Genomic DNA, 222302 nt, shown 5'->3' on the forward strand with positions numbered 1-222302 from the left:
AACTGGCCACGCAGCCGACCATCACCAACGGTCTACACGCTGTTCGATTCCTGGTGATCCAGCCACGCGCCGGCCGCGTCCTGGCCATTGCCGAGTCGAAGACCGAAGCACTGGCTGGCGCTCGGCGCGTGCTGCGCGCAACTGGCGCCGCGAACGACGAGGAACCGCGGTGGGTGCAGCCCCGCCTGTGGTCGGATGCCGAGCTGTCGGTCGTGTCGGAGCCGCCACCCCGGCCGGTGTCGCGGCGCCGGCGCGAGGTGTTCACGCGCTCGGGCGGCTGCTGCAAGTACTGCGGAACACCGCTGCAGCTTGACGGCGCCTGGCACGTTGAACACCAGCTGCCGCGCGCGCTGGGCGGCACGGACGAGGCGCTGAACCTGGTAGCGGCTTGTGAGCGTTGCAACTTGCAGAAGGGCACGATGACGGCGCTTCAGTTCGTGGCCGCGGGCGGAAGATGACGCGCCGCAAGCCCCCCGCGGACCGCGTGGACGCACTTGCGCGCGAGTGCGCTGGCCTGCTGTCGTGGCTGAAAGGGCCTGGCGTGGCGGCAGCTCCGGAGCTGTTCGCTGCCCGGGCTTCGGCCTATGCCGCGCTGGTCGAGGCTGTTGGCTACCTAGCGAAAGGCCCGGAACTGCTCGACGCATACGGTGCGCTGCTGCCGCAGCCTGCCGGCTTACCCGCGCCAGTGGACAGACCCGCCGCCAGCTTCACGCCTGATGAAATCGCGCTGCTCGACGAGCCCGTGCTGACTGCACAAGGATGGATCGTTCCCGGACCGTTGGCCCTGCACGTTGATCAGGTTAAGCGGTCCCTGCTGGAGCAGCAGAAGCCCTCCACAGACCGTGACGCGCTAGTCCAGATCCTGACGAACCGAGCAACGGCCCGTGGTGAATCGCAGTGGCGCGCGCTGGGCGAGCTGTCCAGGCTGCAAACCCGTTTGAGCCGCGAGCGCACTGCCGCGCGAATTACAAGAGGCGGCGCTAAGGTGCCACCCGAAACGCCACCCGAGTAATTGCAGGCAACCGACATTGCGTGAGCCGAAAGGAGCACGCAATGCACGCAGAAACGCAGTTCGACAGAAACGGCAGCGGCCAAAGCCTCAAGGCCGTTGCGACCCCGGCGGCGATGCCGCCTCAGTCCCCCTCCCATTCCGCCCCCAAGCCGCGGCGCCTGCTCAACTTCGCCGAGTTGCAGGCGAAGCTGAATGTTTCCGAGCGGACGCTCCGCTACCTGGTGCACGAGAGCTGGATGCCCCGCCCGCTGGAGCTGGGGCCGCGCGCCCTGCGCTGGGTTGAGGCGGAGATCGACGAAGCCCTGGATGCGCGCGCGCCCCGCCGTGCTGAACCGGCCCCGGAACCGGCAAGCCTGCTCCGAAGCCGTATCGAGCGCATGAAGCGCGGCGCGGGGTGCGCAGCATGAGCGGCGGGCCTTCCGACATCGCCGCCCGTTGGAACCGCGGCGACACCATTGGGTCGTTCACGTCCGAAGAGCGCCAGCGCCTGCGCGAGGACATGCGCGCTCAGATGGACGGCCTGGCCCCGAAGAGTCCCGACCGTGCGCGCTTTGCAACCGACCTGCGCCAGCTGTACGAAGTCGACTTCCCGGAGACCGGCGAATGAGCGCCGTCGACTCCAAGATGCTGGCCACCCTGACCGCGCGCTGTGCACTGCTCGGCGCCACTCTGCACGCGCTGCCCGACGACGGCGGTCGCGCCGAGTTCATCGTCTCGCGCTGGGCGCTGACGAAGGGCTTTTCGACGCTGGCCGAGGTCGAGGCCTGGCTCGCGCGCTTCGAGGGTGGCAAGTAATGAGCGTGACGGTGATGGCCCAGGTCTGGCGCGGCTCGCGCCACGCAGGCACTGAGCTGTTGATGCTGCTCGCTCTGGCGGACTTCTCCGACGATGACGGCAACAGCTATCCCGCGGTGTCGACGCTCGCCCGGAAGTGCCGGATGCAGCCGCGCAATGCGAACTACATCCTCAAGGCGCTGCAGGCCAGCGGCGAGCTGCAGGTGCGTCCGAACGAGGGGCCACACGGCACGAACCGATACCGAATCGTCCTGAAGGCCCTGCAATCCGGTGCAGGGGTGCAAAGCCTTGCAGGGGTGCAACCCATTGCGCCCACCCCTGCAATGGAGTGCGCGAAACCCCTGCAACGCACTGCAGACAAACCATCAATGAACCATCAGGAACCGTCAAAGGCTGCGCGCAAGCGCGCCGCCACCTTCGACGCAAGCGCAATCCAGTTGCCCGAATGGCTGCCCCGTTCCGTCTGGGCCGAGTGGGTCGCAGACCGTCGCGAGCGCCGGAAGCCCATAAGCTCGCGCGCCGCCGGCCAGCAGCTCAAGCGCCTGGCTGAGTACCGCGACCAGGGCCACGACGTGGCGCGGGTCATTGAGCACTCAATCGCGAACGGCTACCAAGGGCTGTTTCCCCCGAAGGAAGACGCGCGCAAGGTTGGCCGGGTCTCGCCTGCCCTCGCGGCCGATGACCTGTTCACCGGGAACCAGACATGAACTACCTCCCGAGTATTCCCATCGATGACCTGCCATGGTCGTGCGAGGCCGAGCAGAGCGTCCTTGGCGCGCTGCTCATTGACAACGACGCATACAACGTCGTGCGCCTGCTGCTGCGGGAAGAGAGCTTCTGGCATCCACCGCATCGCCAGGTCTTCGGAGCCATGCAGCAACTCCTTCGCGCGGGGAAGCCGGCCGACGTGGTGACCGTCTTCGATGCCCTCGGCGCCGAGCGCGCCGAACTCGTCGGCGGCCTCAAGTACCTTAACGAGCTGGCGCTGTGCGTGCCCTCGGCGCGGAACGTCAGCCAGTACGCCCAGATCGTCGGCGACAAGGCGTTGCGCCGCGAGATTCTGGGCGCTGTGGATGGCGCGCTTGGCGTCGTTCAAGATTCGGTGTCTGCTGACGAGGCGCTTGATCGCGTGCAGACGCTCCTGTCCCGCATCAAGCGCGTGAATCCTGGCGCCGACCCGCGCACCATCGGCGAGCTGATGGCTGCCCGCGTGGCGCACTGGGAGAGGCTCGAGGCCGGCGACGAGGCCCCCGGCATTTCCACGGGTCTAGCACCACTCGACGAGGCCCTCGACGGCGGTCTCAAGCCCGGCAAGGTCATCGTGCTGGCCGCCCGCCCGAGTGTCGGGAAAACCTCGCTCGCGACGCAGATCTTGCTGCACATCGGCGCACAGGGGAAGCGCGGGCTGATGTGCAGCCAGGAGATGACTGCGGGCGAGCTGATGGACCGCGCCGCCTCGCACCTGGGCGCAATTCGCATGGATCACCTAGCTGCCGGGCGCCTAGCGCCAGACGACTGGGCACGCGTGGCTGAGCTGGCTGACCGCACGGCCAGCATGCCGGTCTATATCGACGATCAACCGGCACTGAGCCTGCTCGACATCCGGGCGAAGGCGCGGCATGTCCAGCGGCAAGGCGGCCTCGGTCTGCTGGTCGTCGACTACCTGCAGCTGTGCAGCAGCGCGGCCGGCACCGACAAGCGGCATCACCAGATCGAGCAGATCAGCCGCGGCATCAAGGCACTTGCTAAGGAACTTGGGGTCTGCGTGCTCCTGCTGTCCCAGCTCAACCGCTCCAGCGAAGGCGGCGAGCCTGAGCTACAGCACCTGAAGGAATCGGGTTCCATCGAGGAGGACGCCGACGTCGCAATCCTGCTGCACCCGATGGGCCATGAGCCTGACGGGTCAATGCTGGTGCTGGCCAAAGTCGCGAAGAACCGCGGCGGCCGGCGTGGCCGGCTCGCACTTTCCTTTGATGGACGCACCCAGCGATGGGAGCCGAGTGTCGGCAACGTCAGCCGGCGTGGGGCCGTCGCATGAGCGCTCGAGCCGCATCCCTGACTGGGACCTGGGCCGTCGGTCGATACACGGCGACGCTCACCGCAGGCCCGAACGACGACGGCATGGTCACCGCGGTGTGCGAGTGGCTGCCCCACATGCCAAGGACCCTCACCCCACGCGAGAAGGAGGACTACCAGAGCGGCCTCGCCGCGTTCGCTACAGAACTGGGCCAGATGGCCCGCCAACCCAACCCATCGAGCACACCATGACCACGCACATCGCACAGCAGATTTCGAAGGCCTTCCAGGCCACTCCCGCTTGGACACAGGACACGCCGGGCGACGCGGCCAGCGGCACCGCCGCGGCGGCCTGGTCGCCCGTGACGGCGGAGCTGGCCCGGCTTGCGCCCGCGACAGCGCCTCGCGCCGACCGCCTGGCCGCCTACACGCAGCTGGTGGCCGAGTTGCGGCGCGCTCGCGACCAGGTCACGACCAGCAAGAAGCTGGGCCCGGCAGAGCGTATCGCGTTCGGCAACTGGGTTCAGCTGCTGCTGAACACCTACGAGACGCTGCTCGCCAACACCTGACCTTCAACCAACAGGAGCCCCCATGTCCCTCAAGCCTTCCACGCGTGTCTACGACGAGTTCATCGGTGACACCTTCGCTGTGCCCACCGGCCGACTCATTGGCGCCGAGCTGCGCGTCGTGCCCTTCTCGCTGGCCAGCGGGTCGCAACATACGGACGACAGCCTGCAGCTGTTGATCGAAGTGCGCAGCAGGCCTGGTGCCGACTTCGAGGTCGCGGCCGAGTCGCCGCTGTTGTCCCAGTACCAAGAGGTCAGTGCCGAGGTGATGCTCCCTCTCCGCGAGGCTCCGGGGCCTGACGCGGATGGCCAAACACCGGCGGTTGCGACCGAGGCTCAGCCGGTCGCCCGCTTCCGCCTGATTCACGCCGGCCGGCAAGTGCCGCGCTACGACATCCGGCTCATCGGCCTATGACAGGGGGCACCGTGCTTGACGCCGTGCAACGTCGTGCGCTTGCCAAGGTGCAGAAGTGCCTGAATCTGGCCGCTGACGCCCGGGGCGACGCCACCACGCGCGAGACGGCCTGGCGGCAGGCCCAGGTGCTCATCGAGAAGCACGGGCTGCAGCTGGAGCGGCTCGAGGCCGCGCCCCCCGCTGCACCGGCCGGACCGCCGCCTACGTCGTCACCGTTGTGGGCCGGCTACTGGGCCGCCCGGACTACGGCCGAGGCGCTGGCCGCGGGCGTTCGTTCGCCGGTCCTGTGCCGTAACGGCTGGTGCGTTCCTGGATGACCGCTCGATGCATGAGATTGACGACCCGAAAGGAGCCCAAGTGCCTGACGCACAAGGCGATTCCAAGAAACCCCCCCGCCGCAGGCCGCTGGACACCCTTGAACGAGTCCGGCGCGAGATGACGGTGACCTATTGGGAGCATCGTGAGGGCCGCATCGGCCTGGACGATGCCAAGGGCCGTGTGCACATCCTCGGGAAGATCAGTGAGGTGCTGAAGGCCGAGCACGGCAGCGACGACGAGATTGCAGGACTGCTCAAGCAGGTCCGCGAGAAACTGAAAGGCGACCGATGAAGACGAGAACCAGGAAGCTTCTGGCTGAGCTGCATGACCTGCTGGATGGGCCTGACGACGACGAGATGAAGCGCGAGGTGTTCGCGTTCGAACTTGTCGCCGCAGCACTGCTCATGGTCAGCAGTGGCAAAGCCGCTCGGCAAGACGTGGAGGGCGCGGCTTCCGAGTTCGTTGAACGCCTTCGGGCGTTCCCGCGAGAGCAATGGTCGGCATTGTTCGATCAGGCCCGTACAGCGGCATGTTGCACGACGGCGAACCCTCGCCGCGAGGTGCTGGAGCAGCTGATCACGGCGGTACAGGCGGCGGGATCCTAAGTTCGGTATCCTCGGCCGATGATCTCAAACGCTTCGGTTGAAGACTTCAAGGACATCTGCGGCGCGCTGCGTCGACGCGCCGCGGAAACCACCCATAAGGTGTGCTTGAACGAGAAACAAAACGCTGCTGCGCGCGGCATGCTGAGCTCAAGCACTGCAGTTCATGCGGTTGACCGTGCAGCAGCGGAAACGTTCTTCAGTTTTGCTGGCGAGTCATTTGAAGCCTTGAAGGCCATGAATGACGCAGAGCCGACCGATGACGGTGGCGCTCGACGGGACCAGCTTCGGGCCCTACTCGAAGCGCAGATTGCTGAACTTGCCTCGGCGGTGATAGGCGCCAGGAACCAGCACCGGCGGACCTCTGGGCTGCAAAACCAGTCGCTTATCGAGGACCGCTTTCACGAAGTGGTGGAGCGTGCCGTTGCCGAGTTCAAGGGGCGGATCGGTCTAGCAGCTACCGCGCGCGGCAATCGGCCAACTCCTAGCCCTGCCGTGATTCACAGTCCGACATTCCATGGAAGCGTCGCGAACTATCAGGCAGGCGACCACAACACTGCGACGGTCATGCAATCGGGCACTCAGGTGTCCGCAGCCGAAGCGAAGGCGGCGCTTGATCTGCTGATTCAGGCGTTGGGGCAGGCGAGTCATATAGCGCCCTCCCAGCGCTCAGAGGTGATCGAAGTCCTAGAGCAAGTCAAAGTCGAGGCAGACAAAGAGCGCCCGAATCGCCGATCCGTGGGAGGCCTTGTTGGCGGGGTGCGTGATGTTCTCGAAGGCTTGCAAGCTGCGCCAGGGGCATGGGACACGGTACGAACATGGTGCGACTTCATCGCAACCAGCGTGACCTAGTCGGGCCCCATCACAAGACTCTGCCCACCCGTGGTCGGGCCGCTCAGCCTCATCGAACTGTTTGTCCGGGAGAGCATGACCTCCTCGATGGTGCAAACCTAGGCAACGGCGCCGGACCGTCGTTGAAGGGCGTGCCCTAGACATTCGCGACCTACCGTTAGGGAGAATGATTTACTCAAGGGGGAACAAATGGACGTGAACGATGTGCCTAACGATCAGAGAACCCGTGACCCCAGTTGGTCGATCTGGGTCGCAGGCGGCGCCGTAACGCTGCTGGTGGTTGCGTACGTTATCCGCTTCGGGTGGGTGCTGAACCTCCCGCTCGCTTCGGATCCTGGCGACTGGGGCGCTTTCGGCGACTACGTTGGGGGTATCGTTAACCCTCTCATTGCGCTTATGGCCTTGATCTGGCTGGTCGAGTCGGTACGCATTCAGCGGAGAGAACTTGCGGCAACGCGGGATGAACTACGGAAGGCCGCAACGGCGCAGGCCACTCAGGTGCTCCTAGCAGCCAAAACCGCGAAGATCTCTGCAGTTAGTACGATGCTGCAGTCAGTGCAGTCCGAGATTGAACAGTTGGAGGCTTACGCCGCCCGGCTGGGCGATTTCCAGTTGCGTGGAGGACATGTCGTTAGTCGCAGCGGAGAGCCCGTTGGGCATGCCCGCGCCACAGTCGAGCTGACGCAAATAGGGGTTCGACTGCCTCAGTTGCATGAATGGAAAGAAGAACACCGCGCAACCCTGGACCGCGAGAGCGGTGAGCTTTCTGCCTTGCTGCTGAATGCTGCTGGCGGACACGCTGCTGAATAGGACAGACACACCGTGCAAACGCAGCACCGGCGCGGGCCTTGACAGTCTCCGACTCCGCCAAACACATTAAAGCCCGTCCGAGATTCATCTTGGACGGGCTTCTTCTATTGCCGAAGCCCCTTCAGCCGGCTTCCAGAAAGCGCTCCCGCACCTCCAGCACCGCGGGCAACTGCGAGATGAACGACTCTACGAGGCGCGGGTCGAAATGCTTGCCGGCCTGCTCGCGCAGGAAGTCCACCGCCTTCTCGACCGCCCAGGCCGGCTTGTAGGGCCGCACGCTGGTCAGCGCGTCGAACACGTCGGCGATGGCGACGATGCGGGCCTCCTCGGGAATGGCCTCGCCGGCCAGGCCCTCGGGGTAGCCGCTGCCGTCCCACTTCTCGTGATGGGCGATGGCGATGCGGCGTGCGATGGCCAGCAAGCCCGTGCGGTGATCGCCCAGGATCTCGGCGCCGATCTGCGGATGGCGCTTCATGACCTCCCACTCGGCGTCGTCCAGCGCGCCAGGCTTGCGCAGGATGGCGTCGGGGATGCCCAGCTTGCCCACGTCGTGCATGGGGGCGGCGTGCAGCAGATCCTCGGCCTGGGCCTCGGAGTAGCCGGCGGCGCGCGCCAGGATCTGGCTGTAGTGGCTCATGCGCAGCACATGCCAGCCGGTCTCGTTGTCCTTGTACTCGGCGGCGCGGCCCAGGCGCTGAACGATCTCCAGCCGCGTGGCGCGCAACTCGTCGGCCCTCACCAGCGACAGGTGCGTGCGCACGCGGGCGCGCACGACCGGCGGGCTGATGGGCTTGCTGATGTAGTCCACCGCGCCGGCATCGAAGCCCTGGCTTTCGTCCTGCACGTCGGCCAGTGCGGTGACGAAGATGACGGGGATGGCGCGCGTGGCGTCCTGGGCCTTCAGCGTGCGGCAGACGTCCAGGCCGGACAGGCCCGGCATCATCACGTCCAGCAGGATGAGCTGCGGCGCCTCGCTGCGGGCCAACTCCAGTGCCTTGTGGCCATCGCGGGCGAACAGCAGGCGGTAGTGGTCCTGCAGCACCTGGCGCAGCACCTGCAGGTTGGCAGGTTCGTCGTCGACCAGCAGCAGCTTGGGTCGGGCGTCGGAGGCGGTCATCGGGGTACTTCCTCAGGCAACCAGGCGGCGCAGTTCGCGCAGCGCGGCATCGAAATCAAACTGGTCCAGCGCCTCGACGAGGGCGGCGCAGCGCTCGGCACCCACATGGGCGCTGAGTTCATGCACGCCGGCGTCGTCCAGCTCGCCGTGGCGCAGCGCCTCTTCCAGCCGCCGCAGCAGCTCCGGCGGCACCATGCCGGCCACTGCGGCGGGCGCGGGCCGAGGCGAGTTGTCCAGCGGCATCGGTGAGCTGGCGGCCGAGGCGTCGCCCAGTTCGGTGATGGCCTGCAGCGCTTCGTCCAGCGCGGCGACCAGCGTGGCGCCGCCGGCCACGGCCTGCTCGTACAGGCCCAGGCGCAGGTCCTCCTCCAGCGGCCGCGCGGCGGCCAGCAGGCGGGGCAGGGCGAGGCTGCCGGCCACGCCGCGCCAGCGGTGGGCCAGCGCGCGCGCTTCCAGCCATTCACCGGCGCGCAGCAGCGCCATCAGGCGTGGGCCGCCGTCCGCCTGCTCGACGGCGAAGCGGCGCAGCGCACGCCGCCACGCGCTGGCGTGGCCCCACAGCTTCACGGCCTGTGTCAGGTCCAGCACCGTCGCGTCCACCGTGCTTTCTGAAGCGGCTTCGTTTTCGGAAGCCGGCAGGCTGACGGGCGCCAGGCCCAGCACGCGCGCCAGCTCGGCGCGCAGCCGCACGGGCTCCACCGGCTTGGTGGAGAAGCCGTCCATGCCGGCGGCCAGGGCGGCCTGGCGGTCTTCTTCCAGCACGCTGGCGGTCAGCGCGATGACGGGCGTGCGCGGGCGGCCGTTGGCCAGTTCGAACTGGCGGATGCGGCGGGTCGCGGCCAGGCCGTCCAGCTCGGGCATGTGCACATCCATCAGCACGGCGTCGAAGTCGCGCTCGCTGACGGCCTGCAAGGCCTGCAGGCCGTTCGTGACCAGGTGGACCTGGTGGCCGTCCTGGCCCAGCAGCACCTGTAGCAGTTCACCGTTCTGCGGCACGTCGTCGGCCACCAGCAGGCGCAGCGGCGGCAGGCTGATGGAAGCCTCCTCCTCGCCGGCGATGCCCTGCACCGCCTTGCCGGCTGGCAGTGGCAGCCAGATGTGGAAGCAGCTGCCTTGACCCAGCGTGCTGTCGACGGTGATGCGCCCGCCCATGCGCTCGACCAGCTGGCGCGAGATGGTGGTGCCCAGGCCCGTGCCGCCAAAGCGGCGCGTCGTCGACGCGTCGGCCTGCGCGAAGGGGTCGAAGATCTTGTCCAGCCGGTCGGCGGCGATGCCGATGCCGGTGTCGATGACGGCCAGGTGGATCTGGCCCTGCTCCTGCCGCATGCGCAGCGTCACCGCGCCCTGCTCGGTGAACTTGATCGCGTTGCCGACGATGTTGACCAGCACCTGCTGCACGCGCAGCGGATCGCCCTGGAAGTAGCGCGGCTCCTCCTCGGGGTAGTCCAGCTGCAGCACCAGGCCCTTGCGCTGGGCGCCCAGGCGCAGCGAGTTCAGCGTCTGCTCGCAGACCGCGCGCAGCGAGAAATCCATGCGCTCCAGCTCGACCGCGCCTTTCTCCAGCTTGGCCGTGTCGAGGATGTCGTTCAGCAGCCCGAGCAGCGAGCGGGCCGAGCCGCGCACGGTGGTCAGGTATTTGCGCTGGGTGTCGCTCAGCGTCGTGTCCAGCAGCAGCTCGGTGAAGCCCAGGATGGCGTTCATCGGCGTGCGGATCTCGTGGCTCATGTTGGCCAGGAAGGCGCTCTTGGCGACCACCGCGGCCTCGGCGCGCTCCTTGGCGTCTTCGAGCTGGTGCTGCAGCCGCTTGGCATCGCTGACGTCGGTGATGACGCCGTCAATCCAGCGCGGGTTGCCGGGCTGGTCGCCCACGCCGCGGCCGGTCTCGGAGACCCAGCGTTCGCCGCCGTCGCGCGTCATCAGACGGTATTCGACGACATACGCCTCATCGGCGGACATCGCGGCATGCACGAGTGCGTTGACGCGTTCGCGGTCGTCGGCATGCACCAGCTCCGCAGTGTGGATGCGGCCGGCCAGGAAGTCCTGCGCGGGCCAGCCGCTCAGCGTCTCCATGGCTTCGCTGATCAGCACCATGCTCCAGTTCGCATCGACGTTGCAGCGGAAGTTCACGCCGGGGCTGTTGGCCATCAGGCTGCGGTACTGCTGCTCGCTGTCGCGCAGCGCCCGCAACGTTTCCTGCACTCGCAGCCTCTCGGCGCCTAGTTGACGGTTCAGCGCGCGGTAGCGCAGCAGGCCGTTGGCGCCAGCGGTCAGCACGCTGATGGTCAGCGTGACCACGGTGATGGCCAGCGCCAGGTAGCCGCTGCGGTCGGCGTCCAGGCAATGGTCGTCAGGGGCGCCGACGAAGCGGGCCGCAACCATCGCGGTGTAGTGCATGCCGGCGATGGCGCAGCCCATCACCAGGCCGCCCAGCGCAATGCCCACCGCGGGGCGCACGCGCCCCTGCAGCCCGAAGCGAATCCACAGCGCCAGCATGGCCAGAAGCACGGCCACGACGATGGAGGCCGCGAACCACAGTGGGTCGTAGCGCAGCTGCACGCTCATCTTCATGGCGGCCATGCCCAGGTAATGCATGGCGCCGATGCCCGCGCCCACCAGCACGCCGCCGGTCACCCAGCTCCAGCGGCCCAGCTCGGAGCGTGACAGCAGCGACAACGCCACCCAAGAGGCCAGCAGCGCCGGCAGCATGGACAGCAGCGTCAGGCCGGCGTGGTACTCCACGACCGTGCACAGCTGGAAGGCCAACATGCCGATGAAGTGCATGGCCCAGATGCCGCCGCCCATCGCGACGCTGCCGCTCAGCACGGTCAGGCGGCGGGCGGATGGCGTGGTGTGACGCGCCGCCATGCCGGCGAGCTGCAGGGCCAGTGCTGAGGTGAGCGTCGCCACGACCAGTGACAGCCACACCTGCCAAGGTTCGTAGCTGCCCAGAAGTAGGGCGGTCGGTGCGCCGTCGCGGAGAAGGAAGAACTGCTGGAGCAAGGAGACGTCGAACTGCACCGATGAAACCAAATGTGAGGGTTACCACGATGTTGCCGGCAAGCGCACCGCAATGGACCGTTGTTCCGCCGAGGCAGATTGCGACAGCGGCAATATTTGGGTCCCCGCGCGATTCCAGCCGAGCGCTCAACAGCGGCCGGCGGCACCCGAATGCGGGGCTTGGGCCCTGAATCGTGAATTAAGCAAATCGGCGACGAATCTATCAATTCATGCGCTGTTACTGCTTATTTATGATCGGCTCGTGCCGCATAAGAAAAAAAATCCGTTGGGGCGACGCCGTGTCGCACAGCTGCTGCTGGCAAGCCTGCTGGCAGGCGGAGCGCTGGTGTCGGCGCCGTTGCGGGCCCTCGCCGGTGAGCGGCCGCCAGGGCGGCTGCTGGCCCAGGCCACGCCGACGCAGCCGGCCCAGCCGCGCGTCACGGCGCCCGGCGCGGTGCGGCTTTATGTGCCGTTCAACGCCGGTGGCGAGTCCGACGCGTCGGCCCGCAACTTCCAGAAGAGTGCGCTGCGCTCGCTGGAGGGTCGCGGCCTGGAGATCATCTACCTGACCGCGGAGTTCGGCGGTGCGGCCGGCCGTACCGTGCAGGAAGCGCCGCCCGACGGCGGCACGCTGCTGCTGGCGCGGGTCGCTTCACTGGCCGTGCTGCCGGCGATCTCGCCGCGCACGACGCCGGCCTGGTCCGACCTGACGGTGCTGGGCGTGCTGGACCAGGCACCGCTCATCTGTTTCGTTCGCGCCGGCTCGCCGTTCCGGACCGTGCGCGATCTGCAGGCGGCGATGGCGGCCCAGCCCGGCAGGCTGCGCTTCAGCGTCGCCGGCCCCAACACCGTGCAGGCCATCGCCGTGCGCTACCTGCTGTCGCTCAGCGGCCTGCCCGCCGATGCGGCGCGGCCGGTGCATTTCAACCAGGGCACGCAGCTCACACAGGCCGTGCTGAACGGCGAGGCCGACTTCGCCTGCAACACGCCACGCAGTGTGCTGCCGCTGGTGGAGGCCGGGCAACTGCGGCCGCTGCTGACCACGGCGCAAGGTCGGCTCAAGGCCTTGCCGCGGCTGCAGAACGCGGCCGAGCTGGGCCTGCGCGACATGCAGAACCTGCAGGCCTGGTCGGCCTTGCTGGGGCCACCGGGCATGCCGCCGGCCACGGTGGCCCGCTGGCGAGGCATTCTGGAGCAGGTGGCGGCCGATGCCGAATGGGTCATCGCGACCGAGGCACTGGGGGCGGCGCCACGCATCCGTGCCATTCCCGACCCCGCCCAGTTCCTGCGTCAGCAGGCGCACTTCTATGAACGCCTGGTGACGCTGCTGGGGCTGCAGCAATGAACAACCGGCGCGCGCGCGAACGGATCTGGCAGCTGGTCGCGGATGCCAGCCTGGTCGTGCTGCTGCTGGTGGTGGGTCTGGCGGGCAGCGTGACGGCCTACCGCGCGCTGGCACTGCGCGCGGCCGACCAGCAGCGCGAGCTGCTCAGCGCGATGGGCCAGAGCATCGTGGGCGCGTTCGACCTGCAGCAGGTGCGGGCGATCGAGGCCTTGCAGGTCACCGCGCAGATGCTGTCGACGCAGCCCAACCTGACGCGCGACCAGTTCCGCCGCTACGGCGCCAGTCTGCTGGGCGAGTCGTCCACGATGACGCTGCTGGAATGGCAGCCGGTCGTGCCGCGCGCGCAGCTGGCCGCCTTCGAGCAGCGCGCCGCGCAGGAGCAGCCGGGCTATCGCGTAGTCGAGCCGGCGGGCGAGGACGGCGGCTTCACCGCGCCGCAGCCGCGTGACGTGTACGTGCCGGTGCTGTACTCCTGGCCTGAGTCCGGCGCTGCGCTGGGCGTGGACATGGCGTTCGATCCGCGGCGCATGCGGTCCAAGCTGCTGGCGCGCGATGCCGGCGCGCCCCTCGCCTCGGAGACCTTTGCGCTGATACGGCGCGGCCAGATCGGCGCGCAGACCCAGGGCTTCGCCGTGTCTGCGCCGGTCTACCGCGGCAGCCGGCCGCTGGGCGTGGAGGCGCGCCGCGCGGCGCTGGTGGGCTACATCGCCGGCATCATTGAAGTGCCCGAACTGATGCGCGAGGCGTCGTTGCGGGCCAATGCCAACGAGCTGGACCTGTTCGTCTATGACCGCGACGGCATGCAGCGGCTGATCTACTCATCCACCGGCGCGGCAGCCACGGGCAGCGATGAACGCGACACGGTGCACAGCGTGGATGTGGGGGGGCGCCCCTGGCATCTGGTGCTGCGGCCCCGGCCCGGCTTCGTCGGCGCCGGCGTCGACGAACTGCCGCTGGCCGCTTTGGGCGCGGGCGTGCTGGCCACGCTGCTGGTAGGCCTGGCCGTGGCGCGCAGCCTGGTCATCCGGCGCCGGCTGGAGCGCGCCGAGGCGGTGCTGGCCGAGCGCACCCGCCACCTGACCAATGTGCTGGACGGTACGGAGGCCGGGACCTGGGACTGGTATCGCGATGCCGAGCGGCTGAACGTCAATGAGCGCTGGGCGCAGATGCTGGGCCGCAGCAAGGCCGAGCTGGAGCCCGTCAGCCACAAGACCTGGGAGCGCCTGTGCCATGCGGGCGACCTGGTCGAGACCCTGCGCCAACTGCAGCGCCACCTGGACGGGCTGGACGAGCGCTACTCGGCCGAGTTCCGCATGCGCCATGCCGACGGGCACTGGGTCTGGATACAGAGCACGGGCCGCGTCGTGGAGCGCGACGCCGAAGGACGCGCGACGCGGCTGGCCGGCATCCACATGGACATCTCGCGCCGCAAGGCTGACGAGCAGCGCATGCACGACGACGCCCGCGCGCTGGAGGCGGCCAACCGCCAGCTGCGCGACCTGGCCATCGTCGACGCGCTGACCGGCGCCTTCAACCGGCGCCACTTCAACGACGTCTGCCTGGCGGCGCTGGTCGGTGCGCAACGCGGCCAGGCCGTGGCCTTGTGCATGCTGGACGTTGACTACTTCAAGGCCTACAACGACCACTATGGCCACCAGGCCGGCGACGTCGTGCTGCAGAAGCTGGCGCAGACTCTGAAAGACGGCCTCAGGCGCTCGACGGATGCGCTGTTCCGGCTGGGCGGCGAGGAGTTCGGCATCGTCTTCTCGGCCACCAGCGCCGAGTCCGCCCGCCAGTTCGTGGGGCAGCTCAGCGCGGCGCTGCATGTGCAGGCCATGCCGCACGAGCAGAGCCCGCTGCGCATCGTGACCGCCAGCTTCGGCCTGGCCTGGTGGGCGGCGCCCACGTCGCATCTGACACCGGAAACCATGTACGCCCAGGCCGACACGGCCCTCTACGACGCCAAGCGCGGCGGCCGCGACCAGATCGCCATCCGCTGCTTCCTGCCGGGCGAGGGCGAGCAGGTCGAGGTGCCGGACACGGTTCGCTGAGCCGTCAGGCGTACCGGGTCGCACGGTCCTCGCGCACGAAAGCCCACAGTTGAAGGCCGAGCCCGGCCGCCGTGCTGATGGCCAGGCTGCTGGGCGCCGACACGCAGGCCAGCAGGCCCGCGCCGGCCATCGCGGCCTTGTGGACCAGTTCGTGCGTCGCGCGGCTGGACATCGCGATAAAGCCGGCCTCGCTGGCGCCCGGCGAGGGCAGGCGGGCGCGCGCGCCGATCAGCTTGTCGAGTGCGTTGTGGCGGCCGATGTCCTCGCGGGCCAGTCGCAGGCTGCCGTCGGTCGCGCACCAGGCGGCCCCATGCAGGCCGCCGCAGCGTGCGTTCAACACCTGCGCCTGGGCCAGTTCGCGCATCGCGCGCGCCAGCGCTCCGGGCTGCAGTTCAGGTGCCTGCACGGGCGAGGGCTGCAGCGCGGCGAAGTCGGCCAGGCTCTCCAGTCCGCACAGGCCGCAGCCGGTGCGGCCGGCCAGCTGGCGGCGGCGCAGTTTCAACCGTTGCTCGCGCTCGGCTGGGACGCGCAGCGCCAGCTCCATGCCGAGCCCATGCGGCAGCGTCTCCACGTCCAGCAGTTCGCGGGCACGGACTATCCAGCCTTCGGCGAGCGCAAAGCCGAGGGCGAAGTCTTCCAGGTCGGTGGGTGTGGCCAGCATGACGGCCTGCGAGACGCCGTTGACGGTCAGCGCGATGGGCATCTCGACGGCCACCTCTTCGTGGGCGGTGGCGCCGGTGGGGCGCAGCCTCAGCAGGGCCGGGCTGGCGGGAGCGGGGGAAAGCATGCCGCCATGATAGGAGGCCGCCACCCGCCACGCCCCGTCAAGGTGCAGGCAGCGCGACGGTCGCGGTGCGCTGCAGATCGTGGCCCAGGCCGATGTGGGCCCACAGGTCGTCGGCGTGCAGCAGCGTCAGCATGCGGTGGCTGGCGGTGTCCGCGCCGCGCACCAGGCGCGCACGGCCGCCGGGGCTGGGCAGGGCCTGGGCCGTCGGGATGCTGAACACGGGGCCCAGTTCGTCCACGCGCACGGCCAGTCCCTGGCCTTGCGAGTGGTGGCAGATGATGACCGGCGCGTCAGGCGTGGCGGTCGTGCGCCCGTACAGCGCCTGGCCCAGGTCCAGCACCGGCAGCATGCGGCCTTCGTGCTGCAGCATGCCCACCAGCGCGCGTGGCGCATTGGGCAGAGCGGTGAGGCGGGGCTGCTCGACGGCCTCCACCAGCTGGCCGGCAGGCAGGCCCAGCCAGGCCCCGCCGACGCTGAAGGCCGCGATGTCCAGGCTCTCGGCCGTGGCCTGGGCGGGCGGCGGCACAAAGCCCGCGTCGGCTTGGCCCGACCCGCCGGACAGGCGCGGGCCCAGCGGCATCAGCAGCACGGCGGCGACATCCTCGGCCGACTCGGCCTGGCCCGCACGGTACTCGCGGTAGCCCTGGGACATCGCGACGCCGGCTGCGTAGACCATGCCGCCGATCTCCAGCTCCGTGCGCAGCGTGCCGCCCGCGGCCAGGCCCGACAGCAGGGTGGCGGGCAGCGGCGCCGGCGTGCCGGCCGGCCAGCGCGCGTCGGAGCTGGCCACCAGGCGCCCGTCGCGCGCGACAAACAGCGCGGCCGCGGCACCGGTCTCGTCCGGCAGCGCATCCCTCAGCATGGCCGAAAACTGCGGCGCCCCGTCGAACACGAGGGCGATGCCGCCCACGACCTGACCCTCGTGCTGCAGCGACGTGGCGTAGACGTAGGTGGGCCGGTGCGTCTCGCCCTGCACGGCGCCGGGCGTCTCGTACAGCGGCGAGGCTTCGTGGCGCGACACCACGTGGCGCTCGGGGTCGCGCAGGCCGAGGGCGGCGCCCACCCAGGCGGCCGTCAGCACCCGCCCCACGTGCCGGGCCTGCGCCGGGTCGGACACGGCCACCACGCGGCCCTGCGTGTCGAACACCAGCAGCAGCGAGTAGACGGTGTAGAGCCCGTTGATGTGCTGCAGCACCTGCTGCGCCTCGGCGGCCGAGGCCTGGGCCCGCGGCCCGCCCTGGGCAGCCAGCGCGCGCTGCAGCCGCACGTCCAGCGCCCACCAGCGGCAGTCATTGGCGCGCTCGTAGAGGTTGCGGTCCATGATGTCGATGGCCAGCCGGGCCTGGAACAGCGCGCCGTCGAACACGGCCGCCAGTGCGGAACTCTGCAGTTGCGCGATGGCCTGCTCGAACACCTGGCGCAGCTGGCCGCCGGTGCGCTGCACCTCGTTGAGCAGCGTCGTCGCGAAGCCCGCACCGCCCTGGCCGGCGTTGCCATGGCTGCGCAGCTTGCCATTCCACAGCGTGCGCGACAGGTTTCGCTGGATGCGGCGCGCCTCCAGCGGGATACCTTGCAGTTCGACATCGAACAGCTGACGCGTGTCCAGGCTGGCGCCCAGGCGGTGCAGTTCGTCGCCGGCGCCGTTCTCGTCGACGTCAAAGGCCCATTCCAGCGGCGTCAGGACGCAGGCCTGCCAGCCGGGCGGGCCCATATAGCCTTCATAACCGCTGGCGCTGGCCGTGGCGCACAGGTAGTCGCGGCCGGCGAAGGTGATGCGCTCGCCATTCAGTGGCAGGCGCGCGCCGGGCGGGACCTGCCAGGCGTCGGAGCTTTGCAGCACGTTCCGGCGCTCGTCCAGCAGGCAGATCACGGCGCGCTCGTTCGCGCCGGCCAGCAGCTGGCGGAACACGGCGGCCATCTCGTCGTCGAGCCGGAAGGACAGGCACAGCAGGCCGATGACGCCTTGCGCGTCTCTCAGCGCCCGGGCGTAGATGAGCGCCTGGCGGCCGCCCAGCAGCGCGGTGGCGCCGTGGCGTTCGAAGTAGGGCGCGTCGGAGGCCAGTGCCTCGGCGATCCAGGGCTCGTCACAGTGCGTGATGGCGTGGCGGTCGTCGCGCCGGGCCAGCACCTCGCCCCGCGGTGACAGCACGATGACGTCGTCGTACACCGAGTACTTGGCCGTGTAGGCGGCGAAGCGGGCCTGCAGCGCAGCGCGGCTGGCGGCATGGCCGGCGTCGGCCGGATCCAGCGCGGCGTGGGTGCACAGCGGGCCGTCCACGGCGAGGAAGCCCACGTCCGCCGTGCGCTCGAACAGGTTGCGCACCAGGATGTCGATGGCCACGCGGGCCTTGCCGGCCATGCGCTCCAGCGCGTGGCTCCGCAGGCGGCGGGCCAGGCTGTCCAGCAGCGTGGTGGTCAGGTTCTGGAAGGCGGTGCGCGTCTGCGCGATGTCGGTGGCCGTGCCGCTCATCTGGCCCAGCAGCGCCAGGCTGTCCCACACGCCCTGCAGCCGCAGCAGCGCCTCGCGGTGCTCGTCCACCAATGCCATGTGGCGCAGGTAGGGCGCCACCTCGGGGCTGAAGGGCAGGCCCTTGTGCCAGACCTTGTTCATCGCGTGCTGTTCTCCGCTGAAGGTTGTCTGATGGGGCGTCGGATCGCGAGCACCCCGTTCACTCGGGGCGGCAGCATGCAGCAGAGCGGTGACGCCGTCATGAGGGAAGACGCCACGAGGCCGCGCAAGTCATCACAGAAAAGTCGTTTGCATGGGCTTGCGGGATGATTGCTGCCCGTTCCTTCTTTTCTTGCTTGCCGTGTACCTGCCCAAGCAATTCACTTGCACCGATCTGGACCATGCGCTGCGCCTGGCGGCCGAGCACCCGATGGCCCTGCTGGTGGGGCCGGATGCGCAAGGTCAGGGCTTTGGCAGCCATCTGCCGCTTGTGGCTGCCCTGGAGGGTGAGGCGCTGCTGCTGGAGGGCCACATGGCGCGCGCCAACCCGCACTGGGGCTGGCTGCAGCAGCAGGGCTCGGTGCTGGCCGTGTTCAGCGGCCCCAGCGCCTACGTGAGCCCGCGCCACTACGACAGCCTGCAAAACGTGCCGACCTGGAACTACGCGGCGCTGCATGCTTACGGCACCGTCGAGCTGATCGATGGCTCGGCGGACAAGGACGCGCTGCTGAAGCGGCTCATCGCCCGCTTCGAGCCCGACTACGCCGAACAGTGGCGCGGCCTGCCCGAGGCCTACCAGCACAAGCTGCTGGGCGCCATCGTCGGCTTTCGCATCTGCGTGACGCGCTGGGAGCTGAAGCTGAAGATGAGCCAGAACCGCGCGGCCGTGGAGCGCCAGCGCATCCGCGACGCGCTGGCGGCGTCCGGGCAGGCCGAGGACCGCGTCGTCGCCGAGTGGATGGCGCGGCTGGAAGGCTGATGGTTCGGGGAATATTTGCCGGCAATCGCTCAGGCGTTTGATTCGGTGGCGGGGTGGCTGGGCGCTACCGTCCGGCGGCCTTCAGGCCCGATGACAACACCGAATGAACGAGACAAGCCCCACGAAGACCTTGGTGCGCCACGCGGCGGCACTCGCTTTGGCACTGCTGGTGTCGCAAGCACTGGCCGACGCGCCCGCCAGCAGGCTGCACGCCACAGGCCCGAAATGGGGCTTCGAGCTGTCGCAGCGTACCCCCGACCCCGCCGTGCGCTTCGGCCGCCTGCCCAATGGCCTGCGCTACGCGATCCAGCACAACGAGACGCCCAAGGACGGCGTGGCCATGCGCCTGCGCATAGGCTCGGGTTCGCTGCAGGAGCGCGACGAGGAGCAGGGGCTGTCGCACTTCCTGGAGCACATGGCTTTTCGCGGCAGCGCCAACGTGCCGGACGGCGAGGTCGTGCGCATGCTGGAGCGCCAGGGGCTGCGCTTCGGCGCCGACACCAATGCGACGACCGGGCTCGACCAGACCATCTACCACTTCAACTTCCCCAAGGCCGACGCCGCCGCGCTCGAAACGGGGCTGATGCTGTTCCGCGAGATCGGCGACCGGCTGACGCTGGCTCCGCAGCTCATCGAGCAGGAGAAGGGAGTCCTCCTGTCGGAGGAACGCGTGCGCGACGTGCCGGCGCGGCGGGCCGGCATCGCCCAGATGCAGCAGCAGCTGGAGGGAACGCGGGTGGTGCAACGCCTGCCCATAGGCCGCATCGAGACCGTCCAGGCCGCCACGGCTGAGCGACTGCGCCGCTACTACACGGCCAACTACCGGCCCGACAACGCCACGCTGATCGTCGTGGGCAACATCGACGTGGACGCCGTGGAACGCCAGATCCGCGAGCGCTTTGCCGACTGGGCCAACGCCACGCCGCCCGACACGCCCGACCTGGGCGCGCCCAACCCGACACGGCCGGCGGTCGAGTTCGTGGCCCCCGATGCGCCGAGCGCACTGACGCTGACCTGGCCGCAGCCGGCGGACGTCCGCCCGCACACGCCGGCGGTGTCGCGCGAGTTCCTTGTGCAGGGGCTGGCCGTGAGCGCGCTGAACCTGCGTCTCAGCGACCGCGCGCAGCAGCCGGGCAGCCCCTTGCTGGGCGCTGTCGTCGGCGTGCAGGCGTCCGTCTACAAGGTCGCCGGCATGGCCCAGCTGGCGGTGCAGGCACAACCGGGGCGATGGGCCGAAGCGCTCGACGTCGTGGTGGCCGAGCTGCGGCAGCTGCTGGTCTATGGCGTGACCCCCGCCGACATGCAGCGCCTGCTGCCGGGCGTGCGCAGTCAGATGCAGGCCCGGCTGGCCCAGGAGCCCACGCGTCCGCACGCCGCCATTGCCGACCGGTTGGTCAATGCCGTCCAGCCGCACGCGCCCTACCTGAGCGCGCAACAGGCGCTGACCGAGACGGAACCCCTGCTGGCCTCGCTGCGGCCCGATGAACTGACCGCGGCGCTGTGGCGCAACTTCGGCGGCACCCAGCCGCTGGTGTTTCGCAGCACCAAGTCCGGGGCCGTCGGTGAAGAGGCATTGGCGCGGCAGCTCGCGCAGGCGATGGCGCGGCCGGTCGCCGTGCCGGTGGCCGCTGCGATCACGGACTGGCCTTACACGGATTTCGGCCTGCCCAGCGCCATCGTGGCCCGAACGCAGGACGCCGAACTGGGCACGACACACATCCAGTTCGCCAATGGCACGCGGCTGGTGGTCAGGAGCACGCCGCAGCACAAGGACCGGGTGGACGTGCGGGTCCAGCTGGGCCAGGGGCGCGCGGGTATCGCCGCGGGGCAGTGGCATGCCATCTGGGCGCTGGGCTACGCGGTGCCCATGGGTGGCACCGGGCAGCGATCGGCGCTGGAGATCCGGCAGTGGCGGCAGAGCAGCGGCAAGCGCATCGAGGTCGGCTTCGGCGTGAGTCAGCATGCCTTCGTGCTGTCCGGCTCGACACGCCCTGCCGACCTGCTGGCACAACTGCAATTGCTGGCCGCCCATGCGCGCGATCCCGGCTTCCGTCCCGAGTTCGGCGAGAAACTGGCCGCGCTGGGCGGCACGCAGGTGGGCACGCTGGAAGCGCGGCCCACTGCGGTCCACGAGCGCGAGGTCTCGCGCGTGATGAACCGCGGCGATGCGCGCCTGGGGCTGCAGCTTGGCGCTGCGGACGTGGCGCGTACACGCGCCGACCAGCTGCCCGACCTGCTGAAGCCGGCGCTGGCCAGCGCGCCCGACATCGTCATCGTCGGTGACGTCACGGAAGAGGCCGCGATTGCCGCGGTGCAGGCCACGTTTGCCGCGGGCGAGGAGCGGCAAAGGCTGCCGCGTGCCGCGCTGAAGGCCGAGCCGGTGACCGGCGGCGGCTCGCCCCATGTGGTCCATCACCGCGGCCGGACCGACCAGGGGGTGCTGGGCTGGTACTGGTCCATGCCCGACTATTGGGCCGACCCGGCGCTGGCCTACACCGGCCGTGTCGCCGGCGCGGTGCTGCGGGCCCGGCTGGTGGACACGGTGCGCAAGCAGTTGGGCATCACCTACTCGCCGCAGGCAGGGGCCTCCGCATCGCTGGAGGTGCCGGGCTCGGGGCGCTTCACCGTCACCATCGAAATGCCGCCGGAAAAGTTCGGCGCCGTCCGCGGGCTGCTGCGCGCGCAGCTCAGCGAACTGGCCGAGCGGCCCGTCAGCGCCGATGAATTGCAGCGTGCCCTGCAGCCGCGCGTGGAGAGCCTGCTGAAGGAGCCTGAGAACCCGTTCTATTGGGTCAGCTGGCTGGCGCGCATCCAGGCAGACCCGCGCATGAAGGGCGCGATGCTGAACGAAGTCGCCGGCATGAAGGCCGTGACGGCGCAGGCGGTGCAGGGCTACTTCCGCGATCACATCGCGGCGCGCCCGCCCGTGGAGGTCGTGGCCCGTGCGCGGGAGCTGGCAGCCGCGAGGTAGGGCTCAGTCCTCGACCGTTTCGCCCAGCGCGCGGCGCAGCGCCATCGCCGCGTGCGGCGCGCGCTCCTTGGCGCCGCTGATGAAGAACATGAACACGTCGCGCGGCGCGGCGGCGGGCGAGGGCGGCTCTATGCGCGGCACGCCGTCGGGCTCTCCGCCACCCGCCCAGGTCTGCGCGGCGCTCGCCAGCGCCGGGAACACCTCGGGCTTGCAACCCAGCGGCTCGTCGCTGTGCGTGCGCATGATGCGCGTGTAGACGAAATCACCGGTGGGCTCGGCGATGGCGGGGTAGTCGTCGGACTCGGTGAACACCGTCGCGGCCTTGAACTGGCGGGCCAGCGCCAGGTACTCGGGCGATTGGAAGCTCGCATGCCGCACGTCCAGCGCATGGCGCAGCGGCAGGCCGTCGACGCTGGCCGGCAGCAACTCCAGGAAGGCGGTCAGGTCGGTCGCATCGAACTTGTGCGTGGGCGCCAGCTGCCAGACGATGGGGCCCAGCTTGTCGCCCAGTTCGGCGATGCCGGACTCGATGAAGCGCTTGATGGAGTCGGCGCCATCGGCCAGCACTCGCCGCTGCGTCGCGAAGCGGATGGCCTTCAGCGAGAAGATGAAGCCGTCGGGCGACTCGGTGCGCCACTTGGCGAAGGTCGCGGGCTTCTGGGCGCCGTAGTAGGTGCTGTTGATCTCGATGGCGGTCAGCCGCCTGCTTGCGTACTCCAGCTCCTTCGCCTGCGGCCAGCCCTTGGGGTAGAAGTTGTCGCGCCACGGCTCGAAGTTCCAGCCGCCGATGCCGACCCTGATCTTTCCTTCGCTCACGTTGCCTCCTGGGCTGCAAACTGTATGAAAAACCAGTCTATCGGCGCAGCTGCGTGCGGGCAACAAAAAAGCCAACACACGGCTGGCTTCGAGTTGGGGGCAGGGCGTTACATGCCCGCGTAGTTCGGGCCGCCGCCGCCTTCGGGCGTGACCCAGACGATGTTCTGCGTCGGGTCCTTGATGTCGCAGGTCTTGCAGTGCACGCAGTTCTGCGCATTGATCTGCAGGCGCTCGCCGCCGCCAGCTTCATTGGGCACGAACTCATAGACGCCCGCCGGGCAGTAGCGGCTTTCGGGGCCGGCGTACTTCGCGAGGTTGACCTGCACCGGCACCGCGTCGTTCTTCAGCGTCAGGTGGGCCGGCTGGTTCTCTTCGTGGTTGGTGTTGGAGATGAACACCGACGACAGGCGGTCGAAGCTCAGCTTGCCGTCCGGCTTGGGGTAGGCGATAGGCTTGCACTCGGCGGCGGGGCGCAGCGCCTCGTGGTCGCCCTTGTGGTTGTGCAGCGTCCATGGCGGGCTCTTGATGCCCAGCTTGGGCAGCAGCCACTGCTCGATGCCGGTCATCAACTGGCCGGTCAGCTTGCCCTTCTTGAACCACAGCTTGAAGTTGCGCGTCTGCTGCAGCTCCTCGTTCAGCCAGCTCTTCTCGAAGGCCTCGGGGTAGGCGCTCAGTTCGTCCTGTGCGCGGCCGGCGTCCAGCGCGGGGGCCAGCGCCTCGGCGGCCAGCATGCCGCTCTTGATGGCCGCATGGCTGCCCTTGATGCGCGCGGCGTTCAGGTAGCCGGCGTCGCAGCCCACCAGGCAGCCACCCGGGAACACGGTCTTGGGCAGCGCCTGCGGCGTGCCGTTGTTGATGGCGCGGGCGCCGTAGCCGATGCGCTTGCCGCCCTCGATGTGGGCGCGGATGGCCGGGTGGGTCTTCCAGCGCTGCATCTCCTCGAAGGGAGAGAGGAACGGGTTGTCGTAGTCCAGGCCGATGACGAAGCCCAGCGTGACCTTGTTGCCCTCAAGGTGGTACAGGAAGCCGCCGCCGAAGGTGTCGCCCTCCATGGGCCAGCCGGCCGTGTGCACCACCTTGCCCGGCTGGGCCTTGTCGGCGGGGATCTCCCACAGCTCCTTGATGCCGATGGCGTAGGTCTGCGTGTCCTTGCCTTCGGTCAACTTGTACTTGGCCAGCAACTGCTTGCCGAGATGGCCGCGCGCGCCTTCGGAGAAGACCGTGTACTTGCCCAGCAGCTCCATGCCCAGCTGGAAGTTGTCGCCGGGCTCGCCTTCCTTGGTGATACCCATGTTGCCCGTGGCCACGCCCTTCACGCGGCCCTGCTCGTCGTACAGCACCTCGGCGGCGGAGAAGCCCGGGAAGATCTCGATGCCCAGACCCTCGGCCTGGGTCGCCATCCACTTGACCACGTCGCTCAGGCTGATGACGTAGCAGCCGTCGTTGTGGAAGTTGCGCGGCACCAGCGCGTCGGGCGTGCGGGTGCTGCCGGTCTCGGACAGCAGCAGCACGTCGTCGCCGGTCACGGCCTGGTTCAGCGGCGCGCCCAGCTCCTTCCAGTTCGGGAACAGCTCGGTGATCGCGCGCGGGTCCATCACGGCGCCGGACAGGATGTGCGCGCCCGGCTCCGAGCCCTTTTCCAGCACGACGATGTTGGCGTCAGGCTTGATCTGCTTCAGGCGGATGGCCGTGGCCAGGCCCGCCGGGCCCGCGCCGACGATGACCACGTCGTACTCCATGGACTCGCGGGGGCCGAACTGGGCCAGGATTTCTTCTGATGTCATGGCAAGTCTCCGGACTTTGAAATTGGGCGCGATTCTAGAGAGGCTGGATTGCAAATAGAACGGTCGTGCTTTTTTAGTGCGCGGGGTCTAGACCGGTAGGATGGCCGCAACCCACTCAGAAGGCAGTCTCATGAGTTACTCCATCAACCTCGAAGGCCGCGTGGCGCTGATCACCGGTGCCTCCAGCGGGCTGGGCGCGCAGTTCGCGCGCACGTTGTCCCAGGCCGGCGCCTGCGTCGTGCTGGCGGGCCGCCGCCTTGAGCGGCTGAAGGACTTGCGCGCCGAGATCGAAGGCAACGGCGGCGACGCCCACGTCGTGCAGCTGGACGTGACAGACGTGGCCAGCATCAAGGCCGCCGTGGCCCATGCCGAGACCGAGGTCGGCACGCTGGACATCCTCATCAACAACTCGGGCGTGTCCACGACGCAGCGCCTCACCGACGTCACCGAGAACGACTACGACTACGTGATGGACACCAACACGCGCGGCGCGTTCTTCGTCGCGCAGGAGGTGGGCAAGCGCATGCTGGCCCGCGCGCGTGGTGCAGCACCCGGCACCTTCATCGGCGGGCGCATCGTCAACGTCGCATCGATGGCCGGGCTGCGGGTGCTGAGCCAGATCGGCGTCTATGCGATGAGCAAGGCGGCCGTCATCCACATGACGCGCGCGATGGCGCTGGAGTGGGGCAAGTACGGCATCAACGTGAATGCGATCTGCCCCGGCTACATCGACACCGAGATCAACCACCACCACTGGAGCACCGAGCAGGGCAAGAAGCTGGTGGACCTGCTGCCGCGCAAGCGCGTGGGCCAGCCCAAGGACCTGGACACGGCGCTGCTGATGCTGTGCGCCAACGAGAGCCATTTCATCAATGGCGCGGTGATTCAGGCTGACGATGGATTTGGTGTGTAGGAGCCTATGAACGAGCCCTGCACGCCCGCTCATCCCGCCGCAACGCCGCCACTCGGCGTTGCAAATGCTCGCCGTAGCCCCAGCTACGGCTCCGCTTTGCGCCTTGATTGGCGACCTTGCGACGGCCTGCTCGGCCGCGCCGAACTCATTCATAGGCTCCCATGCTCAAGCGAGACCTGACCCCCCTGGAGGCCCGCGTGCTGGCGGTGCTGGTCGAGAAGGAGTCCACCGTGCCCGACAGCTACCCGCTGTCGGCCAATGCGCTGACCGCCGGCTGCAACCAGAAGACGGCGCGCGACCCGGTGATGGACGTGTCCGAGGCGGAGGTGCTGGCGACCGTCGAGGAGTTGAAGTCGTTGAGCCTGCTCAACACCGTCAGCGGCAGCCGCGTCGTGCGCTATGAGCACAACTTCGCGCGTGGCCTGGGCGTGCCCGGCGCCGCGATGGCGCTGCTGACGCAGCTGATGCTGCGCGGCCCGCAGACGGCGGCCGAGCTGCGCCAGAACACCGAGCGGCTGCACCGCTTTGCCGACGTGTCGTCGGTGGAAGGCTTCCTGGAGGAACTGGCCGCGCGCGAGACGCCGTTCGCGGTCAAGCTGGCCAAGGCGCCCGGTGCCCGCGAGGCGCGCTGGGCGCATCTGCTGTGCGGGCCGGTGGCGTCGGTGGAGCATGCCGTCGCTGCCGCGCAGCCGCGTGATGAAGAAGTGGCCCTGCTGCGCGCGGAGGTCGCTTCGCTGCGTCAGCTCGTCAACCGCATCGCCGCGGAACTGGGCATCCAGCCGTGAGATACGTCGTCCCGGCGGCCAAGAAGCTGACGTACGAGTGCCGCATCCCCATGCGCTGGGGCGACATGGACGCGATGGGCCACATCAATAACACGCTGTATTTCCGCTACCTGGAGATCGCGCGTGTGGACTGGCTGACATCCATCGGCGCGCCGCCCAACCCGGGCGGGCAGGGGCCGGTCATCGTCAACGCGTTCTGCAACTTCTATCGCCAGTTGAAGGCGCCGGGCGAGGTGCTGGCCAGGCACTACGTCAGCGACCCGGGCCGCACCAGCTTCGAGACCTGGATCACGCTGGAGCGCACCGACGAGCCGGGTGTCATCTGCGCCGAGGGCGGCGCGACGACGCTGTGGTTCGATGCCCAGACCGACAAGGCCATCGCCTTGCCGGACTGGGTGCGCGCCATCGTCGCCTGACTCAGCGGAAGGTGTACTTCGCGCTGACGTAGCCGTAGCGGCCGCGCGGGTCGGTGTAGCTGGGGTCGTAGCCCGACAGGAAGAACCAGGCCTGCTGCGAGAACGGCGGCGTCTCGTTCAGCACGTTCTGCACGCCGGCGCGCAAGGTCAGCGACTTGGTCGCCTCCCAGGCCGCCGACAGGTTCCACAGCGAGTACGACGCCACCTTGCGGTCGGGCTTGCCGATGATGTGCTGGTCGTCGTAGCCGGACAGATAGCTGTTGGACACCGTGGCCGAGAACGGGCCGCGCTCCCAGTCCAGGTTGACCGTGTGCCGCCAGCGCTGCACCACGCCGTCATTGACGAAGCGGCCCAGGTTGCTGACGAACGGGTCGCCGTTGCCGGTCTGCTGCTTGGAGCGCAGCGTCAGCGTGCCGTTCAGGCGCAGGCCGAACTCGCCGAAGCCGGTCTTCAGGCCCAACAGCGCGACGCCGAAGTCCACGCCCGAGATCTTCTGCTTGCCGCGGTTCTCCTTGATGAGGTCGATGGCGCAGATGTCGAAATCGTCGGGGTCGTAGTCCTCGGCGCAGTCGGCGGGCAGGTTGGCGGTGTCCCAGTAGCGGTGCACCAGCGAGCCGTACTTGCCCAGGTCCGACAGGATCACATCCACGCCCAGCGTGCTGATCAGGTTGCTCTTCTCGATGTGCCAGTAGTCGGCGTTGAGCGTCACGCCGCGCTTGGGCTCGAAGACGACGCCGGCCGAGAACTGGCGCGACTTCTCGGGCTTGAGCTTGGCGTTGCTGTAGTTCAGGGTGGTCCACAGGTCCGAGCAGTCGGTCACCGTGTTGTCGGGGTCGTCCGCGAGGCACACCGGGTCGACGACCGTGGCCGACGAACCCTGCGTCAGCGGGCGGTAGAGGTCCGACATGCTGGGCGCGCGGAAGCCCTTGCCGACCGATGCGCGCAGCAGCAGCTCGGGGCTGGGCACGTACTTCAGGCCCAGCTTGGGGCTCGCCGCGCCGCCGCTGACCTGGTAATGCTCGTAGCGCAGCGCGGCCTGCAGCTCCAGCTGCTTGGTGATCGGGGCGCTGATCTCGGCGAACGCGGCGCTGACCTTGCGCGACTTGCCGAAATCGGTGTCGGGGCCTTGCGAGGATTCGCCCAGGATGAGGTCCTGCTTCAATGCGTCGGACTGGTGGTAGTTCTGCTTCTCGCGGCGCAGCTCGCCACCGAACGCAAATGACAGGTCACCACCGGCGAGCGGGGTGATGGCCTTGGAGGCGCGGAAGTCCAGGCTGTCCATCGTGCCGGTGGCGCGGCGCACCTCGCCGCGGATCTGGGCCTTCTCGTACAGCGCGAGACCCGCGGCGCTGGACGGTCCGAACGCGTTGAGCGTGCCGGCGGCGAAGCCGTCCATGATCATGTCTTCGTTCAAATAGCCCTGGTAGTCGCGGTCTGACACCTTGCTGGTGCTGTGGTTCAGCGCCCATTCATAGTCCCAGCCGGCCAGCAGGCCGTTGGTGCCCAGCACGAAGCGGTTGGCCGTGGCGGCCAGCTCGCTGGTGCGCAGGCCGGCCTCCTGCAGCCGCGTGCGCACGACCATGATGCGGCGCTCGTCGCCCGCCGGGAAGGCGTTCAGCCCGGTGGACTTCAGCGCCGGCACCAGCGACACGTCCATCTCGGCATCCACGCGGTTGGGCGTGCCGGTGTAGTAGGTGTTGGCCTTGGCCAGCGAGGCCTCGACGAAGAGCTGGTGGCCGCTGCCCAGGTTGAACACGCCGCGGCTGAACAGGCTGGTCTTCTTGGACTTCGGGTACAGCTCGATGTCGCGCATGTAGTCGAAGGTGCAGCCGTCCACGCCGCCGATGCCCTCCGGCAGGTACAGCGTGGCCGGCGCGTTGCAGCCGGTGGCCGCGGCGGGGTTGATCGTGTATTCGCTGATGACGTCCTTGCCGTTGGCCTTGAAGCCTTCATCGATCAGCAGGTCGCGCTGCTCGGAGCCGGGCAGGTTCTGGTCCAGCAGGATGTTGCCGGGGAAGCCGGCGCTGGACAGCAGATCGGGCAGCCGCCCGGGGATGTCCAGCTCCTTGATGAACTTGCGCCGCGACGCGTTCAAGCTGCTGGTCTTCTGCACGTCCAGCACGGCCATCACGTTGAAGCCCTGGCTGGCGTAGTTGCCGAAGCCGCCGGCCAGCGTGGCCGAACGCTTGTTGGCACCGCCCTCGCTGGTGTTGCCGGCCAGCACGTTGATGTCCACGCCGGCGAAGTCCTTGCGCGTGATGAAGTTGATGACGCCGCCGATGGCGTCGGAGCCGTACAGCGACGAGGCGCCGTCCAGCAGGATCTCCACGCGCTGGATGGCGGCGGCGGGGATGCTGTTCAGGTCCACGCCCGCCGAGTCGCCGGGCGATGCGAAGTTGGCCATGCGCCGGCCGTTCAGCAGCACCAGCGTGGACGACACGCCCAGGCCGCGCAGGTTGGCGGCGTTGAAACCCATCTGGTCACGAAAGCCCCCGAAGGCCACGCTGCCGCCATCGGTCAGGTTGTTGGCGCCGGCGCTCAGGCGCGCGATCAGCTCGGCGGCCGTCGTCACGCCGGCCTTGTCGATCTCGTCGCGCGTGATGACCTGCACCGGCAGCGCCGTTTCGCCCTCGATGCGCTTGATGGCGGTGCCCGTGACCTCCACCCGTTCGAGCGAGGTCTGGGCCTGGACGGCGGCGGTCAGCGCGAGCAGCGTGGTGGCGGCAACGGCCAGCCGGGTGGGGCGGGGGGCTTTCATCGGCGCATCTCCGGGCTGTGATGCGCGGCAGTCTAGGCACGGTGGCGTCATGCGACTGTCCCCAGCCGTGTGGATCGTCTCGTCCGCGCCACGCCCTGGCGTCCGGCCCGTCATCGGCGCTCTGTCATCATGTGCGTTCTGACCAAGGAGGGTTGTGGGCATGAGGTCTTGGATCTGGGGCGGTTTCGCGGCGCTGGCGCTGGCTTTTGGGGCGCATGCGGCGCAGCCGACAACGACGAGCACCCCGGTGGCGCAGGCGCAGCAGCGCGCGCAGCAGCAGCGCCCGGTCGCCACGCCACCGCGCAGCACGGCGCCGGTGCGGCCGGCCGGTGCATCGACGGCGCCAGCGGCCCCGGCGCCCGCGCCGCAGGTGGACGCCGAGCCGCCCATCCGCGGCTATGCCGTGCCCATCGGTGGTGCGCTGAAGGCGGACAACGAGGAGGTCTGGCAGCGCATCGTGCAACTGGCCGGCGGCAAGGGCGCACGTTTCGTCGTTTTCGGCACCGCCAGTGAGGATCCCGAAGCCAGCGCCAAGCAGGTCGTGGACCTGCTGCAGCGCCGCGGCGCCGTCGCCGAGGCGCTGCCGGTGGCCCCCAAGTTCTCGTGGGTGGACCTGACCAAGGTCGTGCGTGATCCGGCGCTGATCGCCAAGGTGAAGGCCGCCAAGGGCGTGTTCTTCACCGGCGGCCTGCAGGAGCGCATCGTCGACGTGCTGCAGCCCGGCGGCCAGAGCACGCCCATGCTGGAGGCGATCTGGGAGGTCTACCGCAAGGGCGGCGTCGTGGCCGGCACGTCGGCCGGCGCGGCCATCATGAGCACCATCATGTTCCGCGACGCGCCCAGCGTCATGAACGTGCTGAAGGGCCGCTTCGCCGATGGCAAGCAGGTGGACCGCGGCCTGGGCTTCGTCGGCCCGCACCTGTTCGTGGACCAGCACTTCCTGAAGCGCGGCCGCTTCGGCCGCATGATCCCGCTGATGATGGCCAAGGGCTACAAGCTGGGCCTGGGCGTGGACGAGAACACGGCCGCCATCATCCGCGGCGACGAGATCGAGGTCATCGGCGACCGCGGCTGCCTCATCGTGGACCTGACCGAAGCCCAGCAGGACACCAGCCTGGGCGCGTTCAACGTGCAGGGTGCGCGGCTGTCCTACCTGGAACACGGCGACCGCTACCACCTGCGCGCGCGCTCCACCTCGCCGTCGGCGCCCAAGCTGCGCGGCGACGTGCACGACGCCGAGTCGCCCAACTTCAAGCCCTATTACACGGACGACGTCTTCCACCTCGACATGCTGGGCGACTCGACGATCTCCAACGCGATGAGCCGCCTGATCGACAGCGTGCGCAAGGAGGTCAAGGGCCTGGCCTTCGACGTGCTGCCGCGCTCCAACGACCCGCTGGCGGAGCTGGGCTTCATGTTCCGCGTCTACAAGGGCTCCGACTCCATGGGCTGGAGCACCGAGGAATTCGGCGGCGAGCAGTTCACGGTCACCAACCTCTACCTGGACATCACGCCCGTGCGCCTGCCCATGCCGCTGTACGGCGGCTGGACGCCGCCGCGTGCGCCGGCCGGCAGCGCAGCACCGCCTCCCGCGCCGGCCGCGTCGTCGCCGTCGCAGCGGACCGGCTCCTAGCGTTTCGTCACGCGCCTTGCTTTTTCCTGGGGACTGTCCGCTTGTCCAGGCCGGGGCCTCCCTGCCAAGATGACCGGCTTGTGAATTTGCCCGCCGCCCGGCGCCGAGCCGGGCCTTCCCGCCCATCTTGCAGACCTCGAATCCCACCGGCACCGTCGTCGTCATCGGCGGTGCGCTGAAAGCCGACAGCGATGCGGTCTGGCAGCGCCTCGTCGACGAGGCGGGCGGCGAGGGCGCCCGCGTGGCGGTGTTCCCGACGGCCGCCTACGAGCCCGAGCGCATCGGCGCGCAGATCGTCGCGGCGCTGCAGCGCTGCGGCGCGCAAGCGGAGCTGGTGCCCATCGCCCCCAACCTGGAAGGGGTGGACCTGCAGGCCGCACTGCACGACCCGGCACTGATCGCGCGCGTGGCCGCGTCGCAGGCGGTGTTCTTCTCGGGCGGTGCGCAGGAATACATCGTCGATACGCTGCAGCCGGGCGGGCAGCCGACGGCCATGCTGGACGCGATACGCGCGGTGTTCGCGGCCGGCGGCGTCATCGCCGGCACCAGCGCAGGCGCCGCGGTCATGAGCCGCATGATGTTCCGCGACGCGATGGACAACCTGGCCGTGCTGAAGGGCCAGTGGCGCGCCGGCCAGGAGTACGACCGCGGCCTGGGCTTCGTCGACGCGGACCTGCTGATCGACCAGCATTTCCTGAAGCGCGGCCGCATCGGCCGCATGCTGCCGGCCCTGCAGACGTTGGGCTGCCGGCTGGGGCTGGGGGTGGACGAGAACGCCGCGGTGGTCATCAAGGGCTCGCGGCTGGAGGTCATCGGCGGCAGCGGTGCGGTGCTGGTGGACATGGCCGCCGCCACGCGCGACGCGGCGCTGCCGGCCTTCAACCTGACCGGCGCGCGTGTTTCCTACCTTGATGCCGGCGACAGCCACGACCTCGCCAGTGGCGTCACCACGCCGGCCTCGCACCGGCTTGCAGAGACCCGCATCGACCCCGCCGCGCCGGGCTTCGAGCCGGGCGAGCAGGTGGAGCGCTACTTCCTCGACATGCTGGGCGACGGCTGCATGCGCCAGGCGCTGATGCACCTGCTGGACGGCCCGTCCGACGAGGTCTTCGGCCTGGCCTACCGTGCCCGGCCGCAGGCGGACGATACGGCGCCCGGACTGGGCTTCGAGTTCCGCCTGCGCCGAGGCCCGGGTTTCGTCGGCTGGCTGGGCGAGGGCGATTGCACCGTGCTGGGCGCGAGGCTGGACGTGGTGCCTGTGAAGGTGGCCATGCCCATGTTCACGCCGCTGGTGGCGGCACCCCGGACATGATTGAATTGCTTTTCCCCTCTACCAAGGAGACACCATGAAGAAGATCTTCCTCGCTCTTGGCGCCACGCTGCTGGCGAGTGCCGTCCATGCCACCGATGTAGGCGTGTCCATCCAGGTCGGTCAGCCGGGCTTCTACGGCCGCATCGACATCGGCAATGCAGGGCCGCCGCCTGTCATCGTGGCGCAGCCGGTGTGGGTGCAGCGCCGGCCGGTGCATGTCGAGCCGGTCTACATGCGCATCCCGCCTGGCCACCAGAAGAACTGGTCCAAGCATTGCAGCCGCTACAACGCCTGCGGCGTGCCGGTCTACTTCGTGCGCGAGGACTGGTACCAGCAACGCTACGAGCACCACGACCACAGGCACCACGACAAGCACCATGACAAGGGTCATGGCAAAGGCAAGGACAAGGACCACGGCAAGGGACATGGCAAAGGCAAGGACAAGGACTGAGCCCGCGCACAATCGGGCCCATGGCTGACACCGACTCACGACCCGAAGGCTTCCAACGCGTCAGCGCCGCACTTGCGGCGCAGGCGCACCCGCACCGCCCGCTGTGGCTGGACGTTGCCGCGCGCACCGCGCAGGAGGCCGCCGACGCGCTGGGCGTCACGCTGGGCCAGATCGCCAAGTCGGTGGTGTTCCGCCGCAAGGTCGATGATTCGGCAGTGCTGGTCATCACGTCCGGCGACAAGCGCGTGGACGAGAGCAAGCTCAAGCCCCATACCGGCTCGCTGGGCCGCGCCGATGCCGACTTCGTCAAGGCCCGCACCGGCTTCTCCATCGGCGGCGTCTCGCCGGCCGGCTTCGCGCCCGCAGACGGCGCCGCGCCGCCGCAGCTGTTCATCGACCGCGAGCTGTTCCGCTTCGACATCATCTGGGCGGCCGCCGGCCACCCCAACGGCGTGTTCAAGCTGACGCCGGGCGAGCTGGAAAGGATCACGGGGGCGCCGGTCATCGACGTCGTTCAGGGATGAAGCCAGCCGTCGCCTCACCCTGCGTGAACGTCTGCCAGATGGACGCCGCCAGCGGCTGGTGCCGCGGCTGCGCGCGCAGCATCCATGAGATTGCCGGCTGGGGCGGGGCACCGGAGACGGTGCAGCGCCACATCCTGGATCAGTTGCCCGAGCGGCGTGTCGAACTGCACCACCACGGTCTGTGGCTGGGGCCGTGGCCGCCGACGGAGGAACAGGACCGATGAAACGCGTCACCTTCTACTTCGACCCCATCTCGCCATATGCAGCGCTGGGCTTCGAAGCCTTGCCCGAGGCACTGGCCGGGCACAGCGTGGAGGTGGTCTACCGGCCCATCCTGTTCGCGGCGCTGTTGCAGGCGCTGGGGCAGAAGGGGCCGGCCGAGATCGAGGCCAAGCGGCGCTGGACCTTTCGCCAGGTCGCCTGGCTGGCGCACCGCCAGGGCGTGGTGCTGGATGCGCCGGCCCAGCATCCGTTCAACCCGCTGCCGCTGCTGCGCCTGGCCTGGGCCTGCGCGGCGCCCGAGGGCCAGCCCGGCGACACGCCCGGGCGCTGGGTGGCCGAGCAGCTGTTTCATCACGTGTGGCGCGCGGGAGGCGCCGACGCCAGCGACCCCACCCGGCTGGCGGAGCTGACGGCGCGGCTGACGCCGGCGCAGGACCCGGCCAGCGAGGCCGTCAAGCAGCGCCTGCGCAGCGAGACCGAGGCCGCGCTGGCGCTGGGCGTGTTCGGCGTGCCCACCGTCGAATGCGATGGCCGGCTGTTCTGGGGTCAGGATGCGCTGCCCATGCTGCGCGCGGCACTTGACGGCGACCCGTGGTTCCGCAGCGGCGCGTGGGAAGACGCCGCGCGTGCCCGGCCGGGTATTACGCGGCGCCACTGAACAGACCGTTTGAACGTCAAGCCCGACTGACATCCAGACTCAGGACTTACCCGCGACGGCCCCGGATTCCCGCATTGAGAAACGAAACCCCCGGGTTGCTGCGGAGTTTGTCAGCCTCGATTCAGACTGGCGTCAGAACACGGTCAGAGGCGATGTGAATAGTCCGCCCGCAAGGGTTGCTCCATCCTGGAACAGCCCGACTACAGACGGAGACTTTCATGGCAACTGCAGCAAGTTCTGCCTCGGCGCCGATGACCAAGGAGGAGAAGAAGGTCATCTTCGCCTCCTCGCTGGGCACCGTGTTCGAGTGGTACGACTTCTATCTCTACGGCTCGCTCGCGGCCATCATCGCGAAGCAGTTCTTCGCAGGCCTGGAGCCCGGTGCCGCGTTCATCGCGTCGCTGATGGCCTTCGCCGCCGGCTTCATCGTGCGCCCCTTTGGCGCGCTGGTGTTCGGCCGCCTGGGCGACATGATCGGTCGCAAGTACACCTTCCTGGTGACCATCTTGATCATGGGCCTGTCGACCTTCATCGTCGGCATCCTGCCCACCTACGCGACCATCGGCGCTGCCGCCCCGGTCATCCTGATCATCCTGCGTCTGCTGCAAGGCCTGGCACTGGGTGGCGAGTACGGCGGCGCGGCCACCTATGTGGCCGAGCATGCACCGCACGGCAAGCGCGGCGCCTATACCTCGTGGATTCAAACCACGGCGACGCTGGGCCTGTTCCTGTCGCTGATGGTCATCCTGGGCGTTCGCACGGCCATGGGTGAAAAGGAATTCGGCGAGTGGGGCTGGCGTATCCCCTTCATCGTCTCCATCCTGCTGCTGGGCATCTCGGTGTGGATTCGTTTGAGCATGAACGAATCGCCCGCCTTCCAGAAGATGAAGGCCGAGGGCAAGACCTCCAAGGCCCCGCTGTCCGAGTCCTTCGGCCAGTGGAAGAACCTGAAGATCGTGCTGCTGGCGCTGTTCGGCCTGGTCGCCGGCCAGGGCGTGGTCTGGTACACGGGCCAGTTCTACGCGCTGTTCTTCCTGACGTCGGTGCTGAAGGTCGAGGCCGCCAGCGCCAACATCTGGATCGCGATCTCGCTGATCCTGGGCACGCCGTTCTTCGTCATCTTCGGCACGCTGTCGGACAAGATCGGCCGCAAGCCCATCATCATGGCCGGCCTGATCCTGGCTGCCGTCACCTACTTCCCGCTGTTCAAGGCACTGACCGCCGCGGCCAACCCGGACCTCGCCAAGGCCCAGGAAACGTCCAAGGTCACGCTGAGCACGAACATGGCCAGCTGCTCCTTCCAGGGCAGCCCGATTGCCCGTGAAGTGGACTTCACCAGCGCTTGCGATATCGCCAAGCGCGCACTGGCCGGCTCGTCCGCCAGTTCCGAGACCGTCGAGGCCCCCGCGGGTGCGCCGACCGTGGTCAAGGTGGGTGACAAGGAAATCACCGTCCCGACCGCCAGCAAGCTGACCGAGCACAAGTTCGACGAAGCCAGCACCAAGGCCATTGCCGCGTTCAAGAAGGAACTGGGCGACGCGATGAAGGCCGCCGGCTACCCGGCCAAGGCCGACCTGGCCAAGGCCAACGTGCCCATGGTCATCGGCATCCTGTTCGTGCTGGTGCTCTACGTGACCATGGTGTACGGCCCGATCGCCGCCATGCTGGTGGAGTTGTTCCCGACCCGCATCCGCTACACGTCGATGAGCCTGCCGTACCACATCGGCAACGGCTGGTTCGGCGGCATGCTGCCCTCCATCACGTTCGCGATGGTGGCCCAGAACGGCAACATCTACCACGGCCTCTGGTACCCCATCGTCATCGCCGTGATCACCTTCGTCATCGGCGTGCTGTTCGTCCGCGAGACCAAGGACGTTGACATCTACGCCAAGGACTGAGAGACAGTCCAGTCGCCTCGGGGTTGACCCTGGGGCTCCACGCGAGGCCGGCTTTCATGCCGGCCTTTTTTATGGCGGGGCCGGCCTTGCAGCCGGTATCCCGCCCTGCGACCATGCGTGCCGATGACCGAACCCAAAGCTCCTCCCGAACCCAGCGCCCGCGAGCAGCGCCGCCTGCAGATGGCCGACATCGCCCGGCTGGCCGGCGTGTCGGTGTCCACCGTGTCGCGGGCGCTCAATGGCAGCGAGCTGATCAATGCCGAGACCCGCCAGCGCATTGCCGAACTGGCCCGCTCGCTGAACTACTCGATCAACCTCGGCGCCCGCAACCTGCGGCTGCAGGAGAACAAGACGGTGGCCGTGGTGGTGCCCTACGACCGCCAATCGCGCCAGCACATCTCCGACCCGTTCTTCCTGTCCATCGTCGGCTCCATCGCCGATGCGCTGACCGACCGCGGCTACGACATGCTGCTGTCGCGCGTGGATGCCGAGCACCTGGACCTGTCGGCCGGCTGGTTTGATTCCGGCAAGGCCATCGGCGTGGTCCTCATCGGACAGTGGCGGCACCACGACCAGCTCAACGAGATGGCCGCGCGCAAGCTGCCGCTGGTGGTGTGGGGCGGCGAGATGCCCCAGCAGCTGTACGCCAGCGTGGGCGGCGACAACGTGCTAGGCGGCACGCTGGCCGCGCGCCACCTGCTGCAGTCGGGCCGGCGCCGCATCGCCTTCGTCGGTGACGCGCGGCTGCCCGAGGTCTGGCTGCGCCGCCAGGGCTATGCGCAGGCGCTGCGCGAGGCCGGTCTGGCGGTGGACCCCGGGCTGGAAGTCGCCGCGCCGTTCGAACCCGGCCTGGCGGCCGGCGTGCTGGAGCGCTTCTGCGCCGCGCGGCAGGACTTCGATGCCGTCGTCTGCTGCAGCGACGTGCAGGCACTGCTGACCATCCAGGCGCTGCGGGCCGCCGGCCGCAGCGTGCCGGGCGACGTGGCCGTCACGGGCTATGACGACATGGCGCTGGCCGCCTACTGCGATCCGCCCCTGACCACCGTGCACCAGCCGGTGGCCGAGGCCGGCGCCGAGCTGGTGGAGGCGCTGCTGGCGCAGATGCGCGGCGAGCGCACCGGGCCGCGCACGTTGCCGGTCTATCTGAAGCTGCGCGCCAGCGCCCCCGACGGCGCGCGCTGATCGCAAGGCGGGGACGCGCCCGTCCTAGCGTGTCGGGCCTGCCAATTCGGGCTGATGCGAACGTTTTCATTAAATCAAAAGTGTCGATTGACGTTTGGCGTCAAATACGTGTTTCCACTGGAATGCAATCGATTGCAAAACGACGGGCGACCGCGCAGAATGTGGGCACGGTTCGGCGCTGGGCAACGGCGCCGGACCCACGCGCCCACAGAAGGCGCCCGAACACCGCCCACCAGGAGACAACCATGACCCGCCCCATCCCGTCCGCCAGCCGCGCCGGCCACCGTCCCTCGCTCCGGCCGCTGTCCGCCGCCGTTGCGCTGGCCTTGCTGGCCACCGCGGCCCAGGCCCAGCAGGCCGCCGAGCCCGCACCCGCCGCCGACGGCCTCAAGCTCGACGCGGTCGTCGTCACCGGCACCTCGACGGCCAAGTCCAAGATGCGCTCCAGCGTGGCCATCTCCTCCATCGAGAGCGACAGCGTCGGCGCCGTCACCGCGGCCAGCTCGACGGACCTGCTGCGCGGCGTGCCCGGCATCCGCGCCGAAGCCAGCGGTGGCGAGTCCAATGCCAACGTCGCCGTGCGCGGCATCCCCGTCTCGGCCGGCGGCGCGCGCTACATCCAGTTCCAGGAGGACGCCCTGCCCGTGCTGCAGTTCGGTGACATCGCCTTCGCCACGCCCGACACCTGGATGCGCGCCGACGCCGGCTTCGAGCGCCTGGAAGTCGTGCGCGGCGGCTCGGCCGCGCTGCTGGCCACCGGCGCGCCGGGCGGCATCATCAACTTCATCAGCAAGACCGGCCTGGAGCCCGGCGGCACGCTGCAACTGACCCAGGGCCTGGACTTCGACCAGACCCGGCTCGACTTCGGCTATGGCGGCCGGCTGGCGCCCAAGACGCGCTTCTTCGTCGGCGGCTTCTACCGCGTGGGCGACGGCGGTCGCAAGGGCGCCGACGGCGTCGAGAACGGCGGCCAGGTGCGCGCCAACGTGACCTTCGAGCTGGAGGGCAAGAGCTATGTGCGCCTCAGCGTCAAGCACCTGGACGACCACAGCCCCACCTTCATGCCCACGCCGGTGGGGTACGTCAACGGCAGCATCCAGGAGATCCCGGGCCTGGACCCGCGTCGCGCCGCCTTCTACGACGCCAGCTGGCCGCTGGACAACACGCTGGCCAACAATAACGGCCGCAGCACCAGCAGCATCCGTGACGGCCTGGCCGCCAAGAGCGACGCCTTCGGCGTCGAGATGGACCTGGACGCCGGCGGCGGCTTCCGACTGCAGAACAAGTTCTCGTGGAGCAAGAACTCGGGTCGCTTCGTCGGCATCTTCCCCGGGGACGACGTGGCCGCCGCACCGGCCGGCACGACCATCGCCAGCGGCGCGGACGCCGGCAAGGCCTACACCGGCAACAAGTTCACTGCCGTCATCTTCAACACGCAGGTGGACAACGCCGGCCTGATGGCCAACGACCTGAAGTTCTCGCGCGATTTCGGCCTGGGCGACGGCGCCCGGCTCAGCGCCGTGGCCGGCCTCTACACGTCGGTGCAGAAGCTGGACCTGACGTGGAACTTCAACCAGTACTCGCTGTCCGCCGACGAGCACGGCGCCCGCGTGCTGAACGTGCCTGGCGTGGTCAACGGTGCGCCCGGCTTCGGCGGCTGCTGCAGCAACACGCAGGACAGCAAGTACACGACCACCGCGCCCTACCTGGTGCTGAACTACGAGTCGGGGCCGTTGTCGGCCGACGTCGGCCTGCGCCGCGACTACCAGAAGGCCAGCGGCAGCTACTACCAGTCCAACGCGGGCCTGAGCTACGACCTGAGCAAGCCCAACGTCATCGACTATGACTTCGGCCGCACGTCCTACTCGCTGGGCGGCAACTACGCGCTGAGCAAGGACCTCGCCGTCTTCGCCCGCTACTCCGACGGCGCCGCTTACAACGCCGACCGCATCACCTTCTTCAACAGCCCCAACCTCGTCAACGGCAAGAGCCCGACCATCCCGACCAACAAGGTCCGCCAGGCCGAGGCCGGCATCAAGATCCGCGGCAACGGCATGAGCCTGTTTGCCACGCTGTTCCATGCCAAGACCGACGAGGTCAACGTGGACGTGACCACGCAGCCCATCGTCGCCAAGGCCAACCGCTACCGCAGCAACGGCCTGGAACTGGAAGGCTCGGCACGCGTGGGCATCGTCAACCTGCTGGGCGGCCTGACCTACACGGATGCCAAGCAGGCCGACGGCCGCGCGCCCAAGCGCCAGGCCAAGGTCGTGTACCAGCTCACGCCCACCGTCATCGTCAACGATGCGCTGAGCTTCGGCGTCGGCATCGTCGGCACGACCAAGAGCCAGGACGACGGCCCCACCGGCCCGCTGACCATCACGCTGCCGGCCTACACCGTGGTCAACGCCTTCGCCAGCTACGCGCTGACCGACAAGCTCATGCTCTCGCTGGCCGCCAACAACCTGTTCAACGAGTTGGCCTACACCGAGAGCAACGACGGTCGCGGCGCCGCGCGGGCCTACACCGGCCGCACCGTCAAGGCCTCGCTGCGCTACTCGTTCTGATGGCGCCCGTCCTCGTCATGGGAGAAGCCCTCGTGGACGAGTTCCACGACGGCGCGGTGGCCGGCGGCGCGCCGTTCAATGTGGCGCGCTCGCTGGCCGCCTTGGGCGTGCCGGTGAGCTTCGTCAGCCGCATCGGCGCCGACGACGCAGCCGGCCACCTCGTGCTTGACAGCGCCGCGCGCTTCGGCCTCTCGGTGGACGGTATCCAGCGCGATGCCGCCCACGCCACCGGCCGCGTCAGCGTGCACGAAGGCGAGGGCGGCAGCCACAGCTTCCAGATCCATGCCGATGCGGCCTGGGACCACCTGGCGCCGCCCGCTGCGGTCGATGCCGGGCTGATCTACTTCGGCAGCCTGATGCAGCGGCACGCGGTGTCGCGTGCGGCCTTGCGGGCGGCGCTCAAGCGCGCCCGGGTGCCCCGCCTGCTGGACCTCAACCTGCGCCCCGGCACCGACAAGCCGGACCTCGCCGCCGAGTCGCTGATGCTGGCCGACCGGGTCAAGATCAACGAGGACGAGCTGGAACGCCTGCTGGCCTGGCTCGAGCCCACACTGCCCGCGCTGATGGCCCGCTTCGCGCTGCAGGAACTGCTCGTGACGCGCGGCGCGGCGGGCTATGCGCTGTACGGCGAGTCTGGTCAGCTGCTGGCGGCGGGCGATGGCGTAGCGCAGCCCGATTTCGTGGACAGCGTCGGCGCGGGTGACGGCTTCACCGCCATGCTGCTGGCCGGGTACGCGTTGCGCCGCGACCGCGCCGCCACGCTGCACCTGGCCAACCGCTATGCCGCGATGATCTGCGGCGTGCGCGGCCCGCTGCCGGACGACTCCGCCGCGCTGCGGCCCTGGCGCGAGGCGCTGCACGCGCTGCCTGCGGAGGATTGAGCATGTACAAGCCCCACCTGTCGTTCTCGCAGATCCTGAACATGAATGTCGGCTTCCTCGGCATCCAGTTCAGCTTCGGCTTGCAGCAGGCCAACATGAGCCCGATCTACCAGATGCTGGGCGCGGACGGCAAGAGCCTGCCCTACCTCTGGCTGGCCGGCCCCATCACCGGCCTGCTGGTGCAGCCCATCGTCGGTGCCATGAGCGACCGCACGACGCATGCTTCAGGCCGCCGCACGCCGTACTTCCTGATCGGTGCGCTGCTGTGTTCCCTCGGCTTGCTCGTCATGCCGTTCAGCCCCGCGCTGTGGTTCGCCGCTGGCCTGCTGTGGATCCTGGACGCAGCCAACAACGTGACCATGGAGCCCTACCGCGCCTACGTCAGCGACCGGCTGCGCGAGGAGCAACATGCGGCCGGCTTCCTGACGCAGGCCTCGTTCACCGGCCTGGCGCAGACGCTGGCCTATCTCACGCCCAGCCTGCTGGTGTTCTTCGGCATGAACAAGGACGCGCTGGGCGCCAACGGCATCCCGGTCGTCACCACGCTGGCCTTCGTGCTGGGCGCGCTGCTGTCATTCACCACCGTCTGGTGGTCCGTGCGCAAGGTGCCCGAGTTGCCGCTGCCGCCGGAGGAAATGGCCCGCCTGCGTGCGCTACCGCGTGGATTCGGCCCGGCGTTGGCCGAGATCTGGAGTGCCGTGCGCGCGATGCCACCCACGATGCGGCGGCTGTGGTGGATGGCGCTGTTCCAGTGGTACGGAATGATGTGCTACTGGATCTACATCGTGCCCACGCTGGCCGCCACGGTCTTCGGCACCGATGACCCGCACAGCGCCGGCTTCCGTGATGCCGCTCTGTTGAACGGCCAGGTCGGCGGCTTCTACAACGCGGTCGCCTTTGTCGCCGCCTTCGCGATGGTGCCGTTCACCAAGCGGCTCGGCGCGAAATGGGTGCATGCCTTCGCGCTGGCCTGCGCCGCCGCGGGCATGTGGGCGCTGCCCGGCATCCGCAGCGAGGGCTGGTTGCTGTTCCTGCCCATGGTGGGCATTGGCCTGGCCTGGGGTTCCATCATGGGCAACCCCTACGTGCTGCTGGCCGGCAGCATCCCGCCGGAACGCGCCGGCGTCTACATGGGCATCTTCAACATGTTCATCGTCATCCCCATGCTGATCCAGGCGGTGACGCTGCCGCTGGTCTACGACAGCCTGCTGGGCGGCCGCCCCGAGAACGTCATCCGCCTGGCCGGCGTGCTGCTGGCCCTGGCCGCGCTGTGCGTGCTGGCCGTCAAGACCCCGAAGTCCTCGCCATGAAGAACCAAGTCCAACTCATCACCTACGTCGACCGACTCGGCGGCCGTCGCGACAGCGCCGACCTGAAGCGGCTCAAAACCCTGCTGTGCGATGCGGCTTCGCCGCTGGGCGGCGTGTTCGGCGGCGTGCACCTGCTGCCCTTCTTCCACGCCATTGATGGCGCGGATGCCGGCTTCGACCCCATCGACCACACCCAGGTCGACCCGCGACTGGGCGGTTGGGAGGACATCCAGGCGCTGACCGACGGCCTGGACGTGATGGCCGACGTCATCGTCAACCACATGTCGGCCGAGTCGCCGCAGTTCCTCGACTACTCCGAGAAGGGCGAGGCCTCGGCCTATGCGGGCCTGTTCCTGACGCTGGATGCGGTGTTCCCGCAAGGCGCCAGCGAGCGCGAGCTGCTGGCCGTCTACCGCCCGCGCCCAGGCCTGCCGCTGACCTATGCCGCGCTGAAGAACGGCGAACGGCGCATCCTGTGGACCACCTTCACGGCCGCGCAGATCGACATCGCCGTGCGCCACCCGCAGGGCCGCGCCTACCTGACGGGCATCCTGAAGGCCTTCGCCGACAACGGCATCCGCATGGTGCGGCTGGACGCCGTCGGCTACGCCATCAAGAAGGCCGGCGCCAGCTGCTTCATGATGCCGGAGACCTTCGACTTCATCGGCGAGTTCGCTGCCGAGGCGCGGGCGCTGGGCATCGAGGTGCTGGTGGAGATCCACAGCTACTTCCAGCGCCAGATCGACATTGCGTCCAAGGTCGACTGGGTCTACGACTTCGCGCTGCCGCCGCTGGTGCTGCACGCCTTCAGCTTCCGCACCGCCGCCGCACTCAAGCGCTGGATCGCCATCCGGCCCACCAATGCGCTGACCGTGCTCGACACCCACGACGGCATCGGCATCATCGACATCGGCGCCGATGCCAGCGACCGCGAGGCGCACCCTGGCCTGGTGCCGCCCGACGAGCTGGACGCGCTCGTCGATCGCATCCATGCGGCGAGCCAGGGTCAGAGCCGCCAGGCCACCGGCGCCGCAGCCAGCAACCTCGATCTCTACCAGGTCAACTGCACCTTCTTCGATGCGATGGGCCGCGACGAAACGGCCTATCTGCTGGCGCGGGCACTGCAGTTCTTCCTGCCCGGCGTGCCGCAGGTCTACTACGTGGGCCTGCTGGCGGGGCACAACGACATGGACCTGCTGGCCCGCACGCAGGTCGGCCGCGACATCAACCGCCACTACTACGACGAGGCCGAGATCGCCCGCGACTGCGAGCGGCCCGTGGTGCGCCGCCTCATCGAGCTGATCCGGCTGCGCAATACGCACCCGGCCTTCGGCGGCCGGTTCGAGGTCGAGCCCGGCGCGGCGGACGAGCTGTGCCTGCGCTGGCATCAGGGCGATGCCTGGGCCACGCTGCGAATCAATTTCGCCAGTCTGGCCCATGAGCTGAGCCACAGTGCCGACGACGGCGACCCGCAGCGCTTCGCCTTCAGTTGAGCGTCAGCATCGGTCTCCACAATCCTCGCCAGACCCAAACTCTGGAGACCCAAGCATGTGGAAGTTGATCGTCGGCTTCATCGCCTTTGCCGCGCTGGCCCTGTACATCCTGACCAAGAGCGGCGGCAACATCGACCTGAGCGGTGAGTCGCACGGCATCAGCGTGCCGCATGAGCCGGCGTCTGCGGCTTCGGATGCAGCGTCGGCTGCCGTCACAGCAGCCGTCGAGGCCGCCTCCGCGCCTGCATCGGGCGCGTCGCAGTAAGCAGCGGTTTTCTCAGCGCGCGCCGGTCGCTTCGCCGGCGCGCTGCGGCGCCAGCAGCGGTAGCCGCATCAGCATCTGCGTGCCCTGTCCGGGCGTCGAGCGCACCTCGATCTGGCCGCCCAGCACATTCGTCACGATGTTGTGCACGATGTGCATGCCCAGCCCGGAGCCGCCCGTGCCCAGCTTGGTCGTGAAAAAGGGGTCGAAGATGCGTCGCCGCACCGACTCGTCCATGCCGCGACCGTCGTCGATGACGCTCAGCTCGGCCTCCGTGTCACCGAGGCGTTCGCAGTGCACCTTCACGTGGCCGCGCTCCATGCCTTCGAAGCCGTGCAGCAGCGCGTTCATCAGCAAGTTGGTCAGCACCTGGCCCAGCGCGCCCGGATAGCTGTTCATGCGCAGGCCGTGGCACAGGTCGGTCTCGATGACGTGCGGCGTGTACTTGAAGCTGGGCTCCACCATGACCAGCACGTCTTCCACGACCTTGCCCAGGTCGAAGTCGCGCCGCAGGTCGGCGGTCTGGTCGATGGCCACCTGCTTGAAGTCGCGCACCAGGTCGGCGGCCTTCTGCACGTTGCGCTGCAGGATGTCCTGCGCGCGCCGCGTGTCGCGGGCCAGCTCCTCCAGCGTGCTGCGGCGCAGCTGCGCGCCACCGCCGGCCAGCATGCCTTCCAGCTGCTTGTAGCGGTCGTCCAGCGTCGACACGACGGTCAGCGCATTGCCCAGCGGCGTGTTGAGCTCGTGCGCGACGCCCGCTACCAGCCGGCCCAGCGAGGCCAGCTTCTCTGACTCGACCAGGTCGCGCTGCGTCTTCTGCAGCGTGGCCAGCGCCTCGGACAGTTCGGCGTTGCTGGCCGTCAGTTCGGCGGTGCGCTGCGTGACTGTCTCTTCCAGGTTCAGGTTGTGCTGGCGCAGCGCCTCGAAGGCCGACAGCAGCGCCTGGCGCATGCGCTCCATCGCGACGCCCACGCGCGCGATCTCGTCGCCGCCGCTGTTGATGTGCAGCGGCTGCTCCAGGCGGCCGGCGGCCAGCGCCTCGGCCGAGGCGGTCAGCTCCATCATGGGCCGCAGCACATAGCGCTGCAGCACCCACAGGATCAGCACCAGCGACAGCGTCAGCGTCAGCCCGCTGCGCCACACGGTGCGCCAGATTTCGGCCTGCTTGGCCTCCAGCAGCGGTGCGGCGCTCATGCGCACGGTCAGCTTGGCGATCTCGCGCCCGTCGCGCAGCACCGGCCGGGTCTGGCTCAGCACGAGGTCGGGGTCGGCGTGGCCGCCGGGGTTCTGCTGCGAAAGGAAGGGTGTCGTCGAGGCCGGCTCGACCACCTGCACGGACACGAAGCGCGGATCGTCCATCTGCGCCTTCACCATCGGGTCGGCCAGGTCCGGGGACACCTGCCAGACCGGCTCGGCCAGCGACAGCGCCATCACCTCGGTGGCGCGCGCCAGGTCGCGCTTCAGGTCTTCCATCGCGGTGGCGCGCGTCTTCTGTACGTCGAACAGCAGCACGGCCGTCGTCGGCAGCAGCAGACCGAGCAGCAAGGCCAGCACGACAGCCACCGTCAGCGAACTGCGCTGCCAGCCCTGCCAGGCGGGTTGGGCTGGCTGGACGCGGGGTGGGAGGGCGGGAGGGGGGCTGTCCGACATTGATGGGCGCTCAGGCGGCGCGGCAGGCGAAGCAGTGTAGGCCCGTGAAATCCGGTTGCATTGCGCATTCGCGGCCTGCATGACCCGGGTTTCTCCTGGGGGCAGGGTGGCGCTGTCAGCGCCGCGTCAGCCCCAAAATGCGCCGCCAGAAAATCGTCGCGCACCCGCGCGAGCGCGGAGGAAGAACAGTGAATCGTTGGGTACGTCTGGCGGCATTGTTGGCCGCCTGTATGGGCATGAACAGCGCGCTCGCGCAGGGCGCGCTGCGCATCGGCATGGTGGCGGGCTTCTCGGGGCCGGTGGCCGGCGTGGTGCAGGAGAGCGCCGAGGGCGCGCGGCTGTACTTCGACTCGGTCAACGCGCAGGGCGGCATCCGCGGCCAGAACATCGAACTGGTCACGCAGGACGACAAGTACGACAACGCCACCGCAGTCGCGCAGGCGAAGTCGCTGGCCAGCCAGGGCGTGCTGGCGCTGATGCTCAGCCGCGGCACGGGCCCCACCGAGGCCATGCTGCCGGTGCTGAAGGAGAACCGCCTGCCGCTGATCGCGCCGGCCACCGGCGCCATCTCGCTGCGCGATCCGGTGCAGCCCTTCGTCTTCAACCTGCGCGCCAGCTACCAGGACGAGGCCGAACGCGCCGTCAAGCACCTGGCCGGCATCGGCGTGAAGCGCATCACCATCGTGCAGGTCAACGACCCCTTCGGCATCGATGCCGGCAAGGGCGCGATCAAGGGGCTGGACGATGTCAAGCTGCGGGCGCTCTCGCACCTGCGCTTCGACCGCAACAAGCCCAACCTGGCGCCGACCATGCAAGGCATCGCCAAGGCCGGCATCGAGGCCGTCGTGCTGATCGGCCCCGGCTACGCGGTGGCCGAGGGCGTCAATGCGCTGCGCGCGGCAGGCTCGACGGCGCATGTGGTCACGCTGTCCAACAACGCGTCGAACGACTTCGTGAAGAGCCTGGGCGAGAACGCGCGCGGCGTCATCGTCACGCAGCTGTTCCCCTACGAGCGCTCGACGTCCAGCCCGCTGGTGCGCGAGGCGTTGGGCCTGGCCAAGGCCACGGGCCGCAGCGAGCTGACGCCGGCACAGCTGGAAGGCTTCGCGGCCGCCAAGCTGGTTGTGGAAGCGCTGCGCCGCACCGGCAAGGACGTGGACCGCGCCAGCCTGGTCAAGGCGCTGGAAGGCCCGCGCATCGACGTGGGCGGCCTGCAGGTCGGCTACAACGACAAGGACCACAGCGGCCTCGAGTTCACCGACGTGTCCATCATCGGGCCTGACGGCAAGTTCTGGCGGTGACAGGCTCACCCCCTACGGCCTGACGGCCGCCCCCTTCGAGGGGGCACTGCCAGCGGCCCGGCAAAGCCGGTTCCGCGGCAGTCGCGCGATGATGCGGCTTGCTGGCGCAAGCCGCGTTTTCTTTGGAGCGTGCGATGGATCTGGGATTGAACGGCCGCTGGGCCTTGGTGTGCGCGGCGAGCAAGGGCCTGGGGCGCGGTTGTGCCGAGGCGTTGGTGGGCGAGGGTGTCAACGTCGTCATCACGGCCCGCGGTGAGGCGGACCTGTTGTCCACGGCGGCGGCGCTGAAGGCGCTGAACCCGGCCGTCGAGGTCAAGGCGGTCATCGGCGACATCGCGACGCCCGAGGCCCGCGCCGCGGCGCTGGCGGCCTGCCCCCAGGTGGACATCCTCGTCAACAACGCCGGCGGCCCGCCGCCCGGCGACTTCCGCGACTGGGACCGCGCGCAGTGGATCGCCGCGCTGGACGCCAACATGCTGGCACCCATCGAGCTCATCAAGGCCACCGTGGACGGCATGGCCGCGCGCGGCTTCGGTCGCATCGTCAACATCACGTCGGGCGCGGTGAAGGCGCCCATCGACGTGCTGGGCTTGTCCAACGGCGCGCGTTCGGGGCTGACCGGCTTCGTCGCCGGCGTGGCCCGCCAGCCGCGCCTGGCCGGCGCCAACGTGACGATCAACAACCTGCTGCCCGGCGCCTTCGACACCGACCGCCTGCGCAAGGGCTTTGCTGCCGCGGCCGCCCGTGGCGGGCAGACGGCCGATGAGGTGCTCGCCAAGCGCCGCGCGGCCATTCCCGCGCAGCGCTTTGGCACCGCAGCCGAGTTCGGCGCGATCTGCGCGATGCTGTGCAGCGCGCATGCAGGCTATCTGACGGGCCAGAACATCTTGCTGGACGGTGGTAGCTACCCGGGGACGTACTGACATGCGCTGGTTCAAGCGCATCGCCGCGGGCCTGCTGCTGCTCGTACTGCTGCTGGCCCTGGGCCTGTGGCTGGCCCTGCGTGCCAGCCTGCCGACGCTGGACGGCGAACGCGGCCTGACCGGCCTGAGCGGGCCCGCCGAAGTGCAGCGCGACGAGCGCGGCTATGCCACGGTCACCGCCGAGAGCCGGCTGGACGTCGCGCGCGCGCTGGGCTTCGTGCATGCGCAGGAGCGCTTCTTCCAGATGGACTTGATGCGCCGCAACGCGGCGGGCGAGTTGTCGGCGCTGGTGGGCGCAAAGGCGCTGCCGCTGGATCAAGCGCGCCGGGTGCATCGCTTTCGCCACCGCGCAGAGACCGGCCTGCCCGGGCTGCCGGCCGATGAGCGCGCGTTGCTGGATGCGTACGCGGTGGGTGTCAACGCGGGCCTTGCGGCGCTGGGCGGCCGCCCGCCCGAGTACCTGCTGCTGCGCCAGCAACCCAAGGCATGGACGCCGGCCGACAGCGTGCTGGTGGCCTACGGCATGTACCTGGACCTGCAAGGTGCGCAGGGCCGCGACGACATCGCGATGGGCCTGCTGCACGACGCCGTGCCGGCCGACTGGTACGCCTTCCTGACCCAGCACAGCGCCGACTGGCAAGCCGCGATGGACGACAGCCGCATGGCCGCCGTGCCGCTGCCGGCCGGCCCGCTGCCCGACGCGCTGCGCAGCGTGAAGACCGCGTGCAGCGACTGTCGCCTGCGGGACGCGCGCGACCTGGGCAGCAACAACTTCGCCGTCGCCGCGACGCGGGGCGCGGAAGGACGCGCCATCGTGGCCGACGACATGCACCTGGGCCTGCGCTCGCCCGGCACCTGGTTCAAGGTGCGCATGATGTGGAAGGATGCCGCCGGCGAGCACGACGTCACCGGCGTCAGCCTGGCCGGCGCGCCGCTGGTGGTGGCCGGCAGCAACGGCCGCGTGGCCTGGGGCTTCACGAACACGACCTCGGACTGGGCCGACGTGATCCGGCTCAAGCTCAACGCCGCCGGCACGCACTACCTGGCGGGCGGCGTCGAGAAGCCTCTGAAGCGCAGCGTCGAGCGCATCGAGATCGCCGGCGAGCCCGCCGTGGACCATGAGGTGCTGGAGAGCGAGTGGGGGCCGGTGCTGGCGCTTGGGCCGACGCCGGACCGCTCCCAAGGCGGCCCTACCCCCTCGGGGGGGGCGTCGCCACGCGATGCCTTCGGGGGCTCCATTTTGGCGCCGGCCGGTCAGGCCTATGCGCTGCGCTGGGTGGCGCATGACGCCGAAGGCATGAACCTGCGGCTGGCGCAGATGGAGACGGCGGGCGATGTCGATGCCGCCGTGAAGCTCGCCGCCGGCGCCGGCCTGCCGCATCAGAACCTGCTGGTGGCCGACAGTGCCGGCCGCATCGCGTGGACCGTCATCGGCGCCATCCCGAAACGGGTGGGCGCGGACGACATGGACCGCCCGCAGGACTGGAGCGACGGCCGCTCGCGCTGGCGGGGCTGGCTGAGCGCCGACCAGCAGCCGCGCATCGTGGATCCGGCCGACGGCCGGTTGTGGACCGCCAATTCGCGCATGGTGGGCGGCGACGCGATGAAGATCGTCGGCAACGGCGGCTGGGATGTCGGCGCCCGTGGCCTGCAGATCCGCGACGGCCTGCGCGCGCACGACAAGCTGGACGAGGCCGGCCTGCACGCCATCCAGCTGGACCACCGTGCGCTGTTCCTGCAGCGCTGGCGCCAGCTGCTGCTGGACCATGTGCTGACCCCCGAGTTCGTCGCCGCGAATGGGCTGGCGGACTACCGCGCCGAGGTCGACAAGAGCGCCGATGCGGCCCGGCCCGATGCGGTGGGTTATCTGCTGGTGCGGACCTTCCGCGAGCAGGCGCTGGGCCAGATCTTTGCGCCGCTGGCGGGCCTGGTGGAGGCGCAGGGCCTGAAGGCGCGCGACCTGAAGGTGGTGCCCGAGACGCCCGGCTGGGCGCTGATCCAGGCAGCGCGGCCTGACACGCTGCCCACTTCCTTCAAGAGCTGGCCCGAACTGCTGCAAAAGGCCGTGTTGGACAGCCGCAAGCAGCTGGTCGAGAAACACGGCAGCCTGGCCGCCGCGACCTGGGGCGCCGACAACGGCACCAGCATGCGCCATCCGCTGAGCATGGCCGTGCCGGCGCTGTCCGGCTGGTTGGACCAGGCCTCGCAGGGCATGGCCGGCGACAGCCACATGCCGCGCGTGCACAACCACGGCCACGGCCAGAGCGAACGCATGGTGGTGTCGCCGGGCCACGAGGAGAAAGGCCTGCTGGTCATTCCCGGTGGTCAGAGCGGCCATCCGATGTCACCCTACTATCGTGGGGACCACGCCACCTGGCTGGCGGGCGAGGCCTTGCCCTTCCTGCCCGGCGCGACGCGTTACCGCCTGGTGCTGCGCCCCTGATCCAGGCGACCCCGCTCGTGTGGTCTTGGGATGCGGTGCCCCGCACGGGCTGGGCACAATCAACGGTTCAGAAGATTCGGAGGAAAGTGTGATGAACAAGACCCTGACCGCGCTGCTGCTGACCGGCCTGGCGGCCACCGCCCAGGCCCAGGAGGCAGGCTCCACCGTCGAGAAGTGCACCAAGAAGCTGGGTGTGCTGGCCGTGGCCGAGCCGCAGACCGGCTGGAACCACCTGTCGCACTACGGCCTGGGCTCGCCCGCCGCGCTGCTGCGAATGATGGTGCAGCAGTCGGGCTGCTTCGACGTCGTCGAGCGCGGCCAGGCGATGCAGAACCTGCAGCAGGAGCGCTCGCTGGCCGCGGCCGGCGAAATGCGCCAGGAATCCAACATCGGCAAGGGCCAGATGCAGGCGGCCGACTTCGTTATGACGCCCAACGTGCAGGTCGGCGCCAACACCAGCGGCGGCATCGGCGGCTTCCTGGGCGGCAAGCTGGGCGTGCTGGGCGCCATCGCCGGCGGCCTGAAGTTCAAGGATGCGTCCACCAGTCTGCTGCTGGCCGACGTGCGCTCCAGCATCCAGGTCGCTGCGGCCGAGGGCAAGGCCAGCAAGATGGACTTCTCCGTCGGCGGCTGGGGCTTCGGTGGTGGCGGTGTCGCTGGTCTGGGCGGCTACACCAGCACGGCCGAGGGCAAGCTCATCGCGGCCAGCTTCCTGGACAACTACAACAAGATCGTGCTGACCATCCGCGACCAGGGCAGCCTGATCCGCACCGGCAGCGCCGCCGGTGACGCCAACGCCGCCGGCTCCACGCAGGCCGGCGCACCGGTGTCGGCGGGCCAGATGTACGTTGCCAAGATCGCCAACGTGAAGGTCTATGCCTCGGCCTCGCGCGACAGCAAGGTCGTCGCCACGCTGAACCGCAGCGACGAACTGGTGGCCAGCGGCGAGGTCAAGGACGGCTTTGTGCAGGTGGACGCCGCCAACTTCAGCGGCTGGGTGCAGCGCACGCTGGTGATGCCGATTTCGCGTTAATGGCCAAGGTTGCATTGGTCACGGGTGCCGGTTCTGGCATCGGCCGCTCGGTGGCCCGAGCCCTGGCCCGCGAGGGCTGGACACTGGCGCTGATGGGGCGCCGCGAAGCGCCGCTGCGGGAAACCCTGCCGGACGCGCTGCACCTGCCGGCCGACGTCGCCGACGAGGCGCAGGTGGACGCCGCCTTCGCGACGCTGAAAGCCCGTTTCGGCCGCCTGGACCTGTTGTTCAACAACGCCGGCATCAGCGCGATCGGTGTGCCCATCGACGAATTGCCGGTGGCGCAATGGCGCGCGGTGGTCGACATCAACCTGACCGGCAGCTTCCTGTGCGCGCGTGCGGCATTCAGACTGATGAAGGCACAAGAGCCACGCGGCGGTCGCATCATCAACAACGGCTCCATCTCGGCCCATGCGCCCCGGCCCAACTCGGCGCCCTACACATCCACCAAGCACGCGATCACGGGCCTGACCAAGTCGCTGAGCCTGGACGGCCGCGCGTTCGATATCGCGGCAGGCCAGATCGACATCGGCAACGCCGCGACCGAGATGACCGAGAAGATGGCGCGCGGCATGCCGCAGGCCAACGGCGAGATCGCGGTCGAACCGCGCATGGATGTCGAGGACGTCGCCCGCGCCGTGGTCTACATGGCGAGCCTGCCGTTGTCGGCCAATGTGCAGACCATGACGGTCATGGCAACCAACATGCCTTTCGTCGGGCGGGGCTGATGCGCCGGAGCGCATGACGACCCTGGTGTTGCTACCCGGGTTGGATCAAAGCTGCGCTGCGGTATGACGTCTTTCCTGGAAGGCAGGCTATGAAGATGCTTGAGGTTGCCCTTTCAGGTTCCGCCTCACAATCCGGTCATGCCGCTGTTCCGTTCGCTGTTCCGCCTGCTCATCCTGATCGCCGGTGCCCTCGTGGGCCTGGCGCTTTTCCTGTTCGCCTTGCTCGCGTTCACGCTGTTCGTCATCGTCAGCCTGCTGCGCGGCAAGAAGCCCAACGTGGCGTTCCGCATGAACCAGAACCCGTGGGCGCAGCGCCGCGCGCCCGCGGGGGCGGCCGAAGATGTCGTGGACGTGGAGGTGCGCGAGGTCAAGGAGCAGCAGCCCACGCTGCCGCGTCACTGAGTCGCGCTGAGCGGCTTCAGGTCCACCACGCCGTACCAGGTCCGCGCCGACGCGCGGTTGTTGTCGCTGTCGGTCATGACGGCCATCGAAGTCAGCGGGCCGGGCTCCTCGCCGAAGGCGAGGCGGAAATCGGCCGCCAGGTTGCGGCGGTGGTCGCGCCAGCGGCGCAGTTCGGCCGGGCCGGAGTCCACGACGATCTTGCGGATGCGGTCGCTGCGGGGGTTGATGACCACCGTGCCCACCGGCAGCTTGCTGTCCCACACGTACATCAACGTCGCATAGGGCGGCGCCTCGCCGGTCAGCGCCTGGGCCAGCTCGAACTTCATGCGCGTGCGCAGCGGCAGTTTGTCCACGTCGCCGTCGAAGCCGAAGATGACCCGCGCAACCGCGTCCTCGCGGTCGATGTCGGACACATTGGCCTCGGGGATCAGTCCCTGCGCCCACCACGAGAAATTGACCTCGCCGACGGCGTCCAGCGCCGGCTCCATGCGCTTGCGCCAGATGCTGGCGGAGCGGTCCGACGCGGCTTCCAGCGCCGGGCGGCCGTCCTTCTCGGTCCAGCTGTACTGCGTGGACTTCTTGCCCGGCAATGACAGCGGCTGCCAGCCTTGCGCGGACGACGGCGGCGCGAGCCGGGGCGAGGCGCAGGCGGCCAGCAGGGCGGCGGCGCACAGGGTCAGGATGGCGGTCTTCACCAGGACTTGCGTTGGAGTTCTTCGAGGATTTCGCCGTATATGCGGTATCGGCTCGCGCTGATCAAGCCCTGATCGACCGCGGCGCGCACGCCGCAGCTGGGTTCGTGAATATGTGAACAGTTGGCGAAGCGGCAGTCCGCGTGTTCGCGCAGGTCGGGCATGAAGCGCCAGAGGTCTGCGGCAGCGATCTGGCCCAGGCCGAATTGCTGGAAACCGGGCGAGTCGATCAGCGCCGTCGTGCGCGTGTCGTCGGTCCAGTACCACTGCGTGGTGGTGGTCGTGTGGCGGCCGGAATTCAGCGCCTGCGAGATCTCGCCGACCTGGGCCTGGGCGTCTTTCACCAGCAGGTTGATCAGCGTGCTCTTGCCGGTGCCGCTGGGGCCCAGCACGAAGCTGCGTTGATCCTGCAGCCAGGGCGTCAGCGTGGCGCGCGAGCCGTCGCGGTCGGCCTTCAATGCGACATCGAAGACGGTCAGGCCCATGGCCTTGTAGGGCGCCAGGCGCTCCCGCGCGCCGTCGGTGCCGGGCAGGTCGGTCTTGTTCAGCGCAATGGCCATGCGGATGCCGGCAGACTCGGCGGCGATCAGCGCGCGCGCGAGCTGGCTTTCGCTGAACACCGGCTCCACGGCCACCAGCACCAGCATCTGGTCCAGGTTGGCGGCGAAGCTCTTGGTCTTCCACTCGTCCTGGCGGAACAGCAGGTTGCGGCGCGGCTCGACGGCTTCGATGACGCCCTCGTCGCCGGACTCGGCAAAGCGCACCTGGTCGCCCACGACCGCGTCGCTCTTCTTGCCGCGCGGGTGGCAGACGAGGCGTTTGCCGTCCGCGTCCTCGATGATGTAGTGGCGGCCGTGGCCGCGCACCACCAAGCCCAGGTCCAGATTGCTGAAACGGCTCATCCGCCGGTCGCTTCGGGCAAGGCGCTCACCTGTGCCGCGCAGATCGCGTCGTTCAGCGTCAGCCCGCCGCGCGAATGCGTGGTCCAGCTGACGGTGCAGGCGTTGTAGCTGACCAGCATCTCGGGGTGGTGGTCCTGTGCATGCGCGATCTCGGCGACCGCATCGACGAAGGCCATGGTCTGGTAGTAGTTGTCGAAGCCGAAACGGCGGCCGATCAACTTGGCCTCGGCATCAGGCAGCCAGCCGGGCAGGGCGGCCAGCACGCGGGTGCGCGTGTCGGCGTCCAGCAAGGGGGCCTTGGGGTCGCATTGGGCAAGCAGCAAATCGTTCATGACGCGAGGGCGGCAAGGCGTTCAGCTGCCGGCGGGTGGGAGTAATAGAAGCGCGCGTACACCGGGTCGGGTGTCAGCGTGCCGGCGTTGTCTTCATGCAGTTTCAACAAGGCCGATGACAGATCGGCGCCGCTGGCCTGGGCGCGGGCGTAGGCGTCGGCCTGGAACTCGTCGCGGCGCGAGAAGTGGCTGGCCAGCGGCGTCACGAAGAAACTGAACACCGGGCCGGCCAGCAGGAACAGCAACAGCGCCAGCGCATCGTTGGGCGCATCGAAGTTGGGCTGCACGCCCAGCGCCAGGTAGAAGGCCGGCATTGCGCTAAGCCAGCCCAGCAGCGCCAGGCCGGCCAGGCTCATGACGAAGGCCAGAACTATGCGCTTGGTGATGTGGCGGTGCTTGAAATGGCCCAGCTCATGGGCCAGCACGGCCTCCAGCTCGTCGCCGCTCAGCTTGGACAGCAGCGTGTCGAAGAACACCACGCGCTTGGCCGGGCCGAAGCCGCTGAAATAGGCGTTGGCATGGGCCGAGCGGCGGCTGCCGTCCATGACGAACAGGCCCTTGGCCGCGAAGCCGCAGCGCGCCATCAGCCCTTCGACGCGTGTCTTAAGAAACTCGTCGGCCAGCGGCTCGAACTTGTTGAACAGCGGCGCGATGACGCTGGGGTAGATGACCATGACCAGCAGCTGGAAGCTCATCCACGCGACCCAGGCCCACAGCCACCACAGCGGCCCCATCGCACCCATCAGCCACAGGATGAGCGCGACGATGGGCAGGCCCAGCAGCACGCCCACTCCCAGGCCCTTGAGCATGTCGGCGATGTACAGACGCAGCGTCATGCGGTTGAAGCCGAAGGCCTGCTCGATGCGGAACGTGGACCACAGCTCCCATGGCAGGTCCAGCAGTCCGCCGATCAGCACAAAGGCGGCCACCAGGCCCAGCTGGTAGCCCATGGGCTGCCAGTCGGCCGGCAGCGCCTGGCTGGCGTCCAGCACCCAGCCGTTCAGCGCATTCAGGCCGCCAAGCAGTGTCCAGCCCAGCAGCACCACCGCATTGAAGGCCAGCGCCAGCAGGCCAAAGCGGGCGCGGACGATGGTGTAGTCGGCCGCCTTTTGATGGGCGGACAGCGTCACGCTGCCGGCAAAGGCCGCCGGCACCTGGGCGCGGTGCGCGGCGACATGGCGGATCTGGCGCGACGACAGCCAGAACTTGACGAGCAGGGAGAGCGCGAGCGCCGTGGCGAACGCGATGGAAAGCGGCAGGGGGGACATGGGCAAATTTTAGGCTGCGAGAATTCCACGACTTCTGAAAGAAACCACCATGTCCGACACCCTGACCCTGAGCGAAAACAACCTGATCTGGATCGACCTGGAAATGACCGGTCTGTATCCGGACACCGACCGCATCATCGAGATCGCCGTCGTCGTGACGGACGCCAACCTCGACAAGCGCGTCGAAGGCCCCGTCTTCGCCGTGCACCAGACTGACGAAACGCTGGACAAGATGGACGCCTGGAACAAGGGCACGCATGGCAAGAGCGGCCTCATCGACCGCGTGAAGGCGTCCACCGTCTCTGAAGCCGAGGCCGCCGCGCAGACCATCGCCTTCCTGAAGCAGTACGTGCCCAAGGGCAAGAGCCCCATGTGCGGCAACAGCATCTGCCAGGACCGCCGCTTCCTGGCCAACTACATGCCCGAGCTGGAAGACTTTTTCCACTACCGCAACCTCGACGTGTCGACGCTGAAGGAGCTGGCCAAGCGCTGGAAACCGTCGGCGCTGGAGGGTTTCAAGAAGGCCCAGGCCCACACGGCGCTGGCCGACATCAACGAGTCCATCGAGGAACTGGCGCACTACCGGACGACGTTCCTGGCGCTTTGAGTTGATCCAGGCCGCGTTCGATTTCCCCCGCCATCCGCTCGCCCGAGAGGACGGGGAGCGGCTGCGCGGTTGCTGGTCGGCACCGCCTGCGCGCTGGCTGCGCGCCGCGCGGCTCGATGAAGTCCGCGCCGTCATTGCCCAGGCTGAAGCGGCCGCACGCGCCGGCGCCTGGGTGCTGGGCGGCCTGCGCTACGAGGCCGCCGCGGCGTTCGACGCGGTGCTGGCCACGCATGAGGCGACCGCGCCGCTGGCCGAGTTCGCCGTCTACGACACGCCGCCCGAGGACTGGCCCGAAGGCGAGGGCGCCTGGACCGGGCTGCTGGGCTGGGCCGATGGCGAGCCCGACGCGACGACGGCGATCGAGCGCATTCGCAGCTACATCCGCGACGGCGACTGCTACCAGGTCAACCTGACCACGCGGCTGCGCGCCGCCGCTGGCGCGCTGGACCCAGAGCAGTTGTTCCTGGCGCTGCATGCCAGCCAGCCCGGCGGCTTCAGCCTGTTCCTGCGCGAGGCCGGAGCGGCCAGCGTGTCGCCCGAGCTGTTCTTCGACTGGCGCCCCGTGCCCGGCGCCAAGGCCAGCTGGCTGCTGGCCGCGCAACCCATGAAGGGCACGGCGCCGCGCGGCCGCGACCGCGTTGACGACGAGTCTGCGCAGCAGCACCTGCGCACCAGCGAGAAGGAGCGCGCCGAGAACCTGATGATCGTGGACCTGCTGCGCAACGACCTCAGCCGCGTCGCGCAGCTGGGCACGGTGCGCGTGCCGCGGCTGTTCGAGCTGCACGCGCTGCCCACGGTGTGGCAGATGACGTCCACCGTCACGGCCGTCAGCCGCGCCGGGCTGTCGCTGGCCGACGCGTTCGCGGCGCTGTTCCCCTGCGGCTCGGTGACCGGTGCGCCCAAGGTGCGGGCCATGCAGATCATCTGCGAGCTGGAGCCCACGGCGCGCGGCTGGTATTGCGGCGCGCTGGGGCTGATCCAGCCCGGCGGCGTGGCGACCTTCAACGTGCCGATACGCACCGTCGAGTTCGGCGGCGGACAGCTCAGCTGCGGCATCGGCAGCGCCATCACGCTGGACAGCGAGCCCGCCGCCGAGATCGCCGAATGGCGGGCCAAGTCGCGCTTCCTGGCGCGCGCCGAGGCGTCCGTCGAGGCCTTGGAGACGCTGCGCCTGGAGGATGGCGTCGCGCTGAGGGGCGACGCGCACCTGGCCCGCATGCAGCGCACGGCCCGCCACTTCGGCCTGCGCTTCTCGCTGGCCGAGGCGAAGGCTCACCTGAAGGCCGTGGCCGACGCGCAGCCGCAAGGCAGTTGGCGGCTGCGCCTGACCTGCGATGCGCAGGGCCGGCTGCATCACACGCTGCATGCCTTCACGCCGACGCTGGAGCCTGTGCAGCTGGCGCTTGCCGCCCAGCCCATGCCCACCCGTGGGCCGCGCGCCGAATTCCTGGCCCACAAGACCACGCGCCGCGAGCTGTACGCCGTCGACAAACCGGCGGGCGCCTTCGACATCATCCTGTGGAACGAGGCCGGCGAACTGACCGAGTGCAGCTTTGGCAACCTGGCGGTTCAGCTGGATGGCCAGTGGCTGACGCCGCTGCTGGCCAGCGGGCTGCTGCCCGGCGTGCTGCGCGCCGAGCTGCTGGCCCAGGGGCGCGTGCGCGAGGCACGGCTGACGCGTGACGACCTGGCCCGCGCCGAGGGGCTGGCCTTCTTCAACAGCCTGCGCGGCTGGATGCAGGCCACCCTGGGTCAGTAGTTTTCAGGAGGCGCCGAGGACGCGGCCTGCGTCCAATGCCCGTCAACGGCAACCGGGAGATTGACGATGGCGGGCTACCTGATCCAGACCGACGGCCGGCCGCTGGCCGACGTGCAGCGCCAACTGCGCAAATACCTGCCGGGGCTGGACTGCCGGCTGTTCCCCGTGGGGCCGGACCGCGCATTGCTGCGCGGCCACCTGCTGGAAGCGCTGCAGCGCGAATACACGGCGCCACCTGCCGTCTGGCTCAGCGTGCTGGGCATCCAGGCGCCGCAGCGGCTGCAGGACGATGAGATCCTGGCGCTGCTGCGCACACGCGACCCCGACGCGCTGCCGGCGCTGAAACCGCCCACGCCGGCGCCGGTCGGCACGCTGGACTGGCACCTGGACATGGTGCGCGCCCCGGCGGCCTGGCAGTTGCTGGGCGGACCCGGCCACATCGTGTGGGGGTCGACCAAGGTGGCCCAGCTGGACACCGGCTACACGCGCCACCCGGCCTTCGGCTTCGGCGCGGCGACCTGGATAGCCGAGGCCCACGCCCGCACGGACCTGCCGCCACCGCCCAACGGCGGCGGCAACGCGTTCCAGACGCCCGAGCCCGGCTTCGGCCTGGACCCGGTGACCGGCTTCAACGGCGGCCACGGCACGCGCATCGGCGCGACCATCAGCGGCCATGACCTGATCGCCGACGGCCGGCCGTTCTACGGTGTCGCACCGAAGGTGCCGCACCTGCCCATACGCATGACCGATGCGGTCTGGATCAACCATGCGCAGCGCCAGTTCGCCGACGGGCTGGACCACGCGGTGCACCACGGCGCGGGCGTCGTCAACGTGAGCCTGGGCGTGGTGCTGGGCCAGGTGCTGCCCGAGATGAAGCAGGCGCTGGACCGCGCCTACGAGGCCGGCGTCATCGTCGTCTGCGCGGCCGGCAACTACGTGGACCCGGTGGTCGCGCCGGCGCGGCTGTCGCGCACGGTGGCGGTGGCGGGCGTCACGTCCAAGGAACAGCCCTGGTCGGGCAGCAGCTTCGGGCCGGAGGTGGACTTCAGCGCCCCGGCCGCCGACCTGCGCCGCGCCGATCTGCGCTCTGCCGCCCAGTTCCGCTACACCGGCGGCGGCGACGGCACGTCTTACGCGACCGCCATCACCACGGGCGCCGCGGCGCTGTGGCTGACGCATCGCCGCGCCGACATCGCCGCAGCCTATGCCGGCCACGCCTGGTGCGTGCCCGAGGCCTTCCGCGTGCTGGCGCGGCAGACGGCCCGCGTGCCGAACGCGACTTGGCAACCGGACGGCGTGTTCGGCCGCGGCATCCTGGACATTGCCGCGCTGCTGGCCGCACCCCTGCCGGCCGTGACGGACTTGACGAAGACCCCGCAGGTGTAGGGCCCGCGGCGGCTTGGTGAAAACCCTGAACGATGCTACAGTCGCGGCTTCGCCTGGGGGCAGCCCCAGGAGTTCCACGTCTCCTCTGACCTCGTTCGATCATTCGAATCGGACTCCGAACACGGATCGGTCGGCGGCGATGAAGCCGTCGCTTTGACTGACTGTTCCCCCGCGCCGCACCCAGGCTGAAGTACAAGCCCTGAGCCGCACGACGCGAGCTGATCTATCTCCCAGCGACTTTTGATGATTCCGAGAGCCTCGTGATGCGCTCCCGGCGCTGCGCGTTTGCATTCGCGCGGCGTGACTCTGAATGAAAGAACGAACGATGAGTTTCGAGACCCTGGGCCTGAGCCCCGCCGTGCTGCAAGCCGTGAAGGATTCCGGCTACGAGACGGCCACCGACGTGCAGGCCCAAGCCATTCCCGCCGCCATCGCGAACAAGGACCTGATGGTCTCGTCGCGCACCGGCTCGGGCAAGACCGCCGCCTTCATCCTGCCCGCGCTGGAAAAGATCCTCGCCGCCCGCGGCGACAACACGAAGCGCCGTGAAAAGGGCGTCATCTACGGCCCGCGCGTCCTCGTGCTGGCCCCGACCCGTGAACTGGCCATGCAGGTCAGCAAGGCCGCTCAGACCTACGGCCGCCACATCCCCGGCCTGAAGGTCGCCACCGTGCTGGGCGGCATGCCCTATCCGCTGCAGATCCGCCAGCTGACCGGCCCGCTGGACATCCTGATCGCCACCCCCGGCCGCCTGCTGGACCATCTGGCCAGTGGCAAGTGCGTGCTGAGCAATGTTGAGATGCTCGTCCTGGACGAAGCCGACCGCATGCTGGACATGGGCTTCATCGACGACATCAACGTCGTGACCAGCCACACGCCCGAGACCAAGCAGACCGTGATGTTCAGCGCCACGTTCGCCGGCCACGTCGGCCGCCTGGCGCAGCAGCTGCTGAAGGACCCGCAGCGCATCGAGGTCGCCACGCACACCGACACGCACGAGAACATCGAGCAGCGCCTGCACTGGGCCGACAACCCCCACCACAAGGACCAGCTGCTGGAAGCCATCCTGGCTACGCCGGAGCTGGACCAGGCCGTCGTCTTCACCAGCACGCAGCGAGACGCCGACTGGCTGGCCGAGCGCCTGGCCGAGATCGGCCATGCCGTGGCCCCGCTGCACGGCGCGATGCCGCAAGGCAAGCGCAACCGCGTGCTGATGGGCTTGCGCCGTGGTGACCTGAAGGTGCTGGTGGCCACCGACGTCGCCGCCCGCGGCATCGATGTGCCCACGATCAGCCACGTCATCAACTACGGCCTGCCGATGAAGGCCGAGGACTATGTGCACCGCATCGGCCGTACCGGCCGCGCCGGCCGCCAGGGCCTCGCGATCACGCTGGGCCTGCGCGACGACGTGTCCATGATCCGCCGCATCCAGCAGTTCACGACGCAGACCATCCCCGTGTCGCACATCGCCGGCCTGGAGCCCAAGACGCAAGAGCCGCGCATCTTCCCGCCGCGCCCCGCCGGCCAGGGCTTCGACCGTGGCGGTGACCGCTTCGGCGGCCGCCCCGGTTTCGGCAACAAGAGCTTCCGCCGCGATGACGGTGGCCGCCCTCACCATGGCGGCGGCAAGCCCTTCGGCCATGACCGTGGCTTCGCGCCGCGCCAGGACGGCTTCCAGCCGCGCGGCGACGAGCGTGGCTTTGCGCCGCGCCAGGACGGCTTCCAGCCGCGCGGCGACGAGCGTGGCTTTGCGCCGCGTGAAGACCGCGGCTTCCAGCCGCGCGACGACCGTGGCTTCGCGCCGCGCGCCGATCGTGGTTTCCAGCCGCGAGAGGACCGTGGTTTCCAGCCCCGCGGCGAGTTCCAGCCGCGTGACGACCGTGGCTTCCAGCCGCGCGGCGACCGCCCCTTCCACGGCGGCGGCAAGCCGTCCTTCGGTGGCAAGCCGAGCTTCGGTGGTGGCGGTGGCGACCGGCCGTCCTTCGGTGGCGAGCGCCGTGGCCCGGGCGGCCCGCGCAAGGGTGGCTTCGGCCGATAAGCCAGCATGGATCGCGTGCATCTGCACGCGATGACTCCAGCCGATCTCGACGCCGTACTGGCGCTGCAACAGCGCTGCTACGGCGTCGGCTTTTTGGAGCGTCGCGAAGCCTTTGCGGCCAAGCTGGCCGTGACCGACGGCCTGGACTGCTGCTGGATGGCACGTGGGGACGACGGCCAGACGCTGGCCTATGCCGTCAGCCTACCGGTCTGCGAGGCCACGCTGCCAGCGCTGGACGCGCCCCACTGCGAGCGGCCCCTGTCGCCGACGCTGCTGTACCTGCATGACATGGCTGTCGCGCCCGAGGCCCGGTCGCTGGGCTTGGCCACGCGCCTGCTGGCGCGGCTGGCCGACAGCGTCCGGGCGTTGGGCCTGGAGCGCATGGGCCTGGTGGCCGTGCAGGGCTCGGTGCCGTACTGGCAGCGCCAGGGCTTCGCCGAGCCTGCATCGCTGACGGCGCCGCTGCGGGCCAAGCTGGCCAGCTTTGGCGCCGACGCGCGCTTCCTGACACAGAGGGTGTGAGGCAGTCCGGGGCGCTCGAAAGGGCTCGTCAGGCCGCATCAATCTAGGCGCAAAGCGGAGCCGTAGCCTTGCTACGGCGAGCATTTGCAACGACGAGTGAGGTGGCCTGGCGAGTCAAGGCGAGCGATGCCGGGCTGCGTCGCACCCTCTTACTTCAGATAGGGCTGCAACCAGCGCATCTGCGGTTTGTCCTTGCCGTCGGCGCCGGGCTCCAGCGACAGGAAGTAGTCGCCCCAGGTCGGGCCGCCCGCCCACCACAGCCAGCCGGTCCAGACGTCGGCATTGGCCTTCAGATGCTCCAGCGCACCGCGGATGACCTGCTCGCAGACCGGGTTGGCGCCGCCGCCCAGTTCGCCCAGCAGTGCGCGGCGCTTGTTGTCTCGCAGCCACTGGGTGAAGCGCTGCAGGCGCTCGACGCCGATGGTGGGGCTGACGCATTCGACATTCGTTCCCGAGCCGTCCTTGTCGAAGTACTGGTGCACCTCGAACACGATGTTGTCGAGGGGATCACGCACGCGACCCATGACATCGGCGTTCGGCGTGCCGTACCACTTGCTCTCGAACCAGCTCCACGCGCCCGTGTAGCCGTTGCCCGGCAGCGTGATGAGGTTCTTCGCGCCGGTGGCGCGGATCGCGGTGACGGCCTGCTGGGCCGCTTCCGCCCAGGTCTCGGTGGGCATCTCACGCGGCTCGTTGACGAGGCCGAACTGCACCTTGGAGTTGTCCTTGAACTGCAGCGCCAGCCGGCGCCAGAAGTCGGCGAACGCCGCGTAGGGCACCTCGGGCTTGCCGACATGGTGGCCGCGATAGGCGGCGTAGTTGTGCGGGTCCAGCAGCACGTGCAGGCCGCGCGCGGTCGTGCCGTCGACAAACTCGCGCAGGCGGCCCAGCTCGGTCGCGTCCAGCTCGCCCATCAGCGCGGGCTGCAGGCGCTCCCAGCGGAACGCGATGCGCATCAGGTTCATGCCCTTGGTCTGGTAGTAGGCCGTGCTGGCGACGCTGGGGTAGACGTACTCCTTGCCGTAGGTGCCGGGGAAGGGCAGCTTCTCGCCCCACTCGGCGCTGGACAGGCTGATGCCGCGCCACTCCAGCTTGGGCGGGGCGGCGTGGGCCGCGACGGTGGCGGCCAGCAGCGCGGCGCCGAACAGGGGCTTCATGGTTGTTGTCTCCTTGTTAACGGGCGGGGGCTGGCACGCCCAGTGCGGCGAGCACGTCCTGGCAGGCGCCCATCGTGTGGTAATCGGTCTTGCCGGCGGGGCTTTTCTCGTCGGTGACCTTGCGGTTGTCGGGCGCCAGGATGCGGTACCAGGCGCCGTGCTGGTGGTCGACGAAGTGCTGCCAGGCATAGGCCCACAGCCGGTCGTACCACTGCCAGTAGGTGTCGTCGCCGGTGCGCACGGCCAGCCAGGCGGCGGCGGCGAGGCTCTCGGCCTGGACCCAGAAGTACTTGTCGGCGTCGCAGACTTCCATGTCGGGCGCCGGGCCGCTCCCAAGGCCGACATGCCCCCCTCGGGGGGACGACTGCGTACTCGCAGGCGGGGGGCTCCATGAATCGCCCGGCGCGAAGCCATAGACCAGGCCGCCGTGGGTGGCGTCCCAGCCGTGCTTCATCGCGGTGTCGAAGAAGTGCTTGGCCGTCGGGACCAGCCAATCGGGTGCCGCAGTGCCCAGCCGGCGCTCCAGCATCAGCAGCAGCTTGGCCCACTCGGTGAGATGGCCGGTCTGGAAGCCCCAGGGCCGGAAGATGTTGGTCTTGTCGTCGCGGTTGTAGTCCCAGTCGGGGGTCCAGTCACTGTTGTAGTGCTCCCAGACGAGGCCGTCGGCGAGTGCCGCCTGGCGCTGCGCGATGGACGTGGCCAGCGTCAATGCACGGTCCAGGTAGCGCGCGTCGCCGGTCGTGGCGTGGGCAGCCAGCATGGCCTCGCAGGCATGCATGTTGGCGTTCTGGCCGCGATACGAGCCTAGCTGCCAATCCGGCGTCGCCTCGTCGGCGTAGAGGCCGTGGGCCGCTTCCCAGAAGCGCTGTTCCATCAGTTCGAAGGTGGCGGCAATGCCTTGCTTCGCTCCGGCCACGCCGGCTTCTGCGGCGTGGGCATTCGCCAGCAGCACGAATGCCAGGCCGTAGCAGTGGTTGGTGCCGTCGGTGACCTGGGCCTTGCCGTCATGCCAGTCCAGCACCCAGGCATAGCCACCTTGGGGCTGGGCGTGGGCTTCGTTGACGAAGGCCAGCGCATGGGCCACGTCGGCAGTCGATGCGCCAAACCAGCGCCACGCCAGCGCGTGGTTGAACACGAAGCGCGTGCTGCTGACGAGGTGGCGGGTGCGGCGGTCGTAGACCGTGCCGTCGTCCTTGAAGAACTGGAAGCAGCCGCCGGTGGCGTCCATCACGCGTGGTGCGTAGAAGGCCAGCGTGTGGCGCATGTGGGCCCACAGCGCTTCGGGCTGGCGCATGTCAGGAACGATGCTCATTTCAATACCTCGGTCTGCAGGAAGCGCGTCAGCTCGTCGGCCATCTGGGCATGCACGTCGATGCGCGGGTGGGCATAGGCGAAGGCCTGGAAGGTGTAGGTCCAGACGCGCGCATCGCCTTCGCCGCGCAGCGTGGCCACGACCTGCTGCAGCGCGCGCGGGATGGCGGGTTCGTCCTTCCACGCGGTCATGCCGCCGGCCAGCAGCACCAGCTTCGCGTTTGGGTAGCGCGCGCGCAGTCCGCGCACGAAGGCCAGGTAGCGCGGCGCGAAGTCGGGCGCGATGCGCTGCCCCTTGGATGCCGGGAAGCCGTGGTCGTTCTGGCCCAGGTTGGCCAGCACCACATCGGGCGCGCGCGCGTCGGGCGGCGCTTGCGCCGCATCCAGCCGCGGCGCGTAGCGGTTCCAGACCTGCGGCATCAGCAGCTCGTTCCAGGTCGCCGTGACGCCGATGCCGCTGACGGCGATGCCCACGTAGTCGGCGTCCAGCTTAGTGGCGGTCAAGGCACCGTAGGCGCGCGTGCCGTCGTGGTAATACAGGTCGTCGTACTGGTCGTCGTTGACGTCGCCATTGCAGGCGCCGGCGGTGATGGAGTCGCCGTAGAACTCCAGCTTCAGTGCGCGCGGCGGCGGCGGGTCTAGCAGCCGGCCGCCCTCGGCCAGGCGCAGGCCGTGGAAGCTGGCCTCGGCCATCGACGCCTCGGTGCGCTTGATCAGGCGCAGCGTGTGTTCGCCGTCGGCCAGCGGCTCGCGCAGCCGCCACACGGTCAAGCCCTTGCCGGGCACGGCCAGCGGCAGGGCGCGGCCGTCGATCTCGACGGTGAAATGGCTGGTGCCCCAGTGCGTGGACGAGAACTCCAGGCTCAGCTCGCGGCCCGTGAAGCGCGCGCGCAGCTCGCTGCCGCTCCAGGCCAGCAGCTTGGATGAGGACAGCGCGCCGGCGGCGATGCGGCCGACCCAGCGCAGCCGGGCGTCGTCGGCCGGGATCTGTCCCATGCGGTTGCTGGGCGGCTCCTGCTGGAAGGCGCTGGTGCGCAGCGCGGGCGGAACGATGCCCGCCGACATGATGGCCAACAGGCTGGCCGGGCGGCCGCTGCCGACCCATTCGTCGCGCTTCACGCGCACCTGCAGCAGGTGGGCCGTGGGCTCCAGGTCGCGGCCCACGACGGTGTAGTGCCAGCCGAGATAGCCCTTGCGCTCGGGCACATGGCCGCGCAGCGTTCCCCAGGGGCCGTCGTCCACGCGCGCCTCCAGGTTGCGGTAGTGCTCGCTCTCGGCGTGGAAGACGGCCACTTCGCTGCCCCAGACGAGGAAGCGCGCCTCGGCGTCATCGGTCTTGGCTTGCCAGCCCGGCTGCTGACCGGTCCATTCGGGGTGCACCTCGCCGCCCCGCGAGAACCCGCTGTTCTGATACGGCTTCAACGCGTCGTTCATCAACAGCCGCGTGAACTCGTGGGCACGGCCGTGCAGCGGTGAGGGCAGGGCGGTGGTGACAGCATTGCTGCTGGTGGCGGTGCGCAAGGTTTCGCCCAGCGCCTGGGCGATTCGCTGATGGCCGATGCCGTTGGGATGCACAGGTTCGTCGTACAGCGCGGCCCAGCGGTCGGTGCCGGCCGCCACGCGGGCCTGCATCCAGGCGCCGAAGTCCAGTGCCGTCAGGCCGTAGTGGGCGGCCAGTTTCAGCTGCAGGTCGGTGGCGTCGCGCGGCTGGTTGCCCTGCTGCGTGAGCCCCAGCACGACGACGGCGGGCGGCTTCTTCGCCGCCAGCAGCTTGCGCAGGATGGCTTCATAGCTGCTGCCACGCACGGCCGGGTCCAGCCACTGGTCGTTGACGCCGAACTCCACCACCACCAGATCCGGCGCGGCGTCCAGCACCTGCGCCTGCAGCCGCTGCACGGCGGCGGCCGAGTCGGTGCCGCTGATGCCGGCGTTGACCAGCTTGACCTTGGGCCCGAGGGACTTCGCCAGCAGCGCAGCCCAGCCCTGCTCGCGCGGTGGGGTCGCCGCATAGCCGGTCGTGATGGACCCGCCGACCGTGGCCAGCGTGATGGGCTCGCCGGCATCCAGCTTCTTCATGACGGCTTGCAGCCGAGTGTCTGCAGCGTGCGCCGTGGCGGCGAGCGTCAGGGTTGCGGCCACCGCCAGTCCTTTCGTCCAGTGCTTCATGGGGTTAGGCGTTCGATCATCTCCAGCCCGGTGCGGACATGGTGGTACGGGCATTCCCAGGGGCCGGCCTTGGGCACGGTGCCGACAAGGCGGCCTTGCGCGTCCAGCGTCTTGAACCAGTCGCCGCCGACCGGGTCCACATGGTGGCGGGCGATGTAGCGCCAGGCCCGCCAGGCGGCGTCGGCATGGCGCGGGTCGCCGCTGATCTGCCAGGCGTCCCAGAAGCCCACCACGGCCTCGGCCTGGCACCACCAGTGGCGCCGGTCGTCGGTCACGCGGCCGTTGAAGCGGCCCTCGCCGAGCACGCTGCCGTCTGGCGTCATGCCGCGCGCCAGCACGGCGTCGGCCACCTTGACGGCCAGCTCGCGGCTGCGCGCCAGCAGCGCGGCGTCGCCCAGCACGTCGGCCGCGCGCACCAGCAGCCAGGCGGCCTCGATGTCGTGGCCCCAGGAGACCTGCGGTGTCAGCACGCGCCAGTCGTGCGAGAAGAACAGGCCGAAGCAGCGCGGGCCGGGCAGCCAGATGCGGTCCATGAACAACACCAGCAGTTCGCGCAGTCGGGCCTCGACGGCCGGCACGCGGTGGTGGCGTAGCAGCTCGGTCAGCGCTTCCAGCACATGCAGCATGGTGTTCATGGTCTTGGGCGCGGGCGGCTCCTTGTCGGACAGCCGCGCGCCGGGCAGCGGCTGCCACTCGCGGGTGAAGCCTTCCCAGCATCCGCCATCGGCCTTGTCGAAGGCGTGGGCCTGCAGCAGCTCGAAGAAGCCCAGCGCCTGCTTCACTGCGCGTTGCTCGGGATCGGGCCGGGCAGCGTGTGCGGCGCACAGCGCGTAGATCGCGAAGGCCTGCGCATAGACCTGCTTGTGCGTGGCCAGTGGCTTGCCTTGTGCGTCCACATGCCAGAACACGCCGCCGTGCTCGGGGTCGGTCAGGCCCTGCGTGACCCACTGCCAGGCCCAGTCCAGCTCAGGGCCGGGCGGCAGGGCCAGGCGCTGCTCGGCGCTGGCGAAGGTCCACAGCAGCCGCGTGCCCAGCACGGCGCTGCGCGGCGCGTCCAGCTCACGGCCGTCGTTGCGGCGGCCGCCCAGCACGCGGCCCTCGGCGTCAAAGATGTGGCGCCGCCACCAGGGCAGCACGTTGAGCAGCAATTCGTCGCGCCAGCGGGCGGCCCATTGCTGCAGTTGATCGGGGGATCGGGGGTCGAGGGTGGATTGCATCGAGGTGCCCCGACGTGTCTCTTTGTGTTTAGTAAACGATGTGGATTATCCGCAGATCGAATGTGGCGCAAAGGTCATAACTGCCCTTGTTTCATCGGTGCTATCCCTGATCGTGCGGGTTGCGTATGAGAAACAGAATGCGCAACAAATTTATGTTTAGCGGTGGCGGTGTCTGCCGCGCGCTCCTGTTGTGACTCTTGAACGCTTGATCGATCTTCATGAAGGCTGGCAGCTGGCCGAAGCACCGCTGGGTGCCGATGCCGCTGCGCTGGCCGCCATTCCTGCAGCCAACTGGCTGCCCGCCGCCGTGCCCGGCTCGGCCCACTCCGCGTTGCTCGCGGCGGGCCGTGTGCCCGACCCGTTCTATGGCCGCAACGAGGCGCAGCTGCAATGGATCGGCGAGCGCACCTGGGCCTGGCGTCTGGACTTCGAGGTCGGCGAGCTGGCAGCGCGCGAAGAGCTGGTGTTCGAGGGCCTGGACACCTGCTGCTCGGTCTGGCTGAACGGCGAGCTGCTGCTGCAGACCGACAACATGTTCGTGCCGCATCGCGTGGACGTGCGTGATCGCCTGCGCCCGGGCCGCAACCAGCTGCTGCTGCGCTTCGACCCCGCGCTGGCACGCGCCCGCGAGGTGGAGGCGGTGCATGGCAAGCGTCAGCTGTGGAACGGCGACAGCGCGCGGCTCCATGTGCGCAAGGCGCAGTACCACTTCGGCTGGGACTGGGGCCCGGCGCTGATCACCAGCGGCCCGTGGCGGCCCGTGCGGCGCTGGAGCGGGGCCGCGCGTGTCGTGGACCTGCATTGCCAGACGGAGGTGGATGTTGCCGCCCGCCGCGCGACGCTGAAGGTGCAGGCTCAGATCGAGGGGGCCGGCGAGCAGTTGCAGCTGGAACTGCTGGATGCGCAGGGGCGCAGCGTCGCGTCGCAGACGGTTGCCGCCGCGACGCCGCACACGACGCTGGACGTGGCCGACGCGCAGCTGTGGTGGCCGCGTGGCCTGGGCGAACAGCCGCTGTACACGCTGGTGGCGCGCGTGCTGGGTGGCGGCCGGGGGCTGGCCCAGCAAAGTCTGCGCGTCGGTCTGCGCACGCTGCGGCTGTTGCAGCAGCCCGTGCAGGGTGAGGCGGGCAGCAGCTTCCATTTCGAGGTCAACGGTCAGGAGCTGTTCGCCGGCGGCGCGAACTGGATTCCGGACGACAGCCTGCTGGAGCGCATCACGCCGGCGCGCTACCGCGAGCGCGTGGCGCAGGCGGCCGGCGCGAACATGAACATGCTGCGCGTCTGGGGCGGTGGCATCTACGAGCACGAGGCCTTCTACGAGGCCTGCGACGAGCTGGGCGTGCTGGTCTGGCAGGACTTCATGTTCGCCTGCGGCCTGTACCCGGCCAACGAGGCCTTCCAGGCCAGCGTGCGCGCCGAGGCCGAGGCCGCGGTGAAGCGGCTGCGCCACCACGCCTGCCTGGCGCTCTGGTGCGGCAACAACGAGGACTACATGCTGGCCGAGTCGGCCGGCGTGGCCTTCGAGCAGTTCGAGGCGCGGGCGATCTACGAAAAGCTGCTGCCGGACGTCTGCGCGGCGCTCGACCCCGGCCGAACGTACTGGCCCGGCAGCCCCTACACGCCGGGTGGCGTGAAATCGTCCGACGCGACCATCGGCGACCGCCACAGCTGGGAGGTCTGGCACCAGCAGATGCTGCCCTACCAGCGCTATGGCGAGGTGCAGGCGCGCTTCGTCAGCGAGTTCGGCATGCAGTCGCATCCCAGCCTCGCATTGTTCGAATCGGTGCTGCCTGAGGACGAGCGCTTTCCCGAGAGCCAGACGGTGCAGTGGCACAACAAAGCCGGCTCCGGCAACCCCGACGGGCATCGGCGCCTGGCCGTGTATCTGGCTGACAACCTGCGCGTGGGCCCCACGCTGGCCGATCACGTCTACGCGACGCAGTTCGTGCAGGCCGAGGCCATGCGCGTGGCCTACCAGGACTTCCGCCGCCGCTGGCAGCAGCCGGGCGCCCGCGCCGTGGGCGGCGCGCTGGTCTGGCAGTTGAACGACTGCTGGCCCGTGACCAGTTGGGCGCTGATCGACTCGGCCGGCGTCGTGAAGCCGGCCTGGCACACGGTGCGGCGCGCGTTGGCGCCCGTGGCCGCGGCCGTACGGCTGGAGGCGGGCCAGGCGCGGCTGGCGGTCATGAACGGCGGTGCCCAGGCGCTGGAGGTGAAGCTGCAGCTGCGTGTCATCTCGCTGGACGGCCGCCCGCTGGCCGAGGCGGCGGTGACCCAGCCGGTGGGGGCGTCCAGCAGCGTGGAGGCCGTGGTGGCGCTGCCGGTGCTGGATCAGCCCTGCGTTGCCGACTTGCTGGTGCTGGATGCCGCCAGTGGCCACGAACTTGCGCGTGACTGCGCGTGGACCGAGCCGTTCAAGTTCTACCGGCTGGGTGGCGCGCAGATCGACGTGAAGCGCGAGGGCCAGGCGCTGCTGATCGGGGCCGACAAGCCCGTCAAAGGCTTGTGGCTGCAGGCTCCCGGCGTGGTCTTCGCCGACAACTTCATTGACCTCGTCCCAGGCGCGCCACGGCGGGTCGAGCTGACGGGTAGCTTGCCAACAACACTGCAAATCGTGGCCGTGGATCACGCCGCGCGCGGTGTTTCACTGCATAGGGGGGACTGACCGACGGGTATGCGGAAAAGCCCTGTCGCTGTTAGCCCTGATGTTATGTTGGGCGCACATTGTTACCGTTACCAAAACGAACTCCGGTCTTAGCCGGCGGTCGTGACATGAGGCCCCTGAGGGCCCACTGATTCCCACCAAAGAGGAGCAAACCAGGATGAGACATTTCAAACAGACAACCTTGTCATTGGCGGCGGCCCAGGCCTTGATGGTCCTGGCGCTGCCGGCGATGGCGCAGAGCACGGAGGCGCCCAAGTCACAGCAGTTGGAGACTGTGGTGGTGTCGGGCCAACGTGCAGCGCTGCAGTCGGCGCAGAAGCTGAAGCAGGATTCCGACGAAATCGTCGATTCCATCGTCGCGGACGACATTGGCAAGTTGCCGGACCGTTCCGTGTCGGAAGTGCTGCAGCGCATCGTCGGCGTGACGATGGACCGTGTGATGGCGCGTGGAGACCCGATGCGTTTCTCGGTCGAGGGCTCGGGCGTCATCATCCGCGGCCTGACCTATGTGTCGTCGCAGCTGAATGGCCGTGAGAGCTTCTCAGCCAACGGTGGCCGGGGCCTGAGCTTCGAAGACGTGCCGCCCGAACTGATGGCCGGCGTTGACGTCTACAAGAACCCGTCTGCAGAGCAGATCGAAGGCGCCATCGGCGGCCTCGTAAACCTGCGCACCGCGCTGCCCTTCGACTACAACGGCTTCAAGGCTGGTCTGGGGGTGTCGCTGACCAAGAACGTGCTCCGCGACAACCAGAAGCCGGCCGTTTCGGGCCTGTTGTCCAACACCTGGAACACCGACATCGGCAAGATCGGTCTACTGATCCACGCGGCGAATTCCAAGAGCTCGACCCGCACCGATGGCATCGCCGTCGACCCCTACTTCCGGGAAGTGGTCCGCTGGAACAAGCCGTCGGATACCAACAATCGCTACTTCCTGCCCACCGCAGAGAACCATTGGTTCCCCAAGGCCGTGGGTTGGCAGACGCTTGCCTTTGACCGTACGCGCCAAGGCACGTATGCGGCAGCGCAGTGGAAGAAGGACACCCTGCAAGCGTCAGCGACCTTTTTCCGGTCCAAGTACGACTTCTACTGGGATGAAAGCTCCATTGCCAGCCAAGCGGATCCGTACTCGTCCGTCGTGTCCAACGCCACGTGGGGCGCCAACGGCGCGCTGCTGACCGGCACCCTCACCGATCCCACCAACAAAGGCATTCCTTTCAACGCGAACACGCGCTTCTCCAAGAGCGGTTCGGACACCAAGGAATCGACCTTCAATCTGGTCTGGACGCCGAGTCCCCAGTGGCGGATCGCCAACGACTTCCAGTTCATCGAGTCGCGCAGCAGCAACATCGACTCGACCGTGGCGACCGGCATCAACATGCCCAAGGAAACCTTGGACTTGACCGGCGAGATGCCGCGCTTGGTCTTGGATGCGCAGGACAAGGCTTACCTGGCCGATCCGTCCAAGTACTACTGGGGCTTCACGATGGAGCGCCTGTCGGAGAGCAAAGCCACGCAAAAGGCGTGGAAGGGCGACATCAAGTACAGCTTTGACCACCCGGTGCTCTATGACGTGCGTTTCGGTCTGCGCTTCACCGATCGTGACGTGACCAACAAGGTGCCCCGCTGGTACAACTGGCAGGCGGTGTCGCAGACTTGGCAATCTGCCGAGTTCGATGCGGGCGCCGTTGGCCAGAGCTGGGACTGGCACCCGATCAAGAGCCTGGCCTACCTGTCGCGCTTCGGCGGTGAAACGCAGGTCAAGCCGTTCAACAACTTCATGAACGGCAAGAGCAGCGTTGCATCGCTTGTGCTCCCGACGATGGCCGTGGCTGCAGGCTACCCCGATTCCTACTCCAAGCTGCACAGCTACTACGTGACACTGTGCGAGGAGTACAAGGCCGAGAAGATCTCGAAGGGCGGCAATCCAACCAACACTTGTAACCCTGCGTTCACCCCGCCCGTTCCTGGCGCGCAGGAGCGCGACAACCAGCAGCACGAAACCACCAAGACTGCGTACACGCAGCTGCGCTTCGGGTTCGATGAGTGGAAAGTGCCTGTCGACGGCAACGTGGGGCTTCGTGTTGTCAACACCCGGTACAACTCGTCGGGCTACCGATCACTGACCTATCAGGCGACCGATGCCATTACTGGCACGTTGATCGGCGGTCCGATTCCTGTGTTCACGTCCAGTCGGACGGCGATCGAAGCCGGGAACAGCTACACCGATGTGTTGCCCACTTTGAACCTGAGGTACAAGTTCAAGGACAACCTGTTCCTGCGCTTTGCGTTTGCCAAGGCCATCGCGCGTCCCGACTTCAGCACGCTGCAGCCCACCCTGATCTTGAACGCTGGCAGTGCCACGGTTCGGACCATCGTGGATGAGACGGTCACGCCGTCGGTGCGCACCAACTATGTGGACGACCTCCGCAACCGCGGCTCGGCCTTGGGCAACCCGGCGTTGAAGCCAGTCAAGTCCGATCAGTTCGACCTGTCAGGTGAGTGGTACATCGACAAGACGAGTTCGGTCACGATGGCGGTCTTCAACAAGAAGCTGAAGGACGTGATCGTCAACCAGGTGGGCATTGCGACGGCAGCCGACAACACCGGCAAGTTGTACGACTTCACTTACTCGACGCAGGTGAACGGTTCCAAGGGTTGGGCTCGCGGCGTGGAACTGTCGGTGCAGCACTACTTCAACGGGCTGCCAGGCTTGCTTGCCGGCCTGGGTGTGCAGGCCAACGCGACCTACGTGGACAGCAAGCAGACGCGCTACAACGCCGTCGGCAACGCATGGTGCAGCAGCGCAAGCGACGGCCGCAATCTGAACCTGTTCGCCAACGGTTGCGACACCAACGGCCAGTCCTACGGTGATCACCCGCTGCCCAACCTGTCGCGCAAGGCGTTCAACCTGGCTGTCCTGTATGACCACGGTCCGATCTCGGCACGCGTGGCCTATTCGTGGCGCGGCAAGTTCCACAACGGCGTCGCCTTCCCGGACAACACCGGTCCCAACCAGACCAACGGCCTGAATGCCAATCCCGACAGCCCGCAGTACGGCCGCAACAATATGCCGCTGGGCTTGCCGATCTGGACGGATGACTTTGGTCAGCTGGACATGGGCGTGCAGTACAGGTTCAACAGCAACCTGACCTTCGCGTTCGAAGGCCAGAACCTGACGGACGCGATCTACAAGCAGATGATGCAGCAGCACATCGGCTTCACGGGTCGCTCCTGGTTCGCCTCCGGCCCGCGCTACTCGGTGTCGGCTCGTCTGAACTTCTGATCGACGCCGGGTTTGTCCCGGCACGACAAGGCCCGGCGCTGCGGCGCCGGGCTTTTTTATGGGTTAGTGTCGTGACACCGAACAAGAGGGTGCCCATGGAGACACATCGCACGGCTGAGGGCCAGGCCATACGCCGCATCGTCATCGTCGGCGGCGGCACGGCTGGCTGGATGACGGCGGCGCCGCTGGGGCAATTGATGGGCCGCGTCGACCACGCGGCCCGCTGCGAGATCGTGCTGATCGAATCGCCCGAGATCGGCACCGTGGGCGTGGGCGAGGCCACGCTGCCCACCATCCGCTTCTACAACCGCACGCTGGATCTCGACAACGCCGAGTTCATCCGCAAGACCCAGGCGAGCTTCAAGCTGGGCATAGAGTTCAAGGACTGGGGCCACCTCGGCAACCGCTTCTTCCACGGCTTCGGCGAGTTCGGTCCGGCCATCAACAACCGCTCGTCGGTGATGCACTGGCTGCGGCTGCACGCGCTGGGCGGCATGGACAGCCACGAGCACTGGTCCACGTCCACCGTGATGGCCATGCGCAACCGCTTCGTGCCGCCGGACGGTGAGATCGCGTCGGCGGCCAATGCCTACTCCTATGCCTTCCATTTCGACGCGGGCCTGTACGCGGCCTTCCTTCGCGACTACGCGATGGCGCGCGGCGTCAAGCGCGAGGAGGGCACCATCGTCGACGTGTCGCTGCGCCCCGGCGACGGCTTCGTCACCGCCGTCACGCTGGCCGACGGCCGGCGCATCGAGGGCGACCTGTTCATCGACTGCTCGGGCTTCCGCGCGCTGCTGATCGAAGGTGTGTGCAAGGCCGGCTACGAGGACTGGACGCACTGGCTGCCCTGCGACAGCGCACAGGCCGTGCCCTGCGACCGGGTGGAGCCGCTGACGCCCTACACGACATCCACCGCGCACAGCGCCGGCTGGCAGTGGCGCATCCCGCTGCAGCACCGCACCGGCAACGGCCACGTCTACTGCAGCGGCTACATCAGCGACGACGAGGCCGGCCGCGTGCTGATGAGCAACCTCGATGGTGCCGCGCAGGGCAGCCCGCGCCAGCTGCGGTTCAAGACCGGCATGCGCAAGAAGGCCTGGGACCGCAACGTGGTCGCCATCGGCCTGGCGTCGGGCTTTCTGGAGCCGCTGGAGTCCACCAGCATCCAGCTCATCATGGACGGCGTGGGGCGCCTCATCGAGCTGTTCCCCGACAAGCGCTGCGACCGCCATCTGGCCGACGAATACAACCGCCGCATGGCCAAGCAGTACGAGTCCATCCGCGACTTCATCGTGTTGCACTACAAGCTGACCGCACGCGACGACAGCGAGTTCTGGCGCTACTGCGCCGGCATGTCCATCCCCGACACCTTGAATCACCAGATCGAGCTGTTCCGCCGCAGCGGCCGCGTGGCCATCCTGGACCCCGACAGCTTTGCCGAGCCGTCCTGGGTGTCGCTGTTCCTGGGTCTGGGGCTGTGGCCGCAGCGCTCCGACCCGCTGCTCGGGCAGATCGACGAGCAGGCCTTGCGCACGCATTTCCAGCGGCTGCGCGCCGCCATTTCGCAGACCGTGGACGGCATGCCCGACCATGGCGCCTTCATCGCCCGCCATGTGCGCGCCGAACCGATGGAGATGGCCAAGTGACGAGCGCCGATCAAGCCATCCGCCGCATCGTCATCGTCGGCGGCGGCACCGCCGGCTGGATGACCGCGGCGCCGCTCAGCCAGATGTTCGGCACGCGGCCAGGCGGGGCGGCCAATCCCGTGGGCTGCGAGATTGTGCTGGTCGAGTCGCCCGACATTGGCACCGTCGGTGTCGGCGAGGCCACGCTGCCCAGCATCCGCTACTACAACGACCTGCTGGAGCTGGACAACGCCGAGTTCATGCGCAAGACCCAGGCGAGCTTCAAGCTGGGCATTGAGTTCAAGGACTGGGGCCACCTCGGCAACCGCTTCTTCCACGGCTTCGGCGGCTTCGGGCCGGCCATCCACAACCGCTCGTCGGTGGCGCACTGGCTGCGCCTGCACCAGGCCGGCGGCATGCCCAGCCACGAGGAATGGTCCACCGCGACCGTGATGGCACGGCGCAACCGCTTCACGCTGCCCGAGGGCGGCGCGCCGTCGGCAGCCAACTCCTACTCCTACGCCTTCCACTTCGACGCGGGCCTGTATGCGGCCTTCCTGCGCGAGTACGCGATGGCGCGCGGCGTCAAGCGCGAGGAGGGCACCATCGTCGACGTGTCGCTGCGCCCCGGCGACGGCTTCGTCACCGCCGTCACGCTGGCCGACGGCCGGCGCATCGAAGGCGACCTGTTCATCGACTGCTCGGGTTTTCGAGCGCTGCTGATCGAGGGCGTCTGCAGGGCCGGCTACGAGGACTGGACGCACTGGCTGCCCTGCGACAGCGCCCAGGCCGTGCCTTGCGACAAGACCTTGCCGATGACGCCGTACACGACGTCTACGGCGCACAGCGCCGGCTGGCAGTGGCGCATCCCGCTGCAGCACCGCACCGGCAACGGCCATGTCTATTGCAGCCACTACATCAGCGATGACGAGGCCGGCCGCGTGCTGATGAGCCACCTGGACGGCGCCGCCCAGGACCAGCCGCGCCAGCTGCGCTTCAAGACCGGCATGCGCCGCCGCATCTGGGACCGCAACGTCGTGTCTATCGGCCTGGCGTCTGGCTTCCTGGAGCCGCTGGAGTCCACCAGCCTGTCGCTCATCATCCACGGCGTCAGCGCGCTGGTGGAGCTGTTCCCGGACCGCGCCTGCGAGTCCCATCTGGTGGATGAATACAACCGCCGCATGACGCGGCAGTACGAGTCCATCCGCGACTTCATCATCCTGCACTACAAGCAGACCCGGCGCGACGACAGCGAGTTCTGGCGCTACTGCAAGGGCATGGCCGTGCCGGCCACGCTGGCCCACCAGATGGAGGTCTTCCGCCGCAGCGGCCGCGTCACCATCCTGGACCGCGACAGCTTCGGCGAGGACTCCTGGTGGTCGCTGTATCTGGGTCTGGGCATGCAGCCCGAGGGCTCGGACCCGCTGCTGAGGCAGGTGGAGGAGGGCGTGCTGCGCGAGCACTTCAAGCGGCTGCACATGGCCGTCGCGCGGACGGTGGACGGCATGCCGGATCATGCGGCGTATCTGGAGCGGCTGGTGGCCGGCGGGCGCTGAAAGGGCCGGCGGCTGCACGACAACGCCGCGCTTCAGTCCTTGTTCTTGGCCAGGCGGAGCGCGAGCTTCATCAGCGTGGGAACGACTTTCCTGCCGTGCATCGCACGCAGGCGCGCCTTGGCCGCGCCGATGTCTATGCCCGCGCAGGTCACGATCAGCGGCTTGGCTTCCTCTTCCCGCATCACCTCGAACTGCGAGGACAGGCCCGGCCGGCCCGTCTTCGAGATGCCGATGACCGGCGTCATCCCGCCCAGCGCCAGGAACAGGTGCTGGCCCAGGCCTGGTATTTCATCGGAGTCGAGGTGGACAAAACCGTCGATGAGGATGAGCTCGGGCTCCAGCTTGTGCTCACGCAGCAACTGCATCACACAGGTCAGGCCGCGCAGGTCCAACTCGCCACGGGGTGCCTTCTCGACATGAGCGATGTGCGACAGGTAGGTCTTCGTCGGCTCCGGCGAATCCCAGGTCTCGAAGGCGATGGCGGCGACCTGCGCCTGCGCGGCGTCGAAATGAACAGCGACGGCAAGTTTCATGCGGGATTCCGGCTCACATGCAGTCCCATCCCAGCCGCACCGCGCCGCAGTGCCGGCACACGAACTTGTAGAACGCGTTGTCGCCCGCGGGCTCGTAGTCACGCGTGGCGGCGGCCCATTGCTTGGCGGTCTTGCCGTAGTGCTGCTGCCAGTCCGCCTTCGTGGTGTCGCTGGCGTCCTCCACGTCGTCCTCCGACGCATCGCCGTGGAACTCGCAGGCGTCGTTGCAATGCGCCAGCCATTCCTCCTGCTGCCAGCACGAGTAGCCCGGCGTGCGCAGGCTGACCTCGTCGACGATGTCCTGCGGCACGCCGGCCTTCGTCAGCGGCTGTGGGTCGGCGAACACCGCGCCCAGCTTGGTGGCCGCCGAGCCATCGGCAATGCACCAGGGGCACAGCTTCTCGTCCAGGTCGTTGCTGCCGTACACCGGCTGCACGTAGACGTGGTCGCGCGCCTGTCCGCAGCAGGCGCAGGTCAGCGGGCGCTTCTCGATGGCGCCGGTGGCGAGCGGATCGGGGTGGTAGCGAAAGCGTGGCAGGTCCATGCCGCCACGCTACCAGACGGCGTCAGCGTCCGGCCCGCTCCCGCAGGAAGTCCGCGTATGCGAGCGCACTGCGCTTGAGCGTGCGCTTCTGCGTCTCGAAGTCCACGTGCACAAGGCCGAAGCGGCGCTCGTAGCCGAAAGCCCATTCGAAGTTGTCCATCAGCGACCAGACGAAATAGCCGCGCACGTCCACGCCGTTGTCCATCGCGCGTGAGCAGGCCGCGAAGTGGCGCTTGAGGTAGGACTGGCGCTGCTGATCGTCGACGCTGCTGTCGCCGTCCACCGTGTCGGCGCTGGACATGCCGTTCTCCGTGATGAAGATGGGTGGCAGGTTGGCGTACTCGGCCTTGAAGGCCTCCAGCATGTCCTGCAGGCCTTGCGGGTAGACCTCCCAGTCCATCGTCGTGCGCTCGACGGCCGGGTCGCGCACCCAATCGATGGTGTCGGGGCCGGCCGAGCGCAGCACGGCGCGGCTGTAGTAGTTGATGCCCAGGTAGTCGATGGGGCGCTGGATGATGTCCATGTCGCCGCTCAGCACCAGCGGCTCGCAGCCCTTCCAGTAGCGCCACAGGTCGGCGGGGTACTCGCCCTTCAGCAGCGGGTCCAGCACCCAGCGGTTCTGGTAGGTCTCGAACAGCAGTGCGGCATCGCGGTCGGCGGCCGTATCCGCGTGGGCATAGCCCGGTGCGCAGTTCGCGACGATGCCGTGCTGCGCCTTGGGATCGTTGGCGCGCATGGCCGGCAGCGCCAGGCCGTGGCCCAGCAGCAGGTGGTGCATGGCCTGCACGCCCCAGCGCGGCTGTTCGCGGCCCGGTGCATGATGGCCGTTGCCATAGCCCAGGTAGGCCGAGCACCAGGGCTCGTTGTGCGTGGCCCAGGCCGTCACGCGGCCACCGCCCAGGCGGCGCGTCATCAGGTCGGCATAGTCGGCGAAGCGGTAGGCCGTCTCGCGGTTCAGCCAGCCGCCCTTGTCCTCGAGGTGCTGGGGCAGGTCCCAGTGGTACAGCGTCACATAGGCGGAGATGCCGCGCTGGGCCATGCCGTCAAGCAGCCGCTTGTAGAAAGCTATGCCGCGCTCGTTGGGCTGCCCCACCTCGTTCATCACGCGCGGCCACGCGATCGAGAAGCGGTAGGCGTCCACGCCCAGGCGCTTCAGCATGTCCAGGTCTTCGTCGAGGCGGTGGTAGTGATCGCAGGCGATGTCGCCGTTCTCGCCGCGCAGCACCTTGCCAGGCGTCGCGCAGAAGCGGTCCCAGATGGATTCCAGCCGGCCGTCCTCGCGGGCCGCTCCCTCGATCTGGTAGGACGAGGTGCCGGCGCCGAACACGAAGCCGGGGTGGCGCATCGGGGAGCCCGCGGGCGGGGCGATGAGGTCTGCGAGGGAGGTCATGGACGGGTGCGGGAGGTCAAGGGGAGGGCGGCAGCGCCCGCAGCGCGTCGCGCCACGGGGTCAGGGGTTGCGGATCGACGGGCAGCGGCCCGCGCAGGCCACAGATGAAGGACGCGTAGCGGTTGGCCAGCGCCAGCGTGGCGGGCAGGTCGCGGCCCAGCGCCAGGCCGGCCAGCAGCGTGGCGGTGAAGGCGTCGCCGGCGCCGACGGTATCGATCAGGTGAGGCTGGCGTTCGCCAGGCCCTTGGGCCAGCAGTGCGCCACCGGGGCCGTAGAAGCGCCAGCCGTCAGCGCCGCAGGTCAGCACCACGCGCTGCAGCGCGAAGCGCGCCATCAGCGCGGCCACCTGTGGGGCTTCGCCTTCCACGCCGTTGGCGAACCAGGCCGCCAGCCGTGCCAGTTCCTCGTCATTGACCTTGAGCCATTCGGCCAGCATCAGCGATTCGGCGGCCAGTTCGGGCGTGTCGGTGCCGGCGCGCAGGTTCAGGTCCAGCAGGCGCAGGCCCTGGAAGCCCTTCACCAGCGCGCGGATCGCGGCGCGCGAGGCCGCATGGCGCTGCATCAGGCTGCCGAAGTAGATGACGCTGGCGTGCCCGCCGTCCAGCAAGGCCTGCGCAGGCGCGGCCTCCAGCTGGTCCCAGGCCGCGTCGCCGTGGATCTCGAAGCTGTGCCCGCCGCCGGGTTGCTCGTGCACGCTGACGCGGCCTGTCGCATGCGCGGCGTCGCGCTGCAGGCCGCGTGCATCCAGGCCGTAGCGCCGCGCGCTGTCCAGCACGAAGCGGCCGTTGGCGTCGTCGGCGCCGACGCGGCTGATGAACAAGGCCGGGACGCCCAGTGCCGCGATGGAGCGTGCCACGTTGAACGGCGCGCCGCCGGCCACGGGGCCGTCATGGAACTCGTCCACCAGGGCTTCGCCCAGGACGGCAATGGAGCGGGAGGTCATTCGAAATATTCTAGGCAACAAGTATTGTTTAGTGAACAATCAACTCATCGGGGCGATCCCGTAGAGCCCGCGCTGCCTGCTGTGGAACCGCTTGCATGCACAATCGCGGCACCAGTCGAGGGTGCTAAACAAGCTGAGGATGAGGCCATGGCCGACAAGCGGGGAGTGACGATTCGGGAGTTGGCCCAGGCCGCTGGCGTGTCCATCGGCACCGTCTCGCGCGCGCTGAAGGGCCAGCCGGGTCTGTCCGAACAGACGCGCGCCCAGGTCATGGAGGTGGCGCAGCAACTGGGCTACGACACGGCCAAACTGCGCACCGGCAAGCCGCGCCGCATGCTGTTCCTGTACAGCCGCCACATGGGGTCGCTGGCCAGCAACCCTTTCTACTCCTACGTGCTGCATGGCGCTGAGACGGCCTGCCGCGAGGCCGGCGTGCCGTTGAGCCTGATGTCGGTGGTGGCCGGCGACGATGTGGCCGCGCAGGTGCGCCGCCACGAGGCGGACGCGCTGCTGGGCGCGGGCTACATGGACCCCGAGGTCATGGACGCCGTGCGCCAGTGCGACCTGCCGCTGGTGCTGGTGGATCACTTCCACCCGGGCATCCGCAGCATCAACGACGACAACCTGCTGGGCGGCTGGCTGGCCACCAAGCATCTGCTTGAAGGCAGCGCGCAGCGCGTGGCGGCCATCTTCGGCCCGCTGGCGCACTACTCGACGTCGCTGCGCGCCAAGGGCTTTCGCCGCGCGCTGTTCGAGGCCGGCCGGCTGTTCGACCCCGACTACGAGGTGACGCTGGACCCGGCGCTGGACTACCGCGAGGCCGGTCGCGACGCGATGCGCCGCCTGCTGGCGCTGCCGGAGCCGCCCGATGCGGTGTTCGCGTACAACGACTCGACGGCCATGCATGCCATCGAGTACTGCCACGAGCAAGGCCTGCGGGTGCCAGACGACGTGCGCTTCATCGGCTATGACGACATCGAGGCTGCGGCGCGCTTCAAGCCGCCGCTGTCCACCGTGAAGATGGACAAGGAGGCGCTGGGTCAGCTGGCCGCGCGTGCACTGATCGAGGGCGACACCGAACCCAACGATGCGTGGCTGCCTGTGGAACTGGTGGTGCGCGAAAGCTCGGCACCCGCGGCCCCGCCGCCGACACCAGCGCGCAGACCGCGCAAGCAGACGGCATAGGGCCTGTTGATACTACGGAGCAGACCGCGTTGCGGCCAAAAAGCCCGCGAGCAAGGCGCGAACCGGAGCCGGGTTGAAACCCGGCGAGGATTTGCAACGCCGCGCGCGGGCTTTCTGGCCTCAACCCGAAGGGAAGGCCCGCCGCCTACTCGGTAGTCGTCAACAGGCCCTAGGTGTTTCACCGCTTTCGTTCAACGCTCAGTTGAACAAAAAATCTGCTGTTTACTAAAAATATCCGCCAAGCCAGGGCGGCAAGGAGACAGCAGTGATTGCCGATCGCGATGGAGGCATGCCTGTGCCCCAGTCCGCCCCGCTTACGACCCCTGCCGTGCCGGCCGCTGCACGGGATGCGGACCATGTCCCCACGTCGCAGAAGATCGGCTTCGGCCTCGGCTCCTTCCATGACATGTGGGGCCACTGGCTGTACCAGTCGCTGGTCTTCCACGTCTTCAACATCGGCCTGGGCGTGGCGCCACAGCTGATCTCGATGGCCATGGGCATCAAGATCTTCGCGGACGCGGTGTCCGACGCGATGTTCGGCTGGATCTCCGACAACACCCGCAGCCGCTGGGGACGCCGGCGCCCCTTCATCCTCGTCGGCGGCATCCTGACGGGCATCGGCCTGCCGCTGCTGTTCGCCGTCGGCCGCGGCTGGAGCGACACCGAGTACTTCATCTTCCTGCTCGTCTCGACCTGCCTGTACGCGCCGGTCATGAGCTGCTTCGCGATGCCCTGGAACAGCCTGGGCGCCGAACTCACGCCCGGCTACCACGAGCGCACGCGCGTGATGTCCATCAAGAACGCGATCCAGAAGATTCCCGAGCTGGGCATGTTCGTCGCCGCGCAGTTCACGACGCTCTACTTCTTCCACGACGCTAACGGCAAGCCCGACATCCTGCTCGGCGCCCAGGTCTACACGTCCATCCTGGGCGGCATCCTGGTGGTGCTGGCCATCCTGATCTTCTCGCTGACGCGCGAGCGCTATTACGAGAGCTTCGTGGCGCAAAGCCGCCAGCGCGTGCCGTTCAAGGACACGCTGTACCGCACGCTGAAGAACAAGCCGTTCCGCCTGATGCTGGGCACCATGCTGACCTACAACATGGCCACGGCCATGGTGGGGCTGCTGGGCTACTACGCCACCGTCTACTACGTCTGCGGCGGCGACGTCGTGCAGGCCACGAAGTGGAACTCGCTGATGGGCGTGGCCGGCCTCGTCAGCGGCCTCGCCGGCATCGCCTTCGCGGGCTGGGTGGCCAAGCGACACGGCAAGCGCAATGCGCTGATGACCGTGCTGTGGCTGGGCATCGCCGCCTTCATCGGCGACTGGTTCTTCTACAACCCGCAGCTGCCCTGGCTGCAGCTGCTCGCCAGCGGCGGCGTGGCCTTCATCGGCGCCGGCTTCTGGACCATCTATGGCTCCGCCATGGCCGACGTCATCGACCATGACGAACTCGGCACCGGCCAACGCCGCGAGGGCTCGTTCGCGGCCTGCGGCTCGTGGATCAGCAAGGTCGGCCTGGCGCTGGGCAACAGCGCCTCGGGCTGGGTGCTGGCCTTCACGGGCTTCAACGCCAAGCTGCCCGTGCAGGGCGAGGACGCGATCTTCCTGATCCGCGTCTGTCTGTCCGGCATTCCCATCGTGGGCCTGCTGATCGCGCTGGTCATCGTGTCGCGCTACTTCCTGACGGAGCAGCGCATGCACGAGATCCGCGCCGAGCTGGAAGCCCGGCGCGGCACGGTCTGAGGATCAATAGCCCAGCGTGAAGCGCGCGCGGCGGAACTGCGGCGATTCCAGCTCATTGACGATGGCCGCGGCCAGGTCCTCGACGCTGATGTGGCTTTCGCCCTTCGCGTCGAACACCGGCTCGTCGCGGCCCAGGCGGAACTTGCCCGTGCGCTGGCCCGGTGCCAGATGCATGGCGGGCGACACGAAGCTCCAGTCCAGGCCGCTCTGATCGGCGCGCAGACGGTTCAGCGCCTCGCGAGCGGCCAGCGCGCCCTGCTTCCATTCGGCCGGGAAGGCCGGCGAGTCCACCAACTGCTGGCCCGGCGCGATGAACAGGCTGCCGGCGCCGCCCACCACGAGCAGGCGCACGCCGGCCTCGCGGGCGGCGGTCGCGATCGCGTCGCTGCCGCGCAGGAAGTCGTCGTGCAGGTTGGGGTTGGCCCAGCCGGCGTTGAAGGCGCTGACGACGGCGTCCACGCCCTTCAGCTCCGCGGCCAGGTTGCCGCCGGCCAGCACGTCCACCGCGCGGGCTTCCACGCCGGCGCGGGCGGCCAGTTTGGCCACGTCGCGCTGCAGCGAGCGCACCTGGTGGCCGCGGTTCAGCAGTTCTTCGAGCACGGCCTTGCCGACAAAGCCGGTGGCACCGATCAGGGCGATGTTCATGAGGTTCTCTCCATCATGCAGGTTTCGATGGATGAATTGTTTGTGCTTCACAATCTGCTGATAAGACGGCTTGAATCGCCAGCACTGTTTAGAAAATCTTCATGCTCGACCAGCTCAAACGCATGGCCGTGTTCGCCAGCGTCATCGGCCATGGCAGTTTTGCCGCCGCGGCGCGGCAGTTGCGCACCAGCACCTCGGCCGTCAGCCAGCAGATCCGGGCGCTGGAGACCGACATGGGTGTCACGCTGCTGCACCGCTCCACGCGCAAGCTCAGCCTGACGCCCGCCGGCGAGCGTTTCCACGCCGGCTGCGCGGCCATGGTGGCGGCCGCCGAGACCGCCCAGGCGCAGCTGCAGCAGCTGCGCGACGCGCCCGAGGGCGAGCTGCGCATCGCGATGACGGTGGGCTTCGGCCGCCGCATCGGGCCCGCGCTGGCGCCGCTGCTGGCGGCCCATGCCGGGCTCAAGCTGCACCTGCAGGTGGAGGACGGCTTCACCGACCTGGTGGCCCACCGCATCGACCTGGCCATCCGCTTCGGCCGCCTGCCCGACAGCCAGTGGGTGGCGCAACGCATCGGCACCGTGCACACCAGCCTGTATGCCGCGCCGGCCTACCTGGCCCAGCACGGCGTGCCTGGCACGCTGGACGGCTTGCGGGCCGCCGACTGGCTGATGCTGAACGACGGGACGGACCAGCCGCGCCGCCTGCCGGGTTCCGACGTCAGCGTGCAGCCGCGCTACACCAGCAACAACCAGCTGACGCTGCAGCAGCTGTGCGAAGCCGGCCTGGGCCTGGCGCCGCTGGGGGATGCAGACGTGGCCGAGGCCGTCGCCGCCGGCCGCCTGCTGCGGCTGGACACCCAGCTGGCGCTGCCCGAGTTGCCCATCTGGGCGCTGACGCCGCAGCGAGACGCCCAGCCGGCCAAGGTCCGCCACGCCATCGCGGCGCTGAAGTCCCATCTGGCGGAGGTGCGATGAAGGGCCGGTTGACCCAATGGGATGACGCCAAGGGCTACGGCTTCATCACGCCCGACGGCGGCGGTACCAAGTGCTTTGTCCACGCCAAGGCCTTCGGCCTGCGGCCGCAGCGGCCCTTCATCGGCGAGCGGCTGAGCTACCGCGAAGGCCTGGACGCGCAGGGCAAGCGCCGCGCGCTGGACGTGCAAAGCCTGGAGCCCCGCGCCGCGCCGCCGGCGCCCAAGCCCCGCGACGACGGTCGCGTGCTGCTGCTGGTGCCGGCCTTCGCCGCCCTGGTGGCGGCTGCCGACCTGCTGTGGGGGCTGCCCCACGGGCTGTGGGGGCTGTATACGGCGATGAGCATGGCCACCTTCATCACCTACTGGCTGGACAAGCGCGCTGCCACGCGCGGCGACTGGCGCGTGCCCGAGGCCACGTTGCACGGCCTGGCGCTGGCCTGCGGCTGGCCCGGCGCGCTGCTTGCACAGCGGCTGCTGCGGCACAAGAGCGCGAAGCGATCGTTCCGGCGCGTCTACTGGGCGATGGTGGTGCTCAACATCGCTGGCTTCGTCGCGATCTTCACGCCGCTGGTGCGATGAAGCTCTTGCAGGGAATAGTGCCCGCGGGTGCTGGCGCGGCTGTGCCTAGCATCGCCCACTCAACAACTGGCGAGCCGTACGCATGAAGAAGCTCCTCTCTGTCGTGATGGTGATGGCCTTGCCGCTGGGCGCGATGGCCGCAGGTGTGGAACGGTTGACGATGACGTCCTGGCACCTCACGCCTGCCGCCAACGTCGCAACGACCTACAACGCCACCTGCGCCCACGGCACCTACACCATGACCGTGACCCGGCCGCCGCGCGCCGGCGCCGTCGCCTTGGCCGTTCAGGATGGAACGACGAATCGCAGGGCCGACCTGACGGAAACGGCACTCGGCCAACTCTTGACCGAGCCCAGCGGCTTCGGCGAACTGAGATTTGCGTGCCGGCCCGGGCGGCTGTTCGTGTTCTATCGCGGCGCGACGCAGGCCGGCGAGGAAGCCAGCCCGGTCGCTCAAAGCGCGGTGTTCGCCTTGTCGGCGGACGGTGACTTGTCGGTCCCGCCAGCTGAGGGCATCACCGTGACGCCGGTGCGCTGAACGCGAAGTCGCTGAAGCCTTCGATGGCTAGCTTGCCCTGCACCGAGCCGGTCCATGCATGCAAGCCGCCCCAGGCGCCCGTCGTGACGACGGTGCGGGCTTTCACGGTGGCACCGTCGCGCGTCGCGTGCGCAAACCACGCGGGCAGCACGCCGGCCGGGTTCGCCAGCGAATGCCCGCCACGCCGCACGATGGCCTCCTGGCCGGGTAGCGACAAGCGCCATTCGACATTCGCCCAATCCAGCGCGCGATAAGGCTGCCAGTCGCCCAGCAACAGGCCCGCATTGCTCTGGAAGTCCGCCATACGCAGCAGCGCCGGCGCGTCCATGCCTTCGGCCCAGCGCGACGCCACCAGCTCGACGGCGATGCACATCGCTTCGGGCGATCCAGAAGCATCGACGCGCAGCGCCACCTCGGCCTCGAGGCCCAGCAGGTGCGGGCTGCCCGCCACCGGATTCACCGGCGAATGGCTGAATGGCCCCTGCGGGCCGGCGCCGCCGGACTTCCAGCGGTCCAGCGGCCAGCCTAAAGCGCGCGCCACGCCATCCTGCACGGCATAGGCGTCGGCCTCGGTGAGCACGGCGGTGGCCCAGTCGGCGGCTTGCAGGCGGCTGCCGTCCCGGTGGCAGGCGGCGAGGGCTTGGATCAGCGCTTCAATCATGAATGTGAGTGTCTGTGGGGCGGGGAGCTGGGCGAAGCGCCTTCGGGGTGAAATCACGGCCGGGCCGTGAGCCCGGCAACAACCCGCTGCGCGCCCGGCGCGCGGCGACACGATTCTCTGGGAACAGCATGGCACTGAAGTTGGGCTTGGTCGGCATCGGCAAGATCGCCCGTGATCAACACATTCCGGCGATCGCCGCCGATCCGCGTTTCGAACTGGTGGCTACCGCCAGCCGCAACGCGAGCGTGGACGGCGTGGCCGCCTTCACCAGCGTCGAGGCCCTGCTGGCCGCCGTGCCGGAGCTCGACGCCATCTCCATCTGCACGCCGCCGCAGGCCCACTTCCAGGCCGCGTTGGCCGCGCTGCGGGCCGGCAAGCATGTGATGCTGGAAAAGCCGCCCGCGGCGACGACGCGCGAGATCGCGCTGCTGCAGGAAGAGGCCGCGCGCCATGGCCGCACGCTGTTCCAGACCTGGCATTCGCGCTTCGCTCCGGCGGTGAGCGCGGCGCGTGACTGGGTGCACAAGTCGACGCTGACCGGCGGCGCCATCCGCTGGAAGGAAGACGTGCACAAGTGGCACCCCGGCCAGCAGTGGCTGTGGGACGCGGGTGGTCTAGGCGTGTTCGACCCCGGCATCAACGCGCTGTCCATCCTGACCGAAGTGCTGTCGGCGGAGGCCTGCGTGCACAAGGCCGCGCTGGACTTCCCCGAGAACCAGCAGGCGCCCGTCGCGGCCCGGCTGGACCTGCGCACCGAAGCCGGCGTCAGCATCGACGCCGATTTCGACTTCCGCCACAAGGGCGAGGAAGCCTGGGACATCGAGCTGTTCAGCACGACCGCCCGGGCACGCCTGTCCCGTGGCGGCAGCGCGCTGGAGATCGACGGCCGGCTGGTGGTGGACCGCCCGGCGATGGAGGGCGAGTACCCCGGCCTCTACGCGCGCTTCGCCGAGCTGTGCGCGGCCGGCAGGAGCGAGGTCGACTGGCGGCCGTTCCAGCTGGTGGCCGACGCCTTCCTGATCGGCGAGCGCCGCACGGTGGCGGCGCATCAGGTTTGAGCGAGCCTCTCGTCGAACTCGCGTCGCACAATGGGCGGTAGTCCTTGGCTTTCGCGATTCAAGTTCGTCATTCAGCCCAATGCATCCAGCAGACGCAGCGCTACTTGCCTTGGTGGAGAGCCGAGGGCACGCGTTAGGTGACCTTTTTCTGGCGGAAGGGCGCGTATACGCCTCGGACGACGCTGGCGATTTCCAGTCGACATCGACCTACGAAGCGCTTCACGGCCTATGCCCGGAAGATGAAGCCAAGCTCATTGCGTTTCTCCGACGCCTGGCCGTTCCCGAGTACGTATCCATCGTGCATCTGGACGACGAGATCGTTCAGGTCAGAGAGTGGGAATCGCTTCACGGAGATCTAGAAAGACTTCTTCAACAGCACGGGCGGCTCGGCACTTTCGGCGAAGGCGATTTCATCCTCGTTGACGACTACTACTCGTCGCTGCAGCACAAGATCGAATGCATCAGCCCGGATGCCTTCACCTCTTCGCTTGTCGACGCGACGCAGGCCGTTCTCAAGCGCTACCCGAGGAGGTGGGAGGTCATCTTCGTTGCCCCCGCTGCCGGCGGTGGAGACCATGCGTACAGCGTGTATGCCGACCAATGCATCAAGCGCAGCGAGTAGCCGTTCGTTGCGCCAGAGCCAGGTCCGACCAGCTGGCTGCATTCAGCTGTTGGACCTTTGCCGGTTGATCTTGCCCGTTTACCCAAATCTGAAGCTCGACGCCGTCACGCCGCCCAGGAACCCGGTCTCGTGATAGTTGCAGGTCGCCATATCGCCTTCGGCGGCGCCGGCGGCCACCATCAGCGGCAGCAGGTGTTCCTCGCGCGGATGCGCCAGCCGGGCCGCGGGCGCCATGGCCCAGGCCTGCAGGCGCTCGGCGCGGCCTTCCGGCGAGGGCAGGGCGTCCTGCAGCCAGGCGTCGAATTGCGCCGACGGCTCGCGGCCCTGCGCGCCGTACAGCCGCAGGTTGTGGAAGCTGAAGCCGCTGCCCAGGATCAGCACGCCTTCGTCGCGCAGCGGTGCCAAGGCGCGGCCCAGCGCCAGGTGGTCGGCCGGGCTCAGGCCGCGCTTCAGCGACAGCTGCACCACCGGCACATCCGCGTCGGGGTACATGGGCACCAGCGTGCAGAAGGCGCCGTGGTCGAAGCCACGCTGCGCGTCGCGCGCCGCCGCAAAGCCGGCCGCCTGGATCAGCGACACGACGCGTTCGGCCAGCACCGGATCGCCCGGCGCGGGGTAGACCACCTCGTAGGTGTGCGACGGGAAACCGCCGTAGTCGTACAGCATGCCCGGCGCGGGCGAGGTCATCACCGTGAAGAGGGTTTCCTCCCAGTGGGCGGAGATCATCAGGATGGCCTTTGGCTTCTCCGGCAGCGTGTCGGGCAGCGCCTGCAGCGACGCTTCCAGCTGCGCATGGGCCCGGCGGTAGTCGCCGTCCATGAACGGCCAGGGGCCGCCGCCGTGGGAGAGGAAGAAGGTTGGTTGTCTCATGATGGGCTCAGTTTGAGCCTGCCCTGCTGAATCAGGGTTCAACCTAGTCGGGGACACCGCTCAAAGCGTCTGAATGCCCTCCCCGATAATCCGCGCCCCATGTCCCAGCCCGTGCAGCTCCCAAATTCCCCGCCTGATAGCGACGATGCCCTGCGCGTCGAGGACTATTTCCGCGACGGCACCGTCCCCGAGGACGCGCTGCTGTGGTGGCAGCTGGAGCGCCAGGACGCGCTGCTGGCCGCCCAACGCGCGCTGTTCGGCGGGCCGGCACCGCTGGTGCGGCTGCGCGTGTGGGTGTTCTTCGAGCTGATGGCGCTGCGCGAGTCGCGGCTGACGCGCGAGGCGCTGAACCAGGCCTTCCACGTGCTGCGCGACGAGGCGCTGGACAACGTGCTCAAGCGCCTGCGCGACGCCGATCTGCTGGCCTGGGACGCGACCGCGCAGACCTATGCCGTCACGCCGCTGGCTCAGCAACTGGTCGGCATCCTGCAGCCGCTCTCGCAGGAGCAGGCGCCCGACGGCGACCTGGCCTCGCTGCTGGCCGGCGTGGCCGGCGCCCATCAGCTGGGCACCTTGCAACCCGCGCAGCTTCAACACTTGCTGGCGCAGCTGTCACGCCTCTACGACGAATTCGCCGACGCCATCGCCAGCGGCAGCGAGTTCGCGCTGCGCCGCGCGCGCACGCGCTTCGAGAAGGCGCTGACGTTGGTGGACCGCGCCGGCGAGGCGCTGGGCGCCATCATTGCGCAGGCCGAGTCGGCCGGCGAGGCGCGGCTGGAGCGCCTGGCCCGCGAGCTGGGCCTGGCCCAGGCGCGGCTGCTGGCGATGGCCAGCCAGTTCAACCGCGCGCTGCAGCAGGCCGACCGCCAGCGCGTGACGCTGGGCTCCACCGGCATCACGACGACCGACGTGCGCCGCTGGCTGCAGAGCCAGGGCGACCTGGCCACGCTGCTGAACGGTGCGTGGGAGCGGCCGGTGCACCCGGTGCTGGTGGCGCAGCGCGACCTCGTCGACACCGCCGAGGCCGAGTTCGAGCGCGACCGTCCCAAGCCCGCCGAAGCCGCCGCGCTGCCGCAAGGCCAGGCCGCGCCGACCGGCGAGCTGTCCGTCATGCAGCTGCCGCCCGACATGGACCAGATGCAGGCGCTGCTGAATGCCTGGACGGCCGCCGGCACGACCGAGGCCCGCGACCTCGCGCCCGCCATCCTGGGCGACAGCTATGCCCGCGCCTCCTACCGTGCCCAGCTGCTGCCGCTGTTGGGCGACGCGCAGGCCCGCCACCTGAAGGGCGCTACCGGCGACATGGCCCGCCAGCCCTGGTCGGTGCGCTGGTCCGCCGAGCAAGGTCCCGTGGACGACGAGTTCGTCAAATGGATGAGCCGCGGCGTGTTGACCCCTGAATCTTCTTCCTCCGAATGAGCCCACTCGACGACTCCCAGCAACTCGCCGCGCAACTGCTGGCCCGGCGCTGGCTGCCGCGCAGCCATCCCCTCGTGAAGCGCGCGCTGATCGACACCGAGCTGTGGATGCAGCTCGGCGCGCGCCTGGCCGGCGTGGGCCTGCAGCTGGTGGACAACGTGCATGCCGACCACATCGCCGTCGCGCTGATGCGCCCGGCCGAGAGCGCCGTGTTCGGCGAGATGGGCCTGGCCGCCAACAACAACCTCGACATCCCGCGTGACGGCGTGGCGTTGCTGGTGGTGCTGTGGAGCCTGATCGTGCTGCCCAAGCGGCAACGCCAGGTGGCCCGCAGCGACGCCATCCACGCCGGCCAGGGCGAGATGTTCGCGGCCGACAAACCCATGCCGCAGGCCGCCAGCGTCGCGCCGCTGATCAGCTACCGCAGCCTGCTGGCCGACTTCGGCGACCAGCTCGGCAAGAAGCTGCGCATGGACACCAACCTGAAGCTGCTGGAGCGCCACGGCTTCATCACGCGCCGCGGCGAGGACATCGCCGAGGGCCCGCTGCTGGATCTGCTGATCGACTACGACCTGCTGGCGCCGCGCATCCTCGACGGTGCACTGGGTGACGTGCTGGCCCGCGCCGGCCACCCGGTCTCGCGCCCCGAAGAAGCCGAACAACAAGACATTGACGACTGATGTTCCACCTGCAATCGCTTGAACTGCTGCACTGGGACTACTGCCAGCGCGTCACGCTGCCTCTCGACGGCGCCATCATCACCATCGCCGGCCCCAATGGATCGGGCAAGACCACGCTGCTGGACGCGATGCGCACGCTGCTGGGCCTGGAATGCTCCGGCGGCCGCACGTACAAGACCTACGCCCGCCACGCCAACGCCGAGACGGCCTGGCTGCGCGCGCTGGTGGACAACCGCCCGCGCTCGCGTCAGAACAGCAGCCGGCCGTTCGCGTCGTCGCTGCTGTACGCCGACCAGGTGACGCTGGCCTGCCGCATCGAGCGCCACGGCGGCGACTGGGTGCGCCGCTACGTCATCCTCGACGGCGTGCACGAGATCGAGCAGCTGGCCGAGAAGGGCGACCGCGACTGGCTGGGCATCGAGGCGTGGAAGAAGCGCCTGGAAGCCGCCGGCCTCACGCGCGCCATTGGCCGCGTGCTGGCGCTGGAGCAGGGCCAGACCGACCGGCTTTGCGAGCTGAGCCCGAAGGAGCTGCTGCGCCTGGTCTTCGAGGTGTTCGGCGACCAGGAAGTGCTGGACCGCTACGAGCAGGCGCGCAGCCACCAGCAGCAGCTGGGCAAGGAGGTCGAGCAGGCCGCAGGCGAGCTGGCGCACACGCAGGCCCAGCTCAGCGACCTGGCCAATCGCGTCAACAGCCACCGCCAGTACCAGCTGAAGATCCAGGAGCGTGAGCGGCTGGCCACCGAGGTGCTGCCCGTGCTGCGCTGGAGCGAGGCGCGTGAACGCATCACCCGCGATGCGCGCGAGCTGCATCGCCAGCGTCTGTTCGCGTCGGGCGACGTGAAGGCGCTGAGCGATAAGCGCGCGGCGCTGCACGGCCTGTTCACCGCGCAGGAAGCGGCCAAGGAACGGCTGAAGGCGCTGGACGGTGAACGCCGAGAAGCCCGCGCCGCGTTCGACGCCGCCCGCGAGGCCGAGCGGCCCGCCGAGGCGCTGGTCAAGCGCGAGGACGAGCTGAAGGCGCTGGCCGACGTGGAGGCCGATGCCGCCGCGCTGACGGCCAAGATGCAGGAGCTGGCGTCCGAACGCGAGCGCTTGCGCGCCGACTACACGCGTGCCAGCGACAAGGCCTCGCGTGCGCAGGCGCAGCTCGGCGAGCTGAGCGGCAAGCGACTGCCGCCACCGCCGCCCGAGGTCGCGCCGATGAAGCGTGCGCTGGACGACGCCGGCATCGCCCACTACCTTGTGGCCGATTCCATCGACATCGCCGACGAGACCTGGCGCGCCGCCGCCGAAGGCCTGCTGCGCCCGTCGCGCTGGGTCGTCGTGCTGAAGCACCGCAGCGACGAAGGCCGCGCCTTCGACATCGCCGCCAAGCAGCGCTACCGCCATTACGTTGTGTCCGACACCTCGCCCGTCACGCAGGCGCCGGCCGGCACGCTGCTGGCCGCACTGAACGTCAGCGCGCCGCTGCCGGCCTGGTTGGCGCGGCAACTCGGCGGCATCCGCTGCGTCACCTCGACGGAAGAGGGCGCCCAGGTTGGCGGCGAATGGATCACCACCGACGCCTACTACCGCGACGGCCGTGGTGGCCGCAGCGTGTTCGTCGAGCCTCGGGATCACCAGTTCGGCGCGTCGGCCGTCGATTCGCGCCGCGGTGCGCTGGAAAGCGAACTCGCGCGTTGGGACGGCGAGCTGAGTCGTATCGCCAAGGCTCAGGCGGAAGTCGAACGCCAGTTCAAAGACGTGCAGCGTGCGGCTGTGGGCCACAAGGCGGCGCAAGAGTTGAGCGAGCGCGCCGACGAGTTCGCCGAAGCGCGTTCACGCCTGCCCGTGCTGCGTCAGGCGCGTGCCGAGGCGTCCACGCGCATGAGCTCGCTGGACAGCGAGCATGACCGCGTCGTGCGTGAGTCCACGCGCAGCGAGCAGGCCTACGAAGGCGCGCAGATCGCGCTGAAGGATGGCGAAGGCTCCGCCGCAGGCCGCCTGCGCGAGCACGAAGCCAAGCGCGACGCGCTGCGCAAGGCGTCGCAGGAATCGCGCAAGCAGAAGGCGCAGTTCCCGGCGAGCTGGGTCACGCCGGCGGCACTGGCCGCCGTCCGCGACGAGTTTGAGAACGCCCGCCAGGCTGAGATCCGCGCGCATCACGTGGACCAGGAGCTGGAAGGCGGCCACTGGGAGGTGGACGCGACCGTGGTGGACCGTCACGCACGCATGGCCGCGCAGGTGCATGAGCAGGACACGCAGTTGAGCGACCGCCGCGCCAGCAACGAACTGGCCCGTATCGCCGCGTTCAACGCCCGCGAGCGCTACATCGACGTGATGCGGGCCACCGTGCGCCGCTACAAGAAGAACGTCGCCGAGCTGGGCGAGCTGGCCGGCACGACCGCCGAGGCCGTGCTGCCGCACCTGGACAACGACGACACCGTGCTGGCCCAGGCCGGCCTGCACGTGAAGTTCAACTTCGACGGCAAGGGCGAGGTGGGCCTGAACGACGGCGAGGCCTCGGGCGGCCAGCAGGTGTTGAAGAGCCTGATCCTGCTGGTCGGCCTGATGAAGGACGACGAGACCCCCGGTGGCTTTGTCTTCATCGACGAGCCCTTCGCTCACCTGGACGTTCGCAACATCCAGCTCGTCGGCCACTTCCTGCGCAGCACGCGCGCGCAGTACCTGCTGACGACGCCGATCACGCACAACGTCGAGGTCTTCGAGCCCAGCGAGATCACGCTGGTGACCAGCAAGAAGCCTCGCGGCGAACGCTGGGCACCTCCCATCGCGGTGCTGGCCCGGCGGCCGGAAGTGTCGGTCTATGAATGACTGGGACTATCCGTCGCCGTTCACGCTGGCGCTGACGCCGGCGGCCGAGCACATCGACGGGCTGGCCCACACCAACAACGCGGTCTACGTGCAGTGGTGCGAGCAGGCCGGCTGGGCGCACTCCGAGGCGCTGGGCCTGTCGCTTGATGACTACCGGCGCCTGGACCGCGCAATGGCCATCCGCGAAGGCCACTACGACTACCTGCTGCCGTCCTTCGAGGGCGAGGCGCTGGTGCTGGGCACCTGGCTGACCGCCAGCGACGGCCGGCTGACGATGGAGCGGCGCTTTCAGCTGCGCCGGGCCAGCGACGGCGTGACGCTGGTGCGCGGGCGCTGGGTGCTGGTGTGTATCGCGATCAGCGACGGCAAGCCGAAGCGCATGCCGGCGGAGTTTTTGAGCATCTACGACGCAGCGGTCGTTCCCAAAACCGACTGATATACGTTTCGTATACGAAGCGTATATAGTCGCGGCATGGGAATCGTCAAAATCTCCGATCCGTTGCACGAGAGCCTGCGCGTCGCCAGCCAGGCTCTTTCTCGTTCCATCAACGCCCAGGCCGAGCACTGGATGCGCATCGGCATGCTGGCCGAGTTGCACCCGCAGCTGAACCACAGCGAGTTGTGCCAGTTGCTGATCCGCGCCGAGCAGGAGGGCGGGCTGGACCTGGCGCGCCTTGCCGGTTGGACTCAGCCGGCCAAGGCGAAAGGAGCTCGCGCATGAAGAGCATCAAGCTGCGCACGCCCGAGCAGGTCGCCAAGGCCCGCGCGGCCGGCCACCTCATCGCCGAGGTGCTGGCCATGCTGAAGCCGCACGTCGTGCCCGGCGTGACGACCGACGAGCTGGACGCCATCTGCCACGACTACATCGTGAACACGCTGAAGTGCATCCCGTCCAACGTGGGCTATCACGGCTACCCGAAGACGGCCTGCATCTCGCCGAACCATGTGGTGTGCCACGGCATCCCGTCCAAGGACAAGAAGCTGAAGAAGGGTGACATCGTCAACGTGGACGTGACGCTGACCAAGGACGGCTGGTTCGGCGACAGCAGCCGCATGTTCATCGTCGGCGAGGCCAATGTGCTGGCACGCCGGCTGGTGATGACGACCTACGAGGCGCTCCGCGCAGGCATCCGCCAGGTGCGCCCAGGCGCAACGTTAGGCGACGTGGGCCACGCCATCCAGCAGGTCGCGCACGCGGCTGGCTTCAGCGTCGTGCGCGAATACGGCGGCCACGGCATCGGCGACATCTATCACGACGATCCGCACGTGAACCACTTCGGCCGTCCGGGCGAGGGACTCAAGTTGCAGGAGGGCATGATCTTCACGATCGAGCCCATGATCAACGCGGGCGGCGCCGGCATCCGCGAACTGAACGACGGCTGGACGGTGGTCACGCGCGACCACTCGCTGTCGGCGCAGTGGGAGCACATGGTCACCGTCACCAAGGACGGCTTCGAGATCCTGACGCCGTGGCCGGATGGGTTGGGGGAGTATCCGGCGATTGAGTGACTCAACGCTGCCCGTGCGGCAGATACATGCACCACAGGGTCGCGCTGCCGAGGCGCCCGCGGCCGGTCTCCACAAAACCGGCACGCTCGTAGAACCGCACATTCGACGCCTTCGCCGTCTCCAGGTAGACGCCGCTGGACAACGGGTCGGCGGCTGACAGGTCGCAGAACGACTGCAGCAATTGCGCGCCCAAGCCCTGTCCATGCAGGGCCGGGTCCACGCCGATCACGCCCAGGTAGTAGTGAGGCAGGGTCGGCTTGCCTTGGGCGGCGATGCCGTCATAGACAGCCAGGCGGTCGGACAGCCCGGGAATGGTGGTCTCGAAGCGATCCCAGTCATCCGACACATCAGTGGGCCACGCCGGGGGTGCGGTCGTGTAGCCCATCGCTGCACCTTGAATGCCGCCTGCGGTGCCTCGGGCCACGAGGACCGGCATGTTGAGCGCGAGCCGGGCTCGCATCAGCAGCGAGAAGAATTGCGTGACGCGTTCGTCGTAGCCCGGCGCCGCCTGGAGCAGGAACTCGGTGATCGGGTCCCGCGAGAACGCCGTCGCCAGGCAGCCGACGGCTGCGTGAAGATCGGGAGAAGCTGCAGCGGTGATTGGCATGGTCGATCGGTCGGTCGGGATGGCGATCCCGGCTCCGCATGGTGCCTGAATGTGTCAGGGTTCGCAGGCCACCGCCACCTATCAAGCGACAAGTCCGGGTATCAGCCTACCGATACCGCTTCCCTCAACTGCCTCGCCGCCTCCACCATCCGCCCTAGCGCCGCTTCCGTCTCTGCCCACCCCCGCGTCTTCAACCCGCAGTCCGGGTTGACCCACAGCAGCTCCGGCGGAATGACCTCGGCCGCCTTCTTCAGCAGCCGCAGCATGTCGGCCGTGCCGGGCACGCGCGGCGAGTGGATGTCGTAGACGCCGGGGCCGATCTCGTTGGGGTACTTGAACTGCCCGAAGCCGCGCAGCAGCTCCATGTCGGAACGGCTTGTCTCGATGGTGATGACGTCGGCGTCCATGGCCGCGATCTCGGGCAGGATGTCGTTGAACTCCGAGTAGCACATGTGGGTGTGGATCTGCGTGTCGTCGCGCACCGGGCTGGCGGTCACGCGGAAGGCGCGCGTGGCCCAGGCCAGATAGTTGCTCCAGGCCGCGCGGCGCAGCGGCAGGCCTTCGCGGATGGCGGGCTCGTCGATCTGGATGACGGCGATGCCGGCGGCCTCCAGGTCGGCCACCTCGTCGCGGATGGCCAGCGCGATCTGCAGCGCGGAGTCGGCGCGCGGCTGGTCGTCGCGCACGAAGGACCATTGCAGGAGGGTGATGGGGCCGGTCAGCATGCCCTTCATGGGCCTGGCCGTCAGGCTCTGCGCGTAGACGGTCCAGTCCACCGTCATGGCCTTGGGGCGCGACACGTCGCCGAACAGCACCGGCGGCTTCACGCAGCGCGAGCCGTAGCTCTGCACCCAGCCGTTGGCGGTGAAGGCGAAGCCCGACAGCTGTTCGCCGAAGTACTCGACCATGTCGTTGCGCTCGGCCTCGCCGTGCACCAGCACGTCCAGGCCTAGCGTCTCTTGCTTGCCGACCGCAAGCTGGATCTCGCGCTGCATGGCCTCGCGGTAGGCGGCTTCATTCAGCGTGCCACACTTGAAGGCCGCGCGGGCGGCGCGGATCTCGGGTGTCTGCGGGAAGGAGCCGATGGTCGTCGTCGGGAAGCTCGGCAGCCGCAGGCGCTGGCGTTGTGCGGCCTGGCGGGTGGGGAAGGGCGAGCGGCGCTGGTCGGCGTCCGTTGGCAGCGCCTTGAGCCGCGACGCGACGCTGGCGTTGCGCACGCGCCGGCTGGCGATGCGGGTGGCGCGAGCGATGCGCGACTCGGCCAGTTCGCGGGCCACGCTGGCTTCATCACCCCACAGCGCGCGCTTGAGCACGCGCAGCTCGTCCAGCTTCTCGACGGCGCCGGCCAGCCAGCTCTGCAGTTCCGAATCCAGCGCCTTGTCGTGGCGAAGACTGAAGGGCACGTGCAGCAGCGAGCAGGACGGCGCCACCCACAGCCGGCCGCCGCGCAGTTCCTGCACCTTGCGCAGCTGCACCAGCGCGGCGTCGAGGTCGCTGCGCCAGATGTTGCGGCCGTCGACGATGCCCACCGACAGCTCGCGGTCCAGCGGCAGGCGCAGCGCGACGGGCAGCAGTTCCTCGGGTGCGCGCACGGCGTCCATATGCAGGCCGGCCACGGGCAGCTCGCAGGCGAGGTTGAGGTTGTCCTGCAGCGGCGAGAAGTAGGTCGCCAGCAGCAGCGGCTGGCCGACGACGCCCAGGCGCGCGTAGGCCTGGCGCAGCGCGCCCTGCCAGGCGGGGCTCAGGTCCAGGCCGAGGATGGGTTCGTCCAGCTGCACCCAGGTCACGCCGCGGGCGGCCAGGCGGGTCAGCAGCTGTTCGTAGGCGGGCAGCAGGCGCGGCAGCAGCGCGAGGCGGTCGAAGCCGTCCTGCTTGCTCTTGCCCAGGTACAGGAAGCTCACCGGCCCGAGCAGCGCGACCTTGGGGCTGGCGGGCAGCGCGATGGCCTCATCGACCTCGGCGAGCAGGCGTTCGGCGTTCAGGCTGAACTCGGTGGCGCTGTCGAACTCGGGCACGAGGTAGTGGTAGTTGGTATCGAACCACTTGGTCATCTCCAGCGCGGGCACGCCGTCGACTTCGGCTGCGCCGCAGCCGCAGGCAGCGTCGTGGGCATGGGTCGTCGTGATGCCGCGGGCCATCGCGAAGTAGCGCTGCAGCGGCGCTTCCTGGCCCGTGAAGCCGAAGCGCGCCGGCTCGCAGCCGAACAGCTGGATCAGGTGGGCGACGTGGTCATACAGCGCGAAGTCGCCGACGGTGACGTGGTCCAGCCCGGCGCCGAGCTGCAGCTGCCAGTGGCGGGCGCGCAGCGCGGCGGCCTGGGTTTCCAGCTCGGCGGCGGGCAGCTCGCCGCGCCAGTGGCGCTCCAGCGCGGTCTTCAGTTCGCGGTGCTCGCCCATGCGCGGGAAGCCGAGGATATGAGTCTTGATCATGATGGATCGACGAGTAGATGAATTTCGTTCGTGATGATCGGCAAACGGGCACAATGAATCAAACGAAACGTTTTCGGGTTCATCAACAGTTCTGCTCATGCAAACGCCGCTCGAACTGCGCCATCTGCGCACGCTGCTCGCCTTGCGCGAGGCCGGCAACCTGTCGCGCGCGGCGCAGCTGTTGAACCTGACGCAGTCGGCGCTGTCGCACCAGCTCAAGGGCCTGGAGGAGCACTACGGCGCCGAGCTGTTCGCGCGCAAGAGCAACCCGCTGGTGTTCGGCGTCGTCGGCCAGCGGCTGTTGAAGCTGGCCGACGCGGTGCTGCCGCAGGTCGACGAAGCGGACCGCGACGTGCGCCGCCTGGTGGATGGTTCGGCCGGCCAGCTGCGCATTGCCGTGGAATGCCACACCTGCTTCGACTGGCTGATGCCGGCCATGGACGCGTTCCGCGAGCGCTGGCCGGAGGTGGAGCTGGACATCGTCTCCGGCTTCCAGGCTGACCCGGTGGGCCTGCTGCACCAGGACCGCGCCGAGCTGGCCATCGTGTCGGACGTGGACGCCGACGAGACCGGCGTCGTCGTGCACCCGCTGTTCAGCTTCGAGATCGTCGCGCTGCTGCCCAAGGGTCATGTCTTGCTGGCCAAGCCCTGGCTGGAGGCGGCCGACTTTGCGGACAGCACGCTCATCACCTACCCGGTACCCGACGAGATGCTGGACCTCGTGCGCCGCGTGCTGCAGCCTGCCGGCATCACGCCGCCGCGCCGCACCAGCGAGCTGACGGTTGCGATGCTGCAACTGGTGGCCAGCGGGCGCGGCATCGCGGCGCTGCCGCTGTGGGCGGTGGAGAACTACCTGGCGCGCGGCTACGTAGCGCGGCAGCGCATCACGGAGCAGGGGCTGACCGGCAGGCTTTACGCCGTCAGCACGCCGGCGCTTGCCGCCAAGCCCTTCCTGGCCGACTTCGTGCGGCTGATGCGCGAGACCTCGCTGCTGAACCTTGCCGGCGTGAGTCTTCTCTAGTTGCGAGCATGGGTCACGCGGTAACCCGCGACACCCGGCAGTTCATGCAGCCGGCCGGTGAAGCGGCACAAGGTCTGACCCTTGAAGTTCTGCTTGGCCGTGCACACGAAGCGCCACTCCTCGTGGTCGCCTTGCTTCTCGATGCTCAAGGAACCGGGCGCGAAGCGGTAGCCCAGTCCATCGGCGAACGCGGCCAGCTCGGCCTGAGAGAAGCGCCGCCCCGATTCGCCGCGCAGCGTTACGGCGATGGCGGGGTGCGAGGGCAGCTGGTTCTCCAGCTTGGCGCCCCACATCATCAGCGTGGCGCACAGCAGCGTCAGCGCGATGGCTGCGAAATAGAAGCCCATGCCCAGCACGATGCCGATGGCCGAGGCCGACCACAGCGAGGCGGCCGTCGTCAGGCCCGAGATGTTCATGCCCTCGCGCATGATGACGCCGGCGCACAGGAAGCCGATGCCGGTGACCACGCCCTGGATGACCCGCGTCGGGTCGGTGAACTGGGGCAGCGCGCCGCCGGCCACATGGCCACCGAACCACTGCTCGGGGTAGCCCACCAGGATGGTCACGCCGCAGGCCGCCATGCAGACCAGCGCATAGGTGCGCATGCCCGCCGCGCGGCCGTGGTAGGCACGCTCGTAGCCCAGCAGCAGCCCCAGCACCATGGCGCCCAGCAGATGCATCAGCATCAGCACGTTGGCGGCCCATTGGGCGTCGGTCCAGTAGCGCTGCAGTTGTTCGAGTTCGAGCATGGCCGCCCTCGTTGGCGTGGGATGACCCCACGCTACCCGAGAGCGGTGCGCCCCGCCAGAGGGCCGTCGTGCATTGGCGGGCCGAGCGCCGGGCCGCTCCCAAGCCGGCCCGTTCTGGGGATGTGTTTGCGGCTCAATGCCGCAAACATCGCCGTCCCCTCGGGGGACCGCCCAAGGTACGCCTTGGGCGAGGGGCTCAACGTTCTCAGGCCAGCGCGGTCATGCGCTCGACGAGCACGCAGCGCACCCACTGGCGCGCGGTGATCTGCGCGGTCTGGGTGCGCAGGAACTCCTCGGCCTGCGAGTTGGACGATTCGAACTCGAAGCCGCACAGCTGCACGATGCGGCTCAGCGGCCGTGTCCAGACGCGGCGCACGGCGGCGCTGAACAGCGGCACGCCTTCGTCCTCGCCCAGCAGCAGGCGCAGCTCGTAGTGGTTGGCGTCCAGCACCGGTTCGGCGGCGCACAGGATCTGCAGGCCGTCCTCGCTGAGGTTGACGACCACGCCGCCATGCGCGTCGCTCAGGCCCTCGGGCTTGATGACCCACACCGGCAACTGCTCATGCTCGGAGGGCACGAGGAAGAACTCGACACGAGGGGAGCGGCGCTGGTCAATCGTCGTCATGGTGTGATCCGGGTTCCGTCAGGGAGCGGATCACAGCATGGGCGAATGACAGGCGCTTGTCAGCCTCGCGCCGTCGCCTGAAACGGCTTCGGGTCAGCCTGATCAGACGGCCAGCAATTCCACTTCGAACAGCAGTGTCGCGTTCGGCGGAATGACGCCGCCGGCACCGTAGGCGCCATAGCCCAGCTCGGGCGGCAGCACCAGCATGCGCGTGCCGCCGATCTTCATGCCTTGCACGCCCTCGTCCCAGCCGGCGATGACCTCGCCGCCGCCCAGACGGAACTTGAACGGCTGGCCGCGGTCCTTGCTGGAGTCGAACTTCTTGCCGCGCATGCCGTCCTTGTAGAGCCAGCCGGTGTAGTGCACGGTCACGCGCTGGCCCTTCTCGGCCACGGCGCCTTCACCCACCACGCGGTCTTCGTACTGCAGGCCGCTGGAGGCGGTGTGCAGGTTCAGCTCCACCGGCTCGGGGCCGCCGGCCACGCCCAGCAGTTCCACTTCAAAGCACAGCGTCGCGTTGGGCGGGATCACGCCGCCGGCGCCGCGCGCGCCATAGCCCAGCTCGGCCGGGATGATCAGCGTGCGCTTGCCGCCGATCTTCATGCCTTGCACGCCTTCGTCCCAGCCGCGGATGACCATGCCGGCGCCCAGCTCGAACTCGAACGGGTCGTTGCGGTCCTTGCTGGAGTCGAACTTGCTCGTCTTGGCGCCGTCCACCCACAGCCAGCCGGTGTAGTGCACGGTCACGTCCTGGCCGGCCGCCGCCGTCTTGCCGTCGCCGACGGTGGTGTCATCAAACTGCAGGCCGCTGGGCGTGGTGTTCATGGGGAAATCCTTCGTGTTGGGGAATCGGCCGATTGTCGCCGCAGCGACAGACCTACCCCTTCGGGCAGCCGGGTGATGCGCGCGGCGCTGGCATAGTGGCTGCCGCCTTGTCACCCCACGGAGTTGCCATGCCGAAGCCCATCACCGCAGCGGTCCTCATGCGAATGCTCGCCGGCCTGCTGGTAGGCGGGCTGGCACTGCCGGCCGGCAGCGAAGAGAACAAGCTGGTGACGCGCTCGTCGCTGGGCGCCTGGATGCTGCGCGAGGACGCCGCCAACCCGCGCTTGAACTGCGCCGTGCGCTTCATCCCGGCCCGGGCCCGGCTGCCGGGGCTGGCCATCTTCGGCCCCACCGCCGGCAACCCGAGCTCCACCATCCTGTTCAGCAGCGAGGGCATTCCCTGGTCGCATGCCACGCAGGACGTGCAGGTGGAGTTGCAGCAGCGCAGCCTGCCGGCCGTGCGCATGAAGGCCAAGCTGCTGGCGCGCGAGAAGGGCGCGCCGGAGGGCAACCTGGTCATCGGCACGGGCGACATCCGGCAGACGCTGCAGTCCATGCGCGACAGCGAAAGCGACCTGCAGCTGAAGCTGAACGGCGCCACCGTCGTCGCGATGGACTACGACGGGCTGGAGCTGGCGCGTGACGCGATGCTGGACTGCGTGGCCGGCAAGTCCTTTGCCGGCCGCACGCTGAAGGAGGCGACCGCGGAGCTGCGGCCAGTGGGCACGTCCACCATCAAGGGCCAAGCCTTCGTCAAGCTCGCCGTGCTGGCGCGCAAGCAGTACCCGCCCAAGGGCAGCCCGGCCATCGGCCTGATCTGGATGACCGACGAGTTCAAGGCCTGGTACGAGCATGTGAAGGCGACGAAGAAGATGCCGGGGCAGATCCCCGAGAGCATCGCCAAGCATTTCATGTCGAGCAAGATCCTGGACGACGAGGGCCGCTTCGCGTTCACCAACCTGCCAGCCGGCGAGTACATCGTCGTGGCCAATTTCTCGTACGAGAAGACCATCACGCGCCAGGAGTACGTGGGCACCACACACACCTTCGTCGGCAACGCCCACATCGGGTCTTCCGATCGCTACATGCCCTTCAGCTATCTGGTGAAGGAGGCGGCGGCGTTCGAGAAGCCGGTGCGCATCGCGACCGATGGCGATACCGTCGAGCTGTCCATGGACAAGTCGCAGCTGTTCTGCTTCCTCGTCTGCTTCTGAGCGGTCAGGGCCGGGCGGAGCGCCATTGCGCGATGGCGGCGGCCAGCACGTCGCCGGCGCTGCCGGACGGTGGCACCAGCCCCAGCGCCACGCTGGCTTCGCGCAGCCGCGCCGGCGGGTCGCCCACATCAATGGCTGCCGCCCCGTTCTGCTTGGACAGCTTGTGCCCGTCCGCCGCCAGCACCAGCGGCGTGTGCAGGTAGCGCGGCGTCGGCAGGTGCAACGCCCGCTGCAGCGCGATCTGGCGCGGCGTGTTGTCGGCCAGGTCTTCGCCGCGCACGACGTCGGTGATGCCTTGCTCGGCGTCGTCGACGACGACCGCCAGCTGGTAGGCCCACAGGCCGTCGGCACGCTTCAGGACGAAGTCGCCGACCTCCGTTTCCAGGTCCTGCGTCTGAGCGCCGAGGCGACGGTCGTGCCAGTCCACGCGGCCGTCCACGCGGAAGCGCCAGGCGCGGACGGGCCGGCCCTGGGTGCCATGGCGGCAGGTGCCGGGGTAGACCAGTTCGCCATGCTTGGCGCGGGGGCCGGCGGCGGCCGCGATCTCGGCGCGGGTGCAGGCGCAGCCGTAGGCATGGCCCGGCGCGATGAGGCGGTCCAGCGCGGCCTGGTACCGGTCGCCGCGGCGCGATTGCCAGACGGGCGCTTCGTCCGCGTGCAAGCCCAGCGCGCTCAACTGACCCAGGATGATCTCGGCCGTGCCGGGCGGGCAGCGCGGGCCGTCCACGTCCTCGATGCGCACCAGCCACTGGCCGCCGTGAGCGCGGGCGTCCAGCCAGCTGGCCAGCGCGGCCACCAGCGAGCCGTCGTGCAGCGGGCCGGTGGGGGAGGGCGCGAATCGACCTCGATAGGTGCTCAAAGCAGCAAGCCCTCGTGCTGCTCCAGCAGCGCCTTGCGCGTGGCCTCGCTGCGCAGCTTGTCCAGCCACCAGGCCAGCGCCTTGCCGGGGGCATGGCCGGTGTCGCGCCAGGCGTAGTGCATCAGGCCCGTGCGCCGGCCTTCGTAGGTGGCCTTGCGCACCAGCCGGCCGGCTTCCACGTGCCGGCGCACCATGGGCGTGGGCAGCGAGCCGCAGCCCAGGCCGCGCAACATGGCCTCCAGCTTGGTGGCCAGCGACGGCACGGTCAGCACATCCTGCCCCGGCAGCAGGCCCACGGTCAGCGGCGCCATCAGCCGGGCGCTGTCGGCCACGGCAATGATGCGGTGCTCGGCGATCTGGCTGGCGGAAAGCGGCTCGGGCAACGAGGCCAGTGGGTGGTGCGGCGCCACGCAGAAGGCGAACTCCAGCTCGCCGGCCGACTCGCACAGCACGTTGCTGGTCTGCAGTTGCGCCGGCACGCCGATTGCCACGTCGGCCTGGCCATGCAGCAAGGCTTCCCACGTGCCGGCCAGCACCTCCACGCGCAGCTTCAGCCGCGTGGGCGGCGGGCCGCCGCCTTCTATGGTCTCGGCGTAGAAGGCATCCATCAGGTCGAACAGCGCGCGGCGCGCGACGGCGTCGTCCACAGCCAGCGTCAGCTCGCTCTCCCAGCCGGTGGCGATGCGGCGCACGCGGTTGGCCACGGCGTCCAGCTCCTGCAGCAGCCGCCGGCCCTCCATCAGCAGTTCCTGGCCGGCGGCAGTCAGCACGGCTTGGCGGGAGCTGCGGTCGAACAGCAGCACGTCCAGCGCGTCTTCCAGCTGGCGCACGGAGTAGGTCAGCGCCGACGGCACCCGGCCCATCTCGCGGGCGGCGGCCGCAAAGCTGCCGGTGCGGGCGATGGTGTCCATCATGGACAGGGCTTCGGGGGTCAGCGCGCGGCGCTTGTCTTGGGGGGCGGACATCCTAGATACGACGGTTGGGCGCGCCCGAGTGGGCTGCGATGGGGTGCGCTGGCAAGGCGCGACGACGCAGCGGGCTCGCGCCCGCAAGGAGGATCAACGCAGCCAGCGCATGCCAGCGCGGCGCAATCGGGTGTGCAGCGTTGCAGGCCGAAGCTAAGTGGGTGTCGTGGAGCGGGTGGGTGGATGGGGCCATCTGGTGCAAGCGCTGGAGCGGTCAACCGTCGTATCTAGGATCTGTTCAGTCTATTTGAATGATGTCCTCGAAGCGCCTTGTCGATGGGCAAGGACCCGGCTCCTACATTGACTCCATCGCAAGCCAACAAGCAAGGAGTTCCAGATGACCACCCAACTGATCAAGTCCAGTGACCGCGGCTATGCAGACCACGGCTGGCTGAAGTCCTTCCACAGCTTCTCGTTCGCCGACTACTACGACCCGGCCCGCATGGGTTTTGGAGCGCTGCGCGTCATCAACGAGGACAAGATCGCCCCGGGCACCGGCTTCGGCACGCACGGCCACCGCGACATGGAGATCATCAGCTACGTGCTGTCGGGCGAGCTGGCGCACAAGGACAGCATGGGCAACGGCGAGAAGGGCGGCGCCAACTCGGGCGTCATCCGGCCGGGCGACGTGCAGCGCATGAGCGCGGGCACCGGCGTCATGCACAGCGAGTTCAACAACGCCAAGGACCAGACGACGCACTTCCTGCAGATCTGGATCATGCCGGACCACCGCGGCATCGCCCCGAGCTATGAGCAGAAGCACTTCGACACCGATTCCAAGCGCGGCAAGCTGCGCCTGGTGGCGGCCAACGATGGGGCCGACGGCGCGGTGACTATCCATGCGGATGCCCGCCTGTATGCCGGGCTTTTCAATGGCGCGGAAGCCGCTGAGGTGGATCTTGCCCCTGGTCGTCTGGGGTATGTGCACGTGGTGCGTGGTTCGCTTAACGTCAACGGTCAAGACCTGACGGCGGGTGATGCCTTGCAAGTTAGTGAAGCATCGCGGCTGGCGCTGACAGCGGGCAAGGACGCCGAGGTTCTCGTGTTCGACCTCGCGGCCTGATTGAATCTCTTCAACTTAAACGAAGGAAAGACCACCATGAGCAAGATCGTCGTTCTGTACCACTCCGGCTACGGCCACACGAAGAAGGTCGCCGAGGCCGTGGCCGGCACGGCCGGCGCGCAGCTGATCGCCATCGACGCCGAGGGCAACATCACCGAGGCCGACTGGGCCACGCTGGCCGCGGCCGACGGCATCATCTTCGGCACGCCCACCTACATGGGCGGCCCGAGCTGGCAGTTCAAAAAGGTGGCCGACGCCAGCAGCAAGCCCTGGTACGCCCAGGTCTGGAAGGACAAGATCGCCGCCGGCTTCACGAACTCGGCCACGCTGAACGGCGACAAGGGCGGCACCATCCAGTACCTGCATGCGCTGAGCCAGCAGCACAGCATGATCTGGGTGGGCATGGGCCTGAAGGCGCCCAACCACAAGGCCGCCACGCGCGACGACATCAACAACCTGGGCGGCTACGCGGGCCTCATCACGCAGACGCCCAGCGACGCCTCGGCCGAGGAGATGGTGCCGGGCGACATCGCCACGGCCAAGCATTTCGGCGAGCGCGTGAAGGCGGTCGTCGACCGTTGGGTCAAGTCCGCGTAAGGCAGGTCAAACCAGACCGATGTCGCGCGGGCTCGCGCCAGGGAAAACCTGCGCCAGCTGCGCGTCGTTCAGGCCGTACATGCGGCCCAGCAGCCCGCCCAGCACTGCCCGGTACTCGTTGAGCACCGGGTAGTCGCGGTTCTGGTGCAGCGTCGCGGCCTTGATCTGTTGCTGTTCGCCGGCGATGCGCCCGCCCTTCACGCCGCCGCCCAGCACCCAGTAGGCGCTGCCGTGGCCGTGGTCGGTGCCGCGGTTGCCGTTCTCGCGGAAGGTGCGGCCGAACTCGCTGACCACGACGACGACGGTGTTGCTCCACTGCGGCCCCATCTCGTCGGCGAACAAGGCCAGGCCCTTGCCCAGCTCGCCCAGCCGGTTGGCCAGCTGACCGGTGGCGCCGCCCTGGCCCACGTGGGTGTCCCAGCCGCCCACATCGATGAAGCCCAGCGTCACGCGCTCGCGCATCAGCCGCGCGACGCGGCGCGCCTCCAGCGCGAAGCCCTTGGCCGCGATGGCGCCACGGCTGGCGGCTTCCATCTCGGCGGCCTTGTCACCGGCCATCTCGCGGCCGACCTCTTCACGCACCTCGAAGCCGCCACTGACCGCGCCGGCTAAGCGCGTGCCGGCGTACATGCCGGCGATGACCTCGGCCTGCGCGGGGGTGATGCCTGGCTTGTTCACATCGCGCAGCGCCTGGTTGGCGACCGGGCGCTCGCCGCGCAGGATCAACGGCACCTGGTCCGTGAAGGCCATGGCTTCCAGCCGCGAGCTGCTGCCCAGCACCGTGGCGAGCCGGTTCATGAAGCCGCTGCGGAAGTCGCGGCTGCCTTGCTCGGGCTGGCCCAGCTCGATGTGGTCCTGCGTCTCGAAGTGGCTACGCGACAGGTCGTGGCTGCCGGCAAACGGCACGAACGCGGCCTGGCCCTTGTTCCACAGCGGGTGCACGCTGTCGGCCAGCGCCGGCGCCAGGCCCCAGTCGGTGTCCAGCGGCAGCGCGGCGGTCTTGGCGATGGCGATGTTGGGCCGGGCCTCGTAGTAGAAGCCGGACGACGTGGGCACCAGCAGGTTGGCGGCGTCGTAGCCGCCGCGCAGGAAGACGACCAGCAGGCGTGGCGCCTCGGGGGATGCGGCCCACAGCTGGGTGGGCAGCGCGGCGCCAAGGCCCAGTTGAACGAGGTGTCTGCGCTTCATCGGGTCACCTGTGCATCAGTTCGGGAGAGGCCAGCAGGTAGGCGTTCCATTCCTGCGGTGAGTTGGCCTGGGCCAGCGCCTGCTGTGTGGCTGTGGCCAGCCGCGGCGCGATGGCCTCGTAGTACAGCGGATGCGCCAGCTGCGGGAAGCCGGGTCGGTCCTTGGCCTCGCCCTCCGGCTTGAACAGCCCGGCGCTGCCGCTGCCGATGGCGCGCGCGATCTCGAAGCGCGTGGTCATCTGGCCGGGGCCGGCCCAGGCGTTTTCGTCCATCGGGTAGCCGTCGGGCGTCTGGCGGTTGTAGGGTGCCTGGCCCATGCGGTAGAGCCAGCCGATCATGGGGCCGGTGTTCAGCACCACGCGGTCGGCATAGGCCAGCCGCACGGCGGACACGACGTAGTGCGTCGGGTCCTTGAACTTGCGGCCCAGCGATGCGTCGAACTCGGGTGACTGCACCATTGCGCGCAGCACGTCGGCGATGCGGCCGTCGCTCTGCTGCCAGCGCTGCGCCATGCGTTCGACCAGCGCAGCCGGCGGCTCGTCGGCGACGAAGTACTGGGCCAGCTTGCGCGACACGTAGCGCGCCGTGCTCGGGTGGCGGGCCAGCAGGTCCAGCACCTGGTCCAGCTCGGCTTCGCCCTGGCCCTTGATGGTGATGCCCAGCAACTGCTTGTCGCCGAAGTCGTGCCGCACCGGGTTGAACTCCGTCAGACCCGCGCGGCGGTACTGGGCCTCGCGCTGCGGCGGCAGCTTGGGCTTGTTGTCCGTCAGGTTCACGCCCAGACCGGTCAGCACGCGAGCCAGCTCCTGCACATCCTTTTGGCTGTAGCCGCCGCCCACGCCCATCGTGTGCAGCTCCAGCAGTTCGCGGGCGTAGTTCTCGTTGATGCGGTTGGCGGCGTTCTGCTCGTTGTCGAGGTAGCGCAGCATGGCCGGATGGCGGGCCGTGTAGCCCAGCAACTCACGGAACGAGCCGAGCGAGCGTTCGCGCAGCCCCTGCTCGTAGTCGCCCACCATGACGCGCAGGTTGCTCTTGAACTGGTGGACGTTGAAGTGGTTGAACCAGAACCAGGTCAGCTGCTCCTGCACCTGGTTGGGCGAGTACAGCGCCTGCAGCAGCTGGCGGATGGAGGCCTCGCGGGCCAGTTTGGTCAGCGCCGCCTGGTACTGCTTCTGCGCTTCAGCCTTGGCCGCGTCGTCGGTCACCGCGTCGGCGGCCTTGCGCTGAGCCTCCATGCGTTGCACCAACGGCAGCAACTCGGTCTGGGCAACGGCGAGCGTTTGGATTTGCGCCTGCGCGGCGGCGGGCAGCGGGGGCGGGCCTTGCGGCGCGAGCTGGGCGTCCAGCCACGCAGCGCGGCCCTTCTGGCGCAGTACCGCGAGATCCTCGCTGCGCGCGCCCCAGGTGAGGCGGTCCAGCCACAGCGCATCCTGCGCGGCGGTGGTGGTGGCGGAAGGCGAGGGCGCCGTTGCGCAGCCGATCAGGCAGGACGCGAGCGCGAGGCTGAGCGCGAGGTGTTTCATGCGGGCGCCATGATGACGCCGCCCGGGGCCAGCTGTCGAGGCGCGCAACAAGACTTCACATCCCGCTGCGGCCGTCGTGCCTTGGCTCGGGCCGAGCGCCGGGCCGCTCCCAAGCCGGCCCGTCTGGCGATGTACGCGCGGCTCGATGCCGCGCGTGTCGCCGTCCCCTCGGGGGACCGGCTGGACTCGCCCGCGTTCAGCGGAGCGAGGTCGGACGAGGGGCTTACTTCACGTAGATCTTGTCGAAGACGCCGCCGTCGTCGAAGTGCGCCTTCTGCACTTTGCGCCAGTCGCCGAACAGCTCCTCGATGGTGAACAGCTTCACCGAGGCGAAGGTCTTGGCGTACTTGGCGGCGACCTTGGCGTCACGCGGACGGTAGTAGTTCTGCGCGGCCAGTTCCTGGCCCTCGGGGCCGTACAGGAACTCCAGGTAGGCCTGGGCCTGCTTGCGCGTGCCGCGCTTGTCGACGACCTTGTCGACCACGGTCACCGGCGGCTCGGCCAGGATGGACAGGCTGGGCGTGACGATCTCGAACTTCTCGGGGCCCAGTTCCTTCACGGCCAGGAAGGCCTCGTTCTCCCAGGCGATCAGCACGTCGCCGATGCCGCGCTCGACGAAGGTCGTCGTGGAGCCGCGCGCGCCGGAGTCCAGCACCTTCACGTTGGTGAAGATCTTCTTGACGAAGTCCTGCGCCGTGGCCGGCGTGCCGCCGTTCTTCAGGTTGTAGCCCCAGGCGGCCAGGTAGTTCCAGCGCGCGCCGCCGCTGGTCTTGGGGTTGGGCGTGATGACCTCGATGCCGGGCTTGACCAGGTCGTTCCAGTCCTTGATGCCCTTGGGGTTGCCCTTGCGCACGAGGAACACGATGGTGGACGTGTAGGGCGACGCGTTTTGCGGCAGGCGCTTCTGCCAGTCCAGCGGCAGCAGCTTGTGGTCGGCCACGGCATCGATGTCGTAGGCCAGTGCCAGCGTCAGCACGTCGGCTTCCAGGCCGTCGATGACCGAGCGGGCCTGCTTGCCGGAGCCGCCGTGCGAGGCCTTGATCGTGATGGTCTCGCCGGTCTTGGCCTTCCAGTGCGCGGCGAACGCCTTGTTGAAGTCCTGGTACAGCTCGCGCGTCGGGTCGTAGGACACGTTGAGCAGCGTGGTCTGGGCGAAGGCTGCACCGGCAGCCAGGGCGAGGGAGAGGGCGGTGATGATGCGGCGCATGGTTGTCAAGTTAGGGAGGAGACGGTCACTCTAGGGAGGAGGGTGTGTGGGGGCAAAGAAGAAGAAGGCGTTAGCTCATGCAGCCCAGGCCAGCGCCGGGCTGACGGCGTCCTGTGCCACCTCGTGGCGGGCCGCGTCGACCACCTCGCGCTTCAGCGGCGAGGCGAAGGTCTGGATGAACTCGTAGACGTAGTCGCGCAGATAGGCGCTGCGGCGCACGGCCAGTCGGGTCATGTTGTCCTCGAACAGATGGCGCGCATCGATGGAGCGCAGCAGGCGGTCGCGCTCCTCGTCGAACGCGATGGCCGCGACGATGCCCACGCCCAGGCCCAGCTCCACATAGGTCTTGATGACGTCGGCGTCCATCGCGCTGAGCACGATGTGGGGCTGCAGCTGCGCCGTGGCGAAGGCGGCGTCGATGTGCGAGCGGCCGGTGTAGCCGGGCTCGTACGTGATGATGGGGAATTGCGCCAGACGCGCCAGTGTCAGCGGGCCTTCCAGCAAGGGGTGGCCCGGCGGCACGACGACCGAGTGCGTCCAGCGGTAGCAGGGCAGCGCGATCAGCTCGGGATACTCGGCCAGCGCTTCGGTGGCGATGCCCACATCGGCCTCGCCATCCAGCAACAGCCTGGCGATCTGTTGCGGCGAGCCCTGCTGCAGATGCAGGCTGACGTCGGGGTGATGGGCGCGGAAGTCGCGCACGGCCGGCGGCAGTGCATAGCGCGCCTGGCTGTGCGTGGCGGCGATGCGCAGCCGGCCGCTGCCGGCCTGCGCGAAGTCGTCGGCCGCGCGCTTCAGGTTCTCGGCCTCCAGCAGCAGTCGCTCGATGACCGGCAGCACCTGCTCGCCCGGCTCGGTCAGGCCCGTGAGCCGCTTGCCGACGCGCACGAACAGCTCGATGCCCAGCTCTTCCTCGAGCTCGCGGATCTGGCGGCTGACGCCGGGCTGAGACGTGTGCAGCGCCTGCGCCACCTCGGTCAGGTTGAAGCCGCGGCGCTGGGCCTCGCGGACGGAACGAAGCTGCTGGAAGTTCATGCGGCGAATTCTGGAAAGCGCGCGCGCATCTGTCGTCGAACGAATCGCGATATCGATATTCAGTTCTCGCAGGTTGAAGGCACTACAGTTGCCGGCGCCGAATAAGGAGTGCAGCGATGACGAATCCGAACGACATCCCCGAACAGGCGTGGCCGCTGTTCGACCGCTACGTGCACGGCGACCTGAGCCGACGCGGGTTTCTGGATCAGGCGGCCAAGTTCACCGGTGGCCCCGCGGGTGCCGCGGCATTGCTGGCCGCGCTGAGCCCCAACTTCGCTGCGGCCCAGCAGGTCAAACCCGACGATGCGCGCCTGGTCACGCGCCGCCAGTCCTTCCCGTCGCCCGACGGCAACGGCCAGGTGCAGGGCTACCTGGCCAAGCCCGCCAGCGCAACCGGCAAGCTGCCCGCCGTGCTGGTGGTGCACGAGAACCGCGGACTGAACCCGCACATCGAGGACGTCACGCGCCGCGTCGCGCTGGCGGGCTATGTGGCCTATGCGCCCGATGCGCTGGCGCCGCTGGGCGGCTACCCCGGCACCGAAGACAAGGCGCGCGAGCTGTTCGGCAAGCTGGACCCGGCCAAGGCGCGCGCCGACATCGTGGCCGGCGCACGCGGGCTGCTGACGTTGGCGGACGGCAATGGCAAGCTGGGTGTCGTTGGCTTCTGCTGGGGCGGCGCGCTGTCCAGCCATGTCGCGACGCAGGTGCCCGAACTGGCCGTCGCCGTGCCCTTCTATGGAGGCGCCCCGGCCGCCGAGGATGTGCCGCGCATCAAGGCACGTCTGCTGATCCACTACGCCGCCAACGACGAGCGCGTGAACGCCAGCTGGCCCGGTTACGAGGCGGCGCTGAAGGCGGCGGGTGTGCGCTACGAGGCCCACATCTACCCGGGCACGCAGCACGGCTTCAACAACGACACGACGCCGCGCTACGACGCGGCGGCGGCTACGTTGGCCTGGGACCGAACACTGGCTGCCTTCAAGTCAGCGTTGGGATGACGTCAAAAGGGCCGCTCCAAGCGGCCCTTCTGTGATTCACACGGCGAAAGCCCATTCGCGGAACTCCGCGTGCCGGGGTCTCTGCTCTGCGGCGTGCCGGGCACGTGCAGCCTCGACCCAGCTCTTGGCCGCTGGCAGCGGCCCGAAGCCCGCCTCGGCATTGATGTGGCCCACGGCGCCCAGGTTGCTGTAGCTGGCGCCCCAACGGTGGGCCCAACGCGCCGCGCTGGCGGCGCTCATCCACGGGTCGTTGCTGCTGGCCAGTAGCCGTGAGCGGCGCGACAGGCGATGGTGGGGCAGGGCTTCGGCGATGCCGAACTTGTCCGGCTCGGCGGGGGCAACGAACAGCGCTTCGCGGATGGGCGAGTCGGGCTGCTCGGCCAGGTGGCGGGCCAGCGCCAGGCAGCCGAAGCTGTGCGCCACGGCCAGCCACTCGCCCTGTCCGTCCGAGGTTGCGGCCACTTCGAGCGTGCGCTGGATGCGTTCCGCCCAGCGCTCCAACTGCGGCTTGCTCGGGTCTCGCTGCGTGACGCGTCGCGCGTCGCGGTACTGGCCTTGCAGCCAGGTCTGCCAATGCGCCGGACCGCTGTCGTGCAGGCCCGGGATGATGAGGACGCGAGGCGCGCTGTATGGCATGGTGGCCTCCCTACAGCGTCGCGATGGACACCTCGGTGGACTTGACCAGCGCGACCACCTCGCGGCCGACCTCCAGACCCAGATCCTTGACCGAACGGGTCGTGATGACGGAGGTGACGACGTCGCCGCTGCGGGTGACGACATCGACTTCGGAGACGACCGGGCCTTCGATGATTTCCTTGACGGTGCCGCGGAATTGGTTGCGCACGTTGATGGCGGTGATGCTCATGAGAACTCCTTGAATGAGGAGAGTTCAGTGTGAGCGGCGTTGCACAGCTAGGGAACGAATGAAAGCGCAGCTTGGCATGCGCAGCGCGAGGAAGGTTCTCGTCGGCCCGCTGTTCGTTGCGGTGTCATTGACTCGGTGCTGAGGTCGCCGGGACGGGCTCCCGGCAATGCATCGATGAGCAGCTCACTTCACAGAACACTCAAATCCCCGCGCCGGCTTCGAACAGGCTGAGTTTCGCCGCGCTAAGCTTCACCCGCTGCCCGCCTTGCAGCCGCAGCGCTTCGGCCTCTTCGCGCGTCAGCTCGGCTTCCAGCGGCTGCCCATCCGGCCCCACCAGCTCCACGCGAGCGCTCGCGCCGAACGACAGCACACGCTCCACGGTGGCAGACAACCCCGGCGCCGATTCGTCCGTGGCGATCTGCAGTTCATGCGGCCGCGCATACGCCTGCACTTCGCCGTCGCCATGCGAGCCCGCATGCGGCAGCTGATGCTCGCCGATGTGCAACACACCGCCGCGCGACTGGCCCACGAAGCGATTCACCGCGCCGAGGAAGCCGTAGACGAACGGCGTCGCCGGCCGCTCATAGACCTCCTGCGGCGTGCCGACCTGTTCCACGCGGCCGTGGTCCATCAGCACGATGCGGTCGGCCACTTCCAGCGCTTCGTCCTGGTCGTGCGTGACGAAGATGCTGGTGATGTGCAGTTCGTCGTGCAGGCGGCGCAGCCAGCGGCGCAGTTCCTTGCGCACCTTGGCGTCCAGCGCTCCGAAGGGCTCGTCCAGCAGCAGCACGCGCGGCTCCACGGCCAGCGCTCGCGCCAACGCAATCCGCTGACGCTGGCCGCCCGACAGCTGCGGCGGGAAACGGTCGCCCAGCCAGTCCAGCTGCACGAGCTTCAGCAGTTCGGTGACGCGCTTCTTGATCTCGGCTTCGGGCAGCCGCTGCTTGCGCGGCTTCACGCGCAGGCCGAACGCGACGTTGTCGAACACCGTCATGTGGCGGAACAGCGCGTAGTGCTGGAACACGAAGCCGACTTGGCGTTCGCGCACATGCGTGTCGGAAGCGTCCTGGCCGTCCAGCAGCACGCGGCCGCTGTCGGCTTGCTCGAGGCCCGCGATGATGCGCAGCAGCGTGGTCTTGCCGCAGCCCGACGGGCCCAGCAGCGCGACGAGTTCGCCGCGGGGAAAGTCCAGCGACACATCGCCCAGGGCGGTGAAGTTGCCGAAGCTTTTGTGGATGTTTTGAACTTGGATGCCCATCACGCTTCCTTGCTCGACTGGCTCGCGCGCCACTCGATGAATTGCTTGATCACCAGCGTCACCAGCGCGAGCAGCGCCAGCAGCGAGGCCACGGCGAAGGCGGCGGCGAACTGGTATTCGTTGTAGAGGATCTCGACGTGCAGCGGCAGCGTGTTGGTCAGGCCGCGGATGTGGCCGGAGACGACCGACACCGCGCCGAACTCGCCCATCGCCCGCGCATTGCACAGGATGACGCCGTACAGCAGGCCCCACTTGATGTTGGGCAGCGTGACGCGGCGGAAGGTCTGCCAGCCGCTGGCGCCTAGCACCGTGGCGGCTTCCTCCTCGTCCTTGCCCTGGGCCTGCATCAGCGGGATCAGCTCGCGGGCGACGAACGGGAAGGTCACGAACACGGTGGCGAGCACGATGCCGGGCACGGCGAAGATGATCTTGATGTCGTTGGCCTGCAGCCACGGGCCGAACCAGCCGTTGGCGCCGAACACCAGCACATACATCAGGCCCGCGACGACGGGCGACACCGAGAACGGCAGGTCGATCAGCGTGATGAGGATCTGCTTGCCGCGGAACTCGTGCTTGGCGATCAGCCAGGCCGCGCTGACGCCGAACACCAGGTTCAGCGGCACTGCGATGGCCGCGGCGATCAGCGTGAGCTTGATGGAGGACAGCGTCTCCGGGTCGGCCAGCGACGCGAAGTACAGCTCCCAGCCCTTGCGCAGCGCCTCGGTGAAGACGGCCACCAGCGGCAGGATCAGGAAGATCGCGAAGAAGCCCAGGCCCAGCGCCAGCAGCGTGTAGCGCACCCACGGCGCCTCGCGCGTGGCGGGGTTGTCCTCGTACTTGGCGCGTGCGCGGAGTGGCGCTAGGTGCAATGCCGTACTCATCGGGCACCTCGCTTCGACGTCCAGGCCTGCAGGCCGTTGATGATCAGCAGCAGCACGAAGCTGACGATGAGCATGACGGCCGCGATCGCGGTGGCGCCGACGTAGTCGTACTGCTCCAGCTTGGAGATGATCATCAGCGGTGTGATCTCGCTGACCAGCGGAATGTTGCCGGCGATGAAGATCACCGAGCCGTACTCGCCGACGGCCCGCGCGAAGGCCAGCGCGAAGCCGGTCAGCAGCGCGGGCAGCAGAGTGGGCAGCACCACGTAACGGAAGGTCGTCCAGCGCTGGGCCCCCAAGGACGCGGCGGCTTCTTCCAGCTCGGTCTCCATGTCCTCCAGCACCGGCTGCACCGTGCGCACGATGAAGGGCAGGCCGATGAAGATCAGCGCCAGCAGCACGCCCAGCGGCGTGAAGGCAATCTTGGTGCCCTCGGGGCCGAACAGGAAGGCCAGCGCGCCGCCCGGTGCGAACAGCGAGCCCACCCAGCCGTTGGGCGCGTACAGCGCCGTCAGCGCAATGCCGGCCACGGCGGTGGGCAGCGCGAAGGGCAGGTCGATGAGCGCATCGACCAGCTTCTTGCCCGGGAACTCATAGCGCACGATGCACCAGGCCAGGATGAGGCCGAAGACCAGGTTGATGAAGGCGGCGATCAGCGAAGCGCCGAAGCTCAGCTTGTACGAAGCCATCACGCGCGGCGATGTGGCCGCGGCCCAGAAAGCCTCGAAGCCGTGGCCCGACGACTTCAGGAACACCGCGACCAGCGGGATCAGCACGATCAGCGACAGGTAGAACAGCGTGAAGCCCAGCGTCGGCGCGAAGCCGGGGAGCACGCGGCGTCTACCCAAAGATAAGGAGGCCATAGGTTGTTCTGATTTCTGTATTCGGGCAGAGCGCCGGGCCGCCCCAAGCCGGTCCGCGTGGGCGATGTGCGAGCGGGGCAAACCCCGCGAGCATCGCCGTCCCCTCGGGGCACCGACTGAGCGCGCCCGCGTTCAGCGCGGCGCGACCAGGCGAGGGGCTTCAGTTCATCGCTTGATCGAGGCCATGATCTGGTCAAACGTGCCCCCGTCCACGAAATGCGTCTTGCTGACCTTGGCCCAGCCGCCCAGCGTCTGCTCGACGGTGAACAGCTTGATGTTCGCGAAGCGCTGCTGGTGCTTCTTGAAGATGGCCGGGTCGCGCGGGCGGAAGTTGTTCTTCGCGATGATTTCCTGCGCCTCCGGGCTCCAGTGGAAGTCCAGATAGGCCTTGGCCAGCGCGGCGGTGCCCTTCTTGGCAGCGACCTTGTCGACCAGCGCCACGGGCGCCTCGGTCTCGATGGAGATGCTGGGGTTGACCTGCTCGAAGTTGCCCTTGCCGAATTCGTTCTCGATCAGCTCGACCTCGGCTTCAAAGGTCACCAGCACGTCGCCGATGCCGCGTTGCGTGAACGTGGTTGTCGCGCCGCGGCCGCCGCCGTCCAGCACCGGCACGTTGCTCAGGATCTTGGTGGCCAGGTCCTTGGCCTGCGCCTCGGTGCCGCCGTTGGCCAGCACGCTACCCCAGATGGCCAGGAAGCTGTAGCGGCCGTTGCCCGTCACCTTGGGGTTGGGGATGATGACCTGCACGCCGGGTCGGGCCAGGTCGGCCCAGTCCTTGATGCTCTTGGGGTTGCCCTTGCGCACCAGGAAGGTCATCGTCGACGAGTAGGGCGCCGCGTTGTTCGGGAAACGGCTGCGCCAGTCGGCCGGCGTCAGGCCGCTGGTGGCGAGCTGGTCCACGTCGGTGGCCTGGTTCATCGTCACCAAGTCGGCCTCCAGGCCGCCGATGACGGCGCCGATCTGCTTGCTGGAGCCGCCGTGGCTCTGGTTCACCGTCACGTTCACGCCCTTGGCCTTCTGCGCGGCCACGAACGCCGGATTGATCTGCTTGTACAGCTCGCGGGCCACGTCGTAGGAGACGTTCAGCAGCGTCGGGTCAGCGGCCAGGGCCGGCAGCGTGGTCACGGAGGCGATCAGCGCCAGGGCGGCGCGGCGGGTGGACAGGAAGGCAGACATGGGCGTGGCGTTTCGGTTTGTCACGGAAGCCGCGAGGGTGCCCCAAGTCGCTTATTCGCGGAACGACAGTTTGCTTATTTCCTTATTCGATATGCACCAAAGCGTGGCACGGGGCTTGCTGCCCTCATGAGCATGCCGTTTGCCCTGACCGACCCGCCGGCGGCTTCCGCCGAGGCCAACCGCCGCCTGACGCTGCTGCTGGAAAGCACCGGCGAGGGCGTGTTCGGCATCGACATGGACGGGCGATGCACCTTTGTGAACCGCGCCGCCTGCGATCAATTGGGCTGGCGCACCGAACAGGTGCTTGGGCGCAACATGCACGAGCTGATCCACCACTCGCGCGACACCGGCGCCCATTACGCCGAGTGCGACTGCCCGATCTTCAACGCCTTCCGGCGCGGCGAGCCCTGCCGCATCGACGACGAGGTGTTGTGGAGGGCCGATGGCAGCCCGTTCCCGGCCGAATACTCCAGCTACCCGGTCATCGAGGACGGCCAAGTGCAGGGCGCGGTCGTCACCTTTGTCGACATCTCCGAACGCCGCCAGGCCGAGGCGCTGCTGCGCGCCAGCCACGATGAGCTGGAGCAGCGCGTGGCCGAGCGCACCGCCGAGCTGCGCGAGCTGGCCCACCACCTGGAGGCCGTGCGCGAGACCGAGCGCAAGCGCATCGCGCGCGAGATCCACGATGAGCTGGGTTCGCTGCTGGTGGCGCTGAAGATGGATGTGGACTGGCTGACCCGCCGCGTCGGCGACCCGGCCCAGCGCGAACCCATGGTGGGCAAATGCCAACGCATGGGCGGCCTGGTGGACACGGCCGTGGACGCCGTGGGCCGCATCATCACCGACCTGCGCCCCAGCATCCTGGACCACCAGGGCCTGTGGGCCGCGCTGGAGTGGCAGGCGCAGGAGTTCCAGCTGGCCGGCAGCGACGAGCGCGAGGTGGACTTCAAGATGCACATCGCCGCCGATGTGGTGCCGCCGGAGGGCGGGCTGGCCATCGCGGTGTTCCGCATCCTGCAGGAGGTGCTGTCCAACGTGGCCCGGCATGCGCGGGCCAAGCACGTGGCCATCCGCATCGACGTGGACGCGCCGCCGTCGCCGGTGCTGTACCTGCAGGTGCGCGACGACGGCGTGGGCGCGGCGCCCGAGGCGCTGAGCGACGCGCGCAGCTATGGCGTGCTGGGCATGCGCGAGCGGGCGGCGCATTTCGGTGGGCGCATCGGCATCGAGAGCGTGCCGGGGCGGGGCACCACGGTGCGGCTGGTCATGCCGTTGGAATCCTCATGATCCGTGTACTGATCTGCGACGACCACCTCATCGTCCGCCAGGGCATCAAGCAGGTGCTGGCCGAGGCGGAGGACATCCGCACCGTGGGTGAAGCCGCGAGCGGGCCCGAGGCCCTCCAGCTCGCGCGGGCGATCCAACTGGACGTCGTGCTGCTGGACATCGCCATGCCGCAGCGCGACGGGCTGGACATCCTGAAGGCGTTGAAGAGCGAGTTCCCCCGGCTGCCGGTGCTGATGCTGTCCACCTACCCGGACCGCCAGTACGCCGTGCGCAGCCTGAAGCTGGGCGCCGCCGGCTACCTGAACAAGAGCGCGGACAGCGAGCAGATGATCGACGCCGTGCGCAGCGTGGCGCGCGGCAAGCTGTTCATCACGCCCAGCGTGGCCGAGCTGCTGGCCGGCGCGGTGGGCGCGGGCGGGCACAAGGCGGGCGACGACGAGCAGCCGCTGCAAGAGAAGCTGTCGCACCGCGAGCACCAGGTTTTCCAGCTGTTGGCCGCCGGCCGCAGCGTGGGCGAGATCGCCGAGCAGCTGGTGCTGTCGCCCAACACGGTCTCGACCTACCGCGCCCGGGTGCTGGAGAAGATAGGCGTGCGCAACGACGTGGAGCTGGCGCTGTTCGCGGTGCGCGCCGAGCAGGTGGGGTAGGAGCCCGACAGGCGCCTGGGCCTCTTTCCGAAAAACAAAACCCTGTTTCGATTTTGCGCGGTACATTGCCGGCCGCAATGCATCACCGCGCCGGCCGGCGCGCAGAAAGAACTCCATGAGCGCCACCCAGCAAATCGCCGAAGCCTTTACCACCGCCCGTGCCGCCGGCCGGTCCGTCGACGCCTACCCGGGCACACCGCCGGCCACGCTGGTCGAGGCCTACGCCATCCAGGCGGCCGCCATTGCGCGCTGGCCCGACGCCGTCAAGGGCTGGAAGGTCGCCCGCGTGAACCCGGCGTTCGCGACGCAGTTCCCCGAGGAGCGCCTGATCGGCCCCGCGTTTGCGCCCAACGTCCACCATGTCGCGGCCGGCGGCACGGCCACCTGCCCGGTATTCGAGGGGGGCTTCGCGGCGGTCGAGGCCGAGGTGGTCATCGTCGTGGCCCAGGACTCGCCCGCCGACAAGGCCGACTGGACGGCCGACACCGTGCTGCCGTTCGTCAAGTCCATGCACATCGGCGTGGAAGTGGCCAGCAGCCCGCTGGCGACGCTGAACGACATCGGCCCCGGCGCGGTCATCTCCGACTTCGGCAACAACTGGGGCGTGGTCGTCGGCGCCGAGATCGCGAACTGGCGCGAGCTGGAGACCATTGACGTCGAGACCTTCATCGACGGCCAGTCGGTCGGCACCGGCAAGGTCGCCATCAAGCCCGGCCCGCTGGGCGCGCTGGCGTTCACGTTGAACAAGCGGGCGCAGCAGGGCCAGATCCTGCGCGCCGGCGACGTGATCTCCACCGGCATGATCACCGGCGTGCACGACATCCGCATCGGCCAGCAGTCGCGCCATGTGTTTGCCGGCGCCGGCGAAGTGCTGGTGCAGATCACGAAGGCGGCCGGCCGCTGAAGCCCATCTGCCGGCGCGAACGCCTACCGGCTCAGGGCTCCTGCGACGGGAACCGTTCCGTCCGGCCGTCGGCGTGCCGCGCGAAGCGGTCGCTGCTGTCGCCATGCACCGGCGCCGGGTCGGGCCACGGCCAGCCGCCGAACTCGGTGCGGCGGTAGTCCTCGAAGGCCTGCCGCAACTCCTGCTCGGTGTTCATGACGAAGGGGCCGTACTGGGCGACGGGCTCACCGATGGGGCGGCCCTGCAGCATCAGCAGCTCGGCGGCTTCTGAACCCTCGTTGACCAGCGTGACGGCGGCACCGGCCCGCAACTCCATCGACTGCCGCACCGCCACTGCCTGGCCGTCCACGGTGATGCGCGAGCCGACGAAGAAGTACAGCTTGCGGCGCGTGCCCCCGCCCGTGGCGGCCGGCAGCACCCACTGCGCCCCGGGCGCCAGGCGCATCGTCCAGATGGCCAGGTCTGCATGCAGGCGCGAGGCCCACGAGTCCGGTGGCGGCGCTAGCGGCTGCGTCACACCGCCCGGCACGGGCAGCGCGCCGGCGATGCAGACGACATCCGTGGTGCGCCCGGCCTCGTCGGTGAAACGGTGCCGCGGGATGTCATGCGACCAGAACATCGTGAAGTGGGGCTGCACCATCTTGCTGTCGGCTGGCAGGTTGAGCCAGATCTGGAACAACTCCAGCGGGTTGGTCCGGTCGGTGCGCAACAGCGGGAACATCTCGGCATGCACGATGCCCTTGCCGGCCGTCAGCCACTGCACGTCGCCACCGCCGAAGCGCGCGGCTGCGCCGAGCGAGTCGGAATGGTCGATGCGGCCCTGGCGCACGATGGTGACCGTCTCGAAGCCGCGGTGAGGATGGGCCGGAAAGCCGGGCACCTGCCGGCCGTGATACATGCTCCAGCCGGCCTGGCCGGAGAAGTCCGATCCCATCTGGCGGCCCGTCAGCAGCGCCGGGTCTGGCCCGTGGCGGCCGTTGCCGGCCGGGTAGGCGTCGTCGTGATGCACGCAGAACAGGAAGGGATCGAACGTCTCCCAGGGCATGCCCAGCGGCGTGATGGAGAGGATGGGTGAGGGCGCAGCCATGGCGGAAGACATCGTGAAGAGTCGCTAGCCTAGCGTGAGTCGGACCGCGGCTCCGCCGGAAAGTCGTCCACCTGGATGACCTTGTCGGCCGCGCGCAGATAGGCCAGCGCCGCCTCGGGGTCGCGGGACCGGGCCGCAGCCGCCTGCAGTGAGTTCGTGCGCCGCACCGCGCGGTTCAGCTCAGGCACCTCATCGCCCAGCGCATCGGCCAGCCGCAGCGCGTCGGCCAGGTCGCGCAGGCCGCCGGTGGCGGGCGGCGCGAAGTCGGGGCACAGCCGGGCGACCAGTGCGGGCTGCGTGCGCAGTGCTTCGGACAGCGCGACGAGATCGCGGTCGCGCAGCGGCGCGAGGTGGCCCGTGCCGTGCAGCAGCAGCGGCGACAGCGCCCGCAGCACGCCCGACGGCAGGTTGGCATGCAGATCGTGCAGCACGGTGGCGGCGGCTTCGAGCTGGAAGCGGATGGCCGCGCGGGCGAAGGGCAGCATGGCCTCGTCGGCCTCCGCCTTGAAGCGCCACACGCTGCAGGCCGCCAGGTACAGATGCGACAGCACATCGCCCAGCCGCGCCGACAGCAGCTCCATGCGCTTGAGCTTGCCGCCCAGCAGCCCCATCGCGAGGTCGGCCGTCAGCGCGTACTTGGCCGACACGCGGGCGATGAGGCGGGCCTCTTTCTCCAACCCCGTCGGCACGCGGCCCTTCAGCCCCGCGCCGAACAGGCTGGCGCCAAGGTTGCGCATCACGTGGCCGGCATGGGCCAGCAGCGCCTTGCCCAGCGCGTCTTCGTCCTTGGCCTGCACGGCAGCCATTTCGTCCATCACGTGCGGATGGCAGCGCACGGCGCCCTGGCCAAAGATGATCAACGCCCGCGACAGCAAGTTGGCGCCTTCCACCGTGATGGCGATGGGCGCATGCCGGTAGGCCACGCCCAGCAGGTTGCTCGGGCCGCTGATGATGCCCTTGCCGCCCAGCACGTCCATGCCGGTCGTGACGGCACGGCGGCCGGCCTCGGTGAGCTGCACCTTCAGGATGGCGCTGGCCACGCTGGGCCGCTCGCCGGCATCCAGCGCCGCGGCCGTGTAGCGGCGCGCGGCGTCGGTGGCGTACAGGTCCGCCGCCGTGCGCGCGATCAGCCCGGCAATGGCCTCGAAGCGCGAGATCGGCAGGCCGAACTGCTCGCGGATGCGGCCGTAGCCCGTCATCACGTAGAGCGCGCCCTGCTGCATCGCCGCGCCCAGCGCCGGCAGCGAGATGGCGCGGCCCGCCGCCAGGCATTCCATCAGCATGCGCCAGCCCTGGCCCACCTGCGGCTCTCCGCCGATGATCCAGTCCATCGGCACAAACACGTCCTCGCCGCGGATGGGGCCGTTCATGAAAGCCGAGTCCATCGGCCGATGGCGGCGGCCGATCTGCAACCCCGGCGTGGGCACCGGGATCAACGCGCAGGTGATGTCCAGCTGCTGCTGGCCTTCGGGCTTCGACGGGTCCACCGCCTGGAAGGCCAAGCCCACGACGGTGGCCACCGGCGCCAGCGTGATGTAGCGCTTGTCGAAGTTGACGACGAAGCCGCGAACGCGCTTTCCATCGATCTCGCGCTCGGTCAAAACGCCGGTGTCGGGGATGGAGGCGGCGTCCGATCCGGCGTAGGGCGACGTGAGGCCGAAGCAGGGCAGGTCGCGGCCATCGGCGAGCCGGGGCAGGTAGTGCCTTTTCTGCGCGTCGGTGCCGTAGTGCAGCAGCAGCTCTGCCGGCCCGAGTGAGTTGGGCACCATGACCGTCACCGCGACGGCCACGTTGACGCTCGCGATGCGCGTGACCACGGCCGCATGCGCGAAGTGGCCAAAGCCCAGCCCGCCATGCTCGCGCGGAATGATCATCCCGAAGAAGCGCCGCTCGCGCAGGAACTGCCATACGGCGGGCGGCAGGTCGCGCGCCTCGTCGATGGCGAAGTCGTCCAGCATCGCGATCAGCTCGCGCACGTCGCCGTCGAGAAAGGCCTGCTCCTCGGCCGTCAGCCGGTTGGGCGGCATGGCCAGCAGGCGGTCGAAGTCCGGCTTGCCGCCGAACAGCTGGCCCTCGAAACCGACGGTGCCTGCTTCCAGCGCGGCGCGCTCGGTGTCGCCCATCTGGGGCAGGGCCTTGGCGAAGGGCTCGAAGGCCAGTCGTCCCAGCAGGTTGGCAATCACGGCAGCGGTCTCCTTCGGCGGTCATGTTGCCCCAGCGGGCACGGGCCGCGCGTCAGCGGTGTCTGATTCGCGCCGCTGCGCGTCGGCAACGTGTGGCCGGGCGTCGAGCCAGTCCTGCGCCGGTCCCGTCGCGTGCATGCCGGTTTCGTCGCATCGTGCGGGACGGGTCGAGGGCGGCCGCCTAGATTGCAGGCGCTGTGAACTTCAGGAGCAGAGATGACATTCACCGGAACGAGGCGGGCGGCGCTCGGCCTGCTGGCCGGAGCTGCGGCTGCGTCGGCCAGGGCGCAGGCGCCGGCGCGCGGCGAGGTCTTCATCGTCTCGACGCTGTACGCGCGTCACCAGGGGGTCCCCGCTTATGACCTGCAGGTGCTGCGCCGGCTCATCGAGGCGGTGCGGCCGCAAGCGCTGGTGCTGGACGTGACGCCCACCGAGCTGCGTACCCGCCGCGTCTGGCCCGGCAAGGTCGAGTACACCGGCGTCATCTTTCCCTATCTCGATGCCACCGGCGTGCCGGCCCATGCCTCGGAGCCGGACGAGCCGCTGTTCGCGGAGCTGACGGGCGCGGTGGGGCAGGCGTACAAGGCATTCGGCGAGCGCCAACCGGCCGGGGCCAAGGCGCTGGACGACATGAAGCAGGGCGCCTACCGCGCGATGGCCGCCAGCTGGGCGTCCGCGGCCGACGTCCACAGCGACCGCACCGACGGCCTCGTGGCGGCCCTGCGCGAGTTCGAGGAAGGCCTGGTCGGCGCCGAGGCCCGGCGCGTGCAGGAACAGTGGGACCGCCACCACGCCGCCCGGCTCCGCGCCGCCGTCGCCGCCCACCCGGGCCAGCGGGTGCTGATGCTGGTGGGCATCGAGAGCCGCTACCGCGTGCTGGCGGAGCTGCGCGCGGCGGGCGACGTGGAGCCGGTGGCGATGGAAGCCTGGCTGCGGCGCGCCGGGATCTGAGGCGGCGCGCCGGCTGGCATCGGCGACGTCGCGTCGCCGTGGCGCAGCCTCAGCCCCGTCTGATTCGCGCCTCGACTTGCGGTGGCAGCGGCATGAACTCGCGCACGTGCTGCGCGCAGCGGCAAGCAGCGGCAATCCGGGCGGCCCAGCGGTGGGCCTCCTCGCGGCTGGCCACCTCGACGACGGTGAAGCCGCCGATGAAGTCCCTGCACGCCGGGTCGGGGCCGTGAGCAACCGTGCCGTCGGTCGCCACGATGGTCATCGTGTTCGGCTCCAGCAGCCCACCGGCAAACAGGTAGACGCCGGCTTCGATGGCATCCAGCACGACGGCAGCTGCAGCCTGGCCGACGGCGGGGAAGTCGGCGGCCGGGATGTGGCGCATGGCGCCCTCGTTGAAGGAGATCAGGTATTGGGGCATCGGGCGCTCCGAAGTCTTGTCTTGTCACGACGAGCGAGGGGGTGCTGGATCGACGAGCTGGCCTTTACAACGCGCATTCCGAGAGGTCAGCGCGGCGCGCGCTTGCTGCGGTGCTGATGATGCCTGTGATATTTCTTGCTGGCGTGCGGTTGCGATCCCTGATGTCCAGGAAATCCCTCGTAGTTCCACCCCTACAGAAACTCGCCGCCCATCACGATTCCTTGGCAGCCCGTGCGTTCCTAGAGTCGCTTCCACATGAGGAGCGACCCGATGACCCACGATCCCTACGACGCCGACCGGCCCCTGCTGATGCGCTGCGCTTGCGGCCGGCATGCGAGCCCGGCCGACCATGCCGCCGCCGAGCTGCGCGCCCGCAGCGAAACGGCCGACTTCGAGGCCGAATCCGCCAGCTTCGTCGAAGCCACGCTCGTGAAGGCGCTGTTCCCGCAGGACGCTGTGCGCCGCCGCTTCCTGAAGGCCGTGGGCCGCAACACGGCGATGGCCGCGATCTCCAGCGTGCTGCCGGTCGCATCGCTGCAGGCGATGGCGCAGGGCACCACGGGTGCGCTGGAGAAGAAGGACTTGAAGATCGGCTTCATTCCCATCACCTGCGCCACGCCGCTGATCATGGCGCACCCGCTGGGCTTCTACAGCAAGCAGGGCTTGAACGTGGAGGTGGTGAAGACGGCCGGCTGGGCACTCATCCGCGACAAGATGATCAACAAGGAGTACGACGCCACGCACTTCCTGTCGCCCATGCCGCTGGCCATCAGCCAGGGGCTGGGGTCGGTCGCCACGCCGATGAACGTGGCCACCATCCAGAACACCAACGGCCAGGCGATCACGCTGAGCGTCAAGCACAAGGACAAGCGCGATCCCAAGGACTGGAAGGGCTTCAAGTTCGCGGTGCCCTTCGAGTATTCGATGCACAACTTCCTGCTGCGCTACTACGTGGCGGAAGCGGGGCTGGACCCGGACCGCGACATCCAGATCCGCGTGCTGCCGCCGCCGGAGATGGTGGCCAACCTGCGCTCCGGCAACATCGACGGCTTCCTCGGCCCGGACCCGTTCAACCAGCGCGCGGTGTTCGAGGAGGTGGGCTTCATCCACATCCTCACCAAGGAACTGTGGGACGGCCACCCCTGCTGCGCCTTCGGCACCAGCACCGAGTTCATCCAGAAGAACCCGAACACCTTCATCGCGCTGTACCGCGCGGTGCTGACGGCCGCCGCGATGGCGCGCGAGGCCAAGAACCGCGAGCTGATCGCCAAGGTCATTGCGCCGCAGGCCTACCTGAACCAGCCGGAGACCGTCATCGCCCAGGTGCTGACGGGCAAGTTCGCCGACGGCCTGGGCAACGTGAAGGTCGTGCCCGACCGCGCCGACTTCAATCCCATGCCCTGGCAGAGCATGGCCGTGTGGATCCTGAGCCAGATGAAGCGCTGGGGCTACATCAAGGGCGACGTGAACTACAAGCAGATCGCCGAGAAGGTGTTCCTGCTCACGGACGCGAAGAAGCAGATGAAGGCGCTGGACCAGGCCGTGCCCGAGGACAAGACCGGCGGCTATCCGAAGTTCAAGGTCATGGGCAAGGAGTTCGATCCGGCCAAGCCCGACGCCTACGTCAACAGCTTCGCCATCAAGCGCACCTGACCATGCAGCGCTCCCTGAACTTCCGCGCCGGCCTGCTGTCGCTGCTGCTGCTGGGCTGCCTGCTGGGCATCTGGCACCTGGCGACGTTGGGCACCGCGCCCGCGGCCAAGCCGGCCGCAGCGATGACGCCCGAGCAGATCGAGTACGCCAAGCTGATGGGCAAGCCCATCGACGCGCCCGCCGCCGCGCCGGCCAAGAGTGGCTTCCCGACGCTGGCGCAGATGGGCACGGTCGTCGGCCGCCACCTGTCCGAGCCGTTCTACGACCGCGGCCCCAACGACAAGGGCATCGGCCTGCAACTCGCCTACTCGCTGGGCCGCGTGGGCCTGGGCTATCTGCTGGCGGCGCTGGTGGCCATTCCGCTGGGGTTCGTCATCGGCATGAGCCCGCTGATCTACAAGGCGCTGGATCCGTTCATCCAGGTCTTGAAGCCCATCTCGCCGCTGGCCTGGATGCCGCTGGCGCTCTACACGATCAAGGACTCGGCCGCGAGCGGCATCTTCGTCATCTTCATCTGCAGCCTGTGGCCCATGTTGATCAACACCGCCTTCGGCGTGGCCGGTGTGCGGCGCGAGTGGCTGAACGTGGCGCGCACGTTGGAGGTGAGCCCGCTGCGCCGCGCGTTCGAGGTGATCCTGCCGGCCGCGGCGCCCACCATCCTGACGGGCATGCGCATCAGCATGGGCATCGCGTGGCTGGTCATCGTGGCCGCCGAGATGCTGGTGGGCGGCACGGGCATCGGCTACTTCGTCTGGAACGAGTGGAACAACCTCAGCCTGCCCAACGTCATCTTCGCCATCCTCGTCATCGGCCTCGTGGGCATGGCGTTGGACCTGCTGTTCGCCCGCGCACAAAAAGCGGTGACCTATGCCGACTGAACTCGTCCAGATCCAGGGCCTGGCCAAGCGCTATGGCGATGCGACCGTCTTTGAGGGCGTCAACTTCACGCTGACTGAGGGCGAGTTCGTCTGCATCATCGGCCACAGCGGCTGCGGCAAGACCACCATCCTCAACGTGCTGGCCGGCCTGGAGCAGGCGAGCGACGGTCATGTCTTCATGGCCAACCGCGAGGTGGCCGGGCCGGGCCTGGAGCGCGGCGTCGTGTTCCAAGGCCATGCGCTGATGCCGTGGCTGACCGTGCGCCAGAACATCGCGTTTGCGGTGCGCAGCAAGTGGCCCGACTGGAAGCGCGCCGAGGTCGACAAGCAGGTCGAGAAGTACGTGGCCCTCGTGGGCCTGACGCCCGCGCTGGACAAGAAGCCCAGCCAGCTGTCCGGCGGCATGAAGCAGCGCGTGGGCATCGCCCGCGCCTTCGCCATCGAGCCGCGCATGCTGCTGCTGGACGAGCCCTTCGGCGCGCTGGACGCGCTGACGCGCGGCACCATCCAGGACGAGCTGCTGAAGATCTGCGCGGCGACCCAGCAGACGGTCTTCATGATCACGCACGACGTGGACGAGGCCATCCTGCTCGCCGACCGCATCCTGCTGATGGCCAACGGCCCGCAGGCGCGCGTGGCGGAGATCGTCGTCAACACGATGCCGCGCGACCGCCAGCGCGCCACGCTGCACCACGACCCGCAGTACTACCGCATCCGCAACCACCTCGTCGATTTCCTCGTCGAGCGCAGCGCCACCCTCTCTCATGGCCGCGCGCCCGAGCACCCACCCGAGGTGCGGCCGGGGCTCGCGCCGGTCGCCGAAGTCATTCCCCTCGAATCCCATCCCACACCACTCAGGAGTCAAGCATGAGCCGCCTTGCAGTCACCGAAAAGATCATTGCCACCAAGGTCGCCAAGGGCATCAAGTGGGCCGACGTCGCCACCGACATTGGCTTGTCCAAGGAATGGGTCACCGCCGGCTGCCTGGGCCAGATGACCTTCAACGACGAGCAGGCCGCCAAGCTGGCGAAGTTCTTCGACCTGACCGAAGCCGAGACGCAATGGCTGAAGGTCGTGCCCTACAAGGGCAGCCTGCCCACCAGCGTGCCGACCGACCCGCTGATCTACCGCTTCTACGAGCTGATCAGCGTCTACGGCACGACGTTCAAGGAGCTGATCCACGAGGAATTTGGCGACGGCATCATGAGCGCGATCGACTTCAAGATGGACCTGCAGCGCGAGCCGAATGCGGCCGGCGACCGCGTCAGCATCGTCATGAGCGGGAAATTTCTCCCCTACAAGACGTACTGAACATGAAGCCGCCGCTGCCCCCGTTCACGCAGGAGTCGGCCGCGCAGAAGGTGCGCCTGGCCGAAGACGCCTGGAACAGCCGCGACCCCGACCGGGTCGTCGGCGTCTACACGGACGACACGGTCTGGCGCAACCGCGCGGAGTTCCCTGTGGGCCGCGAGCAGGTGCATGGCTTTCTCGTGCGCAAGTGGGCCAGGGAGCTGGACTACCGGCTCATCAAGGAGCTGTGGGCCGTGTCAGGCCATCGCATTGCCGTGCGCTTCGCCTATGAGTGGCACGACGACTCGGGGCACTGGTATCGCAGCTACGGCAACGAGAACTGGGAGTTCACGGGCGAGGGCCTGATGCGAAGGCGCTTCGCCAGCATCAATGACCTGCCCATCGCGGCGGACAAGCGACTGTTCTTCTGGCCGATGGGGAGGCGGCCGGACGACCACCCGAGCTTGAGCGAGCTGGGTCTTTAATCGCGCACCGCCAGCATCACTGCATAGGCCTTGAACACCGCCGTCGCGGGCTGGCCTACCGTCAGGCCCAGGCCGTCGACGGAGTCGTTGGTCACGCTGGCGGTGACGACCATGCCGCCCGGCAGCGTCAGCCCGATCAGCGACGACACGGCACCGCGCTCCACGCGCGACACGGTGCCGGCCAACTGGTTGCGAGCCGACAGCTTGTAGCCGCCGAAGTCCGTCACCAGCACCACCTCGCTGGACTTCACCAGCGCCAGCGCCTCCTTACCGGTCTTCACGTTCAGCTCGTGCGCGGCCGGCGTGGTCAGCGAGGCGGTGACCTCCTGGCCGCCATCCAGCGCGACGCGCACGGTCGTCGTGGCCGGGCCGGGGTTCACGCCGGCGATGCGGCCGAAGAACTGGTTGCGGGCGGTGGTCTTCATGCTCATCCTTTTCAGCAGCGCGTCCAGCGCCGGTTGGGTGGCCAGCCAGGCGGCCTGCTCGTGCAGGAAGGCTGCGTGGCGGGACTGCAGCTCGCGCCAGGCGGCCAGCAGCGCGTCGCCCTCGACCGTCAGTCTGGTGCCGCCGCCGCCGGCGCCGCCGGTGGCCTTGGCGACCAGCGGCGCATGCGTCAGTGCCTGTGCGGCGTCCAGCACCAGCCAGGCGCCCTTGTAGCTGTAGCCGGCCGCCTTGGCGGCCTTCTGCAGCGAGCCGGTCAGCGCCAGCGCGGCCAGCAGGTCGAAGAAGCGGCCATCCAGCCGGCCGGCCAGGCGCAGTTCGCCTTGCAACAGCGGGTGGTCATTCACCGTCATGCGATCTGCGACTTCAGGAACTCGCGGCGTTGTTGCTCCTCGGGCCGCAGCGCGGTGCTGTCCAGCAACTCGCGGCCTCGGCCGGCGATGAGGTCCACCTCGCGCGTGACGCGGCCGCCATCCACGATGTAGGCGCGATGGGCCAGCGCTGCCACGTCGTCCAGGTCGTGCGTGATCATCACGGCCGGGATGCCCCAGCGCTCGCGCACCGCGCGCAGCTCGTCGCGCAGCTGCTGGCGCAGCATGGGGTGCAGCGCGGCGAAGGGTTCGTCCAGCAGCAGCACCTGCGGGTTGCAGGCGAGGGCCCGTGCCAGCGCCACGCGTTGCTGCTGGCCGCCGGACAGCGTCGCGGGTTTGCTGCGTGCCATAGCCTCCAGGCCAAAGGACTCGATCAGCTCATCCACGCGCGCCGCGTCGTCGGACTTCAGGCGCTTGCGCCAGCTGGTCAGCCCGAACGCGATGTTGTCGCGCACGCTGAGATGCGGGAACAGCGCGTAGTGCTGGAACAGATAGCCCACACCGCGCGCCTCGGGCGCGAGGTTGATGCCGGCGGCCGTGTCCAGCAGCGCGCGGCCGTTCAGCTTCACATGGCCGGCCTGCACGGGCAGCAGCCCGGCCATGGCCTGCAGTGTCAGCGACTTGCCGGCGCCGGACGGCCCGTACAGCGCGACGAAGGGCGCATCGGTCGCGAACGCGATGTCGAGGTCGAAGCGGCGGTTCCTGTCGCTGACCGAGAGCTGGAGGTGGACGTCGATCAAGGTTTTGAGAAGCCGTAGCGGGCCAGGATGGCCTGCGCCTCGACACCGTTGATGAAGTTGACGAAGTCTCGCGCCAAAGCGGCCTGCTTGCTGTCGGCCACGACGGCCACCGGGTAGGTGACGGGCGCATGGCCGCCCACCGTCATCGCGACGCGCACTTTGTCCTTGGCGATGCCGGCTTCGGTGCGGTAGACGAAACCGGCCTCGACCTCGCCGCGCGACACGTAGTCCAGCACCTGGCGCACGTTGTCGGCAAACACCAGCTTGGGTTGCAGCTCACCCCACAGCTGCGCGCTCTCCAGCGCCTGCTGCGTGTAGCGGCCCACCGGCACCGAAGCCACCTTGCCGACGGCAATGCGCTTGACGGCCGGCAGCGCCAGCTCGCGCAGGTTCTTGATCGCGCCGTCCGGCGGCGTGACCAGCACCAGCTCGTTGGCCGCGAAGTCACGGCGCGTGTCGGCGAGGAACAGCTTCTGCTCGACGCCGCGGTTCATCGTGGCCTGGTCGGCGCTGGCAAACACGTCCACCGGCGCGCCCTGCGCGATCTGCTGCAGCAGCACGCCCGACGCGGCGAAGTTGAAGCGCACCGTGGTGCCGGGCCGGCCGGTTTCGAACTTCGCGCCGATCTCCTTGAACGCATCGGTCAAGCTGGCGGCGGCCGAGACGGTCAGCTGCTGGGCCGACGCCAGCAAGGGCAAGGCGAGGGACAGGGCGGCGAGAAGGCGTTTCATGGCGAAGGCGAGCGTTGGAGGAAGCGGTTGGACAGCACGAGGATGGCAACCGACACGGCCGACACGAACAGCGCCAGCATCAGCGCCAGGTCGTCGCGCCCGGCCTGCACGGCGTCGTAGATGGCCATGGATGCCGTCTGCGTCTGGCCCGGGATGGAGCCGGCCACCATCAGCGACGCGCCGAACTCGCCCATCGCGCGGGCGAAGGCCAGCAGCGTGCCGGCCAGGATGCCGGGCCAGGCCAGCGGCAGCGTCACGCGCACGAAGCTGCTCCAGCGCGACTGGCGCAGCGTGCGCGCGGCGGCCTCCAGGTTGCGGTCCACCTGCGCGAAGGCGCTGCTGGCGCCCTTGAGCACCAGCGGCAGCGCCACCAGCGCCGACGCGATGACCGCGCCGTGCCAGTTGAAGATGACCGTGTAGTCGAAGTGCTCGCGCAGCCAGCCACCCAGGGCGCTGCGCCGGCCCATCAGTACCAGCAGGCCGTAGCCCAGCACGGTGGGCGGCAGCACGAGCGGCAGCATGCAGATGGCCTCCAGCACGCCGCGGCCCGGCAGCCGGGTGCGTGCAAACACCCAGCCCAGCGCGACGCCCAGCACCAGCGCCAGCGCGGTGGCGACGACGGCCACGCGCAGCGTCAGCGCCAGCGGTGCGGCGTCGAACTGGGTCCAAAGGTCGGGGGACATGGGTGCGTAATGTAATCAACTACATCACGCAGGGTGGCGCCTCAGCCTTCGGGAACGCGGTGGTGCAGCGGTCGTCCGGCCTCGAAGTCGCTGAGGCTCGCTATGGTGGTGGCCATGATCTGGCCGATGGCTTCGACGGTGAAGAAGGCTTGGTGGCCGGTCACGACGACGTTGGGGAAGGACACCAGCCGCTGGATGACGTCGTCCGTGATGACGGTGGACGACAGGTCCTGGAAGAACAGGCTGGCTTCCTGCTCGTAGACGTCGATGGCCAACCCGCCCAACTGGCCGGTCTTCAGCGCCTGGATGGCCGCCTCGGTGTCCACCAGCCCGCCGCGGCTGGTGTTGACCAGCAGCGCGCCGCGCTTCACGCCGGCCAGCGACTGCGCGTTGACGATGTGGTGCGTGCTCTCGAACAGCGGGCAGTGCAGCGAGATGACGTCGCTCGCCGCCATCAGCTCCGGCACGCCCACGTAGCGGCCGCCCAGCGCCTCGAAGGCCGGGTTGGGTGTCACGTCGTGGCCCAGCAGCGTGCAGCCGAAGCCGTGCAGGATGCGCGCAAAGATCGCGCCGATCTTGCCGGTGCCGATGACGCCGACCGTCTTGCCGTGCAGATCGAACCCCATCAGCCCCTCCAGCTCGAAGTTGCCGTCGCGGGTGCGGGCGCTGGCGCGGGCGATCTTGCGGTTGACGGCCAGCAGCAGGCCCACCGCGAACTCGGCCACCGAGTGCGGCGAGTAGTCGGTCACGCGCACCACCGCGATGCCCAGCTTTTCGGCTGCGGCGGCGTCGATGTGGTTGTAGCCCGTGGAGCGCGTGGCCACGATGCGCGTGCCCTGGGCATGCAGCTGGGCCAGCACGCTGGCGTTCACGCTGTCGTTGACGAATACGCAGACGGCCGCGCAGCCCTCGGCCAGCCGGGCGGTGTCGGCGGTCAGCCGGTCCTGGATGAACACCAGCTGATGGCCGGCCCGCGCGTTGGCCTGGGTCAGCAGCGACTGGTCGTAGCGGCGGGCGCTGAAGACGGCGGTTTTCATGGGGGCATGCTATGCCGCCGGCTCGCTATGCTGGCCGCCTCGCATCATGGACTTGCTGACCGAACTCTTCGCCCGCCACGGCCTCGTCACCGTGGCGCTGGCCGTGCTGCTGGGGCAGATCGGCGCGCCGCTGCCGTCCACGCCGGTGCTGCTGCTGGCGGGCGTGGAGGCCGGCAGCCGGCCTGGGTTCGCGTGGCAGGCCTTCGTCGTCGCGACGCTGTCGGCGCAACTGGCCAACGGGTTGTGGTTCTGGGCCGGCCGGCGTCTGGGGCGGCGCGTGCTGGCGACGCTGTGCCGCATCTCCATCTCGCCGGACAGTTGCGTGCGCCAGAACGAGGCCAGCTTTGCGCGCCGTGGCGTGCTGACGCTGGTCATTGCCAAGTTCGTGCCCGGGCTGTCCATCCTGGCGCCGCCGCTGGCCGGCACGCTGGGCATGCGCACCTGGCACTTCATGGTGTGGAACCTGCTGGGCTCGGCGCTGTGGGCCGGCGCCGCCATCGCCGTAGGCCGCATCTTCCATGCGCAGATCGACGCCGTGCTGCAGGCCTTGGCCCAACTGGGCAGTGCAGCGGTGGTGCTGGCCGGCGCCGCGCTGCTGGCCTACCTGGCCTGGCGGCTGTGGCGGCGTGCGCAGTTCAACCGCGAGCTGAAGCGCTTCGAGCGCCTGGGGCCGGTTGAAGCCATGGCGCTGCTGGACGCGCAGGGTGACATCCTGTTCGTGGACGTGCGGGCGTTCGCGCCCGACATGCCGCTGGGCCACCGCATCCCCGGCGCCCGGCACCTGGATCTGGGCGCACTGCGCGAGGACACGCTGGCCGACTGGCCGCCGTCGGCGGAACTGATCACCTATTGCGCCTGCCCCAACGATGCTTCCGCCGCTCGCGCGGCGCTGTGGTTGCGGCAGCAGGGGCGCAGCGTGCGCGTGTTGCGCGGCGGCATCGACGCCTGGAAGCAGGCAGGATTGCACGTCGAGACGCTCTGACCGTGGCGGCCGGCGTTGCGCCGGTATGGGTATTAACCCTAAACTAGGGTTTACCCGAAAACAGGGGCCCACGAAGCTCCGCCACTCCCACATCATGAGCCTGATCCAGAACCTCCTGCAGTCCCTGCGCGGCGCGCTGACCATCCAGACTTCCCAGGAAAACGAAGAGCAATTCCTGGCCAACGCCGTCGATCACGCGGACCTCGAGCGCCGTATTGCCGTCCAGTCGCGCGCCTACCAGTCCATGGCGCCCATGAACATCGGCCGCTGACCGGCCGGCCTCATCCGAGGCGGTACAGGCCCACGTCGATGCGGCCGTCCAGGAAGCCAGCCTCGCAGTAGCTGAGGTAGTAGGTCCACAGCCGCTTGAAGGCCTCGTCAAACCCCTGCGCCTCGATGGCTGGCCATTCCGCCAGGAAGCGGCGCCGCCATTCGGCCAGCGTCAACGCATAGCCCCGGCCGAAGCGGGCCTCGGTGCTGAACGAGAGCCCGGCCCGCTGTGCCTCGCGCGCCATGCGCTCGGGCGTGGGCAGCATGCCGCCGGGGAAGATGCAGCGCTGGATGAAGTCAGGGTTGTCGCGGTAATGCTGGAAGTGGGCCTCGTCGATGGTGATGGCCTGCAGCACCGCCACGCCGCCGGGCGCCAGCCGCTCGCGCAGAGCCGCGAAGTAGGTGGGCCAGTAGGCCTCGCCCACGGCCTCGATCATCTCGATGGAGACGATGCGGTCGAAGCGCCCCTCCACGTCGCGGTAGTCCTGCAGCCGCAGGTCCACGCGGTCGGCCACGCCCCATTGCGCGGCGCGCTCGCGGGCGAAGGCCAGTTGTTCGGTGGACAGCGTCACGCCCACCACCTCCACGCCGCAGCGCTGCGCCAGCGTTGCCGCCAGCGTGCCCCAGCCGCAGCCGATCTCCAGCACGCGCATGCCGGGCCGCAGGTCCAGCAGCTGCGCGATGCGGTCCAGGCGCTGCGCCTGCGCGGCTTCCAGCGTGTCGCCTTCGTTCTCGAACAGCGCGCTGGAGTACAGCATCGTGTGGTCCAGCCAGCGCGCGTAGAAGGCATTGCCCAGGTCGTAGTGGAAGGCGATGTTGTGCCGGCTGCCGCGCCGCGTGTTCGCGCGGGCGCGATGGAACAGCTGCGCCAGCCAGCGCGCCGGGCCGCGCGCGTCGGTCACGCCGCCCAGCGCGGCCTCGTTGGCCAGGCCCAGCGACAGCAGCGCGGTCAGATCGGGGCTGCTCCAGTTGCCGTCGCGGTGCGAGAACGCCAGGCCCAGGTCGCCCTCCAGCAGCAGCCGCAGCAGCGCGCGCCAGCGGTGCAGTTGCAGTTGGGCCTGCGGGCCGGGCAGGGCGCCGGTGGCCCGCACCTGGCGGCCGTCGGGCAGCGTCAGTAAGAGTTCACCGGCGCGGATGCGCGACAGCAGGGTACGCAGCGGCGCATGGCGGGCGGCGAGCCGGTCGCCGGTCAGCGTGGCAGCGGGTAGAAGGTCGGGCGCGAGGGTGGTGGTCATGTCGGGTCGCCGCGGCGGATGACGGTCATGGGGTGGGCCGGTGCGGCCGGGCGGTCGTGCAGGCGCGCGCCCTTGATCCACAGGCGCAGCGCCTCCCAGTGGATGCCGGCGATGACCTTCAGCGTCAGCAGCGGGTGGGTGACGAAGGCGCGCAGCAGCTGGGCGTCGGTCAGCGGGCGGCGTTCGGCATCGAAGCGCGCGTTCAGCAGCGCGTCGCTGGCGTCGTCGTGCACGCTGATGCCCACGCCCAGGCGCTCGCCCGGCGGCGTGATGCGAAAACGGTAGTGCATGGCCATGCCCAGGAAGGGCGACACGTAGAGCTGCTTGTCGCAGCGCTGAGCGATGACGCCATCAGCGCTGTCGGCCGCCTCGTCCACCTCGATGAGGTAGCTGTGCCGCTCGCCGAAGGTGTTGTTGACTTCGTAGACGATGGCCTGCAGCCGGCCGTCCGGTGCATGGCAGAACCACAGGCTCAGCGGGTTGAATGCATAGCCCAGCACGCGGGGCATGGCCAGCAGCCGGATGGCGCCACCGGTGGGTAGGCCGGCCTCGCGCAGCCGCGCATCGACGTGGGCGCGCAGCCCGGCCACCGTTGCCGCGCTGCCGTCGCCATGGTCGGCGGGGCGGAAGCTGAACAGGTTGAAGCGGCCGATGGAGAACCAGCGCAGCCGCAGGCTCTCGATCTCGTCCAGGTCCAGCAGCAGCGAGAACACGCGGTAGCGCAGCCGGTGGCGCAGTGGCCGCAGCCGCTGGTGCATCACGGGGCCGGCGTACAGCGCGGAGTTCATGCAGCCACCGCAGGAGGCAGATGGATGCGCGCCGACTCGCCCGCCACCGTCCACGGCCGGCGGACGCCGCCCAGCGCCTCGGCGACGGCCAGGCCGGCCTGCAGGCCGTCCTCGTGGAAGCCCGAGCCGAAGTGGGCGCCGCAGAACCAGGTGTTCTGCTGGCCTTGCAGCGACCACAGCCGGCGTTGTGCGGCGATGGCCGAGGCATCGAAGCGGGGGTGCTCGTAGACCTCGGTGCGTATCAGGTATTCCGGCCGTGGCGGCTGGGCCGGGTTCAGCGTGACGAACAGCGGCTCCGCGTCGTTGCCCTGCGGCAGGTGCGGCTGCAGCCGGTTCATCCAGTAGGTGACGCTGGGCAGCACGTCGCCCTGGCGCCTGGCCAGATAGTTCCAGCTGGACCAGGCCGCGCGGCGGCGCGGCATCAGCGCCGGGTCGCGGTGCAGCACGGCGTGGTTGCGCGTGTAGCCGAAAGCGCCCAGCAGCCAGCGTTCGGCATCGCTGGGTTCGGCCAGCAGGCGCAGCGCCTGGTCGGCATGCGTCGCCAGCACGACATGGTCGAAGGCCTCGCTCCAGTCGCCGTGACCCACGCGCAGCCGCACGCCATCGGCGCCGCGCAGCACGGCGGTCACAGGATGCTCGCGGTGGATGCGATCGGCGAAGCCCTGCGTCAGCCGCTGAACGTACTCGCGACTGCCGCCGGTCACCGTGCGCCACACGGGCCGGCCGCTGACGCGCAGCAGGCCGTGGTTCTCGCAGAAGCGCACGAAGGCGGCCACCGGGTAGTCGCCGATGCGCTGGGCGCTGCACGACCAGATGGCCGCGCCCATGGGGTAGAGGTGGTCGTCGCGGAAGGCGCGGCCGTAGCCGCGGGCGTCCAGGTAGGCGTCCAGCGACTGGTCGCCGCTGGCGGCCGCGTCTCCGGGCGCCTCGCGGTAGAAGCGCAGCAGCTCGCGCAACATGGCCCAGAAGCGCGGCCGCAGCAGGTTGCTGCGCTGCGCGAACAAGCCGTTCAGGTCGGTGCCGGCGTACTCCAGCGCGCCGCCGTCCAGGCTGACGGCGAACGACATGTCGGACGGCCGCGTGGCCACGTCCAGGTGCTTGAACAGCGCCGTCAGGTTGGGATAGGCGGGCTCGTTGTAGACGATGAAGCCCGTGTCCACCGGCACCGTGGTAGCCATGCCATGGGACACGCAGGGCGCCATCACCGTGTGGCTGTGGCCGCCGATGCGGGCGTCGGCCTCGAACACGGTCACCTCATGCCGCTGCGACAGCAGCCAGGCGCAGGACAGGCCCGAAATGCCGCTGCCCACGACGGCGACGCGCAGCCGGCGGTCGGCACCTTCGAGGGGTGGCTGGCTGTCTCGGGCGGCGGACTGTGGCATGGTCATTCCTGGCGGTTTGCGGTTTGTACGCGGCCGGGCCGACTTTGGATCGCTTCGGGGCGATGATCCATGCGGCTGCTGTTTGCGTAGAAGGGTGCATGGGCTTCCCCCGACCTTCTTCTGTGCACAACGATGCGGCCATCCTGCCCGTGGGAGCCCACTTGTCCGTTGTTCCGCTGAACCCCGACCGCGCCGCCGCGCCGCCTGACCCCGACTGGGCGTCGGATCTGCTGCGCGTCGCCGAAAGCCAGGACCGGGCCGCCTTCGGCCGGTTGTTCCTGCATTTCGCGCCGCGGCTCAAGAGCTGGCTGATGCGCACCGGCAGCACCGACGAGCAGGCCGAGGAGCTGGCCCAGGAGGCGCTCGTGACCGTGTGGCGCAAGGCCGCGCTGTTCAACCCCGCGCAGGCGGCCGTGTCGACCTGGATCTTCACGATCGCCCGCAACCTGCGCGTGGACGCCGCGCGGCGGCGCCAGCTGGACGGCGCGGGCGACGAGTGTTTCGAGTTCGACCTGCTGGCTGCCGAGCAGCCTGGCAGCGGCGAGCAACTGGACGCGACGCGGCTGGCCGCGCGCGTGCGCGAGGCGCTGCACCAGCTGCCGCCCGAGCAGGCGCAGGTGCTGCGCCTGTCTTATTACGACGATGAACCGCATGCGCGCATCGCGGCCGAGCTGGGCATCCCGCTGGGCACCGTGAAGTCGCGCATGCGCCTGGCCGTGCAGCATCTACGCCGGCTGCTGGACCTGTGAACCTTGACTGAAGTACCGACCATGGAGCCGCTGGACATCCGCCACCATCCCGCCGACGACCTGCTGCTGGACCATGCCAGCGGCGCGCTGTCGGCCGGCATGCGCGCCGTGGTGGCGACTCATCTCGAACTGTGCCCGGCCTGCCAGGCCCAGGTGGCCGCGCTGCGCGCGGTGGGCGGCACGCTGCTGGACGACGAGCCCGCCGCGGACATGCGCGACGACGCGCTGGCCCGGGTGCTGGCCCGCATCGATTCGCCAGCCGATCCGGCCGCACCGCGCAAGGCCAACCCGCCGCCGCCGCTGCCGGCCGGCGCCGTGTGGCCGCGCGCGCTGCGCGACGCCAGCGCCACCCGCTGGCGCTGGCTGGGCCCCGGCATGCGCTGGAGCCGCGTGACGCTGCCCGACGCGCCCGAGGCCAACGTGTTCCTGCTGCGCATTGGCCCCGGCAAGTACCTGCCGCCACACACGCACACTGGTACCGAGCTGACGCAGATCATCTACGGCCGCTTCCACGACGGCCGGGCGCTGTTCGGTCCCGGCGACTTCGACCTCGCCGACGGCGCCGTGCATCACCAGCCGGTGGTACAGGACGGCAGCGAGTGCATCTGCGTGGCGGCCGTGGACGGCAAGCTCGCGTTCGACGGTCTGATTGCGCGCTGGTTCGGCTCGCTGGTCGCCATGTAGACCGAAGGGCCGCTCAGACGGCCGGGGCGGCATTGAGAGCCAGGAGGCCCTTGATAATCAAGAGGCCCCGCTGGTTCGAGACGCCCATCTTTCATCATGGATAAATTCTTGCTGCAACAGCAGGTGCTGGAACGGCTCGCCGAAGACCTGCTTCAAGCCGAACAGGGCGCGCGGACGGCGCATGAAACGGCGACTCACGAAGAGAACATCGCCGAGAACAAATACGACACCTTGGGCCTCGAGGCCTCCTACCTCGCCACCGGCCAGGCGCGCCGCGCCGAAGCCATCCGCCAGGCGATCGCCAATTGGCGCCAGTTCCGCCCACGCGCCTACGACGCCAGCCAAGGCATACAGATCGGCGCATTGGTCTGCCTGGTTGATGCCGATGACAGGCAGCAACAGCTCTTTCTCGGCCCGGATGGGGGCAGCATGAAGTTGGTGAGCGGCGCTCAGACCGTCCAGGTCATCAGCAGCGAAGCGCCGTTGTGCAGGGCCATGCTGGGCAAATGCGAGGGTGATGAGGTGACATTGCAGGTCGCGCCAGGCAGGCAGCAATTTGAGGTGCTGTGGGTTGACTGAGCTGACACCGAGCGCGCTGCACCCGCCCCAGAGACCACCGCTGCCGCTGCTTTACACCTTTCGGCGCTGCCCGTACGCGATGCGCGCACGGATGGCGCTGCTGCAAGCGGGTCGGGACTTCGAGGCGGTGGAGGTCAGCTTGCGTGACAAGCCGGCCAGCTTGCTGGCCTTGTCGCCCAAGGCCACGGTGCCCGTGCTGCAGTTGCCCGATGGCCGCGTGATCGACGAGAGCTGGGACATCATGCGCTGGGCATTGGCGGCGCCCGACGCGCAGGGCTGGTGGGCGCGGGCACAGTCGCCCGCGAATCTCGATCTGCTGCAGCGCAATGACGGCGACTTCAAACATCACCTGGACCGCTGGAAGTACCCCCAGCGCTACGCGGGTGAGACCCTCACGCCGGACGCCCACCGCAACAGCGCAGTGGAGGTGTTCCTGCGGCCGCTGGAGGCGCGACTGCACAGAGCGCCCTTCCTGGGCGGCGCCACCCCTTGCGCCACGGATCTGGCGGTGAATCCCTTCGTCCGCCAATTCGCCTCGGTGGATCCGGGATGGTTTTCAATGCTGAACCTGCCCTCGGTGCAGGCGTGGCTGAAAGGCTGGCTCGCCAACCCGCTGTTCGCCGCTTGCATGGTCAAGTTGCCTGCGGAAGGTGCGAGTCGCTTTCCTCCGCTCTGACGCTGGCTTGGTTGTCGATAACCTGAAGCCGATATTGCCCGGCGACCGGCGGCTCTGCAGCGGGACCGGTCCTTCGAATTGATGAACTCGACGTCGAAAAGCGGTCGCTCAACGTGCAAGCTCACGCGCGACTTCCCCCGGCATAGCGAAGCAGCTCCTCGTCGGATGACAACGACGGCAAGGTCGCGGCGCATTTGGTTTGGGCCGCCGAGGTCGAGTCGTTCAGTACGCGGCATCGGTCCCTGATTTCCTGCTCGGCGGCAGCGATTGGGCACGCCTTACGAGCAACGCTCAGCCATCGGCGCCCTGCCGCTAGTGCTTCCTCGTGAGAGTCACAGTAGTCGGTCATGCCGAAGTGCGCTGTGAAGACTTCCAGCCAATTGTTGGGCGTGTACGGATAGCGCGTGGCGGGGACAACGTCGAGGAATGCAGCTCTGCAACGCTCCGCATCCTCAGCGATGCCCTGCCGAGGTTGGTGCGCACGATATGCGGCAGCTACCGCTACTTGGACCGCTTTGGTCCAGCGGGCGATTTCACCTGTGTAGGTTCCGCCCCAGAGGGCGTGCACACCGCCAGCTCGCTCGAATGCGTCCTTCGCCGCGAGAACCTGATGGGCACCACCAAGTTCGGCCTCCAATGCTTGCTGGGCGGCTTCCAAGGCCCGCGGCGGCACGAGGGGTCCGTATGGGCTGATCGCGAAGTAGAGAGCGAACTGCTGGCTGCTCACAGGCTTCTCCCGATCTTGCTGGCCAATCGGCAACGGTCATTCGCTCGCCAGCGATTGCCCGAAGCTCAGCCTGCGTGCTTGGATGCTGGACATGAGCCTGATGGCATCCTTGGCGGGGGGCAGGCCGAACGCACGGCCGTATTCCCGGCTGAACTGCGTCGGGCTCTCGTATCCCACCTCGTACGCAACGGAGGTGACGTTTTGCCCCGCTGTCACCAAGAGCTTGCGAGCCTGCAGCAGGCGCAGCTGCTTCTGGTACTGCAAAGGGCTCAGCGACGTGACCGCCTTGAAGTGCCTGTGGAAGGCTGACGCGCTCATCGCCGCCTCTTCAGCCAGTTTCTCAACCGCCAGCGGCTGCGCAAACTCGCGGCGGATGCGCTGAATGACCTTGTTGACGCGGGCAAGCGCTGAGTCCGGCGTCGCGATGTCGCACAGCATCCAGCCCATGGGCCCCTGCAACACCCGGTAGAGGATTTCGCGTTCGAAGGCTGGCGCCAGAGCGGGAATGTCGGCGGGTCTGTCCATCAGTCGCAGCATGCGCACCCAGGCGTCCAGCAACTCAGGGGTCACGGGCGCGACGGAAAAGCCTTGTTCGGCTGCAGCAGGCGCTGGTTCGGGCAGCGTTGACAAGAAATCCGCCAAGACGGCCGCATTCAGCGTCAACGCGACCGCCAGATAGGGCGAGCCATCTGCGGCCGGCCTCACGACGCCCGCTGCAGGCAAGTCGACCGACATGACGAAGTAGGTGGCAGGGTCGTAGTCCAACGCCTGCTCGCCGACCGTCAGTGTCTTTCCTCCCTGCAGGATGAGATTGACCATCGGGTCATAAACAGCGGCCAGCTCGTGCTCCGGGATGCTGCCCTGGACCATGAACACGCGCGGAATACCGGTCTGAGTAGGGCGGTTCTCGGCGCGACTGGCCAAGGCCCGCAGTTCATCGAGTTGCTGCTGCATGACGCCATTGGAAACCGTTCCAACGGTTCAAGCAGTACGTAAATGCCACAGACAGGAATAGGCAGGAATCGAGCAGGAACCGTTGCGACCAGAAAAGGGCGCGTCCCTATCGTTCAGTCACCCCAACCACTGAGCTTTAGGAGCCTGAAATGAGCAACAGCAAAGTCATCGTCATCACTGGCGGCAGCCGCGGTATCGGCGCCAAGACGGCCTTGGAAATGGCCCGCCGCGGCTTCGGCGTCATCCTCACTTACAACGCCAACCCCGATACCGCTCATGCCGTGGTGCACGACATCGAGAAGCGCGGAGGCAGGGCCGTCGCGCTGCGGCTGGACGTCGCCGATACGTCCAGCTTCGCCGCCTTCCGCGCCGAAGTCGAGCAGGCGCTGGCCACCACTTGGAACACCACGAACCTGGCTGGCCTGGTCAACAACGCAGGGTACGGCTTGTTCCAGCCCATCGCTGCCGTCACCGAGGCTCAGTTCGATGGCCTCTTCAACGTCCACCTCAAGGGCCCCTTCTTCCTGACGCAGACGCTGCTGCCGCTGCTGCGCAAGGGTTCGGGCATCGTGAACGTGACCAGCGCTACCACCCGCGTTGCCACCGCCGGCGTGGCGCCCTATGCCTCGTTCAAGGGTGGTCTGCAGGTGCTCACGCGCTACATGGCCAAGGAGTTTGGCGAGCAGGGTATCCGCGTCAACTCTGTGTCGCCCGGCCCCATCCGCACCGAGCTGGGCGGCGGCCTCAACGACGAGTTCGAAGCGCTGCTGTCGTCCCAGACGGCCCTGGGCCGCGTTGGCGAGCCGGAGGAAGTCGCCCGCGCAATCGCGTCGCTGCTGACCGAGGACAGCGGCTGGATCAACGCTCAGGACATCGAGGTGTCCGGCGGCTACGTGATCTGACCACCGGTGGGAGCGCACGCCATGTTTCTGAATCCATCCAACACTTTGCCGCTCAAGCTCATCGCAGGCGCGCTGCTGGCACTGGCTGTGACTGCGCTGGAAGCCTGGCTGCGCGTCCCCATCGGGCCGCTGCTCGACGGCTATCTGCAAGACGCCGCTTCGCGCGTCACCGGCCTGCTGCGCCGCCTTCCTACTCGCACGTTCATCCCGGAGGCCCTGTGCTAGACCATGTGTTCTTGTCGGTGAGTGATACCGACCGCGCCATTCACTTCTACACCCATGCGCTCAAGCCGCTGGGCATCGTCAACCGGCTTGACTACGACCGGCGCGACGGCCCGCCAGGCCACCCCGACCTCAAGGGCTTCGGCGCCAACGGACGGATGTTCTTCTGGCTACGCCGAGGTGAGGTGGACGCACGCGCGGCCCACGTCGGTTTCGTGGCCGGCAGCCGGGCTGCAGTCGATGCGGCCTACGCAGCAGCGATGGCCGCCGGCGCTACCGACAACGGAGCTCCGGGCGCTCGCCTGCACTACGACCCTCGCTACTACGCCGCCAACGTTCTGGATCCCGACGGGTACAGCCTCGAGTTTGTCTACAAGCCCTGGCAGCACGCCAGCGTCTCCGAAGAGAACCATCATGAGTGAAGCCATGGAGATAACGACCTTCCAGTTGGTGAAAGGCAAGACGATCAAGGACTTCATCGCCGCGAACGTTGACGTCGATGCGTGGCTCCAGAAGCAGCCTGGCTTCATCTTGCGGCGCATCTGCGAAGGCCGGGACGGCTGGGTCATCGACATGCTGCTGTGGAAGTCTGCCCGCGACGGGCAGCGTGCGGCCGCCGGAATCATGACCGAGCTGTCAGGCTCGCCTGTTCACGCTGCCATCGACCAGTCCACCGTGGACTGGACCATCCAGACGTGCCGGCATCGCCTGGGCTGATCTGCGTTCTATCCGAGACTAAGGAAACTGCAATGGCTGCTCTGGATCACATCGAGTTCGCGGTCAGGGACTCAAGCGTCTCCCTGGCCTTCTACAAGGCGGCGTTGAGACCGCTCGACATGACCGTCGTCGTGGCCCTGGGACCAACCGAAGCCAGAACTGGCTCCCGCTATGGCCTTGGCGCCGATGGCTGCCCGCGCCTCTGGATTCATGATGGAAAGGAAGGCGGCGTCGGCATGCACGTTGCGTTCTCGGCGGTGAAGAGAGCGCAGGTGGACGCGTTCTGGAAAGCTGCCGTCGCTACTGGCGGCGTGGATAACGGCGCGCCAGGTGTGCGGACGCGGTATCACGACCACTACTACGCCGCCTATGTGCTCGACCCGGATGGCAACAACATCGAAGTAGTCTGCCAAATGCCAGCATAGGCCTAGTCAGTGCGACTCCGGTGGTCAGCCAAAGCTGAAACGTCGCAAAGCGGCCGTTTGCCAACTTCAGCCTTCAGCCTAAAGCCGGCACGCTCATCAGCCCTCCCGAGACCAGGGCAGGAACTTCAATGTCACCGCCGCAGCGGCCCCGCTGGACACGCCGCTGACGGTGCCGCCCCAGGCCAGGTCGATCAGCGTCAGCGACCACGGCCAGCCTTGCAGCGTGGCCTGGTTGGTGAAGTCGTAGGCGCCGTAGGCCATCAGGCCCAGCAGCGCGCCGCGGCCCAGCGCCGCGAGCGGGCGGCCCGAGGCCAGCGCCGGCTGCACGGCGAAGTACACCAGCCCGGCGAAGTAGAAGACGTAGAACAGCGTGGCGGCCGTCCAGTCCACCGTGGGCGCCATCAGGTGGCCGATGGCGGGGCGGTAGAGCGTGGCGGTGGCGGTGCTGAGCCAGAGCGCGTCCATTGCGAGGAACACCAGCGCGGTCACGGCGTAGGCCAGCGGCCACTGCCAGCGGGGTGAGGTGGTGGTCATGCAGGCTCCAGGTCAGTTCAGTCGGTAGGTCAGCAGCCGGTCGCCCTTGACGCGGGCGTCCAGGCCAATCCAGGCACCGTCAGTTTTACGTAGCCACAGCGTGAGGTTCTGCTTGCCGGTGGTGCTGGTGGCGGTCAGCCGCCAGCGCGTGGCCGGCACCTCGCGGCCATTCACGGCCAGCGCGGCGTCTGGCATGCGTTCGAAGCGGGCGTCTTCGACCAGGCCGGTCTGCGGGTTCAGCAGCCGGGTCTGCGTGTGCAGCTGCGGGTGCCAGTAGGCGAAGCCCATCAGGCAGCCGTCGCCTGGCTCGCGCTTCACGTCGGCCTTGACCGGCTTGCCGTCGTCGTCGGTGCTGGACTTCAGCTGGGCCAGGCAGTCGCCCTGCCAGCGTTCGTGCGCCTCGTGGCGGTAGCGGAACAGCGTCAGGCCCAGCAGCTTCACGTCGAACCGTGCTTGGCTGTGCACCTCGCGCGTGGCTTCGGCGCCGCTGACGACGAAGCGGTGCGAACCTATGGGCTTGCCGTCCAGCGCGACAGCGAAGTCCCAGGTCTGCGCCTGCACGGCGCCGCAGGCCGCCAGCAGCAGAACGATCAGGCGCGACGCGGCGGCCATGGGATGAAGGCGCTGGTGCGCGCGATGTAGTCGGCGTAGGCGGGGCGGCGTTCGGCGATGTCCTGCTCCAGCAGCGCCACGCCGGACACGCGCAGCAGCAGCACCGTCATCAGCAACGGCGACACCAGGCACCAGGCATTCGCCCAGCCGCCGCCGGCCAGGCCCATCAGGCCCAGGCCCCACCAGACGCAGGCCTCGCCGAAGTAGTTGGGGTGGCGGGAGTAGCGCCACAGGCCGCGGTCCATCACGCGACCCTGGTTGGCGGCATCGCGCTTGAAGCGAGCCAGCTGCGCATCGGCGATGGCCTCGGTCAGCAGGCCGGCCAGCGCCAGCGCGGCGCCCAGACTGTCCCACAGGCTCCACGGCGGGCCGCCGGCCGCCGCCAGCACGGGCCAGCTGACCGTCCAGCCCAGCACCGCCTGCAGGCCGAACACCAGCCACAGGCTCTTCAGCTCGAAGTTGGGCTGGTTGCGCGCGCGTATGGCTTGGTAGCGGCGGTCCTCGCCGTGTCCCCAGTTGCGCCGGCTCACATAGAAGGTGAGCCGCAGCGCCCAGGCCAGCAGCAGCGTCAACATGACCATGAGGCGCGCGTCGGCGCCGAGCATCAGCACGTACAGCGCGGCTGGCACGGCGATGAAGCTGGCCCAGACGCGGTCGGCCAGGCTGGCATCGCGCAGCGGCACGCTGACGGCCCAGGTGGGCACGGCGATGGCGACGGCCAGCGCGAGGCCCCAGGTGGCGGCTTGAAACGTGTACATCGCGGGTCAGCGCGGCGCGAACAGGTAGTGGCTGACCCACCATTGCTGGCCGCGGTCGTAGGCGAACAGCTCTTCCACCGACAGCAGGAACAGCCGCCAGCGCTGCCACCACATGGGCGCCTGTGCCTTGCCGTACACCGCCTCGAACATCGGCATCAGCTCGGCGCGGCGCGCGTCCAGCCGCTGCAGCCACGCGGCGGCGGTGCGGGCGTAGTGGCGGCCGTCCCAGCGCCAGCGCTGCTGCAGGGCCAGCGAGTCCTGGCACAGCAGCGCGAGGTCGTCGCTGGGCATCATGCCGCCGGAGAAGAAGTGGCGGCTCATCCAGTCGCTGGCGTCACGCACCTCAAAGGCATAGGGCGCCTCGCGGTGGGCAAACACATGCATGAAGAACAGGCCGCCGGGCGCCAGCCAGCCGGCCACGCGCTCGAAGGCCTGCGGCCAGTTGCGCAGGTGCTCGAACATCTCCACCGACACGACGCGGTCGAAGCGCAGCGCGGTGTCGAAGGCGTTGAAGTCGCAGGTCTGCACCTGCAGGTTGCGCAGCCCGCGCGTGGCGGCCTGGGCCTCGATGTACTCGCGCTGGGACGCCGAGTTGGAGATGGCTAGGATCTGCGAGTTCGGGAAGTGCGTGGCCATCCACAGGCTCAGCGAGCCCCAGCCGCAGCCCAGCTCCAGGATACGCTGGCCGTCCGCCAGTCGGGCGCGGGAGGCGGTCTCGGCCAGCGCGGCTTCCTCGGCCTGTTCCAGCGTGTTCACGCCTTCGGGCCACCAGCAACTGCTGTACTTGCGCTGCGGCCCCAGCATCGCGCCGAACAGCTCGGGCGGCAGTTCGTAGTGCTGCTCGTTGGCCTTCTCGGGCAGCAGCGCCAGCGGCGCGGCTCGCAACGAGGCCAGGAAGCGCTGGGTCAGTTCGGCGGCGGTTTCGCCATCGCCGTGGCGCAGCTCCTGCAGGCGCTGGCGTAGCAGGTGGCGTATGCCCAGCCGCAGCGCGACATCGGGGAGCAGGCCGGCTTCGGCGAGCCGGAGGGCGGTGGAGCTGTCATCGCTGGCCATGGGGTGTGCGCGTTGAGCCTGGGTGGCCCTGTTACGCAGATCGGCCGCGCTTGGATCAGCGCAGAACGAAGAAGGCCCGATGCGTTGGCATCGGGCCTATGTCGGTCTGCCTGTAGAGCAACTTCTTCAATTGCCACTCGGCTCGCGACAGAACAAATCTAGGCGCGCCGGCGCAGGGCCGCCAGGTAATGCAGGCCGCGGCGACGAGTAGGCAGGGGCCTACAACGCGCTGTTGCCAGCCGCGGCGGCGGGCGCTTGGGTGTCAGGGGCGGGGATGGACGCTGTCGCGCCGGGCCAGGTCCGGGAAGAGCCTGAACCACAGTGCCACCACGGCCAGCACGCCAAAGCCGCCCAGCAGCACCGAACCTACCGGGCCCAGCAGCGCGGCGGTGGCGCCCGATTCGAACTCGCCCAGCTGATTGCTGGCGCCGATGAACACCGAGTTCACGGCGCCGACGCGGCCGCGCATCTCGTCGGGCGTTTCCAGCTGCACCAGCGACTGGCGGATGACCACGCTGACCATGTCGGCCGCACCACTGATGGCCAGAACGGCGAAGGCGACCCAGAACGAGGTGGTCAGAGCAAAGCCGATCATTGCCAGACCGAACACGCCCACGGCGCCCAGCAGCCAGCGGCCGGCGCGGCGTGCGATGGGGTGACGTGCCAGCCACAGGCCCACCACCAGCGCGCCCGCGGCCGGCGCCGCGCGCAGCAGGCCCAGGCCCTCGGGGCCGGTGTGCAGGATGTCTTTCGCGAAGATGGGCAGCAGCGCGGTGGCACCGCCCAGCAGCACGGCGAACAGGTCCAGCGAGATGGCCCCCAGCACGACCGGCCGCTGCCAGATGAAGCGCAGGCCGGCGGTCACTTCCGTCCACCCCGGCGCGGCCCGGCGGGCGGCGACGGCGCGCGGCGCAATGCCCAGCACCGCGACGATGGATGCCGCCAGCATCAGCAGCGACACCGTGTAGACGCCGGCCGCGCCCCAATGCGCCGCATCGGCCGCCGTGGGCGCGGCGGTGTGGCCCAGCTGCCGGCTCAGCCACGGCCCCAGCGCGTACAGCGCGCCGCCCAGCGCAGGTCCGCCGATGATGGCCGTCTGCATCGTCGAGCTGGCCGCGGCGACCGCTCGCGGCAGCAGCACGGCCGGTACCAGGCTGGGCATCAGCGCCTGCTGCGCCGGCATCTGCAGCGCACGCGCCATGCCCAGCAGCACCGACAGCGACAGAATCAGCCCCGACCCCACCCACGCGCCCGCGCTGCCCAGTGCCAGCACGGCGGCCACCACGCTTTGCAGCGTGAGGCTGGCGGCCAGCAGCAGGCGGCGGTCGCGTTGGTCCACCAGGTGGCCGGCGGGCAGCGTCAGCAGCAGCGCGGGCAGGAACTGCGCGAGACCCACCAGGCCCAGGTCCCAGGCGCTGCCGGTCAGGTCGTACATCTGCCAGCCCAGCGCCACCATCAGCATCTGGTTGGCCGCCCCACCGCTCACACGGGCGGCCAGCAGGCGCAGGTAGTCGCGTTGCTCGCGCAGCTTCGGCGTGGCTGCTACCAAGGGTTCCGGCGTGCTCATCGCGGCGCAGTCTAAGGCGCTGCTGGTTGGTGAACCGGGGGGAGCGGTCCGCCAGGAACTACATTGGCAGCCATTCAAGAAACCGTGAAGCGTCGCCCGTCTTTCGAAGGATGAACTCCGCGAAGCCGCTGGCGTTCCGGTTCTTCATGTCAAACGTCAGCCGGAGACTCTCCTCATGGGACTTCTGACCTTCTGCATCAATGTCACCCTGGACGGCTGTGTCGACCACGAGGAAGGCATTGCCGACGACGAGACGCATGCCTTCTTCACCCGGCTGATGGACGAGGCCGGGGCGATGCTGTGGGGGCGCGTGACCTATGAAATGATGGAGGGCTACTGGCCCCTGGTGGCGCGCGGCGAGGTGGACGCGCCGGCTACCCAGCGCGAGTGGGCGGTCAAGCTGCAGGCCAAACCCAAGTACGTGGCGTCCACGACGCGGCAGGACTTTCCGTGGGCTCACAGCCATCACCTGGCCGGCGACCTGCGAACGGCGGTGCAGCAGCTGAAGGACGCAACGCCGGCCGGCGTGCTGCTGGGCAGCGGCAAGCTGGCCAACGAGCTGGACAGGCTGGACCTGATCGACGAGTACCGCTTTCTCGTCCACCCGAGGATCGCCGGCCATGGCCCGACGCTGTATCAGGGCGGGCTGCCGGCCACGCGCCGTCTGGCGCTGGTGTCGGCGACGCCGCTGCGCAGCGGCGCAGTCGCCATGCACTACCGGCGCGAATGTGATTAGTCACCTGACCCCGGGGAATCGGCTCTGGATGTGAAGGGTTTGGCGGTCAGATGGCTTTGTAGGCAATCTCCCTACACGCGCTTCCTGAAATGGCGGCGGCCACGTGCCGCCTTGTCCGCCTGTTAGACGGACGGCCCAGCGACGAAGATTTGCTCCGTTAGCACACGGACTCTGATCCACGTGCTCCAGCAACTTCTGTCAGGGAGATTGAAGATGAAAAAGCTGAATGTTCTCGCCGCGCTGCTGCTGCCCGTGCTGGCCCAAGCCGGCACCGCCGGCAACAGCTTCCAGGTCACCGCCACCGTCACCAGCGCCTGCACGGTGTCGGGCACGACGCTGAACTTCGGCTCCGCCATCGACCCCCTGGCCACCGCCACGCCGCTGGACGCGACGTCCACGCTGAGCGTGACCTGCACCAACACCACGCCCTACACCGTGGCGCTGAACGCCGGCGCCAACGCCGGCGGCGCGTCCAACTTCGGCTCCCGCACGATGAAGAGCGGCAGCAACACGCTGGCCTACCAGCTCTACGTCGACGCCGGCCGCTCCTCCGTCTGGGGCGACGGCACCTCCAGCAGCAGCACCTCGGCCGGCACCGGCACGGGCAGCGCCCAGACCCTGACCATCTACGGCCGCCTGCCGTCGTTGGCGGGTGTCGTTCCCGGCGCCTACACCGACACCGTGACCGTCACGGTCAGCTACTGAGCGGAGGCGGACATGCTGCGCATCTTTCAACAGCTGGGTGTGTACTTCCTGCTGACCCTGTGGAGCTATGCGGTGCAGGCCGCCGAGTCGACACCCGTCGACGTTCAGAATTCTTCGGTATCGATCTCCGCCTGCGTGGCCGAGCTGTAACGCGCGCCGCGCACGGTGCGCTGGTTGATCAGCGCATCCAGACGCTGCAGCGTGGTGGCGTTCAGCGCCAGCAGCGGTGCCAGCGCAAGGTCCCGCACATGCTCGGGACGGGACGTGCCCGGGATGGGCACGATGTCGTCGCCCTGATGCAGCAGCCAGGCCAGCGCCAGCGTGGCGGGCGCGCAGCCCAGCGTCAGCGCCTCCTGGCAGAACACGTCCAGCAGACCCAGGTTGGCCGCAAACAGCTCCGGCGAGAAGCGCGGCATTGCGCGGCGGATGTCCTTGGGCTCCAGCGTGTGCACGCTGCGCAGCTTGCCGCCCAGGAAGCCCCGGCCCAGCGGACTGAAGGCCACGAACGCGGTGCCCAGCTCGCGGCAGGCCTGCAGCACGGCGATCTCGGGGTTGCGGGTCCACAGCGAGTATTCGCTCTGCAAGGCGGCGATGGGGTGCACCGCGTGCGCGCGGCGCAGCGTGGCGGCCGACACCTCCGACAGGCCCAGCGCGCGCAGCTTGCCCGCCTGCACCAGCCCGGCCATCGCGCCCACGCTGTCCTCGATGGGCACGGCCGGGTCCAGGCGGTGCAGATAGAGCAGGTCGATGACGTCCGTCTTCAGCCGCTTCAGGCTGGCCTCGACGCTGGCGCGCAGCGTCTCGGGCCGGCCGTCGATGACGCGCTGGCCGTTGACGCCTTGCATGCCGCACTTGCTGGTCAGCACGATGCGCTCGCGGTGCACGGCCAGCACATCGCCCACCAGTTCCTCGTTGCTGCCGAAGCCGTACAGCGCCGCGGTGTCGAACAGCGTGATGCCCTGGTCCAGCGCGCCGAGCAGCACGGCGGCAGCGGTCTGGCGCGACGGCGGCACGCCATAGGCATGGCTGAGGTTCATGCAGCCCAGGCCGACGGCCGAGACCTCGAAGGGGCCGATGCGCCGAGTCTTCATGCCAGTTGCTGTTCCAGCTGGTGCAGCACGCGGTAGCAGGGCAGCACCTGCGCCACGCTGCCGTTGGGCTCGCGGCCCTCGCGGATGGCGGCGAAGAACTCGCGGTCCTGCAGCTCGATGCCGTTCATGGACACGTCCACGGCCGACACGTCGATCTTCTCCTCCTTGCCGTTGACGAGGTCGTCATAGCGGGCGATGTAGGTACCCGTGTCGCCGATGTAGCGGAAGAAGGTGCCCAGCGGGCCGTCGTTGTTGAAGGACAGGCTCAGCGTGCAGATCGCGCCGTTGGCGGCCTTGAGCTGGATGCTCATGTCCATCGCGATGCCCAGCGTCGGGTGGATGGGGCCCTGGATCGCATTCGCCTGCACGACCGGGCTGCCCGCCTGATAGGCGAACAGGTCCACCGTGTGCGCGGCGTGGTGCCACAGCAGGTGGTCGGTCCAGCTGCGCGGCTGGCCCAGCGCGTTCATGTTGGTGCGGCGGAAGAAATAGGTTTGCACATCCATCTGCTGGATGTTGAATTCGCCGGCGGCGATCTTCTGGTGCACCCACTGGTGGCTGGGGTTGAAGCGGCGCGTGTGACCGCACATCGCAACCAGGCCCGACTGTTGTGCCACCTTCACGACTTCTTCGCCGTCGGCCAGCACGTCGCACAGCGGGATCTCCACCTGCACATGCTTGCCGGCCTTCAGGCAGTCCAGCGTCTGGCTGGCGTGCATCTGCGTGGGTGTGCACAGGATGACGGCGTCGACCTCGGGCAGCGCCAGCGCGTCGGCGAGTTCCGTCGTCACATGCTTGATGCCGTACTTGGCGGCGACCTCTTGCGTCTTGTCCAGGTCACGGCTGATCAGCGACACGACTTCGACGCCTTCGATGTTCTTGATGCCGTCCAGATGCTTGATGCCGAAGGCGCCGGCGCCGGCCAAGGCGACGCGGATGGTCTTGCTCATTTCGAGTTCTCCAGGATGAGGTGGCCGACCGCCGTGTTCGACGCAGGCACGTGATAGAAGCGATGCGCGACCTTGGGCGCCGCACCGCCGTTGATGTCGGCCATCGCGCCGCGGGCGATCAGCCACATGACCAGCTCTATGCCTTCGGAGCCGGCCTCGCGCACGTAGTCGTCGTGCGGTGTGCGGGACAGGGCATCCGGGTCGGTGATGAGGCGGTCCAGGAAGCGGTTGTCCCATTCGCGGTTGATGAGGCCGGCGCGCGGGCCCTGCAGCTGGTGGCTCATGCCGCCGGTGCCCCAGATCTGCACGTTCAGGTCGGGCCCGTAGGACTCGACGGCGCGGCGTATCGCCTGGCCCAGCATGAAGCAGCGCCGGCCCGACGGCACCGGGTATTGCACGACATTGACCGCGAACGGGATGACCGTGCAAGGCCACGCGCCTCGCACCGGGTCGGGCTGGCCGCACATCAGCGACAGCGGCACGGTGAGGCCGTGGTCCACGTCCATCTTGTTGACGATGGTGAGGTCGAAGTCGTCCTGGATGACGCTGTGCGCGATGTGCGAGGCGAGGTCGGGGTGGCCGATGACGGTGGGCACCGGGCGCGGGCCCCAGCCTTCGTCGGCCGGCTGGAAGCGCTCGCCGGTGCCGATGGCGAAGGTGGGAATCAGGTCCAGGCTGAAGGCCGTCGCGTGGTCGTTGTAGACCAGGAAGACGACGTCGGGGCGGTTCTCGGCGAACCAGCGCTTGGAGAAGTCGTAGCCGGCGAACAGCGGCTGCCAGTAGGGCTCGGTGGTCCTGCCGAGGTCCAGCGCCGCGCCGATGGCGGGCACGTGGGACGTGTAGACGGATGCGGTGATGCGGGCCATGTCAGTTGTCCATGTGTCTTGCGGGCCGAGCGCCGGGCCGCTCCCAAGCCGGCCCGCGCCGGCGATGTGCGCGCGGCTCAATGCCGCAAGCATCGCCGTCCCCGCGGGGGACCGACCGGACTCGCTCGCGTTCAGCGACGCGAGTTTGGGCGAGGGGCTTCATTTCTTGCCTTGGGGCTGGCGGTGCGCCTGCGCATCGCCGTCTTCGCCGATGCGGCGGTTGCCCTCCACGGAGCGGCCGCCGGCGATCATCATGTCGCGGTACTCGGCCTCGGTCATGCCGGTCATGCTGCCGGCCATTTGCTGGAAGCTGCGGCCGTCGGTCGCGCCTATCTTGGCCAGGAAATAGATGTTGCCGCCCAGGCGTATGCACTCGTTGAGGTCGCGCGCCAGCACGGCCGCCTTCTGCGCGTCGGTCATGGGCCATTCGTCGAGGTAGGCGCGCTCGTCCGCCTTGAAGCGGGCGCGGTTGTCGGCCTTCATCAGCGACATGCAGAACTGGTTCAGCCAGTAGCCCTTGCGGGATTGCTCGGCGTCGAAGATGGTGGTCCCCGGAATGTCTTGGTAGGGCTTGTCGAGCGGCATCAGCTCTCCTCGGGCCAGTAGAGGCGCATGGGGTTGTCGACCAGCAGCTTGCGTTGAAGCTCGGGCGTGGGCGCGATTTGCAGGATGAAGTCCACCAGCAGGCCGTCGTCGGGCATGTGGTCCTTGAGGTTGGGGTGGGGCCAGTCGGTGCCCCACAGCACGCGGTCGGGGAACTCCTCGACGACGCGGCGGGCGAAGGGCACCACGTCACGATACGCGTTCTGCTCGCCGTCCAGCGCGCGCGGGCCGGTGACGGACAGGCGCTCGGGGCAGCTGACCTTGCTCCACACGTTGGGGTGCTCGCGCATGAATTTCAGGAACAGCTGGAACTCGGGGCCGTCCACCGGCTTGCTCACGTCGGGCCGGCCCATGTGGTCGACGACGACCGTGGTGGGCAGCGCGGTGAAGAAGTCCCACAGCTCGGGCAGGTCGACCGCCTCGAAGTAGATGACGACATGCCAGCCCAGCTTGGCGATGCGGCCGGCGATCTCCATCAGCTCGTCCTTGGGCGTGAAGTCCACGAGCCGCTTGACGAAGTTGAAGCGCACGCCGCGAACGCCGGCGTCGTGCAGCTCTTGCAACTCGGCGTCGCTGATGCTGCGCCTGACCGTGGCCACGCCGCGCGCCTTGCCGCCGGAGGCCTTGCAGGCATCGACCATGGCGCGGTTGTCGGCGCCATGGCAGGTGGCCTGCACGATGACGTTGCGCGCAAAGCCGAGGTGGTCGCGCAGCGCGAACAGCTGCTGCTTGCTGGCGTCACACGGCGTGTACTTGCGCTCGGGCGCGAACGGGAACTGCGCGCCGGGACCGAACACGTGGCAGTGCGCGTCCACGGCGCCGGCCGGCACCTGGAAGCGGGGTTGGCTGGGGCCCGCGTACCAGTCCAGCCAACCGGGGGTCTTGGTGAATTCCATATCAGTCGATGTAGCGCAGGCCGGCCTTTTCGAGCGGCTCGCGCATCTTGTACATGTCCAGCCCCAGCACGCCCGCGGCGAGTCTGGCGCGCTTCTCGCCCTCGAAACTCTCGCGCTTGGTGGCGGCCTCCAGCGTCTCGACGGCCCGCGCGGCCGGCACGCAGACGACGCCGTCGTCGTCGGCGACGATGACGTCACCCGGCGTGACCAGCATGCCGGCGCAGACGACGGGGATGTTCACCGAGCCTATCGTGGCCTTGATCGTGCCCTTGCTGCTGATGCACTTGCTCCAGACCGGGAAGCCCATCTCGTGCAGCGTCTTCACGTCGCGCACGCCGGCGTCGATGACCAGCGCACGGGCGCCGCGCGCCTGGAAGGACGTGGCCAGCAGGTCGCCGAAGTAGCCGTCCGTGCACTCGGCCGTGATGGCGGCGACGACGATGTCGCCGGGGTGGATCTGCTCGGCCGCGACATGCATCATCCAGTTGTCGCCCGGGTGCAGCAGCACGGTGACGGCGGTGCCGGACACCTGCGCGCCCGGGTAGATCGGCCGCATATAGGGCTTGAGCAGACCCACCCGGCCCATGGCCTCGTGGACGGTGGCGGACCCCAGCGCGGCCAGGCCGTCGGCGGCCGTGCGGTCGGCGCGCTGGATGTTGCGGTAGACGACGCCCAGTTCGTACATGGTCACAGGCCTTTCGCTTTCAGTTGCGCATCCAGGCGCGGGAAGACGCGGCGGGCATTGCCTTCGTAGACGAGGTGGCGTTCCTCGTCGGTGAGGTTGGCCGTGGCCTCGACGTAGCGCTTGGTGTCGTCGTAGTGGTGGCCGGTCTGCGGGTCGATGCCGCGCACCGCGCCGATCATCTCGCTGGCGAACAGGATGTTCTTGACCGGGATCACGTCGGTCAGCAGGTTGATGCCCGGCTGGTGGTAGACGCAGGTGTCGAAGAAGATGTTGTTCAGCAGGTGCTCGTCCAGCAGCGGTTTCTTCAGCTCCTGCGCCAAGCCGCGAAAACGCCCCCAGTGGTAGGGCACCGCGCCGCCGCCGTGCGGGATCAGGAATTTCAGCGTCGGAAAGTCCTTGAACAGATCGCCGGTCAGGCACTGCATGAAGGCCGTCGTGTCGGCGTTCAGGTAGTGCGCGCCCGTGGTGTGGAAGCAGGCGTTGCAGCTGGTCGACACGTGGATCATCGCGGGGATGTCGTACTCGACCATCTTCTCGTAGATGGGGTACCAGTGGCGGTCGGTCAGCGGCGGGCTGGTCCAGTGGCCGCCGGACGGATCGGGGTTGAGGTTGATGCCGACGTTGCCGTACTGCTCCACGCACTTGACCAGTTCGGGGATGCAGGTGGCCGGGTCCACGCCGGGCGACTGCGGCAGCATGGCGGCAGGCACGAAGTGGTCGGGGAACAGCTGGGCGACGCGGAAGCACAGCTCGTTGCAGATGGCGGCCCAGGTGGCGGAGGTGTTGAAGTCGCCGATGTGGTGGGCCATGAAGCTGGCGCGCGGGCTGAAGATGGTCAGGTCCGAGCCGCGCTGCTTCATCAGCTTGAGCTGGTTGGTCTCTATGGACTCGCGCAGCTCGTCGTCGCTGATCTTCAGGTCGCTGGCCTTGGGCACCTTCGTCGGATCCTTGAGGCCGGCGATCTGCAGGTCGCGCCAGGCGCCCAGTGCTGCCGGGGCGGTCGTGTAGTGGCCGTGGACGTCGATGATCATGGGTGGGGCTTTCGTCGTGTTTGAGTTGTCAGTGCGCCAGCGCGCTTGAGCGGGCGTCGCGGTCGTCGGTGGCGGTGTCGGCATCGCGCTTGATCCACAGCGCCGCGGCGGCGATCAGGCCCGGCACGGCCAGCACGGCGAACACCGTGGTGATGCCGGCCTGCATGGCGCCCAGTTGCGCCACCAGCAGCGAGCCGGCGATGCCGCCGAAGCGGCCTATGCCCAGCATCCAGGACACGCCGGTGGCGCGCGCATTGGTGGGGTAGAAGCCTGCGGCCAGCGCCGGCAGCGAGGACTGCGCCGTGTTCATCAGCGCGCCGGCCAGGAACACGCCGACGACCAGCCCGCCGACATGGCCCACCAGATGGCCGATGGACCACACGGCCACGGCGGTCAGCGCGAAACCCAAGGCCACGATGCGGTTGGGCTCCACGCGGTCCATCAGCCAGCCGAAGAACACGGCGCCCACGCCGCCCAGCGGGAACAGCGCCGAGATCAGCGTCGCGGTGCGCGGGTCGATGCCGGACTCCTTGAACAGCAGCGGCATCCAGTTGATCAGCGCATAGAAGATCACCAGCCCCATGAAATAGGCCAGCCACAGCATCAGCGTGCCCAGTCGGTAGGGGCGGGCCAGCATCTGCGCCAGGCCACCACGCTCGTTCGTGACGACGCGGGTCTCGCTGAGCGTGAAGCGCTCAATCTGCTGCACCTGCGGGCCGGCGATGCGCGCCAGCGCGGCGCGTATGCGCTCCACCGGCTGGCGCCGCGCCACCATGAAGCGCACCGATTCGGGCAGCAGCAGCACCAGCGCCACGGCCAGCAGCAGCGGCACGACGCCGCCCAGCACCAGCACGCTCTGCCAGCCCCACTGCGGGATCATCCACGCGGCCAGGAAGCCGCCGAAGGCCGCGCCCAGCGGAAAGCCGCAGAACATCAGGTTGGTCAGCATGGAGCGGCGCGACGTGGGGCTGTATTCGCTCATCAGCGTGACGGCGCTGGGCATGGCGGCACCCAGCCCCAGGCCGGTGACGAAGCGCAGCGCGCTGAGCTGGACGATGTCGGTCGCGAAGGCCGAGGCCAGCGTGGCGAGGCCGAACAGGAACACCGTGGCGATCAGCACGCGGCGGCGGCCCAGCCGGTCGGCGATGGGGCCGGATGCCAGCGCACCTGCCGCCAGGCCGAACAGCGCGGCGCTGAGCACCGGCGCCAGCATGGGTTTGCTGACGCCCCATTCGTTGACCAGCGACGGCGCGATGTAGCCGATGGCGGCGGTGTCGAAACCGTCCAGCAGCACGATGAGGAAGCACAGCGCGAACACCACCCATTGCCAGCGGGACAGCGGGTGGTCGTCGATGAGGCGTTGCACATCCGCGCTGCGCGGGGCTGTCGTGGGGTACTGCAAGGGATGTCTCCTGGGGTCTTGTGAGGCGGGGATCAGTGCATGGCGGGCACGGCGCGCATGCCGTGTTGGCGCTTGAGCGTCTCGGTGGCCGGGCTGGCCATGAAGTCCAGCAGCGCCTGGGCCGCGGCTGGTTGCGTGGCATTCGCCAGCACGGCGCCGCTGAAGCGGCTGACGATGTCCAGCTCGGGCGGCATGGCCAGCAGCGTGATGCCGCCCAGGTCCATCAGCTCGCTGAGCTGCTGGAAGCCAATCTCGACATCGCCGCCAGCCACCAGCTGGCCCACCGGCACGCCGGGGCGGGCCTGCACGAGGCGGTCCTTCAGCGTGTCGGCCAGCCCCCAGCGCTCGAACAGCTGCAGCAGCGCCGTGCCGCTGGGGCCGGTGGAGTAGCCGATGCTGCGCGCCTGCAGCAGCGTGGCGCGCAGTGCGGCCTCGCTGGAGACGTCAGGCGGCGTGCTGCCGGACCGCACGGCGATGGCCACACTGGAATCGGCAATGGCGCGCATGCTGCCGGGCTGCAACCGGCCCGTGGCCAGCAGCTTGGCGATGGCGTCGCTGGCCAGCACGACGACGTCGAAGCGCTCGCCGTCCTGCACGCGGCGCGCGGCGTCCACGCCGCCGACGGATTGCAGGTGCACGCCCGGTGCGCCGGTCTGCGTGTGGGCCTGAGCCAGGGCCGCCAGCAGATGCCGCGTGGCCATGGAGGAGATCAGCGTGAGGACGGAACTCATGGAGCGCGATTCTTCGCAGTGCAGCTCTATCAGGCTAGGTCTGGCTGCGGCTAGCAGCTATAGCGGGTCGGCATGGCATCTGCCAAGATGCGCGCATGACGCTGAACCAGATCGAGTACTTCATCCAGGTGGCTGAGCACGGCAGCTTCAGCAAGGCCGCGCTGGTGCTGGGCGTGGCCCAGCCGGCGCTGAGCCGGCAGGTGAGGGCGCTGGAGATCGAGCTGCACGAGACGCTGTTCCTGCGCAACGGCCGCGGCGTGGAGCTGACCGAGGCCGGGCGCCGGCTGCTGGAGCATGGCCAGGGCATCCTGCACCTGGTGACGCAGGCGCGCGAAGACCTCAGCGCGCACCGCAACGAGCCGGTGGGCCAGGTCGTCGTGGCCATGCCGCCCACGCAGGCGCGGCTGCTGACGCTGCCGTTGATCAAGGGTTTCGCCACGAGTTGTCCGCGCGCGCGGCTGGTCATCACCGAGGGCTTCTCCACGCACCTGACCGAGTGGCTGGTGTCCGGCCGGGCCGACCTGGCGCTGGTCTACAACCCCGAGCCGATGCCGGCGCTGGAGATCCTGCCGCTGCGCGAGGAGAAGTTGCAGCTGCTGAGCCCGGTCAAGGATGCGCCGCGCGGGCCGGTGACGCTGGAGCAGCTGTCGCGCTATCCGCTGGTCATGCCGCAACGCGGCCAGGTGTTCCGCAAGCGTATGGAGGAGGCGGCCGCGATGGCCGGCGTGCAGCTGCGCGTGGACTGGGAGGTGTCCAGCGTGCCGGCCATCCTGGACCTGGTGGCCGCGGGCCTTGGGCATGCGGCGCTGGGCGAGGACGCGCTGCGTGCGTTCGAGCACCCGGAGCGCCTGGCCGTCACGCCGTTCAAGGGTGTGGATGTGCGGACCACGCTGTGCCTCGTCACGCCGGCGCTGAAGCGCTCGACGCCGCTGACGCAGCGCACCGCGGCGTTGCTGATGAAGCTGGTGCGTGAGCCCCAGGCTCGTCACCAGGGCAGCCCGACGTAGTTCTCGGCCATCGACGCCATCGCGCTGTCGGAGCTGACGAGGTACTCCAGCTCCGCGCGGTGCAGCTTGGCGTCGATCTCCGGCTCGTGCGGCAGGTTGTGCATCAGGCTGGTGAACCACCACGAGAAGCGCTCGGCCTTCCAGATGCGTGACAGGCAGCGCGCCGAGTAGTGCTCAATGCCCGCCTGGCTGCGCTCGCGGTAGTGCTCGATGAAGGCCTGCGACAGGTAGTGCACGTCGGACGCCGCCAGGTTCAGGCCCTTGGCACCGGTGGGCGGCACGATGTGGGCGGCGTCGCCGGCCAGGAACAGGCGGCCGAAACGCATGGGCTCGGCGACGAAGCTGCGCAGCGGCGCGATGCTCTTCTCCAGCGACGGGCCCGTCACCAGCGCGGCAGCGGCGGCCGGGTCCAGACGCGAGCGCAGCTCATCCCAAAAGCGCTCGTCACTCCAGTCGCCGGCCTGCTCGGTCAGCGGCACCTGCAGGTAATAGCGGCTGCGCGTGGCGGAGCGCATGCTGCACAGCGTGAAGCCGCGTTCGTGGCGGCCGTAGATCAGCTCCTGCGACACGGGCGGCGTGTCGCTGAGCAGGCCCAGCCAGCCGAACGGGTAGACCTTCTCGTGCGTGCGTATCGCGTCCGCCGGCACGCTGGCGCGGCTGACGCCGTGGTAGCCGTCGCAGCCGGCGATGTAGTCGCAGTGGATCTCCAGCCGTTCGCCGTCCACCGTGCAGCGCGCGCCGGGCTGGTCGCCGTCAATGCCAAACAGCTCCACATCGGAGGCCGAGTACAGCGTGGGCGCGCCTACTGCTGCGCGGGCTTCCATCAGATCGCGCGTGACCTCGGTCTGACCGTACACCATGACCGACTTGCCGCCGGTCAGCCGGCTCAGGTCGATGTGGTGGCGCCGGCCGTCGAACATCAGCTCGAAGCCATGGTGCACCAGCCCCTCGGCATGCATGCGCGCGCCCACGCCGGCGCGGTCCAGCAGGTCAACCGTGGTCTGCTCCAGCACACCGGCGCGGATGCGACCCAGCACGTAGTCGCCGGTCTGGCGCTCCAGGATCAGGTTGTCGACGCCGGCACGCTGCAGCAGCTGGCCCAGCAGCAGCCCGGAGGGGCCGGCGCCGATGATGAGCACCTGCGTTCTCAGTGCCTTCATGTCTCGTCCTTGGAGTTCTGCGATGGACGACAGCGTAGGCCGGGCAGGGCTTGGACGGAATGCACGGACACGGCCAGGAATTGCACAATTCGGGCCTATGAAGGACAAGCCCGAACGCGCCCGACCGCCGCTCTACGAGCTCTATGGAGAGCTGGGAAAGGACGCGGCGCTGGACGGGCTGCACGTGGAGTCCATCTCCGACCGTAGCCGCTTGCACAATTGGGAAATCGACCTGCACCGGCACGGCGGCCTGATGCAGCTGCTGCTGATCGAACGCGGCCGCGCCATCGTGCGCATCGACAGCGACGAGCTGACGCTGCCTGCGCCGGCCTTGGTGTGGGTGCCGCCGTTGACCGTGCACGGCTTTCGCTTCCTGCCCGACACCGCCGGCCATGTCGTCACGCTGGAGCGCGACTGGCTGCATGAGCTGCTGAGCCCGCGGGGCGGTGGCTGGGCTGAACTGGAGCACCCGCGCGCATTGCAGCTGGCCCGACGAGGCCAGGCCTTCAAGGCCTTGCAGCCGCTGGTGGCCGGCTTGGGGCTGGAATACCGCGGCACGCAACGCTGGCGCGCACAGGCGCTGGAGGGCGCGATGCTGCAGCTGGCCAGCTGGGTGGCGCGCCAGCCGGCGCTGGCGCAGGCGCCGGTGGCCAGCGGCGCCGACGGGCGCTCGGCTCAGCACCTGGCCCGCTACCGGGAGCAGGTGGAGAAGCATTTCCGCAGCCAGCCTGAGCTGGGCGTGCTGGTCGAGCCGCTGGGCATCACGCCGGCGCAGATGAACCGCATCTGCCGCGCCCAGCTGCGCTGCTCGGCGCTGGACCTGCTGCACCAGCGGCTGCTGCTTGAGGCCAAGCGCGAGCTGGGCTACACGACGCTTCAGGTGCGCCAGATCTCCGATGCGTTGGGCTTCTCCGACCCGGCGTACTTCACGCGCTTCTTCCGGCGGCTGGCGGGGCGGTCGCCGAGGGAGTGGCGGGAGGGGAGGGTCTAGCTGGCTTGGCGGTTGGTTTGAGGGGCGAGCGGCGCTTTGGCTGGCAACTGTCGATCCAGGGCGGACTTTCCATCGGGCTAGCCTTGCTCTTTGACGGATGGGCTAAGCAGCTCTGCGCGAGATTGCTTCAAGGAGCCTTTCTCCTTCGGTTTGCCGAGAGTGGCTTTTGAGCCATCCGGCGATCTCTGACTTTCGAACTGGCGGTGCGTACCCGACGCTGCAACCGCAGCCCTTGAATGAAAAGCCGTGCTCGTACAGCGCTTGAATGATGCTCCACGCTTCTACATCGCGCTTCGGAGGGGGCCGCAAGTCCAGCCCCATTGCTGCCATCTCCCCGCGGCACTGAGGGCAAACGGAAACATCGGCGAGGTACCGATCCTGAAGTTGTTCGTAGGAAATTCCAACCCTGGCTTCAACTTCACGCCGGCGCGGCGCGGAGTGAAAGACGGCCAAGATCTTCTCGTATGCCGCCGACAGCCCGGCATGCTGAAGGTAGTCCTCGATAGGGGTCTTCTTGAATGCCTTCCGGCAGGAGAGGCAAGCGAAGTGCGACTTGTAGGTGACGGTTGCGTAGCGACACATGTAGACGACTAACGTTGAAGTTGCGCGGCCGCCACGCAGCGCGCAGGTAGAAAACGCTGCTTTCCGGTGATCCGCGCGAAATGCGGGTTATGCAGCATGACGTTTCCCGCCAAGAAGCTCCGCTCGGCCAGACGTACCTAGGCAGTGACGACAAGGCATTTCTTGCGCTTTAACTATTGGTTTATTCAGCACCACCTGCTGCAGAACTTCGGCGGCCGCTGCTTAACCAAGGCCGTGAGACTCGCGGCAAGCCCTTTTCCGGCATGGGGGTCTCGCCCTGAGGGTGGGCGTAGGGTGGCATTTAATTGATGTGGAAAGCGGCATGGGTCGGCGCACTTTGCCAGCCGCTGGAACGCGGCGCAACGGTGGACACTTTTCCACGGCGACCTGGAGGCTGATTTCCGTCAGCCGCAGCGCCCTGCATGTGAAAGACTCCGGCTCCGCCTGATCGGAGATCCCATGCCCCCCGTCGTCGTCAACCCCGCCCACGTGCACGAGTTCCCCACGGAGCAGAGCTTCTACGACTGGCTGGCCGTGCACCACGACAAGGAGGACGAGGTCTGGATCAAGGTTCACAAGGTGGACTCGGGCCTGCCGTCCATCACGCCCAAGCAGGCGGTGGACGTGGTGCTGTGCTGGGGCTGGATCGACGCCATCCGCAAGAGCCTGGATGCGCAGAGCTTTCTGCAGCGCTATACGCCGCGCCGCAAGACCAGCATCTGGAGCCAGATCAACGTGGACAACGTTGCGCGCCTCATCGCGGCCGGCCGCATGACGCCGCATGGGCTGCGCGAGGTGGAGGCCGCCAAGGCCGATGGTCGCTGGGACCGGGCCTACTCCAGCGGCAAGGGCATGAAGATCCCCGACGACCTGCAGGCCGCCATCGATGCGGCGCCCAAGGCGAAGAAGATGCTGGCCACGCTGACCGAGCAGAACCGCTTCGCGCTGGCCTTTCGCGTGCACAACATCAAGACGCCGGCCGCTCGCCAGCGCAAGATCGAGGCCTTCGTGGAGATGCTCAAGCGTGGCGAGACCATCCACCCTCAGAAGAAGAGCTAGTCGAGGGCGACCTTCGCCCGCTTGATGACGTCCGCGTACTTGGCCGACTCCGACGCGATGAAGGCGTTGAACTGTTCGCGCGTCGTGGGGAAGGGCTCGTAGCCCAGGGCGGCGTAGCGCTCCTTGATGTCGGGCTCGGCCAGCGCGGCGGCAATGTCCTGGTTGATCTTGTCGGCCACGGCCTTGGGCAGGCCCTTGGGCGCGGCAACCGTGGTCCAGCCGGTCACCTCGTAGCCGGCCGGGCCCTTGGATTCGGCCACCGTCGGCAGATCCGGGAAGGCCGGGTGGCGCTGCGGCGCCGTCACGGCGATGAAGCGCAGCTTGCCCGCGCGCTGCAGCGGGCCGGCCGTGGCGAGTGACGCCAGCGCCCAGCGCAGCTCGCCGCTGGCGACGCCCGCGTACAGCAGCGAGGTTTCCTTGTAGACCACATGCTGCATCTGCGTGCCGCTCATCGCCTCCAGCAGCGCCGAGCCCAGGTGCACAGGGTTGCCGACTGACCAGGAACCGTAGTTCAGATCGCCCGGATGGCCCTTGGCGTCCGAAATGATGTCGCCCACCGTCTTGTAGGGGCTGTTGGCCCCGACGGCGACGAAGAAGTAGGTGCGGAACAGCGGCGCCACCGGCTCGAAGTCCTTCGCCAGGTCGTACGGCAGCTTCTTGAACAGGTGTGGGTAGGCGACGAGGTGGACGTTGTCCAGCTGGATCAGGTCGGTGCCGTCCTGCGCGCCGCGCTTGAACGCGTCGATGGCGATGAAGCCGTTGGCGCCCGGCTTGTTCTCGACGATGACGGGCTTGCCCCAGCGGCGTTGCAGCTTCTCGGCCAGCACGCGCAGCACGGTCTCGGGGCCGGAGCCGGCGGGGAAGGGCGTCAGGATGCGCACCGGCTTGGTCGGGAAGTCGGTGGCTTGCGCCTGGCCGGCGAGGCCCGTCAATGCCAGCAGCATCGCCAGGCCGCCCAGCACGCCGCGTCGCGGCACTCTTGTCTCCAGCCTCATCGTCGTCTCCATTCGTTGTGTGAATCGCTCTTGGGCGTTTGCAGCCCCGGCCGGGTAGGCCTGAAGCTGGGCGGATTCTTCGGAAGCCGCCCTCGTCCAACAAGTTCTGGGTGACGCTAGCTGATATTCGGCGCCGGCATGGCGAGCCGATGTCTCAGCCGGCGTCGGCCTTGGTCAGATGATGCGCCGCGCGGTGCAGGTGGGCGAGGAAGTGGCGCACGCTGGGCTTGATGGCCGTGTCGGCGCGGGCCAGCGCCACCAGCGTCAGCTTCAGCGGGCCTTCCTCCACGGGCACGATGTCCAGGTATTGGCGGGCGAACGGGTGCTGCGCGATCTGGCGTGGCTGCAGTCCCACGTAGTTGCCACTGGCGATCAGCGACAGCAGGCCCAGCGTCGAGTTCACCAGCGCGCCGGCGGGCGGCGGCTTCATGCCATGGCTCTCGTACAGGATCTTGGCGTAGCCGGACTCGGCTGTCGCGCCGGTGTAGACCCAGGGCAGCTCGGCCAGGTCGGCGAGCCGGCGCGCGCGCGCGGCGGGGTTGCCCTTGCGCACGATGATGACCATGTCGATGGGCATCAGCGTCTCCACGGCGAACTCGCCGGCGGGCAGGTGCTCGGGCAGCGGGCCCAAGGCGATGTCGACCTCGCCCTTGCGCAGCCGCGTCAATTGCTCGATGTAAAGCTCTTCGAAGATGCGCAACTGGATCTGCGGGAACTCGCGGCCGAAGGTGCGCAGCGTTTCGGGCACCAGCAGCATCACGGCCAGCGGCACCGCGCCGATCGCGAGCGACCCGGTCATGCGGCCGCCCAACTGCTGGATCTGGTCCACGGCCTGCGTCAGTTCGCGGTCGGCTGCCAGCGCTCTTTCATAGAGAACCATGCCCTGCGCCGTGGCCAGCACGCCGGTCGTGGAGCGCAACAGCAGCGTGGTCGCCAACTCGCGTTCCAGCTCGCGCAGCATCTTGGTCAGCGCCGGCTGCGACACCCCCAGTTGCCGCGCCGCTGCGCGAAGACTGCCCTGTTCGATGGCCGCGACCAGTGCGCGCAGATGGGTCAGCTTCATGAACTCATGATAACCATCGGTTATCGCGACCGGCTGCGCAGCATCTTCTGGCGCCCCGACCCGATTCCTAGACTCGCGCCCCATCTTGACCTGGATCAAGACATCGGGAATCGCGCCGCCAACGCAGCGGCTGTTTGAGGAGACTTCGTTGGATTCACAGAACCTCGGCGCGCAGCCGTCCATGCGCCGACTGGAATGGCTTTGCGATGCGAGCGCCGCACTGGGCGCGCTGGTGCTCAGCGCGGTGGCGCTGATGACCACCGTCAGCGTCATCGGCCGCGCCTTCTTCGCCCACCCCATCCTGGGTGACGTGGAACTTGTGCAGCTGGGCGGCGCCATCGTCGTGGCCAGCTTCCTGCCCTACACGCAGTTCCGCCGCGCCAACATCATCGTGGACTTCTTCACCACGGGCGCGCGCGCCTCCACGCAGCGGCTGATGGATGCGTTCGGCACGCTGCTCTACACGGCGGTCGTCGCGCTGATCACCTGGCGTGTTGCGGCCGGCGGCCTGTCCATGCATGCGTCGCAGGAGCGCTCCATGCTGATGGACCTGCCGCTGTGGATTCCCTATCTGCTGATGCTGCCGGGGCTGACGCTGTGCGTCGTCATCGGTGCGGTGCAGACCGTGCAGCAGCTGCGTGCGGAGGTGCCGGCATGAGCACCATGTCCATTGGCCTGTCGATGTTCGGCGCCATGCTGGTGCTGATGGCCGTGCGCGTGCCCATCGCGATCGCGATGTTCGTGCCCGGTGCTCTCGGCTACATCTTCCTGTCCGGCTTCGACCCGCTGCTGGCTCATCTGAAGGGCGCCGTCTACGGCCGCGTGTCGGTCTACGACCTGTCCGTCATCCCGCTCTTCATGCTGATGGGCGCGGTGGCGGTGCAGGGCGGCCTGTCCAAAGCGCTGTTCGACTTCGCCAACGCGCTGCTGGGGCGCTTTCGCGGCGGCATGGCCATGGCCGGCGTGCTGGCCTGCGCGGCCTTCGGCTCCATTTCGGGCTCCACGGTCGCGACCACCGCCACCATCGCGCAGGTCGCCTATCCGCAGATGCGCCGCATCGGCTACTCGGGCCGGCTGTCCACCGCGGCGCTGGCCACCGGCGGCACGATGGGCGTGCTGCTGCCGCCGTCGGTCACGCTGATGGTCTACGCCATCCTGACCGAGCAGAACATCACCAAGGTGTTCCTGGCCGCCTATGTGCCGGCGCTGATCGCGGCCGTGGGCTACATCATCGCCATCGCGGTGATGGTGCGGCTGAACCCGCAGGACGCGCCGCCGGCCCAGGCCGCCACGCGTGCCGAGGTGGTCACCGCCGGCCTCAAGGTCTGGCCCATCGTCACCATCTTCGCCGTCGTGTTCGGCGGCATCTACGGCGGCCTGTTCACGGCCACCGAGGGCGCGGCCATCGGCAATGTGCTGACCTGCGCGATCACGCTGATCCGCCGCGAGATGGACCGCGCGAAGTTCGTTGCCGCCGTGCGCACCACCGCGCAGACCAGCGGCATGATCTTCCTGATCTTCATCGGTGCCGACATGATCAACGCGGCGCTGGCCCTGTCGCAGCTGCCCGCGCAGCTGGCCGACGTGGTGAGCCACCTGCAGATCTCGCCGCTGATGGTGATGGCCGGCGTGATGCTGTTCTACGTGGTGCTGGGCTGCGTGATGGACGAGATGAGCATGATCCTGCTCACCGTGCCCACGCTGTTCCCCGTCATCATGGGCATGGACTTCTTCGGTCTGGGCCCGGCGGACAAGGCGCTGTGGTTCGGTATCTTGATCCTGACGGTGTGCGAGATCGGCATGATCTTCCCGCCCGTGGGACTCAACGTCTACATCATGAACGGCCTGGCGCGTGACGTGCCCATGGTCGAAACCTACAAGGGCGTCGTGCCCTTCCTGATCACCGACGGCATGCGACTGGCGCTGCTGATCGCGTTCCCCGCCACGGCCCTTTGGCTCGTGCACCTGCTCACCTAGAAGCTCACACAGGAGACCCCATGAAACTCAACTTCCTGGCCGCCATCGGCCTGGTTGCAGCCGCTGCATTGCCCGCCCAGGCCCAAGACGTCACGACGCTGAAGGTGCACTTCTTCCTGCCGCCCACGTCGTTCGCCAACACGCTGTTCATCCAGCCCTGGTGCGACAAGGTCGCCAAGGAGTCCAACCAGAAGCTGAAGTGCCAGCTCTACCCGTCCATGCAGCTGGGCGGCACGCCACCGCAGCTCTACGACCAGGTCCGCGACGGCGTGGCCGACATCGTCTGGACGCTGCCGGGCTACACCGCCGGCCGCTTCCCCAGCATCGAGGCCTTCGAGCTGCCGTTCATGATGCAAAGCCCCGAGGCCACCAGCAAGGCGCTGTGGGACTTCGTGCAGCTGCACGGCCAGAACGAGTTCAAGGATGTGAAGCCGCTGGCCTTCCATGTGCATGGCGACGGCGTGTTCCACATGTCCGGCAAGCCCGTGAAGAGCATGGCCGACCTGCGCGGCCTGAAGCTGCGCGCGCCCACCCGCCAGACCAACAAGTTCATCGCGATGTTGGGCGCGACGCCGGTCAGCATGCCGGTGCCGCAGGTTGGCGATGCGCTGTCCAAGGGCGTCATCGACGGCGCCGTCGTGCCCTACGAAGTGGTGCCCGCCGTCAAGCTGCAGGAGCTGGCCAAATTCCACTCCGAGACCGACCCCAAGGAAGCCGCCTTCTACACGGCCACCTTCATCTTCGCGATGAACAAGGCCAAGTACGACTCGCTGCCGGCCGACCTGAAGAAGGTCATCGACGCCAACAGCGGCCAGGCGCTGTCGGGCCAGATCGGCAAGGCCTTCCTGCAGGCCGACGTGGAGGGCAAGAAGCTGGTCTCGCCGGCCTCCGTCAACGTGATCCCCGCCAGCGAGCTGGCCACGTGGAAGCAGCTGGGCAACAAGCTGGCCGCCGACTGGGTCAAGGACATGGACGCCAAGGGCTTGCAAGGCAGCAAGTTGCTGGACGACGCCAAGGCGCTGATCGCCAAGCACGCCGCGGCGCGCTGATCCGTTTTCTCTCCAACCGCGGCGTGCTTGAGTCCGCCGCCAGCAGTACACACCATGGCCCAGATCATCGGCGGCATCGCCGCCTCCCACACGCCGACCATCGGCTTCGCGTTCGACCGCGACAAGCAGAACGACCCGGCGTGGGCGCCCATCTTCACCGCCTTCGCGCCGGTGCAGCAGTGGCTCGCTGATCGCAAGCCCGACGTGCTGCTGTTGATCTACAACGACCACGTCACGTCCTTTTTCTTCGACCACTACTCCGCGTTCTCGCTGGGCGTTGGCGAGCAGTGGGCCGTGGCCGACGAGGGCGGTGGTGCGCGCGACCTGCCGCCGGTGCAAGGCCACCCGCAGCTGGCCGCGCACATCGGCCAATCGCTGATGACCGAAGAGTTCGACCTGTCGTTCTTCCAGGACCGCGGGCTTGATCACGGCTGCTTCTCGCCGCTGTCCGTCATGTGCCCGCACGAGCCGGCCTGGCCCGTGCAGCTGGTGCCGCTGCAGATGGGCGTGCTGCAGTTCCCCATCCCCAGCGCGCGGCGTTGCTACAAGCTGGGCCAGGCACTGCGCCGCGCCATCGAGAGCTACCCCGAAGACCTGAAGGTTGCCATCGTCGCCACCGGCGGCCTGTCGCACCAGGTGCACGGCGAGCGCGCCGGTTTCAACAACACCGACTGGGATTCGCACTTCCTCGACCTGTTCGAGCGCGACCCCGAGGCACTGGCCGACATCACGCATGCCGAGTATGCGGAGCTGGGCGGCTTCGAGGGCTCGGAGGTCATCATGTGGCTGGTCATGCGCGGGGCCCTCGCGGCGCAGGTCAAGTGCCTGCATCGTGACTACACCCTGCCTTCGATGACCGGCATCGCGACGGCCATCTACGAGCCCGCCGAGCAGGCGTTGCCGCCGACCGTTCTGCAGCGCCACCGCGCCCGCATGGCCGAACAACTGAGCGGCGTCGAGAACCTGCCCGGCACCCACCCGTTCACGCTGGCGCGCAGCGTCAAGGCCTACCGGCTGAACCGCTTCCTGCACGGCCTCGTGAAACCCGAGGTGCGCGCTGCCTTCCTGGCCGACGAGGAGGCGGCGTTCGAAGCCGCCGCACTGACCGCCGAGGAGCGCGACCTCGTGCGGCGCCGCGACTGGATAGGCCTCATCCACTACGGCGTCATCTTCTTCATGCTGGAGAAGCTGGGCGCCGTCATCGGCGTGTCCAACCTGCACATCTACGCCGCGATGCGCGGCGAGACGCTGGAAGCCTTCCAGCGCACGCGCAACACGCAGGCGCTGTACTCCGTGGCCGCCAAGCCGGCCACCCCCTGATCCCGACCACAACGAGGAGACCTCCCATGATGAAGAAGACACTCGCGCTGACCGCCCTGGCCCTGGCTGCCGGCGCCACGCAAGCCCAAACCAACGTGACCATCTATGGCATCCTGGACGCCGCCGTCGAGCACCTCAGCGGCGTGGGCGCCAACAGCGACAGCATCAAGCGCATGCCGGGCCTGACCGGCGGCATCTCGCCGTCGCGCCTGGGCTTTCGCGGCACCGAAGACCTGGGCGATGGCCTGAAGGCGGTGTTCACGCTGGAGCAGGGTCTGGGCGTGGACAGCGGCACGCTGAACCAGGGCGGCCGCGCCTGGGGCCGCCAGGTCTTCGTGGGCCTGCAGGGCGCGTGGGGCACGGTGTCCTTCGGCCGCCAGTACTCCATGCTGTTCTGGTCGCAGCTGGACGCCGACATCCTCGGCCCGGCCATGTTCGGTTCCGGCTCGCTGGACAGCTACCTGCCCAACTCGCGCGTGGACAACAGCATCGCCTACCGCGGCACGTTCAGCGGCGTCACGCTGGGCGCCACCTACAGCTTCGGCCGCGACGCGGTCAACGCCGGTCCCAGCCCGTCGGGCACCAACTGCGCCGGCGAGGCCGCCGACAGCAAGGCCTGCAAACAGTGGTCGCTGCTGGCCAAGTACGACACGCCGACCTGGGGTGTGTCGGCGGCCGTCGACGAGATCCGCGGCAACACGGGTGCCTTCGCCGGCCTGACCAGCAGCGCGATGGCCGACCGCCGCTCGACGGTGGCCGGCTGGGTCAAGCTGGGCACGGTCAAGCTGGGCGCCGGCGTCATCGACCGCAAGAACGAGGCGAGCGCAACCACGCCCAAGAGCCAGCTCTGGTACCTGGGCGCCAGCTACCCGGTCACGCCCGCGTTCACGCTGGACGGCCAGGTCTTCAAACTGGACTTCAAGGGCTCAGCCAACCAGGCCACACTGGTCGCCGTGCGCGGTGTCTACAGTCTGTCCAAGCGCACGGCGGTCTATGCCACGGCCGGCCATGTCGGCAACGACGGCACGCTGGCGCTGGGCGTGTCCAACGCCGCGGCCGGTAACGGGCCAGCGGCCGGTGGCAGCCAGACCGGCCTGGGACTTGGCGTGCGTCACAGCTTCTGAGGATGACGGCATGGGCAGCGTGGCGGGCGCTCGCTGCCCAGGTGTTCGGCCTCACGCAAGACTGCCGCCGTGAGACGAAAAGGTATGTCGTCTGGACGATATGTAAACCCCGATGCGGGGCCGACACTGAAACTGCCGGACCAGCATCAGCAAGGAGTTTTCATGGTTGTCTCTCATCCCACCGACGCACGACCCGCGCCGCCGCTGCAGGTGGAGCACTGGCTGAACACGCCCCGGCCGATCTCGCTGCAGGACTTGCGGGGCCGTGTCGTCGCCTTGCATGCCTTCCAGATGCTGTGCCCCGGCTGCGTGGCCCATGGGCTGCCGCAGGCGGCGCGCATGCACGAGATGTTTCCGGCGTCGCAGCTGGCCGTCATCGGCCTGCACACGGTGTTCGAGCATCACGAGGTGATGCAGCCCCGCGTGGCGCTGGAGGCTTTCATCCATGAGTACCGGCTGGCCTTTCCCATCGGCATCGACAAGCCCGACCCGCGCGGCGGCGGCGTGCCGTTGACGATGCAGTCGCTGGGCCTGCGTGGCACGCCCAGCCTGATCCTGCTGGACAAGCGCGGGCGGATACGGCTGCATCACTTCGGGCGCAGCGATGACCTGAGCGTCGGCGCCCTGATCGGCCAGCTCATCGCCGAGCCCGACCCAGACGCCGCGCCCGGCTGCGACGAGGACGGTTGCCGCCTGCCCGACGCGATGACCACGCCATGAGCCGCACGGTCCTGGCCTTTCGCCATCTTGCTTTCGAGGACCTGGGCCTGCTGGAGCCGCTGCTGCGCGAGCGCGGCTATTCGCGGTTCGACACCCGGGATGCCGGTGTGGACGTGCTGGATGACGCGGCGGTCGACGCCGCCGATCTGCTGGTCGTGCTGGGCGGTCCCATCGGTGCCGAGGATGAGGCGCTCTATCCCTTCCTCACGGACGAGTTGCGCGCCATCGAGCGCCGGCTCGCCAGCGGCCGGCCGCTGCTGGGCATCTGCCTGGGCGCGCAGTTGATGGCGCGTGCGCTGGGCGCGCGGGTGAAGCCCATGCCGCATCGCCGCAAGGAGATCGGCTTTGCACCACTGGCGTTGACCGAGGCCGGGCAGGCATCGCCGCTTGCCGCGCTGCCGGCGGGCTTGCCCGTGCTGCATTGGCATGGCGACCAGTTCGACCTGCCGGCCGGCCTGCCCAGCCTGGCCAGCACGCCGATGTGCCCGCACCAGGCTTTCATGGCGGGGCCGAAGGCACTGGCCTTGCAGTTCCATCTGGAAGCCGACCCGCGCCGCATCGAGCAGTGGCTGGTGGGCCATGCCGGCGAACTGGCGCAGGCCGGCGTGGACCTGACTGAGTTGCGTCGCGATGCCGCCCTGCACGGGCCAGCGTTGGCGGCGGGGCTGGCCGCAGTGCTGGACGCCTGGCAGGTGTGACGGGCGCACAGCAGCCGAGCGCTCAGGCCGCCAGCAACGCCTCCGTCGGGCCGAAGAACTCGTAGCGCAGTTGCGCTGCCGGCACACCCAGCGCCACGCCATGGGCATAGACGGCCTGCATGAAGAGCCTGGGGCCCAGCAGGTAGAGGTCCACATCCCGGTCCGGCGGCAGTTGGCGGGCCAGCAACTCGCGGTCGACGCGGCCCACCGCGTGGGGCGTGTCATCCGGCCTCGGTTCATCGTAGATGTAGACCGCCTCGACGTTGTCGTGCGTCGCCGCCAGCTGGTCCACCCGCTCGCGGAAGGCGTGCGCGCCGCCGTGTCGCGCCGCGTGGATGAAGCGGATGGGCCGGCCGCTTGCGGCGGCGGCTTCCAGGATGGCCATGGCCGGCGTGATGCCCACGCCGCCCGTCACCAGCAGCAGCGGCCGCCGGACCTGCTCGTCCAGCGTGAACTCGCCCGCCGGCGGCTGGACCTTCAGTGGAGTGCCCACTTCCACGTGGTCGTGCAGCCAGTTGGACGCGCGGCCGCCCGGCTCGCGCTTGACGCTGATGCGGTACCAAGGCTTGCCCGGCGCGTCCGACAGCGAGTAGTTGCGGCGCAGCGTCTGCCCGTCGATGTCCAGCACCAGGGTCAGGTATTGCCCGGCCAGGAAGACGGGCAGCGGTTCGCCGTCTTCCGGCGCCAGGTAGAACGACGTGATGATGTCGCTCTCGCGCACCTTGCGCATGACACGCAGCTGGCGCTGGCCGCGCCAGCCGCCGGGCAGGGCGGCGGTTTGCGCGTAGACCGACTCCTCGGCATCGATCAGCAGCTGGGCCAGCGCGCCATAGGCCTCGCCCCAGGCGGCCAGGATCTCGTCGCTGGCCACGTCGCACAGCACCTCGCGGATGGCGCGCAGCAGGCAGCGGCCCACGATGGGGTAGTGCTCGGGCTGCACGCCCAGCGCGACGTGTTTCTGCACGATGCGCGGCAGCGCCGGGGCCAGCGCCTCCAGGCGGTCGATATGGCTGGCATAGGCCAGCACGGCACCGGCCAGCGCGCGCGCCTGCGTGCCCTGGGCCTGGTGGGCTTCGTTGAAGAAGGCCTTCAGCTCCGGGTGCTCGCTGAGCATGATCCGGTAGAAGTGCTGCGTGATGTCTTCGCCGCGGCTCTTCAGCAGCGGCACGGTGGCCTGAATCAGCGGGATGGTCTGGGGCGAGAACATGGAAGCGCTCCTGGGCTTGTGAGGGATGCCCTTCCATAGCCAAGAACCGTGCCCGGTCGGCGGCGCATATAAAGCCTTGCCGGAAAACAAGTTTTTGTTGTTCATGTCAAATCGACCTCAGTCAATCCGAGGTCATAAAGACAACAAATGGTCGAATCGACAACAGAGGCGCACTACCGCGACCTGCTCGCCGCCGTGCGCAGCCTGATCGCCTGCGATGCCGTTGCGCTGTTGCGCCTGTTGCCGGAAACAGGGGCCGAGCCGGTGCTGCAGCCACTGGCCGTTGACGGCCTGGCCGACGAGGCGCTGGGCCGGCGCTTCGCCGCCTCGGCGCATCCGCGCCTGGCCCGCCTGCTGGCCAGCGGCCCGCTGGGGCTGCGCTTTTCGTCCGACCTCGGCCTGCCCGACCCCTACGACGGCCTGCTCGCGGACCAGCAGGAGCTGGAAGCCGTGCACGACTGCATGGGCCTGCCGCTGCACCACGCGGGCCGGCTCTGGGGCCTGGTGACCCTGGACGCGCTGGACCCGCAGGCCTTCGATGCCGTCGAGCCTGCCCGTCTGCAAGCGGTGCAGCGTCTGCTGGAGACCGGCATCAAGGCGCAGGAGGCCTTGCAGGCGATGGCTGCCAACGCCGCGCAGGCGCAGGCCGCCGCGCAGGAGCAGTGGCAGTCGGTGCGCTCGCGCGAGCTGCTGGGCAAGAGCGCAGCCATGAGCCAGCTCAAGCGTGAGATCGACACCGTGGCGGCGTCGGACTTGACCGTGCTCATCCTCGGCGAGACCGGCGTCGGCAAGGAGTTGGTGGCGCAGCGCCTGCACGCACGTTCGGCGCGGCATGCGCGGCCGCTGGTGCAGATCAACTGCGCGGCCTTGCCCGAGACGCTGGCCGACAGCGAGCTGTTCGGCCACAAGCGCGGCGCTTTCACGGGCGCGGTGGCGGACCGGGTCGGCAAGTTCGAACTGGCCGACGGCGGCACCCTGTTCCTCGATGAGGTCGGCGAGCTGCCGCTGGCCGTGCAGGCCAAGCTGCTGCGCGCGCTGCAGAGCGGCGAGTTGCAGCGCCCCGGCAGCGACCGGCTGCAGCGGGTTGACGTGCGCGTGCTGGCGGCCACCAACCGCGACCTGGGCCAGGAGGTCGCGCGCGGGCGGTTCCGCGCGGACCTGTATCACCGCCTGTCCGTCTACCCGCTGCGCGTGCCCGCGCTGCGCGAACGCGGCCGCGATGTGCTGACGCTGGCGGGCGGCTTCCTGGAAGAGAACCAGCACCGGCTGGGCGCACGCAACCTGCGGCTGGCGCCGGCCGCCGCGGCGGCGCTGCTGGCCCAACCCTGGCCCGGCAATGTGCGGGAGCTGGAGCACCTCATCAGCCGCGCCGCGCTGCGCGCCTGGGCCGAACCGGGCAAGAGCGGGCGCTGGACGGCCATCGAGCTGCGGCACCTGGGCTTGGAGGCGCCCACGGCACCGGCCACGACCGTGGCTGCGGCTGTGGACCTGCCACCGGTGGCACCAGGCCTGGGGCTGCGCGAGGCCACCGATGCCTTCCAGCGCCAGTGGATAGAAGCCGCGCTGCAGCGCCACGGCGGCAGCCTGGCCGGTGCGGCGCGCGAGGCCGGTATGGACCGCAGCAACCTGCTGCGGCTGGCCAAGCGGCTGGGCCTGCGAGCGCCATCTACCTCCAATGGCTGATTCCCTCGCGCCGCCGACGCGGCAGCATGGCTTGCCGTCGTGTTCGTACGGTGACAAGGAGGATCCCATGTTCGGACTCAGCGCTCTCGGACTCGTTCACACGCTGCTGGGGCTGGTGGCCCTGGTGGCCGGCGCCCGCTGCTTTTTGCGCGACGGCGCGATCTCGACCCGTTCGCGGGCCGGCCTGGTCTTCATCGGCGCCACGGTGCTGACCTGCGTGAGCGGCCTGGGCATCTTCCAGCGCGGCGGCTTCAACATCGCGCATGCGCTGAGCATCGTGGCGCTGGTGACACTGGTCATCTCGGCGCTGGTCGAGCGCGGCCAGGTGCTGGGGCGGCTGTCACCCTATGTCGCCACCGTCGGCTTCTCGCTGAGCTATTTCTTCCACTGGATCCCCGGCACCACGGAGACCTTCACGCGCATCCCGCTGGGCGCACCGCTGTTCAGCAGCCCCGAAGACCCCAACCTGGAGAAGACGGTGGGCGTGCTGTTTCTCGTCTTCCTGGTGGGCGCGGCCGTCCAGGTCTGGCGCCTGCGCCAGCGCCAAGGGTGCCCGGCGCCGGCGGGCCGCCTGGCCTGACCGGGAATCCCGGGAACGCAAGGAAAGGAAAAAGCCCTTGAGCGTTGATGCTCAAGGGCTTTTTGGAGTTCCCCGGGGCAGTGCGGCACTGCCTGGAATATCGGTTGGTGGAGAGGAGGAGGATCGAACTCCCGACCTCCGCATTGCGAACGCGGCGCTCTCCCAGCTGAGCTACCCCCCCACGCGGAGCGCAGTATAGCCAGCACGGGATGCGGCTCAGGCGGGCAGGGAGACGGCGTCCAACAGCTCGCTTTCGATCTGCAACTGCGCCTTGTTCTGCTGCAGCGCCGGGCCATCGACAAGGAAGGTGTCTTCCACGCGCTCGCCCAGCGTGGAGATCTTGGCGAGCTGCAGATTGATGCCATGGCGTGCCAGCACGCGGGCAATGGCGTACAGCAGGCCCGCGCGGTCGCTGGTGGAGATGGTCAGCAGCCAGGCGGTGGCCTTCTCGTCGGGGCGCAGCGAGATGCGGGGTGAGTACGGGAAGCTCTTGACGCGTCGCGACAGCCGGCCGCGGCGCGGCTCGGGCAGCGGGCCGCCGGCCTGCAGCGCTGAGCCCAGCTTGTTTTCCACCAGCGGCACCAGGTCGCGGTGGTGCAGGTCGGCCTCGGGGCGTATGACCTGGAAGGTGTCCAGCGCATAGCCGTCGCGCGTGGTGTGCACCTTGGCGTCCAGGATGTTGAAGCCGGCCGTGTCGAAGTAGCCGCAGATGCGGGCGAACAGGTCGGGTTGGTCGGGCGCGTAGACCAGCACCTGCAGGCCTTCGCCGATGGGTGAGGGGCGGGCGCGCACCACGGGCGCCTGGGTCTGCACATGGCGCCACAGCGAGCGCGCATGCCAGGCCAGTTCGGTGGCGTCGTGGCGGGCGAAGTAGCTGATGGCCAGCTTCTGCCACAGCGGTTCCTCGGTGCCGGGCAGCTGCGAGTGCAGGGCCAGGTCTTGCCTGGCCTCCTGCTTGCGCGCCTCGATCTCGGCGTCCATGTTGATCCTGGCGCCGCCCAGGGCCCGCAGCGTGATGCGGTACAGGTCCTCCAGCAGCTTGCCCTTCCACGCGTTCCAGACCTTGGGGCTGGTGCCGCGGATGTCGGCCACGGTCAGCAGGTACAGCGCGGTGAGCCGGCGTGCGTCGCCCACCTTGGCGGCAAAGGCGGCGATGACGGCAGGGTCGGACAGGTCTTCCTTCTGCGCGACGCGCGACATCGTCAGGTGGTGCTCGACGAGGAAGACGCACATCGTTGCGTCATCGGCGCTCATGCCGTGCTGGCGGCAGAAGCGCCGCACTTCGACGGCGCCCAGCTCGGAGTGGTCGCCGCCGCGGCCCTTGGCCACGTCGTGGAAGAGGGCGGCCACGTACAGCAGCTCGGGCTGGTCGAACTGCGAGGCGAGGTGCGAACAGAACGGGTACTCGTGCGCGTGTTCGGGCACGAGGAAGCGCCGCACATTGCGCAGCACCATCAGGATGTGCTGGTCCACCGTGTAGACGTGGAACAGGTCGTGCTGCATCTGCCCGACGATGGCGCGGAACACCCACAGGTAGCGGCCCAGCACGGAGGTCTGGTTCATCAGCCGGAATGCATGCGTCTGGCCCTCGTGGGCGCGCAGCATGGCCATGAAGGTGGCGCGGTTGACGGGGTCACGGCGCCAGCTTGCGTCCATCAGGCTGCGGGCGTTGTACAGCGCACGCAGCGTGCGGGCCGACAGGCCCTTGATGCCGCGCACCTGCTGGTAGACCAGGAAGGTGCGCAGGATGGCGTGCGGGTCGCGCTGGTAGAGGTCGTCGCTGGCGATCTCCAGCATGCGGCCGCGGTCGAGGAAGTCGGGGTGGCCGTCGAGTGCGCGGATCTGGTCCTGCTGGGAGCCGTTGATCTGCTCCTCCAGGTTCAGCAGCAGGATCTGGTGCAGCTGCGACACGGCCTTGGCGGCCCAGTAGTAGCGCCGCATCAGCACCTCGGACGCGCGCTGCGCGCCGGTGCTCTTGAAGCCGAAGCTCTGCGCGACGGCGGTCTGCAGGTCGAACACCAGCCGGTCTTCGCGCCGGCCGGCCACGGCGTGCAGGCGCGCGCGGATCAGCCTCAGCTGACCCTCGTTGCGCTGCAGCTGCCGGCTCTCGAACGGCGTGATGAGGCCGCGTGCGCTGAGCGCTTTCCAGGTCTTGCCGAGGCCGGCCGCGCGGGCGATCCACATCAGCATCTGCAGGTCGCGCAGGCCGCCGGGGCTTTCCTTGCAGTTGGGCTCCAGCGCGTAGGGCGTGTCGTCGAACTTGGTGTGGCGCTGCACTGTCTCCAGCGTCTTGGCGCGGAAGAAGGCCTTGGGGTCCATGGCCTGCATGAAGCGCTTGTGCATCAGCCGGAACAGCTTGGCGTCGCCCGCCAGCGGGCGCGACTCCAGCAGCGCGGTCTGTATGGTCACGTCGCCGGCCGACTCGCTCAGGCATTCGCCCAGCGTGCGCACGGACGAGCCGATCTCCAGCCCCACGTCCCAGCAGGACGTGATGAAGCTCTCGATGGCGCTTTTGGCCGGGCCGGGCTGGTAGGCCTCGACACCGTCGGGCAGCAGCACCAGCACGTCCACGTCGGAATGCGGGAACAGCTCGCCGCGGCCGTAGCCGCCGACGGCGGCCAGGCAGGCGCCGTCGGGCATGCCGGCCTGCGTCCACAGGCCGCGCAGCGTGTCGTCGACATGGCGGGCGAGGCGGCGCAGCAGCCGCTCGGCACCGGCCTGCGTGGGGCGCTCGGCCAGGAAGCCGTCGATCAGCGCCTGCTTGCCAGCCTTGAACTGCTGGCGGAGGTCGGCGAGCGTCGCCACGTCAGGCGGTGGCCGCGGCCGCTGCCGTGATGAAGGCGGGCGGTGGGGGGCTGCCGGCCGACAGCGTCATGACCTCGTAGCCGGTCTCGGTGACGAGGATGGTGTGCTCCCACTGGGCCGACAGCGAACGGTCCTTGGTGACGATGGTCCAGCCGTCGCCGGTCTCGCGGATCTCGCGTCGGCCGGCGTTGATCATGGGTTCGATGGTGAACATCATGCCGGGCACCAATTCGTCGAGCGTGCCGGGGCGGCCGTAGTGCAGAACCTGCGGCTCCTCGTGGAAGACCTGGCCGATGCCGTGGCCGCAGAACTCGCGCACGATGGAGAAGCCGGCGTTCTCGGCGAACGTCTGGATGGCGTGGCCGATGTCGCCCAGGCGCGCGCCGGGCTTGACCTTGGCGATGCCCTTCCACATCGCGTCGTACGTGAACGCGCACAGCCGCTTGGCGGCGATGGAGCCGTCGCCCACGACGAACATGCGGCTGGTGTCGCCGTGCCAGCCGTCCTTGATGACGGTGACGTCGATGTTGACGATGTCGCCGTTCTTCAGCGCCTTGTCGTTGGGGATGCCGTGGCAGACCTGCTGGTTCACCGACGTGCAGATGGACTTGGGGTAGGGGATGTAGCCCGGCGGGCAGTAGTTCAGCGGCGCCGGGATGCCTTGCTGCACGTTGACGATGTAGTCGTGCGCCAGCTTGTCCAGTTCGTTGGTCGTGACGCCCGGCTTCACATGGGGCGTCAGCATGTCCAGGACTTCGGACGCCAGGCGTCCGGCGATGCGCATGCCCTCGACGTCGGCAGCGGTCTTGATCGTGATGGCCATGGCGGGATTATCCGCGCTGGCTCAGTCCTTCCAGATGTCCATGCCCATGTAAGCTGTGGCGAGGACCACCAGGCCGAACACGATGCGGTAGTACGCAAACACCTTGAAGTCGTGGCTGGACACGTAGCGGATCAGCCAGCGGATGCACAGCAGCGCGCTGAAGAACGCGAACACCAGGCCCACGGCGAACATGGGCAGGTCGCCCCAGGCCAGCGCGTCGCGCTGCTTCAGCACCGAGTAGGCGCCGGCACCCATCAGCGTCGGGATGCCCAGGTAGAAGCTGAACTCGGCCGCCGCCTTGCGCGACATGCCCAACACGACGCCGCCGATGATGGTGGCGCCCGAACGGCTGGTGCCGGGGATCAGCGCCAGGCATTGCAGCAGGCCGATCTTCAGCGCGTCCAGCGGGCCCATGTCGTCAACGGTCTCGATGCGGGCGCGGCGGGCGCCCTGCATGTCCATGTCGCCGTACAGCCGCTTGTGGCGGGCTTCCACCCACAGGATGATGAAGCCGCCCACGATGAAGGCCATGGCCACCGGCACCGGGTGGAACAGATGGGTCTTCACGAGCTTGCCGAAGGCCAGACCCAGCACGACGGCGGGGATGAAGGCGATGCCCACGTTGAGCGCGAAGCGCTGCGCCTGCTTTTCGCCGGCAATGCCGCGCACCGTGCGCGCCAGGCGCTCGCGGTACTCCCAGACGACGGCGAACATCGCGCCGGTCTGCACGGCGATCTCGAACACCTTGGCCTTCTCTCCGACGAAGTTCAGCAGCGAACCCGCGAGGATCAGGTGGCCCGTGGACGAGATGGGCAGGAATTCGGTCAACCCCTCCACGATGCCCATGATGGCGGCTTTGATCAGAAGGATGACGTCCACGTGTACTCCGGAAGCTGACGAACTGCTAGAAGGCGGCGCAGTGTAGCCAGCGCTCGCGGCCGGCTTGCTGGCGCGCGCCACGCCCGGCTACATTACTGACTCATCGGTCATTAACGCCGCCAGACTTGGCCACTGCCACGCCCCGCCAACGCCGCAAGGACGCCCGCCCGCAGGAACTGCTGGACGCGGCGCTGGAACTCTTCGTCGAGAAAGGCTTCGCCGCCACGCGCAGCGAGGAGGTCGCCGCGCGGGCCGGTGTCGCCAAGGGCACGCTGTACCGCTACTACCCCAGCAAGGACGAGCTGTTCAAGGCCATGGTGCGCGAGAACCTGTCCGAGCACATCGTCGCGTCGGCCGCACAAGCCGCCCAGCACGAAGGGCCCATTGCCGAATTGCTGGGGCTCATGATGCAGGCCTGGTGGGCCAAGATCGGCCACGGCAAGGCCGGCGTGGTCTGCAAGATCATGATGGTGGAGGCGCGCCACTTCCCGGAGCTGGCGCGTTTTTATGTGGACGAGGTCATCACGCCGACGCAGAACCTGGTGGGCGACCTCATTGCCCGGGGCGTGCGCAGCGGCGAATTCCGCGCCGTGCCCATCGAAGCCACCGTGCACCTGCTGATCGCGCCCATGCTGCACATGATGCTGCACGAGCACTCCTTCGGCAGCCATCAGGCCTGCCATCACACGATGAGCCCCGAAGAGCTGCTGGACGCCCAGATGTCGCTGCTGCTGCACGGTCTGCTGGCGACCCCGGACTGACCTTCTAGAATTTTGCCTTTCAGCCGTACCGTGCCCCGGAGAACAAGATGAATCTCGAACAAGCCCGCTTCAACATGATCGAGCAGCAGATCCGCCCCTGGGATGTGCTCGACCCCAGCGTGCTGGAGCTGCTGCACGTGGTGCACCGTGAGGACTTCGTGCCCGAGGCGCACAAGATCCAGGCCTTCGTCGATGTCGAGCTGCCGCTGACCGCCACGCGCCGCATGCTGGCGCCCAAGGTCGAGGCCCGCCTGCTGCAGGAGTTGAAGCTGCAGCGCCACGAGAAGGTGCTGGAGATCGGCGCCGCCACGGGTCACCTGGCCGCGCTGCTGGGCCACAAGGCGCAGCGCGTCGTCGCGCTGGAGGCCGACGCCGGCCTGGCCGCCCAGGCTACCGCCAACCTGAAGCGCGCCGGCGTGCTGAACGTCAGCGTGGTCAACGCCGACGGCGCGGCCGGCCTCGCGGCCGAGGAGCCCTTCGACGCCATCCTGCTGTCCGGCTCGGTCGCTGCCGTGCCGCAGCAGCTGCTGAAGCAGCTCAAGATCGGCGGTCGTCTGGTGGCCATCGTCGGTGGCGAGCCGGTGATGCGCGCCGTGCTGGTCACGCGTACGGGTGCGGACGACTTCCGCACGGTCGAGTTGTTCGATACCGTCGCGGGCCGTCTGCCCGGCTTTGCCGAGGCTCCGGCCTTCAGTTTCTGAAGCTGCTGTGCCCGCCGCCCGTCGCCGCCAGACGCCGCCCACCGCCTCCAAGGGGCAACTCGTCACATGGCTTCAGTCACCGGCGGGCTTTGCGTCTATAACCCCGGCCGCTGTCTAAATAAACGCTCCAGCCAAGGAATCCCATGCCCCTCGTCCAAGCCCAACGCCTGATCCTGCAACCGCTGGCCCTTGCCGCCGGTCTCTTGCTTGCTGGCGCGGCCCAGGCCCAGAGCCTGCAAGAGCTGTACGACGCTGCGCGGGGGTATGACGCGACCTATCTGGCGTTCCGCAACACGGCCGATGCTGCCGCGGCGCGGGCGGCCCAGGCGGAGGCGCTGCTCAAGCCCACGCTGGGCTTGCAGGCCTCGGGCACGCAGGCCTATACCGACCCCGCTTCGAGCCAGAGCATCAACAGCCGCACGCTGTCGGCCGGCCTGCAGGGCAAGTACTCGGTCTACAACGCGGCCAATGTGCCCACCATCGACAAGGCCCGCCGCGCGCTGACCATCGCGCAGTCCGACCTGGAGACGGCCGAGCAAGACCTGATCGTGCGTCTGGCCACGGCTTATTTCGACGTGCTGGCCGCCAAGGACGCGCTGACCACGTCGCAAGCCAACAAGAAGGCCATCTCCGAGCAACTGGCCTCGGCCAAGCGCAACTTCGAGGTCGGCACGGCCACCATCACCGACACGCGTGAAGCCCAGGCCCGCTACGACCTGGCCACCGCCCAGGAACTGGCCGCCGACAACGACCTGCGCGTGAAGCGCGTGACGCTGGACCAGTTCGTGGGCCGCGTGGGCGTGGAGCCCAAGGGCCTGGCCCAGCCGGTGGCGCTGCCGGCACTGCCCAGCGACCAGGTCGAGACCTGGGTGAGCACTGCCGACGAGCAGCACCCCGGCGTGCGCAAGGCCCGCCTGGCGCTGGAGATCGCGCAGCTGGACACCGAGATCGCCCGCGCTGGCCAGAAGCCCACGCTGGATGCCAGCGCTACGCTGGGCGCGCAGAACCTCCACAACAACCTGAGCGGCGCAGCCGCCGCGGGCTCGGGCGTGGGCACGGCCAAGAACGCCAGCATCGGCCTGACGCTGACCTACCCGCTGTACACAGGCGGCCTGACGCAGAACCGCATCAAGGAAACGCTGGTGCTGGAAGACAAGGCCCGCAACGACCTGGACTTCGCGCGCCGCAGCGTCGCCGAAGCCACGCGCCGCGCCTTTTTCGGCGTGCAGTCGCTGAAGGCCCAGGTCAGCGCCTACGAGGCCGCCGAGTCGTCCACCAAGCTGGCGCTGGAAGCCACTCAGCTGGGCTACAAGGTCGGCGTGCGCGTGAACCTGGACGTGCTGAACGCGCAGACCCAGCTGTTCACGACGCAGCGCGATCTCGCCAAGGCGCGCTATGACGTGGTCGTCAACAGCCTCAAGCTGCGCCAGGCCTCGGGCCAGCTGCGCGCCGAGGATCTCAGCGCCGTCAATACGCTGCTGGCCCGCTAGTTCTGCGCCTTGCCCAGCACGTTCAGCGGGATCTTCAGGTAGCTGACCCCGTCGTCCTCCGGCGTCGGCAGCTGGCCGGCGCGGATGTTGATCTGGATGGATGGCAGGATCAGTGTGGGCACGTCCAGCGTGGCGTCGCGTGTCTGGCGCATGGCGACGAATTCCTGCTCCGTCACGCCGTCGCGCACGTGGATGTTGCCGGCGCGCTGCTCGGCCACGGTCGTCTCCCAGGCTGGGGCTCGGCCGTTGGGCGGGTAGTCGTGGCAGACGAACAGCTGCGTCTTCGGTGGTAGCGCCAGGATGCGTTGCACCGAGCGGTAGAGCGTGCGCGCATCGCCGCCGGGGAAGTCGGCGCGGGCCGTACCCACGTCGGGCATGAACAGCGTGTCGCCCACGAACACGGCGTCGCCCACGACGTAGGCCATGTCGGCCGGCGTGTGCCCCGGTACCAGCAGCGCTTGCGCCGGCAACTCGCCGATGTGGAACCGCTCGCCGTCCTTGAACAGGTGGTCGAACTGCGTGCCGTCGGGCAGGAAGCCGCGCTCCAGGTTGTAGAGCTTTTTGAAGGTCGCCTGGACTTCCCGGATGTGTTCACCGATGGCGATGCGCCCGCCGACCTGCTGCTGCAGCCAGTGCGCGGCCGACAGGTGGTCGGCGTGGGCGTGCGTTTCCAGGATCCATTGCACCGTCAGCCCTTGCTCGCGCAGCCAGGCTAGCAGCCGCTCGGCCTGGACGGTGCGGGTGCGGCCTGACCTGAGGTCGAAGTCCAGCACCGGGTCGACCACGGCCGCGCAGCGGCTTGTGGGGTCGGCGATGACGTAGGAAACGGTGCCGGTGGCGTCGTCGAAGAAGGCCTGGATGGACGGTCGCGTGGTCATCGGGATTTCCTGCTTGCTTCAATGTGTTGACAAATATTATATTAATAAATAAAGTGAAATCAATACATCGGAGCGACGCATGTCCCATCCCGTCATCAGCCCGGACCTGTTGCGCGCGGCGGCCGGCGAGGCCGTCACCGCGCTGAAGCTGCTGGCCAATCCCGAGCGCCTGCTGCTGTTGTGCCAGCTGTCGCAGGGGGAGATGTCGGTGGGCGACCTGGAAGCCGCGCTGGACATCCACCAGCCCACGCTATCGCAGCAGCTGGGTGTGCTGCGCGGTGAGGGTGTCGTGGAGACGCGCCGCGACGGCAAGCGCATCTTCTACCGCGTGGCCGATGCCCGGCTGCTGCAGGTGCTGGAACTGCTGCACCAGCTCTATTGCCCCAAGGAGTGATCGATGAGCATCGACTGGAACGCCTTGACGCCGCTGGCCGCGCTGGCCGGCGGCGCATTGATCGGGGGGGGCGCGGCCCTGTTGCTGCTGCTGAATGGCCGGATTGCCGGCATCAGCGGCGTGCTTGGCGGCCTGCTGAGGCCGGTGCGTGGCGACGTGGCCTGGCGCGCTGCCTTCATCGCGGGCCTGGTCGGCGCTCCGCTGGCCTACGCGTTGTGGACCGCCGTGCCCGTGCCGCGCATCGACGCCGGCTGGGGCCTGCTGGTGCTGGCCGGGCTGGCGGTGGGCGTGGGCACGCGCTACGGCGCGGGCTGCACCAGCGGTCACGGCGTCTGCGGCCTGTCCCGGCTGTCGCCGCGCTCGCTGGTGGCCACGCTGGCGTTCATGGGCGCGGGTTTCGCCACGGTCGGCGTGATGCGCCACCTGATGGGTTTCTGAGGAGTGGTGATGCCTGTTCTTGCTGCCCTGCTTGCCGGCCTCGTGTTCGGTATCGGTCTCATCGTGTCCGGCATGGCTGATCCGGCCAAGGTGCTGGGTTTCCTCGACCTGGCCGGTCCGTGGGACCCGTCGCTGGCGCTGGTCATGGCCGGTGCCATCGCCGTGGGCGTGGTGGCGTTCGCTATTGCGGCCCGCTCGCGTCGCACGCTGCTGGGGCTGGACTTCAATCTGCCTGCGGCCCGCCACATCGACCGCCGGCTGGTCGGGGGCAGCCTGCTGTTCGGCATCGGCTGGGGGCTGGCCGGCTTCTGCCCGGGGCCCGCGCTGGTGGCACTGGGCATGGGGGAGTTGAAGGCGGTGGTCTTCGTCGCCGCGATGCTGGCCGGCATGGGGCTGTTCGAGCTGCTGCAGCGCAAGGGCTGAGCCATGGATGCCGCCTGGACCCCGGTCGGCCTGACGGTGGCGGTGCTGCTCGGCTACGAGGCCCTGCTGGTGCTGCTGCCGCGGCGGCTGGCTGCGGCCCGCCATGCGGGGCTGCGCGAGGAATGGCTGCGCGTGGTCTCCGCGCAGCCGGGCGCTGAGCTGCTGGCGGTGCAGACGCTGCGCAACTCGCTGATGTCGGCCACGCTGCTGGCTTCGACGGCAGCGCTGGCGCTGATGGGCAGCGTCACGCTGGCGGCGCCGTCGCTGAAAGCCAGCCTGGCCGCGTCGTCGGGAGCGCCCAGCCCGCGCCTGGTGCTGGAGCTGGTGCTGCTGGCGCTGCTGTTCGCGTCGCTGGCGTCCACGCTGATGGCGGTGCGCCTGTACAACCACGCGGGTTTCATCGGCGGCCTGCCGGTGGGGTCGCCGGGCCGCGCCCGCTGGACCGAGGCCGGCGTCGGCTATGTGCGCCGCGCCGGCCTGCTGTACGGCGTGGGCCTGCGCCAGCTGGTGCTGGTGGTGCCCGTCGTGGCCGCCATGCTGCTGCCGACTGCCGGCCCGGTCGCCGCGCTGCTGGTGGTTGCGGTGCTGTACTCGCTGGACCGATTCGACGCCGACGCAGCCGGGACCTGACGAATCAACCAGCGCTCATGCCGCAAAATCCGCGGCCATGCTGTTCCTGCTCTCGCCCGCCAAATCGCTCGACTACGACACGCCCACGCCGCCCGAACTGGCGCCGGCGCTGACCCGCCCGCAGTTCCTCGACGACACGGCGGCGTTGATCGACGTGATGCGCAGCAAGACCGTGGCCGATGTGCGCGAGCTGATGGACCTGTCCGAGCCGCTGGCGCAGCTGAACGTGGACCGCTACGCCGCGTGGCGGCCGCGCTTCACCGACAAGAACAGCAAGCCGGCCATGCTGGCCTTCAATGGCGACGTCTACGACGGCCTGGACGCGAAGACGCTGAGCGCCGACGACATCGCGTGGGCGCAGACGCATGTGCGCATGCTGTCGGGCCTGTACGGCATCTTGCGCCCGCTGGACCGTATGCAGCCCTACCGCCTGGAGATGGGCACGCGGCTGTCCACCGTCGCCGGCGCGAATCTCTACGACTGGTGGGGCGACCGGCTGGCGCTGCACCTGAACAAGCTCGCCAAGGCGGAGAAGGCGCCGGTCATCGTCAACCTCGCGTCGCAGGAATACTTCCGCGTGGTGGATCGCAAGGTGTCCGCGGAGCCGCCGGGCCGCCCCAAGGCTGCGCAGCCCCCTCGGGGGGCAGGGCGGGCGCAGGTCGCCCGTGGGGGCGTGTTGATTCCACGCGTCATCGACTGCCAGTTCGAAGACTGGAAGAACGGCGACTACAAGATCATCAGCTTCTTCGCCAAGCGCGCCCGCGGGCTGATGGCGCGGTATGCGATACAGAATCGGATCGAAACGCCGGATGGCCTGAAGGGCTTCGACCTCGACGGCTACCGCCTCGCACCCGAGGCCTCCTCTCAGGATCAACTCGTCTTCCGCCGCAAGCCATGAGCCAACAAGTCATCACCACGGAACTGTGTGATTGGATTTCCGAGCAGAGCCGCGTGGGCCATCCGGCCGAGAGCATCCTGGCCGCGATGCTGGGCAGCGGCTGGGACGAGAGCGTCGCCCGCCAGGCCGTGGCGCGCGTGCTGGGCCAGTCGGCCACGCTGACCGCGCCGCCCGGCGCGACGGCCGGGCTGCCCGAGCCCGACCTGAGCCGCTTCGCGCCCGTCGTCGATGCCGGCGACCGCAACGTCAAGATCGTCATGGCCATGCGCCAGCCGCGCGTGGTGGTGTTTTCCGAGCTGCTGTCGCACGAGGAGTGCGACGGCATCATCGCGCTGGGCACCAAGCGGCTGGCCCGCTCAGAGACCGTGGCCACTGGCGCCGATGGCAGCGAGGTGAACGCCGCGCGCACCAGCGAGGGCATGTTTTTCGAGCGTTGCGAGAACGATCTGATCCGCACCGTGGAGGCGCGCATCGCGACGCTGCTGCGCTGGCCGCTGGACCATGGCGAAGGGCTGCAGGTGCTGCGCTACCGGCCGGGCGCCGAGTACCAGCCGCATTACGACTACTTCGACCCCGGCCACGTCAGCACGCCCAACATCCTGAAGCGCGGCGGCCAGCGCGTGGCCACGCTGGTCATCTACCTGAACACGCCCACGGCCGGCGGCTCGACGATCTTCCCGGACATCGGCCTGGACGTCGCGCCCGTGAAGGGCAACGCGGTGTTCTTCAGCTACGACCGGCCGCACCCGTCCACGCAGACGCTGCATGGCGGCTCGCCCGTCATCGAGGGCGAGAAGTGGGTGGCGACCAAATGGCTGCGCCAGGGCGTGTTCAACTAGTCACCGCGATCAGTGCCACCAGCATGGCCGCCACGGCGGCCAGCAGCACGAAGTAGAAGAAGCTGAGCAGCAGGCCGCGACACAGGGCGCCCCACCAGCCCAGCCCGTAGACGCGCCGCATGGCCACCAGGCCATGGCCGAAGACGGCGAACATCAGCGGGCCTTCCAGCCCGGTTGCCACCGTGAGCAGCAGCGCCAGAAACCACAGGCTGTGGCTGTGCAGCGAGAACACGAAGTGCTCGGCGTAGCGTCGGCCGCTGCCTGCGAAGGCCGCCAGCAGCAGCGACGCGAAGATCGGCTGCATGGCCAGCATGGCGTACGGCGCCAGCGCACGGGTGCGCGACTTCCATTGCTCGAAGCTGATGGCCTCGGCCTTGCGGGCGATATTGGTCAGCCAGCGCTCGGCGGGCGTGCAGTCTTCGGGCCGCTTGTCGACGTGACAGCCCAGCAGCGTCTCCGGCTCGCTGGACTTCTTGCCGGCGGCACGGGCGGCTGCCGCGGCGGCCTCCCTGGGCGACAGATTGGGCTTGACGTCCAGCCGCACGGTGCCGATGCCTTTGGCAGACAAGGCGGGATCCGCTTCGATGACCTGCGTCGGCCCCTGCGGCAGCAGCGCCCAGCCGATGAAGAAGATGAAGCTGGCGCTGAGGTAGACGCGCAGCGGCAGCACATAGCGGCGCCGCCGGCCGTGGAAGTAGGCGTTGGTCAGGTGACCCGGCAGGAACAGCAGTGCCGCCAGCGTGCGCCACAGCGGGCCGTCGAACGCGACGTAGTGGCCCAGGTACTCGGTGAACATCTCGCGCACCGACGGCGGATGCAGGTCGGTCTCCTGCCCGCAGTGGCCGCAGTGCACCGGACGGGGCGTGGCGAGCGTGAAGTGGCAGTTGCGGCAGTAGGGCAGCTCGGGCGCGTGCGGATGCGGGTGCGTGGTGCTCATGCAGACAGCAGTTTGTGGATCAGGTCGGGCGTGCTGGACGCCTTGTATTTCTTCATCAGCCGCGCGCGATAGACATCCACCGTGCGGTGGCTGATCCCTAAGCGCCGGCCGACCAGCTTGCTGGTCAGCCCGTCGATCAGCAGCGCGGCGATCTCGCGCTCGCGTGGCGTCAGTTCTGCGGTCAGCGTGCGGCGGGCGGACAGGTCCTCGAAGCTCCAGATGCCGCGCGCGTGCGGGTCGCGCGGGTCCAGCGCGCGGCCGGTCACGTGGCACCAGAACAGGCTGCCGTCGAAGCGCTTCATGACGCGGTCGTCGCCGTAGCGGCCTTGCTTGTCCAGGCTGGCGACGATGCGCTCGCCGGTACGCTGGTACTCGTCGGGCGACGGGTAGAGCTGCTCGAAGCTCTTGCCGACGATCTGCTCGCGGCGCGCGCCAAAGATGGCCAGCACGTGCTGGTTGCAGTCGCGCACGATGCGCTGCTCGGACAACATCAGGCCGATGGGAGCCAGCTCGAAGGCGAGTTGGTAGTCCGGAACGGTCACGGCAAGTAGACGATGCGGAGTGATGCGTCGACGAGCGCCAGCGGCAGATAGCCGATCGCATCGGCATGGCGCTGCAGATGCGCCTTGACGGCCTCGGTGCCGGTCAACTGCAGCGGTGGGCGGCGCCGGCCGCCGAACTGCTGGGCGGCCCAGGCGCTGCGGAACTCGCTGGCCCCGCGCTTCAGCACCGTGTTGAAGAACTGCTCGCGCTCGGCGCCCGCGCTCATGACGGGTGCCGGCGCGTTGCCATCGGCCAGGCGCTGGCGCTGGCCCATGAACACCTCCACCAGATGCGCATACGAGATGCCGCGCACGGCGCTGCGCGCGGATACCACCACCGCCAGCGGCGCCGCGGCGTGCTGGTTGACGAGCTCGCCGATGCGGCCGGCGGCGTGCAACTGCTCGATGACGGCCAGCAGCTGCGGCGCTTCGATGCGGCCGCGCGGCGACGCGAAGCAGCGGTAGGCGCGGGCGCCCAGTTGCGCGCGCCAGGGTGCGATGCCGTCGATGGGTTCCTGGCTGGTGTACCAGCTGACCGACGGCTGGCTGCCCACGCCGTAGGGGTGGCGGTTCAGCGCAAGCTTGCGCAGCAGCTTCTCTTCGCTCTGCGCCTCGTCGCGCTTCAGCCTGCCGTCGTTGATCAGGCCCTCCAGTGCCGCGCTGGACTGTCCTTGCACGGTGCCGATGACGCTGTTCGGCGCCAGTTGGTCCGGCGTGTCCACCGGCGGCGCGGATTCATGGCCCAGCAGCAGATCCTGGGTCTCGAACAGCGCCGCGCTGGCCGGCAGCGCGCGCGCGCCGGCCGGCGGCGTGATGTTGCAGGCCAGGTCGGCGTCGCCCCCCGCCAGCGCGGCCTCGACGCGGGCGCGCGGCAGTGGCAGCAGTTCCACCGGGATGCGCAGCTGCACGGCGACGGCACGCGCCAGCTCCACATCCAGGCCGGCGACGGGCTGGTTGTCGCGCCACTGCACGAAAGGCGGGCTGGCCGACTGCGTGATGGCCACGCGCAGCGGACGGTCCTGGGCGAGCGCGGGCAGCGCGGCGAGCAGGGCGATGGCGGCGAGGAGGCGCTGCATGGTCAGAACACGAAGTCCAGCGCGACGGTGATCATGCGCACGCGGCCATCCCAGCCGGTGGCGGTGGGTGGCAGCACGATCTCGTCGCTGCGCGAGGTCAGCGTGTCGCGCGTGGAGCGCCATTGCTCCCACTGCAGCTTCAGCGCGGCCTGCTCGTGCAGGTCCCAGCGAAGGCCGGCCAGCAGGATGCGGCGGTCCTGCATGGCCTGAAGGCGGCGGTCCACCGCCTGGATGAGCGCAGCACCCGCTTCCGGTGTGCCCGGCGCGGCCTGCAAGCCTAGCGGAGCCTCGCGGTAGCGCGACGCGCCGATGGCAGCGAAGGGCGTCCAGCGATCCAGGCGGTGCGACAGCAGCATGTACCAGCCGTCGGCATCGGGCGTCGCTACGGAGTTGCTGAGCCGGCGCAGCCATTCCATGTCCAGCGTCCAGGGACCCCAGTTCAGCGTGTGGCCCAGCGTGATGCGGTGGGACACGATGTTCTGTGTACGCAGGCGTGCCTCCAGGATGGGGCCGCAGACCGCGCAGCCACTGCCGGGCTGGCGCAGCGTGTCGCCCAGCGCCTCCAGCGACGAACCCAGCAGGTCCAGGCGGCCGCGCAGCAGGCCGGCGCGCAGCACGACTGGCCCGTGCTGCCAGCGTGCGCTGAGGCTGGCTAGATAGCGTCCGGCGGCGCGCCCCGAGTTGCTGCGGATGTCGACACGGCCCAGGCTGGCATCCACGGCCAGCGCGCCGCCGCCCAGGTCGCCGTTCCAGCTGAGTACGCCACCGTCGATGGGATTGTTGGAAATGAGCTCGTAGACCGAGGCCATGGGGCGTACGGTCACGCGTGCGAGGCCCACGCGTCCGGTCTCGGAATGCTGCTGCATTGGCAGGGGCTGACGGCCCACGCGCAGCGTCCAGGCGGGCGCGGGCGACCAGCCGACGTAGAACCATTCCGTATTGGGCCGCCAGCGCTTGTCCACCAAGTCGGAGGATTGCAGCTGCCAGACCAGTTGCACCTCGTCGCTCAGCACCCAGCGCGCCTGCACGCCCAGCACGGAATCGCCGTCCCAGCGCCATTTGCCGCTGCGCGATGCTTCGTTGCCGAAGCGCCTGGGCCGCACGGACGCCACTTCGTCGTCGCCTTGATAGGCCGACAGTGTGCCGAAGCCGCTGAACTCCAGCTCCGCGGCCGATGCTGTCGTCGCGAGCAGTGCCAGACCAACAACGAGGACCGTGCGCCAGACCGGCATGGACTTCCTTGCTCCAAGGGGATTAGGCGATTCTACGTAACGCCATACGTAGCTCGCCGCCGCTACGCTGTGAGCCTTGCTTTGCACTGATGGAGACGGTGGCATGAACAAGCTGTACCCGAGCGCCGACGAGGCGCTGCGCGGCATCGTGAAAGACGGGCAGTTGCTGGCGGTGGGCGGTTTCGGCCTCTGCGGCATCCCCGAGGCGTTGATCGCGGCGCTGCGCGACAGCGGCGTGAAGAACCTGACGGTGATCTCGAACAACGCCGGCGTGGACGGCTTCGGCCTGGGCCAGTTGCTGGAGACGCGCCAGATCAAGAAGATGATTTCCAGCTACGTCGGTGAGAACAAGGAGTTCGAGCGCCAGTACCTGGCCGGCGAGCTGGAGCTGGAGTTCACGCCGCAGGGCACGCTGGCCGAGAAGCTGCGTGCCGGCGGCGCGGGCATCCCGGCCTTCTTCACGAAGACCGGCGTGGGCACCATCGTGGCCGAGGGCAAGGAGTTGCGCGAGTTCGACGGTGAGACCTATGTGATGGAACGCGCGCTGCTGCCGGAGGTGTCGCTGGTCAAGGCCTGGAAGGCCGACAAGAGCGGCAACCTGGTGTTCCGCCGCACGGCGCGCAACTTCAACCCGGCCGCGGCCATGGCCGGCAAGCTGACCGTCGTGGAAGTCGAGCAGATCGTCGAGACCGGCGAGCTGGATCCGGACAGCGTCCATCTGCCGGGCATCTATGTGCATCGCATCGTCGTGAACGCCAACCCCGAGAAGCGCATCGAGAAGATGACGTTGTCTCCCAAGAAGGAGGCTTGAGATGGCCTGGACCCAAGACCAGATGGCCGCCCGCGCGGCCCAGGAGCTGGAAGACGGCTTCTACGTGAACCTCGGCATCGGCATCCCCACGCTCGTCGCCAACCATGTGCCGGCGGACAAGGAAGTCTGGCTGCAAAGCGAGAACGGCATGCTGGGCATAGGCCCGTTCCCGACCGAAGATGAAGTCGACGCCGACCTCATCAACGCCGGCAAGCAGACGGTCACCACGCTACCCGGCTCCAGCATCTTCGGCAGCCACGACAGCTTCGCGATGATCCGCGGCGGCAAGATCAACCTGAGCATCCTGGGCGCCATGCAGGTCAGTGCGGCCGGCGACCTGGCCAACTGGATGATCCCGGGCAAGATGGTCAAGGGCATGGGCGGTGCCATGGACCTGGTGGCCGGCGTCAAGCGCGTCATCGTGCTGATGGAGCACGTGGCGAAGAAGAAGGACGGTACCGAGGACTTCAAGATCATCCCCAGCTGCACGCTGCCGCTGACCGGTGTGGGCGTGGTGGATCGCATCATTACGGACCTGGGCGTGTTCGATGTGGTCGCTGGCGGCATCCAGGTCGTGGAGCTGGCCGAAGGCGTCACGCGCGAGTTCGCGCAGAGCAAGACGGGCGTGCCGCTGCTCTGAGTTTGTGTGACTTGTTTCTCTCGGTAAGCCCGAGGGCGTTTGTCACGGCGCGGCCGTGACGGGCGTGCCAAAGGGGGCCGGCTTCGCCATCATGCAGGCCGGACCTCCCTGGACGCCTCATGCACGACCTGACCGCCGCGCCGCCGCTTCCCGCGCCGGCCGCTGACCTGCCGCTGAATCCAGCTGCCGCGCTCGCAGCCGCCGCGCTGCTGAGCGCCTGCGGTGGTGGTGGCGGAGGCGGCGAAGCGGGTCCGGGCGCCGGCCCGGCGGCACCGCCCCCGCCACCGCCCGCGCCCGCGCCGCCCAGCGATGCCGAGGCCGCGCGCTTTCTCGCGCAGGCCGGCTTCGCGGCCACCAGTGCCGACATCGCCACCGTCAAGGCCAGCGGCTACGCGGCCTGGCTGGATGCGCAGTTCGCGATGCCCGTCAGCGCGGGTCATTTCGACTGGATGGTGGAACGCGGCTACGCCGTGGAGGCCAACCGCAACAGCTTCGCCGGGCTGGACAACACACTGTGGCGCAAGTTCATGTCCGCGCCCGACACGCTGCGCCAGCGCGTGGTGCTGGCGTTGTCGGAGATCTTCGTCGTGTCCATGAGCGGCATGCCGGTGCAATGGCGCGGCCTGATGGGCGCGGCCTATGTGGACCTGCTGGAGCAGCACGCCTTCGGCAACTACCGCCAGCTGCTCGAGGCGGTGACGCTGTCGCCCGCGATGGGCGTCTACCTGAACATGCGCGGCAACCAGAAGGCCGACACACGCACCGGCCGTGTGCCCGACGAAAACTACGCGCGCGAGTGCATGCAGCTGTTCAGCATCGGCCTGGTGCTGCTGAACGCCGATGGCAGCGCCAAGCTGGGCAGCGACGGCAAGGCGCAGGAGACCTACTCGCAGGCGCAGATCACCGAGCTGGCGCAGATCCTGACCGGCTGGGACTACGACGGCAGCAGCGCCACCGACCCTGCCTATGTGAAGAAGCCCATGGTCAACAACGCCGCCCGCTTCACGCCCGGCGCGAAGAAGGTGCTGGGCGTGGACGTGCCGTCGACCGCCGACGGTGCCGCCGCGCTGAAGATCGTGCTGGACACGCTGGCCGCGCATGCAAACGTGGGCCCGTTCATCGGCCGGCAACTGATCCAGCGGCTGGTGGCGTCGCACCCCAGCGCAGCCTATGTCGGGCGCGTGGCCGCCGTGTGGGCCGATAACGGTGTGGGCGTGCGCGGCGACCTGAAGGCCGTCGTGCGCGCCGTGTTGCTGGACGAGGAGGCCCGCAAGCCGTCGGCCCAGCCCTCGGCGGGCCGGCTGCGCGAGCCCGTGCAGCGCCTCGTGCAGTGGGCGCGCAGCTTCGGCGCCGCATCGCCCACGGGGCTGTGGAACGTGGGCGACACCACCAACCCCGCCACGCGCCTGGGCCAGAGCCCGCTGCGCAGCCCGTCGGTGTTCAACTTCTTCCGCCCTGGCTATGTGCCGCCCAACTCCACGCTGGGCACCAACGGCATCACGGCGCCCGAGTTCCAGCTCTGCAACGAGAGCACGGTGGCCGGCTACCTGAACTTCATGCAGACCGTCATCGGCAGCGGCGTGGGCGAGGTCAGGGGCGACTACACGGCCGAGCTGGCGCTGAGCACCGACGTGCCGGCGCTGGTCGACAACGTCGCGCTGCGCCTGGCAGGTGATGCCATCTCGGCCGACACGCGTGCCAAGGTCGCCACCGCCGTGGCCACCATCACGGCGACCAACGACACCGGCAAGCGCAACCGCGTCAACGCGGCCGTGCTGATGCTGATGGCTTGCCCCGAATACCAGGTGCAGAAATGAAGCTGAACCAACTCCCCAAGCTCCAGCGCCGCGAGTTCCTGCGCCGCAGCTCCGCGCTGGGCCTGGCCGGTGCCGCGGCGCCCTGGGCGCTGAACCTCGCCGCGATGGGCGAGGCCGCGGCGCAGGCGGCGCCCGGCGACTACAAGGCGCTGGTCTGCGTGTTCCTGTACGGCGGCAACGACTACGGCAACACGCTGGTGCCGTTCGATGCCGCCAGCCATGCCGCCTACGCCGGCATCCGCCAGGCGCTGGCCACGCCGCGCGATGCGTTGGCCGCCACGGCGCTGTCGCAGATTGTCGAGGGCCGGCAGATGGCGCTGGCGCCGCAGTTGGGCAAACTGAAGGGCCTGTGGGATGCCGGCAAGCTGGCCGTGCAGCTCAACGTCGGCACGCTCGTGCAGCCCACCACGCTGGCCCAGTACAAGGCCAGAAGCGTGCCGCTGCCGCCCAAGCTGTTCTCGCACAACGACCAGCAGTCCGTCTGGCAGGCCAGCACACCTGAAGGCGCCACCAGCGGTTGGGGCGGCCGGCTGGGCGACCTGTTCCTGAACGGCAATGCCACGTCCACCTTCACCTGCATCAACGTGTCGGGCAACGCGGTCTTCATGGCCGGCAAGCAGGCCGTGCAGTACCAGGTGTCCAGCAGCGGCGCCGTGGCCGTCAACGGCATCACCAAGCCGCTGTTCGGCTCGACGGCATGCTCCACCGCGCTGCGCGAGCTGGTCACGGCGGACCGCAGCCACTGGATGGAGGCCGAGTTGAACCGCGTCGTCAAGCGCTCGGTGGACGCCCAGGCGTTGGTTGGCAGCGCGCTGGGCAGCCAGGCGGCGCTGGGAACGCCGTTCGACACCACCAGCAGCCTGTCCAACCAGCTGCTGATGGTGGCCCGGCTCATCGCGGCGCGGCAGGCGCTGGGTGCCAGGCGGCAGGTTTATTTCGTGTCCATCGGTGGCTTCGACACGCACGACCTGCTGGTGGCGCAGCATCCGGGCCTGCTGACCAGCATCAACGACGCGATGGCCAGCTTCTATGCCGCGACGGTGGAGCTGGGCGTGGCCGACCAGGTCACGACCTTCACCGCCAGCGACTTCGGCCGCACGCTGAGCAGCAACGGCGACGGTAGCGACCACGGCTGGGGCAGCCACCACTTCGTCATGGGCGGGGCGGTGAAAGGCGGGCGCTACTACGGCGCGCTGCCGTCGGTCAGCGTCAACGGGCCGGACGATGTGGGGCAGGGCCGGCTGCTGCCCACGACATCGGTGGACCAGGTGGCCGCGACGCTGGCGACCTGGATGGGCGTGCCAGCTACGGACCTTCCGCTGGTGCTGCCGCAGATCGCCAACTACAGCCAGAAGAACATCGGTTATTTCAGCTGAGAGGCCTCGTACCCCGTGTGCTGCCCGGCGAACTCGCCACTGGGCGGGATCAGCTGGATCACGTCGATCAGCACGCCGTCCGGCCCCTGCACGATGAAATGGCGCTGGCCGAAGGCCTCGTCGCGCAGCGCGAGCCGTTCGGTCAGGCCGGCAGCCTTCAGTCGGCCGTACTCGGCCTCGGCATCCTCCACCTCGAAGTTCAGCAGCACGCCGGCCGCCGGCGCGCCGCGTGCGGGCGCCGGGATGGTCGCGTGGCCGCAGTCCAGGATGGCCAGGCTCACCGCCGCGCCGCTGTCGCGCGACTGCAAGTGCACGTACCAGTCGGCCGTGAACAGCGCCTCGAAGCCGAAATGGCGCTCGTAGAACGCGGCGGTGGCGGCCACGTCGCGGGTCATCAGCACGGGGTAGTAGCTGTTCGTCTTCATCGCAAGCTCCTTTGATCTCGGTTAAATACATACAGTCTGCATGTATTTAAACCGTAGCATACAGTCTGCATGTATGCAAACACCCCGCACCAACGCCGAGCGCAGCGAGGCCACGTCCACCGCGCTGCTGGACGCCGCCCGCGCGCTGTTCGTCGAGCACGGCTACGGCGGCACGTCCACGCCGGCGGTCTGCGCGGCGGCCGGCATCACGCGCGGCGCGCTGTACCACCACTTCGCCGACAAGCGCGACCTGTTCCAGGCCGTGCTGGCGCGCGAGGCGCGCGCCGTGGCCGACGAGATCGAGGCCGCCGCGCCGGCCGGCCTGGCGCCGACCCAGGCCTTGCTGGCCGGCGGCGATGCCTATCTCGCGTCGATGGCCCAGCCCGGCCGCACGCGGCTGCTGCTGACCGAAGGCCCGGCCGTGCTGGGCCGCGACGCCATGCAGGCGCTGGACGCAGCCCATGCCGAAGCCAGCCTGCGTGCGGGCCTGCAGGCGGTGGGCGTGCGAGGCGTGGACCTGGCGCTGCTGACCGGCTGGGTGTCCGCCGCCTTCGACCGCGCCGCGCTGGACCTGCAGACCGGCGCCGACCCGGCCGCCGTGCGCAAGGCCATGCGCTGGCTGCTGGCGCGCGTCTGCGAAGACGCCTCGGCGCCGGTGGGCAGCACGCGCCGCACGAAGTGACCCCGAGTGACTGAGCCGCCTGGCGCCGTGCCTAAGATGCGCCGATGCAGCGTCTTTCCGTCCTTCTGCCGCTGGTCCTGCTGACCGGTTCGCCGGCCAAGGCCCTGGACCAACCCGAGGCCGCCACCACACGCACCGCCAACGCGCCGGGCCTGGCCGCGCCAGCGCAGCGCTTCGCGGTGACGGCGGCCAACCCGTTGGCCGCGCAGGCCGGGCTGGAGATGCTGCGCTCCGGCGGCTCGGCGATGGACGCGGCCATCGCGGTGCAACTGGTGCTGAGCCTGGTGGAGCCACAGAGCAGCGGCATTGCCGGCGGCGCCTTCCTGCTGCACTGGGACGGCCGCGAGGTGCAGGCACTGGACGGCCGCGAGACCGCGCCCGCCGCGGCCACGCCGCAGCTGTTCCTGAAGGCCGATGGCAAGCCCATGGCCATGCGCGACGCGGTGCTCAGCGGCCTGTCCACCGGCACGCCCGGCGTGCTGGCCATGCTGGCCGAGGGGCATCGCCGCCATGGCCAGCTGCCCTGGGCGCGGCTGTTCGAGCCGGCCATCCGGCTGGCGGAGCAGGGCTTCGCGATCAGCCCGCGGCTGTTCGAGCTGGCGTCCAACGAGCCCGCGCTGCGCGACGATCCTCAGGCCGGGCCGTACTTCTTCGACGCGTCCGGCGCGCCCAAGGCCGTGGGTACGGTGTTGAGGAATCCGGCCTATGCAACGGTGCTGCGCGCCGTCGCCAAGCAGGGCGCGAAAGGCTTCTACGAGGGGCCTACGGCCGAGGACATCGTGCGCCGCGTGAAGGGCCATGCGCGCCCGGGGCTGCTGGCCGCCAGCGACCTGGCCGGCTACCAGCCCATCGTGCGCCCGCCGCTGTGCAATGACTGGCGCGCCTGGCGCATCTGCGGCTTCGGCGCGCCCACCTCGGGCCACCTGACGCTGATGCAGATCCTGGGCCTGCTGGACACCCAGCCGGCCGCCGTCGCCGCCAAGGGCCTCACGGCCGACTGGATGCACGCCTACGCCGAGTCCGCCAAGCTGGCCTTCGCCGACCGCGCGCAATTCATTGGCGACCCGGCCTTCGTCACGGCGCCCGGCGGCGACTGGCAGAACCTGCTGGCGCCCGACTACCTGAAGCGCCGCGGCGCGCAGATCGGCGAGCGGGCGATGGACCGCGCCGTGGCGGGCGACCCCGGTGCCGTACGGCAGGCCTGGGCGGCGCAAGCCGAGCAGCTGGAGGTCGGCACCAGTCAGATCAGCGTCGTCGATGCGCGGGGCCGTGCCGTGTCCATGACCACCAGCGTCGAGTCCGCGTTTGGCAACCGCGTCATGAGCGATGGCGGCACCGGCCTGGCCGGCGGTTTCATGCTGAACAACCAGCTGACCGACTTCTCGCTGAACCCGACGGGCGCCGACGGCAAACCGGTGGCCAACCGCGTGGAGGCCGGCAAGCGACCGCGCTCCAGCATGGCGCCCACGCTGGTGTTCGACCGCGACGGCAAGCTCGTCATGGTGGCCGGCTCGCCGGGCGGGCCGGTCATCATCCATTACGTGGCCAAGGTCATCACCGGCACGCTGGCCTGGGGGCTGCCCGTGCAGCAGGCGGTGGACCTGCCCAACTTCGGCCACTTCAACAGCGGCGCGCTGATCATCGAGCGCGGCGCGCTGACGGCGGAGCAGCTCGCCGCGCTGCACGGCCGCGGCCAGCAGGTCAACGAGACCGACCTGACCAGCGGCCTGCAGGTGTTGATGAAGGTGAAGGGCGGCTGGGTGGGCGGTGCCGACCCGCGCCGTGAAGGCGTCGTGTTAGGTGAGTAAGCCCACAGCCGTCCTGCGCCGCGACGGCGCCTTGTCCGACACGGCGCTGTAGCCCCGCTCACCTAGTCTGGCCCGCTAGCCAGCCTGGAGCGAGCCATGGACGAAGCGGGTGTCTGTCTTTCACGCCGGAATGTGCTGATCGCCAGCGCCGGCACGGCCGCGATGGCGGCAGTGGAGTCGGCCGACGCGGCCGAACCCGCGATGGCGGCGCTGCCGCCCACGATGGGCCGCGTGACGTTGACGATCAACGGCAAGGCGCAGACCGTGGACGTCGACACGCGCACCACACTGTTGGACCTGCTGCGCGAGAACCTGCAGCTCACCGGCACCAAGAAGGGCTGCGACCACGGCCAGTGCGGCGCCTGCACGGTGCTGCTGGATGGGCGGCGCGTCAACAGCTGCCTGATGCTGGCCGTGATGGCGCACGAGACCCAGGTGACCACCATCGAAGGCCTGGGAATGCCGGGCCGCATGCACCCGCTGCAGGCCGCCTTCGTCGCCAAGGACGGCTACCAGTGCGGCTACTGCACACCGGGCCAGATCTGCTCGGCCGTGGGCATGCTCGACGAGCTGCAGCGCGGCATGCCCAGCCATGCGACGCCCGACCTGGCCGTCAAACCGCTGCTGTCGGCCGACGAGCTGCGCGAGCGCATGAGCGGCAACCTGTGCCGCTGCGGCGCCTATTCCAACATCGCCGAGGCCATCACCTCGGTGGCCGGTACATCGGCCGGGGGGGCACGATGAAAGCCTTCAGCTATGAGCGTGCCCGCACGCCGGCGGAAGCTGCCGCCGCCGTCGCGCGCCAGCCCGAGGCCCGCTTCATTGCCGGCGGCACCAACCTGCTGGACCTGATGAAGCTGCAGATCGAGGCGCCGACCCACCTCGTCGACGTGAACCCGCTGGGGATGGACCGCATCGAAGCCACGCGCGACGGCGGCCTGCGCATCGGCGCGCTGGTGCGCAACAGCGACCTGGCCGCCGACGCGGCCGTGAAGCGCGACTACCCCGTGCTGTCCCGCGCGCTGCTGGCCGGCGCCTCGGGCCAGCTGCGCAACCGCGCGACGACGGCCGGCAACCTGCTGCAGCGCACCCGCTGCCCCTACTTCTACGACACGGCCCAGCCTTGCAACAAGCGCCAGCCCGGAAGCGGCTGCAGCGCGCAGGGCGGCATCGCGCGCTCGCTGGCCGTCATCGGCGCGAGCCCGGCCTGCATCGCCACGCATCCCAGCGACATGGCGGTGGCCATGCGCGTGCTGGACGCCGACGTGGAGACGGTCACCCCGGATGGCGCCACGCGCCGCATCCCGATCGCCGACTTCCACAAGCTGCCCGGCAACACGCCGCATGTGGAGCATGCGCTGCAGCACGGCGAGCTGATCACCGCCGTGCTGCTGCCCAAGCCGGTGGAAGGCGTGCACGTCTACCGCAAGGTGCGTGATCGGGCTTCCTATGCCTTCGCCCTCGTGTCGGTGGCGGCCATCGTGCAGCGCGACGGCAGCGGGCGCGTGGCCTTCGGCGGCGTGGCCCCCAAGCCCTGGCGGGTCGAAAAGGCGGAGCCGGCCCTGCGGGACGGCGCGCCGCGCTTCATGGCCCAGGCGTTCGCGGGCGCCAGGCCTGCCGAGGACAACGCCTTCAAGCTGACGCTGGCCGAGCGCACGCTGGCCGGCATCCTGCAATCCGCCAGGAGCGCCGCATGAGATTCGATCAGCCCGCCACCACCAACCCCATCGACCAGGGCCGCGTGGTCGGCAAGCCCACGCCGCGCATCGACGGCCCGCTGAAGACCACCGGCACCGCGCCCTATGCCTACGAGCATCACGGCGCCACGGCCAAACCCGCCATTGGCTATGTGATCGGTGCTGGCATCGCCAAGGGCCGTGTCGCGGCCATGGACCTTGTCGCCGCACGCAAGGCGCCGGGCGTGCTCGCCATCGTCACGGCGCAGAACGCCGGCAAGCTGGGCAAGGGCAAGATGAACACCGCGAAACTGCTGGGCGGCCCGCAGGTGGACCACTACCATCAGGCGCTGGCCGTTGTCGTCGCCGAGACCTTCGAGCAGGCGCGAGCTGCCGCCGCGCTCGTCAACATCCGCTACGAGACCGCCAAGGGGCGCTTTGACCTCGCCGAGCAGAAGGCCCATGCGCAACTGCCCAAGGACAACGGTTTTTCCGGCGCACCCGAGAGCCGCGTGGGCGACTTCGATGCCTCGTTCGCGAAGGCGCCAGTGCAGCTGGACGCCAGCTACACGACGCCCGACCAGGGCCACGCGATGATGGAGCCGCACGCCACGCTGGCCGCCTGGAACGGCCGCAACCTGACGGTGTGGACGGCCAACCAGATGATCGACTGGGCCGTGGGCGACCTGGCGCTGACACTGGGCATGGACAAGAAGAACGTGCGCGTCGTGTCGCCCTACGTCGGCGGCGGTTTCGGCGGCAAGCTGTTCCTGCGGGCCGACGTGCTGCTGGCGGCGCTGGGTGCGCGCGCGGCCAAGCGCCCCGTCAAGATCGCGCTGCAGCGCCCGCTGATGTTCAACAACACGACGCACCGGCCGGCCACCCTCCAGCGCATCCGCCTGGGCGCAGACAAGGACGGCAAGCTCACGGCCATCTCGCACGAGAACTGGTCCGGCGACCTGCCCGGCGGCGGGCCGGAAACCGCCGTCAACCAGACCCGGCTGCTCTATGCCGCGCCCCACCGTTACACCGCCAACCGCCTGGCCGTGCTGGACCTGCCCGAAGGCAACGCGATGCGTGCGCCCGGCGAGGCGCCCGGCATGATGGCGCTGGAAGTGGCGATGGACGAGATGGCCGAGAAGCTGGGCCTGGACCCCATCGCCTTCCGGCTGCTCAACGACACCCTGGTGGATCCCGAGAAGCCGCAGCGCCCGTTCACGCAGCGCCGCCTCGCGGACTGCTTCAAGCTCGGCGCCGAGAAGTTCGGCTGGAGCAAGCGCAATGCGAAGCCCGCGCAGCAGCGCGACGGCCGCTGGCTGGTGGGGCAGGGCGTGGCGGCTGCCTTCCGCAACAACCTGTTGATGAAGTCCAAGGCCCGCGTGCGGATTGAGGCCGATGGGCGCGCGGTCGTCGAGACCGACATGACCGACATCGGCACCGGCAGCTACACCGTCATCGCGCAGACGGCGGCCGAAGTGCTAGGCCTGGCGCTGGACCGCGTCGTCGTGCGGCTGGGCGATTCCAGCTTCCCGGCGTCCTGCGGCTCCGGCGGGCAATGGGGCGGCAACAACGCCTGCGCGGGCGTCTATGCGGCGTGCATGAAGCTGCGCGCGCTGGTGGCGCAGAAGGCCGGGTTGGGCGAGGGCGCCGAGTTCGCGGGCGGCGAGGTGCGTGGCGGCGGCCAGGCGCAGCCACTGGCGAAGTTCGCCGGCCTGGTCGCCGAAGACGGCATCGAGTACGGCGACATAGCCAATCGTGCCCAGCAGTCCACGTTCGGCGCGCACTTCGTCGAGGTGGGCGTGGACGCCTTCACCGGCGAGATCCGCGTGCGCCGCATGCTGGCCGTCTGTGCGGCCGGGCGCATCCTCAACCCCATCGCCGCGCGCAGCCAGGTCATCGGCGCGATGACCATGGGCGTGGGCGCGGCGTTGATGGAGGAGTTGCAGGTGGACAAGCGCCGCGGTTTCTTCGTCAACCACGACCTGGCCGGCTACGAGGTGCCGGTGCATGCCGACATCCCGCACCAGGACGTGATCTTCCTCGACGAGGTGGACCCGTCTTCCTCGCCGATGAAGGCCAAGGGCGTGGGCGAGCTGGGTATCTGCGGCGTGGGCGCGGCGGTGGCCAACGCCATCTATCACGCGACGGGCGTGCGGGTGCGCGAGTACCCGATCACGCTGGAGAAGCTGCTGAAGGGCTTGCCCGCCGTGGCCTGACGCTCGACGCCTGCTCAGCGCTTCGTCAGCACCACCAGGCCCAGCGCCGCCAGGCCGGCGAACAGCACGCCGCTCCAGATCTCATAGGGCAAGCCCAGCAGCCGGTAGGCAGCGGCCTCGGCGCAGTCGGCCGTGATCATGAACATCGAGGGCCATAGCTCCTCAAGGCCCAGCGTGGTGACGATCTTGTCGGCCAGACCCATCGCGCAACTGGCGCTCTGCGAGGCTACCTCGTGCTGGAACACGGCGGCCGTCAGGCCCGCGGCGCACAGCATCAGCACGACGACCAGCACCGCCTGGCGCAGCGCACGTTTGGCCTGCACCAGCCAGCCCAACAGCGAGAACGCGCCGATGGCCAGGAAGATGGCGCGCTGCAGCACGCACCAGGGGCAGGGCTTGACGCCGAACTGGTGCTGGGCGACGTAGGCGATGGCCACGCCGGCAAAGCTGGCCACGGCCATGGCCAATAAAGCGCGGGCCGGCAGCTTGGAGGGGGCGCTGAACATCAGTCGCGCACTTCGGCGATCAGCTCGATCTCGACGCAGGCGCCCATCGGGATCTGCGCGACGCCGAAGGCGCTGCGGGCATGCTTGCCGGCGTCGCCCAGCACCGCGGCCAGCAGTTCGGAGCAGCCGTTGGTGACCAGGTGCTGCTCGGTGAAGTCGGGCGTGCTGTTGACCAGGCTCATGACCTTGACGATGCGCACGATCCTGCCCAGGTCGCCGGTGGCGGCCTGAAGCGTGCCCAGCAGGTCGATCGCGACGGCGCGTGCGGCCTGCTGGCCGGTAGCAGTGTCGGTGTCCTTGCCCAGCTGGCCCACCCAGACCTTGCCGTCCTTCTTGGCGATGTGGCCGGACAGGAAGACCAGGTTGCCCGTGCGCGTGAACGGCAGGTAGGCCGCGGCGGGGATGGCAACGGGCGGCAGCGTGATGCCGAGTTCGGCCAGCTTGGCCTGGATGGCGGTAGAGCTCATGCGGGGAAGCGCGGTGGCGCGTGAGAAAAACCGCGGCATGCTACACCTCGGTACAGACGCTTGGGGAGGCGTGGGTGCAGAGGCCTTGGGAGGCGCGGGAACTCGTCGCGATGGGGCTGGCCTGGCTGGCCGGCCTGGCGCTGCTGCACCGCTGCGAGCGGCTGCCGGGTGGCGTCGAATACATGGGTCTGGCGGTCGCGCTGGTGCTGTTGTCCGCGCTGCGCCGGCGCCACTGGCTGATGCCGGCGGCCTGTGTCGCGGTGCTCGCGTTCACGCAGGTCGCGCTGCGTGCCGAGTGGCGGTTGACGCCCGAGCTGCACCCGGCCTGGGAGGGGCGCGATCTGGTGCTGGCCGGGCGCGTCGATTCACTGCCGGTGGCCGTCACGGGCCAAGGCGGCGTGCCGGGCTGGCGCTTCGAGTTTGCGGTCGACGCCGTGGGGCCGGCGGGAACGGCCTTGCCGCCCGAGGTGCCGCGGCGGCTGATGCTGCTGGCCTATGACGGCCCGCCCATCACCGCCGGCGAGCGCTGGCGTTTCACGGCACGGCTGAAGCGCGCGCACGGCCTGGCCAATCCGGGTGGCTTCGATGCCGAGCTGTGGCTGTTCGAGCAAGGTTTGCGTGCAAGCGGCGTGGTTCGCGCCAGCGAGCGTCTGCAGGCGGCGCCATGGTGGGAGATCGATGCGGCGCGCCAGCGCCTGCGCGAGTCCATCCAGCAGCGCGTGGCCGACCCCGGCATGGCCGGCGTGCTGGCCGCGCTGAGCCTGGGCGATCAGAACGCCATCGCGCATGCCGACTGGGCGCTGTTCCGCGACAGCGGCGTGGCCCACCTGCTCAGCGTATCGGGCCTGCATGTGACGCTGTTCGCCTGGCTGGCGGCGGTGCTGGCCGGTGCGCTGTGGCGGCGCAGCGGCCGGCTGTGCCTGCGCGTGCCGGCCGCGACGGCGGCGCGCTGGATCGGTGTGGCGGCCGCGCTGGGCTATGCCTTGTTCGCGGGCTGGGGCGTGCCAGCCCAGCGCACGGTGCTGATGCTGGCCACCGTGGCGGGCCTGCAGACGCTGGGCCTGCGCTGGCCGTGGCCGCTGGTGCTGCTGGGCGCGGCGGTGGTGGTGACGGCCGCCGATCCGTGGGCGTTGCTGCAGCCGGGTTTCTGGCTGTCGTTCGGTGCCGTGGGTCTCTTGATGGTGGCCGGTGGCGAGGCTGCCCAGGGCTGGCGTGCCCGGCTGAAGGCAGCGCTGCGCACGCAGCTCATCGCCACCGTGGGCCTGGCGCCGCTGAGCCTGGTGTGTTTTGGCCAGCTGTCGGCCGTGGGCCTGTTGGCCAATCTGGTGGCCATTCCGCTGATCAGCTTCGTCATCACGCCGCTGGCGCTGCTGGGTGGTCTGGTCGCGCCGCTGTGGAGCTTGGCCGCGTTGCTGGTGCAGTTGCTGATGGCCTGGTTGAAGCTGCTCATCGCCTGGCCGGCGGCGGTCTGGTGGCTGCCGGCGGCGCCCGTGTGGTCGCAGGGGTTAGCGCTGCTGGGCGCGGTGCTCATCGTGCTGCGGTTGCCGTGGCGGCTGCGGGCGGCAGGCGTGCTCATGCTGCTGCCGCTGTTGTGGCCCGCGGTGCCGCGGCCGCCGGCCGGCGAATTCGAACTGCTGGCGCCCGACGTGGGGCAGGGCAATGCCGTGCTGGTACGCACGGCCGGCCATGCGCTGCTGTTCGATGCGGGGCCGGCCTATGCGCCCGGCGCCGATGCGGGCGACCGTGTGCTGCTGCCGCTGCTCCGCTCGCTGGGTGTGCGGCGGCTGGACATGCTGGTGCTGAGCCACCGCGACACCGATCACGTGGGTGGCGCGGCGACGCTGCTGCAGGGCATGCCGGTGGCCGAACTGCGCAGTTCACTGGAGCCGGGGCACCCGCTGCTGCGTGCCGGGCCGCGCGAGACGCGCTGCGAGGCCGGGCAGCACTGGAGCTGGGACGGCGTGCGCTTCGATGTGCTGCATCCGCAGCACGGCCACTACGACGCGGGGTTGAAGTCCAACGACCTGTCCTGCGTGCTGCGCATCACGGCCGCGTCGGGCCGGCGCGCGTTGCTGCTGGGCGACCTGGAGGCGGCGCAGGAGCGGGGGCTGGTGGCCCGCGAGCCCGACCTGCGCGCCGACATGCTGCTGGTGCCGCACCACGGCAGCAAGACCTCGTCCAGCGCCGAGCTGCTGGCGGCCGTGCGGCCGCGCGTGGCGCTCGTGCAGGCGGGCTACCGCAGCCGCTTCGGCCATCCGGCGTTGCCGGTGCTGAGGCGCTACCAGGAAGCCGGCGCCGATGTCGTCGCCAGCCCGGCCTGCGGCGCGTGGACCTGGGTCAGCGCGACGGGTGGGTCAGGCTGCGAGCGCGACCGAGTGCGGCGCTACTGGCACGACCGTGTCGCGCCGGCCATCAACCCGGAGCCGATGGGGCCCGCGCCTGCTGAAGACGCCTGGCCTTGACCGCCTGCCCCAGCTCGATGACCGCCAGCGCGTAGTAGGCCGACCAGTTGTAGCGCGTGACGACCCAGAAGTTCTCCGTGCCCAGCAGCACGCTGGTGGGTTTCTTGGGGCCGTTCTGCAGCTCGATGACGGCCATGGGGCCGACATGGTCGCGCGCCGCCTCGGACGGCAGCGCGCCGGCGGCCAGCAGGTCGGCCGCGTTGAACGTGGGCTTGATGTCCGGTGCCAGCAGTCGCGCGCGCTGCTGGCGGTCGGGCGGCAGCGTCACGCTGTAGTGAGTGGCCTGGCCAGGCTTCCAGCCGTATTGCGACAGGTAGTGGGCCACGCTGCCGATGGCGTCGGTGGGGCTGGCCATCAGGTCGATATGGCCGTCGCCGTCGAAGTCCACCGCATGCTGGCGCCAGCTGCCGGGCATGAACTGCGGCCAGCCCAGCGCGCCGGCATAGCTGCCTTGCACGGCGGCCGCGTCCAGCCCGTTCTCGCGGCACAGTTTCAGGAACTCGGCCAGCTCCTTGCGGAAGAAGGCTTGGCGCTCGGCGGCGCGCGGGTGGGCGGTGGGGAAGTCGAAGGCCAGCGTGGCCAGCGCGTCCAGCACCTTGAAGCCGCCCATGATGCGGCCATAGAAGGTCTCCACGCCGACGATGCCCACGACGATCTCGGGGGGCACGCCGTACTGGTTCTCGGCGCGCGTGAGCGCGGCCTCGTGCTCGGTCCAGAAGGCCAGGCCGGCGTCCAGCCGCTTGGGCTCGATGAAGCGGTCGCGGTAGGCCGTCCAGTTCTTGGCCGTGCCGACGGCCGCGGGCAGGATGAGCTGCTTCACGCGCGGCAGGTCCAGCGCCTGAGTCAGCTGCTCGCGCAGCGCGGCGGCATCCCAGCCCTGGGCGGCGGCCAGTTCGTCGGCAAAGGCAAGCACCTCGGCGCGGGCCCCCAGCGGCTGGGGCGCCTCGACCTTGGCCGGCGGCCTGGGTTTGGTTTTCTTGGCCGCATCGGCGGCCGGCGAGGCCAGCATGAGCAGGCTGGCCAGCAGGGGCAGGATTCGGAACGTCACGTGCGAAGCATACGGGGCCAAAGCTCGGACCTTGCTCACGTCTGCAACAGCGGATTGCCGCGAGCGTGGGACTGCAGCACGCTCACTCGGCCTTGAACATGAACGTCTGCGCGAAGACATGCTCACCCTCGCAGCGATAGTCGCGCAGCGCCTGCAGGATCGCGGCGCGGAACGCATGCGCGGCGAATGCCTCGCCAGTGGAGACAGAGCCTTCAAAGTCCGCCGCCTCGACGACACCGGCACGTGTGGCGGCGATCAGGTTGATGGTCATCTCGCCACTCCAGTTGACGCTGGGTATGCGCGGCACAGGCATGGCGCAATGAACAGCATCGGCCCGTGCAGATCCTTTCTGATTCGTAACTCGCCGGCGAGCAGTGCCTTCGTGGATGAACTTCATCGCCTTGGGCGGCTTTGCAGGAATGCTGTTGACGTCCGCACTGGCGGCCTTGTTGAATTCGGCTTGCCGCGCGATGGCGTAGTTGACCAGTGTGCGCATCAACGGGCCCTCGGCCAGTGCTTGACGCAGTTCGGATGAGGTGTTGGGGCAGCGTGCCAGCCAGGCGCGCTTCCCGGACTCGACGGCTGCCTCTGCGCCAGCAGCTTCCAGCAGGCGGATGGTGGCTCCGATGGCGACCCCTTTTGTCTTCAGCAGATGGTTCATGCGGTGCAGGTAGGGGTGCAGCAGCGCATAGCGTTCGCGCGTGAGAGTGCCGGGCTGGCAGGCCACCAGTGTGAGGGCGGGCGCGAAGCTCGCCTTCATCCAGGCGGTTTCACCGGCCGCGTCCGACGCATTGATTGCCTGCTTGACGCTGAGGTCGGTCAACAGTGCTTCGACAACCAGGGCATAGCCGTCGCCGGCGGCTTGCATCAGCGGCGTGCGCCCCCGGTCATCGGCTTCGGTCAGCGAGACATGGCCAGGCGTGCCAGCCACCAGCGCCGCGATGCGGTCGGCCACGGCGCGTTCAACGTCTTCCGGCGTTCGGCCAGCATCGGGCTTCTCCAAGACCTGACGGACTTCTACGCCGAGACGATCGATCAGCTGACGCGGGGTTCTATCCGGCTCGGCCTGGGTAGTTTGCAGCGCAGAGGCAAGCGCCAACAGGGCAATGAGTTTCAAGAAGAGCGGTGGTGCGTGGAGGGATGCGGAGTGTCTGCGAGCTCACGTCCGCAGCATGCGCGCAGCCAGGTGAAATTCCCGCCATGTCGGCATCGCTGCATCCGCGGCGTATCGCGAGCGCTCCAGCTTCTCCAGCCATTGCGCGGCCGGCTCGGCTTTCTGCCCATGCTGGCGACGCAGCGTGCGGGCCCAGGAAGCCGGGCCCTCGTGTACGGGCAGGTTCACGCCTGCGCGCGACAACGCCGCCAGTATGCGCGCCCGCTGGCGGCTCCAGGCGTCGTGCGGGCGGCTGCTCCAGCGTATCCAGGCCATGCCCAGCAGCGCGAACGCGAGGATGACGCCCGCCAGCGCCTGGCCCAGGGCGGTCCAGTCGGGGCGCTCAAACCCCATCTTCTTCATCAGGTCGAACTGGTTCTCGCGCGAGTAGTTCAGCACCAGCTGCTGCCAGCGGTTGTTGATGGTCTCCCAGCCGCTGCGGATGGCGCGCCACAGCGTCGGGTTGAGCTGGCCGATGACGCCGGGCTGCGGCTGCAAGGCCAGGCCCTGGATGACGCGGTTGGGCGCCACGGCGGCGGTGGGGTCGCTGCGCACCCAGCCGCGGCCCTCGACCCAGAACTCGGCCCAGGCGTGCGCGTTGGCGTTGCGCACGACGTAGTAACCGTCCTGCGGCTCGGCGTCCCAGCCCTGGAAGCCGGTGACGATGCGGGCCGGCACGCCCATCGCGCGCATCAGCACGACGAAGGCGGACGCGAAGTGCTCGCAGAAGCCCAGTCGGCGGTCCAGCCAGAACTCGTCGATGACGTGCGGCGTCTCCTCGCCATAGCGGCCCGGGACCAGCGTGTAGGTGAAGTCGTTGCGGCGCACATGGTCCAGCAGCGCCGCGGCCAGCGCCTGCGCGCGGGGGCCGGCCTCCAGGTTGGCGAACTGCGGCTGCGCCGCCAGCTCGCGCGCCCAGCCGACGGCGCGCGGATTGCCACCCGGCGGCAGTTCCAGGTCGCGCGCCTGGTGCAGCCGGTTGCGCTGCAGGCCGGCCTGCCAGTCCAGGTGGGCGCTGGCCTGCATGCGCAGCCGCTCGGTGATGGGGCGCGGTGACAGCCATTGCAGCTCAGGGCCGCGCACGACGGCCAGGTCGATCTGCGGCAGCCGCAGCTCGGTGCCGACCCGCTCGGCGCTCATCTCCAGCAGCGGCAGCACCGGAATGCGCAGCGGCTCCAGCGTCATCTCGTAGCGCAGCGCCGGGCCGGCGGTGACGATCTCGTCGCGGCCGCGCAGCCAGCTCTGGCTGAGGTGCAGGTCGGGGGCGCGCCAGGTCTTGCCATCGAAGCGGGTCAGCACCGGGCCGCGGAAGTAGCGCTGGTCGGGCGGTGGCACGGGCCCGTCGAACTTCAGCCGCATCGCAATGCTGTCGTCGTTGGCGATTTCATTCATCGCGCCGAACTCCAGCTGGTTGGACAGCCCGGTCTTGCCGATGGACTCGGTGGGCACGCCCCACAGCGGCGCGATGCGCGGGAACAGCACGAACAGCAGCACCATGACCGGCAGGCCCAAAGCCGTCGTGCCTGCCGCGCGGCGGGCGGCGATGGCGATGCTGGGCACACCGGTGGGCATCTGCGCCAGCACCACGGCCGCCAGCAGCCCCCACAGCGACAGCAGCGCGCCGATGGCGGTCAACAGCGACTGCGAGTACAGGAACTGCGTCAGCACGAGGAAAAAGCCGAGGAAGAACACGACGAAGGCGTCGCGGCGCGCGCGCAGTTCCAGCGTCTTCAGCGCCATCAGCACGGTCAGCAGCGTGATGCCGGCCTCGCGGCCGACCAGCGTGCGGAAGGTCAGCCAGGTCATCAGCGCATAGACCAGCGCGATGCCCAGCAGCCACCAGCGGCTGGGCAGCGGGCGCTGGCGCCAGGCGATCTGCGCGCGCCACAGCAGCACCAGCGCCGTCAGCCCCGTGGCCCACAGCGGCAGATGGCCGGCATGCGGCGCCATGACGGCCGTGATGACGGCGAGCAGGAAGAAGCTGTCGCGCGCGTCGCGCGGCAGGCGGCTCCACCACGCCGAGATCATTGGCTGAACCCCGCCAGCAGCTCCAGGCAGGCCTGGCGGTGCGCCGCGCCCAGTGACGGCGGCAGTTCGCGGCCGGCCAGCCGCAGGCCATAGGGCTGGCCCGCGCGCTCGGCCGCCAGCACCCAGGCGGTCAGCCGCGACAGCCGAGCCTCGACGTCGCGGCCTTGCGTGTCGCGCCAGTCCAGCCACAGGTCGCGCGCCAGCGGCGCCTCGGTCTCGCGCACCCACAGCGGCAGGCCCTGGTCCAGCGCCAGCGCCGACTTGCGCCACAGGATCTGTTTCATGGAGTCGCCGCGGCGGTAGCTGCGCACGCCGGAGAAGTCGGTGCCGGCCTGCGACTGATGCACCGATGCAGCCTCGCCCGCGCCGGCCTCGGACTGCGTGGGGAAGGGCGCCAGCACCTCCTCAGCGCGCGGGTACACCCAGACCTTGCTGGCCGGCCGCCAGTAGCTCCAGGCGCGGAAGAAGCCCATCGGGAAACGCGTGGAGATCACCAGCCGCGGCAGCTCGCGCAGGCCGCGTGCGCTGGCCGGCAGGCGCAGCCGCAGCACCGCGTGGCCCAGTGCGGGCACGTCCACCCAGGCGGGTTCGGTGAGGCCCGAGTCCAGCTGCGCGCTGACGGCGATTCCGAAGCGGTCTTTGCCGGGGTTGTGCAGGCGCAGCTCCAGTACGTAGTCGTCACCGGCATGCACGCCGTCCGGCGCGCGCAAGTCCATCTGCAGGCCGCGCAGGTTGGTGTGCGTCGTCGTCATGGACGCCAGCCCCGCGCCGGTCAGCGCGAAGGTCAGCGCATAGCCCAGGCTCAGCTGCTCGTTGATGGACGCCAGCAGCAGCACGCCCAGCGTGGCGCAGAAGGCCAGGCCGGCCGGCGTGGGCAGGATGTAGACATTGCGCTGCGTGGTGGCGTGCGTGTCAGCCTGCGGCTGGCGGGCCATCCACCAGGCTTGCCAGCGGGAGCGTAGGGCTTGAGGGGCGGCCATGACCGCAAGAATAAGCGGGTTGCCAGCCCGCCGTCGCCGCACCCCCACCGTCGGGCGGGCCTGAGCGGCAACGCGTCAGAAGCTCTCCCAGGTGCCGCCGTCGTCGGCCGCCGCGACGGGTCGCGGGGAGGCCAGCACCGGAGCGGCGGCCTTGGCCGGCTTGGGCGCCGGCCGGGCTGGCGCCGGCCGCGCTGCAGGCGGTGCGCGCCTTGCTGCTGGCGCCGGTGCCGAAGCCTCGGCGCCCAGCTTGAACTGGTTGACCACCTCGGCCAGCCGTGCGGCCTGGTGCTTCAGGCTCTCGGCCGCGGCGGCGGATTCCTCCACCAGCGCGGCGTTCTGCTGCGTGACCTGGTCCAGCTGGTTGACCGCCTCGCTGACCTGGCCTATGCCCTTGGCCTGCTCGCCGCTGGCCGAGTCGATCTCGCCGATCAGGTCGGCCACGCGCTTCACCTGAGCGACGATCTCGTCCATAGTGCCGCCGGCCTCGGCCACCAGCTGCGAGCCGACGTCGACCTTCTCGACGCTTTGGCCGATCAGGCTCTTGATCTCCTTGGCTGCCTCGGCGCTGCGCTGGGCCAAGATGCGCACCTCGCCGGCCACGACCGCGAAGCCGCGGCCCTGTTCGCCGGCGCGCGCGGCTTCGACGGCGGCATTCAGCGCCAGGATGTTGGTCTGGAAGGCGATGCCGTCGATGGTGGAAATGATGTCGACGATCTTGCGCGAGCTGGTCGTGATCTCGTCCATCGTGCTGACGACGCGGCCCACCACCTCGCCGCCCTGGGTCGCCACCGCGCTGGCGCTGGTGGCCAGCTGTGTCGCGGTGCGCGCGATGTCGGCGTTCTGCCGGACGGTCGCGCTCATCTGTTCCATGGACGCGGCGGTCTGCTGCAGGTTGGAGGCCTGCTCCTCGGTGCGCTGCGACAGGTCGGCGTTGCCAGTGGCGATCTCCGACGAGCCGGTGGCGATGGAATCGGAGCTGTGGCGCACCTGGCTGACGATCTTCACGAGGCTGTCGTTCATCGCGCCCAGCGCGCGCAGCAGCTGCGCGATCTCGTCCCGGCCGCGCACGGCGATGCGCTGGCGCAGGTCGCCGGCGGAGACGGCCTCGGCCAGCTGCACGGCCTGCGCCACCGGCTGCGTGATGGAGCGGGTGATGGCCCAGGCCAGCACCACGCCGGCGCCGATCGCGAACAGCGCGGCGGCCAGCGTGATCCACTCCGCGCGACGCTGCACGGCCACGGCGGCGTTGAACTCCTGCTCGGCCACGCGCACCTGCAGCTGCTGCAGCTCACCCAGGGTCTTGGCGACCTGCGGTGCCATCTCGGCCACCTTGCCTTCGTAGAGCGCCCGGGCTGCGTCGATGTCGCCCTTCAGCAGCGCCGCCCGGGCCGGTGCCAGGCCTTGCTGCGCATAGCTGGTGCGCGCGGCGACGAAGCGGTCGGCCAGCTCCTTCTCCTCGGGCGTCAACCGGGTCGCCAGATACTTCCTCAACCGCTCGTCGATGGCCTTGATGTTGTTGGCCATGTCCTGCGTGTGCTGCTGGATGACCGCCGGCTCGGGCTTGAGCATCATGTGTGCCAGCAGGTAGCGGTTCTGTATCGTCAGCCGGCTGATGTCGCCCAGCTGCGCCAGCGGCACCGTGCGGTCGGCGTAGACCGTCTCCAGGCCGGCGGCCACCTTGCCGAGGCTGCTGCGCCCCAGCAGCGCCACCAGTGCCAGCAGCACCAGCACGAAGCCAAACGCCAGCCCCAGGCGTGGCCCGATCTTGACTTGTTTCAACCAATCCATGGTGGCTCCCCGTTAGCTTGTGGGCCAACTCTAGGCAGGCAGGGATCGTGCTGTCAAAACATTTGTGCGGTGCATCAGACAACGTTGACGGCGCGTCCGCCGTCTCAACTGCCGGCCAGGCAGCGGCGCCGGTGCACGCCGCGGACGCGATGCGCGACGCTATCGCCGCAGGCAGGACGGCCCCGGTCGCCGCTTCCACCAGGCCGTGGCGGCGCAGGCGGCGATGCGGGTCCATCTGTTCAATGCGCAGGAAAGGTCGGCGGGAGTTCGGTTGAAGGTGTAGCCCGCATCAACCCGAGCTGAGCCGCGCGTCCACGTTTCCTGACAAGGCCGTCGCTACGGCTTCGCGCCATTCCTGCGCCATGGCTGGGTCTGCTGGTGCCCCATCAGCGCGCAGCGACATTGATCCGAGGATTCCGCCAAGCTCCTTGCATCCGAGCGAGTGGTGTTTGTCCAGGAATGCGTACATCGCCAAGTACGCCTGCTAAGGGGTCAACTGCGGTTGTTTCGTCACCTGGAGTCCTGCGTCTGTTTCGGGCAACTCAAGGCAACGGTATCGCCTCAATCATCGCCCGCACCTGCTCCCTCGCCCCACGCCCCGCGCCTGCCCTTGGCTGCAGCCGATGCGCAATGGTCTGCGGCAGGATGGCCTGCACGTCGTCGGGCGACACATAGTCCCGCCCCTGCAGCAGTGCCCGCGCCCGCGACGCGCGCAGCACGGCCAGGCCGGCGCGCGGTGACAGACCTTCGACGAACCACTGGCCCGAACGCGTTGCGGCGATCAGCGCCTGCAGATAGTCCAGCAGCGGTGACGCGGCGTGGATGGCCTTCACGGCGGCCTGTACTTCGATCAGCTCGGGCGGCGTCATGACTGCTTTCAGCTCGCGCAGCTGCTCGCGGCTGTCGCCGCCCATCAGCAGCTCGCGCTCGGCGGCGGCGTCGGGGTAGCCCAGCGAGATGCACATCAGGAAGCGGTCCAGCTGCGACTCCGGCAGCGGGAAGGTGCCCAGCTGCTCGCTGGGGTTCTGCGTCGCGATGACGAAGAATGGCTGGGGCAAGGGGTGGCTGATGCCCTCGATGCTGACCTGATGCTCCTCCATCGCCTCCAGCAGCGCGCTCTGCGTCTTGGGGCCGGCGCGGTTGATCTCGTCGGCCAGCAGCACCTGCGCGAACACCGGGCCCGGGTGAAAGACGAAGCCGTTCTTCTCGCGCTCGTACACGCTCACGCCCAGCAGGTCGCTGGGCAGCAGGTCGGCCGTGAACTGCAGCCGCGAGAACTTCAGGCCCAGCGAAATGGCCAGCGCATGGGCCAGCGTGGTCTTGCCGACGCCGGGCAGGTCTTCGATGAGCAGGTGGCCGCCGGCGATCAGGCAGGCCAGGGAATCGGCGATCTGCGCGGGTTTGCCCTTGATGACCGTGCTAATCTGGTTTTGCAGCGCCTGCAGTTGCGCCGCCAGGGTTCGTGATGGCTGAGTCATGCCCTGGACCATAGCAAGAGACAACGGCTGATGCCTACCGCGTATTTCAATCCTCCCGAGTGCCGCCGCCACGACATGGGCGACGGCCATCCCGAGTGCCCTGAGCGCCTGTCCGCCATCGACGACTGGTTGATCGCGTCGGGTGTGGACCAGGCGCTGGAGCATTTCGATGCGCCGCCGGTCGACCTGAAGGCCGTGGAACTGGCCCACACGCATGGCTATGTCACCGAGATTGGCCGCATGCTGCGCGACTGCGCCGAGAGCGGCCAGCGCTGCGCCATCGACCCCGACACCTCGGCCAATGCCCACACCTGGTCGGCCGTGCTGGCCGCGGCGGGCGCGGCCGTGGAGGCGACCGACGTGGTCATCGACGGCCGCGCCGACAACGCCTTCTGCAATGTGCGCCCGCCCGGCCACCATGCGACGCGTGACCAGAGCATGGGCTTCTGCTTCTTCAACAACGTGGCCATCGCCGCGCGCCATGCACTGGACAACCGCGGCCTGAAGCGCGTGGCCATCGTGGACTTCGACGTGCACCACGGCAACGGCACCGAGGACATCATTGCCGGCGACGACCGCGTGCTGATGGTCAGCCTGTTCCAGGACCAGCTGTACCCGTACTGCGGCGGCGTGCCCAAGGGCGAGAACATGGTCAACGTGCCGCTGCCGGCCTACACGCGCGGCGGCGAGGTGCGCGAGATCGTGGAGGCCATGTGGCTGCCGGCGCTGGAGCGCTTCAAGCCGCAGATGATCTTCATCTCGGCCGGCTTCGACGCCCACCGCGACGACGACCTGGGCCAGCTGGGCCTGGTGGAAGCGGACTACGAGTGGATGACGCTGAAGATCAAGGCCGTGGCCGAGCGCCATGCCAAGGGTCGCATCGTGTCGCTGCTGGAGGGTGGGTACAACCTGCAGGCTTTGTCGCGAAGCGTGGGTGTTCATCTACGCGCCCTAGCCGACCTGTGATCTTTTCGCCCGAACATTGGCCGGCGCTGACGCCGGCCCGACCATGAATTCCATGCATCAACCATTGAGCCTGACCGAACTGCAGGCCTTGCTCGGACGTGTCTTCAGCGCCGAAGCGCTGGCCGAATGGGGCCTGCTGCTGGGCTGCGTGGCGTTGGCGGCGCTGCTGAGCTGGGTGCTGTCGCGCAAGGCGACGAAGCGCGAACACAGCGTGCTGTTCGGCGACCGCGTCATCGACGGCGCGCTGTTCCCGCTGCTGGCGCTGGCGCTGGCGTTTGGCGTGCGTCGCCTGCTGCCGCTGTGGGAGCTGACGCCGGCGCTGTTCAAGCTGGCGCTGCCCGTGCTGGTGTCGCTGGCCGTCATCCGCGTCATCGCGCGCGTGCTGCGCGCGGCGTGGCCCGACTCGGCGCCCATACGCCTCGTGGAGCGCGCGGGCTCGTGGGTCATGTGGGGCGGCGCGGTGCTGTGGATCACCGGGCTGCTGCCGGTCATCCTTGATGAACTGGACGACATCGGCTGGAAGTTCGGCACGGTCAAGCTGACGCTGCGCAACATCATCGAAGGAGGCCTGACGGCGGCGCTGGTGTTGGTGGTCGCGTTGTGGATCTCGGCGGCCATCGAGTCGCGGCTGCTGCGGCGCGATTCCATGGACCTGTCCATGCGCAAGATCGCCGCCAGTGCGATCCGCGCGCTGCTGCTTTTCGTGGGCCTGCTGTTCGCGCTGTCGGCCGCGGGCATAGACCTGACCGCGCTGGGCGTGCTGGGCGGTGCTCTCGGCGTGGGTCTGGGCTTTGGCCTGCAGAAGCTGGCGGCCAACTATGTGTCGGGCTTCGTCATCCTGGCCGAGCGGTCCTTGCGCATCGGCGACATGGTGCGGGTGGACGGCTTCGAGGGCCGCGTGACCGACATCAAGACGCGCTACACGGTGATCCGGTCGCTGGGCGGCAAGGAGGCCATCGTGCCCAACGAGATGCTGATCACGCAGCGCGTCGAGAACTCGTCGCTGGCCGACCCGCGCGTGCTGCTGAACACCGTCGTGCAGGTGGACTACGACTGCGATCTTGAAGCCGTCATGAAGTCGCTGGCCTCGGCGGTCACGGATGTGCCGCGCGTGTTGAGCGAGCCCGGCCCGTCGGTGCAGCTGAGCCGCTTCGCCGACAGCGGCATCGAGTTGACCGTCTTCTTCTGGATCGCCGACCCCGAGAACGGCAGCGGCGGCGTGCGCTCGGACGTGAATCTCGCCGTCTGGCGCACGCTGAAACGGTTGGGCGTGGACATTCCCTACCCGCAGCAGGTGCAGCGTCAGCCGAAGTCGGAATCCAGCACGACGCGGTAGCGCGCCTTGCCGCTGCGCAGGTGATCCAGCGCGTCGTTGACGCGGCTCATTGGGAAGCGCTCCACCTGCGGCAGGATCTGGTGCCGTGCCGAGAACTGCAGCATCGTCGCCAGTACCGAGGGCGGCGGCGTGGGCGACGCGGACAGGCCCTTCTGCCAGCTCAGCAGCCCGCCGCTGCGCAGGCTTAAAGCGTCGGTGACGACGCCCACCAGGTGCATGCGGCCCTTGGGCGCCAGCGTGGCCAGCAGCGCGTCCCAGTTCAGCGCGGCGCCCACGGTGATGAGCAGGAAGTCCAGGCTGCCGGCGGCGGCCTTCAGCTCGGCCTTGTCGACGCTGGAGACGGTCTTGTGCGCGCCCAGCGCCAGCGCCTCGTCGCGCTTGGACGGCGACGAGGTGAACGCCGTCACCTCGCAACCCCAGGCGCGCGCGAACTTGACGGCCATGTGGCCCAGGCCGCCGATGCCGACCACGCCCACGCGGTCGGTCGGCTTGATGGCATGCAGCACGAAGGGCAGGAACACCGTGCCGCCGCCGCACATCAGCGGGCCGGCGGCGGCCGGGTCCAGCGCGTCGGGGATGGGAATGGCCCAGCTCCAGTGCGAACGCAGCCGGTCCGCGAAGCCGCCGTGCCGGCCGATCAGCGTCGGCTGGCGCTGGCCGCACAGGTGCTGCTCGCCGCCCAGGCAGAAGTTGCAGTGCGTGCAGCTGCCGGTGTGCCAGCCCACGCCCACGCGCTGGCCGATTTGCCGGCCCTTGGCGCGCGGCCCCATCGCGGTGACGCGGCCCACCACCTCGTGGCCCGGCACGACGGGGTAGCTGACCGGGAACCACTCGCTGTCGATCATGGCCAGGTCGGAGTGGCAGATACCGCAGTGCTCCACCGTGATCTCGACGTCCTCGTCGCCCAGCGGGCCGGGGTCGAAGTCGAAGCGCTGCAGCGGGCCGCCGGCGGTGTGGGCGGCAAAGGCGCGGATGTCGGGCATGTTGGGCTCCTCAGGCAAGACGGTTCGCCAGCCACACGGCGGCCAGGTGTACGGCCAGCGCGGCCGCCGCGAGCGGCAGCACCGAGCGGCGCGGGTAGGCAATGCCGAAACGTCGCACCAGTTCGCGGTTGCGGCCCTGGGCGAAGCTGATGTACCAGAACGCAGTCAGCATCGATGCCGCCAGCGCGACAAGCGCCGGATTGGCCGCGGCCCGCAGGCCTTGCGCCACCATCACCCAGGCGCCCAGGCTGGCTGCGAGCAACAGCAGAAACCAGCCCCAGGCCAGCGGGCCTGCCCCGCGAGGCTGCAGTACGCGGGTATTGAGCAGATGGACGCCCGCGCCGAAGGCCGGCATCAGCAGGAAGCTGAACAGCGCGGCGAGATCCACGCTGTATAGCGGCGCGGGAGGGCGCTCGGTGGGGTGGTCGGGCAGCGTCTCGCCCTCCAGCACCAGCTCGCCCGCGCGGTAGGCAGCGAGCGCCTGCTGGGCGGCGTCGGCCTGCGCGGCGGGCACCAGCACGCGAACGCCGCCGACGGCTGGAGTCAGCCAGTCATAGGCCTGCAGCAGGTGGCCATCGGCGACGACGGGGTCCAGCCCGGCCGACTCCAGCACACCCTTCAGCAAATGGGCCTCGGTGGGTGTTGCGGCGGTGGCGGCGACCTCGAAGTCGCCGTCGGGCAGGGCGGGCGCGTCAGGCGACGTCATGGCTGTAGACGATGAAGCCCAGGTGCCGCGCCAGCCGGTCGTACAGCGCGCGGGCGGTGGTGTTGCCGTGCTGAGTGTGCCAGTAGACGCGTCTGGTGCCTGCTTCATGGGCGGCGGCGTAGACGGCTGCTATCAGCGCCCGGCCCGCGCCCTGGCCGCGCGCCTCGGGCGCGGTGAACAGGTCTTGCAGATAGCAGACCGGCTCGATGCGGGTGGTGCTGCGGTGGAACAGGTAGTGCACCAGGCCCAGCAGCCGCCCCTGCTCATCCTCGGCCACCAGGGCATGCACGGGCTCGGCCGGGTCCAGGAAGCGGGCGAAGCTCGTGTCGCTGATCTCGGCAGGCAGCGCCGTGGCGCCCTCGCGGCCGTAGAAGGCGTTGTAGCCGTCCCAGAGGGGCTGCCAGGCGGCACGGTCGCCGGGGCGTATCGAGCGGACTTGGATCATGGGCGGGCATTGTGGAGGCAACACCCGGCCCCGCCCGCAGCGCGGGTTGGGCTGCTGGGCCCCGCTTCGCTCAGGCCGTTGCCACCGGGATGTTGATGGCCTTGCCCGACGCGATGCGCTCCTTCCACTCGGCCGGGCCGGTGATGTGGGCGCTGGTGCCGCCGGCATCGACCGCCACGGTCACGGGCATGTCGACCACGTCGAACTCGTAGATGGCTTCCATGCCCAGGTCCTCGAAGCCGACGACCTTGGCACCCTTGATGGCCTTGCTGACCAGGTAGGCCGAGCCGCCCACCGCCATCAGGTAGGCGCTCTTGTGGTTCTTGATGGACTCGATGGCGACCGGGCCGCGCTCAGCCTTGCCCACCATCGCGATGAGGCCGGTCTTGGCCAGCATCATGTCGGTGAACTTGTCCATGCGCGTGGCGGTGGTCGGGCCGGCGGGTCCCACCACTTCGTCGCGCACCGGGTCCACGGGGCCCACGTAGTAGATGACGCGGTTCGTGAAGTCCACCGGCAGCTTCTCGCCCTTGGCCAGCATCTCCTGGATGCGCTTGTGCGCGGCGTCGCGGCCGGTCAGCATCTTGCCGTTCAGCAGCAGCGTGTCACCGGGCTTCCAGCTCGCCACTTCAGCGGGCGTCAGCGTGTTGAGGTCGACGCGCTTGCTCTTGTTGTAGTCGGGCGCCCAGTTCACGTCGGGCCACAGGTCCAGGCTGGGCGGCTCCAGGTAGCTGGGGCCGCTGCCATCCAGCACGAAGTGCGCATGGCGCGTGGCCGCGCAGTTCGGGATCATCGCGATGGGCTTGCTGGCCGCGTGCGTCGGGAAGGTCTTGATCTTCACGTCGAGAACCGTCGTCAGGCCGCCCAGGCCCTGCGCGCCAATGCCCAGCGCGTTGACCTTCTCGTACAGCTCGATGCGCATCTCCTCGAGCTTGTTCTGCGGGCCGCGTTCCAGCAACTCGTACATGTCGATGTCTTCCATCAACGACTGCTTGGCCAGCAGCGCGGCCTTCTCGGCCGTGCCGCCGACGCCGATGCCCAGCATGCCGGGCGGACACCAGCCCGCGCCCATGGTTGGCACGGTCTTCAGCACCCAGTCGACGATGTCGTCGCCGGGGTTGAGCATGTAGACCTTGCTCTTGTTCTCGCTGCCGCCGCCCTTGGCCGCGACGATGACGTCCACCGTATTGCCGGGCACGATCTCCATCTGCACGACGGCGGGCGTGTTGTCCTTGGTGTTCTTGCGCGCAAAGATGGGGTCGTCCAGCACGGACGCGCGCAGCTTGTTGTCGGGGTTCAGATAACCCTGGCGCACGCCTTCGTTGACGGCGTCCTCGATGCTGCCGCTGAAGCCTTCCCAGCGCACATCCATGCCGATCTTCAGGAACACGTTGACGATGCCGGTGTCCTGGCAGATGGGGCGGCGCCCCTCGGCGCACATGCGGCTGTTGGTCAGGATCTGCGCGATCGCGTCCTTGGCGGCCGGGCTCTGCTCGCGCTCATAGGCGCGGGCCAGGTGCTGGATGTAGTCGGCCGGGTGGTAGTAGCTGATGTACTGCAGCGCGGCGGCGACGCTGTCGATGAGGTCTTGCTGGCGGATCGTGGTGCTCATGAGGCAGGCCCGAAGTGGGTGGACAACAGCCCTGATTATCGAAGGCTTGATCGTGAGAATGATTCTCATCGAGCCTATGCTGGGGCTTTCGGATTTCACGAATCAGCAATCCATGACCACCCGACTCGAACGTGACACCTTCGGCCCCATCGAGGTGCCGGCCGACAAGCTGTGGGGCGCCCAGACGCAGCGATCGCTGCAGAACTTCGACATCTCCGGCGAGCGCCAGGCGCCCGAGCTGATCCGCGCGCTGGCCAAGGTGAAGCGGGCGTCGGCTGTGGTGAACCACGCGCTGGGCCTGCAGGAGGCGAAGAAGACCGACGCCATCGTCGCCGCGGCGGACGAGGTGATCGGCGGCCTGCATGCCGATGAGTTTCCGCTGGTGGTCTGGCAGACCGGCTCGGGCACGCAGACCAACATGAACGTCAACGAGGTGCTGGCCAACCGCGCCAGCGAGCTGCTGGGCGGCGAGCGCGGCGAGGGGCGGCTGGTGCACCCCAACGACGACGTGAACCGCAGTCAGAGCAGCAACGACGTGTTCCCGACCGCGATGCATGTGGCCGCCGTGCAGGCGCTGGTGGAGCGGCTGCTGCCGCCGCTGCGCGCGCTGCGCACGACGCTGCAGCAGAAGGCCGAGGCCTATGACGGCATCGTCAAGATCGGCCGCACGCATCTGCAGGACGCGACGCCGCTGACGCTGGGCCAGGAAATCTCCGGCTGGGTGGCACAGCTGGCGCATGGCGAGCGCCATGTGCTGGCCGCGCTGCCGCATCTGTACGAGCTGGCACTGGGCGGCACGGCCGTCGGTACGGGGCTGAATGCGCCCAAGGGCTATGCCGAGGCAGTGGCCGCGGAACTGGCGCGACTGACCGGCCAGCCCTTCGTCACCGCGCCCAACAAGTTCGAGGCGATGGCCTCCTGCGACGCGCTGGTCCACGCCCACGGCGCGCTGAAGACCATCGCCGCCAGCATGACCAAGATCGGCAACGACGTGCGCTGGCTGGCCAGCGGCCCGCGCAGCGGCATCGGCGAGATCAGCATCCCCGAGAACGAGCCGGG

The 222302-nt window shown here is 68.9% G+C and carries 215 protein-coding genes, 1 tRNA gene and 1 pseudogene (2 of these 217 only partly in view); 123 read left to right on the forward strand and 94 right to left on the reverse strand.

The window, feature by feature from the left end:
- The 14 genes from J2X21_RS05560 to J2X21_RS05625 all read left to right on the forward strand — a co-directional run.
- A protein-coding gene (locus J2X21_RS05560) for an HNH endonuclease (RefSeq protein ID WP_310325927.1) crosses the window boundary here: on the forward strand, positions 1 to 458 show its 3' portion. The gene continues 64 nt to the left of window position 1, outside the view; 458 of the gene's 522 nt are visible here — the last part of the coding sequence; its start codon lies off the left edge, out of view; its stop codon occupies positions 456 to 458.
- Complete coding sequence (locus J2X21_RS05565; RefSeq protein ID WP_310325930.1) at positions 455 to 1012, forward strand: hypothetical protein; 558 nt, start codon at positions 455 to 457, stop codon at positions 1010 to 1012. Before J2X21_RS05560 ends, J2X21_RS05565 begins: the two co-directional genes overlap by 4 nt.
- Before the next feature lie 41 nt (positions 1013 to 1053).
- Entirely contained in the window at positions 1054 to 1419 is a 366-nt protein-coding gene (locus J2X21_RS05570) for a helix-turn-helix transcriptional regulator (RefSeq protein ID WP_310325932.1), read from the forward strand.
- A complete protein-coding gene (locus tag J2X21_RS05575) occupies positions 1416 to 1619 on the forward strand; it encodes a hypothetical protein (protein ID WP_310325934.1) in 204 nt (67 codons plus the stop codon). The genes J2X21_RS05570 and J2X21_RS05575 overlap by 4 nt, the downstream gene beginning before the upstream one ends.
- A complete protein-coding gene (locus tag J2X21_RS05580; protein ID WP_310325936.1) occupies positions 1616 to 1807 on the forward strand; it encodes a hypothetical protein in 192 nt (63 codons plus the stop codon). The genes J2X21_RS05575 and J2X21_RS05580 overlap by 4 nt, the downstream gene beginning before the upstream one ends.
- Entirely contained in the window at positions 1807 to 2514 is a 708-nt protein-coding gene (locus tag J2X21_RS05585) for a helix-turn-helix domain-containing protein (RefSeq protein WP_310325939.1), read from the forward strand. The genes J2X21_RS05580 and J2X21_RS05585 overlap by 1 nt, the downstream gene beginning before the upstream one ends.
- Positions 2511 to 3845, forward strand: coding sequence for a replicative DNA helicase (locus J2X21_RS05590; protein WP_310325941.1), 1335 nt, complete (start codon positions 2511 to 2513; stop codon positions 3843 to 3845). Before J2X21_RS05585 ends, J2X21_RS05590 begins: the two co-directional genes overlap by 4 nt.
- A 226-nt stretch (positions 3846 to 4071) precedes the next feature.
- Positions 4072 to 4392, forward strand: coding sequence for a hypothetical protein (locus J2X21_RS05595; RefSeq protein ID WP_310325943.1), 321 nt, complete (start codon positions 4072 to 4074; stop codon positions 4390 to 4392).
- Positions 4393 to 4414: 22 nt separating this feature from the next.
- Positions 4415 to 4804, forward strand: coding sequence for a hypothetical protein (locus tag J2X21_RS05600; RefSeq protein ID WP_310325945.1), 390 nt, complete (start codon positions 4415 to 4417; stop codon positions 4802 to 4804).
- Positions 4805 to 4815: 11 nt separating this feature from the next.
- The gene (locus J2X21_RS05605; protein ID WP_310325947.1) at positions 4816 to 5121 is read left to right on the forward strand and encodes a DUF2786 domain-containing protein; all 306 of its coding nucleotides are present in this window, start codon (positions 4816 to 4818) and stop codon (positions 5119 to 5121) included.
- 7 nt (positions 5122 to 5128) lie between these two features.
- Complete coding sequence (locus tag J2X21_RS05610) at positions 5129 to 5413, forward strand: hypothetical protein (RefSeq protein ID WP_310325950.1); 285 nt, start codon at positions 5129 to 5131, stop codon at positions 5411 to 5413.
- Positions 5410 to 5727, forward strand: coding sequence for a hypothetical protein (locus J2X21_RS05615; RefSeq protein ID WP_310325951.1), 318 nt, complete (start codon positions 5410 to 5412; stop codon positions 5725 to 5727). Before J2X21_RS05610 ends, J2X21_RS05615 begins: the two co-directional genes overlap by 4 nt.
- An 18-nt stretch (positions 5728 to 5745) precedes the next feature.
- Complete coding sequence (locus tag J2X21_RS05620) at positions 5746 to 6576, forward strand: hypothetical protein (RefSeq protein ID WP_310325953.1); 831 nt, start codon at positions 5746 to 5748, stop codon at positions 6574 to 6576.
- A gap of 189 nt (positions 6577 to 6765) precedes the next feature.
- Entirely contained in the window at positions 6766 to 7386 is a 621-nt protein-coding gene (locus tag J2X21_RS05625; protein WP_310325955.1) for a hypothetical protein, read from the forward strand.
- Between the two features lie 121 nt (positions 7387 to 7507).
- On the opposite strand, the gene J2X21_RS05630 is transcribed toward J2X21_RS05625, so the two are convergent.
- Together J2X21_RS05630 and J2X21_RS05635 are read right to left on the reverse strand one after the other, a co-directional pair.
- Complete coding sequence (locus J2X21_RS05630; protein WP_310325957.1) at positions 7508 to 8503, reverse strand: HD domain-containing phosphohydrolase; 996 nt, start codon at positions 8501 to 8503, stop codon at positions 7508 to 7510.
- 12 nt (positions 8504 to 8515) lie between these two features.
- Positions 8516 to 11521: an MHYT domain-containing protein gene (locus J2X21_RS05635; RefSeq protein WP_310325959.1), complete on the reverse strand. Its 3006-nt coding sequence runs from the start codon at positions 11519 to 11521 to the stop codon at positions 8516 to 8518.
- 265 nt (positions 11522 to 11786) lie between these two features.
- Between J2X21_RS05635 and J2X21_RS05640 the strand changes: the two genes are divergently transcribed.
- Together J2X21_RS05640 and J2X21_RS05645 are read left to right on the forward strand one after the other, a co-directional pair.
- Positions 11787 to 12845, forward strand: coding sequence for a tripartite tricarboxylate transporter substrate binding protein (locus J2X21_RS05640; protein ID WP_310325961.1), 1059 nt, complete (start codon positions 11787 to 11789; stop codon positions 12843 to 12845).
- Complete coding sequence (locus tag J2X21_RS05645; protein ID WP_310325963.1) at positions 12842 to 14896, forward strand: sensor domain-containing diguanylate cyclase; 2055 nt, start codon at positions 12842 to 12844, stop codon at positions 14894 to 14896. The genes J2X21_RS05640 and J2X21_RS05645 overlap by 4 nt, the downstream gene beginning before the upstream one ends.
- Positions 14897 to 14900: 4 nt before the next feature.
- Here the strand turns inward: J2X21_RS05645 and fdhD are convergent, their stop codons facing one another.
- Together fdhD and J2X21_RS05655 are read right to left on the reverse strand one after the other, a co-directional pair.
- On the reverse strand, positions 14901 to 15683 hold the full coding sequence (gene fdhD, locus J2X21_RS05650) for a formate dehydrogenase accessory sulfurtransferase FdhD (protein ID WP_310325966.1): 783 nt from the start codon (positions 15681 to 15683) through the stop codon (positions 14901 to 14903).
- A 37-nt stretch (positions 15684 to 15720) separates the two neighbouring features.
- Complete coding sequence (locus J2X21_RS05655; protein WP_310325968.1) at positions 15721 to 18294, reverse strand: chemotaxis protein CheW; 2574 nt, start codon at positions 18292 to 18294, stop codon at positions 15721 to 15723.
- A gap of 199 nt (positions 18295 to 18493) precedes the next feature.
- Here J2X21_RS05655 and J2X21_RS05660 point away from each other — a divergent pair, with 199 nt between their 5' ends.
- Both J2X21_RS05660 and J2X21_RS05665 read left to right on the forward strand, forming a co-directional pair.
- Entirely contained in the window at positions 18494 to 19111 is a 618-nt protein-coding gene (locus J2X21_RS05660; RefSeq protein ID WP_310327215.1) for an FMN-binding negative transcriptional regulator, read from the forward strand.
- A 103-nt stretch (positions 19112 to 19214) separates the two neighbouring features.
- On the forward strand, positions 19215 to 22082 hold the full coding sequence (locus J2X21_RS05665) for a M16 family metallopeptidase (RefSeq protein ID WP_310325971.1): 2868 nt from the start codon (positions 19215 to 19217) through the stop codon (positions 22080 to 22082).
- 3 nt (positions 22083 to 22085) lie between these two features.
- Here J2X21_RS05665 and J2X21_RS05670 read toward each other — a convergent pair whose 3' ends face one another.
- Positions 22086 to 22898, reverse strand: a complete 813-nt coding sequence (locus tag J2X21_RS05670) for a DUF72 domain-containing protein (protein WP_310325972.1) — start codon at positions 22896 to 22898, stop codon at positions 22086 to 22088.
- Positions 22899 to 23005: 107 nt separating this feature from the next.
- Complete coding sequence (locus tag J2X21_RS05675) at positions 23006 to 24682, reverse strand: electron transfer flavoprotein-ubiquinone oxidoreductase (RefSeq protein ID WP_310325974.1); 1677 nt, start codon at positions 24680 to 24682, stop codon at positions 23006 to 23008.
- Between the two features lie 130 nt (positions 24683 to 24812).
- On the opposite strand from J2X21_RS05675, the gene J2X21_RS05680 reads away from it, so the two are divergent.
- From J2X21_RS05680 to J2X21_RS05690, 3 genes are all read left to right on the forward strand, one after another.
- Positions 24813 to 25595: an SDR family oxidoreductase gene (locus tag J2X21_RS05680; protein ID WP_310325978.1), complete on the forward strand. Its 783-nt coding sequence runs from the start codon at positions 24813 to 24815 to the stop codon at positions 25593 to 25595.
- 161 nt (positions 25596 to 25756) lie between these two features.
- The gene (locus J2X21_RS05685) at positions 25757 to 26380 is read left to right on the forward strand and encodes a YceH family protein (RefSeq protein ID WP_310325980.1); all 624 of its coding nucleotides are present in this window, start codon (positions 25757 to 25759) and stop codon (positions 26378 to 26380) included.
- Positions 26377 to 26796, forward strand: a complete 420-nt coding sequence (locus J2X21_RS05690; RefSeq protein WP_310325982.1) for an acyl-CoA thioesterase — start codon at positions 26377 to 26379, stop codon at positions 26794 to 26796. Before J2X21_RS05685 ends, J2X21_RS05690 begins: the two co-directional genes overlap by 4 nt.
- 1 nt (position 26797) lies before the next feature.
- On the opposite strand, the gene J2X21_RS05695 is transcribed toward J2X21_RS05690, so the two are convergent.
- Positions 26798 to 29554 carry a TonB-dependent receptor gene (locus tag J2X21_RS05695; protein WP_310325984.1) on the reverse strand — a complete coding sequence of 919 codons (2757 nt, stop codon included), beginning with the start codon at positions 29552 to 29554 and terminating at the stop codon, positions 26798 to 26800.
- Between the two features lie 160 nt (positions 29555 to 29714).
- Here J2X21_RS05695 and J2X21_RS05700 point away from each other — a divergent pair, with 160 nt between their 5' ends.
- The 13 genes from J2X21_RS05700 to J2X21_RS05760 all read left to right on the forward strand — a co-directional run bounded on the left by J2X21_RS05700 (position 29715) and on the right by J2X21_RS05760 (position 43950).
- A complete protein-coding gene (locus J2X21_RS05700) occupies positions 29715 to 31187 on the forward strand; it encodes a cyanophycinase (RefSeq protein ID WP_310325986.1) in 1473 nt (490 codons plus the stop codon).
- 127 nt (positions 31188 to 31314) lie between these two features.
- A complete protein-coding gene (locus tag J2X21_RS05705) occupies positions 31315 to 32499 on the forward strand; it encodes a cyanophycinase (protein WP_310325988.1) in 1185 nt (394 codons plus the stop codon).
- A 34-nt stretch (positions 32500 to 32533) separates the two neighbouring features.
- Positions 32534 to 32950, forward strand: a complete 417-nt coding sequence (locus J2X21_RS05710) for a hypothetical protein (RefSeq protein WP_310325990.1) — start codon at positions 32534 to 32536, stop codon at positions 32948 to 32950.
- 20 nt (positions 32951 to 32970) lie between these two features.
- Entirely contained in the window at positions 32971 to 33474 is a 504-nt protein-coding gene (locus tag J2X21_RS05715) for a YbaK/EbsC family protein (RefSeq protein WP_310325992.1), read from the forward strand.
- On the forward strand, positions 33471 to 33698 hold the full coding sequence (locus J2X21_RS05720; protein ID WP_310325995.1) for a DUF1289 domain-containing protein: 228 nt from the start codon (positions 33471 to 33473) through the stop codon (positions 33696 to 33698). Before J2X21_RS05715 ends, J2X21_RS05720 begins: the two co-directional genes overlap by 4 nt.
- Positions 33695 to 34354, forward strand: a complete 660-nt coding sequence (locus J2X21_RS05725; RefSeq protein WP_310325998.1) for a 2-hydroxychromene-2-carboxylate isomerase — start codon at positions 33695 to 33697, stop codon at positions 34352 to 34354. Before J2X21_RS05720 ends, J2X21_RS05725 begins: the two co-directional genes overlap by 4 nt.
- 218 nt (positions 34355 to 34572) lie before the next feature.
- Positions 34573 to 36252: an MFS transporter gene (locus J2X21_RS05730; protein ID WP_310326000.1), complete on the forward strand. Its 1680-nt coding sequence runs from the start codon at positions 34573 to 34575 to the stop codon at positions 36250 to 36252.
- A 123-nt stretch (positions 36253 to 36375) separates the two neighbouring features.
- Positions 36376 to 37434, forward strand: coding sequence for a LacI family DNA-binding transcriptional regulator (locus J2X21_RS05735; RefSeq protein WP_310326002.1), 1059 nt, complete (start codon positions 36376 to 36378; stop codon positions 37432 to 37434).
- Positions 37435 to 37679: 245 nt separating this feature from the next.
- Positions 37680 to 40001: a TonB-dependent receptor gene (locus J2X21_RS05740; protein WP_310326005.1), complete on the forward strand. Its 2322-nt coding sequence runs from the start codon at positions 37680 to 37682 to the stop codon at positions 39999 to 40001.
- Positions 40001 to 40882 (forward strand): PfkB family carbohydrate kinase, encoded by an 882-nt coding sequence (locus J2X21_RS05745; protein ID WP_310326008.1) that lies wholly within the window; start codon positions 40001 to 40003, stop codon positions 40880 to 40882. The genes J2X21_RS05740 and J2X21_RS05745 overlap by 1 nt, the downstream gene beginning before the upstream one ends.
- A gap of 2 nt (positions 40883 to 40884) precedes the next feature.
- Positions 40885 to 42192 (forward strand): MFS transporter, encoded by a 1308-nt coding sequence (locus tag J2X21_RS05750; protein WP_310326010.1) that lies wholly within the window; start codon positions 40885 to 40887, stop codon positions 42190 to 42192.
- Entirely contained in the window at positions 42189 to 43685 is a 1497-nt protein-coding gene (gene gtfA, locus J2X21_RS05755; RefSeq protein WP_310326013.1) for a sucrose phosphorylase, read from the forward strand. The genes J2X21_RS05750 and gtfA overlap by 4 nt, the downstream gene beginning before the upstream one ends.
- A 55-nt stretch (positions 43686 to 43740) precedes the next feature.
- Positions 43741 to 43950: a hypothetical protein gene (locus J2X21_RS05760; protein WP_310326016.1), complete on the forward strand. Its 210-nt coding sequence runs from the start codon at positions 43741 to 43743 to the stop codon at positions 43948 to 43950.
- A gap of 12 nt (positions 43951 to 43962) precedes the next feature.
- Here J2X21_RS05760 and J2X21_RS05765 read toward each other — a convergent pair whose 3' ends face one another.
- A complete protein-coding gene (locus tag J2X21_RS05765; RefSeq protein WP_310326019.1) occupies positions 43963 to 45597 on the reverse strand; it encodes a sensor histidine kinase in 1635 nt (544 codons plus the stop codon).
- A 236-nt stretch (positions 45598 to 45833) separates the two neighbouring features.
- Here J2X21_RS05765 and J2X21_RS05770 point away from each other — a divergent pair, with 236 nt between their 5' ends.
- The 6 genes from J2X21_RS05770 to J2X21_RS05795 all read left to right on the forward strand — a co-directional run bounded on the left by J2X21_RS05770 (position 45834) and on the right by J2X21_RS05795 (position 52427).
- The gene (locus tag J2X21_RS05770; RefSeq protein ID WP_310326021.1) at positions 45834 to 46898 is read left to right on the forward strand and encodes an ABC transporter substrate-binding protein; all 1065 of its coding nucleotides are present in this window, start codon (positions 45834 to 45836) and stop codon (positions 46896 to 46898) included.
- A 134-nt stretch (positions 46899 to 47032) separates the two neighbouring features.
- Complete coding sequence (locus J2X21_RS05775) at positions 47033 to 47821, forward strand: SDR family oxidoreductase (protein ID WP_310326024.1); 789 nt, start codon at positions 47033 to 47035, stop codon at positions 47819 to 47821.
- A 1-nt stretch (position 47822) separates the two neighbouring features.
- Positions 47823 to 50264 (forward strand): penicillin acylase family protein, encoded by a 2442-nt coding sequence (locus J2X21_RS05780; RefSeq protein ID WP_310326025.1) that lies wholly within the window; start codon positions 47823 to 47825, stop codon positions 50262 to 50264.
- Positions 50265 to 50355: 91 nt separating this feature from the next.
- Positions 50356 to 51297, forward strand: coding sequence for a CsgG/HfaB family protein (locus J2X21_RS05785; protein ID WP_310326028.1), 942 nt, complete (start codon positions 50356 to 50358; stop codon positions 51295 to 51297).
- Entirely contained in the window at positions 51297 to 52025 is a 729-nt protein-coding gene (locus J2X21_RS05790; RefSeq protein ID WP_310326029.1) for an SDR family oxidoreductase, read from the forward strand. The genes J2X21_RS05785 and J2X21_RS05790 overlap by 1 nt, the downstream gene beginning before the upstream one ends.
- A gap of 138 nt (positions 52026 to 52163) precedes the next feature.
- A complete protein-coding gene (locus tag J2X21_RS05795; protein WP_310326032.1) occupies positions 52164 to 52427 on the forward strand; it encodes a hypothetical protein in 264 nt (87 codons plus the stop codon).
- Here the strand turns inward: J2X21_RS05795 and J2X21_RS05800 are convergent.
- Genes J2X21_RS05800 through J2X21_RS05815 form a run of 4 tightly spaced genes read right to left on the reverse strand, consistent with a single transcriptional unit; the run spans position 52421 to position 55621 of the window.
- Positions 52421 to 53122, reverse strand: a complete 702-nt coding sequence (locus J2X21_RS05800; protein WP_310326035.1) for a DUF3047 domain-containing protein — start codon at positions 53120 to 53122, stop codon at positions 52421 to 52423. The genes J2X21_RS05795 and J2X21_RS05800 overlap by 7 nt on opposite strands.
- Complete coding sequence (gene rsgA / locus J2X21_RS05805) at positions 53119 to 54021, reverse strand: ribosome small subunit-dependent GTPase A (protein ID WP_310326037.1); 903 nt, start codon at positions 54019 to 54021, stop codon at positions 53119 to 53121. The genes J2X21_RS05800 and rsgA overlap by 4 nt, the downstream gene beginning before the upstream one ends.
- Entirely contained in the window at positions 54018 to 54353 is a 336-nt protein-coding gene (locus J2X21_RS05810) for a 4a-hydroxytetrahydrobiopterin dehydratase (RefSeq protein ID WP_310326040.1), read from the reverse strand. The genes rsgA and J2X21_RS05810 overlap by 4 nt, the downstream gene beginning before the upstream one ends.
- On the reverse strand, positions 54350 to 55621 hold the full coding sequence (locus tag J2X21_RS05815; RefSeq protein WP_310326042.1) for a M48 family metallopeptidase: 1272 nt from the start codon (positions 55619 to 55621) through the stop codon (positions 54350 to 54352). The genes J2X21_RS05810 and J2X21_RS05815 overlap by 4 nt, the downstream gene beginning before the upstream one ends.
- Positions 55622 to 55670: 49 nt before the next feature.
- Here J2X21_RS05815 and orn point away from each other — a divergent pair, with 49 nt between their 5' ends.
- From orn to J2X21_RS05840, 5 genes are all read left to right on the forward strand, one after another.
- On the forward strand, positions 55671 to 56228 hold the full coding sequence (gene orn / locus J2X21_RS05820; RefSeq protein ID WP_310326044.1) for an oligoribonuclease: 558 nt from the start codon (positions 55671 to 55673) through the stop codon (positions 56226 to 56228).
- A 1-nt stretch (position 56229) separates the two neighbouring features.
- A complete protein-coding gene (locus J2X21_RS05825; RefSeq protein ID WP_310326046.1) occupies positions 56230 to 57987 on the forward strand; it encodes a chorismate-binding protein in 1758 nt (585 codons plus the stop codon).
- Between the two features lie 66 nt (positions 57988 to 58053).
- Complete coding sequence (locus tag J2X21_RS05830) at positions 58054 to 59373, forward strand: S8 family peptidase (RefSeq protein WP_310326047.1); 1320 nt, start codon at positions 58054 to 58056, stop codon at positions 59371 to 59373.
- A 325-nt stretch (positions 59374 to 59698) separates the two neighbouring features.
- A complete protein-coding gene (locus J2X21_RS05835) occupies positions 59699 to 61411 on the forward strand; it encodes a DEAD/DEAH box helicase (RefSeq protein ID WP_310326049.1) in 1713 nt (570 codons plus the stop codon).
- A 6-nt stretch (positions 61412 to 61417) separates the two neighbouring features.
- Entirely contained in the window at positions 61418 to 61933 is a 516-nt protein-coding gene (locus J2X21_RS05840; protein WP_310326052.1) for a GNAT family N-acetyltransferase, read from the forward strand.
- Between the two features lie 149 nt (positions 61934 to 62082).
- On the opposite strand, the gene J2X21_RS05845 is transcribed toward J2X21_RS05840, so the two are convergent.
- Genes J2X21_RS05845 through J2X21_RS05860 form a run of 4 tightly spaced genes read right to left on the reverse strand, consistent with a single transcriptional unit; the run spans position 62083 to position 67784 of the window.
- Positions 62083 to 63090, reverse strand: a complete 1008-nt coding sequence (locus tag J2X21_RS05845) for a glycoside hydrolase family 5 protein (RefSeq protein ID WP_310326055.1) — start codon at positions 63088 to 63090, stop codon at positions 62083 to 62085.
- Positions 63091 to 63106: 16 nt separating this feature from the next.
- Positions 63107 to 64402, reverse strand: a complete 1296-nt coding sequence (locus tag J2X21_RS05850; RefSeq protein ID WP_310326057.1) for an AGE family epimerase/isomerase — start codon at positions 64400 to 64402, stop codon at positions 63107 to 63109.
- Entirely contained in the window at positions 64399 to 66567 is a 2169-nt protein-coding gene (locus J2X21_RS05855; protein WP_310326059.1) for a GDSL-type esterase/lipase family protein, read from the reverse strand. The genes J2X21_RS05850 and J2X21_RS05855 overlap by 4 nt, the downstream gene beginning before the upstream one ends.
- Positions 66564 to 67784 carry an AGE family epimerase/isomerase gene (locus J2X21_RS05860; protein WP_310326062.1) on the reverse strand — a complete coding sequence of 407 codons (1221 nt, stop codon included), beginning with the start codon at positions 67782 to 67784 and terminating at the stop codon, positions 66564 to 66566. The genes J2X21_RS05855 and J2X21_RS05860 overlap by 4 nt, the downstream gene beginning before the upstream one ends.
- A 205-nt stretch (positions 67785 to 67989) precedes the next feature.
- On the opposite strand from J2X21_RS05860, the gene J2X21_RS05865 reads away from it, so the two are divergent.
- The 4 genes from J2X21_RS05865 (at position 67990) to J2X21_RS05880 (ending at position 76916) form a co-directional block, all read left to right on the forward strand.
- Complete coding sequence (locus J2X21_RS05865) at positions 67990 to 70449, forward strand: glycoside hydrolase family 2 protein (RefSeq protein ID WP_310326064.1); 2460 nt, start codon at positions 67990 to 67992, stop codon at positions 70447 to 70449.
- Between the two features lie 157 nt (positions 70450 to 70606).
- Positions 70607 to 73732, forward strand: a complete 3126-nt coding sequence (locus J2X21_RS05870) for a TonB-dependent receptor (protein ID WP_310326067.1) — start codon at positions 70607 to 70609, stop codon at positions 73730 to 73732.
- A gap of 95 nt (positions 73733 to 73827) precedes the next feature.
- Complete coding sequence (locus J2X21_RS05875; RefSeq protein ID WP_310326071.1) at positions 73828 to 75381, forward strand: tryptophan halogenase family protein; 1554 nt, start codon at positions 73828 to 73830, stop codon at positions 75379 to 75381.
- Positions 75378 to 76916, forward strand: a complete 1539-nt coding sequence (locus J2X21_RS05880; RefSeq protein ID WP_310326074.1) for a tryptophan halogenase family protein — start codon at positions 75378 to 75380, stop codon at positions 76914 to 76916. Before J2X21_RS05875 ends, J2X21_RS05880 begins: the two co-directional genes overlap by 4 nt.
- Positions 76917 to 76948: 32 nt before the next feature.
- On the opposite strand, the gene J2X21_RS05885 is transcribed toward J2X21_RS05880, so the two are convergent.
- Genes J2X21_RS05885 through J2X21_RS05900 form a run of 4 tightly spaced genes read right to left on the reverse strand, consistent with a single transcriptional unit; the run spans position 76949 to position 80326 of the window.
- Positions 76949 to 77449, reverse strand: a complete 501-nt coding sequence (locus J2X21_RS05885; RefSeq protein ID WP_310326075.1) for an endonuclease V — start codon at positions 77447 to 77449, stop codon at positions 76949 to 76951.
- Positions 77450 to 77462: 13 nt separating this feature from the next.
- The gene (locus tag J2X21_RS05890) at positions 77463 to 77993 is read right to left on the reverse strand and encodes a CbrC family protein (RefSeq protein ID WP_310326077.1); all 531 of its coding nucleotides are present in this window, start codon (positions 77991 to 77993) and stop codon (positions 77463 to 77465) included.
- Positions 77994 to 78015: 22 nt separating this feature from the next.
- Positions 78016 to 79383: a GH1 family beta-glucosidase gene (locus J2X21_RS05895; protein ID WP_310326080.1), complete on the reverse strand. Its 1368-nt coding sequence runs from the start codon at positions 79381 to 79383 to the stop codon at positions 78016 to 78018.
- 16 nt (positions 79384 to 79399) lie between these two features.
- On the reverse strand, positions 79400 to 80326 hold the full coding sequence (locus J2X21_RS05900; protein ID WP_310326083.1) for a PfkB family carbohydrate kinase: 927 nt from the start codon (positions 80324 to 80326) through the stop codon (positions 79400 to 79402).
- Positions 80327 to 80473: 147 nt separating this feature from the next.
- Here J2X21_RS05900 and J2X21_RS05905 point away from each other — a divergent pair, with 147 nt between their 5' ends.
- Positions 80474 to 81511: a LacI family DNA-binding transcriptional regulator gene (locus tag J2X21_RS05905; RefSeq protein ID WP_310326085.1), complete on the forward strand. Its 1038-nt coding sequence runs from the start codon at positions 80474 to 80476 to the stop codon at positions 81509 to 81511.
- A gap of 328 nt (positions 81512 to 81839) precedes the next feature.
- On the forward strand, positions 81840 to 83255 hold the full coding sequence (locus J2X21_RS05910; RefSeq protein ID WP_310326087.1) for an MFS transporter: 1416 nt from the start codon (positions 81840 to 81842) through the stop codon (positions 83253 to 83255).
- 3 nt (positions 83256 to 83258) lie between these two features.
- Here the strand turns inward: J2X21_RS05910 and J2X21_RS05915 are convergent, their stop codons facing one another.
- Positions 83259 to 83900: an NAD(P)-dependent oxidoreductase gene (locus J2X21_RS05915; RefSeq protein WP_310326090.1), complete on the reverse strand. Its 642-nt coding sequence runs from the start codon at positions 83898 to 83900 to the stop codon at positions 83259 to 83261.
- 101 nt (positions 83901 to 84001) lie between these two features.
- Between J2X21_RS05915 and J2X21_RS05920 the strand changes: the two genes are divergently transcribed.
- From J2X21_RS05920 to J2X21_RS05930, 3 genes are all read left to right on the forward strand, one after another.
- The gene (locus J2X21_RS05920) at positions 84002 to 84877 is read left to right on the forward strand and encodes a LysR family transcriptional regulator (RefSeq protein WP_310326092.1); all 876 of its coding nucleotides are present in this window, start codon (positions 84002 to 84004) and stop codon (positions 84875 to 84877) included.
- The gene (locus J2X21_RS05925; protein WP_310326095.1) at positions 84874 to 85455 is read left to right on the forward strand and encodes a cold shock and DUF1294 domain-containing protein; all 582 of its coding nucleotides are present in this window, start codon (positions 84874 to 84876) and stop codon (positions 85453 to 85455) included. The genes J2X21_RS05920 and J2X21_RS05925 overlap by 4 nt, the downstream gene beginning before the upstream one ends.
- Before the next feature lie 82 nt (positions 85456 to 85537).
- Entirely contained in the window at positions 85538 to 85993 is a 456-nt protein-coding gene (locus tag J2X21_RS05930; RefSeq protein WP_310326098.1) for a hypothetical protein, read from the forward strand.
- Here J2X21_RS05930 and J2X21_RS05935 read toward each other — a convergent pair.
- Positions 85971 to 86654 (reverse strand): 2-keto-4-pentenoate hydratase, encoded by a 684-nt coding sequence (locus tag J2X21_RS05935; RefSeq protein ID WP_310326100.1) that lies wholly within the window; start codon positions 86652 to 86654, stop codon positions 85971 to 85973. The genes J2X21_RS05930 and J2X21_RS05935 overlap by 23 nt on opposite strands.
- Positions 86655 to 86782: 128 nt before the next feature.
- Between J2X21_RS05935 and J2X21_RS05940 the strand changes: the two genes are divergently transcribed.
- Together J2X21_RS05940 and J2X21_RS05945 are read left to right on the forward strand one after the other, a co-directional pair.
- Positions 86783 to 87712 (forward strand): Gfo/Idh/MocA family protein, encoded by a 930-nt coding sequence (locus tag J2X21_RS05940; protein WP_310326102.1) that lies wholly within the window; start codon positions 86783 to 86785, stop codon positions 87710 to 87712.
- Between the two features lie 79 nt (positions 87713 to 87791).
- Entirely contained in the window at positions 87792 to 88334 is a 543-nt protein-coding gene (locus tag J2X21_RS05945) for a hypothetical protein (RefSeq protein ID WP_310326104.1), read from the forward strand.
- A 78-nt stretch (positions 88335 to 88412) separates the two neighbouring features.
- On the opposite strand, the gene J2X21_RS05950 is transcribed toward J2X21_RS05945, so the two are convergent.
- Positions 88413 to 89204 carry a DODA-type extradiol aromatic ring-opening family dioxygenase gene (locus J2X21_RS05950; protein ID WP_310326106.1) on the reverse strand — a complete coding sequence of 264 codons (792 nt, stop codon included), beginning with the start codon at positions 89202 to 89204 and terminating at the stop codon, positions 88413 to 88415.
- 99 nt (positions 89205 to 89303) lie between these two features.
- On the opposite strand from J2X21_RS05950, the gene J2X21_RS05955 reads away from it, so the two are divergent.
- From J2X21_RS05955 to map (J2X21_RS05980), 6 genes are read left to right on the forward strand one after another with little or no spacing between them, the layout of a single operon-like run.
- Positions 89304 to 90623 (forward strand): hypothetical protein, encoded by a 1320-nt coding sequence (locus tag J2X21_RS05955; RefSeq protein WP_310326109.1) that lies wholly within the window; start codon positions 89304 to 89306, stop codon positions 90621 to 90623.
- Positions 90620 to 91303, forward strand: a complete 684-nt coding sequence (locus J2X21_RS05960; RefSeq protein WP_310326112.1) for a hypothetical protein — start codon at positions 90620 to 90622, stop codon at positions 91301 to 91303. Before J2X21_RS05955 ends, J2X21_RS05960 begins: the two co-directional genes overlap by 4 nt.
- Positions 91303 to 94119: an ATP-binding protein gene (locus J2X21_RS05965; protein ID WP_310326114.1), complete on the forward strand. Its 2817-nt coding sequence runs from the start codon at positions 91303 to 91305 to the stop codon at positions 94117 to 94119. The genes J2X21_RS05960 and J2X21_RS05965 overlap by 1 nt, the downstream gene beginning before the upstream one ends.
- Positions 94112 to 94555 carry an acyl-CoA thioesterase gene (locus tag J2X21_RS05970; protein ID WP_310326115.1) on the forward strand — a complete coding sequence of 148 codons (444 nt, stop codon included), beginning with the start codon at positions 94112 to 94114 and terminating at the stop codon, positions 94553 to 94555. The genes J2X21_RS05965 and J2X21_RS05970 overlap by 8 nt, the downstream gene beginning before the upstream one ends.
- A 36-nt stretch (positions 94556 to 94591) precedes the next feature.
- Positions 94592 to 94840, forward strand: coding sequence for a ParD-like family protein (locus tag J2X21_RS05975; RefSeq protein ID WP_310326117.1), 249 nt, complete (start codon positions 94592 to 94594; stop codon positions 94838 to 94840).
- Positions 94837 to 95628, forward strand: a complete 792-nt coding sequence (map, locus tag J2X21_RS05980) for a type I methionyl aminopeptidase (RefSeq protein WP_310326119.1) — start codon at positions 94837 to 94839, stop codon at positions 95626 to 95628. Before J2X21_RS05975 ends, map (J2X21_RS05980) begins: the two co-directional genes overlap by 4 nt.
- A gap of 1 nt (position 95629) precedes the next feature.
- On the opposite strand, the gene J2X21_RS05985 is transcribed toward map (J2X21_RS05980), so the two are convergent.
- Both J2X21_RS05985 and metE read right to left on the reverse strand, forming a co-directional pair.
- Positions 95630 to 96235 (reverse strand): GNAT family N-acetyltransferase, encoded by a 606-nt coding sequence (locus J2X21_RS05985; RefSeq protein WP_310326121.1) that lies wholly within the window; start codon positions 96233 to 96235, stop codon positions 95630 to 95632.
- 101 nt (positions 96236 to 96336) lie between these two features.
- Positions 96337 to 98664 carry a 5-methyltetrahydropteroyltriglutamate--homocysteine S-methyltransferase gene (metE, locus tag J2X21_RS05990; RefSeq protein ID WP_310326123.1) on the reverse strand — a complete coding sequence of 776 codons (2328 nt, stop codon included), beginning with the start codon at positions 98662 to 98664 and terminating at the stop codon, positions 96337 to 96339.
- A gap of 97 nt (positions 98665 to 98761) precedes the next feature.
- On the opposite strand from metE, the gene J2X21_RS05995 reads away from it, so the two are divergent.
- Entirely contained in the window at positions 98762 to 99685 is a 924-nt protein-coding gene (locus J2X21_RS05995) for a LysR family transcriptional regulator (RefSeq protein ID WP_310326125.1), read from the forward strand.
- On the opposite strand, the gene J2X21_RS06000 is transcribed toward J2X21_RS05995, so the two are convergent.
- From J2X21_RS06000 to J2X21_RS06015, 4 genes and pseudogenes are all read right to left on the reverse strand, one after another.
- Positions 99682 to 100434: an MgtC/SapB family protein gene (locus J2X21_RS06000; RefSeq protein WP_310326126.1), complete on the reverse strand. Its 753-nt coding sequence runs from the start codon at positions 100432 to 100434 to the stop codon at positions 99682 to 99684. The genes J2X21_RS05995 and J2X21_RS06000 overlap by 4 nt on opposite strands.
- Positions 100435 to 100639: 205 nt before the next feature.
- Positions 100640 to 101059: a PilZ domain-containing protein gene (locus J2X21_RS06005; protein WP_310326129.1), complete on the reverse strand. Its 420-nt coding sequence runs from the start codon at positions 101057 to 101059 to the stop codon at positions 100640 to 100642.
- 102 nt (positions 101060 to 101161) lie between these two features.
- Positions 101162 to 101509, reverse strand: coding sequence for an FKBP-type peptidyl-prolyl cis-trans isomerase (locus J2X21_RS06010; protein WP_310327216.1), 348 nt, complete (start codon positions 101507 to 101509; stop codon positions 101162 to 101164).
- A 30-nt stretch (positions 101510 to 101539) separates the two neighbouring features.
- Positions 101540 to 101884 (reverse strand): annotated as a pseudogene (locus tag J2X21_RS06015) (FKBP-type peptidyl-prolyl cis-trans isomerase); the annotation flags it as partial.
- A gap of 158 nt (positions 101885 to 102042) precedes the next feature.
- Here J2X21_RS06015 and J2X21_RS06020 point away from each other — a divergent pair.
- Complete coding sequence (locus tag J2X21_RS06020; RefSeq protein ID WP_310326132.1) at positions 102043 to 103098, forward strand: peptidase associated/transthyretin-like domain-containing protein; 1056 nt, start codon at positions 102043 to 102045, stop codon at positions 103096 to 103098.
- A 4-nt stretch (positions 103099 to 103102) separates the two neighbouring features.
- Here the strand turns inward: J2X21_RS06020 and gluQRS are convergent, their stop codons facing one another.
- Both gluQRS and J2X21_RS06030 read right to left on the reverse strand, forming a co-directional pair.
- Positions 103103 to 103957, reverse strand: coding sequence for a tRNA glutamyl-Q(34) synthetase GluQRS (gluQRS, locus tag J2X21_RS06025; RefSeq protein ID WP_310326134.1), 855 nt, complete (start codon positions 103955 to 103957; stop codon positions 103103 to 103105).
- A complete protein-coding gene (locus tag J2X21_RS06030; protein WP_310326136.1) occupies positions 103954 to 104922 on the reverse strand; it encodes a LysR family transcriptional regulator in 969 nt (322 codons plus the stop codon). The genes gluQRS and J2X21_RS06030 overlap by 4 nt, the downstream gene beginning before the upstream one ends.
- 337 nt (positions 104923 to 105259) lie before the next feature.
- Here J2X21_RS06030 and J2X21_RS06035 point away from each other — a divergent pair, with 337 nt between their 5' ends.
- Both J2X21_RS06035 and J2X21_RS06040 read left to right on the forward strand, forming a co-directional pair.
- The gene (locus tag J2X21_RS06035; RefSeq protein WP_310326139.1) at positions 105260 to 105985 is read left to right on the forward strand and encodes a pirin family protein; all 726 of its coding nucleotides are present in this window, start codon (positions 105260 to 105262) and stop codon (positions 105983 to 105985) included.
- Positions 105986 to 106021: 36 nt separating this feature from the next.
- Positions 106022 to 106582 carry a flavodoxin family protein gene (locus J2X21_RS06040; protein WP_310326142.1) on the forward strand — a complete coding sequence of 187 codons (561 nt, stop codon included), beginning with the start codon at positions 106022 to 106024 and terminating at the stop codon, positions 106580 to 106582.
- 6 nt (positions 106583 to 106588) lie between these two features.
- On the opposite strand, the gene J2X21_RS06045 is transcribed toward J2X21_RS06040, so the two are convergent.
- The 4 genes from J2X21_RS06045 to J2X21_RS06060 all read right to left on the reverse strand — a co-directional run bounded on the left by J2X21_RS06045 (position 106589) and on the right by J2X21_RS06060 (position 111534).
- On the reverse strand, positions 106589 to 107770 hold the full coding sequence (locus J2X21_RS06045; protein ID WP_310326145.1) for a DUF1501 domain-containing protein: 1182 nt from the start codon (positions 107768 to 107770) through the stop codon (positions 106589 to 106591).
- A gap of 4 nt (positions 107771 to 107774) precedes the next feature.
- Positions 107775 to 109292, reverse strand: coding sequence for a DUF1800 domain-containing protein (locus tag J2X21_RS06050; RefSeq protein WP_310326147.1), 1518 nt, complete (start codon positions 109290 to 109292; stop codon positions 107775 to 107777).
- A gap of 223 nt (positions 109293 to 109515) precedes the next feature.
- Positions 109516 to 110499, reverse strand: coding sequence for a sulfate ABC transporter substrate-binding protein (locus J2X21_RS06055; protein WP_310326149.1), 984 nt, complete (start codon positions 110497 to 110499; stop codon positions 109516 to 109518).
- Between the two features lie 75 nt (positions 110500 to 110574).
- The gene (locus J2X21_RS06060) at positions 110575 to 111534 is read right to left on the reverse strand and encodes a CysB family HTH-type transcriptional regulator (RefSeq protein WP_310326151.1); all 960 of its coding nucleotides are present in this window, start codon (positions 111532 to 111534) and stop codon (positions 110575 to 110577) included.
- A 116-nt stretch (positions 111535 to 111650) separates the two neighbouring features.
- On the opposite strand from J2X21_RS06060, the gene J2X21_RS06065 reads away from it, so the two are divergent.
- On the forward strand, positions 111651 to 112532 hold the full coding sequence (locus J2X21_RS06065; RefSeq protein ID WP_310326153.1) for a dienelactone hydrolase family protein: 882 nt from the start codon (positions 111651 to 111653) through the stop codon (positions 112530 to 112532).
- Positions 112533 to 112568: 36 nt separating this feature from the next.
- On the opposite strand, the gene J2X21_RS06070 is transcribed toward J2X21_RS06065, so the two are convergent.
- The 6 genes from J2X21_RS06070 to J2X21_RS06095 all read right to left on the reverse strand — a co-directional run bounded on the left by J2X21_RS06070 (position 112569) and on the right by J2X21_RS06095 (position 117575).
- Positions 112569 to 113168, reverse strand: coding sequence for an RBBP9/YdeN family alpha/beta hydrolase (locus J2X21_RS06070; RefSeq protein WP_310326155.1), 600 nt, complete (start codon positions 113166 to 113168; stop codon positions 112569 to 112571).
- 10 nt (positions 113169 to 113178) lie between these two features.
- Positions 113179 to 113397 (reverse strand): TOBE domain-containing protein, encoded by a 219-nt coding sequence (locus J2X21_RS06075; protein WP_310326158.1) that lies wholly within the window; start codon positions 113395 to 113397, stop codon positions 113179 to 113181.
- A gap of 199 nt (positions 113398 to 113596) precedes the next feature.
- A complete protein-coding gene (locus J2X21_RS06080; protein ID WP_310326160.1) occupies positions 113597 to 114655 on the reverse strand; it encodes a sulfate/molybdate ABC transporter ATP-binding protein in 1059 nt (352 codons plus the stop codon).
- Positions 114655 to 115536, reverse strand: a complete 882-nt coding sequence (gene cysW / locus J2X21_RS06085) for a sulfate ABC transporter permease subunit CysW (RefSeq protein ID WP_310326162.1) — start codon at positions 115534 to 115536, stop codon at positions 114655 to 114657. Before cysW ends, J2X21_RS06080 begins: the two co-directional genes overlap by 1 nt.
- A complete protein-coding gene (gene cysT, locus J2X21_RS06090; RefSeq protein WP_310326165.1) occupies positions 115533 to 116399 on the reverse strand; it encodes a sulfate ABC transporter permease subunit CysT in 867 nt (288 codons plus the stop codon). The genes cysW and cysT overlap by 4 nt, the downstream gene beginning before the upstream one ends.
- Before the next feature lie 165 nt (positions 116400 to 116564).
- Positions 116565 to 117575 (reverse strand): sulfate ABC transporter substrate-binding protein, encoded by a 1011-nt coding sequence (locus tag J2X21_RS06095; protein WP_310326167.1) that lies wholly within the window; start codon positions 117573 to 117575, stop codon positions 116565 to 116567.
- Positions 117576 to 117707: 132 nt separating this feature from the next.
- Between J2X21_RS06095 and J2X21_RS06100 the strand changes: the two genes are divergently transcribed.
- From J2X21_RS06100 to J2X21_RS06110, 3 genes are all read left to right on the forward strand, one after another.
- Positions 117708 to 118862, forward strand: coding sequence for a sensor histidine kinase (locus J2X21_RS06100; RefSeq protein ID WP_310326168.1), 1155 nt, complete (start codon positions 117708 to 117710; stop codon positions 118860 to 118862).
- Entirely contained in the window at positions 118859 to 119509 is a 651-nt protein-coding gene (locus J2X21_RS06105; RefSeq protein ID WP_310326170.1) for a response regulator, read from the forward strand. The genes J2X21_RS06100 and J2X21_RS06105 overlap by 4 nt, the downstream gene beginning before the upstream one ends.
- Before the next feature lie 115 nt (positions 119510 to 119624).
- A complete protein-coding gene (locus J2X21_RS06110; RefSeq protein ID WP_310326173.1) occupies positions 119625 to 120413 on the forward strand; it encodes a hypothetical protein in 789 nt (262 codons plus the stop codon).
- A 31-nt stretch (positions 120414 to 120444) separates the two neighbouring features.
- On the opposite strand, the gene J2X21_RS06115 is transcribed toward J2X21_RS06110, so the two are convergent.
- Both J2X21_RS06115 and J2X21_RS06120 read right to left on the reverse strand, forming a co-directional pair.
- Positions 120445 to 121500 carry a pirin family protein gene (locus tag J2X21_RS06115; RefSeq protein ID WP_310326175.1) on the reverse strand — a complete coding sequence of 352 codons (1056 nt, stop codon included), beginning with the start codon at positions 121498 to 121500 and terminating at the stop codon, positions 120445 to 120447.
- Between the two features lie 29 nt (positions 121501 to 121529).
- Positions 121530 to 123683 carry an acyl-CoA dehydrogenase gene (locus J2X21_RS06120; protein ID WP_310326177.1) on the reverse strand — a complete coding sequence of 718 codons (2154 nt, stop codon included), beginning with the start codon at positions 123681 to 123683 and terminating at the stop codon, positions 121530 to 121532.
- Positions 123684 to 123899: 216 nt separating this feature from the next.
- On the opposite strand from J2X21_RS06120, the gene J2X21_RS06125 reads away from it, so the two are divergent.
- Positions 123900 to 124634, forward strand: coding sequence for a hypothetical protein (locus J2X21_RS06125; RefSeq protein WP_310326179.1), 735 nt, complete (start codon positions 123900 to 123902; stop codon positions 124632 to 124634).
- Between the two features lie 49 nt (positions 124635 to 124683).
- Here the strand turns inward: J2X21_RS06125 and J2X21_RS06130 are convergent, their stop codons facing one another.
- The gene (locus J2X21_RS06130; RefSeq protein ID WP_310326181.1) at positions 124684 to 125052 is read right to left on the reverse strand and encodes a YciI family protein; all 369 of its coding nucleotides are present in this window, start codon (positions 125050 to 125052) and stop codon (positions 124684 to 124686) included.
- A 270-nt stretch (positions 125053 to 125322) separates the two neighbouring features.
- Between J2X21_RS06130 and J2X21_RS06135 the strand changes: the two genes are divergently transcribed.
- Genes J2X21_RS06135 through J2X21_RS06155 form a run of 5 tightly spaced genes read left to right on the forward strand, consistent with a single transcriptional unit; the run spans position 125323 to position 129358 of the window.
- Positions 125323 to 126705, forward strand: a complete 1383-nt coding sequence (locus J2X21_RS06135) for a CmpA/NrtA family ABC transporter substrate-binding protein (RefSeq protein ID WP_310326184.1) — start codon at positions 125323 to 125325, stop codon at positions 126703 to 126705.
- 2 nt (positions 126706 to 126707) lie between these two features.
- A complete protein-coding gene (gene ntrB, locus J2X21_RS06140; protein ID WP_404666586.1) occupies positions 126708 to 127583 on the forward strand; it encodes a nitrate ABC transporter permease in 876 nt (291 codons plus the stop codon).
- Complete coding sequence (locus J2X21_RS06145) at positions 127573 to 128454, forward strand: ABC transporter ATP-binding protein (protein WP_310326185.1); 882 nt, start codon at positions 127573 to 127575, stop codon at positions 128452 to 128454. The genes ntrB and J2X21_RS06145 overlap by 11 nt, the downstream gene beginning before the upstream one ends.
- Entirely contained in the window at positions 128451 to 128894 is a 444-nt protein-coding gene (cynS, locus tag J2X21_RS06150; RefSeq protein WP_310326188.1) for a cyanase, read from the forward strand. Before J2X21_RS06145 ends, cynS begins: the two co-directional genes overlap by 4 nt.
- The gene (locus J2X21_RS06155) at positions 128891 to 129358 is read left to right on the forward strand and encodes a nuclear transport factor 2 family protein (RefSeq protein WP_310327219.1); all 468 of its coding nucleotides are present in this window, start codon (positions 128891 to 128893) and stop codon (positions 129356 to 129358) included. Before cynS ends, J2X21_RS06155 begins: the two co-directional genes overlap by 4 nt.
- Here J2X21_RS06155 and J2X21_RS06160 read toward each other — a convergent pair.
- The 5 genes from J2X21_RS06160 to J2X21_RS06180 are packed head-to-tail and all read right to left on the reverse strand — an operon-like array spanning position 129355 to position 133361.
- Positions 129355 to 130152 carry a TOBE domain-containing protein gene (locus J2X21_RS06160; protein ID WP_310326190.1) on the reverse strand — a complete coding sequence of 266 codons (798 nt, stop codon included), beginning with the start codon at positions 130150 to 130152 and terminating at the stop codon, positions 129355 to 129357. The genes J2X21_RS06155 and J2X21_RS06160 overlap by 4 nt on opposite strands.
- Positions 130149 to 130910, reverse strand: coding sequence for an ABC transporter ATP-binding protein (locus J2X21_RS06165; RefSeq protein WP_310326194.1), 762 nt, complete (start codon positions 130908 to 130910; stop codon positions 130149 to 130151). Before J2X21_RS06165 ends, J2X21_RS06160 begins: the two co-directional genes overlap by 4 nt.
- Positions 130907 to 131641: a molybdate ABC transporter substrate-binding protein gene (gene modA / locus J2X21_RS06170; protein WP_310326197.1), complete on the reverse strand. Its 735-nt coding sequence runs from the start codon at positions 131639 to 131641 to the stop codon at positions 130907 to 130909. The genes J2X21_RS06165 and modA overlap by 4 nt, the downstream gene beginning before the upstream one ends.
- Positions 131638 to 132324: a molybdate ABC transporter permease subunit gene (gene modB, locus J2X21_RS06175; RefSeq protein ID WP_310326200.1), complete on the reverse strand. Its 687-nt coding sequence runs from the start codon at positions 132322 to 132324 to the stop codon at positions 131638 to 131640. Before modB ends, modA begins: the two co-directional genes overlap by 4 nt.
- Positions 132325 to 132365: 41 nt before the next feature.
- Positions 132366 to 133361: a 2-hydroxyacid dehydrogenase gene (locus tag J2X21_RS06180; protein WP_310326203.1), complete on the reverse strand. Its 996-nt coding sequence runs from the start codon at positions 133359 to 133361 to the stop codon at positions 132366 to 132368.
- A 46-nt stretch (positions 133362 to 133407) separates the two neighbouring features.
- Here J2X21_RS06180 and J2X21_RS06185 point away from each other — a divergent pair, with 46 nt between their 5' ends.
- Complete coding sequence (locus J2X21_RS06185; protein ID WP_310326205.1) at positions 133408 to 134343, forward strand: VTT domain-containing protein; 936 nt, start codon at positions 133408 to 133410, stop codon at positions 134341 to 134343.
- A 94-nt stretch (positions 134344 to 134437) separates the two neighbouring features.
- Positions 134438 to 134614, forward strand: a complete 177-nt coding sequence (locus J2X21_RS06190) for a DUF3563 family protein (protein ID WP_310326207.1) — start codon at positions 134438 to 134440, stop codon at positions 134612 to 134614.
- A 10-nt stretch (positions 134615 to 134624) separates the two neighbouring features.
- Here the strand turns inward: J2X21_RS06190 and J2X21_RS06195 are convergent, their stop codons facing one another.
- Genes J2X21_RS06195 through J2X21_RS06205 form a run of 3 tightly spaced genes read right to left on the reverse strand, consistent with a single transcriptional unit; the run spans position 134625 to position 138018 of the window.
- Positions 134625 to 135848 carry a class I SAM-dependent methyltransferase gene (locus J2X21_RS06195; protein WP_310326210.1) on the reverse strand — a complete coding sequence of 408 codons (1224 nt, stop codon included), beginning with the start codon at positions 135846 to 135848 and terminating at the stop codon, positions 134625 to 134627.
- On the reverse strand, positions 135845 to 136636 hold the full coding sequence (locus tag J2X21_RS06200; protein ID WP_310326211.1) for a DUF1365 domain-containing protein: 792 nt from the start codon (positions 136634 to 136636) through the stop codon (positions 135845 to 135847). Before J2X21_RS06200 ends, J2X21_RS06195 begins: the two co-directional genes overlap by 4 nt.
- Positions 136633 to 138018: an NAD(P)/FAD-dependent oxidoreductase gene (locus J2X21_RS06205; RefSeq protein ID WP_310326213.1), complete on the reverse strand. Its 1386-nt coding sequence runs from the start codon at positions 138016 to 138018 to the stop codon at positions 136633 to 136635. Before J2X21_RS06205 ends, J2X21_RS06200 begins: the two co-directional genes overlap by 4 nt.
- A gap of 161 nt (positions 138019 to 138179) precedes the next feature.
- Between J2X21_RS06205 and J2X21_RS06210 the strand changes: the two genes are divergently transcribed.
- The 4 genes from J2X21_RS06210 to J2X21_RS06225 all read left to right on the forward strand — a co-directional run bounded on the left by J2X21_RS06210 (position 138180) and on the right by J2X21_RS06225 (position 140706).
- Positions 138180 to 138767 (forward strand): sigma-70 family RNA polymerase sigma factor, encoded by a 588-nt coding sequence (locus J2X21_RS06210; protein WP_310326215.1) that lies wholly within the window; start codon positions 138180 to 138182, stop codon positions 138765 to 138767.
- Between the two features lie 3 nt (positions 138768 to 138770).
- Entirely contained in the window at positions 138771 to 139451 is a 681-nt protein-coding gene (locus J2X21_RS06215; protein WP_310326218.1) for a ChrR family anti-sigma-E factor, read from the forward strand.
- A 96-nt stretch (positions 139452 to 139547) separates the two neighbouring features.
- Positions 139548 to 140030, forward strand: coding sequence for a GreA/GreB family elongation factor (locus J2X21_RS06220; protein WP_310326221.1), 483 nt, complete (start codon positions 139548 to 139550; stop codon positions 140028 to 140030).
- A complete protein-coding gene (locus J2X21_RS06225) occupies positions 140023 to 140706 on the forward strand; it encodes a glutathione S-transferase (RefSeq protein ID WP_310326224.1) in 684 nt (227 codons plus the stop codon). The genes J2X21_RS06220 and J2X21_RS06225 overlap by 8 nt, the downstream gene beginning before the upstream one ends.
- Before the next feature lie 121 nt (positions 140707 to 140827).
- Here J2X21_RS06225 and J2X21_RS06230 read toward each other — a convergent pair whose 3' ends face one another.
- Together J2X21_RS06230 and J2X21_RS06235 are read right to left on the reverse strand one after the other, a co-directional pair.
- A complete protein-coding gene (locus J2X21_RS06230; RefSeq protein WP_310326226.1) occupies positions 140828 to 141433 on the reverse strand; it encodes a hypothetical protein in 606 nt (201 codons plus the stop codon).
- A gap of 36 nt (positions 141434 to 141469) precedes the next feature.
- Positions 141470 to 142387: an AraC family transcriptional regulator gene (locus tag J2X21_RS06235; RefSeq protein ID WP_310326227.1), complete on the reverse strand. Its 918-nt coding sequence runs from the start codon at positions 142385 to 142387 to the stop codon at positions 141470 to 141472.
- Positions 142388 to 142536: 149 nt separating this feature from the next.
- Between J2X21_RS06235 and J2X21_RS06240 the strand changes: the two genes are divergently transcribed.
- Genes J2X21_RS06240 through J2X21_RS06260 form a run of 5 tightly spaced genes read left to right on the forward strand, consistent with a single transcriptional unit; the run spans position 142537 to position 144653 of the window.
- A complete protein-coding gene (locus J2X21_RS06240; RefSeq protein ID WP_310326229.1) occupies positions 142537 to 143289 on the forward strand; it encodes an SDR family NAD(P)-dependent oxidoreductase in 753 nt (250 codons plus the stop codon).
- Between the two features lie 21 nt (positions 143290 to 143310).
- Positions 143311 to 143514 (forward strand): hypothetical protein, encoded by a 204-nt coding sequence (locus J2X21_RS06245; protein WP_310326232.1) that lies wholly within the window; start codon positions 143311 to 143313, stop codon positions 143512 to 143514.
- A 17-nt stretch (positions 143515 to 143531) separates the two neighbouring features.
- Positions 143532 to 143933 carry a VOC family protein gene (locus J2X21_RS06250; protein WP_310326235.1) on the forward strand — a complete coding sequence of 134 codons (402 nt, stop codon included), beginning with the start codon at positions 143532 to 143534 and terminating at the stop codon, positions 143931 to 143933.
- The gene (locus tag J2X21_RS06255) at positions 143926 to 144228 is read left to right on the forward strand and encodes a hypothetical protein (protein WP_310326237.1); all 303 of its coding nucleotides are present in this window, start codon (positions 143926 to 143928) and stop codon (positions 144226 to 144228) included. The genes J2X21_RS06250 and J2X21_RS06255 overlap by 8 nt, the downstream gene beginning before the upstream one ends.
- 32 nt (positions 144229 to 144260) lie before the next feature.
- On the forward strand, positions 144261 to 144653 hold the full coding sequence (locus J2X21_RS06260) for a VOC family protein (protein WP_310326241.1): 393 nt from the start codon (positions 144261 to 144263) through the stop codon (positions 144651 to 144653).
- Between the two features lie 96 nt (positions 144654 to 144749).
- Here the strand turns inward: J2X21_RS06260 and J2X21_RS06265 are convergent, their stop codons facing one another.
- The 5 genes from J2X21_RS06265 to J2X21_RS06285 all read right to left on the reverse strand — a co-directional run bounded on the left by J2X21_RS06265 (position 144750) and on the right by J2X21_RS06285 (position 149177).
- Entirely contained in the window at positions 144750 to 145187 is a 438-nt protein-coding gene (locus tag J2X21_RS06265; protein ID WP_310326243.1) for a DUF2177 family protein, read from the reverse strand.
- A 12-nt stretch (positions 145188 to 145199) separates the two neighbouring features.
- A complete protein-coding gene (locus tag J2X21_RS06270) occupies positions 145200 to 145799 on the reverse strand; it encodes a DUF6134 family protein (RefSeq protein ID WP_310326246.1) in 600 nt (199 codons plus the stop codon).
- On the reverse strand, positions 145778 to 146557 hold the full coding sequence (locus J2X21_RS06275; protein ID WP_310326248.1) for a DUF1295 domain-containing protein: 780 nt from the start codon (positions 146555 to 146557) through the stop codon (positions 145778 to 145780). The genes J2X21_RS06270 and J2X21_RS06275 overlap by 22 nt, the downstream gene beginning before the upstream one ends.
- A gap of 6 nt (positions 146558 to 146563) precedes the next feature.
- Positions 146564 to 147610 carry an SAM-dependent methyltransferase gene (locus J2X21_RS06280; protein WP_310326250.1) on the reverse strand — a complete coding sequence of 349 codons (1047 nt, stop codon included), beginning with the start codon at positions 147608 to 147610 and terminating at the stop codon, positions 146564 to 146566.
- 262 nt (positions 147611 to 147872) lie between these two features.
- Positions 147873 to 149177, reverse strand: a complete 1305-nt coding sequence (locus tag J2X21_RS06285; protein ID WP_310326252.1) for an MFS transporter — start codon at positions 149175 to 149177, stop codon at positions 147873 to 147875.
- Between the two features lie 175 nt (positions 149178 to 149352).
- Here J2X21_RS06285 and J2X21_RS06290 point away from each other — a divergent pair, with 175 nt between their 5' ends.
- Complete coding sequence (locus tag J2X21_RS06290; protein WP_310326254.1) at positions 149353 to 149913, forward strand: dihydrofolate reductase family protein; 561 nt, start codon at positions 149353 to 149355, stop codon at positions 149911 to 149913.
- A 213-nt stretch (positions 149914 to 150126) separates the two neighbouring features.
- Complete coding sequence (locus J2X21_RS06295) at positions 150127 to 150618, forward strand: Csu type fimbrial protein (protein WP_310326257.1); 492 nt, start codon at positions 150127 to 150129, stop codon at positions 150616 to 150618.
- A 104-nt stretch (positions 150619 to 150722) separates the two neighbouring features.
- On the opposite strand, the gene J2X21_RS06300 is transcribed toward J2X21_RS06295, so the two are convergent.
- The 9 genes from J2X21_RS06300 to J2X21_RS06340 all read right to left on the reverse strand — a co-directional run bounded on the left by J2X21_RS06300 (position 150723) and on the right by J2X21_RS06340 (position 158873).
- On the reverse strand, positions 150723 to 151709 hold the full coding sequence (locus tag J2X21_RS06300; protein ID WP_310326259.1) for an aldo/keto reductase: 987 nt from the start codon (positions 151707 to 151709) through the stop codon (positions 150723 to 150725).
- The gene (locus tag J2X21_RS06305) at positions 151706 to 152659 is read right to left on the reverse strand and encodes a Gfo/Idh/MocA family oxidoreductase (protein WP_310326261.1); all 954 of its coding nucleotides are present in this window, start codon (positions 152657 to 152659) and stop codon (positions 151706 to 151708) included. The genes J2X21_RS06300 and J2X21_RS06305 overlap by 4 nt, the downstream gene beginning before the upstream one ends.
- Positions 152656 to 153525 (reverse strand): class III extradiol dioxygenase subunit beta, encoded by an 870-nt coding sequence (locus J2X21_RS06310; RefSeq protein WP_310326264.1) that lies wholly within the window; start codon positions 153523 to 153525, stop codon positions 152656 to 152658. The genes J2X21_RS06305 and J2X21_RS06310 overlap by 4 nt, the downstream gene beginning before the upstream one ends.
- Positions 153526 to 153684: 159 nt before the next feature.
- The gene (ligA, locus tag J2X21_RS06315) at positions 153685 to 154110 is read right to left on the reverse strand and encodes a protocatechuate 4,5-dioxygenase subunit alpha (protein ID WP_310326266.1); all 426 of its coding nucleotides are present in this window, start codon (positions 154108 to 154110) and stop codon (positions 153685 to 153687) included.
- Positions 154110 to 155024 (reverse strand): amidohydrolase family protein, encoded by a 915-nt coding sequence (locus J2X21_RS06320; RefSeq protein ID WP_310326268.1) that lies wholly within the window; start codon positions 155022 to 155024, stop codon positions 154110 to 154112. Before J2X21_RS06320 ends, ligA begins: the two co-directional genes overlap by 1 nt.
- Before the next feature lies 1 nt (position 155025).
- Positions 155026 to 155709 (reverse strand): 4-carboxy-4-hydroxy-2-oxoadipate aldolase/oxaloacetate decarboxylase, encoded by a 684-nt coding sequence (ligK, locus tag J2X21_RS06325; protein WP_310326269.1) that lies wholly within the window; start codon positions 155707 to 155709, stop codon positions 155026 to 155028.
- 2 nt (positions 155710 to 155711) lie between these two features.
- A complete protein-coding gene (locus tag J2X21_RS06330; protein WP_310326271.1) occupies positions 155712 to 156740 on the reverse strand; it encodes an amidohydrolase family protein in 1029 nt (342 codons plus the stop codon).
- A 28-nt stretch (positions 156741 to 156768) separates the two neighbouring features.
- Positions 156769 to 158142 (reverse strand): MFS transporter, encoded by a 1374-nt coding sequence (locus J2X21_RS06335; RefSeq protein WP_310326274.1) that lies wholly within the window; start codon positions 158140 to 158142, stop codon positions 156769 to 156771.
- 32 nt (positions 158143 to 158174) lie between these two features.
- A complete protein-coding gene (locus J2X21_RS06340; RefSeq protein ID WP_310326276.1) occupies positions 158175 to 158873 on the reverse strand; it encodes a substrate-binding domain-containing protein in 699 nt (232 codons plus the stop codon).
- A 95-nt stretch (positions 158874 to 158968) separates the two neighbouring features.
- Here J2X21_RS06340 and J2X21_RS06345 point away from each other — a divergent pair, with 95 nt between their 5' ends.
- Positions 158969 to 159880 carry a LysR family transcriptional regulator gene (locus J2X21_RS06345; protein ID WP_310326278.1) on the forward strand — a complete coding sequence of 304 codons (912 nt, stop codon included), beginning with the start codon at positions 158969 to 158971 and terminating at the stop codon, positions 159878 to 159880.
- Here the strand turns inward: J2X21_RS06345 and pobA are convergent.
- Entirely contained in the window at positions 159859 to 161031 is a 1173-nt protein-coding gene (gene pobA / locus J2X21_RS06350; protein WP_310327222.1) for a 4-hydroxybenzoate 3-monooxygenase, read from the reverse strand. The two genes, J2X21_RS06345 and pobA, sit on opposite strands and share 22 nt — an antisense overlap.
- 106 nt (positions 161032 to 161137) lie before the next feature.
- Here pobA and J2X21_RS06355 point away from each other — a divergent pair, with 106 nt between their 5' ends.
- Together J2X21_RS06355 and J2X21_RS06360 are read left to right on the forward strand one after the other, a co-directional pair.
- A complete protein-coding gene (locus tag J2X21_RS06355; RefSeq protein WP_310326280.1) occupies positions 161138 to 162031 on the forward strand; it encodes a helix-turn-helix domain-containing protein in 894 nt (297 codons plus the stop codon).
- A 1041-nt stretch (positions 162032 to 163072) separates the two neighbouring features.
- Positions 163073 to 163672, forward strand: coding sequence for a YdeI/OmpD-associated family protein (locus J2X21_RS06360; RefSeq protein ID WP_310326282.1), 600 nt, complete (start codon positions 163073 to 163075; stop codon positions 163670 to 163672).
- On the opposite strand, the gene J2X21_RS06365 is transcribed toward J2X21_RS06360, so the two are convergent.
- Together J2X21_RS06365 and J2X21_RS06370 are read right to left on the reverse strand one after the other, a co-directional pair.
- A complete protein-coding gene (locus tag J2X21_RS06365; RefSeq protein WP_404666590.1) occupies positions 163669 to 164667 on the reverse strand; it encodes a Bug family tripartite tricarboxylate transporter substrate binding protein in 999 nt (332 codons plus the stop codon). The genes J2X21_RS06360 and J2X21_RS06365 overlap by 4 nt on opposite strands.
- A gap of 154 nt (positions 164668 to 164821) precedes the next feature.
- The gene (locus tag J2X21_RS06370; protein WP_310326284.1) at positions 164822 to 165730 is read right to left on the reverse strand and encodes a LysR family transcriptional regulator; all 909 of its coding nucleotides are present in this window, start codon (positions 165728 to 165730) and stop codon (positions 164822 to 164824) included.
- Between the two features lie 148 nt (positions 165731 to 165878).
- Here J2X21_RS06370 and J2X21_RS06375 point away from each other — a divergent pair, with 148 nt between their 5' ends.
- The 7 genes from J2X21_RS06375 to J2X21_RS06405 all read left to right on the forward strand — a co-directional run bounded on the left by J2X21_RS06375 (position 165879) and on the right by J2X21_RS06405 (position 172618).
- Positions 165879 to 166388, forward strand: coding sequence for a TRAP transporter small permease (locus J2X21_RS06375; protein WP_310326287.1), 510 nt, complete (start codon positions 165879 to 165881; stop codon positions 166386 to 166388).
- Entirely contained in the window at positions 166385 to 167707 is a 1323-nt protein-coding gene (locus J2X21_RS06380) for a TRAP transporter large permease (protein ID WP_310326289.1), read from the forward strand. Before J2X21_RS06375 ends, J2X21_RS06380 begins: the two co-directional genes overlap by 4 nt.
- A gap of 20 nt (positions 167708 to 167727) precedes the next feature.
- On the forward strand, positions 167728 to 168756 hold the full coding sequence (locus J2X21_RS06385) for a TRAP transporter substrate-binding protein (RefSeq protein ID WP_310326291.1): 1029 nt from the start codon (positions 167728 to 167730) through the stop codon (positions 168754 to 168756).
- 54 nt (positions 168757 to 168810) lie between these two features.
- Entirely contained in the window at positions 168811 to 170076 is a 1266-nt protein-coding gene (locus J2X21_RS06390) for a gallate dioxygenase (RefSeq protein WP_310326293.1), read from the forward strand.
- A gap of 26 nt (positions 170077 to 170102) precedes the next feature.
- The gene (locus J2X21_RS06395; protein ID WP_310326296.1) at positions 170103 to 171200 is read left to right on the forward strand and encodes a porin; all 1098 of its coding nucleotides are present in this window, start codon (positions 170103 to 170105) and stop codon (positions 171198 to 171200) included.
- Between the two features lie 162 nt (positions 171201 to 171362).
- Positions 171363 to 171920, forward strand: a complete 558-nt coding sequence (locus J2X21_RS06400) for a peroxiredoxin family protein (protein ID WP_310326298.1) — start codon at positions 171363 to 171365, stop codon at positions 171918 to 171920.
- On the forward strand, positions 171917 to 172618 hold the full coding sequence (locus J2X21_RS06405; protein ID WP_310326301.1) for a glutamine amidotransferase: 702 nt from the start codon (positions 171917 to 171919) through the stop codon (positions 172616 to 172618). The genes J2X21_RS06400 and J2X21_RS06405 overlap by 4 nt, the downstream gene beginning before the upstream one ends.
- A gap of 22 nt (positions 172619 to 172640) precedes the next feature.
- Here J2X21_RS06405 and hmpA read toward each other — a convergent pair whose 3' ends face one another.
- Positions 172641 to 173825: an NO-inducible flavohemoprotein gene (gene hmpA, locus J2X21_RS06410; RefSeq protein ID WP_310326305.1), complete on the reverse strand. Its 1185-nt coding sequence runs from the start codon at positions 173823 to 173825 to the stop codon at positions 172641 to 172643.
- A 147-nt stretch (positions 173826 to 173972) separates the two neighbouring features.
- On the opposite strand from hmpA, the gene norR reads away from it, so the two are divergent.
- Positions 173973 to 175508, forward strand: coding sequence for a nitric oxide reductase transcriptional regulator NorR (gene norR, locus J2X21_RS06415; RefSeq protein WP_310326308.1), 1536 nt, complete (start codon positions 173973 to 173975; stop codon positions 175506 to 175508).
- Between the two features lie 67 nt (positions 175509 to 175575).
- Complete coding sequence (locus J2X21_RS06420) at positions 175576 to 176088, forward strand: hypothetical protein (RefSeq protein ID WP_310326310.1); 513 nt, start codon at positions 175576 to 175578, stop codon at positions 176086 to 176088.
- Between the two features lie 105 nt (positions 176089 to 176193).
- On the opposite strand, the gene J2X21_RS06425 is transcribed toward J2X21_RS06420, so the two are convergent.
- The 4 genes from J2X21_RS06425 to J2X21_RS06440 form a co-directional block, all read right to left on the reverse strand.
- Positions 176194 to 176269, reverse strand: a tRNA-Ala gene (locus J2X21_RS06425).
- A gap of 35 nt (positions 176270 to 176304) precedes the next feature.
- Positions 176305 to 178893 carry a [protein-PII] uridylyltransferase gene (locus J2X21_RS06430; RefSeq protein WP_310326312.1) on the reverse strand — a complete coding sequence of 863 codons (2589 nt, stop codon included), beginning with the start codon at positions 178891 to 178893 and terminating at the stop codon, positions 176305 to 176307.
- A 1-nt stretch (position 178894) separates the two neighbouring features.
- Entirely contained in the window at positions 178895 to 179716 is an 822-nt protein-coding gene (gene map, locus J2X21_RS06435) for a type I methionyl aminopeptidase (protein ID WP_310326314.1), read from the reverse strand.
- Between the two features lie 21 nt (positions 179717 to 179737).
- Complete coding sequence (locus tag J2X21_RS06440) at positions 179738 to 180595, reverse strand: undecaprenyl-diphosphate phosphatase (RefSeq protein ID WP_310326316.1); 858 nt, start codon at positions 180593 to 180595, stop codon at positions 179738 to 179740.
- Positions 180596 to 180720: 125 nt separating this feature from the next.
- Here J2X21_RS06440 and J2X21_RS06445 point away from each other — a divergent pair, with 125 nt between their 5' ends.
- From J2X21_RS06445 to J2X21_RS06455, 3 genes are all read left to right on the forward strand, one after another.
- Positions 180721 to 181356, forward strand: a complete 636-nt coding sequence (locus J2X21_RS06445) for a TetR/AcrR family transcriptional regulator (RefSeq protein ID WP_310326318.1) — start codon at positions 180721 to 180723, stop codon at positions 181354 to 181356.
- Positions 181357 to 181403: 47 nt separating this feature from the next.
- Positions 181404 to 182057, forward strand: coding sequence for a protein-L-isoaspartate O-methyltransferase family protein (locus tag J2X21_RS06450; protein WP_310326320.1), 654 nt, complete (start codon positions 181404 to 181406; stop codon positions 182055 to 182057).
- Between the two features lie 143 nt (positions 182058 to 182200).
- Complete coding sequence (locus tag J2X21_RS06455) at positions 182201 to 183547, forward strand: TolC family outer membrane protein (RefSeq protein ID WP_310326322.1); 1347 nt, start codon at positions 182201 to 182203, stop codon at positions 183545 to 183547.
- On the opposite strand, the gene J2X21_RS06460 is transcribed toward J2X21_RS06455, so the two are convergent.
- Positions 183544 to 184425, reverse strand: coding sequence for an MBL fold metallo-hydrolase (locus J2X21_RS06460; RefSeq protein ID WP_310326324.1), 882 nt, complete (start codon positions 184423 to 184425; stop codon positions 183544 to 183546). The two genes, J2X21_RS06455 and J2X21_RS06460, sit on opposite strands and share 4 nt — an antisense overlap.
- Before the next feature lie 79 nt (positions 184426 to 184504).
- Here J2X21_RS06460 and J2X21_RS06465 point away from each other — a divergent pair, with 79 nt between their 5' ends.
- The 6 genes from J2X21_RS06465 to J2X21_RS06490 are packed head-to-tail and all read left to right on the forward strand — an operon-like array spanning position 184505 to position 188047.
- A complete protein-coding gene (locus J2X21_RS06465; protein ID WP_310326327.1) occupies positions 184505 to 184819 on the forward strand; it encodes a metalloregulator ArsR/SmtB family transcription factor in 315 nt (104 codons plus the stop codon).
- 3 nt (positions 184820 to 184822) lie between these two features.
- Positions 184823 to 185257 carry a YeeE/YedE family protein gene (locus J2X21_RS06470; RefSeq protein ID WP_310326329.1) on the forward strand — a complete coding sequence of 145 codons (435 nt, stop codon included), beginning with the start codon at positions 184823 to 184825 and terminating at the stop codon, positions 185255 to 185257.
- A gap of 9 nt (positions 185258 to 185266) precedes the next feature.
- A complete protein-coding gene (locus J2X21_RS06475) occupies positions 185267 to 185680 on the forward strand; it encodes a DUF6691 family protein (RefSeq protein ID WP_310326332.1) in 414 nt (137 codons plus the stop codon).
- A 3-nt stretch (positions 185681 to 185683) separates the two neighbouring features.
- Positions 185684 to 186310, forward strand: coding sequence for a DUF599 family protein (locus J2X21_RS06480; RefSeq protein WP_310326334.1), 627 nt, complete (start codon positions 185684 to 185686; stop codon positions 186308 to 186310).
- A gap of 37 nt (positions 186311 to 186347) precedes the next feature.
- Entirely contained in the window at positions 186348 to 187208 is an 861-nt protein-coding gene (locus J2X21_RS06485; protein ID WP_310326336.1) for a YaaA family protein, read from the forward strand.
- Positions 187205 to 188047, forward strand: coding sequence for a 2OG-Fe(II) oxygenase (locus J2X21_RS06490; RefSeq protein ID WP_310326338.1), 843 nt, complete (start codon positions 187205 to 187207; stop codon positions 188045 to 188047). The genes J2X21_RS06485 and J2X21_RS06490 overlap by 4 nt, the downstream gene beginning before the upstream one ends.
- Here J2X21_RS06490 and J2X21_RS06495 read toward each other — a convergent pair.
- Genes J2X21_RS06495 through J2X21_RS06510 form a run of 4 tightly spaced genes read right to left on the reverse strand, consistent with a single transcriptional unit; the run spans position 188040 to position 191834 of the window.
- Complete coding sequence (locus J2X21_RS06495; protein WP_310326340.1) at positions 188040 to 188984, reverse strand: DUF3667 domain-containing protein; 945 nt, start codon at positions 188982 to 188984, stop codon at positions 188040 to 188042. The two genes, J2X21_RS06490 and J2X21_RS06495, sit on opposite strands and share 8 nt — an antisense overlap.
- Positions 188981 to 189526 (reverse strand): PAS and helix-turn-helix domain-containing protein, encoded by a 546-nt coding sequence (locus J2X21_RS06500; protein ID WP_310326342.1) that lies wholly within the window; start codon positions 189524 to 189526, stop codon positions 188981 to 188983. The genes J2X21_RS06495 and J2X21_RS06500 overlap by 4 nt, the downstream gene beginning before the upstream one ends.
- Positions 189523 to 190602, reverse strand: coding sequence for a substrate-binding periplasmic protein (locus tag J2X21_RS06505; protein WP_310326344.1), 1080 nt, complete (start codon positions 190600 to 190602; stop codon positions 189523 to 189525). Before J2X21_RS06505 ends, J2X21_RS06500 begins: the two co-directional genes overlap by 4 nt.
- Before the next feature lie 2 nt (positions 190603 to 190604).
- Entirely contained in the window at positions 190605 to 191834 is a 1230-nt protein-coding gene (locus tag J2X21_RS06510; RefSeq protein ID WP_310326346.1) for a hypothetical protein, read from the reverse strand.
- Between the two features lie 103 nt (positions 191835 to 191937).
- Here J2X21_RS06510 and J2X21_RS06515 point away from each other — a divergent pair, with 103 nt between their 5' ends.
- From J2X21_RS06515 to J2X21_RS06530, 4 genes are all read left to right on the forward strand, one after another.
- On the forward strand, positions 191938 to 192645 hold the full coding sequence (locus J2X21_RS06515; RefSeq protein WP_310326348.1) for a CoA transferase subunit A: 708 nt from the start codon (positions 191938 to 191940) through the stop codon (positions 192643 to 192645).
- A gap of 1 nt (position 192646) precedes the next feature.
- Complete coding sequence (locus J2X21_RS06520; RefSeq protein ID WP_310326349.1) at positions 192647 to 193285, forward strand: 3-oxoacid CoA-transferase subunit B; 639 nt, start codon at positions 192647 to 192649, stop codon at positions 193283 to 193285.
- Positions 193286 to 193404: 119 nt separating this feature from the next.
- Positions 193405 to 195102 (forward strand): DUF1800 domain-containing protein, encoded by a 1698-nt coding sequence (locus J2X21_RS06525; protein WP_310326352.1) that lies wholly within the window; start codon positions 193405 to 193407, stop codon positions 195100 to 195102.
- Positions 195099 to 196478 (forward strand): DUF1501 domain-containing protein, encoded by a 1380-nt coding sequence (locus tag J2X21_RS06530; RefSeq protein WP_310326354.1) that lies wholly within the window; start codon positions 195099 to 195101, stop codon positions 196476 to 196478. The genes J2X21_RS06525 and J2X21_RS06530 overlap by 4 nt, the downstream gene beginning before the upstream one ends.
- Here J2X21_RS06530 and J2X21_RS06535 read toward each other — a convergent pair.
- The gene (locus tag J2X21_RS06535) at positions 196466 to 196903 is read right to left on the reverse strand and encodes a VOC family protein (RefSeq protein WP_310326356.1); all 438 of its coding nucleotides are present in this window, start codon (positions 196901 to 196903) and stop codon (positions 196466 to 196468) included. The two genes, J2X21_RS06530 and J2X21_RS06535, sit on opposite strands and share 13 nt — an antisense overlap.
- Positions 196904 to 196976: 73 nt before the next feature.
- Here J2X21_RS06535 and J2X21_RS06540 point away from each other — a divergent pair, with 73 nt between their 5' ends.
- The 5 genes from J2X21_RS06540 to paoC all read left to right on the forward strand — a co-directional run bounded on the left by J2X21_RS06540 (position 196977) and on the right by paoC (position 203285).
- Complete coding sequence (locus tag J2X21_RS06540; protein ID WP_310326358.1) at positions 196977 to 197585, forward strand: TetR/AcrR family transcriptional regulator; 609 nt, start codon at positions 196977 to 196979, stop codon at positions 197583 to 197585.
- Between the two features lie 44 nt (positions 197586 to 197629).
- Positions 197630 to 199393: a gamma-glutamyltransferase family protein gene (locus J2X21_RS06545; protein WP_310326360.1), complete on the forward strand. Its 1764-nt coding sequence runs from the start codon at positions 197630 to 197632 to the stop codon at positions 199391 to 199393.
- A 96-nt stretch (positions 199394 to 199489) separates the two neighbouring features.
- A complete protein-coding gene (gene paoA, locus J2X21_RS06550; protein WP_310326362.1) occupies positions 199490 to 200137 on the forward strand; it encodes an aldehyde dehydrogenase iron-sulfur subunit PaoA in 648 nt (215 codons plus the stop codon).
- Entirely contained in the window at positions 200134 to 201090 is a 957-nt protein-coding gene (locus tag J2X21_RS06555; RefSeq protein ID WP_310326364.1) for an FAD binding domain-containing protein, read from the forward strand. The genes paoA and J2X21_RS06555 overlap by 4 nt, the downstream gene beginning before the upstream one ends.
- On the forward strand, positions 201087 to 203285 hold the full coding sequence (gene paoC / locus J2X21_RS06560) for an aldehyde oxidoreductase molybdenum-binding subunit PaoC (RefSeq protein WP_310326366.1): 2199 nt from the start codon (positions 201087 to 201089) through the stop codon (positions 203283 to 203285). The genes J2X21_RS06555 and paoC overlap by 4 nt, the downstream gene beginning before the upstream one ends.
- A gap of 14 nt (positions 203286 to 203299) precedes the next feature.
- Here paoC and J2X21_RS06565 read toward each other — a convergent pair whose 3' ends face one another.
- Together J2X21_RS06565 and J2X21_RS06570 are read right to left on the reverse strand one after the other, a co-directional pair.
- Positions 203300 to 203791, reverse strand: coding sequence for a disulfide bond formation protein B (locus J2X21_RS06565; RefSeq protein ID WP_310326368.1), 492 nt, complete (start codon positions 203789 to 203791; stop codon positions 203300 to 203302).
- On the reverse strand, positions 203791 to 204258 hold the full coding sequence (locus J2X21_RS06570; protein ID WP_310326370.1) for a RidA family protein: 468 nt from the start codon (positions 204256 to 204258) through the stop codon (positions 203791 to 203793). The genes J2X21_RS06565 and J2X21_RS06570 overlap by 1 nt, the downstream gene beginning before the upstream one ends.
- A gap of 74 nt (positions 204259 to 204332) precedes the next feature.
- Between J2X21_RS06570 and J2X21_RS06575 the strand changes: the two genes are divergently transcribed.
- Positions 204333 to 206720 (forward strand): DNA internalization-related competence protein ComEC/Rec2, encoded by a 2388-nt coding sequence (locus tag J2X21_RS06575; protein ID WP_310326373.1) that lies wholly within the window; start codon positions 204333 to 204335, stop codon positions 206718 to 206720.
- Here J2X21_RS06575 and mltB read toward each other — a convergent pair.
- The 6 genes from mltB to J2X21_RS06605 form a co-directional block, all read right to left on the reverse strand.
- Entirely contained in the window at positions 206671 to 207729 is a 1059-nt protein-coding gene (mltB, locus tag J2X21_RS06580; RefSeq protein ID WP_404666606.1) for a lytic murein transglycosylase B, read from the reverse strand. The two genes, J2X21_RS06575 and mltB, sit on opposite strands and share 50 nt — an antisense overlap.
- A 121-nt stretch (positions 207730 to 207850) precedes the next feature.
- Positions 207851 to 208885 carry a hypothetical protein gene (locus J2X21_RS06585; protein WP_310326379.1) on the reverse strand — a complete coding sequence of 345 codons (1035 nt, stop codon included), beginning with the start codon at positions 208883 to 208885 and terminating at the stop codon, positions 207851 to 207853.
- Positions 208886 to 208927: 42 nt separating this feature from the next.
- On the reverse strand, positions 208928 to 210949 hold the full coding sequence (locus J2X21_RS06590; protein ID WP_310326381.1) for a transglutaminase TgpA family protein: 2022 nt from the start codon (positions 210947 to 210949) through the stop codon (positions 208928 to 208930).
- Positions 210946 to 211929 (reverse strand): DUF58 domain-containing protein, encoded by a 984-nt coding sequence (locus J2X21_RS06595; protein ID WP_310326383.1) that lies wholly within the window; start codon positions 211927 to 211929, stop codon positions 210946 to 210948. The genes J2X21_RS06590 and J2X21_RS06595 overlap by 4 nt, the downstream gene beginning before the upstream one ends.
- A gap of 75 nt (positions 211930 to 212004) precedes the next feature.
- Entirely contained in the window at positions 212005 to 213717 is a 1713-nt protein-coding gene (locus tag J2X21_RS06600) for a methyl-accepting chemotaxis protein (protein ID WP_310326384.1), read from the reverse strand.
- Positions 213718 to 214259: 542 nt separating this feature from the next.
- Complete coding sequence (locus J2X21_RS06605; protein ID WP_310326387.1) at positions 214260 to 215195, reverse strand: AAA family ATPase; 936 nt, start codon at positions 215193 to 215195, stop codon at positions 214260 to 214262.
- Positions 215196 to 215225: 30 nt separating this feature from the next.
- On the opposite strand from J2X21_RS06605, the gene J2X21_RS06610 reads away from it, so the two are divergent.
- Positions 215226 to 216161 (forward strand): histone deacetylase family protein, encoded by a 936-nt coding sequence (locus J2X21_RS06610; protein WP_310326389.1) that lies wholly within the window; start codon positions 215226 to 215228, stop codon positions 216159 to 216161.
- A gap of 52 nt (positions 216162 to 216213) precedes the next feature.
- A complete protein-coding gene (locus tag J2X21_RS06615; protein ID WP_310326392.1) occupies positions 216214 to 217497 on the forward strand; it encodes a mechanosensitive ion channel family protein in 1284 nt (427 codons plus the stop codon).
- Here J2X21_RS06615 and ahr read toward each other — a convergent pair.
- From ahr to J2X21_RS06635, 4 genes are all read right to left on the reverse strand, one after another.
- Positions 217464 to 218480, reverse strand: a complete 1017-nt coding sequence (gene ahr, locus J2X21_RS06620; RefSeq protein WP_310326394.1) for an NADPH-dependent aldehyde reductase Ahr — start codon at positions 218478 to 218480, stop codon at positions 217464 to 217466. The genes J2X21_RS06615 and ahr overlap by 34 nt on opposite strands.
- A gap of 10 nt (positions 218481 to 218490) precedes the next feature.
- Positions 218491 to 219186: a putative signal transducing protein gene (locus J2X21_RS06625; RefSeq protein WP_310326395.1), complete on the reverse strand. Its 696-nt coding sequence runs from the start codon at positions 219184 to 219186 to the stop codon at positions 218491 to 218493.
- Positions 219173 to 219631, reverse strand: a complete 459-nt coding sequence (locus J2X21_RS06630) for a GNAT family N-acetyltransferase (RefSeq protein WP_310326398.1) — start codon at positions 219629 to 219631, stop codon at positions 219173 to 219175. The genes J2X21_RS06625 and J2X21_RS06630 overlap by 14 nt, the downstream gene beginning before the upstream one ends.
- A gap of 70 nt (positions 219632 to 219701) precedes the next feature.
- Entirely contained in the window at positions 219702 to 221243 is a 1542-nt protein-coding gene (locus J2X21_RS06635) for a fumarate hydratase (RefSeq protein ID WP_310326402.1), read from the reverse strand.
- Positions 221244 to 221355: 112 nt separating this feature from the next.
- Between J2X21_RS06635 and fumC the strand changes: the two genes are divergently transcribed.
- Positions 221356 to 222302, forward strand: partial view of a class II fumarate hydratase gene (gene fumC, locus J2X21_RS06640; RefSeq protein ID WP_310326406.1) — the 5' portion only. It continues 439 nt past the right edge of the window; only the first 947 of its 1386 coding nucleotides appear in the window; its start codon is at positions 221356 to 221358; the stop codon falls past the right edge of the window.

This window comes from Roseateles asaccharophilus (assembly GCF_031458115.1).
GTDB classification, from domain to species: Bacteria; Pseudomonadota; Gammaproteobacteria; order Burkholderiales; family Burkholderiaceae_C; genus Pelomonas; species Pelomonas asaccharophilus_A.

Excerpts from the sequence above, each read along its gene's own strand:
- J2X21_RS06505 (WP_310326344.1), bottom strand. The coding sequence starts at position 190,602 with ATGCAGCGCCTCCTCGCCGCCATCGCCCTGCTCGCCGCGCTGCCCGCG.
- J2X21_RS05995 (WP_310326125.1), top strand. The coding sequence starts at position 98,762 with ATGCAAACGCCGCTCGAACTGCGCCATCTGCGCACGCTGCTCGCCTTG.
- J2X21_RS05745 (WP_310326008.1), top strand. The coding sequence starts at position 40,001 with ATGGCGCCCGTCCTCGTCATGGGAGAAGCCCTCGTGGACGAGTTCCAC.
- J2X21_RS05715 (WP_310325992.1), top strand. The coding sequence starts at position 32,971 with ATGGCTGACACCGACTCACGACCCGAAGGCTTCCAACGCGTCAGCGCC.
- J2X21_RS05850 (WP_310326057.1), bottom strand. The coding sequence starts at position 64,402 with ATGAGCATCGTTCCTGACATGCGCCAGCCCGAAGCGCTGTGGGCCCAC.
- J2X21_RS05585 (WP_310325939.1), top strand. The coding sequence starts at position 1,807 with ATGAGCGTGACGGTGATGGCCCAGGTCTGGCGCGGCTCGCGCCACGCA.
- J2X21_RS06075 (WP_310326158.1), bottom strand. The coding sequence starts at position 113,397 with ATGAGCATCACCGCCATCAACGTGCGCAACCAATTCCGCGGCACCGTC.
- J2X21_RS06255 (WP_310326237.1), top strand. The coding sequence starts at position 143,926 with ATGAGTGAAGCCATGGAGATAACGACCTTCCAGTTGGTGAAAGGCAAG.
- J2X21_RS06220 (WP_310326221.1), top strand. The coding sequence starts at position 139,548 with ATGGATAAATTCTTGCTGCAACAGCAGGTGCTGGAACGGCTCGCCGAA.
- J2X21_RS06510 (WP_310326346.1), bottom strand. The coding sequence starts at position 191,834 with ATGCCGGTCTGGCGCACGGTCCTCGTTGTTGGTCTGGCACTGCTCGCG.
- J2X21_RS06565 (WP_310326368.1), bottom strand. The coding sequence starts at position 203,791 with ATGTTCAGCGCCCCCTCCAAGCTGCCGGCCCGCGCTTTATTGGCCATG.
- J2X21_RS05960 (WP_310326112.1), top strand. The coding sequence starts at position 90,620 with ATGAGCCCACTCGACGACTCCCAGCAACTCGCCGCGCAACTGCTGGCC.
- J2X21_RS06405 (WP_310326301.1), top strand. The coding sequence starts at position 171,917 with ATGAGCCGCACGGTCCTGGCCTTTCGCCATCTTGCTTTCGAGGACCTG.
- J2X21_RS06200 (WP_310326211.1), bottom strand. The coding sequence starts at position 136,636 with ATGAACTCCGCGCTGTACGCCGGCCCCGTGATGCACCAGCGGCTGCGG.
- J2X21_RS05615 (WP_310325951.1), top strand. The coding sequence starts at position 5,410 with ATGAAGACGAGAACCAGGAAGCTTCTGGCTGAGCTGCATGACCTGCTG.
- J2X21_RS05710 (WP_310325990.1), top strand. The coding sequence starts at position 32,534 with ATGAAGAAGATCTTCCTCGCTCTTGGCGCCACGCTGCTGGCGAGTGCC.
- J2X21_RS05575 (WP_310325934.1), top strand. The coding sequence starts at position 1,416 with ATGAGCGGCGGGCCTTCCGACATCGCCGCCCGTTGGAACCGCGGCGAC.
- J2X21_RS06285 (WP_310326252.1), bottom strand. The coding sequence starts at position 149,177 with ATGAGCACGCCGGAACCCTTGGTAGCAGCCACGCCGAAGCTGCGCGAG.
- ligK (WP_310326269.1), bottom strand. The coding sequence starts at position 155,709 with ATGTACGAACTGGGCGTCGTCTACCGCAACATCCAGCGCGCCGACCGC.
- J2X21_RS06245 (WP_310326232.1), top strand. The coding sequence starts at position 143,311 with ATGTTTCTGAATCCATCCAACACTTTGCCGCTCAAGCTCATCGCAGGC.
- J2X21_RS06110 (WP_310326173.1), top strand. The coding sequence starts at position 119,625 with ATGAGCGCCACCCAGCAAATCGCCGAAGCCTTTACCACCGCCCGTGCC.
- J2X21_RS05815 (WP_310326042.1), bottom strand. The coding sequence starts at position 55,621 with ATGTCCCCCCTGCCGCTTTCCATCGCGTTCGCCACGGCGCTCGCGCTC.
- ligA (WP_310326266.1), bottom strand. The coding sequence starts at position 154,110 with ATGCCGCTCGACAAGCCCTACCAAGACATTCCGGGGACCACCATCTTC.
- J2X21_RS06305 (WP_310326261.1), bottom strand. The coding sequence starts at position 152,659 with ATGAGCAAGACCATCCGCGTCGCCTTGGCCGGCGCCGGCGCCTTCGGC.
- orn (WP_310326044.1), top strand. The coding sequence starts at position 55,671 with ATGTCCGACACCCTGACCCTGAGCGAAAACAACCTGATCTGGATCGAC.
- ahr (WP_310326394.1), bottom strand. The coding sequence starts at position 218,480 with ATGCCCGACATCCGCGCCTTTGCCGCCCACACCGCCGGCGGCCCGCTG.
- J2X21_RS06095 (WP_310326167.1), bottom strand. The coding sequence starts at position 117,575 with ATGTCTGCCTTCCTGTCCACCCGCCGCGCCGCCCTGGCGCTGATCGCC.
- J2X21_RS05860 (WP_310326062.1), bottom strand. The coding sequence starts at position 67,784 with ATGCAATCCACCCTCGACCCCCGATCCCCCGATCAACTGCAGCAATGG.
- J2X21_RS05920 (WP_310326092.1), top strand. The coding sequence starts at position 84,002 with ATGCTCGACCAGCTCAAACGCATGGCCGTGTTCGCCAGCGTCATCGGC.
- J2X21_RS06270 (WP_310326246.1), bottom strand. The coding sequence starts at position 145,799 with ATGGCCGCCGCGTCGCGCCTGATCGTTCTGCTGCTGGCGGCCTGCGGC.
- J2X21_RS05655 (WP_310325968.1), bottom strand. The coding sequence starts at position 18,294 with ATGAACAAGGTCTGGCACAAGGGCCTGCCCTTCAGCCCCGAGGTGGCG.
- J2X21_RS05795 (WP_310326032.1), top strand. The coding sequence starts at position 52,164 with ATGCCGCTGTTCCGTTCGCTGTTCCGCCTGCTCATCCTGATCGCCGGT.
- J2X21_RS05975 (WP_310326117.1), top strand. The coding sequence starts at position 94,592 with ATGGGAATCGTCAAAATCTCCGATCCGTTGCACGAGAGCCTGCGCGTC.
- J2X21_RS06050 (WP_310326147.1), bottom strand. The coding sequence starts at position 109,292 with ATGAAACACCTCGCGCTCAGCCTCGCGCTCGCGTCCTGCCTGATCGGC.
- J2X21_RS06190 (WP_310326207.1), top strand. The coding sequence starts at position 134,438 with ATGAGCCTGATCCAGAACCTCCTGCAGTCCCTGCGCGGCGCGCTGACC.
- J2X21_RS05645 (WP_310325963.1), top strand. The coding sequence starts at position 12,842 with ATGAACAACCGGCGCGCGCGCGAACGGATCTGGCAGCTGGTCGCGGAT.
- J2X21_RS06240 (WP_310326229.1), top strand. The coding sequence starts at position 142,537 with ATGAGCAACAGCAAAGTCATCGTCATCACTGGCGGCAGCCGCGGTATC.
- J2X21_RS05620 (WP_310325953.1), top strand. The coding sequence starts at position 5,746 with ATGATCTCAAACGCTTCGGTTGAAGACTTCAAGGACATCTGCGGCGCG.
- J2X21_RS05900 (WP_310326083.1), bottom strand. The coding sequence starts at position 80,326 with ATGACCTCCCGCTCCATTGCCGTCCTGGGCGAAGCCCTGGTGGACGAG.
- J2X21_RS06005 (WP_310326129.1), bottom strand. The coding sequence starts at position 101,059 with ATGACGACGATTGACCAGCGCCGCTCCCCTCGTGTCGAGTTCTTCCTC.
- gtfA (WP_310326013.1), top strand. The coding sequence starts at position 42,189 with ATGAAGAACCAAGTCCAACTCATCACCTACGTCGACCGACTCGGCGGC.
- J2X21_RS05925 (WP_310326095.1), top strand. The coding sequence starts at position 84,874 with ATGAAGGGCCGGTTGACCCAATGGGATGACGCCAAGGGCTACGGCTTC.
- J2X21_RS06320 (WP_310326268.1), bottom strand. The coding sequence starts at position 155,024 with ATGGAATTCACCAAGACCCCCGGTTGGCTGGACTGGTACGCGGGCCCC.
- J2X21_RS05695 (WP_310325984.1), bottom strand. The coding sequence starts at position 29,554 with ATGAAAGCCCCCCGCCCCACCCGGCTGGCCGTTGCCGCCACCACGCTG.
- J2X21_RS06135 (WP_310326184.1), top strand. The coding sequence starts at position 125,323 with ATGACCCACGATCCCTACGACGCCGACCGGCCCCTGCTGATGCGCTGC.
- J2X21_RS06385 (WP_310326291.1), top strand. The coding sequence starts at position 167,728 with ATGAAACTCAACTTCCTGGCCGCCATCGGCCTGGTTGCAGCCGCTGCA.
- J2X21_RS05985 (WP_310326121.1), bottom strand. The coding sequence starts at position 96,235 with ATGCCAATCACCGCTGCAGCTTCTCCCGATCTTCACGCAGCCGTCGGC.
- J2X21_RS05775 (WP_310326024.1), top strand. The coding sequence starts at position 47,033 with ATGGATCTGGGATTGAACGGCCGCTGGGCCTTGGTGTGCGCGGCGAGC.
- J2X21_RS06635 (WP_310326402.1), bottom strand. The coding sequence starts at position 221,243 with ATGAGCACCACGATCCGCCAGCAAGACCTCATCGACAGCGTCGCCGCC.
- J2X21_RS06310 (WP_310326264.1), bottom strand. The coding sequence starts at position 153,525 with ATGGCCCGCATCACCGCATCCGTCTACACGTCCCACGTGCCCGCCATC.
- J2X21_RS06180 (WP_310326203.1), bottom strand. The coding sequence starts at position 133,361 with ATGAAAACCGCCGTCTTCAGCGCCCGCCGCTACGACCAGTCGCTGCTG.
- J2X21_RS06535 (WP_310326356.1), bottom strand. The coding sequence starts at position 196,903 with ATGAAGACGAACAGCTACTACCCCGTGCTGATGACCCGCGACGTGGCC.
- J2X21_RS06600 (WP_310326384.1), bottom strand. The coding sequence starts at position 213,717 with ATGGATTGGTTGAAACAAGTCAAGATCGGGCCACGCCTGGGGCTGGCG.
- J2X21_RS06035 (WP_310326139.1), top strand. The coding sequence starts at position 105,260 with ATGACCACCCAACTGATCAAGTCCAGTGACCGCGGCTATGCAGACCAC.
- J2X21_RS05895 (WP_310326080.1), bottom strand. The coding sequence starts at position 79,383 with ATGACCTCCCTCGCAGACCTCATCGCCCCGCCCGCGGGCTCCCCGATG.
- J2X21_RS06030 (WP_310326136.1), bottom strand. The coding sequence starts at position 104,922 with ATGTCCGCCCCCCAAGACAAGCGCCGCGCGCTGACCCCCGAAGCCCTG.
- J2X21_RS05950 (WP_310326106.1), bottom strand. The coding sequence starts at position 89,204 with ATGAGACAACCAACCTTCTTCCTCTCCCACGGCGGCGGCCCCTGGCCG.
- J2X21_RS06465 (WP_310326327.1), top strand. The coding sequence starts at position 184,505 with ATGTCCCATCCCGTCATCAGCCCGGACCTGTTGCGCGCGGCGGCCGGC.
- J2X21_RS05810 (WP_310326040.1), bottom strand. The coding sequence starts at position 54,353 with ATGAACGATTTGCTGCTTGCCCAATGCGACCCCAAGGCCCCCTTGCTG.
- modA (WP_310326197.1), bottom strand. The coding sequence starts at position 131,641 with ATGAAACGCCTTCTCGCCGCCCTGTCCCTCGCCTTGCCCTTGCTGGCG.
- J2X21_RS05565 (WP_310325930.1), top strand. The coding sequence starts at position 455 with ATGACGCGCCGCAAGCCCCCCGCGGACCGCGTGGACGCACTTGCGCGC.
- cysT (WP_310326165.1), bottom strand. The coding sequence starts at position 116,399 with ATGGCCTCCTTATCTTTGGGTAGACGCCGCGTGCTCCCCGGCTTCGCG.
- J2X21_RS05970 (WP_310326115.1), top strand. The coding sequence starts at position 94,112 with ATGAATGACTGGGACTATCCGTCGCCGTTCACGCTGGCGCTGACGCCG.
- paoA (WP_310326362.1), top strand. The coding sequence starts at position 199,490 with ATGGACGAAGCGGGTGTCTGTCTTTCACGCCGGAATGTGCTGATCGCC.
- J2X21_RS06345 (WP_310326278.1), top strand. The coding sequence starts at position 158,969 with ATGACGCTGAACCAGATCGAGTACTTCATCCAGGTGGCTGAGCACGGC.
- J2X21_RS06020 (WP_310326132.1), top strand. The coding sequence starts at position 102,043 with ATGCGAATGCTCGCCGGCCTGCTGGTAGGCGGGCTGGCACTGCCGGCC.
- J2X21_RS05685 (WP_310325980.1), top strand. The coding sequence starts at position 25,757 with ATGCTCAAGCGAGACCTGACCCCCCTGGAGGCCCGCGTGCTGGCGGTG.
- J2X21_RS06125 (WP_310326179.1), top strand. The coding sequence starts at position 123,900 with ATGACATTCACCGGAACGAGGCGGGCGGCGCTCGGCCTGCTGGCCGGA.
- J2X21_RS06205 (WP_310326213.1), bottom strand. The coding sequence starts at position 138,018 with ATGCCACAGTCCGCCGCCCGAGACAGCCAGCCACCCCTCGAAGGTGCC.
- J2X21_RS06420 (WP_310326310.1), top strand. The coding sequence starts at position 175,576 with ATGTTCGGACTCAGCGCTCTCGGACTCGTTCACACGCTGCTGGGGCTG.
- J2X21_RS06340 (WP_310326276.1), bottom strand. The coding sequence starts at position 158,873 with ATGAGTTCCGTCCTCACGCTGATCTCCTCCATGGCCACGCGGCATCTG.
- J2X21_RS06115 (WP_310326175.1), bottom strand. The coding sequence starts at position 121,500 with ATGGCTGCGCCCTCACCCATCCTCTCCATCACGCCGCTGGGCATGCCC.
- J2X21_RS05665 (WP_310325971.1), top strand. The coding sequence starts at position 19,215 with ATGAACGAGACAAGCCCCACGAAGACCTTGGTGCGCCACGCGGCGGCA.
- J2X21_RS06610 (WP_310326389.1), top strand. The coding sequence starts at position 215,226 with ATGCCTACCGCGTATTTCAATCCTCCCGAGTGCCGCCGCCACGACATG.
- J2X21_RS06470 (WP_310326329.1), top strand. The coding sequence starts at position 184,823 with ATGAGCATCGACTGGAACGCCTTGACGCCGCTGGCCGCGCTGGCCGGC.
- J2X21_RS05725 (WP_310325998.1), top strand. The coding sequence starts at position 33,695 with ATGAAACGCGTCACCTTCTACTTCGACCCCATCTCGCCATATGCAGCG.
- J2X21_RS05760 (WP_310326016.1), top strand. The coding sequence starts at position 43,741 with ATGTGGAAGTTGATCGTCGGCTTCATCGCCTTTGCCGCGCTGGCCCTG.
- rsgA (WP_310326037.1), bottom strand. The coding sequence starts at position 54,021 with ATGAGCCGTTTCAGCAATCTGGACCTGGGCTTGGTGGTGCGCGGCCAC.
- J2X21_RS06480 (WP_310326334.1), top strand. The coding sequence starts at position 185,684 with ATGGATGCCGCCTGGACCCCGGTCGGCCTGACGGTGGCGGTGCTGCTC.
- J2X21_RS06390 (WP_310326293.1), top strand. The coding sequence starts at position 168,811 with ATGGCCCAGATCATCGGCGGCATCGCCGCCTCCCACACGCCGACCATC.
- J2X21_RS06555 (WP_310326364.1), top strand. The coding sequence starts at position 200,134 with ATGAAAGCCTTCAGCTATGAGCGTGCCCGCACGCCGGCGGAAGCTGCC.
- J2X21_RS05600 (WP_310325945.1), top strand. The coding sequence starts at position 4,415 with ATGTCCCTCAAGCCTTCCACGCGTGTCTACGACGAGTTCATCGGTGAC.
- J2X21_RS06380 (WP_310326289.1), top strand. The coding sequence starts at position 166,385 with ATGAGCACCATGTCCATTGGCCTGTCGATGTTCGGCGCCATGCTGGTG.
- J2X21_RS06045 (WP_310326145.1), bottom strand. The coding sequence starts at position 107,770 with ATGAAGCGCAGACACCTCGTTCAACTGGGCCTTGGCGCCGCGCTGCCC.
- J2X21_RS05885 (WP_310326075.1), bottom strand. The coding sequence starts at position 77,449 with ATGAAACTTGCCGTCGCTGTTCATTTCGACGCCGCGCAGGCGCAGGTC.
- J2X21_RS06590 (WP_310326381.1), bottom strand. The coding sequence starts at position 210,949 with ATGATCTCGGCGTGGTGGAGCCGCCTGCCGCGCGACGCGCGCGACAGC.
- J2X21_RS05680 (WP_310325978.1), top strand. The coding sequence starts at position 24,813 with ATGAGTTACTCCATCAACCTCGAAGGCCGCGTGGCGCTGATCACCGGT.
- J2X21_RS06545 (WP_310326360.1), top strand. The coding sequence starts at position 197,630 with ATGCAGCGTCTTTCCGTCCTTCTGCCGCTGGTCCTGCTGACCGGTTCG.
- J2X21_RS06160 (WP_310326190.1), bottom strand. The coding sequence starts at position 130,152 with ATGACGGTGAATGACCACCCGCTGTTGCAAGGCGAACTGCGCCTGGCC.
- mltB (WP_404666606.1), bottom strand. The coding sequence starts at position 207,729 with ATGCTGGCCTCGCCGGCCGCCGATGCGGCCAAGAAAACCAAACCCAGG.
- J2X21_RS05765 (WP_310326019.1), bottom strand. The coding sequence starts at position 45,597 with ATGTCGGACAGCCCCCCTCCCGCCCTCCCACCCCGCGTCCAGCCAGCC.
- J2X21_RS06265 (WP_310326243.1), bottom strand. The coding sequence starts at position 145,187 with ATGACCACCACCTCACCCCGCTGGCAGTGGCCGCTGGCCTACGCCGTG.
- J2X21_RS05915 (WP_310326090.1), bottom strand. The coding sequence starts at position 83,900 with ATGAACATCGCCCTGATCGGTGCCACCGGCTTTGTCGGCAAGGCCGTG.
- J2X21_RS06485 (WP_310326336.1), top strand. The coding sequence starts at position 186,348 with ATGCTGTTCCTGCTCTCGCCCGCCAAATCGCTCGACTACGACACGCCC.
- J2X21_RS06290 (WP_310326254.1), top strand. The coding sequence starts at position 149,353 with ATGGGACTTCTGACCTTCTGCATCAATGTCACCCTGGACGGCTGTGTC.
- J2X21_RS05945 (WP_310326104.1), top strand. The coding sequence starts at position 87,792 with ATGCATCCAGCAGACGCAGCGCTACTTGCCTTGGTGGAGAGCCGAGGG.
- J2X21_RS05770 (WP_310326021.1), top strand. The coding sequence starts at position 45,834 with ATGAACAGCGCGCTCGCGCAGGGCGCGCTGCGCATCGGCATGGTGGCG.
- paoC (WP_310326366.1), top strand. The coding sequence starts at position 201,087 with ATGAGATTCGATCAGCCCGCCACCACCAACCCCATCGACCAGGGCCGC.
- J2X21_RS06605 (WP_310326387.1), bottom strand. The coding sequence starts at position 215,195 with ATGACTCAGCCATCACGAACCCTGGCGGCGCAACTGCAGGCGCTGCAA.
- J2X21_RS05790 (WP_310326029.1), top strand. The coding sequence starts at position 51,297 with ATGGCCAAGGTTGCATTGGTCACGGGTGCCGGTTCTGGCATCGGCCGC.
- J2X21_RS05570 (WP_310325932.1), top strand. The coding sequence starts at position 1,054 with ATGCACGCAGAAACGCAGTTCGACAGAAACGGCAGCGGCCAAAGCCTC.
- J2X21_RS06000 (WP_310326126.1), bottom strand. The coding sequence starts at position 100,434 with ATGCTCGAACTCGAACAACTGCAGCGCTACTGGACCGACGCCCAATGG.
- J2X21_RS06105 (WP_310326170.1), top strand. The coding sequence starts at position 118,859 with ATGATCCGTGTACTGATCTGCGACGACCACCTCATCGTCCGCCAGGGC.
- J2X21_RS06065 (WP_310326153.1), top strand. The coding sequence starts at position 111,651 with ATGACGAATCCGAACGACATCCCCGAACAGGCGTGGCCGCTGTTCGAC.
- J2X21_RS06495 (WP_310326340.1), bottom strand. The coding sequence starts at position 188,984 with ATGAGCACCACGCACCCGCATCCGCACGCGCCCGAGCTGCCCTACTGC.
- J2X21_RS06520 (WP_310326349.1), top strand. The coding sequence starts at position 192,647 with ATGGCCTGGACCCAAGACCAGATGGCCGCCCGCGCGGCCCAGGAGCTG.
- J2X21_RS05780 (WP_310326025.1), top strand. The coding sequence starts at position 47,823 with ATGCGCTGGTTCAAGCGCATCGCCGCGGGCCTGCTGCTGCTCGTACTG.
- ntrB (WP_404666586.1), top strand. The coding sequence starts at position 126,708 with ATGCAGCGCTCCCTGAACTTCCGCGCCGGCCTGCTGTCGCTGCTGCTG.
- J2X21_RS05625 (WP_310325955.1), top strand. The coding sequence starts at position 6,766 with ATGGACGTGAACGATGTGCCTAACGATCAGAGAACCCGTGACCCCAGT.
- J2X21_RS05735 (WP_310326002.1), top strand. The coding sequence starts at position 36,376 with ATGACCGAACCCAAAGCTCCTCCCGAACCCAGCGCCCGCGAGCAGCGC.
- J2X21_RS06060 (WP_310326151.1), bottom strand. The coding sequence starts at position 111,534 with ATGAACTTCCAGCAGCTTCGTTCCGTCCGCGAGGCCCAGCGCCGCGGC.
- J2X21_RS06515 (WP_310326348.1), top strand. The coding sequence starts at position 191,938 with ATGAACAAGCTGTACCCGAGCGCCGACGAGGCGCTGCGCGGCATCGTG.
- J2X21_RS05630 (WP_310325957.1), bottom strand. The coding sequence starts at position 8,503 with ATGACCGCCTCCGACGCCCGACCCAAGCTGCTGCTGGTCGACGACGAA.
- J2X21_RS06490 (WP_310326338.1), top strand. The coding sequence starts at position 187,205 with ATGAGCCAACAAGTCATCACCACGGAACTGTGTGATTGGATTTCCGAG.
- J2X21_RS06395 (WP_310326296.1), top strand. The coding sequence starts at position 170,103 with ATGATGAAGAAGACACTCGCGCTGACCGCCCTGGCCCTGGCTGCCGGC.
- J2X21_RS06355 (WP_310326280.1), top strand. The coding sequence starts at position 161,138 with ATGAAGGACAAGCCCGAACGCGCCCGACCGCCGCTCTACGAGCTCTAT.
- J2X21_RS06195 (WP_310326210.1), bottom strand. The coding sequence starts at position 135,848 with ATGACCACCACCCTCGCGCCCGACCTTCTACCCGCTGCCACGCTGACC.
- J2X21_RS05750 (WP_310326010.1), top strand. The coding sequence starts at position 40,885 with ATGTACAAGCCCCACCTGTCGTTCTCGCAGATCCTGAACATGAATGTC.
- J2X21_RS06300 (WP_310326259.1), bottom strand. The coding sequence starts at position 151,709 with ATGAAGACTCGGCGCATCGGCCCCTTCGAGGTCTCGGCCGTCGGCCTG.
- norR (WP_310326308.1), top strand. The coding sequence starts at position 173,973 with ATGGTCGAATCGACAACAGAGGCGCACTACCGCGACCTGCTCGCCGCC.
- J2X21_RS06400 (WP_310326298.1), top strand. The coding sequence starts at position 171,363 with ATGGTTGTCTCTCATCCCACCGACGCACGACCCGCGCCGCCGCTGCAG.
- J2X21_RS06530 (WP_310326354.1), top strand. The coding sequence starts at position 195,099 with ATGAAGCTGAACCAACTCCCCAAGCTCCAGCGCCGCGAGTTCCTGCGC.
- J2X21_RS05720 (WP_310325995.1), top strand. The coding sequence starts at position 33,471 with ATGAAGCCAGCCGTCGCCTCACCCTGCGTGAACGTCTGCCAGATGGAC.
- J2X21_RS05610 (WP_310325950.1), top strand. The coding sequence starts at position 5,129 with ATGCATGAGATTGACGACCCGAAAGGAGCCCAAGTGCCTGACGCACAA.
- cynS (WP_310326188.1), top strand. The coding sequence starts at position 128,451 with ATGAGCCGCCTTGCAGTCACCGAAAAGATCATTGCCACCAAGGTCGCC.
- J2X21_RS05840 (WP_310326052.1), top strand. The coding sequence starts at position 61,418 with ATGGATCGCGTGCATCTGCACGCGATGACTCCAGCCGATCTCGACGCC.
- J2X21_RS06360 (WP_310326282.1), top strand. The coding sequence starts at position 163,073 with ATGCCCCCCGTCGTCGTCAACCCCGCCCACGTGCACGAGTTCCCCACG.
- J2X21_RS05890 (WP_310326077.1), bottom strand. The coding sequence starts at position 77,993 with ATGGACCTGCCACGCTTTCGCTACCACCCCGATCCGCTCGCCACCGGC.
- J2X21_RS06570 (WP_310326370.1), bottom strand. The coding sequence starts at position 204,258 with ATGAGCTCTACCGCCATCCAGGCCAAGCTGGCCGAACTCGGCATCACG.
- J2X21_RS06370 (WP_310326284.1), bottom strand. The coding sequence starts at position 165,730 with ATGAAGCTGACCCATCTGCGCGCACTGGTCGCGGCCATCGAACAGGGC.
- J2X21_RS06185 (WP_310326205.1), top strand. The coding sequence starts at position 133,408 with ATGGACTTGCTGACCGAACTCTTCGCCCGCCACGGCCTCGTCACCGTG.
- J2X21_RS05955 (WP_310326109.1), top strand. The coding sequence starts at position 89,304 with ATGTCCCAGCCCGTGCAGCTCCCAAATTCCCCGCCTGATAGCGACGAT.
- J2X21_RS06595 (WP_310326383.1), bottom strand. The coding sequence starts at position 211,929 with ATGGCCGCCCCTCAAGCCCTACGCTCCCGCTGGCAAGCCTGGTGGATG.
- J2X21_RS06540 (WP_310326358.1), top strand. The coding sequence starts at position 196,977 with ATGCAAACACCCCGCACCAACGCCGAGCGCAGCGAGGCCACGTCCACC.
- J2X21_RS05830 (WP_310326047.1), top strand. The coding sequence starts at position 58,054 with ATGGCGGGCTACCTGATCCAGACCGACGGCCGGCCGCTGGCCGACGTG.
- J2X21_RS06235 (WP_310326227.1), bottom strand. The coding sequence starts at position 142,387 with ATGCAGCAGCAACTCGATGAACTGCGGGCCTTGGCCAGTCGCGCCGAG.
- J2X21_RS05935 (WP_310326100.1), bottom strand. The coding sequence starts at position 86,654 with ATGATTGAAGCGCTGATCCAAGCCCTCGCCGCCTGCCACCGGGACGGC.
- J2X21_RS05870 (WP_310326067.1), top strand. The coding sequence starts at position 70,607 with ATGAGACATTTCAAACAGACAACCTTGTCATTGGCGGCGGCCCAGGCC.
- J2X21_RS06100 (WP_310326168.1), top strand. The coding sequence starts at position 117,708 with ATGCCGTTTGCCCTGACCGACCCGCCGGCGGCTTCCGCCGAGGCCAAC.
- J2X21_RS06130 (WP_310326181.1), bottom strand. The coding sequence starts at position 125,052 with ATGCCCCAATACCTGATCTCCTTCAACGAGGGCGCCATGCGCCACATC.
- J2X21_RS06145 (WP_310326185.1), top strand. The coding sequence starts at position 127,573 with ATGCCGACTGAACTCGTCCAGATCCAGGGCCTGGCCAAGCGCTATGGC.
- J2X21_RS05730 (WP_310326000.1), top strand. The coding sequence starts at position 34,573 with ATGGCAACTGCAGCAAGTTCTGCCTCGGCGCCGATGACCAAGGAGGAG.
- map (WP_310326314.1), bottom strand. The coding sequence starts at position 179,716 with ATGGCCATCACGATCAAGACCGCTGCCGACGTCGAGGGCATGCGCATC.
- J2X21_RS06295 (WP_310326257.1), top strand. The coding sequence starts at position 150,127 with ATGAAAAAGCTGAATGTTCTCGCCGCGCTGCTGCTGCCCGTGCTGGCC.
- J2X21_RS05940 (WP_310326102.1), top strand. The coding sequence starts at position 86,783 with ATGGCACTGAAGTTGGGCTTGGTCGGCATCGGCAAGATCGCCCGTGAT.
- J2X21_RS05675 (WP_310325974.1), bottom strand. The coding sequence starts at position 24,682 with ATGACATCAGAAGAAATCCTGGCCCAGTTCGGCCCCCGCGAGTCCATG.
- J2X21_RS06460 (WP_310326324.1), bottom strand. The coding sequence starts at position 184,425 with ATGACCACGCGACCGTCCATCCAGGCCTTCTTCGACGACGCCACCGGC.
- J2X21_RS06365 (WP_404666590.1), bottom strand. The coding sequence starts at position 164,667 with ATGAGGCTGGAGACAAGAGTGCCGCGACGCGGCGTGCTGGGCGGCCTG.
- J2X21_RS05595 (WP_310325943.1), top strand. The coding sequence starts at position 4,072 with ATGACCACGCACATCGCACAGCAGATTTCGAAGGCCTTCCAGGCCACT.
- J2X21_RS06080 (WP_310326160.1), bottom strand. The coding sequence starts at position 114,655 with ATGGGCATCCAAGTTCAAAACATCCACAAAAGCTTCGGCAACTTCACC.
- J2X21_RS06450 (WP_310326320.1), top strand. The coding sequence starts at position 181,404 with ATGAATCTCGAACAAGCCCGCTTCAACATGATCGAGCAGCAGATCCGC.
- J2X21_RS05930 (WP_310326098.1), top strand. The coding sequence starts at position 85,538 with ATGAAGAAGCTCCTCTCTGTCGTGATGGTGATGGCCTTGCCGCTGGGC.
- J2X21_RS05905 (WP_310326085.1), top strand. The coding sequence starts at position 80,474 with ATGGCCGACAAGCGGGGAGTGACGATTCGGGAGTTGGCCCAGGCCGCT.
- J2X21_RS05740 (WP_310326005.1), top strand. The coding sequence starts at position 37,680 with ATGACCCGCCCCATCCCGTCCGCCAGCCGCGCCGGCCACCGTCCCTCG.
- J2X21_RS06275 (WP_310326248.1), bottom strand. The coding sequence starts at position 146,557 with ATGTACACGTTTCAAGCCGCCACCTGGGGCCTCGCGCTGGCCGTCGCC.
- J2X21_RS05580 (WP_310325936.1), top strand. The coding sequence starts at position 1,616 with ATGAGCGCCGTCGACTCCAAGATGCTGGCCACCCTGACCGCGCGCTGT.
- J2X21_RS06455 (WP_310326322.1), top strand. The coding sequence starts at position 182,201 with ATGCCCCTCGTCCAAGCCCAACGCCTGATCCTGCAACCGCTGGCCCTT.
- modB (WP_310326200.1), bottom strand. The coding sequence starts at position 132,324 with ATGTCCCCCGACCTTTGGACCCAGTTCGACGCCGCACCGCTGGCGCTG.
- J2X21_RS05785 (WP_310326028.1), top strand. The coding sequence starts at position 50,356 with ATGAACAAGACCCTGACCGCGCTGCTGCTGACCGGCCTGGCGGCCACC.
- J2X21_RS06630 (WP_310326398.1), bottom strand. The coding sequence starts at position 219,631 with ATGATCCAAGTCCGCTCGATACGCCCCGGCGACCGTGCCGCCTGGCAG.
- map (WP_310326119.1), top strand. The coding sequence starts at position 94,837 with ATGAAGAGCATCAAGCTGCGCACGCCCGAGCAGGTCGCCAAGGCCCGC.
- J2X21_RS06280 (WP_310326250.1), bottom strand. The coding sequence starts at position 147,610 with ATGGCCAGCGATGACAGCTCCACCGCCCTCCGGCTCGCCGAAGCCGGC.
- J2X21_RS06040 (WP_310326142.1), top strand. The coding sequence starts at position 106,022 with ATGAGCAAGATCGTCGTTCTGTACCACTCCGGCTACGGCCACACGAAG.
- J2X21_RS06070 (WP_310326155.1), bottom strand. The coding sequence starts at position 113,168 with ATGCCATACAGCGCGCCTCGCGTCCTCATCATCCCGGGCCTGCACGAC.
- J2X21_RS05875 (WP_310326071.1), top strand. The coding sequence starts at position 73,828 with ATGGAGACACATCGCACGGCTGAGGGCCAGGCCATACGCCGCATCGTC.
- J2X21_RS06615 (WP_310326392.1), top strand. The coding sequence starts at position 216,214 with ATGCATCAACCATTGAGCCTGACCGAACTGCAGGCCTTGCTCGGACGT.
- J2X21_RS05590 (WP_310325941.1), top strand. The coding sequence starts at position 2,511 with ATGAACTACCTCCCGAGTATTCCCATCGATGACCTGCCATGGTCGTGC.
- metE (WP_310326123.1), bottom strand. The coding sequence starts at position 98,664 with ATGATCAAGACTCATATCCTCGGCTTCCCGCGCATGGGCGAGCACCGC.
- J2X21_RS06625 (WP_310326395.1), bottom strand. The coding sequence starts at position 219,186 with ATGACGTCGCCTGACGCGCCCGCCCTGCCCGACGGCGACTTCGAGGTC.
- J2X21_RS06330 (WP_310326271.1), bottom strand. The coding sequence starts at position 156,740 with ATGATCATCGACGTCCACGGCCACTACACGACCGCCCCGGCAGCACTG.
- J2X21_RS06475 (WP_310326332.1), top strand. The coding sequence starts at position 185,267 with ATGCCTGTTCTTGCTGCCCTGCTTGCCGGCCTCGTGTTCGGTATCGGT.
- J2X21_RS06525 (WP_310326352.1), top strand. The coding sequence starts at position 193,405 with ATGCACGACCTGACCGCCGCGCCGCCGCTTCCCGCGCCGGCCGCTGAC.
- J2X21_RS05700 (WP_310325986.1), top strand. The coding sequence starts at position 29,715 with ATGAGGTCTTGGATCTGGGGCGGTTTCGCGGCGCTGGCGCTGGCTTTT.
- J2X21_RS05835 (WP_310326049.1), top strand. The coding sequence starts at position 59,699 with ATGAGTTTCGAGACCCTGGGCCTGAGCCCCGCCGTGCTGCAAGCCGTG.
- hmpA (WP_310326305.1), bottom strand. The coding sequence starts at position 173,825 with ATGTTCTCGCCCCAGACCATCCCGCTGATTCAGGCCACCGTGCCGCTG.
- J2X21_RS06055 (WP_310326149.1), bottom strand. The coding sequence starts at position 110,499 with ATGCGCCGCATCATCACCGCCCTCTCCCTCGCCCTGGCTGCCGGTGCA.
- cysW (WP_310326162.1), bottom strand. The coding sequence starts at position 115,536 with ATGAGTACGGCATTGCACCTAGCGCCACTCCGCGCACGCGCCAAGTAC.
- J2X21_RS05845 (WP_310326055.1), bottom strand. The coding sequence starts at position 63,090 with ATGAAGCCCCTGTTCGGCGCCGCGCTGCTGGCCGCCACCGTCGCGGCC.
- J2X21_RS05965 (WP_310326114.1), top strand. The coding sequence starts at position 91,303 with ATGTTCCACCTGCAATCGCTTGAACTGCTGCACTGGGACTACTGCCAG.
- J2X21_RS06260 (WP_310326241.1), top strand. The coding sequence starts at position 144,261 with ATGGCTGCTCTGGATCACATCGAGTTCGCGGTCAGGGACTCAAGCGTC.
- J2X21_RS05855 (WP_310326059.1), bottom strand. The coding sequence starts at position 66,567 with ATGAAGCACTGGACGAAAGGACTGGCGGTGGCCGCAACCCTGACGCTC.
- fdhD (WP_310325966.1), bottom strand. The coding sequence starts at position 15,683 with ATGCTTTCCCCCGCTCCCGCCAGCCCGGCCCTGCTGAGGCTGCGCCCC.